234 protein-coding genes and 3 riboswitches (2 of these 237 only partly in view) are annotated in these 230,686 nt (G+C 41.4%); of the genes, 152 read left to right on the forward strand and 82 right to left on the reverse strand.

Annotated features, from left to right (window positions below; translation table 11 throughout):
- The 4 genes from V1500_RS04735 to V1500_RS04750 form a co-directional block, all read left to right on the forward strand.
- Positions 1-34, forward strand: the end of a protein-coding gene (locus V1500_RS04735; RefSeq protein ID WP_409304438.1) for a sulfonate ABC transporter substrate-binding protein. The gene continues 965 nt to the left of window position 1, outside the view; 34 of the gene's 999 nt are visible here — the last part of the coding sequence; its start codon lies beyond the left edge, outside the window; the stop codon is at positions 32-34.
- Between the two features lie 40 nt (positions 35-74).
- Complete coding sequence (locus V1500_RS04740) at positions 75-815, forward strand: ABC transporter permease subunit (protein ID WP_409305913.1); 741 nt, start codon at positions 75-77, stop codon at positions 813-815.
- Positions 816-836: 21 nt separating this feature from the next.
- On the forward strand, positions 837-1,598 hold the full coding sequence (locus V1500_RS04745; protein WP_409304439.1) for an ATP-binding cassette domain-containing protein: 762 nt from the start codon (positions 837-839) through the stop codon (positions 1,596-1,598).
- 205 nt (positions 1,599-1,803) lie between these two features.
- Positions 1,804-2,469 (forward strand): SOS response-associated peptidase, encoded by a 666-nt coding sequence (locus tag V1500_RS04750; protein WP_409304440.1) that lies wholly within the window; start codon positions 1,804-1,806, stop codon positions 2,467-2,469.
- 7 nt (positions 2,470-2,476) lie between these two features.
- Here the strand turns inward: V1500_RS04750 and V1500_RS04755 are convergent, their stop codons facing one another.
- A complete protein-coding gene (locus V1500_RS04755) occupies positions 2,477-3,112 on the reverse strand; it encodes a DNA-3-methyladenine glycosylase (RefSeq protein ID WP_409304441.1) in 636 nt (211 codons plus the stop codon).
- 135 nt (positions 3,113-3,247) lie between these two features.
- On the opposite strand from V1500_RS04755, the gene proC reads away from it, so the two are divergent.
- A complete protein-coding gene (proC, locus tag V1500_RS04760) occupies positions 3,248-4,054 on the forward strand; it encodes a pyrroline-5-carboxylate reductase (RefSeq protein WP_409304442.1) in 807 nt (268 codons plus the stop codon).
- Positions 4,055-4,229: 175 nt separating this feature from the next.
- On the opposite strand, the gene V1500_RS04765 is transcribed toward proC, so the two are convergent.
- On the reverse strand, positions 4,230-4,358 hold the full coding sequence (locus V1500_RS04765; protein ID WP_409304443.1) for a hypothetical protein: 129 nt from the start codon (positions 4,356-4,358) through the stop codon (positions 4,230-4,232).
- A gap of 313 nt (positions 4,359-4,671) precedes the next feature.
- On the opposite strand from V1500_RS04765, the gene V1500_RS04770 reads away from it, so the two are divergent.
- Positions 4,672-5,196 (forward strand): DUF2179 domain-containing protein, encoded by a 525-nt coding sequence (locus V1500_RS04770; RefSeq protein WP_409304444.1) that lies wholly within the window; start codon positions 4,672-4,674, stop codon positions 5,194-5,196.
- A gap of 50 nt (positions 5,197-5,246) precedes the next feature.
- On the opposite strand, the gene V1500_RS04775 is transcribed toward V1500_RS04770, so the two are convergent.
- Both V1500_RS04775 and V1500_RS04780 read right to left on the reverse strand, forming a co-directional pair.
- On the reverse strand, positions 5,247-6,803 hold the full coding sequence (locus V1500_RS04775) for a glycine betaine ABC transporter substrate-binding protein (protein ID WP_409304445.1): 1,557 nt from the start codon (positions 6,801-6,803) through the stop codon (positions 5,247-5,249).
- Positions 6,796-7,941, reverse strand: coding sequence for an ABC transporter ATP-binding protein (locus V1500_RS04780; RefSeq protein ID WP_409304446.1), 1,146 nt, complete (start codon positions 7,939-7,941; stop codon positions 6,796-6,798). The genes V1500_RS04775 and V1500_RS04780 overlap by 8 nt, the downstream gene beginning before the upstream one ends.
- A gap of 646 nt (positions 7,942-8,587) precedes the next feature.
- Here V1500_RS04780 and V1500_RS04785 point away from each other — a divergent pair.
- Positions 8,588-9,085, forward strand: a complete 498-nt coding sequence (locus V1500_RS04785) for a GNAT family N-acetyltransferase (RefSeq protein WP_409304447.1) — start codon at positions 8,588-8,590, stop codon at positions 9,083-9,085.
- Positions 9,086-9,194: 109 nt separating this feature from the next.
- On the opposite strand, the gene ald is transcribed toward V1500_RS04785, so the two are convergent.
- The 5 genes from ald to V1500_RS04810 all read right to left on the reverse strand — a co-directional run bounded on the left by ald (position 9,195) and on the right by V1500_RS04810 (position 14,350).
- The gene (gene ald / locus V1500_RS04790) at positions 9,195-10,328 is read right to left on the reverse strand and encodes an alanine dehydrogenase (RefSeq protein WP_409304448.1); all 1,134 of its coding nucleotides are present in this window, start codon (positions 10,326-10,328) and stop codon (positions 9,195-9,197) included.
- A 141-nt stretch (positions 10,329-10,469) separates the two neighbouring features.
- A complete protein-coding gene (locus tag V1500_RS04795; RefSeq protein WP_409304449.1) occupies positions 10,470-11,309 on the reverse strand; it encodes an EcsC family protein in 840 nt (279 codons plus the stop codon).
- Positions 11,310-11,326: 17 nt separating this feature from the next.
- Entirely contained in the window at positions 11,327-12,583 is a 1,257-nt protein-coding gene (locus tag V1500_RS04800) for a PucR family transcriptional regulator (protein ID WP_409304450.1), read from the reverse strand.
- Between the two features lie 120 nt (positions 12,584-12,703).
- The gene (locus V1500_RS04805; RefSeq protein WP_409304451.1) at positions 12,704-13,714 is read right to left on the reverse strand and encodes an anion permease; all 1,011 of its coding nucleotides are present in this window, start codon (positions 13,712-13,714) and stop codon (positions 12,704-12,706) included.
- 15 nt (positions 13,715-13,729) lie between these two features.
- Positions 13,730-14,350, reverse strand: a complete 621-nt coding sequence (locus tag V1500_RS04810) for a DUF47 domain-containing protein (RefSeq protein WP_409304452.1) — start codon at positions 14,348-14,350, stop codon at positions 13,730-13,732.
- A gap of 350 nt (positions 14,351-14,700) precedes the next feature.
- Between V1500_RS04810 and V1500_RS04815 the strand changes: the two genes are divergently transcribed.
- The 4 genes from V1500_RS04815 (at position 14,701) to V1500_RS04830 (ending at position 17,893) form a co-directional block, all read left to right on the forward strand.
- Entirely contained in the window at positions 14,701-15,267 is a 567-nt protein-coding gene (locus V1500_RS04815; protein ID WP_409304453.1) for a LemA family protein, read from the forward strand.
- Positions 15,267-15,989 (forward strand): TPM domain-containing protein, encoded by a 723-nt coding sequence (locus V1500_RS04820; protein WP_409304454.1) that lies wholly within the window; start codon positions 15,267-15,269, stop codon positions 15,987-15,989. Before V1500_RS04815 ends, V1500_RS04820 begins: the two co-directional genes overlap by 1 nt.
- Before the next feature lie 281 nt (positions 15,990-16,270).
- The gene (locus V1500_RS04825; protein ID WP_409304455.1) at positions 16,271-17,101 is read left to right on the forward strand and encodes an aldo/keto reductase; all 831 of its coding nucleotides are present in this window, start codon (positions 16,271-16,273) and stop codon (positions 17,099-17,101) included.
- A 537-nt stretch (positions 17,102-17,638) separates the two neighbouring features.
- A complete protein-coding gene (locus V1500_RS04830; RefSeq protein ID WP_409304456.1) occupies positions 17,639-17,893 on the forward strand; it encodes a GlsB/YeaQ/YmgE family stress response membrane protein in 255 nt (84 codons plus the stop codon).
- A 64-nt stretch (positions 17,894-17,957) separates the two neighbouring features.
- Here V1500_RS04830 and V1500_RS04835 read toward each other — a convergent pair whose 3' ends face one another.
- The gene (locus tag V1500_RS04835) at positions 17,958-18,875 is read right to left on the reverse strand and encodes an RluA family pseudouridine synthase (protein ID WP_409305914.1); all 918 of its coding nucleotides are present in this window, start codon (positions 18,873-18,875) and stop codon (positions 17,958-17,960) included.
- Positions 18,876-19,094: 219 nt separating this feature from the next.
- On the opposite strand from V1500_RS04835, the gene V1500_RS04840 reads away from it, so the two are divergent.
- Positions 19,095-19,511 (forward strand): DUF5365 family protein, encoded by a 417-nt coding sequence (locus V1500_RS04840; protein WP_409304457.1) that lies wholly within the window; start codon positions 19,095-19,097, stop codon positions 19,509-19,511.
- 89 nt (positions 19,512-19,600) lie between these two features.
- Here the strand turns inward: V1500_RS04840 and V1500_RS04845 are convergent, their stop codons facing one another.
- Together V1500_RS04845 and V1500_RS04850 are read right to left on the reverse strand one after the other, a co-directional pair.
- Positions 19,601-20,071: a thioredoxin family protein gene (locus V1500_RS04845; RefSeq protein WP_409304458.1), complete on the reverse strand. Its 471-nt coding sequence runs from the start codon at positions 20,069-20,071 to the stop codon at positions 19,601-19,603.
- Positions 20,068-20,505 carry a disulfide oxidoreductase gene (locus tag V1500_RS04850; RefSeq protein ID WP_409304459.1) on the reverse strand — a complete coding sequence of 146 codons (438 nt, stop codon included), beginning with the start codon at positions 20,503-20,505 and terminating at the stop codon, positions 20,068-20,070. The genes V1500_RS04845 and V1500_RS04850 overlap by 4 nt, the downstream gene beginning before the upstream one ends.
- 458 nt (positions 20,506-20,963) lie before the next feature.
- On the opposite strand from V1500_RS04850, the gene V1500_RS04855 reads away from it, so the two are divergent.
- A complete protein-coding gene (locus V1500_RS04855) occupies positions 20,964-22,508 on the forward strand; it encodes a GNAT family N-acetyltransferase (RefSeq protein WP_409304460.1) in 1,545 nt (514 codons plus the stop codon).
- 145 nt (positions 22,509-22,653) lie between these two features.
- Here the strand turns inward: V1500_RS04855 and V1500_RS04860 are convergent, their stop codons facing one another.
- Positions 22,654-22,893 carry a YhdB family protein gene (locus V1500_RS04860; RefSeq protein ID WP_409304461.1) on the reverse strand — a complete coding sequence of 80 codons (240 nt, stop codon included), beginning with the start codon at positions 22,891-22,893 and terminating at the stop codon, positions 22,654-22,656.
- 126 nt (positions 22,894-23,019) lie between these two features.
- Here V1500_RS04860 and V1500_RS04865 point away from each other — a divergent pair, with 126 nt between their 5' ends.
- The 11 genes from V1500_RS04865 to V1500_RS04915 all read left to right on the forward strand — a co-directional run bounded on the left by V1500_RS04865 (position 23,020) and on the right by V1500_RS04915 (position 34,630).
- Entirely contained in the window at positions 23,020-23,199 is a 180-nt protein-coding gene (locus V1500_RS04865; protein WP_409304462.1) for a hypothetical protein, read from the forward strand.
- A gap of 65 nt (positions 23,200-23,264) precedes the next feature.
- On the forward strand, positions 23,265-23,588 hold the full coding sequence (locus V1500_RS04870; RefSeq protein WP_409304463.1) for a DUF3889 domain-containing protein: 324 nt from the start codon (positions 23,265-23,267) through the stop codon (positions 23,586-23,588).
- 114 nt (positions 23,589-23,702) lie between these two features.
- A complete protein-coding gene (locus V1500_RS04875) occupies positions 23,703-25,118 on the forward strand; it encodes a SpoVR family protein (RefSeq protein ID WP_409304464.1) in 1,416 nt (471 codons plus the stop codon).
- A 684-nt stretch (positions 25,119-25,802) separates the two neighbouring features.
- Positions 25,803-26,693: a cation diffusion facilitator family transporter gene (locus V1500_RS04880; protein ID WP_409304465.1), complete on the forward strand. Its 891-nt coding sequence runs from the start codon at positions 25,803-25,805 to the stop codon at positions 26,691-26,693.
- Between the two features lie 190 nt (positions 26,694-26,883).
- Positions 26,884-27,120, forward strand: a complete 237-nt coding sequence (locus V1500_RS04885) for a ferrous iron transport protein A (protein WP_409305915.1) — start codon at positions 26,884-26,886, stop codon at positions 27,118-27,120.
- Positions 27,113-27,802, forward strand: coding sequence for a FeoB small GTPase domain-containing protein (locus tag V1500_RS04890; protein WP_409304466.1), 690 nt, complete (start codon positions 27,113-27,115; stop codon positions 27,800-27,802). Before V1500_RS04885 ends, V1500_RS04890 begins: the two co-directional genes overlap by 8 nt.
- Before the next feature lie 2 nt (positions 27,803-27,804).
- Complete coding sequence (locus tag V1500_RS04895) at positions 27,805-29,178, forward strand: nucleoside recognition domain-containing protein (RefSeq protein WP_409304467.1); 1,374 nt, start codon at positions 27,805-27,807, stop codon at positions 29,176-29,178.
- Positions 29,179-29,315: 137 nt separating this feature from the next.
- Positions 29,316-29,585 (forward strand): 2TM domain-containing protein, encoded by a 270-nt coding sequence (locus V1500_RS04900; protein ID WP_409304468.1) that lies wholly within the window; start codon positions 29,316-29,318, stop codon positions 29,583-29,585.
- Positions 29,586-29,933: 348 nt separating this feature from the next.
- On the forward strand, positions 29,934-30,908 hold the full coding sequence (locus V1500_RS04905) for a sporulation protein (protein WP_409304469.1): 975 nt from the start codon (positions 29,934-29,936) through the stop codon (positions 30,906-30,908).
- A gap of 431 nt (positions 30,909-31,339) precedes the next feature.
- A complete protein-coding gene (locus V1500_RS04910; RefSeq protein ID WP_409304470.1) occupies positions 31,340-32,029 on the forward strand; it encodes a zinc metallopeptidase in 690 nt (229 codons plus the stop codon).
- 462 nt (positions 32,030-32,491) lie between these two features.
- Positions 32,492-34,630, forward strand: coding sequence for a transglycosylase domain-containing protein (locus V1500_RS04915; protein ID WP_409304471.1), 2,139 nt, complete (start codon positions 32,492-32,494; stop codon positions 34,628-34,630).
- Positions 34,631-34,702: 72 nt separating this feature from the next.
- Here V1500_RS04915 and V1500_RS04920 read toward each other — a convergent pair whose 3' ends face one another.
- Positions 34,703-35,041 (reverse strand): YmaF family protein, encoded by a 339-nt coding sequence (locus V1500_RS04920; protein ID WP_409304472.1) that lies wholly within the window; start codon positions 35,039-35,041, stop codon positions 34,703-34,705.
- A 369-nt stretch (positions 35,042-35,410) separates the two neighbouring features.
- Here V1500_RS04920 and V1500_RS04925 point away from each other — a divergent pair, with 369 nt between their 5' ends.
- From V1500_RS04925 to V1500_RS04950, 6 genes are all read left to right on the forward strand, one after another.
- Positions 35,411-35,596 (forward strand): hypothetical protein, encoded by a 186-nt coding sequence (locus V1500_RS04925; RefSeq protein ID WP_409304473.1) that lies wholly within the window; start codon positions 35,411-35,413, stop codon positions 35,594-35,596.
- Between the two features lie 127 nt (positions 35,597-35,723).
- Positions 35,724-36,041: an ArsR/SmtB family transcription factor gene (locus tag V1500_RS04930; RefSeq protein ID WP_409304474.1), complete on the forward strand. Its 318-nt coding sequence runs from the start codon at positions 35,724-35,726 to the stop codon at positions 36,039-36,041.
- A 272-nt stretch (positions 36,042-36,313) separates the two neighbouring features.
- The gene (locus tag V1500_RS04935; RefSeq protein ID WP_409304475.1) at positions 36,314-36,538 is read left to right on the forward strand and encodes a hypothetical protein; all 225 of its coding nucleotides are present in this window, start codon (positions 36,314-36,316) and stop codon (positions 36,536-36,538) included.
- 252 nt (positions 36,539-36,790) lie between these two features.
- On the forward strand, positions 36,791-37,720 hold the full coding sequence (locus V1500_RS04940; RefSeq protein WP_409304476.1) for a cation diffusion facilitator family transporter: 930 nt from the start codon (positions 36,791-36,793) through the stop codon (positions 37,718-37,720).
- Between the two features lie 409 nt (positions 37,721-38,129).
- Positions 38,130-38,816 carry a response regulator transcription factor gene (locus tag V1500_RS04945; RefSeq protein ID WP_409304477.1) on the forward strand — a complete coding sequence of 229 codons (687 nt, stop codon included), beginning with the start codon at positions 38,130-38,132 and terminating at the stop codon, positions 38,814-38,816.
- Positions 38,806-40,221, forward strand: a complete 1,416-nt coding sequence (locus tag V1500_RS04950; RefSeq protein ID WP_409305916.1) for an ATP-binding protein — start codon at positions 38,806-38,808, stop codon at positions 40,219-40,221. Before V1500_RS04945 ends, V1500_RS04950 begins: the two co-directional genes overlap by 11 nt.
- A 77-nt stretch (positions 40,222-40,298) precedes the next feature.
- Here V1500_RS04950 and spx read toward each other — a convergent pair whose 3' ends face one another.
- Positions 40,299-40,694, reverse strand: a complete 396-nt coding sequence (spx, locus tag V1500_RS04955; protein WP_409304478.1) for a transcriptional regulator Spx — start codon at positions 40,692-40,694, stop codon at positions 40,299-40,301.
- Between the two features lie 766 nt (positions 40,695-41,460).
- Here spx and modB point away from each other — a divergent pair.
- Entirely contained in the window at positions 41,461-42,117 is a 657-nt protein-coding gene (gene modB, locus V1500_RS04960; protein ID WP_409304479.1) for a molybdate ABC transporter permease subunit, read from the forward strand.
- A 31-nt stretch (positions 42,118-42,148) separates the two neighbouring features.
- On the opposite strand, the gene V1500_RS04965 is transcribed toward modB, so the two are convergent.
- A complete protein-coding gene (locus tag V1500_RS04965; protein ID WP_409304480.1) occupies positions 42,149-42,628 on the reverse strand; it encodes a GNAT family N-acetyltransferase in 480 nt (159 codons plus the stop codon).
- 506 nt (positions 42,629-43,134) lie between these two features.
- Between V1500_RS04965 and V1500_RS04970 the strand changes: the two genes are divergently transcribed.
- From V1500_RS04970 to crcB (V1500_RS04980), 3 genes are all read left to right on the forward strand, one after another.
- Positions 43,135-43,332, forward strand: a complete 198-nt coding sequence (locus V1500_RS04970; RefSeq protein WP_101633732.1) for a cold-shock protein — start codon at positions 43,135-43,137, stop codon at positions 43,330-43,332.
- Positions 43,333-43,677: 345 nt separating this feature from the next.
- Positions 43,678-44,070, forward strand: a complete 393-nt coding sequence (crcB, locus tag V1500_RS04975; RefSeq protein WP_409304481.1) for a fluoride efflux transporter CrcB — start codon at positions 43,678-43,680, stop codon at positions 44,068-44,070.
- Positions 44,067-44,477: a fluoride efflux transporter CrcB gene (gene crcB / locus V1500_RS04980; protein WP_409304482.1), complete on the forward strand. Its 411-nt coding sequence runs from the start codon at positions 44,067-44,069 to the stop codon at positions 44,475-44,477. Before crcB (V1500_RS04975) ends, crcB (V1500_RS04980) begins: the two co-directional genes overlap by 4 nt.
- Before the next feature lie 278 nt (positions 44,478-44,755).
- Here the strand turns inward: crcB (V1500_RS04980) and V1500_RS04985 are convergent, their stop codons facing one another.
- From V1500_RS04985 to V1500_RS04995, 3 genes are all read right to left on the reverse strand, one after another.
- Entirely contained in the window at positions 44,756-44,905 is a 150-nt protein-coding gene (locus V1500_RS04985; RefSeq protein ID WP_409304483.1) for a hypothetical protein, read from the reverse strand.
- A 64-nt stretch (positions 44,906-44,969) separates the two neighbouring features.
- Positions 44,970-46,433, reverse strand: a complete 1,464-nt coding sequence (locus tag V1500_RS04990) for a SulP family inorganic anion transporter (protein WP_409304484.1) — start codon at positions 46,431-46,433, stop codon at positions 44,970-44,972.
- A gap of 516 nt (positions 46,434-46,949) precedes the next feature.
- Positions 46,950-47,153, reverse strand: a complete 204-nt coding sequence (locus tag V1500_RS04995) for a hypothetical protein (protein ID WP_409304485.1) — start codon at positions 47,151-47,153, stop codon at positions 46,950-46,952.
- 165 nt (positions 47,154-47,318) lie between these two features.
- On the opposite strand from V1500_RS04995, the gene V1500_RS05000 reads away from it, so the two are divergent.
- Positions 47,319-48,020 carry a TrkA C-terminal domain-containing protein gene (locus V1500_RS05000; RefSeq protein WP_409304486.1) on the forward strand — a complete coding sequence of 234 codons (702 nt, stop codon included), beginning with the start codon at positions 47,319-47,321 and terminating at the stop codon, positions 48,018-48,020.
- Positions 48,021-48,285: 265 nt separating this feature from the next.
- Complete coding sequence (ytvI, locus tag V1500_RS05005) at positions 48,286-49,317, forward strand: sporulation integral membrane protein YtvI (RefSeq protein ID WP_409304487.1); 1,032 nt, start codon at positions 48,286-48,288, stop codon at positions 49,315-49,317.
- Between the two features lie 453 nt (positions 49,318-49,770).
- Here ytvI and V1500_RS05010 read toward each other — a convergent pair whose 3' ends face one another.
- Positions 49,771-51,126: a hemolysin family protein gene (locus V1500_RS05010; protein WP_409304488.1), complete on the reverse strand. Its 1,356-nt coding sequence runs from the start codon at positions 51,124-51,126 to the stop codon at positions 49,771-49,773.
- Positions 51,127-51,596: 470 nt separating this feature from the next.
- Here V1500_RS05010 and V1500_RS05015 point away from each other — a divergent pair, with 470 nt between their 5' ends.
- From V1500_RS05015 to V1500_RS05025, 3 genes are all read left to right on the forward strand, one after another.
- Positions 51,597-52,214 carry a YitT family protein gene (locus V1500_RS05015; RefSeq protein WP_409304489.1) on the forward strand — a complete coding sequence of 206 codons (618 nt, stop codon included), beginning with the start codon at positions 51,597-51,599 and terminating at the stop codon, positions 52,212-52,214.
- A gap of 138 nt (positions 52,215-52,352) precedes the next feature.
- The gene (locus tag V1500_RS05020; RefSeq protein ID WP_409304490.1) at positions 52,353-52,526 is read left to right on the forward strand and encodes a hypothetical protein; all 174 of its coding nucleotides are present in this window, start codon (positions 52,353-52,355) and stop codon (positions 52,524-52,526) included.
- Positions 52,527-52,686: 160 nt separating this feature from the next.
- Complete coding sequence (locus tag V1500_RS05025; RefSeq protein WP_409304491.1) at positions 52,687-53,307, forward strand: DedA family protein; 621 nt, start codon at positions 52,687-52,689, stop codon at positions 53,305-53,307.
- A gap of 219 nt (positions 53,308-53,526) precedes the next feature.
- Here V1500_RS05025 and V1500_RS05030 read toward each other — a convergent pair whose 3' ends face one another.
- Together V1500_RS05030 and V1500_RS05035 are read right to left on the reverse strand one after the other, a co-directional pair.
- Positions 53,527-54,648, reverse strand: a complete 1,122-nt coding sequence (locus tag V1500_RS05030) for a histidine kinase N-terminal domain-containing protein (protein WP_409304492.1) — start codon at positions 54,646-54,648, stop codon at positions 53,527-53,529.
- Positions 54,649-55,051: 403 nt separating this feature from the next.
- A complete protein-coding gene (locus V1500_RS05035) occupies positions 55,052-55,930 on the reverse strand; it encodes a cation diffusion facilitator family transporter (RefSeq protein ID WP_409304493.1) in 879 nt (292 codons plus the stop codon).
- 142 nt (positions 55,931-56,072) lie between these two features.
- A riboswitch (TPP riboswitch) is annotated at positions 56,073-56,176 on the forward strand.
- Between the two features lie 106 nt (positions 56,177-56,282).
- Between V1500_RS05035 and thiT the strand changes: the two genes are divergently transcribed.
- The 3 genes from thiT (at position 56,283) to V1500_RS05050 (ending at position 57,960) form a co-directional block, all read left to right on the forward strand.
- Complete coding sequence (gene thiT, locus V1500_RS05040; RefSeq protein ID WP_409304494.1) at positions 56,283-56,867, forward strand: energy-coupled thiamine transporter ThiT; 585 nt, start codon at positions 56,283-56,285, stop codon at positions 56,865-56,867.
- A 114-nt stretch (positions 56,868-56,981) separates the two neighbouring features.
- Complete coding sequence (locus V1500_RS05045) at positions 56,982-57,443, forward strand: helix-turn-helix transcriptional regulator (protein ID WP_409304495.1); 462 nt, start codon at positions 56,982-56,984, stop codon at positions 57,441-57,443.
- A 172-nt stretch (positions 57,444-57,615) separates the two neighbouring features.
- Entirely contained in the window at positions 57,616-57,960 is a 345-nt protein-coding gene (locus tag V1500_RS05050; protein ID WP_409304496.1) for a DUF3243 domain-containing protein, read from the forward strand.
- Positions 57,961-58,009: 49 nt separating this feature from the next.
- On the opposite strand, the gene V1500_RS05055 is transcribed toward V1500_RS05050, so the two are convergent.
- Positions 58,010-58,534, reverse strand: a complete 525-nt coding sequence (locus V1500_RS05055; protein WP_409304497.1) for a universal stress protein — start codon at positions 58,532-58,534, stop codon at positions 58,010-58,012.
- 351 nt (positions 58,535-58,885) lie between these two features.
- Between V1500_RS05055 and V1500_RS05060 the strand changes: the two genes are divergently transcribed.
- Positions 58,886-59,056, forward strand: a complete 171-nt coding sequence (locus tag V1500_RS05060) for a hypothetical protein (RefSeq protein ID WP_409304498.1) — start codon at positions 58,886-58,888, stop codon at positions 59,054-59,056.
- Positions 59,057-59,312: 256 nt separating this feature from the next.
- Entirely contained in the window at positions 59,313-61,760 is a 2,448-nt protein-coding gene (locus V1500_RS05065; protein WP_409304499.1) for a PBP1A family penicillin-binding protein, read from the forward strand.
- A 128-nt stretch (positions 61,761-61,888) separates the two neighbouring features.
- Here the strand turns inward: V1500_RS05065 and V1500_RS05070 are convergent, their stop codons facing one another.
- On the reverse strand, positions 61,889-62,212 hold the full coding sequence (locus V1500_RS05070; protein ID WP_409304500.1) for a hypothetical protein: 324 nt from the start codon (positions 62,210-62,212) through the stop codon (positions 61,889-61,891).
- Between the two features lie 173 nt (positions 62,213-62,385).
- Between V1500_RS05070 and iadA the strand changes: the two genes are divergently transcribed.
- Both iadA and V1500_RS05080 read left to right on the forward strand, forming a co-directional pair.
- Positions 62,386-63,561 (forward strand): beta-aspartyl-peptidase, encoded by a 1,176-nt coding sequence (gene iadA, locus V1500_RS05075; protein ID WP_409305917.1) that lies wholly within the window; start codon positions 62,386-62,388, stop codon positions 63,559-63,561.
- A gap of 457 nt (positions 63,562-64,018) precedes the next feature.
- A complete protein-coding gene (locus tag V1500_RS05080; RefSeq protein WP_409304501.1) occupies positions 64,019-65,299 on the forward strand; it encodes an MFS transporter in 1,281 nt (426 codons plus the stop codon).
- 35 nt (positions 65,300-65,334) lie between these two features.
- Here the strand turns inward: V1500_RS05080 and V1500_RS05085 are convergent, their stop codons facing one another.
- Both V1500_RS05085 and V1500_RS05090 read right to left on the reverse strand, forming a co-directional pair.
- Entirely contained in the window at positions 65,335-65,586 is a 252-nt protein-coding gene (locus tag V1500_RS05085) for a hypothetical protein (protein WP_409304502.1), read from the reverse strand.
- Positions 65,587-65,717: 131 nt separating this feature from the next.
- On the reverse strand, positions 65,718-66,503 hold the full coding sequence (locus V1500_RS05090; RefSeq protein WP_409304503.1) for a TIGR00266 family protein: 786 nt from the start codon (positions 66,501-66,503) through the stop codon (positions 65,718-65,720).
- Positions 66,504-66,671: 168 nt separating this feature from the next.
- On the opposite strand from V1500_RS05090, the gene V1500_RS05095 reads away from it, so the two are divergent.
- From V1500_RS05095 to V1500_RS05110, 4 genes are all read left to right on the forward strand, one after another.
- The gene (locus V1500_RS05095) at positions 66,672-66,965 is read left to right on the forward strand and encodes a Dabb family protein (RefSeq protein WP_409304504.1); all 294 of its coding nucleotides are present in this window, start codon (positions 66,672-66,674) and stop codon (positions 66,963-66,965) included.
- Positions 66,966-67,356: 391 nt separating this feature from the next.
- Positions 67,357-68,445, forward strand: a complete 1,089-nt coding sequence (locus V1500_RS05100; protein ID WP_409305918.1) for a type III polyketide synthase — start codon at positions 67,357-67,359, stop codon at positions 68,443-68,445.
- Entirely contained in the window at positions 68,445-68,993 is a 549-nt protein-coding gene (locus V1500_RS05105) for an isoprenylcysteine carboxyl methyltransferase family protein (protein ID WP_409304505.1), read from the forward strand. The genes V1500_RS05100 and V1500_RS05105 overlap by 1 nt, the downstream gene beginning before the upstream one ends.
- Before the next feature lie 146 nt (positions 68,994-69,139).
- A complete protein-coding gene (locus tag V1500_RS05110) occupies positions 69,140-69,916 on the forward strand; it encodes a MerR family transcriptional regulator (protein WP_409304506.1) in 777 nt (258 codons plus the stop codon).
- Between the two features lie 281 nt (positions 69,917-70,197).
- Here the strand turns inward: V1500_RS05110 and V1500_RS05115 are convergent, their stop codons facing one another.
- Complete coding sequence (locus V1500_RS05115) at positions 70,198-70,551, reverse strand: hypothetical protein (protein ID WP_409304507.1); 354 nt, start codon at positions 70,549-70,551, stop codon at positions 70,198-70,200.
- Between the two features lie 586 nt (positions 70,552-71,137).
- Here V1500_RS05115 and V1500_RS05120 point away from each other — a divergent pair.
- From V1500_RS05120 to V1500_RS05135, 4 genes are all read left to right on the forward strand, one after another.
- Positions 71,138-72,889, forward strand: a complete 1,752-nt coding sequence (locus V1500_RS05120) for an ABC transporter ATP-binding protein (protein WP_409304508.1) — start codon at positions 71,138-71,140, stop codon at positions 72,887-72,889.
- On the forward strand, positions 72,886-74,904 hold the full coding sequence (locus V1500_RS05125) for an ABC transporter ATP-binding protein (RefSeq protein ID WP_409304509.1): 2,019 nt from the start codon (positions 72,886-72,888) through the stop codon (positions 74,902-74,904). The genes V1500_RS05120 and V1500_RS05125 overlap by 4 nt, the downstream gene beginning before the upstream one ends.
- Before the next feature lie 116 nt (positions 74,905-75,020).
- A riboswitch (SAM riboswitch) is annotated at positions 75,021-75,131 on the forward strand.
- 119 nt (positions 75,132-75,250) lie between these two features.
- Positions 75,251-76,486: a homoserine dehydrogenase gene (locus V1500_RS05130; protein WP_409304510.1), complete on the forward strand. Its 1,236-nt coding sequence runs from the start codon at positions 75,251-75,253 to the stop codon at positions 76,484-76,486.
- 133 nt (positions 76,487-76,619) lie between these two features.
- The gene (locus V1500_RS05135) at positions 76,620-77,246 is read left to right on the forward strand and encodes a rhomboid family intramembrane serine protease (RefSeq protein ID WP_409304511.1); all 627 of its coding nucleotides are present in this window, start codon (positions 76,620-76,622) and stop codon (positions 77,244-77,246) included.
- A 235-nt stretch (positions 77,247-77,481) separates the two neighbouring features.
- On the opposite strand, the gene metC is transcribed toward V1500_RS05135, so the two are convergent.
- Together metC and V1500_RS05145 are read right to left on the reverse strand one after the other, a co-directional pair.
- The gene (gene metC / locus V1500_RS05140; protein WP_409304512.1) at positions 77,482-78,657 is read right to left on the reverse strand and encodes a cystathionine beta-lyase; all 1,176 of its coding nucleotides are present in this window, start codon (positions 78,655-78,657) and stop codon (positions 77,482-77,484) included.
- The gene (locus tag V1500_RS05145; RefSeq protein ID WP_409304513.1) at positions 78,654-79,766 is read right to left on the reverse strand and encodes a methionine biosynthesis PLP-dependent protein; all 1,113 of its coding nucleotides are present in this window, start codon (positions 79,764-79,766) and stop codon (positions 78,654-78,656) included. The genes metC and V1500_RS05145 overlap by 4 nt, the downstream gene beginning before the upstream one ends.
- A gap of 145 nt (positions 79,767-79,911) precedes the next feature.
- A riboswitch (SAM riboswitch) is annotated at positions 79,912-80,021 on the reverse strand.
- A 337-nt stretch (positions 80,022-80,358) separates the two neighbouring features.
- Here V1500_RS05145 and V1500_RS05150 point away from each other — a divergent pair.
- From V1500_RS05150 to fumC, 3 genes are all read left to right on the forward strand, one after another.
- Positions 80,359-81,219 (forward strand): VOC family protein, encoded by an 861-nt coding sequence (locus tag V1500_RS05150; RefSeq protein ID WP_409304514.1) that lies wholly within the window; start codon positions 80,359-80,361, stop codon positions 81,217-81,219.
- Between the two features lie 112 nt (positions 81,220-81,331).
- Positions 81,332-81,493 (forward strand): hypothetical protein, encoded by a 162-nt coding sequence (locus V1500_RS05155; protein WP_409304515.1) that lies wholly within the window; start codon positions 81,332-81,334, stop codon positions 81,491-81,493.
- A gap of 635 nt (positions 81,494-82,128) precedes the next feature.
- Positions 82,129-83,511 (forward strand): class II fumarate hydratase, encoded by a 1,383-nt coding sequence (gene fumC, locus V1500_RS05160; RefSeq protein ID WP_409305919.1) that lies wholly within the window; start codon positions 82,129-82,131, stop codon positions 83,509-83,511.
- Between the two features lie 379 nt (positions 83,512-83,890).
- Here fumC and V1500_RS05165 read toward each other — a convergent pair whose 3' ends face one another.
- The 7 genes from V1500_RS05165 to V1500_RS05195 form a co-directional block, all read right to left on the reverse strand.
- A complete protein-coding gene (locus V1500_RS05165; protein ID WP_409304516.1) occupies positions 83,891-85,000 on the reverse strand; it encodes an ABC transporter ATP-binding protein in 1,110 nt (369 codons plus the stop codon).
- Positions 85,001-85,139: 139 nt separating this feature from the next.
- On the reverse strand, positions 85,140-86,027 hold the full coding sequence (locus tag V1500_RS05170; protein ID WP_409304517.1) for a PucR family transcriptional regulator: 888 nt from the start codon (positions 86,025-86,027) through the stop codon (positions 85,140-85,142).
- 227 nt (positions 86,028-86,254) lie between these two features.
- On the reverse strand, positions 86,255-86,464 hold the full coding sequence (locus tag V1500_RS05175; RefSeq protein WP_409304518.1) for a YheE family protein: 210 nt from the start codon (positions 86,462-86,464) through the stop codon (positions 86,255-86,257).
- Positions 86,465-86,526: 62 nt separating this feature from the next.
- Positions 86,527-87,723: a YheC/YheD family protein gene (locus V1500_RS05180; RefSeq protein WP_409304519.1), complete on the reverse strand. Its 1,197-nt coding sequence runs from the start codon at positions 87,721-87,723 to the stop codon at positions 86,527-86,529.
- Positions 87,720-89,084 (reverse strand): YheC/YheD family protein, encoded by a 1,365-nt coding sequence (locus V1500_RS05185; protein WP_409304520.1) that lies wholly within the window; start codon positions 89,082-89,084, stop codon positions 87,720-87,722. Before V1500_RS05185 ends, V1500_RS05180 begins: the two co-directional genes overlap by 4 nt.
- Positions 89,085-90,158 carry a YheC/YheD family protein gene (locus tag V1500_RS05190; protein ID WP_409304521.1) on the reverse strand — a complete coding sequence of 358 codons (1,074 nt, stop codon included), beginning with the start codon at positions 90,156-90,158 and terminating at the stop codon, positions 89,085-89,087.
- 81 nt (positions 90,159-90,239) lie between these two features.
- Positions 90,240-91,631, reverse strand: coding sequence for a YheC/YheD family protein (locus V1500_RS05195; protein WP_409304522.1), 1,392 nt, complete (start codon positions 91,629-91,631; stop codon positions 90,240-90,242).
- Positions 91,632-91,865: 234 nt separating this feature from the next.
- Here V1500_RS05195 and V1500_RS05200 point away from each other — a divergent pair, with 234 nt between their 5' ends.
- The 4 genes from V1500_RS05200 (at position 91,866) to V1500_RS05215 (ending at position 94,199) form a co-directional block, all read left to right on the forward strand.
- Positions 91,866-92,015, forward strand: a complete 150-nt coding sequence (locus V1500_RS05200) for a hypothetical protein (protein WP_409304523.1) — start codon at positions 91,866-91,868, stop codon at positions 92,013-92,015.
- Between the two features lie 121 nt (positions 92,016-92,136).
- On the forward strand, positions 92,137-92,490 hold the full coding sequence (locus V1500_RS05205) for a YlbF family regulator (protein WP_409304524.1): 354 nt from the start codon (positions 92,137-92,139) through the stop codon (positions 92,488-92,490).
- A 452-nt stretch (positions 92,491-92,942) separates the two neighbouring features.
- Entirely contained in the window at positions 92,943-93,812 is an 870-nt protein-coding gene (locus V1500_RS05210) for a Cof-type HAD-IIB family hydrolase (protein ID WP_409304525.1), read from the forward strand.
- Positions 93,813-93,941: 129 nt separating this feature from the next.
- Positions 93,942-94,199: a transcriptional regulator SplA domain-containing protein gene (locus tag V1500_RS05215; RefSeq protein WP_409304526.1), complete on the forward strand. Its 258-nt coding sequence runs from the start codon at positions 93,942-93,944 to the stop codon at positions 94,197-94,199.
- A gap of 64 nt (positions 94,200-94,263) precedes the next feature.
- On the opposite strand, the gene V1500_RS05220 is transcribed toward V1500_RS05215, so the two are convergent.
- Positions 94,264-94,740, reverse strand: a complete 477-nt coding sequence (locus V1500_RS05220) for a DinB family protein (protein WP_409304527.1) — start codon at positions 94,738-94,740, stop codon at positions 94,264-94,266.
- A 348-nt stretch (positions 94,741-95,088) separates the two neighbouring features.
- Here V1500_RS05220 and V1500_RS05225 point away from each other — a divergent pair, with 348 nt between their 5' ends.
- A complete protein-coding gene (locus tag V1500_RS05225) occupies positions 95,089-96,603 on the forward strand; it encodes a coproporphyrinogen III oxidase (RefSeq protein WP_409304528.1) in 1,515 nt (504 codons plus the stop codon).
- 203 nt (positions 96,604-96,806) lie between these two features.
- Here the strand turns inward: V1500_RS05225 and V1500_RS05230 are convergent, their stop codons facing one another.
- Positions 96,807-97,676, reverse strand: a complete 870-nt coding sequence (locus tag V1500_RS05230; RefSeq protein WP_409304529.1) for a dimethylarginine dimethylaminohydrolase family protein — start codon at positions 97,674-97,676, stop codon at positions 96,807-96,809.
- Positions 97,677-97,890: 214 nt separating this feature from the next.
- Here V1500_RS05230 and V1500_RS05235 point away from each other — a divergent pair, with 214 nt between their 5' ends.
- The 7 genes from V1500_RS05235 to V1500_RS05265 all read left to right on the forward strand — a co-directional run bounded on the left by V1500_RS05235 (position 97,891) and on the right by V1500_RS05265 (position 104,207).
- Complete coding sequence (locus V1500_RS05235; protein WP_409304530.1) at positions 97,891-98,790, forward strand: D-alanyl-D-alanine carboxypeptidase family protein; 900 nt, start codon at positions 97,891-97,893, stop codon at positions 98,788-98,790.
- Positions 98,791-98,884: 94 nt separating this feature from the next.
- Positions 98,885-99,718 carry a GNAT family N-acetyltransferase gene (locus tag V1500_RS05240; RefSeq protein ID WP_409304531.1) on the forward strand — a complete coding sequence of 278 codons (834 nt, stop codon included), beginning with the start codon at positions 98,885-98,887 and terminating at the stop codon, positions 99,716-99,718.
- Between the two features lie 346 nt (positions 99,719-100,064).
- Positions 100,065-100,598 carry an NfeD family protein gene (locus V1500_RS05245; protein ID WP_409304532.1) on the forward strand — a complete coding sequence of 178 codons (534 nt, stop codon included), beginning with the start codon at positions 100,065-100,067 and terminating at the stop codon, positions 100,596-100,598.
- 11 nt (positions 100,599-100,609) lie between these two features.
- Complete coding sequence (locus tag V1500_RS05250; RefSeq protein ID WP_409304533.1) at positions 100,610-102,145, forward strand: SPFH domain-containing protein; 1,536 nt, start codon at positions 100,610-100,612, stop codon at positions 102,143-102,145.
- Positions 102,146-102,282: 137 nt separating this feature from the next.
- Positions 102,283-102,432, forward strand: a complete 150-nt coding sequence (locus V1500_RS05255) for a hypothetical protein (RefSeq protein WP_409304534.1) — start codon at positions 102,283-102,285, stop codon at positions 102,430-102,432.
- Positions 102,433-102,681: 249 nt separating this feature from the next.
- Positions 102,682-103,209, forward strand: coding sequence for a signal peptidase I (lepB, locus tag V1500_RS05260; protein ID WP_409305920.1), 528 nt, complete (start codon positions 102,682-102,684; stop codon positions 103,207-103,209).
- Between the two features lie 89 nt (positions 103,210-103,298).
- Positions 103,299-104,207: an oxidoreductase gene (locus V1500_RS05265; protein WP_409304535.1), complete on the forward strand. Its 909-nt coding sequence runs from the start codon at positions 103,299-103,301 to the stop codon at positions 104,205-104,207.
- Positions 104,208-104,233: 26 nt separating this feature from the next.
- Here the strand turns inward: V1500_RS05265 and V1500_RS05270 are convergent, their stop codons facing one another.
- The gene (locus tag V1500_RS05270; protein WP_409304536.1) at positions 104,234-104,452 is read right to left on the reverse strand and encodes a hypothetical protein; all 219 of its coding nucleotides are present in this window, start codon (positions 104,450-104,452) and stop codon (positions 104,234-104,236) included.
- Positions 104,453-104,603: 151 nt separating this feature from the next.
- On the opposite strand from V1500_RS05270, the gene V1500_RS05275 reads away from it, so the two are divergent.
- From V1500_RS05275 to V1500_RS05295, 5 genes are all read left to right on the forward strand, one after another.
- Positions 104,604-104,879, forward strand: coding sequence for an HNH endonuclease (locus tag V1500_RS05275; RefSeq protein ID WP_409304537.1), 276 nt, complete (start codon positions 104,604-104,606; stop codon positions 104,877-104,879).
- A 150-nt stretch (positions 104,880-105,029) separates the two neighbouring features.
- Complete coding sequence (locus V1500_RS05280) at positions 105,030-105,755, forward strand: sigma factor-like helix-turn-helix DNA-binding protein (RefSeq protein ID WP_409304538.1); 726 nt, start codon at positions 105,030-105,032, stop codon at positions 105,753-105,755.
- 29 nt (positions 105,756-105,784) lie between these two features.
- On the forward strand, positions 105,785-106,366 hold the full coding sequence (gene clpP, locus V1500_RS05285; RefSeq protein ID WP_409304539.1) for an ATP-dependent Clp endopeptidase proteolytic subunit ClpP: 582 nt from the start codon (positions 105,785-105,787) through the stop codon (positions 106,364-106,366).
- A gap of 271 nt (positions 106,367-106,637) precedes the next feature.
- Positions 106,638-108,251, forward strand: a complete 1,614-nt coding sequence (locus V1500_RS05290) for a long-chain fatty acid--CoA ligase (RefSeq protein WP_409304540.1) — start codon at positions 106,638-106,640, stop codon at positions 108,249-108,251.
- Between the two features lie 200 nt (positions 108,252-108,451).
- Positions 108,452-109,243 (forward strand): enoyl-CoA hydratase, encoded by a 792-nt coding sequence (locus V1500_RS05295; protein WP_409305921.1) that lies wholly within the window; start codon positions 108,452-108,454, stop codon positions 109,241-109,243.
- 137 nt (positions 109,244-109,380) lie between these two features.
- On the opposite strand, the gene V1500_RS05300 is transcribed toward V1500_RS05295, so the two are convergent.
- A complete protein-coding gene (locus tag V1500_RS05300; RefSeq protein WP_409304541.1) occupies positions 109,381-109,569 on the reverse strand; it encodes a YhzD family protein in 189 nt (62 codons plus the stop codon).
- A gap of 254 nt (positions 109,570-109,823) precedes the next feature.
- On the opposite strand from V1500_RS05300, the gene V1500_RS05305 reads away from it, so the two are divergent.
- The 3 genes from V1500_RS05305 to V1500_RS05315 all read left to right on the forward strand — a co-directional run bounded on the left by V1500_RS05305 (position 109,824) and on the right by V1500_RS05315 (position 114,614).
- On the forward strand, positions 109,824-111,026 hold the full coding sequence (locus tag V1500_RS05305; RefSeq protein ID WP_409304542.1) for an exonuclease SbcCD subunit D: 1,203 nt from the start codon (positions 109,824-109,826) through the stop codon (positions 111,024-111,026).
- A gap of 14 nt (positions 111,027-111,040) precedes the next feature.
- Positions 111,041-114,061: an AAA family ATPase gene (locus V1500_RS05310; protein WP_409304543.1), complete on the forward strand. Its 3,021-nt coding sequence runs from the start codon at positions 111,041-111,043 to the stop codon at positions 114,059-114,061.
- 142 nt (positions 114,062-114,203) lie between these two features.
- Positions 114,204-114,614, forward strand: a complete 411-nt coding sequence (locus V1500_RS05315) for a hypothetical protein (RefSeq protein WP_409304544.1) — start codon at positions 114,204-114,206, stop codon at positions 114,612-114,614.
- A 253-nt stretch (positions 114,615-114,867) separates the two neighbouring features.
- Here V1500_RS05315 and V1500_RS05320 read toward each other — a convergent pair whose 3' ends face one another.
- On the reverse strand, positions 114,868-115,509 hold the full coding sequence (locus tag V1500_RS05320) for a phosphatase PAP2 family protein (RefSeq protein ID WP_409304545.1): 642 nt from the start codon (positions 115,507-115,509) through the stop codon (positions 114,868-114,870).
- A gap of 546 nt (positions 115,510-116,055) precedes the next feature.
- Here V1500_RS05320 and yhaM point away from each other — a divergent pair.
- Positions 116,056-116,994, forward strand: coding sequence for a 3'-5' exoribonuclease YhaM (gene yhaM, locus V1500_RS05325; RefSeq protein ID WP_409304546.1), 939 nt, complete (start codon positions 116,056-116,058; stop codon positions 116,992-116,994).
- A 110-nt stretch (positions 116,995-117,104) separates the two neighbouring features.
- Positions 117,105-117,287: a sporulation YhaL family protein gene (locus V1500_RS05330; protein ID WP_409304547.1), complete on the forward strand. Its 183-nt coding sequence runs from the start codon at positions 117,105-117,107 to the stop codon at positions 117,285-117,287.
- Positions 117,288-117,353: 66 nt separating this feature from the next.
- On the opposite strand, the gene V1500_RS05335 is transcribed toward V1500_RS05330, so the two are convergent.
- The gene (locus V1500_RS05335; RefSeq protein ID WP_409304548.1) at positions 117,354-118,220 is read right to left on the reverse strand and encodes a peptidylprolyl isomerase; all 867 of its coding nucleotides are present in this window, start codon (positions 118,218-118,220) and stop codon (positions 117,354-117,356) included.
- A gap of 226 nt (positions 118,221-118,446) precedes the next feature.
- Between V1500_RS05335 and V1500_RS05340 the strand changes: the two genes are divergently transcribed.
- Entirely contained in the window at positions 118,447-118,533 is an 87-nt protein-coding gene (locus V1500_RS05340; protein WP_409305922.1) for a YjcZ family sporulation protein, read from the forward strand.
- Between the two features lie 133 nt (positions 118,534-118,666).
- Positions 118,667-118,759, forward strand: a complete 93-nt coding sequence (locus V1500_RS05345) for a YjcZ family sporulation protein (protein WP_409304549.1) — start codon at positions 118,667-118,669, stop codon at positions 118,757-118,759.
- Between the two features lie 93 nt (positions 118,760-118,852).
- On the opposite strand, the gene V1500_RS05350 is transcribed toward V1500_RS05345, so the two are convergent.
- From V1500_RS05350 to V1500_RS05360, 3 genes are all read right to left on the reverse strand, one after another.
- Entirely contained in the window at positions 118,853-119,032 is a 180-nt protein-coding gene (locus V1500_RS05350; RefSeq protein ID WP_409305923.1) for a hypothetical protein, read from the reverse strand.
- A 406-nt stretch (positions 119,033-119,438) separates the two neighbouring features.
- Positions 119,439-120,017: an HTH-type transcriptional regulator Hpr gene (locus V1500_RS05355; protein ID WP_409304550.1), complete on the reverse strand. Its 579-nt coding sequence runs from the start codon at positions 120,015-120,017 to the stop codon at positions 119,439-119,441.
- 460 nt (positions 120,018-120,477) lie between these two features.
- Complete coding sequence (locus V1500_RS05360) at positions 120,478-120,870, reverse strand: YtxH domain-containing protein (RefSeq protein ID WP_409304551.1); 393 nt, start codon at positions 120,868-120,870, stop codon at positions 120,478-120,480.
- Between the two features lie 260 nt (positions 120,871-121,130).
- On the opposite strand from V1500_RS05360, the gene V1500_RS05365 reads away from it, so the two are divergent.
- Entirely contained in the window at positions 121,131-121,322 is a 192-nt protein-coding gene (locus V1500_RS05365; protein WP_409304552.1) for a hypothetical protein, read from the forward strand.
- Between the two features lie 45 nt (positions 121,323-121,367).
- Here the strand turns inward: V1500_RS05365 and V1500_RS05370 are convergent, their stop codons facing one another.
- From V1500_RS05370 to V1500_RS05380, 3 genes are all read right to left on the reverse strand, one after another.
- Positions 121,368-121,892, reverse strand: a complete 525-nt coding sequence (locus V1500_RS05370) for a tryptophan transporter (RefSeq protein WP_409304553.1) — start codon at positions 121,890-121,892, stop codon at positions 121,368-121,370.
- Between the two features lie 164 nt (positions 121,893-122,056).
- Positions 122,057-123,136: a 3-phosphoserine/phosphohydroxythreonine transaminase gene (gene serC, locus V1500_RS05375; protein WP_409304554.1), complete on the reverse strand. Its 1,080-nt coding sequence runs from the start codon at positions 123,134-123,136 to the stop codon at positions 122,057-122,059.
- Positions 123,137-123,341: 205 nt separating this feature from the next.
- Positions 123,342-123,767: an HIT family protein gene (locus V1500_RS05380; RefSeq protein ID WP_409304555.1), complete on the reverse strand. Its 426-nt coding sequence runs from the start codon at positions 123,765-123,767 to the stop codon at positions 123,342-123,344.
- Positions 123,768-124,367: 600 nt separating this feature from the next.
- Between V1500_RS05380 and V1500_RS05385 the strand changes: the two genes are divergently transcribed.
- From V1500_RS05385 to V1500_RS05395, 3 genes are all read left to right on the forward strand, one after another.
- Entirely contained in the window at positions 124,368-125,111 is a 744-nt protein-coding gene (locus V1500_RS05385; RefSeq protein ID WP_409304556.1) for an ABC transporter ATP-binding protein, read from the forward strand.
- Positions 125,104-126,312 (forward strand): ABC transporter permease, encoded by a 1,209-nt coding sequence (locus tag V1500_RS05390; RefSeq protein ID WP_409304557.1) that lies wholly within the window; start codon positions 125,104-125,106, stop codon positions 126,310-126,312. The genes V1500_RS05385 and V1500_RS05390 overlap by 8 nt, the downstream gene beginning before the upstream one ends.
- Positions 126,313-126,693: 381 nt before the next feature.
- Complete coding sequence (locus V1500_RS05395; RefSeq protein ID WP_409304558.1) at positions 126,694-127,413, forward strand: EcsC family protein; 720 nt, start codon at positions 126,694-126,696, stop codon at positions 127,411-127,413.
- A 165-nt stretch (positions 127,414-127,578) separates the two neighbouring features.
- Here the strand turns inward: V1500_RS05395 and V1500_RS05400 are convergent, their stop codons facing one another.
- The gene (locus V1500_RS05400; RefSeq protein WP_409304559.1) at positions 127,579-128,787 is read right to left on the reverse strand and encodes an amidohydrolase; all 1,209 of its coding nucleotides are present in this window, start codon (positions 128,785-128,787) and stop codon (positions 127,579-127,581) included.
- Between the two features lie 133 nt (positions 128,788-128,920).
- Here V1500_RS05400 and V1500_RS05405 point away from each other — a divergent pair, with 133 nt between their 5' ends.
- Complete coding sequence (locus V1500_RS05405) at positions 128,921-129,589, forward strand: phosphatase PAP2 family protein (RefSeq protein WP_409304560.1); 669 nt, start codon at positions 128,921-128,923, stop codon at positions 129,587-129,589.
- Between the two features lie 54 nt (positions 129,590-129,643).
- On the opposite strand, the gene V1500_RS05410 is transcribed toward V1500_RS05405, so the two are convergent.
- Positions 129,644-131,038, reverse strand: coding sequence for a hypothetical protein (locus V1500_RS05410; protein WP_409304561.1), 1,395 nt, complete (start codon positions 131,036-131,038; stop codon positions 129,644-129,646).
- Positions 131,039-131,348: 310 nt separating this feature from the next.
- Between V1500_RS05410 and liaF the strand changes: the two genes are divergently transcribed.
- The 3 genes from liaF (at position 131,349) to V1500_RS05425 (ending at position 133,834) form a co-directional block, all read left to right on the forward strand.
- Positions 131,349-132,140: a cell wall-active antibiotics response protein LiaF gene (gene liaF, locus V1500_RS05415; RefSeq protein ID WP_409304562.1), complete on the forward strand. Its 792-nt coding sequence runs from the start codon at positions 131,349-131,351 to the stop codon at positions 132,138-132,140.
- 109 nt (positions 132,141-132,249) lie between these two features.
- On the forward strand, positions 132,250-133,188 hold the full coding sequence (locus V1500_RS05420; protein ID WP_409304563.1) for a sensor histidine kinase: 939 nt from the start codon (positions 132,250-132,252) through the stop codon (positions 133,186-133,188).
- 1 nt (position 133,189) lies between these two features.
- Positions 133,190-133,834, forward strand: coding sequence for a response regulator (locus V1500_RS05425; RefSeq protein ID WP_409304564.1), 645 nt, complete (start codon positions 133,190-133,192; stop codon positions 133,832-133,834).
- 34 nt (positions 133,835-133,868) lie between these two features.
- Here V1500_RS05425 and V1500_RS05430 read toward each other — a convergent pair whose 3' ends face one another.
- On the reverse strand, positions 133,869-134,378 hold the full coding sequence (locus V1500_RS05430; protein WP_409304565.1) for an antibiotic biosynthesis monooxygenase family protein: 510 nt from the start codon (positions 134,376-134,378) through the stop codon (positions 133,869-133,871).
- Between the two features lie 278 nt (positions 134,379-134,656).
- Here V1500_RS05430 and hemE point away from each other — a divergent pair, with 278 nt between their 5' ends.
- The 7 genes from hemE (at position 134,657) to V1500_RS05465 (ending at position 141,741) form a co-directional block, all read left to right on the forward strand.
- Positions 134,657-135,703: a uroporphyrinogen decarboxylase gene (gene hemE / locus V1500_RS05435; RefSeq protein ID WP_409304566.1), complete on the forward strand. Its 1,047-nt coding sequence runs from the start codon at positions 134,657-134,659 to the stop codon at positions 135,701-135,703.
- A gap of 51 nt (positions 135,704-135,754) precedes the next feature.
- Positions 135,755-136,693, forward strand: coding sequence for a ferrochelatase (gene hemH / locus V1500_RS05440; protein ID WP_409304567.1), 939 nt, complete (start codon positions 135,755-135,757; stop codon positions 136,691-136,693).
- A gap of 222 nt (positions 136,694-136,915) precedes the next feature.
- Positions 136,916-137,311 (forward strand): acyl-CoA thioesterase, encoded by a 396-nt coding sequence (locus tag V1500_RS05445; protein ID WP_409304568.1) that lies wholly within the window; start codon positions 136,916-136,918, stop codon positions 137,309-137,311.
- Positions 137,312-137,521: 210 nt separating this feature from the next.
- Positions 137,522-137,656 (forward strand): hypothetical protein, encoded by a 135-nt coding sequence (locus tag V1500_RS05450; RefSeq protein ID WP_409304569.1) that lies wholly within the window; start codon positions 137,522-137,524, stop codon positions 137,654-137,656.
- 184 nt (positions 137,657-137,840) lie between these two features.
- Positions 137,841-138,419 (forward strand): TetR/AcrR family transcriptional regulator, encoded by a 579-nt coding sequence (locus tag V1500_RS05455; protein WP_409304570.1) that lies wholly within the window; start codon positions 137,841-137,843, stop codon positions 138,417-138,419.
- A gap of 68 nt (positions 138,420-138,487) precedes the next feature.
- A complete protein-coding gene (locus tag V1500_RS05460) occupies positions 138,488-140,701 on the forward strand; it encodes a YhgE/Pip family protein (RefSeq protein ID WP_409304571.1) in 2,214 nt (737 codons plus the stop codon).
- A 434-nt stretch (positions 140,702-141,135) separates the two neighbouring features.
- Positions 141,136-141,741, forward strand: a complete 606-nt coding sequence (locus V1500_RS05465; RefSeq protein ID WP_409305924.1) for a DsbA family oxidoreductase — start codon at positions 141,136-141,138, stop codon at positions 141,739-141,741.
- Positions 141,742-142,124: 383 nt separating this feature from the next.
- Here the strand turns inward: V1500_RS05465 and ndk are convergent, their stop codons facing one another.
- Positions 142,125-142,586: a nucleoside-diphosphate kinase gene (gene ndk, locus V1500_RS05470; RefSeq protein ID WP_409304572.1), complete on the reverse strand. Its 462-nt coding sequence runs from the start codon at positions 142,584-142,586 to the stop codon at positions 142,125-142,127.
- 778 nt (positions 142,587-143,364) lie between these two features.
- Between ndk and V1500_RS05475 the strand changes: the two genes are divergently transcribed.
- On the forward strand, positions 143,365-143,763 hold the full coding sequence (locus tag V1500_RS05475) for a VOC family protein (protein ID WP_409304573.1): 399 nt from the start codon (positions 143,365-143,367) through the stop codon (positions 143,761-143,763).
- 201 nt (positions 143,764-143,964) lie between these two features.
- On the opposite strand, the gene V1500_RS05480 is transcribed toward V1500_RS05475, so the two are convergent.
- The gene (locus V1500_RS05480; RefSeq protein WP_409304574.1) at positions 143,965-144,441 is read right to left on the reverse strand and encodes a KGG domain-containing protein; all 477 of its coding nucleotides are present in this window, start codon (positions 144,439-144,441) and stop codon (positions 143,965-143,967) included.
- A gap of 180 nt (positions 144,442-144,621) precedes the next feature.
- On the opposite strand from V1500_RS05480, the gene V1500_RS05485 reads away from it, so the two are divergent.
- Positions 144,622-145,353 carry a polysaccharide deacetylase family protein gene (locus tag V1500_RS05485; protein ID WP_409304575.1) on the forward strand — a complete coding sequence of 244 codons (732 nt, stop codon included), beginning with the start codon at positions 144,622-144,624 and terminating at the stop codon, positions 145,351-145,353.
- A gap of 43 nt (positions 145,354-145,396) precedes the next feature.
- Positions 145,397-145,489 carry a YjcZ family sporulation protein gene (locus V1500_RS05490; RefSeq protein WP_409305925.1) on the forward strand — a complete coding sequence of 31 codons (93 nt, stop codon included), beginning with the start codon at positions 145,397-145,399 and terminating at the stop codon, positions 145,487-145,489.
- 447 nt (positions 145,490-145,936) lie between these two features.
- Here the strand turns inward: V1500_RS05490 and V1500_RS05495 are convergent, their stop codons facing one another.
- Together V1500_RS05495 and V1500_RS05500 are read right to left on the reverse strand one after the other, a co-directional pair.
- Positions 145,937-146,995: an ATP-binding protein gene (locus V1500_RS05495; RefSeq protein WP_409304576.1), complete on the reverse strand. Its 1,059-nt coding sequence runs from the start codon at positions 146,993-146,995 to the stop codon at positions 145,937-145,939.
- Positions 146,996-147,500: 505 nt separating this feature from the next.
- Positions 147,501-147,812, reverse strand: coding sequence for an ABC transporter permease (locus V1500_RS05500; protein WP_409304577.1), 312 nt, complete (start codon positions 147,810-147,812; stop codon positions 147,501-147,503).
- 404 nt (positions 147,813-148,216) lie between these two features.
- On the opposite strand from V1500_RS05500, the gene V1500_RS05505 reads away from it, so the two are divergent.
- Positions 148,217-148,492 (forward strand): hypothetical protein, encoded by a 276-nt coding sequence (locus V1500_RS05505; protein WP_409304578.1) that lies wholly within the window; start codon positions 148,217-148,219, stop codon positions 148,490-148,492.
- Positions 148,493-148,826: 334 nt separating this feature from the next.
- Here the strand turns inward: V1500_RS05505 and V1500_RS05510 are convergent, their stop codons facing one another.
- A complete protein-coding gene (locus V1500_RS05510) occupies positions 148,827-149,156 on the reverse strand; it encodes a hypothetical protein (RefSeq protein ID WP_409304579.1) in 330 nt (109 codons plus the stop codon).
- Between the two features lie 268 nt (positions 149,157-149,424).
- On the opposite strand from V1500_RS05510, the gene V1500_RS05515 reads away from it, so the two are divergent.
- The gene (locus tag V1500_RS05515; protein ID WP_409304580.1) at positions 149,425-149,934 is read left to right on the forward strand and encodes a GNAT family N-acetyltransferase; all 510 of its coding nucleotides are present in this window, start codon (positions 149,425-149,427) and stop codon (positions 149,932-149,934) included.
- Positions 149,935-150,548: 614 nt separating this feature from the next.
- Here V1500_RS05515 and yhfH read toward each other — a convergent pair.
- Positions 150,549-150,683: a protein YhfH gene (yhfH, locus tag V1500_RS05520; RefSeq protein WP_409304581.1), complete on the reverse strand. Its 135-nt coding sequence runs from the start codon at positions 150,681-150,683 to the stop codon at positions 150,549-150,551.
- A 175-nt stretch (positions 150,684-150,858) separates the two neighbouring features.
- Between yhfH and V1500_RS05525 the strand changes: the two genes are divergently transcribed.
- The 3 genes from V1500_RS05525 to V1500_RS05535 all read left to right on the forward strand — a co-directional run bounded on the left by V1500_RS05525 (position 150,859) and on the right by V1500_RS05535 (position 154,363).
- A complete protein-coding gene (locus V1500_RS05525; RefSeq protein ID WP_409304582.1) occupies positions 150,859-151,593 on the forward strand; it encodes an MBL fold metallo-hydrolase in 735 nt (244 codons plus the stop codon).
- Between the two features lie 43 nt (positions 151,594-151,636).
- Entirely contained in the window at positions 151,637-152,626 is a 990-nt protein-coding gene (locus V1500_RS05530; RefSeq protein ID WP_409304583.1) for a lipoate--protein ligase, read from the forward strand.
- 186 nt (positions 152,627-152,812) lie between these two features.
- Complete coding sequence (locus tag V1500_RS05535; RefSeq protein WP_409304584.1) at positions 152,813-154,363, forward strand: fatty acid--CoA ligase family protein; 1,551 nt, start codon at positions 152,813-152,815, stop codon at positions 154,361-154,363.
- 42 nt (positions 154,364-154,405) lie between these two features.
- Here V1500_RS05535 and V1500_RS05540 read toward each other — a convergent pair whose 3' ends face one another.
- Positions 154,406-155,404, reverse strand: a complete 999-nt coding sequence (locus tag V1500_RS05540) for a cation diffusion facilitator family transporter (RefSeq protein WP_409304585.1) — start codon at positions 155,402-155,404, stop codon at positions 154,406-154,408.
- 314 nt (positions 155,405-155,718) lie between these two features.
- Here V1500_RS05540 and V1500_RS05545 point away from each other — a divergent pair, with 314 nt between their 5' ends.
- The 6 genes from V1500_RS05545 (at position 155,719) to V1500_RS05570 (ending at position 160,543) form a co-directional block, all read left to right on the forward strand.
- Positions 155,719-156,519: an enoyl-CoA hydratase-related protein gene (locus V1500_RS05545; protein WP_409304586.1), complete on the forward strand. Its 801-nt coding sequence runs from the start codon at positions 155,719-155,721 to the stop codon at positions 156,517-156,519.
- A gap of 224 nt (positions 156,520-156,743) precedes the next feature.
- Positions 156,744-157,268, forward strand: a complete 525-nt coding sequence (locus tag V1500_RS05550) for an HD domain-containing protein (protein WP_409304587.1) — start codon at positions 156,744-156,746, stop codon at positions 157,266-157,268.
- Between the two features lie 187 nt (positions 157,269-157,455).
- The gene (locus V1500_RS05555; RefSeq protein ID WP_409304588.1) at positions 157,456-158,304 is read left to right on the forward strand and encodes a GRP family sugar transporter; all 849 of its coding nucleotides are present in this window, start codon (positions 157,456-157,458) and stop codon (positions 158,302-158,304) included.
- Positions 158,305-158,349: 45 nt separating this feature from the next.
- The gene (locus V1500_RS05560) at positions 158,350-159,135 is read left to right on the forward strand and encodes an SDR family oxidoreductase (RefSeq protein ID WP_409304589.1); all 786 of its coding nucleotides are present in this window, start codon (positions 158,350-158,352) and stop codon (positions 159,133-159,135) included.
- A gap of 378 nt (positions 159,136-159,513) precedes the next feature.
- The gene (locus V1500_RS05565; protein ID WP_409304590.1) at positions 159,514-160,245 is read left to right on the forward strand and encodes an AzlC family ABC transporter permease; all 732 of its coding nucleotides are present in this window, start codon (positions 159,514-159,516) and stop codon (positions 160,243-160,245) included.
- Positions 160,238-160,543, forward strand: coding sequence for an AzlD domain-containing protein (locus V1500_RS05570; RefSeq protein ID WP_409304591.1), 306 nt, complete (start codon positions 160,238-160,240; stop codon positions 160,541-160,543). The genes V1500_RS05565 and V1500_RS05570 overlap by 8 nt, the downstream gene beginning before the upstream one ends.
- A gap of 77 nt (positions 160,544-160,620) precedes the next feature.
- On the opposite strand, the gene V1500_RS05575 is transcribed toward V1500_RS05570, so the two are convergent.
- Positions 160,621-161,208 (reverse strand): SCO family protein, encoded by a 588-nt coding sequence (locus tag V1500_RS05575; RefSeq protein WP_409304592.1) that lies wholly within the window; start codon positions 161,206-161,208, stop codon positions 160,621-160,623.
- A 265-nt stretch (positions 161,209-161,473) separates the two neighbouring features.
- On the opposite strand from V1500_RS05575, the gene V1500_RS05580 reads away from it, so the two are divergent.
- Together V1500_RS05580 and V1500_RS05585 are read left to right on the forward strand one after the other, a co-directional pair.
- Complete coding sequence (locus V1500_RS05580; protein WP_409304593.1) at positions 161,474-162,730, forward strand: M48 family metallopeptidase; 1,257 nt, start codon at positions 161,474-161,476, stop codon at positions 162,728-162,730.
- Positions 162,731-162,886: 156 nt separating this feature from the next.
- Positions 162,887-163,696 (forward strand): YitT family protein, encoded by an 810-nt coding sequence (locus V1500_RS05585; protein WP_409304594.1) that lies wholly within the window; start codon positions 162,887-162,889, stop codon positions 163,694-163,696.
- Positions 163,697-163,795: 99 nt separating this feature from the next.
- Here V1500_RS05585 and V1500_RS05590 read toward each other — a convergent pair whose 3' ends face one another.
- Complete coding sequence (locus V1500_RS05590; protein WP_409304595.1) at positions 163,796-164,032, reverse strand: IDEAL domain-containing protein; 237 nt, start codon at positions 164,030-164,032, stop codon at positions 163,796-163,798.
- Between the two features lie 204 nt (positions 164,033-164,236).
- On the opposite strand from V1500_RS05590, the gene V1500_RS05595 reads away from it, so the two are divergent.
- Positions 164,237-164,812, forward strand: coding sequence for a competence protein ComK (locus V1500_RS05595; protein ID WP_409304596.1), 576 nt, complete (start codon positions 164,237-164,239; stop codon positions 164,810-164,812).
- Between the two features lie 417 nt (positions 164,813-165,229).
- Here the strand turns inward: V1500_RS05595 and V1500_RS05600 are convergent, their stop codons facing one another.
- Positions 165,230-165,427 carry a YwbE family protein gene (locus V1500_RS05600; RefSeq protein ID WP_409304597.1) on the reverse strand — a complete coding sequence of 66 codons (198 nt, stop codon included), beginning with the start codon at positions 165,425-165,427 and terminating at the stop codon, positions 165,230-165,232.
- Positions 165,428-165,751: 324 nt separating this feature from the next.
- Here V1500_RS05600 and V1500_RS05605 point away from each other — a divergent pair, with 324 nt between their 5' ends.
- Entirely contained in the window at positions 165,752-166,939 is a 1,188-nt protein-coding gene (locus tag V1500_RS05605; RefSeq protein WP_409304598.1) for a CapA family protein, read from the forward strand.
- Between the two features lie 520 nt (positions 166,940-167,459).
- Here the strand turns inward: V1500_RS05605 and V1500_RS05610 are convergent.
- A complete protein-coding gene (locus V1500_RS05610; protein WP_409304599.1) occupies positions 167,460-167,834 on the reverse strand; it encodes a hypothetical protein in 375 nt (124 codons plus the stop codon).
- Between the two features lie 317 nt (positions 167,835-168,151).
- On the opposite strand from V1500_RS05610, the gene V1500_RS05615 reads away from it, so the two are divergent.
- The 4 genes from V1500_RS05615 to addA all read left to right on the forward strand — a co-directional run bounded on the left by V1500_RS05615 (position 168,152) and on the right by addA (position 177,028).
- The gene (locus V1500_RS05615) at positions 168,152-168,763 is read left to right on the forward strand and encodes a TVP38/TMEM64 family protein (protein ID WP_409304600.1); all 612 of its coding nucleotides are present in this window, start codon (positions 168,152-168,154) and stop codon (positions 168,761-168,763) included.
- A gap of 24 nt (positions 168,764-168,787) precedes the next feature.
- Positions 168,788-169,354, forward strand: coding sequence for a signal peptidase I (gene lepB, locus V1500_RS05620; protein ID WP_409304601.1), 567 nt, complete (start codon positions 168,788-168,790; stop codon positions 169,352-169,354).
- 406 nt (positions 169,355-169,760) lie between these two features.
- Complete coding sequence (addB, locus tag V1500_RS05625; RefSeq protein ID WP_409304602.1) at positions 169,761-173,258, forward strand: helicase-exonuclease AddAB subunit AddB; 3,498 nt, start codon at positions 169,761-169,763, stop codon at positions 173,256-173,258.
- Positions 173,255-177,028: a helicase-exonuclease AddAB subunit AddA gene (gene addA, locus V1500_RS05630; RefSeq protein WP_409304603.1), complete on the forward strand. Its 3,774-nt coding sequence runs from the start codon at positions 173,255-173,257 to the stop codon at positions 177,026-177,028. Before addB ends, addA begins: the two co-directional genes overlap by 4 nt.
- A gap of 834 nt (positions 177,029-177,862) precedes the next feature.
- Here addA and V1500_RS05635 read toward each other — a convergent pair.
- From V1500_RS05635 to V1500_RS05660, 6 genes are all read right to left on the reverse strand, one after another.
- Complete coding sequence (locus tag V1500_RS05635) at positions 177,863-178,081, reverse strand: spore germination protein (protein ID WP_409304604.1); 219 nt, start codon at positions 178,079-178,081, stop codon at positions 177,863-177,865.
- An 84-nt stretch (positions 178,082-178,165) separates the two neighbouring features.
- Entirely contained in the window at positions 178,166-178,555 is a 390-nt protein-coding gene (locus tag V1500_RS05640) for a spore germination protein GerPE (RefSeq protein WP_409304605.1), read from the reverse strand.
- A 1-nt stretch (position 178,556) separates the two neighbouring features.
- Entirely contained in the window at positions 178,557-178,736 is a 180-nt protein-coding gene (locus V1500_RS05645; protein ID WP_409304606.1) for a spore gernimation protein GerPD, read from the reverse strand.
- Positions 178,726-179,334 carry a spore germination protein GerPC gene (gerPC, locus tag V1500_RS05650; RefSeq protein WP_409304607.1) on the reverse strand — a complete coding sequence of 203 codons (609 nt, stop codon included), beginning with the start codon at positions 179,332-179,334 and terminating at the stop codon, positions 178,726-178,728. The genes V1500_RS05645 and gerPC overlap by 11 nt, the downstream gene beginning before the upstream one ends.
- A 113-nt stretch (positions 179,335-179,447) precedes the next feature.
- Complete coding sequence (locus V1500_RS05655) at positions 179,448-179,633, reverse strand: spore germination protein GerPB (protein WP_409304608.1); 186 nt, start codon at positions 179,631-179,633, stop codon at positions 179,448-179,450.
- A 31-nt stretch (positions 179,634-179,664) separates the two neighbouring features.
- Positions 179,665-179,886 (reverse strand): spore germination protein, encoded by a 222-nt coding sequence (locus V1500_RS05660; RefSeq protein WP_409304609.1) that lies wholly within the window; start codon positions 179,884-179,886, stop codon positions 179,665-179,667.
- A 193-nt stretch (positions 179,887-180,079) separates the two neighbouring features.
- Between V1500_RS05660 and V1500_RS05665 the strand changes: the two genes are divergently transcribed.
- The 5 genes from V1500_RS05665 to V1500_RS05685 all read left to right on the forward strand — a co-directional run bounded on the left by V1500_RS05665 (position 180,080) and on the right by V1500_RS05685 (position 185,080).
- Positions 180,080-181,672: a long-chain-fatty-acid--CoA ligase gene (locus tag V1500_RS05665; protein ID WP_409304610.1), complete on the forward strand. Its 1,593-nt coding sequence runs from the start codon at positions 180,080-180,082 to the stop codon at positions 181,670-181,672.
- A 215-nt stretch (positions 181,673-181,887) separates the two neighbouring features.
- The gene (locus V1500_RS05670; protein WP_409304611.1) at positions 181,888-183,069 is read left to right on the forward strand and encodes a DUF418 domain-containing protein; all 1,182 of its coding nucleotides are present in this window, start codon (positions 181,888-181,890) and stop codon (positions 183,067-183,069) included.
- 25 nt (positions 183,070-183,094) lie between these two features.
- The gene (locus V1500_RS05675) at positions 183,095-183,619 is read left to right on the forward strand and encodes a DNA topology modulation protein (RefSeq protein WP_409304612.1); all 525 of its coding nucleotides are present in this window, start codon (positions 183,095-183,097) and stop codon (positions 183,617-183,619) included.
- Between the two features lie 19 nt (positions 183,620-183,638).
- Entirely contained in the window at positions 183,639-184,544 is a 906-nt protein-coding gene (locus V1500_RS05680; protein WP_409304613.1) for a fumarylacetoacetate hydrolase family protein, read from the forward strand.
- 179 nt (positions 184,545-184,723) lie between these two features.
- On the forward strand, positions 184,724-185,080 hold the full coding sequence (locus tag V1500_RS05685) for a YisL family protein (RefSeq protein WP_409304614.1): 357 nt from the start codon (positions 184,724-184,726) through the stop codon (positions 185,078-185,080).
- 146 nt (positions 185,081-185,226) lie between these two features.
- Here V1500_RS05685 and V1500_RS05690 read toward each other — a convergent pair whose 3' ends face one another.
- Entirely contained in the window at positions 185,227-185,799 is a 573-nt protein-coding gene (locus tag V1500_RS05690) for a DUF2777 domain-containing protein (RefSeq protein WP_409305926.1), read from the reverse strand.
- A 245-nt stretch (positions 185,800-186,044) separates the two neighbouring features.
- Between V1500_RS05690 and asnB the strand changes: the two genes are divergently transcribed.
- The gene (gene asnB, locus V1500_RS05695; protein WP_409304615.1) at positions 186,045-187,895 is read left to right on the forward strand and encodes an asparagine synthase (glutamine-hydrolyzing); all 1,851 of its coding nucleotides are present in this window, start codon (positions 186,045-186,047) and stop codon (positions 187,893-187,895) included.
- 214 nt (positions 187,896-188,109) lie between these two features.
- Here the strand turns inward: asnB and V1500_RS05700 are convergent, their stop codons facing one another.
- Positions 188,110-189,873 (reverse strand): glycoside hydrolase family 13 protein, encoded by a 1,764-nt coding sequence (locus tag V1500_RS05700; protein WP_409304616.1) that lies wholly within the window; start codon positions 189,871-189,873, stop codon positions 188,110-188,112.
- A 319-nt stretch (positions 189,874-190,192) separates the two neighbouring features.
- On the opposite strand from V1500_RS05700, the gene V1500_RS05705 reads away from it, so the two are divergent.
- The 6 genes from V1500_RS05705 (at position 190,193) to V1500_RS05730 (ending at position 198,363) form a co-directional block, all read left to right on the forward strand.
- The gene (locus V1500_RS05705; protein WP_409304617.1) at positions 190,193-191,479 is read left to right on the forward strand and encodes an extracellular solute-binding protein; all 1,287 of its coding nucleotides are present in this window, start codon (positions 190,193-190,195) and stop codon (positions 191,477-191,479) included.
- Positions 191,480-191,554: 75 nt separating this feature from the next.
- Positions 191,555-192,862: an ABC transporter permease subunit gene (locus V1500_RS05710; RefSeq protein ID WP_409304618.1), complete on the forward strand. Its 1,308-nt coding sequence runs from the start codon at positions 191,555-191,557 to the stop codon at positions 192,860-192,862.
- Positions 192,859-193,701 carry a sugar ABC transporter permease gene (locus V1500_RS05715; protein ID WP_409304619.1) on the forward strand — a complete coding sequence of 281 codons (843 nt, stop codon included), beginning with the start codon at positions 192,859-192,861 and terminating at the stop codon, positions 193,699-193,701. Before V1500_RS05710 ends, V1500_RS05715 begins: the two co-directional genes overlap by 4 nt.
- A 128-nt stretch (positions 193,702-193,829) precedes the next feature.
- On the forward strand, positions 193,830-195,365 hold the full coding sequence (locus V1500_RS05720; RefSeq protein ID WP_409304620.1) for an alpha-amylase family glycosyl hydrolase: 1,536 nt from the start codon (positions 193,830-193,832) through the stop codon (positions 195,363-195,365).
- Positions 195,366-195,472: 107 nt separating this feature from the next.
- A complete protein-coding gene (locus V1500_RS05725; protein WP_409304621.1) occupies positions 195,473-197,128 on the forward strand; it encodes a glycoside hydrolase family 13 protein in 1,656 nt (551 codons plus the stop codon).
- Between the two features lie 200 nt (positions 197,129-197,328).
- A complete protein-coding gene (locus tag V1500_RS05730) occupies positions 197,329-198,363 on the forward strand; it encodes a LacI family DNA-binding transcriptional regulator (RefSeq protein WP_409304622.1) in 1,035 nt (344 codons plus the stop codon).
- A 44-nt stretch (positions 198,364-198,407) separates the two neighbouring features.
- Here the strand turns inward: V1500_RS05730 and V1500_RS05735 are convergent, their stop codons facing one another.
- The 4 genes from V1500_RS05735 to V1500_RS05750 form a co-directional block, all read right to left on the reverse strand.
- Positions 198,408-199,277 (reverse strand): SDR family oxidoreductase, encoded by an 870-nt coding sequence (locus tag V1500_RS05735; RefSeq protein WP_409304623.1) that lies wholly within the window; start codon positions 199,275-199,277, stop codon positions 198,408-198,410.
- 574 nt (positions 199,278-199,851) lie between these two features.
- Positions 199,852-200,343: a YajQ family cyclic di-GMP-binding protein gene (locus tag V1500_RS05740; RefSeq protein WP_409304624.1), complete on the reverse strand. Its 492-nt coding sequence runs from the start codon at positions 200,341-200,343 to the stop codon at positions 199,852-199,854.
- Between the two features lie 124 nt (positions 200,344-200,467).
- Positions 200,468-200,599 (reverse strand): DUF3941 domain-containing protein, encoded by a 132-nt coding sequence (locus V1500_RS05745; protein ID WP_409304625.1) that lies wholly within the window; start codon positions 200,597-200,599, stop codon positions 200,468-200,470.
- Positions 200,600-200,655: 56 nt separating this feature from the next.
- Positions 200,656-201,522: a DegV family protein gene (locus V1500_RS05750; protein ID WP_409304626.1), complete on the reverse strand. Its 867-nt coding sequence runs from the start codon at positions 201,520-201,522 to the stop codon at positions 200,656-200,658.
- A gap of 162 nt (positions 201,523-201,684) precedes the next feature.
- On the opposite strand from V1500_RS05750, the gene V1500_RS05755 reads away from it, so the two are divergent.
- Both V1500_RS05755 and gsiB read left to right on the forward strand, forming a co-directional pair.
- Entirely contained in the window at positions 201,685-202,527 is an 843-nt protein-coding gene (locus V1500_RS05755) for a YitT family protein (RefSeq protein ID WP_409304627.1), read from the forward strand.
- 313 nt (positions 202,528-202,840) lie between these two features.
- Complete coding sequence (gene gsiB / locus V1500_RS05760; RefSeq protein WP_409304628.1) at positions 202,841-203,296, forward strand: glucose starvation-inducible protein GsiB; 456 nt, start codon at positions 202,841-202,843, stop codon at positions 203,294-203,296.
- 208 nt (positions 203,297-203,504) lie between these two features.
- Here gsiB and V1500_RS05765 read toward each other — a convergent pair whose 3' ends face one another.
- Complete coding sequence (locus V1500_RS05765; RefSeq protein ID WP_409304629.1) at positions 203,505-203,657, reverse strand: hypothetical protein; 153 nt, start codon at positions 203,655-203,657, stop codon at positions 203,505-203,507.
- Positions 203,658-203,775: 118 nt separating this feature from the next.
- Positions 203,776-204,594 carry a Cof-type HAD-IIB family hydrolase gene (locus V1500_RS05770; RefSeq protein ID WP_409304630.1) on the reverse strand — a complete coding sequence of 273 codons (819 nt, stop codon included), beginning with the start codon at positions 204,592-204,594 and terminating at the stop codon, positions 203,776-203,778.
- Between the two features lie 231 nt (positions 204,595-204,825).
- Here V1500_RS05770 and V1500_RS05775 point away from each other — a divergent pair, with 231 nt between their 5' ends.
- The 3 genes from V1500_RS05775 to moaA all read left to right on the forward strand — a co-directional run bounded on the left by V1500_RS05775 (position 204,826) and on the right by moaA (position 207,502).
- Entirely contained in the window at positions 204,826-205,611 is a 786-nt protein-coding gene (locus V1500_RS05775) for a prolyl oligopeptidase family serine peptidase (RefSeq protein WP_409304631.1), read from the forward strand.
- Between the two features lie 63 nt (positions 205,612-205,674).
- Positions 205,675-205,983, forward strand: a complete 309-nt coding sequence (locus tag V1500_RS05780; protein ID WP_409304632.1) for a metal-sulfur cluster assembly factor — start codon at positions 205,675-205,677, stop codon at positions 205,981-205,983.
- A 502-nt stretch (positions 205,984-206,485) separates the two neighbouring features.
- On the forward strand, positions 206,486-207,502 hold the full coding sequence (moaA, locus tag V1500_RS05785) for a GTP 3',8-cyclase MoaA (protein ID WP_409304633.1): 1,017 nt from the start codon (positions 206,486-206,488) through the stop codon (positions 207,500-207,502).
- A gap of 119 nt (positions 207,503-207,621) precedes the next feature.
- Here moaA and V1500_RS05790 read toward each other — a convergent pair whose 3' ends face one another.
- Positions 207,622-208,311: a Crp/Fnr family transcriptional regulator gene (locus V1500_RS05790; RefSeq protein WP_409304634.1), complete on the reverse strand. Its 690-nt coding sequence runs from the start codon at positions 208,309-208,311 to the stop codon at positions 207,622-207,624.
- A 480-nt stretch (positions 208,312-208,791) separates the two neighbouring features.
- Between V1500_RS05790 and argC the strand changes: the two genes are divergently transcribed.
- The 8 genes from argC to V1500_RS05830 all read left to right on the forward strand — a co-directional run bounded on the left by argC (position 208,792) and on the right by V1500_RS05830 (position 218,524).
- A complete protein-coding gene (gene argC, locus V1500_RS05795) occupies positions 208,792-209,826 on the forward strand; it encodes an N-acetyl-gamma-glutamyl-phosphate reductase (RefSeq protein ID WP_409304635.1) in 1,035 nt (344 codons plus the stop codon).
- Between the two features lie 17 nt (positions 209,827-209,843).
- A complete protein-coding gene (gene argJ / locus V1500_RS05800) occupies positions 209,844-211,076 on the forward strand; it encodes a bifunctional ornithine acetyltransferase/N-acetylglutamate synthase (RefSeq protein WP_409304636.1) in 1,233 nt (410 codons plus the stop codon).
- A gap of 11 nt (positions 211,077-211,087) precedes the next feature.
- Complete coding sequence (gene argB, locus V1500_RS05805; protein WP_409304637.1) at positions 211,088-211,858, forward strand: acetylglutamate kinase; 771 nt, start codon at positions 211,088-211,090, stop codon at positions 211,856-211,858.
- Positions 211,855-213,009: an acetylornithine transaminase gene (locus V1500_RS05810; protein WP_409304638.1), complete on the forward strand. Its 1,155-nt coding sequence runs from the start codon at positions 211,855-211,857 to the stop codon at positions 213,007-213,009. Before argB ends, V1500_RS05810 begins: the two co-directional genes overlap by 4 nt.
- Before the next feature lie 77 nt (positions 213,010-213,086).
- Entirely contained in the window at positions 213,087-214,169 is a 1,083-nt protein-coding gene (locus tag V1500_RS05815) for a carbamoyl phosphate synthase small subunit (protein ID WP_409304639.1), read from the forward strand.
- Positions 214,162-217,281 carry a carbamoyl phosphate synthase large subunit gene (locus tag V1500_RS05820; protein ID WP_409304640.1) on the forward strand — a complete coding sequence of 1,040 codons (3,120 nt, stop codon included), beginning with the start codon at positions 214,162-214,164 and terminating at the stop codon, positions 217,279-217,281. The genes V1500_RS05815 and V1500_RS05820 overlap by 8 nt, the downstream gene beginning before the upstream one ends.
- A complete protein-coding gene (gene argF, locus V1500_RS05825; RefSeq protein ID WP_409304641.1) occupies positions 217,278-218,234 on the forward strand; it encodes an ornithine carbamoyltransferase in 957 nt (318 codons plus the stop codon). Before V1500_RS05820 ends, argF begins: the two co-directional genes overlap by 4 nt.
- Before the next feature lie 110 nt (positions 218,235-218,344).
- Complete coding sequence (locus V1500_RS05830) at positions 218,345-218,524, forward strand: YjzC family protein (protein WP_409304642.1); 180 nt, start codon at positions 218,345-218,347, stop codon at positions 218,522-218,524.
- Between the two features lie 268 nt (positions 218,525-218,792).
- Here V1500_RS05830 and V1500_RS05835 read toward each other — a convergent pair whose 3' ends face one another.
- The gene (locus tag V1500_RS05835; protein ID WP_409304643.1) at positions 218,793-218,981 is read right to left on the reverse strand and encodes a YjzD family protein; all 189 of its coding nucleotides are present in this window, start codon (positions 218,979-218,981) and stop codon (positions 218,793-218,795) included.
- Positions 218,982-219,204: 223 nt separating this feature from the next.
- Between V1500_RS05835 and V1500_RS05840 the strand changes: the two genes are divergently transcribed.
- The 3 genes from V1500_RS05840 to V1500_RS05850 all read left to right on the forward strand — a co-directional run bounded on the left by V1500_RS05840 (position 219,205) and on the right by V1500_RS05850 (position 221,513).
- Complete coding sequence (locus V1500_RS05840; protein WP_409304644.1) at positions 219,205-219,930, forward strand: hydrolase; 726 nt, start codon at positions 219,205-219,207, stop codon at positions 219,928-219,930.
- Between the two features lie 78 nt (positions 219,931-220,008).
- Positions 220,009-220,785 (forward strand): hypothetical protein, encoded by a 777-nt coding sequence (locus V1500_RS05845; RefSeq protein WP_409304645.1) that lies wholly within the window; start codon positions 220,009-220,011, stop codon positions 220,783-220,785.
- 260 nt (positions 220,786-221,045) lie between these two features.
- Positions 221,046-221,513 (forward strand): BMP family ABC transporter substrate-binding protein, encoded by a 468-nt coding sequence (locus tag V1500_RS05850; RefSeq protein WP_409304646.1) that lies wholly within the window; start codon positions 221,046-221,048, stop codon positions 221,511-221,513.
- A gap of 534 nt (positions 221,514-222,047) precedes the next feature.
- Here the strand turns inward: V1500_RS05850 and V1500_RS05855 are convergent.
- Positions 222,048-222,296, reverse strand: coding sequence for a hypothetical protein (locus V1500_RS05855; RefSeq protein ID WP_409304647.1), 249 nt, complete (start codon positions 222,294-222,296; stop codon positions 222,048-222,050).
- A 211-nt stretch (positions 222,297-222,507) separates the two neighbouring features.
- Between V1500_RS05855 and V1500_RS05860 the strand changes: the two genes are divergently transcribed.
- Together V1500_RS05860 and fabF are read left to right on the forward strand one after the other, a co-directional pair.
- Positions 222,508-223,440, forward strand: coding sequence for a beta-ketoacyl-ACP synthase III (locus tag V1500_RS05860; protein WP_409304648.1), 933 nt, complete (start codon positions 222,508-222,510; stop codon positions 223,438-223,440).
- Between the two features lie 58 nt (positions 223,441-223,498).
- Positions 223,499-224,740 (forward strand): beta-ketoacyl-ACP synthase II, encoded by a 1,242-nt coding sequence (fabF, locus tag V1500_RS05865; protein ID WP_409304649.1) that lies wholly within the window; start codon positions 223,499-223,501, stop codon positions 224,738-224,740.
- Positions 224,741-224,843: 103 nt separating this feature from the next.
- Here the strand turns inward: fabF and V1500_RS05870 are convergent, their stop codons facing one another.
- A complete protein-coding gene (locus V1500_RS05870; protein WP_409304650.1) occupies positions 224,844-224,969 on the reverse strand; it encodes a hypothetical protein in 126 nt (41 codons plus the stop codon).
- A 322-nt stretch (positions 224,970-225,291) separates the two neighbouring features.
- Between V1500_RS05870 and V1500_RS05875 the strand changes: the two genes are divergently transcribed.
- From V1500_RS05875 to V1500_RS05885, 3 genes are all read left to right on the forward strand, one after another.
- Positions 225,292-226,053, forward strand: coding sequence for a DUF2268 domain-containing protein (locus tag V1500_RS05875; protein ID WP_409304651.1), 762 nt, complete (start codon positions 225,292-225,294; stop codon positions 226,051-226,053).
- Positions 226,054-226,415: 362 nt separating this feature from the next.
- Positions 226,416-226,655, forward strand: coding sequence for a hypothetical protein (locus V1500_RS05880; RefSeq protein WP_409304652.1), 240 nt, complete (start codon positions 226,416-226,418; stop codon positions 226,653-226,655).
- Between the two features lie 127 nt (positions 226,656-226,782).
- The gene (locus V1500_RS05885; protein WP_409305927.1) at positions 226,783-227,538 is read left to right on the forward strand and encodes a YjbA family protein; all 756 of its coding nucleotides are present in this window, start codon (positions 226,783-226,785) and stop codon (positions 227,536-227,538) included.
- 495 nt (positions 227,539-228,033) lie between these two features.
- Here the strand turns inward: V1500_RS05885 and trpS are convergent, their stop codons facing one another.
- Together trpS and V1500_RS05895 are read right to left on the reverse strand one after the other, a co-directional pair.
- Positions 228,034-229,020: a tryptophan--tRNA ligase gene (gene trpS, locus V1500_RS05890; protein ID WP_409304653.1), complete on the reverse strand. Its 987-nt coding sequence runs from the start codon at positions 229,018-229,020 to the stop codon at positions 228,034-228,036.
- 113 nt (positions 229,021-229,133) lie between these two features.
- Positions 229,134-229,481: a DUF3899 domain-containing protein gene (locus V1500_RS05895; protein WP_409304654.1), complete on the reverse strand. Its 348-nt coding sequence runs from the start codon at positions 229,479-229,481 to the stop codon at positions 229,134-229,136.
- Positions 229,482-229,841: 360 nt separating this feature from the next.
- Between V1500_RS05895 and V1500_RS05900 the strand changes: the two genes are divergently transcribed.
- A protein-coding gene (locus V1500_RS05900) for a peptide ABC transporter substrate-binding protein (protein ID WP_409304655.1) crosses the window boundary here: on the forward strand, positions 229,842-230,686 show its beginning. It continues 847 nt past the right edge of the window; 845 of the gene's 1,692 nt are visible here — the first part of the coding sequence; the start codon lies at positions 229,842-229,844; its stop codon lies beyond the right edge, outside the window.

The following is a 230,686-nucleotide window of genomic DNA, read 5'->3' on the forward strand; positions in this document are numbered from 1 at the left end:
TGCTGTGGATTCTAAGCGAATGGAAAAGAACTAAAGAGGAGAGGTTGATATTGAAGCAAACTTTCCATGGTGTAATGAACCTATTCATTCCCTGGACGGTTCCGCTGATTTTGCTGGTCACCTGGCAAGTACTTTCTACTGCCGGTATTCTGTCACAGCGAATTCTCCCTGCACCCTCTGAGGTTATAAGTGCTGCAGCGGAACTTGCCAGCACAGGAGAATTGGCGGAGCATTTGAAAGTCAGCTTGGTCAGAGCGATAACCGGTTTCGTAATTGGTGGCTCCATCGGGTTTCTGTTAGGTCTTGTAAACGGGATCTCCAAATATTGTGAACTGTTCTTCGATACTTCAGTACAAATGTTAAGGAATATTCCGCATCTAGCCCTGATTCCCCTAGTCATATTATGGTTTGGAATCGATGAGATGTCCAAAATTTCTTTAGTGGCTCTGGGAGTACTGTTCCCAGTTTACATTAATACTTACCATGGAATTAAGTCTGTGGATAAGGGGTTAATCGAGGTAGGCAAAGCTTACGGATTAAATAAATCGGCCTTGTTTTGGACTATTATTTTTCCAGGGGCATTATCCTCCATCCTTGTGGGAGTGCGTTTTTCCCTAGGTGTTATGTGGATGACACTGATTGTTGCAGAAACAATATCGGCACATTCTGGAATAGGGTATATGGCTATGACTGCCCGCGAATTTTTGCAGATGGATGTAATCGTGCTTAGTATTTTAATATATGCCTTTTTCGGAAAACTTTCCGACATCATTGCTAAACTGTTGGAAAGAAAGTGGCTTCAGTGGAATGCATAAACAAATGGAGGAAGGACATAAATGAAAGAGCCAGTAGTCTGTTTGGAAGACGTGCATAAATCCTTTGGAAATCGCTTAGTTCTAAAAGGCATTGACCTAAACATCAGAAAAGGCGAATTTGTGGCGGTAGTTGGGAAAAGCGGCTGTGGAAAAAGCACCTTGCTGAGGCTAGTGGCAGGACTGGATCCTTGTAATGATGGAAAACTTTTGATCAATGGCAGGGCGTTGGATGGATTAAATAGGCAGGCACGAATTATGTTTCAGGATGGCAGACTCCTGCCATGGAAAAAAGTTATTAAAAATGTGGGAATAGGTCTTACAGGTGAATGGAGGCAAGATGCATTAAGAGCGTTGTATAATGTTGGTCTGCAGGATCGAGCAGAAGAATGGCCAGGCAAGCTGTCTGGGGGACAAAAACAGAGGGTGGCACTGGCGCGAGCTCTTGTACACAAACCACAGATTCTTCTTCTCGACGAACCGCTCGGGGCACTTGATGCCCTTACTCGTCTGGAGATGCAAGAATTGATAGAATCAATTTGGCATGAAAAGCAATTTACGGCTATTTTGGTTACCCATGATGTTGAGGAGGCCGTGGCTATTGCAGACAGAGTGATCCTGATTGAAGATGGGATCATTGTTCTAAACAAACCCATCCAGCTCCCAAGACCTAGACAGCGTACTCATCCGGCGTTTTCCAAATATGTTGACGATATTTTAAGACGCATTATATACAGGAACCAAGCAATGGTTGAATCGGAGGAATTAACGGGAGCACTGCAATAGCAAGGGAACCAGCAGGTGACTTCTGCTGGTTTTGCTTATTTGGATAGGACCCTTTTCTTCCTGAATAGGAACCGGTGCATCTTGTACATATAATAAAATAAGGCTTGGACCACTGGAATCCAAATTTGCGTATGAAATGTTAAAATGGGGTATGTCTTTAAAAAGAATTCATTTAGACATAAAACATACTGGAGGAGAAGAATACATGTGCGGAAGGTATAATCTGTTTTCGGAACTGCAGACCATTGCTGAACGGTTCGATTGTATTAACAGGGAGCAGCTGGAACTTATCCCCCGTTATAATATTGCTCCCGGACAGGATATATTGGCAATCAAATCTGAAGGTGGCAGCAAGGAAGCTGCATTGATGCGCTGGGGTTTGATACCAGGCTGGGCAAATGACCCTAAGATAGGATACAAAATGATAAATGCCAGAGCGGAGTCTGTAGATGAGAAACCAACCTTTAAGGGGCTGATTAAAAGTAATAGGTGCATTATCATTGCTGATGGTTTTTATGAGTGGAAGAGGGATGGGGAAAGGAAGCAGCCATACCATATTCAGTTAAAGGATAAGGAGCCTTTTGCTTTCGCCGGACTGTATAGTAAATGGAACAGCGGAGGGAAAGCCATTTATACTTGTACCATTATCACTACTGAAGCGAATGAGCTGATGGAAGGAATCCACCACAGGATGCCAGTAATTTTGAACCGTGAAGATGAAGAGACGTGGCTTGACAATCATGAGTTGGACCATAATCAACTGCAGAAGCTGCTGGTGCCTTTTGAATCTTCAGAAATGATGTCTTATCCAATATCGACGATAGTTAATAATGCGCGAAATGAAGGCAAGGAAATTATTAATTCTCTATAACGACCCATCATTTTGAAATAAAGGGACTAGTTGAGATCCAAAAGCGCCAAGGGTAGTCTTTTGCTTCTCCAGAATTACCGATTCCAATCCGCGGGCCTGATGATATTTGTGCTGGACTGATTCCTTTCGAAATATATAGTGGCGGCTGTGTGAAGGAATTCCCATAATCGTTCATTGTAATCCCCATTGCCTTTGTAAGCTTTCCAGGTCCGCTGGCCAATTTTTTCAGATCATCAAGTCCCCTGCGTTTTTTCATTAATTCAATACCACTGTAAGGTTCAATGGCTCTGATCAAGATTGCTTCAGGTTTTTCCCTGGGGGCACTTACGACATTTACGAGAGTGTGGGTATGCATCAAATAGGTATAAACGGTTCCAGGGTGTGCAAACATCGCTTCAGTCCTTTTGGTCCGGCGATTTCCGAAACTGTGAGCCGCTCGATCATCAGGTCCAATGTAAGCCTCCGTTTCCACTATAAAGCCTGAAGCCCTTCCCTCAGCTGTTTCTTTTACCAGCAAGCAGCCCAGCAAGTCTTGTGCAAGCACCAGGGTGGACTTATTGTAGAACCCTTCTGGAAGCGGATTAAAATCAGGATGGGATTCCAAGGATTCACTAATGTGGAATAAGGGCTTTGCTTGCTTCATATATAAACACACCTCCTCATATGTTATCTTTTCATAATTTCCCCATTCAACCTGAAGAAAAACAGGAATTGTTATTATTCTTTTTTTGCTTAGTTGGCTATAATATTGATTGACTACGATCAGGATGTGAACAGAATGGCAAATAAGAAAATTGGATTTATTGGTTGTGGAAAGATGGGCCAGGCTATGATTGCCGGAATGCTTAACTCACAAAATTTCACAACCGGGCAAATTATGGTCAGTACTTCGTCAATGGCAACCCTGCAAGAGATACAGAAGAAATTTGGAGTCATCGGGACAGTGGATAATCGGGAAGTTGCCCAATATGCAGACTACATTATACTCGCGGTAAAGCCTGCGGTATATCCGAAGGTAATATCGGAAATCAAGGACGACGTAAAGGAAGATGTTGTCATCATCACCATTGCGGCTGGCGTTTCTACTCACGATGTGGAAAATGCATTCGGAAAGAACATGAAGGTCATTCGTACAATGCCAAACACCCCCTCTCTTGTAAGAGAAGGGATGACTGCGATATCAGGCAGTCATTCGGTATCTGAGGAGGACTTAAAAGAAGGAGTACAGCTTTTCGACAGCTTTGGGAAAACTGAAATTATTCAGGAAGAGCTTATGGACGCAGTACCTGCGGTAAGTGGATCGTCCCCGGCATATGCTTATATGTTCATTGAAGCGTTGGCAGATGGAGCAGTCAGGGATGGGATTTCGAGACAGCAGGCATATAGGATGGCAGCACAGGCTGTACTGGGGGCTGCAAAAATGGTTCTTGAAACAAATGATCATCCTGGTGCCCTTAAGGATGCTGTCTGTACCCCTGAGGGCGCTACAATTGAGGCGGTGGCCTCGCTTGAGAAAAATAATTTCAGGGGAACGATTCTTGAAGCGATGAAGGAATGTACAAAAAAAAGCAAATCGCTTTCGTAAATGAAAAATTTATTCGGCAAGATTAGGTATAGAGATAGCTCAGATTGACGAGAAAGGGGTTCGGAATGGAAATATTCCGAACCCTTTTGTCATTTCCCTTTGTATTTTTGTCAAAAAGATCCCCGATTTAGGGCTTTGTATCTTTATGGGGTTCATTACCGATATCTTCCACGATTCATAGATACACAGATGCTAGGGCTGCTTCCATCTTACGGACCAAATGATTCTGTCCGACCTCCTGTTCAGCCACCAATTCTGATTGATCCTGATGGATACTATTGTTTTCCCAGTCATCGATCGCCATCTCAATCTTTTATGTGTCCCAATTTACGAGAGACTTTTGCAGGCGCAAACACTCCTGCGGGAGCAGCGGTTCAGGCGGCCCCCCTCAGTGGAAAGCGAAGTGTCTGCAACAAGTATCCAAGACTCAGTTAACAGGCCAAATAAAAGGACAGTAGACAAGCTCGATTTTTACTGCGACTGGCTGTAATCTGAGGAATAGAGATGTTCTATTTCTTAGGCTTTTTTATAGTAATTGATGGAATTCGATTGAATGTAATTCCATTTTGGCTTATAGTTATGAAAGTATTCTAATAAACTGAAAGAGGGGTGTCATAGTGAAAGAAATCCTACTCATTTTATTACTACAGCTTATGTATGTTCCCCTATTAACACTTCGAACAATTTTTCTAGTAAAGAATATTACCCTTCTTGCATCCATTCTTGGGATATTTGAGATGTTAATCTATGTTTTCGGATTATCACTCGTATTCAGTGGGGACCAAAGCTTACTGGCAATGATTGTTTACGCAGTCGGTTTTGGTTTGGGAATTATTCTTGGAACCAAAATCGAACAAAAGCTGGCTATCGGGTATATTAATGTTACTGTTAATACGCAGGAAAAAAACAAGGCTTTGCTGGACACTTTAAGGAATGATGGATTTGGAGTGACCCTGTACATAGGAGAAGGCAGGGACAGCAATCGTTATCGAATGGAGATATTGACGAAAAGAAATCGTGAGGACGAATTAATTGCAACAGTGGAGAAATTCGAGCCTAAGGCATTTATTATGTCATATGAACCGAGAAGATTTAAGGGCGGCTTCCTGTTAGATCGTATGAAAAAAAGAGAACATAAATAATAAAAACAGACTTTGGAATTCAAAGTCTGTTTTTTTGATAGGTCTTGTTTTTACTTGATTAGTCCTTTGCTCTGTAAAAATTCTCTTGCAACATCCCTTGGATTTTGCTTATCAATGTCTACTTTTGCATTCATTTCAGCCATATCCTTTTCAGAGATTTTGCCGGAAAGTTCATTTACAACATTTTTCAGCTTTGGGAACTTATCCAGTGTTTCCTGACGGATGACTGGCACTGCATAATATGGCGGGAAGAATTTTTTATCATCCTTTAATACTTTCAGATTAAATCGAACGATCCTTCCATCCGTAGTAAATGCCGGTATTGCATCCACTTCACCTTCTTTGACTGCTGAATACATCAGGTTGGGATCGAGGCTGCGGCTGTCTTTAAAATGCAGGTTGTACTTTTTAATGAAGCCTGGGTATCCGTCTTCCCGTTCATAAAAGTCTGCTGGGCCGCCGAAATTGATCTGAGAAGCATGAGGTGCAAAATCTGAGATTGTATTCGTACCTAATTTCTTGTACATCTGTTGATTCAAAGCGAAGCCATACGTATTTTCAAAGCCAAGCGGCTTCATCCATTGCAGTTGATATTTGTCGCTATAGCCCTTTTTAACCTTGTTATAAATTTCATCAGGAGTTTCCTCTGGATTGTATTCTTCTTTTAATATTGTCATTAATCCAGTCCCGGTATATTCGACATACATATCGACATCACCATTCCTGGCAGCCTGGGTCATCATAGGAGTCTCCCCAAGCCCTTCCTGAACCGTCACATTATAATCTGTCATTTCCTTCACATACTCAGATAGGACATATGGCAAAATGTATTGCTCAGTAAACTTTTTACCAGCCACAACAATAGTATCTTCTGAATTCTGTCCCTTTAAGCCAAAGAATAATACAAGGGCGGCTGCAGGAACAAGAATAAAGGAAGCTTTTTTCCAGGAAAATTTCTTCCTGGATTTCGGATCAGTCGCAATCTCTATCCGTTTCAATAACCAATCGATGAGGATTGCTAAAATGGCAGCAGGTATCGCTCCTGCCAAAACTATCTCATTCCGGGCAGTTGATAACCCGCGATAAATCAAATCACCTAAACCACCTGCACCAATGAAGGCTGCGAGTGTAGCTACTCCAATTGTCAGCACGGTCGCAGTCCTCAAGCCTGCCATGATGATGGGCAATGCGAGGGGAAGTTCAATCATGCGCAGAATTTGGTTTTTCGTCATCCCCATACCGCGGCCAGCTTCTACCGCGGATTGATCGACGCCTGTAATCCCTGTGAATGTATTCCTAAGGATTGGCAACAGTGCGTAGATGATAAGGGCAAGGATGGCTGTTATGTTCCCGATACCGAAAATCGGAAGCAGGAAACCAAAGAGAGCAAGGCTCGGAATTGTTTGAAATACTGAAGTAATGCCGATAACTGGTTCGGCCAGCCTTCTCCGGCGGGCAATGAAAATCCCGAGCGGAACGGCAATCAATGTTGCAATTAATATGGATACAATGGATAGGAATAAATGCTGCTGTAAAGCTTCCAGAATCTCGGTCCATCGAGTCCGGAAGGTGTCTATTAATAATTCGAAAAAGTTATCATTATTCATTTTTGATGTCTCCTTCTGTAGCTGGCGCTATCTTCATTCCTGCCAGTCCTCTCATCATGGTAGAGCGTGTGATCAAACCGACTAGCTTTTCGTTTTCAAGGACGGGAATTAAAACGGCCCCGCGTGCAAATACCTCCGCAACATCAGTGTATGGGGTATCGGTTTGGACTGTTGAAACGTCTGTATCCATGATATCCTGGAGGGTTTTATCTTCGTCGGCATAATATTTTTCTACATTGTCGATCGTAGCAACGCCAAGCAGTTCATTCTTGGAATTGGTGACAAGAAGGGTATCTACCTTGTATGTTCTCATTGTCTTCAAGGACTGGGCAAGCCCTCTTGCAGGTCTTGCAGTAATTACTTTCTTGAGCATAAGGTCTGCTGCGGTAGGGTCTGTATTTTCCAAAGCCTGCAGCCTTTCTTCACCAATGAATCCTCGTACAAATTCATTCTTAGGATGACGAAGAATTCTTTCAGGTGTATCAAACTGGATGATTTCACCATCCTTCAAGATAGCAATTCTATCAGCTATTTTGATGGCCTCGTCCATATCATGCGTTACAAACACGATTGTCTTTTTAATATCCTCCTGAAGGTTGACAAGTTCATCCTGAAGCTGCTCCCTGCTTATAGGGTCCAATGCACTGAAGGGTTCATCCATTAGTATTACTGGTGGCTCCGCAGCCAGTGCGCGAATCACTCCGACACGCTGCTGCTGGCCGCCGCTGAGCTCCGCAGGGAATCGGGATTTATACTCTTCCGGATTTAAGCCCACCAAGTTCAGGAGTTCGTCCACCTTGCTTTCATAACGTTGTGGATCCCAACCTTTTAATTTCGGAACGAGGGTGATATTTTCTTCAATTGTGAGGTGTGGAAGCAGCCCGATTTGCTGGATCACATATCCAATATCCCGTCTAAGGAGAACAGGATCTTTTTTAGAAATATCCTCTCCATTTATTAAAATTCTGCCGCTGGTTGGTTCGATCAACCTGTTGATCATTCTCATTGTTGTAGTTTTTCCGGAGCCACTTGGGCCGATTAAAGCAACCAATTCTCCTTCGTTTATATGGAAATGAATATCCTTCAAGGCTACGAAACCATCAGGATATTTTTTTTCTACATGCTCGAATGTAATCAATACAATTCGCCTACTTTCTGAATCATAAATTTATATAGTTGACTGTTTCTTTTTTAGTAATCCCTGTTTCATGGTTGTTTATAATGCTATCCTGCCAACTTTAAAGGCTAACGAATTATCTTCAACCCAGTTATTCCAGTACGGCCCATTACCGGGGGCATATTCGAAAGGATAAACTATTCAGTGCTGAAGGGAGATGTCTGCGGGAACATCGCTAGGAGATGTGTTTTGTAAACTTAAAGAAGGAGGCCGTCCGGGATGTGATTGAAGGTATTTAATTACACCGATAAGACAATTCGTAGTTTTTATTTGGTTTGATAATATCAACTAAAACAATATTAGGATCGATTGGTTGTTCTGGTTTATGGAAACGGCCCCGCATTATAGATTTAGCCACCTATTCATGCGGCAGTTCTATAAACGTCAGAAACAGACCTTTATTTAAGGGATCACTATACCGATATAAAACAAGCAAGTTAGTTAGCTTGTTATGTCTTTGTTACCCTTCAGGAGTTGCAGGTAAACATTATTACAGAGATGTTTTTTTGGAAAAATAATCTGGTCAGTGATAAAACTGGCAATTTGACAGCAGGCAAGGGAAAAAAGAGAATGAATGTATGAGCATCGAAAAAGAGGAGGATTCGTTTTGTTAGAGACAGAAAGACTTTTATTTATTCCTTTTACACTGCAGTACGCAACAGCGGCTGCCCAGGGCAGGGAAGTGCTCCAACGGGTTTTCCCTTATGCTGTATCTGAGCAATGGCCAAATGAGGATTACGCGCAAATAATTCCACAAATCGTACAGCTGCTCAAAATGGATCCAACAAGGGAAAAATGGGGGTGGCTGCTCGTCGATAAACAGGATAAAACTCTAATGGGAGAGATTGGCTGTAAGGGTGGGCCCAATGAACGGGGGATTGTGGAAATAGGCTACGGCATTGTACCGGCTTATCAAAGTAAAGGGTATGCTGCTGAAGCTGCTTCAGGGCTGGTAGAGTGGCTGAAAACACTGCCCCAGGTGAAGAAAATCATTGCTGATTGCCTAATTGAAAATCTTGCTTCTGCCAGAGTTCTGCAGAAAGCAGGCTTTACTAAAATAAAGGAAAAAGACGGCTTTTTTCTCTGGGAAATTAAAGAATGGTAAAACAAATAAACGTGGCTGCCCCGGTTTCAGAAGATAAATCAGTTACCGCGGCAGCCACGTTTATTTGTTGTGCAGGCGCTCTTTGCAAAAGGGAATGTACATTACCGCCTTATGCACTAATGTTTTGTTTGTTAAGTACTTCTTCTGCCGTTACATATTGATAACCCAGGTCCCGTGCCACAGCTTCAAATGTAATGTCACCAAATGCCACATTTAAGCCTTTTGCGAGTGCTGCACTCTCGCGTAATGCAGTGTGCAGGCCTTTATTAGCTATCTGCAATGCGTATGGTACTGTCACATTTGTCAAGGCAATCGTGGATGTTTGCGGCACTGCACCCGGCATGTTGGCAACCGCATAATGGACTACTCCATGTTTTACGTAAGTTGGATTATCGTGGGTTGTAATCTTATCCACCGTTTCGAAAATACCACCCTGATCAATGGCTACATCGACGATCACGGAACCTGCTGACATGGATTTAACCATTTCTGCCGTTATGAGTTTAGGAGCTTTTGCCCCAGGGATCAATACAGCCCCGATCACAAGGTCAGACTCGGCAACAGCTTGTGCGATATTATAAGGATTGGAGATGAGAGTAGTAATTCCATTTCCGAATATATCATCCAGCTGGCGCAGACGATCCGGGCTTAAATCAATGATTGTAACATCGGCTCCTAGCCCAATAGCTACCTTTGCTGCATTGGTTCCGACAACACCGCCTCCGATGATTGTAACTTTTCCGCGTTTTACACCGGGAACGCCGCTTAACAGGATACCTTTGCCGCCTTTTGGCTTCTCCAGGAACTGAGCGCCGATCTGTGCAGCCATCCGGCCTGCAACCTCACTCATAGGAGTCAATAGTGGAAGAGTATGATTGACTGACACAGTTTCATACGCTATTGCGATAACCTCACTGTCCTTAAGAGCTTTAGTAAGTTCGGGGTCCGCAGCAAGATGTAAATACGTGAACAGGATAAGGCCTTTGCGGAAGTATTTGTACTCACTTTGGATTGGTTCCTTTACTTTAAGAATCATATCTGCTTCCTGCCAGACATCTGATGCAGTTTCTACAATGACAGCTCCGGCTTCCATATAGGAATCATTAGTGAAGCCACTTCCTGCTCCTGCTTCCTTTTCTACAAGCACTTCATGACCAGCCTTGACGAATGCTGTCACACCAGCCGGAGTGATCGCCACACGATTTTCATTGTTCTTTATTTCCTTTGGTACACCGATCCGCATAAATATATACCCCCAATAAAAAGTTGACCATGTCTATATCCAAAGTATAAGTCTTTTAATATCCAAAATATTTGTGCAAAAAGCTAAAGAAAAAAAGGAGCATTTGTGATTTTTCACAAATACCCCGAATCCATGTACAGCTTAATTGTATTCGTTTTCTTGATGTTGAGCTTGTTCACCAAGCTTTTCCAGGATTCTGCGCTTCTTATAGAGCATATGCCCAGTCTCAGCGATATCCTGAATCATCGATCTGTTAGTAAATGCACCAAAGACCATCCCTGCAATCGGGACCATCTGCAGCAGCTTTTTCCAGCCAAACTGATCCCGGTAGGTAGCAACCACTTCACGCCAGCCTTGAAGCTGAGAAATGACTTCATCCTTCCTATTGCTGCTATTATTAAAAAATAACGCAAGTTCATTTAGGATGGCCTCTTTTCCAACAATATCTGAAGTAGCGAATTGAAGGCTTTTAATTATAAATATTCGTTCTTCCCGGTTATTGGGATCATAACCATAGCACACTGCTATATCCTGCAGGGTTTTTAACGAAAGGCCCAATAGCACTGGAATGTCTGCGGCAAGAGTAAATAATCCTCCGATTCCAGTTGTGGCTCCTTGAAAAGCAGCCAGTTTGCTGTTGGTCTTTTGTATATCTTCACAAACAGTATCCATACAGGCGATTGGGACCTTTCCGGCGCTATCTACTGTCGTAACCATGATATCAGGGCATTGTATTTGAAGCTTATTTAAAATCGTCTTATCGTTGGAGAGATACTTGCCTCCTGATTGTATAAAGCTTCCCACTTCGTCAAGAAGGTGGCTTATTTTTTTCTGAATAAAGGATGGAGTTACTTTATCCAGCATCTTAAATGGAAGCCTGCCAATTTTATCCCAAAACCACAGGCCCTTTTGATCCTTTTCCCAGTTGTCTATTACTGATAATTCGTTAAGAAGATATTCTCTTGTTTCAGGAATCACCATTTTATCACCCTTATTCGTCACGGATTCAATTTTTGCAGAGCTTCATACTGTTGAAGCTTAATTTCCAGGAGCAGGGACATTTTCTGCAGAGGATCTTTTAGATTAATGGTCCCGATTTCTGCGATCCTTTTAAGCCGGTATGTAAGGGTATTTACATGAATATGAAGCTGTTTTGCCGCAATATTTGGATTGCAATCTTGTAAAAGGTATATTTCCAGGGTTTGCATAAGGTTCGTTTGGTTTTTATCATCATAGTTTTGCAGAGCTTGCAGGGCAGGGTTTTTTTTATTGCAAAAACCAATGCTAATTAAATTATCAAAATATTTATATATACCGAGATCACTATAGTTTGTGATTTGTGATGTTTCATCCGAAAAGGCATGTTTGATTTTAAGTGTATATAATGCTTCTTCGTAGCTGTTGATGCCATTGGTAAGGTCGTGGTATATGTCTCCGGATATTCCGAGAATGTCTTGCACAGAAAATCTGGTCTTCATTTCCATGATGAAATATCGAATGAAGTCTTTTAACAAGAGCGGAAAGTCAGAACGCAGGTCCGAGCCCGCCAGTAATATTAGTTTTTTTTGGTCAATGGTATAAAAGTATATTTTTACTTTTTGAGTAGTTGTAAGCATGTAAGATATATGCCGCTCTACTTCACGATCGATATCTTCCGGAAATTCGAAAACAGCCACGGAAAAAAAAGACGGAACCTGGAGGGAAAAATGGGTGAATTTTCTCCTGATATCAGAAGCGCTGCCAAAGTGGCCGGTAAGAAGCTGCCAAAAAAATTCCTGGTAGCTTTCTTCCTTTCTTTTCTTACGATTTTGCAGCTGCAGTAGCTGGTTTTTTCCTTCCTTCGCCGCAAACTGCAAAAAATCAAGATCAAAAGGAGTGAAAGGTTTGTTGGCTTCCAGCACCCAGATAAACCCCAGTATTTCATTATTTTTACGAATGGATACCGCGGCTCTTTTTCCCAAACCGACATCTTTTATGGATTCTACTATAATAGGATCATTGCTGGTCAACAGAGCTGGAATAATGCCTTCCTTCCAAAGGCTATTAATTACTTTCTCCGGCACGCGGCGTCCAATAATGGTGGAAATCCTGGCCTGGTCAGTGGTTTCCTGATGCATACTGTAGGCAAGCAGGCCATGGCTGCCATCTTCTATTGTTACCGGACAGCCAAGCACAGAGCTGATACGGTCCGCAAATTCCATTAAATCCCCGTTTATGCCTTTAAAAATGTCTCTGTTTATTTTATCTCCAAGCATATCCTGATCCCCTTAACAATTACTTACTTAAATTTTATTATAATTTAACGTAAATAGCTTGAAAAAAGAGCAGGTCCCAAAAAAGAATCCTTCCCTGCTTAGGGGAAGGATCCTTGGCTATTATACAGCGTTTCCGAATATCAGATTAAGGATGAAATAAGACAGGGCTGCTAACGTTCCAGCGATTGGCAATGTTATAAACCATGTAATAATCATTCGCTGGGCTGTACCCCATTTTACGCCTTTAACCCGGTGTGCAGAACCAACCCCCAGGATAGAGGAGGAGATTACGTGCGTTGTACTTACCGGCAAATGGATGAAAGTAGCTCCAAAGATGATGGCTGCTCCTGTCAAATCGGCTGCAACTCCGTTAACAGGCCTGATTTTCATAATTCCGCCGCCGACAGTTTTAATGATTTTCCAGCCGCCAACTGATGTTCCAAGACCCATAGCCAAGGCACAGGACAACTGTACCCAAAACGGAATGTCGGTAGTGGTTACCATATTGTTGGCAATAAGCGCCATCGTTATGATACCCATTGCTTTTTGAGCGTCATTCGTACCATGTGACCAAGCCTGCAGGGCTGCAGTAGCGATTTGGATGTATCTGAAATTTCTATTTGTTTTAGAAAGATTATTATTCTTAAAGATCACTTTAAATATACTATAGACAATGAATCCGACCGCAAAAGCCAAGATTGGAGAAATGATCAGTGCCTGTAGAATTTTTAGGAATCCTTTCCATTCTAACGCGCCAAAGCCTGCTGCGGCAATTGCGGCCCCAGCAATGGATCCAATAAGAGCATGTGACGAACTGCTTGGGATTCCGTAATACCAGGTGATCAGGTTCCAGGCAATCGCAGCGATCAATGCTGCAAGTATAACAATTGTGCCGTTTTCCAAACTAAATGGGTCAACGATGTCTTTTGTAATTGTCTTTGCCACTCCAGTAAATGTGATGGCACCTATGAAGTTCATCACTGCTGCCAGGATAATGGCCTGTCTTGGTTTTAATGCTTTTGTAGATACTGATGTAGCAATGGAGTTTGCTGTATCATGGAACCCGTTAATGAAGTCAAAAGCTAGGGCACCTATGACCACAAGTACGGTTAAAACGAATAAAATATCCATATATCATAGGGCTCCTTACGCATTTTTCATGACGATAGTTTCAAGTGTATTTGCAACAGCCTGGCAATAATCTGCGATTTCTTCCAGATTTTCGTATATCTCTTTGTATTGAATGATGCGGATAGGATCCTTTTCAACAGTAAAGAGGTTTTTAATGGATTGGCGCTGAATTCCGTCGCACACGGATTCAAGGTCTTTAATCTTGATTGCATGTTCACGGATGTCTTTTAACTTCTTAGATGAAAGATCATCAACTGCCCTCTCAATTTCAAAAGCACATTCCTTAATTGCATCTACGAACTTTAACATATATTCATCTGCATTGATGATGGAATACATTTCGAATAGGGCGGCAGTATGCTCAAGCCCATCCAGTACGTCGTCCATACTCATCGCAAGGGCAAGAATATCTTCGCGTTCAATAGGAGTAATGAAGGCGTTATTCAATTCCTTGATTACCTCGTGAACGAAAGAGTCGCCTTTATGCTCGAATTCCTTCATTTTATCAGAAAATACTTTAAGGTCACTGACGTTTTTTAATTTATAGTCAGCAAAATGGTCAGCGCCTTCTTTTAAGTTCTGTGAAATGTTAATAAGAAGGTTGGCAAACTTGTCCTTTTTTGATTTAAAAGCCATTAATAAAAACCCCCATCTGAATAAGCGATATTGTTTAGAATTATGCAACTTCATCCAAGAAATATATGCATAGTTTAAGCTAAATCATTGTATCGAATTCTTGCTGTTAATGTGAAGCTTTTTCGACGAAAATTTACAAATTCTTAACATTACATTAAACAAAAATTTAGACAATTCCCTAACTGTGTTTACAAACTTGTTTACCCATTATTACTTCTTGTAGACACTATCATACATAAAATTCGGATAAAAAATCCATGAAAATGGAACGGGCTCCCTGTTTAGAATGTTCATCTGGACGGGAACAAAGAAGAGCAAACCAAAATATTTGACTGGAAAGGAGCCAAAAGATGAAAAAGGGATTATTAATCGCCATTGCGATTATTGCGGCACTGCTTCTGTTTTTAGTGCCAAGCTATAATGGTTTTGTAAATGAAGAGGAAAATGTAGATCAGGCTTATGCACAAATTGAAAATCAACTGCAGCGAAGACTTGACCTTATTCCTAATTTAGTGAATACGGTAAAGGGATATGCTGCACATGAAAAAGAAGTGATTCAATCTATCTCTGATGCGCGTGCCCGGCTGGCAGGAGCAAGGACACCTGAAGAAGAGGCCACTGCGAATGCGGAATTATCAAGTGCATTGAGCCGGCTGCTTGTAATTACTGAAAATTATCCCAATCTTAAGGCAGACAAGCAATTTACCCAGCTGATGGACGAGCTTTCAGGGACCGAAAACAGGCTGGCTGTTGCGCGAAAAGATTATAACGATCGGGTAGCGTCTTATAATAGAAAAGTGAAACGTTTCCCTGGTGCGATGGTTGCCGCTATTACCGGTTTTGATGAAAAGGAATATTTCAAGGCTGACCCAAGGGCGGTAGAGGCTCCTAACGTAGACTTCGGGGGAGAAGGATAATGAAAAATAAAAAGGTCATAAGCCTTTTTGTTTTTCTTTATTTGATATCATTCTATACAACAGCATGTGCAGCCGATGGGGAAATTCCGGAAGCTCAAGGGGATATCTACGTCCAGGACTTTGCCGATGTATTATCGCCTCAACAAGAGGATGAACTAAGAAGACTTGGCAGGTCAGTGGAAGACAGGAGAACCGATCAAATTGTTGTATTGACGGTTGACACAATTGGTGACAGTACTATAGAGGAATACGCTAATCAAGCATATAGACAATATGGCTTGGGCACTAAAGAAAATAATAATGGAGCATTGCTCGTGGTAGCGATGGACGACAGGAAAATCAGAATAGAAGTAGGATATGGCCTCGAGAGCGTGCTTCCTGATGGAAAAGTCGGAAGGATATTGGATGAGAACGCGATACCTTACCTTCAATCCGGACAGCCTGATTCTGCGATAACCAGTACCTACAAGCGGCTTGCCAATGAGGTAAGCGGGCAAAACCACGAAGAGGGAAAAAAGCCAGCTGCTGCCGAGGAAAAAAACATGCCATCCTGGCTCGTGATTGTAATAATAGCCGGCGTGCTAGTTCTTGATTTTACATTTTTTGGCGGAACGATCACCTATTTCATTCTCTCTATCATGTCAAGACGTGGTGGAGGGGGAGGCTTTCGAGGAGGGGGAGGCGGTTCCTCAGGAGGCGGAGGTGCAGGCCGAGGCTGGTAGGAATTCCACAATGTATATAAGCATTCTTGACCAGATGAAATATTCTGGTCCTTTTTTGTTATATAGAATGCAATCTCAATTAGAATTGATATTCAGTAAGCCCTAAGTGTACCAATGGGATGTAGACTGCGCGTGCTGCTCGATTTTTTTCTATAAGAAGATACAATGACATTACATTAGGTATCTTGGTGATCTTAAATGGTGCAAGAAGAAGCAAAAAAGTAGAAGCTCTACAACGCGGAATGGTACAATCTGGTTGAAAGGACAAAGGAGGCTGTAAAATGGTTAAAGATATTAATACTACAGTTACACTACATAATGGGGTAGAAATGCCTCAGCTGGGATTTGGTGTTTTCAAAGTCCAAAATGGAAATGAAACAGTCGAATCTGTAAAAAAAGCTTTGGAAGCTGGCTATCGTTCAATCGACACTGCAGCCATCTATAAGAATGAAGAGGGAGTCGGCCAAGCAATTCGAGAAAGCGGAATCCCGCGAGAAGAGCTTTTCATTACTTCTAAGGTTTGGAACAGCGACCAGGGATATGAATCAACACTCCAAGCATATGAAGATAGCTTAAAACGGCTTGGGCTGGAGTATCTTGACCTTTACCTGATCCATTGGCCGGTAAAAGGGAAATATATCGATACGTGGAGAGCTTTGGAGAAATTATATAAGGATGGACGAGTACGCTCTATAGGTGTAAGCAATTTCCATGTTCACCATTTAGAGGACCTATTTGAAAACAGTGAAATCAAACCTGTCATAGATCAGGTGGAACTGCATCCGCGCCTCGCCCAGCTTGAACTTAGGGAGTTCTGTAACAACCATGGCATTAAAGTGGAGGCTTGGGGACCGCTTGGACAGGGTCACTTAATAGATGAACCGACACTAAAGCATATTGCTTCCAAACATGGAAAAACAACAGCTCAAGTACTAATAAGATGGCATTTGCAGCATGAGATCGTTGTTATTCCAAAATCTGTGACTCCTTCGCGAATCGAACAAAATGCCGAGGTTTTTGATTTTGAATTAAGTAAGGACGAAATGAACCAAATTGATTCCCTTAATCTAAATGAGAGATATGGGGCAGACCCTGATAACTTTAATTTTTAGAAAGTCTAATAAAGAAACGAGGGAACCCCCTTGTTTCTTTATTTGTATAATATTGTATAAAAATACAATCTTGTAGTATAAATTTAATATAATACCCTTTTATCCATGAATTATTCCATTTGAAGTATACGATTTTTTATTCGTTTTTTTAGGTTTCGATTTGTGAGGAAGGGGAAAGTAATTAGTACAACGGCAAAGGCAGCGACTAAGAACGATTCACCTTCACAAAGAGGTAGAGTACTCGGTTAGCTTACATTTCTTTGCTGCAAAAGAGGTATACCAAAGAGTACTCCAAAATCATTGCCCGGGCAGCCAGTGTATCAGTAAATCCTTTAGGAATTATATGTATAAGAAACAGCGATAATTGGGTCGTATGAATTTTGATTGCAAGACTGATAATATAACTGGAAGCTGTCTAATGAAAATCTCTCTTTGCAACCAGGTGTTAATTGGAACTTAGAAGCGATTTGCCGTAAGGAAGAAGGTAGGACATGCCACCTTTTTCATCTCAAAAATTAATTAAGGAGGAGTTTACTAATGGAATTTTTATGGTCACTGATTGTTGGAGGTATTATAGGATGGTTAGCTGGAATGATAGTTGGGCGTGACGTTCCATTTGGCATTATCGGTAACATTATAGCAGGCTTTATCGGAGCATGGTTGGGCTCACTAATTTTAGGAGACTGGGGTCCGGTAGTAGGTAACTTTGCAATTATTCCAGCTCTAATCGGTGCAATCGTTCTAGTGTTTGTTCTAAGCCTTATCTTTAAAAGCATGCGAAAAGCATCCTAATGGATGTTCAAAATATAACCTTCCCAATATGGGAAGGTTTTTTCATGTCTGCAAACTATAACACTTAGCCCTCCAATATCTGTGAAGGAAAAATGGACGGGTTATCCAAGAATGGAGCTGCTACTTCAATGGGTTCTTCTGTAATCGGGTGTATAAATTCTATTTTAAGCGCATGCAAAGCTTGTCTTTTAAATTTCGAAGGGCCCCCATATAGTATATCCCCCATCAGCGGATGACCGATATGACTAAGGTGCACCCTTATTTGATGTGTCCTTCCGCTTTCCAATTGGCAGGTGATCAGAGTCATATTTTCCTTTGGAAAAGTGTGGACCGCCTTGTAGTGAGTAATTGCTGATTGGCCCCCGGGAGATACTCTTCTTCTTGTGGCGTGGTGGCGGTCGCGTCCTATTTTTTCATTAATTGTTCCCTGTGGCTGGGCGATAATTCCCTCGACTAAAGCGGCGTAGGTCCGTTTTATTTCCCTTTCTTCCAGCATTTTGTCAAGCATAGAACCAACCAATTTAGCTTTTGCAAATAACACAGCTCCGGTCGTATCTTTATCCAGGCGGTGGATATGCTTGATATAGCCCTGTTGTCCCGATTGAGTGAGGTAATAGGCTACAGCGTTTAAAAGGGTGTTTGTGTGACCAGCGGTAGAAGGGTGAGTTTCCAGTCCGGATGGTTTATTGGCTATTAATAGGAAATCATCTTCATAAATGATATCTATCTCTAAATCAGCAGGGATAATGGAAGCAGGCAGTTTGCTTTCAAAAGCCGGAAAACTAAGAGACTGGCCGGTTAATAGCGGCAGGTTCCACGGAATTTCTTGTCCATCCACCTTCACGTTTTTGCTCATCCTCAGTTCATGAAGCATTTTTTTAGGTGTTTTCCATTTTTCCTTGAATATGTCATCCACAGTACATTTATCCCATTTTTGCGGAATGGTGATGGCTAGTTCGTTCCCTTTTCTGACAGAATCAATCAAATAAATCCCTACTTTCGGTTAATTAACAAGAAATTCGATAAAAAGTCACGGATTGTCTTACATCATTAGGAAGATTACAACAACCATTTTCCTATGAAATTTTCCCGGTGGGTATAATTACCACCCTTTTTTTATAGGTCTTATGGTATTCTAAAAAAAGGTCAAGAAATAAAAATATACAGTCAGGTATAAAAGTCTTAAAAGGGTGGGTTATACGTGAAGATTGTCTTTTCTTCAACATGTGAGCAGGAGCAGGAAATCAGTAGCCTCGTCTCTTCATTTTATCTTTCGATCTTCCCGAAATATTTTACGGAAGAAGAAATTACACAGTTTGAACAACTCGGGGTTTTACAGATTCCAGCTAATAGTCTAACTTATTTTGGCACTTTGAGAGATGCATTTCAAGTGATGACATGCTTACAGATAATCAGGTCCATTCTGGAAAAAAGAGAAACCAACCGGAATCGCTTAGAAAAGAAGCTGGAAATTCTATTTAAAAATAATGTGCGCATTCTTAATGATTATGGAGTATTTTTTCCGTTGAATTTGGAAAACTTCATATTATTAAAAGACCAAAAAACTGAAAATTCATTTTTAATGTATATGGAACCGGCTAATCAGTATCTTGTGTAGTGACCGGCGTTCACATGCCCAACATACATAGACTGAGTGAATGGAAAGAAAAGAGGCTGCCCGCTAGGGTTCAGCCTCTTTTTGTTTACTTAATTTATTCCATTCTTTTCAAACCACTCTTTATATTCTTTTTCTTCCATCTGACCGACCAATCGATCCACTTCTTTCCCATTCTTATAAAAAACAATGGTAGGAGTGGATTCGATTTTGTAGTCATCCCATCCCTGTTCGAACTCGAGCAGATTATATTGCTCCAGGTCGATTCCCATTTTCTCTGCAAGAGGTGCCACAATTGGTGTTGCTTTTTGGCAATGCGGACATGTCGGGCTATAAAAGTATACGGTGGCATCTTTTTTATCGCGTAATTTATTAGCAAGCTCGGCTGGAAGAATCAGATTCTGGTAATTGGGATCATCCAGTTGGTCTATGGTCGATTGATCAAGATTCTTCTTGCCGTAAGGATTGCCTTGGACTTTTTCTTCTTGTTGGTAACTAGTGATTAAAGCAATCGCTATGAATAATACTGCGATAACACACAGAAATATTATCATTTTCTTCATGATGCGGCCTCCCGGTCTTTTTTCCAAATGATATAACTGCATACAAAAATGATGATGAAGGCAGTGAACGCAAGAAAAGGGATGGTAATAAATCCTAACCAGTTAATATATTGACCTGTACAAGGTACTCTGCCACACGATGGGGCATTCTCGGTAAAGAAAGGAATCTTTTGAAGCATATAATGATACAGAGATATAAGTGCGCCAATACTGGATAATACCATAGAGTACAAGCTGATCCAGTAATGCTTTTTAATCAGTGCAATTCCTAGCACTATAGTCAAGGGATACATTAATATCCTTTGATACCAGCAAAGTCCGCATGGTTCATATTGTCTGACTTCCGAAAAGTATAAGCTCCCAAACATAGCCACAATCGCCGCTGCCCAAGCAATAAACAAGGGATTTTCACGGTAGTCCTTAGGTTTGTCCATATGCACTCCACCCGATCATCAATTCAAAACCCTATCTCATAAAAAGTGAATGAATTCAACTTAATGAAAATTATATTATGGATAACCGGGCGCTGTAAAATATATGTGATTATAGTCTATAGTTCGACAATGCCGATGCATGGCAGCTAGGTATTTTGCTTCAATCATTCACAGCGATTCGGGTGGCAGTTTCTCCAATCAAGTTTACTGAATGCAGTGAACCGCTAAAACATACATATAATGCATATAGCAGCGCTGCTGCGGTTGCATTAAGCTCTTCCAGCGCGGGGGTGTGATCTTATGGCTGCCTAACTAGAAGCACTGCAAAGAGCCTTACTTTGAATGGGTGGGCAATTATATTCAGATCCCGCCAATTCGTTTCAGATTTTTTCATAACGGGTAAAACTAAAGGATATAGTACCCCGATTTTGAAAGGTAGCATAAAGGAGAGCAATGTAATGACAAAGCTTGATTTACACAAATTCGAGAAAAAAATGGAAATAAGGAATATGAGAAAGAGTGATATAGACGAAATAATTACCATGCAGGCGTTTTGCTTCCCAGGCATGATACCGTGGACGAGAGAGCAGCTGGAAAGTCACCTTGACATCTTTCCTGAGGGCCAGTTTGTAGCAGAATATGATGGAAAAGTAATCGGCTCATGCTCCAGTTTGATTATAAATTTCGATGAGTATGACGATCGCCACAGCTGGGATGACGTAACCGATAATGGTTATATTACGAACCATGATCCAAATGGCTATAACTTATATGGGATCGAGATCATGGTCCACCCGGATTTCCGTAGAATGAAGATTGGCCAGCGGCTGTATGAAGCCAGGAAAGAACTTGCTGCACAGCTGAATTTAAAAAGTATTATTATTGGAGGGCGTATACCTAATTATCACAAATATGCCGACCAATTATCGCCGAGAGAATATGTGAAAGAAGTTCAACTTCATAAAATTTATGACCCAGTTCTTTCCTTTCAATTGTTAAATGGGTTTACTTTAATGAGAATAAATCCAAATTATCTTCCCGATGACAAGGCCTCCAATAAATATGCGACCTTGATGGAATGGAATAATGTGGATTATCACCCGAAAACGAAAAGATTTTTCAAAACATCCGAGCCAGTCAGGATCTGCGTTGTACAATATATGATGCGGCAAATCTCATCATTTGAGGATTTTGCAAGCCAGGTTGAGTATTTCACTGATGTTGCTTCGGACGCAAATGCTGATTTTGCGGTTTTTCCTGAATTGTTCACTACCCAGCTGATGTCATTTCTAAATGAACGAACTCCGAGCCTGGCTGTAAGAAGGCTGACGGAATTTACGGAGCAATACATTGAACTGTTTACAACATTGGCAGTCCGATACAATGTCAACATCATCGGAGGCTCCCATTTTGTAAAAGAAGATGATGAAAATATATATAATATTGCATATTTGTTTAGAAGAGACGGAACAATTGAAAAACAATACAAAATCCACATAACTCCTAATGAACGGAAGTGGTGGGGAATTAACGCCGGGGACAGGGTAAGGGTATTTGATACGGATTGCGGCAGAATAGCCATTCAAATCTGTTATGATATTGAATTCCCAGAAATGGCGAGGATTGCGACAGAAATGGGTGCGAAAATCATATTTACACCTTTCTGTACGGAGGATAGGCAGGGCTACCTTCGAGTCCGTTATTGCGCGCAGGCCCGTGCGATTGAAAACCAGATATATACGGTCATTTCCGGGACTGTTGGAAACTTGCCGCAAACAGAAAATATGGATATTCAATACGCGCAATCCGGGATTTTCGCTCCTTCGGATTTCGAATTTGCCCGCGATGGCATTGTTGGAGAAACGAATCCCAATATCGAAATGGTACTCATTGGTGATGTAGACCTGGAGATTTTGAGGCGGCAGCGGCAATCAGGGACCGTACGGCAGCTTAAGGATCGCCGGCACGATATTTACCAAATTAATTACGATGTAAAAGACTAAATTATAGAGGCTGACGGTGAAGTCAGCCTCTTTTTGTTTCGCTATTCGGGAGTACCAGCCATAGTATCCTCAAATGCCTAAAGTATTCGTATATTTTCCTTTATGCCTGTAAACAATAGCTATATCGTTTCTGAACGTATATAAGTTACCCGTACAGATATATATCGTTTGATGTCATTTCCGCTGCATGGTCCAAATATCGCAGCAGAGCATATAAATGGCGCTCCAAAACTGTGTTGTCTTTTTCGAAATGGTATGCGTGCAGAAAATACTCTATCTTTTTCGATAAGAAATTATCCTTCGTCCTAACCATCAAAATCAGTAAATTATCCCACTCGGATCGATGAGTATAAAACAGCGCCCGGTCATAATCAACTTTGTTCATTTTCTCTCCTCCTTAAAGGAGTGTAGTAGTAGTTTGGTCGAAAAACAGCCCCGGCTTTCTATACAAAATGTGGGGATGGGGATAAATCGTGAATGTTTCTATTTACCTGTATAAAGGACGGCATGCATGAACCAGTTTCCTCATCAAATGACCGGGTCAGTTGATTTTCTGTTTAACGAGCCAATGATTATTCCTTCCTTTCTTTATACATATGACAACATGGAATATGGTTTGAGGGCTCCTGAAAAATATTATTATGGATGGACTGGCCGCATTGCACGCGATGGCCGTATTTTGCCGAGCTAAGGGAGACGGCGAATAATTTCGTGGCCTTTGTTGCAAAATAATCAAAACCAAACAGGAGGTCAGGTATGAAAAGAATTTTTGCATTCGTTTTTATCATTTGTATGCTGCTGCAGGGACATATGGCAGAAGCGCAAACCGCCCAATATGAAAAGTATGGAAGGACCGCATTGGGGATCGTACAGTCCGACTACCCTGGAGAACCTGTAACCGACTATCAATATCAAGGCCGAAGGGATTTGGGAAATGGGCAGGTTGAGGACTCATTTCGATTTACTGTCAGAGAACGGGGACAAGTTAAAACGGTCGATGTCATCGTCAGGCATCGAGTAAGGGATGATAAAGTTACCCAGGTGACAATAGCAGAAAGAACACCGGCACCTCGGCCATAACGGGGAAATGTCAAGGATTAGCGTACAGCTATTCCTTTTTTCTTTGAAAGATATTCTTTATTGCGTCATTTTCCATTTCTTCAAACATACATTGTTTAAAAAGGGGAGAAGCGGATGAATCATGCAGAACAAAAAGCACTTGAATATGCTATAAGTGAAATAACAGAAATTGCTAAAGGGTTTGGCTTGGACTTTTACCCTATGCGCTACGAAATATGTCCATCGGAAATCATTTATACTTTTGGTGCCTACGGAATGCCTACTCGATTTTCTCATTGGAGTTTCGGAAAACAATTCCACAAGATGAAACTCCACTACGATCTCGGCCTTAGCAAAATATATGAATTGGTTATCAACTCTAATCCCTGTTATGCTTTTCTATTGGATTCCAATTCTTTGATCCAGAACAAATTGATAGTCGCGCATGTTCTTGCCCACTGTGACTTCTTTAAAAACAATATTAGGTTCCAAAATACCAAACGTGATATGGTCGAGAGTATGGCAGCAACGGCAGACCGAATTCGCCAATACGAAATATTGCATGGCAAGCAAGAGGTGGAAAAATTTCTGGATGCTGTACTTGCGATCGAGGAGCATATCGATCCTTCACTTATCAGACCTAAGCTGGCCTGGAGTATGGAAGACCAGGAAGAAGAGGGAGATCAAAAGCAAGTCATTTCACCATATGATGACCTTTGGGACCTGGATGGAAAAACAGTTCAGCCAAAACAAAAGTCCCGTTTGCCAAAGCAATTTCCGCCGCGCCCAGAAAAAGATATATTGCTTTTTATCGAACAATACAGCCGGGAGCTTGAGGACTGGCAGCGCGATATCATGACCATGATGCGGGAGGAAATGCTATATTTTTGGCCGCAGCTTGAAACAAAAATCATGAATGAAGGGTGGGCCTCCTACTGGCATCAGCGTATTTTGCGAGAGCTGGATCTAACTTCGGATGAATCAATTGAATTTGCCAAACTGAATGCGGGAGTCGTCCAGCCATCGAGAACCAGCATCAATCCATATTACCTGGGGTTAAAGATTTTGGAATATATTGAAGAGAGATATGATAATCCTACAGAAGAGATGAAGAAGAGGGGAGTAGAGCCTGGATCAGGACGTGAGAAGATTTTTGAAGTGCGGGAAATCGAATCCGATATTTCGTTTTTACGCAACTATTTAACAAAAGAACTTGTTCATCGTGAAGATATGTATTTGTTTCAAAAGCAAGGAAAAGATTATAAAATAGTCGATAAGGCCTGGGAGCACGTTCGCGACCAGCTTGTTAGCATGCGTGTCAATGGTGGGTTTCCGTATTTAACAGTAACTGACGGGGACTATTTACGTAACGGAGAGCTGTACATCAAGCATTCCTACGAGGGAATTGAACTGGATGTGAAATATCTGGAAAAAGTATTGCCCTATATTCGTCAGCTTTGGGGACGTCCGGTGCATCTGGAAACTACAATGGAAAGCAAAGAAATCGTATTTAGTTTTGATGGAAAAGGTATTCATAAGAAGTATATTTAAACAAAAAATTATTGACCCGGTTACCTTATAAAAAGGTAACTTTTTTTATGTCCATAGAAAGACGCAGGCAGCGCTTGGAAAACAATATCCGATAAAAGAGACCTGCTAATATAAATCTCTGCAAAAAGGGAAACTAAACATGTCATCAGGGAAGTCGGCATGCATGGATTGAAGTTGCTGGAGCTGGAATGGAAGTGATTCATACTGGAATTGGGTAACGGGATGATGACTGATGAAGAATAGGGAAGGAGAGTTGTTTCACAAGAAAACTGAACGGTCTGGCTGGATTAGGTCCAAACAGTGCTTGTAATACCGTACCAAGGAAATTTGTTGATTTCAGCCATTATAAAAAGTCCAGGTATCATTGCCCGAGAATGTTGGACGGCTTGATTATTAGTGTCCGACATTTATGAGGCTGACGCAGGGTGGTAATAAAATCGCCTTTTGTCAGCCTTTAATATTGCCTTTAAAGGCAGCGAATAACATATTCCTGCTTCTTTGTATACAATCAATATTCAATGTTTTATTTACTTCAATAAAACTTTCGTATACGCAACTTTTTTTAGAGAAGTTTAAAGAGTTTCCTCCTGTTTAAAATAATAAAAAAACGCAATTATGTTTCTCTAGACCCACCAATCTTTATTTTGATAAGATACGTAGGTTGATTGTTAGGGGGATGCTGAAATGGGAACAAGAGAGTCTTTGGCCAAGAAGGTTGCCTGGATTAGTGTTATTTGTAATATCCTATTGACCATTGGAAAAGTGGTAATAGGTTTATATGGGAACAGTGATGCGGTATTTGCAGATGGAATCCATTCAGCCGCAGACGTATTTGCATCCATTATAGTGCTACTGGTTATAAAAATTTCAAATAAGCCGGCAGATGAAGAGCATCCATATGGACATGGAAAAGCAGAGGTCATTGTTTCTGGAATGGTCGGTATCATTTTGTTTTTGGTGTCTGTTTATGTTATTTACGAAGCAATACAAGGATTCTTTCACCCGATTACAACACCGAGCATGCTGGCGATGTGGGTAGCAATCATCTCCTATGCAGCCAAAGAATATTTATATCGGTATTCCTTAAGAAAAGCAAGGGAACAAAATAGTAAAGCAATTGAAGCCATTGCATACGACCATAAAGCAGATATCGTTGCCTCAATTGCGGCCGCGGCTGGAGTGCTGCTCTCGATTATTGGAGACAAGCTTAATATCCATATTTTGCTGTATGGTGATAAAGTAGCCAGTATCATTGTTGCTTATTTAATTTTCAACATAGCCAGAAAAATGCTCAAAGAAGCCTTTGATATTTTATTGGAGCGTAATATTGAACTGGAACTTCTGGAAGAATATAAACAAGTTGTCATGGCGTTTCCCAGCGTAAAACGGATTGACAGAATCAGGGCGAGGGAGCATGGACATTATGTATTGGTCGATTTAAGAATTTCCATTGACCATAGCAAAACGATCAAGGAAGGGCATGATTTGTCCAGGGAAATTAAAAAGAGACTGATGGAAAAATACCAGAACATAGAAGAGGTGTTGATTCACCTAAACCCGTATTACCCAGAGTGACACTTGATAGCACAAAGCAATATAAATTTTATAAGAGAGCACTTCAGCCCTTCGAATGAAGGGTTTTTTTTTGCCCGAGCCTGCAATTACAAAAAAGTGGCAAATTTTAAGAACTGTACATATAATTAAATCAAAAGTTGCGTAAGGGAAACAAAATAAAAAGGAGGAAACAATGATGAGTGAATGTAACATGATTAGCCTGAACCAAGGGGAAATGGGAAATGTAATTAGAATTACTGCAATTCATCTTGGAGGAGTAATGAGAAGAAGGTTATTGGATTTAGGTTTTGTTCCGGGTGCCGAAGTGGAAGTCATCCGCAGAAGCCCTCTAGGAGATCCGATTGCATTCCGTGTCAGCCAGACCACGATTGCTCTAAGGAGAGAAGAGAGCAGTAATATTGAAGGGGAACTGATCCATCATGGATAAAATCTACACAATTGCGCTGGCGGGTAACCCGAATACAGGGAAAACTACCTTATTTAATGCTCTTACAGGTCTTAGGCAGCACACGGGAAATTGGGCTGGAAAGACTGTGTCTCTTGCACAGGGGGCAATCGAATATAACGGAAATAAATACAATATAATAGATCTTCCAGGAACCTACTCCCTGTTTTCAAATTCAAAGGATGAAGAAGTGGCCCGGAATTATATCGTATTTGAAAAACCGGATGTGACAGTAGTTGTGGTTGATGCCATGGCGTTAGAGCGGAATTTGAATCTGGCACTGCAGGTGGTTGAAATGACTGAATCAGTAATCCTGTGCATCAATCTTATAGATGAAGCAGAAAAACTTGGAATTAAGATAAATGAACGATTGTTAATGAAGCGGTTAGGCGTCCCAGTCGTTAAAATATCGGCGCGGGATAAAAAAGGATTCTCTATGTTATTAGATACAATAGAACGCGTGGCAAGCGGGATCATTGCATGCAGACCTGTACAAACCAAGTATAACCAGGAAATCGAAGAAAGCATCAGAAGGCTTGAGCCAGAGGTAAGCAGGATAATAGGAAGTCAGCTTTCCTCCCGATGGGTTTGCTTAAGATTGCTGGATGGAGATGAAGCATTGCTGGGTGAAATCAATAAGCGCTTAACAGCCAAGGAGGAATAAACATGGGACTTGAACATCTTTTTGCCGAGGCACAACAGCTGTCTACCCCAAAATTAAGAGACGATATTGTTCACAGCCTCTATGATAGAAGCCGGCAGCTTTGTGCAGAAGGAGTGATCTATCCCCAATCTCAAAGGGATACAAGGACAGAACGGCTGGATGCCATCCTAACCTCGCCTGTATGGGGATTTCCAGTCATGATTCTTATGCTGGGTGCAGTATTTTATATAACCATTGCAGGAGCAAATATACCTTCTTCCATGCTGGCTGAATTTTTCGGTTCATTGGAAGGGCACTTAAAATCAGTCTTCGATATGTTTCAAGCACCTGATTGGTTATACGGCTTGCTCGTGCCAGGTTTATATAGGGGCACCACATGGGTTGTCAGTGTTATGCTCCCGCCTATGGCCATATTCTTTCCAACATTTGCGTTGCTGGAGAACTATGGATATCTGCCGAGAGTTGCCTTCAATTTGGATCGGATCTTTAAAACAGCAGGTGCCCATGGAAAGCAATCATTAACAATGGCTATGGGCTTTGGCTGTAATGCCGCTGCTGTAATTTCGACACGTATCATTGAATCTCCCCGAGAGCGAATGCTTGCCATATTGACGAATAATTTTGTCCCATGCAATGGCCGATGGGGAACATTGATTGTATTGGCTTCTCTTTTCATGGCAGCCAACTTTTCCGGCGGTATGAAATCCCTGGTCACAACCGGGGTTATCGTTGCCCTTGTCATCTTCGGGATTATCGTAACATTCTTTGTCTCCTGGGCATTATCAAAAACAGTTTTGAGAGGCATGCCCACACATTATACTTTGGAACTGCCTCCATACCGGCGCCCTAAGATTTTTGACACGGTGATTCGGTCATCCCTGACTAAGTCCTGGTCAGTGTTAGTGCGTGCGGTGAAAGTCGCGGCACCTGCAGCCATTCTCACGTGGGTCGTTGCAAATATATACATCGGTGATACCAGCATTTTAATGTACCTGGTACATTTTCTCGACCCATTTGCTCAACTGCTCGGATTAGACGGCTATATATTGCTGGCTTTCATATTAGGATTACCGGCAAACGAAATTGTTCTTCCGATTCTCTTAATGGGATACCTTTCCACAGGCTCGCTTACCGAAGTTGATAGTCTCGTAGATTTAAAGCAAATATTTCTGGATCATGGCTGGACGTGGATAACGGCATTAAATATGATGCTGTTTTCTATCCTCCACTATCCGTGCGGAACAACATTGATCAATATATATAAAGAGACAAAAAGTAAGAAGTGGACCTTTTTGGCCTTCCTTATTCCAACTGCTATTGCCATTATCATACCCTTTACCATCACCCAGACAGCAAGGCTGTTCGGATGGAACTAGGTGGATGATATATAAACCACGAAAGGATAAAATTGCATCCTCTGTTTAAGTATCCAGGGGAAGCAGAGAGTTGGATGGGAAATATACAAAATTCTGGAATTTGGGTTATGATAGAAGAAAAAGATAGGAGGACTTATATGGAGCAGGATGAAAAATACATTAGAGCGAAAAAGAAAGTACAAAATTTAAAGGCCTTCTATATTCATTTGACAGTGTATGTTTTAGTGAATATCATGCTTTTTGCCATCAATCTTAGTTCGGATGCCGGGAATTGGTGGTTTCTGTATCCACTTGGAGGCTGGGGAATCGGTCTGGCGGTACACGGTGTTTCTCTGTTGTTCTACGGAAGTTTAGGCGCAGATTGGGAAGAACGTAAAATCAAGGAATATATGGAGAAGGATAGATAAAAATATGCAGCCAAAGCACTGGGTTACATCTGACGCACACAGTTATGCTAATTAATTCTATACGCAAGACAACCTGAGTTAAAATATCTGCTTAAATTAAATAAATCTCCGCATAGCCTCCTTCATTTTTTGCTATAAAGGAGGCTTTTTATTCCTCCGGTTTAAATTCCCTTTTTAATCTAAAGCATGTGCAATGTACATCTGCTGAGCATGGGGTATAATTTCATTTACAGATAGCAATCTTTAGAAACAACTGCCCATGGAACATTACATAAAGTGGTTTACATAATTGCCAAAGCATTATCATGTGTAACAAAATTAATAAAAAAGACAGGAGCTGATACAGGAATGTTCAAAAAAATAATGGCCAAACTTGGTAAAGGGGCTGCAATTGTTGATCTGCGTTACGAAAACAAGCCGTATTTTACAGGTGAAACCTTACATGGTGAAGTAATTCTTCATGGGGGAGAGGTAGAACAGCTTATCAATGAATTATCTGTACGCCTGATGATTAGAGTGCGCACAAAAAATGGTCAAAATGTGACAAAACAGGTATCTGCAGTGCCATTGAGCGGACCGTTCAAGATAAAAGCGAAGGAAGAAAAGACTTTTAACTTTAGCTATGCTATACCGCATGATCTTCCTTTAACAAGAGGACCGATCTCTTATTACTTTGATACCCATCTGGATATCCAGGGAGGATTGGATCATATCGAAGTAGATCCGCTGGTATTGGAGGCTCCAAAAGAACTGGCAGCTATTTTCAATGCACTTGGTTCGCTGGGCTTTCGGGAAAAACCTACATCTGGCAAGGTCGATACGTACGGGCAGGAATTTTCGTTTTTTCCTACACTACAGTTTACGGGCCAGCTGAATGAGTTAGAGATAAGGGTTTCCTCAGGAAATGGCAGAGAGCATGTGTTTATGGAAGTAGATATTCGACATGGCTATCGTGAACTGGAAGCCAGGAAAGAGTTTGATATTGACCACAGCCTAATAGAGGAACCGGAAAATTTATCAAATTATTTACTTGATCAAATTACAGAACTCCTTGACCAGCCTCAATTGTTCACAGGCGATTTTTCCTTCCGAAACCAATATTCTCAATCAGGCCATAAGCTCGGTGGAGGCGTAGGCGGAATGATTGGAGGAATGGGGGCTGGATTATTGGGCGGTATACTTCTAAGTGAACTGCTTGACGACCTTAATGTCGGTGAAATGTTCGAGGGAGCTGCAGACGAATTGGGCATGGATGAAGATTCATTTGATGCAGATGATTCATATGGCGATGACTTTGGCGGCTTTGATGATGGAGATGTATGACTCAAGTCAGCACCGTTGACAAACTTTATGGAATTGCATAAAATAATATTAAATCAATCGCATACTATCTCCTAAAGGGGAGTAGCTTTAACAGTATAGTCGTCATTTCAGAGTGTAAACTCTCGGCTTTACTGGCAACTTTAGTTGTTAGCAAGACCTTTATCAATCTCTTTGGTAAAGGTCTTTATTTATGGCTTTTACCGGAGACGGTGAGAGCCATTTTTTAATTCGACGGAACAGATTTCCTTATTGGATATACGGCTGCAGAAAGACGATTGTGCCCGTCAAAAGGAGTAGTAGGCAAAACTTGATGTCATGCCTGAAAAGGAGTCCGGGAGACGTGATGGATCAATAGCGAGGATTTGAAATTATATCAACTATGATAAAAAAAGCAATAACTAGTTTAGATGATTTTGAAAGGAGAATGTTCAATGTTTTTTCATCCTATGGATTTTTTGATCCTGATTGCGTTTGGAGTATCGATATGGGCCCAGTTCAGAGTAAAGGGCAATTTTAATAAGTGGGCTGACGTTCCTACAAGAACCGGATTAACTGGTGCGGATGTTGCCAGAAGAATCCTTGATGGTAATGGATTAAGTCACATTCCGATTGAAGTGGTACCAGGTGCTTTGTCCGACCATTATGATCCGGTTAGCCGTGTCGTACGTTTATCTGAGAGAGTATATTATGGAGCTTCAATTGCATCTGTATCTGTAGCCGCCCATGAAGTTGGCCATGCAATCCAGCATAAACAATCATACGGTGCACTTGTAATGCGTCATCGCATGTTCCCGGTTGTAAATCTGACATCAGGAGTGGCTCCGTTCCTATTGCTGGGAGGATTCTTCTTCCAGAACTTTTCTTTAATAGGATTAGGAATCATTTTCTTCTCGGCAGCTGTTGCTTTCCAATTAATTACCTTGCCAGTGGAATTCAATGCAAGTTCAAGAGCGAGAAAACTGATGCTGGCAGAAGGATTAATTTACAATGATGAAGAAAAAGGCGTAAACAAAGTGCTGAATGCTGCGGCGCTTACTTATGTAGCTGCGGCACTGATCTCACTTTTGGAGCTGCTAAAATATGTAATGATATTCTTCCAGGGAAATCAGGACGAAGAATAGTAGATATAAGAGTCTACGGTAAATGCTAGGAATGAAAGCAAAATGTCTTTTGTCAATGCCAGAGAGAATGGGTTCCATTCTCTCTGGTTATTTTTTTTCGTCAGCATCAGGATTTTTTTTAGCAATTTATTAAATAGGAAGATAATTTAAACTTCTTCTAAGACCCCCATATCGGATGCAAATGTTTCCGAATCATCATATAGTGGTATTTTAATTGCTAAGTTAGTAAAGATGCGTTTTCATATCATAATTAAACAAACATATTTTGAAAAGCTGCATAGCCTCAGGTGTAAAGTGCAGTTAATACTTGTGAATGTCATTCATGGCGGAAGCGTAGATTGGATATAAACAAATTTACAGATAGATAGATTTTAAGAAGTCTATATGGATCTTAAAAATCGGAAAGTGACAACAGTATGTTTATATCAAATGACTAAAAAATAAGGTAATGGTGAATCATTAATGGCGGAGTACCGTACAAGGCAAGATAGAAAAAGAAAACACCAAGAACGGAAGACAAGGAAAAAGATGGGGGTAGCGGCAAAGGTCATACTTAGCCTGTTCTTAGCGGCTATTTTTGTCATGGCTGCTGGTGCAGGTTTTGTTAATTCCATTGTACAAAAAGTTCCTGAAATGGACACATCCAGGCTGGCAGATCCACTATCAACAAAATTTTATGATCGTAATGGCGAGTTCATCCACGAATATGGAATGGAAAAACGCACAAAGGTAGCATATGAGCAAATTCCCAAAGTGTTGGAAGAAGCGGTAATTGCAACAGAGGATAGCCGTTTTTACCAGCATTCAGGAATCGATATTAAAAGAACGGCAAAAGCAATCTATGAAAACTTCACAGGCGGGTTCGGTTCCCAGGGTGGAAGCACCATTACCCAGCAGGTGGTGAAAAATTCCTTCCTTACCCGGGATAAAACGATAGAACGAAAGGTGAAGGAATGGTATATGGCCCTTAAGCTGGAGCAGCAATATACAAAGCAAGAGATACTTACCATGTATTTGAATAAGATAAATTTCGGAAATCGTTCGTACGGCTTTGCAGCTGCGGCTAATAATTACTATGGCTTGGAAGTGGACAAACTTAAGGACATGACTCTTCCGCAGGCTGCTATGCTGGCCGGGCTGCCGCAAAGTCCAAATAACTATGACCCCAGCAACCCGAAAAACATGGAAGCTGCCACTAAACGCCGCGACATTGTTTTAGCATCTATGCATCGGCAGGGATATATTACGAGAAAGGAAATGGAGGATGCCAGGAAGGTTCCGGTAGCGGAAGGCATAGTGAAAGAGAAGAAGGATGGAGGAATGCCTTATCAAGCCTTTTTGGACGCAGCGGTAAAAGAAGTGGAGTCCAAAATCAAGGGTGTTGATATAAACACAGATGGTTTAAAGATTTACTTGACTCTAGACCAGACGATGCAGGCATATGCTGATTCCATCATGGACTCAGGGAAAATTGTCCGTTATCCTAATGACCGTTTACAGGCTGCTTTTACATTCATGGATTCAAAAAACGGTGCAATCAGGGCTATAGGGAGCGGCAGGAAAGAATACAGGGCAACCTTTCGCGGAAGCAATCTGGCTATAGATTCTAAACGTCAGCCGGGTTCAACCTTTAAACCTATATTTGATTATGGACCTGCAATCGAATATTTAAAATGGTCAACCTATCACCAAATAAAGGATGAACCTTATAAGTATTCAAATGGCGATCCAATCCGAAATGTATATAAGAATTATAAAGGCTCCATGTCGATAAGGAATGCACTAGTAGAGTCCCGGAACATCCCTGCACTGAAAACCTTGCAGGAGGTTGGATTGGACCAGGCAAAAACATTCTCAAAAGCTCTGGGAATAACCTATCCGGATGACACTGTCTATGAATCTTTCTCAATCGGGAGCAATCCTGTATCGACTGTTCAATTAGCAGGGGGCTATGGTGCCTTTGCGAACAATGGAGATTATACTAAGCCGCATTTTGTATCAAATGTTGTGCTTTCGAACGGAAAAACCATCGACTTTACTCCGGAGAAAAAGCGTGTCATGAAGGATTTCACGGCTTATATGATTACGGATATCTTGCGCGGAGTAATCAATTCACCAAATGGTACCGGCCAAAGGGCAAAGATTGCTGGACTGGATCTTGCGGGAAAGACAGGGACGACCAACTTTGACAGCCAGACAATCCGTCGATTTGGTTATCCGAAAAATGCTACCAATGACAGCTGGTTTGCCGGATATACACCACAGTATACGATGGCAGTATGGACTGGATATGTCCGGAACGGAAAAGGGAACTATATGGTTGGGGATGATACGAAGGTCTCCCATTATATTTTTAAGGCGATGCTGCAAAAATTCGCCACGGATAGGAAGCCTTTCGTCCAGCCGGCATCAGTCGAAAAAATACGGAATGAGCTATATATCAAAGGCGTTAAACCGGATGTCCTGCCTCCGGCGCCCAAGTCTGCAGCCAGCTTGAAGCAACAAGCCGAGAAGAAAAAAATAAGTAAGAAGCTTAAGGGAAAAGAAGCCAAGTCTAAAAAAACTAAAGGAAAAAAAGGCAAGGAGAAAAAAGGCCATTAACCTCTTACGAACCAAAAGAGCAGCTATCCAGCTAAGGAAAGTTGCTCTTTTCAGGTACTTTGAAATTTTCATCTACTTGTTTCCTGGGGCAGGCTGGTCAACGCCCCGTACCCGGTGGCGATGGCCTGCGTCCTCACTGGTATAAAAATCGTAATAATGTACATGCATCCCATTTCCAACAGGAATGGCTGGGCCTGAATATGCCTTGTAATGGTGAGTGTGGCCATCCTCGAATACCACATACCCTTCTGTGTAATGTATATGGTTATCATCCTGAGTCTTTATTGGCGGGGAAGTAACGTCCAGACATTGGTGTACATGGCCTGCATCGACTGATGTATAATCAACAGATCCGTGAGTGTGGTTCGGTACAAAACCCGGGACAAATTCATCCTTTCCGGCTCTATTCATTCGCGGACTCTCCCTTCTCAGCAGTTTGTAAGCTTTACTATCAGCTTATTAAACTGAGGGATTATCTATTCCTTTTGATTCAATGAGAAAAGAAAGACATTTATTTTGCTGCGGAAGGGCAAGATAAAAATTGAGGTCTCATTCATTAAGAAAGTTTTTGGGGAATAATCAAATTTTTTTGATGAATATATTGCCATTTTTTTCTTTTTGGAATATACTTACATTACATCAAAAAAATTTGATTAAAAAACAACGAATTTCTAATCGATGGATGTGTGTGTTCTTCCATCTATTTAGCTGTAATCCCTCAAGATAATCAATTTTTTTTGATAAATAAATCAAAAATATTTGATTAAGGGAGATGGTCGTATGTTTAATATGTATGAATTTGAAGTGCATGTTCATTACAAAAAAATGCAGCATGAGAAGGCGGTCAAAGAAGCTGATTTATTTCGCCAACTGAAGAAAACTCCTCCTGAACGCATCCCGATGAAAAATGTTTTAGAGCCTTTTGTAGAAAATTGCCGCCAGCCGGAATGTGGCAGTGCATACTAATCCATATGAAAAAACAGGTACTCGGTGCCTGTTTTTTCATTTTCCATCACAATTATAGTTGCTATGTTATGGATGAATATATACGATAAATATACATCAAGTTATTTTGATTTTAGGGGTGGGGACCGTGGAGAAAGATGCAGTTGTATTCAATGAAGGCCTGGATCAGATTTTCTCAACGTATGAATTGAAATTTAAGGCTTTGGGAGATAGGAAGCGGCTCCAAATCCTGAAAATCCTGACGCAGAGAGGAAGTATGTGCGTCTGTGATTTAGCACCTATTGTAGACATGCCGCAATCGAAACTTTCTTATCATCTAAAAATATTATTGGATGCTGAGCTAGTCACTAAAGAATGTAAGGGGACATGGAGTTATTATACCATCTGCCAGCAGGAACTGGAAAACCTGATATCTAAAGAAGCATACACTATCTTCAAGAAATAAAGCCTTTGCAGGTTATCCCATCTCCTGCGGAGGCTTTATTTGAAAAGGGCTTCGCAGCGCTGACTAATCCCACCTCGTGTGGGACTTGGTGACGCTGACATCCCCCGCGTCCTGCGGGGCTTGAACAACGCTGATGTTAGCACATCCATGTGCGTCAATTACAAAATGTACCTGAGCCTTGTTGCAGATTTGCAGTTCTATAGGGTCCTCGTACAAGATTATTCCTTCTTTAGAAAGGGAAAGATAAAAATAAAGAAGGAGGGAATTACACCATGAATGAAAAGGAACGAAAAGACCTGGATCAAAAGGACGCTGAGGGCTTAATGCATATTTTTGAAGCCATAAATAACGACGGGGATGAAGGGGAGCTCCAGCAAATCGCTGACCGTTACGCTCGTTCACAGATTGATGACCAGCACAGTTTAGTCTGCAACAATGAACTATTCAATAAAGAGCTTTGGGCCATTGTAGACGATACATCTCGTGAAAATGACTAATCCGTTAAAATCCCCCTTAATAATCGGAAAGGGGGATTTTTTTAGATTGGTGACATAATTCCTTTCGGACAGGGTGTTTATAGTGATTTAAACGTCAGGTCCCGGGAAAACGAACCAATCTATGAATGACATCCTACTATCCTCCCCATGTACGATACGAATCAAGGCATCAATACAGTTATTAATTGAAACATTCCTGTATTTATTTCATACTATATATAAACAATTCTTCATGGTAGGGGAGGTTTTTGAATGGGGCACCATCACGGCCATTCTCATGAACATGGCCATGGACATCATCACCATCATTCTTCTAATAAAAAAGCATTATTGGCGTCATTCATCTTAATAGCCTCTTTTATGGTCATAGAAGTGATTGGAGGACTATATACCAATAGTTTGGCATTATTATCAGATGCAGGACATATGCTTAGTGACGCTGCAGCGCTTGGCTTAAGCTATGTAGCAATTCTCCTGGGAGAACGCAAGGCTACGAAATCCAAGAGCTATGGATATAGGCGTTTTGAAATTATTGCAGCTTCCATAAATGGGTTAACTCTGATTGCTATTTCTATCTACATTTTTTATGAGGCATTCCATAGAATGATCCAACCGCCTGAGGTACAAAGCTTAGGTATGCTTTCCATTTCAATATTGGGCCTCGTGGTCAACATCATTGCTGCATGGATATTGATGAAAGGCGATAAGGATGAGAATCTCAATGTCCGAAGTGCATTCTTGCACGTAATGGGTGATATGCTGGGATCAATTGGTGCAATTGGTGCATCGTTATTAATCTATTTCTTTAATTGGGGGATAGCCGATCCAATAGCTTCAATTATCGTTGCAGTGCTGATTGTAATCAGCGGCTGGAGAGTAACACGGGAATCGTTCCATATCCTTATGGAAGGGACACCATCACAAATTGATATGAAAGAGGTCAAGTCTGCGCTATTGGAAATCCCAAGGGTGTGCGGGGTGCATGATTTGCATATTTGGACAATTACTTCCGGGTTTCCTACATTAAGCTGTCATGTAGTAATAGGGAACGGAGCAGCACACGATGATATTTTGCGTAAGGCGCAGTCCTTGTTACATGACCAATATGGAATAGAGCACAGCACGATCCAGGTTGAACAGGAAGAGAACGGCTGTCCAAATCCCCATGATTCGTGCAATTAATCCGAACCATGTAAAAAAAATTAGAATGCTTGGAGACGTAACTGGTCCCAGGCTTTTTTTATTCGATAAGAAAGTATAACTTTAACCGCTTAGACTATGTCCAGCTTCGACGTACACGAGCTATAAGGGCAGAGTCCCCAGGGCCCCGCACGATGTGGGTTCAGTCAGCATTGCCACACGACGTGGCGTACTTAACTGACTTGCCACTTGTGGCCTCTTAGCAGCCGTTTCACATGTAGCAGTGAATAGCCGGGGCTCAATGTTTTATAAGGGCGCTTCCGGTTTTCTAATTATGTTTAACATATTCCTGACATAATGGAGTGGTAATTTAGACTATGGCTGCTAATTCACCATCTGGTCGTTGAAACAGCATTCATCTATAATCTAATAATGAAGGAGGGATCCTCATTTGAAAAAAATTCTTATCGTTGAAGACGAAGCTGCCATTTCTATGGTGTTAAAAGCCTATCTGCAAAGAGAGGGCTTTGAAACCATTCAAGTTTTTGATGGAGCAGAAGCATTGAGTATATTTGGTGCTTCCCGTCCTGATTTGGTCCTTCTGGATGTGATGCTGCCGGGAAAGGACGGCTGGGAAATATTAAAAGAAATTCGAGAGACGGATTCCTGTCCGGTCATTATGCTTACCGCATTGGGGGATGTTGATCATAAATTGGAAGGTTTTAAGGGTGGTGCGGACGATTATATAGCCAAGCCATTTATTGCTGAAGAAGTAGTAGCAAGGGTTCATGCGGTTTTGCGGAGAGCACCTGTTATGTTGGCTGAAGAAAATGTCCGTCAGTATGGTGGACTTAGAATTGATTTTGATTCCTATTCGGTTCAGGTATATGGAAAGGAAATTACTCTGACACCGAGGGACCTTTCACTGTTAATGTTTTTTGCAAAGAATCCAAATCATATATTTACAAGAGATCAGCTGATTGATCAGGTTTGGGGTATGGATTATGAAGGAAGCGATCGTGCCGTAGATCTTGCGATTAAAAGGATACGAAAGTCCCTGAAGCAATGGCCTGCTTCGGATGGCGAGATAAAAACTTTAAGAGGATTGGGGTATCAGTTGTGTGTCTATGAGAAATAACAAGCGGACTACTTTGTTAAGATATTGGACAACTCGTTATGTCCTGACCTTGTTCATCGGCCTTGCGTTTCTTGGTGTTATATCCATGTGGTGGATGCAGCAGACTGCGCTGGAGTACAGGCTGAATCTGTTGAAATACTTAGCGGATGAAACGTCTGACCGCGCAATCAAGGATAATGGAAGAGTGGTAATTGGTCCGACATTATCAGAAATCATAAATGAACGTGAAAGTATTCTGCACTTAAACAAGGAGCCAATCATTTATATTACAGAACCAAACGGGCACATTATTTTTACAATGCCCCAAATATATATCAAACCTGGTGATGATTATGTCCAGAAAACCATTCTTACAAATAAGGATTCCATTAAAAAACTAAAGCTGGACAATGGTGAAAAGGTGTTTGTCGTTAAGTCGCCAATCGATTATGCAGGCAAAACCATTGGCTGGGTTTTTATTGTTCAGGAGGAGGACTCCTTAAAAGAAATTAATCAGGACCATGGGCTGCTTGCGATTATGTTGGTCGGTCTCGGAGTTTTAGGATGGGCTGTCATATACGTACTTTCCAGAAAAATTTCAAGGCCGATTCAAAATGTGGCAAACGCTGCGGTACAGATTCGCAAGGGCAATTATGATATTAATCTGAATGAAGAGGCGCGAGAAGAAGAAATATATGAGCTTGTGGAATCATTTAAAGCCATGACCAATCGGCTTACGCAGCTTGAAAAGCTTCGTGCACAGCTTTTTGCCGGAGTTACTCACGATTTAAAAACGCCTGTTACTGCTATTAGCGGTTTGGTACAAGCTGTAAAAGACGACGTTGTCACCGGGCCAGAAAGCAAGGAATTCCTGGCAATTTCGCTGAAGGAAATGAAAAGGCTTCAAAGGATGATAGAAGAACTTCTTGACTTCAATGCCATTTCTGCCGGTGCCTTTAATATTAAGACTGAAAAGCATAATATGAATAAGCTTATCCAGGAGGTTGCTTATCAATGGAAAGCGACCCAGGATGAGCAGGATTTTGAATTAAATGTTATCGTACCGGAAAATACCGTGTTTGCACTGGTTGATCCATTAAGGATCCACGAGATAATGGTAAACTTGCTGAATAACGCCAGGCAGGCTTTAGGACAGGACGGACATATTGCCGTTATCCTCTATTCAGAACCAGGGCATGCATATATTGATATTAAAGATAATGGGAAAGGGATTCCTGCGGCAGAACAGGACTTTGTATTCGAGCCGTTTTATCGGGGAGAAAAGAAAAAGTTGAAGGTACGGGGTCTTGGATTGGGACTTCCTTTCAGCAAATTGCTGGCAAAGGCCCAGAATGGAGATATTAGCCTTACAGACACAAGCGATACCGGGACAACATTTACGGTTTCTCTGCAATCACTGGCTTAATATACGCTTATTATTATCCCAATCAAATCAAAAATGCTTGGATATCAGTTATCCAAGCATTTTTGATGGCTAAACAATTAATTTATGAGGCTGATTGCACGCCATAACTGGAATTGTCTCGTCTTTCTCGGAAGAAATCGTCCCATTTCCTCTTCGTTGTATCCGGCATGCATGTTTTTCTCATCGAATATAATCGGGCGGCGCAGCAGTTCAGGGTTTTCCTGAATAATTTCGCAAAGATCATTTAACGGGATGTTATTTAGATCGATATTCAGGCTCTTGAATTTTTTAGAGCGTGTTGAGATTATTTCATCTGTTCCCCCTTCTGTTTTTCGCAGTATAGCTTTTATCTCTTCAACTGACAAAGGCTGTGAGTAAATATTTCTTTCTTTATATGAAATATCATTTCGTGAAAGCCATGCTTTTGCTTTTCTGCATGCAAGGCTGCTTGGTACGGTATAAATAGTGACCATTGTTCATCTGCTCCTTCAAATAAAGATTTTATTTTTAGAAATATATTTTTAGTTAGTTATTTATTTGATTTGTGATACTCTTACTTTATCGTTGTAATGTGTCAACTAAATGTCAGGAACGTATTTTTTTTGGAACAAATGAAATTAAGTGAAATTTTTCACGTTTTAAATTATATTTTTTATGTTCTGCAGAGCTGGTGCCGGTCTTTAGGGTGAGAGCCATGTGAGACAGGTTGATTTTTTGTCAAATATATCAGTTTTGCTGTGTTATTTTATTAGCCGGGTACAGCAATGGGATGCACAGGACAGCCATGGGGAAAGGGCTGAGCCGACAGTTCCCGGCGGCCAATGGCGGGCTAGAGGTAATAAGAGCAGCTTTTCAATGACTTGGGAAAAGCATCGAGAATCGCTGCAGGTACTCCGGCAACAATAGCGGCAGAAGAGGCAGCACAAGCTTGAAGGGCTTAAATAAATGGACCGGTATTCAAGATGAGCAGATTTTTGCCAAGCTTGTTAGACAAGTGCAGATATATGTGGAAACCGGTAATGCGGTGCAGGCGTAGTGTATCTTTCGGATACAAAACAATCCGATAAGGTAAAAACCGCAGAAACTGTATCTGATTTGCAGTAAATACCTATTATCTATCCTTCAGCAATCATTAAAAATACCAAGCATAAAGCGGACCCGAGGGATTCTTTCAATTCTTGCATGGAAAGAAGGCTAAGGCAATCTTCAAAAATTATGTTTTTAAGGAACTGAATTGACATGACAGCAGAATTTTGGCAGCCTGTTTTTTTATCACTTCAGGTTGCGGTGATTTCAAGTGTAATTGTATTTGCGGCAGGGCTGCTTCTTGCCAGAAGAAGGGCTCGGGAGCATGGGAAAGCAAGTGTCCTATTGGAAACATTCTACTTGCTTCCACTCGTTCTCCCACCGTCGGTGACCGGGTTTTTATTAATCGTGATTTTTGGTCGAAACAGCCCGGTCGGACAAGGTATAGAATGGATTTTCAACCAGCCAGTCATGTTTACCTGGTGGGCTGCGGTAATTGCCTCAGCGGTAGTTGCATTTCCGTTAATGTATCAGTCTGCAAAAACGGGATTCGAAGCAATTGATAAGGACATTGAGGATGCGGCTCGAGTGGATGGAGCTGATGAAAAAACGGTTTTTAGAAAGATTTCGCTGCCGCTTGCCGGCAAAGCAATTATGGCAGGAGGTATATTAAGCTTTGCAAGGGCATTGGGAGAGTTCGGAGCTACACTAATGTTTGCGGGGAATATTCCCGGAAAAACGCAGACCATACCAACTGCCGTTTACGTTGCCATTGATTCAGGAGAGATGGCGATGGCTTGGATGTGGGTAGGCACAATGGTTGCGATCTCATTCATTATGCTGCTGCTGGTGCATTTTATTAGGAAATAAAAGAGATGTGATCGGTATAATCACATCTCTTTTATACGGTTTTATAGGTGTTTTTAGTCATTAATTCCTTTTCAAATACACTGATGAAGAATCCTGGCATTACTTCTCGATCGCTCATCCATCTGAACCCCTGGTTTGTATATAATTCGACTCCAGGCCCATTTTGCTTTCCAGTGGATACCCTAAGAATATGAATTCCAGTTAGACGCGAATATAAATGCTGCAGGAGTCTACGGGCAATTCCTTTGCGGAAATGCTTTGGATGCACAACCATCCTGCAAATGACAGCGATGTCCGAATCAACTGTATAGGAGACTGCCCCGGCCATTTCTTTTTCAATATAACATCCCAAAAAAGATTCTCCGCACTGCGCTAAGTCTTTTGGGGTTTCCTTTAAAGGAGGGATATCTGAAAATCCGATGAGATCGGCCTCCACACGATAAGCTTCCCTCTGGAGCGTAAACAGTTCCTCGAGTGCATCTGGGTCGCTCAAATTAATTTGCTTGATCATTTATTCTTCACCTCGGATTATATTGTATTGCAACTTGCTTATTTCGAATAGACAGAATGTTAGTTGAGTCTAAATGTTGTTCAGAATGAGGATATACAATTAAGTTCATATTGGAGAATAAGATAAAAAATAAAGCTTCATGATTGAAAATGTAAGCTCCCTCCCGGGGGAGGGACCAGGCATAAAGAAAACGGAGGGAGCCCGGAAGTGCAGGGGCATAAGACAGACGCAGTAGAATTATTTCCAATTAAATTTTCCACGTTAATCAACGATCAATCTGCCATTGGGAACATAATAGGGAAGAATATTGTTGAGTCGTGGAAAAATTTGTCGGTAAATAGTTCTGCTGGAACCTTGTTTTTTTTATAATTTCCATGTTATACTATAAACAATTATTTTTGTTCGGAATAAGATAGATAGATGGATTCACCGAAAGGTTCCTCTTCAGTCATTATCCTAGATCAAGAATAGTAATATTAAGGATGTTTTCCAAGGAGGAAATATACATGGTACAAGGTAAAGTAAAATGGTTTAACGCAGAAAAAGGTTTCGGTTTCATCGAAGTAGAAGGTCAAGACGACGTATTCGTACACTTCTCTGCTATCCAAGGTGATGGCTTCAAAACTCTTGAAGAAGGTCAAGAAGTTACATTTGAAATCGAGCAAGGCGCTCGTGGACCACAAGCTGCTAACGTTCAAAAGTAATTTTTGAATATGAAAAGAGACTCCCTTTGGGGGTCTTTTTTGCGTTTGCCCGGTTAATTAAGCCTGCATCCATTTGCAGGGCATAGGGGCTTTTTACAGGAGCAAGTACATGTGTAAAAGCTTAGTCGGCCGTTCCAGCTGTCAATGGTCACAAATTGACGGGGAGAGTAGCCTTATTCATATTCTTGAGTAAAGAATACATATATCCTGACATAGTTCATTGTCTGGGTGACCTGTAAATCTTTTTGATATAACCCAATTCAGCTTAATATACAGGGAAAGCCTGTGACCTGTTGCACTTTGTTTCTTGGACATGTAGAGTTGCAGGTAGGAGGGATTGGCAAAGTGAATCTGATTTTGGTGATGGCTGGCGGGTTTCTAGGTGCCATTTGCCGGTTTGGCATTAGTTATATTTACGAAACAAAAGCAGGGGAATTTCCAATTGGTACTTTATCCATAAATATAATCGGTTGTTTTTTACTCGGCTGGCTGTACTCTTTTGCTAGAGAGAGGAGTAAGATCAGCAGTAAATTGATCCTGTTTATTGGTACGGGCTTTACAGGCTCATTTACTACATTTTCTACATTCTCAGTGGAGACATACAATCTGTTCAGTGCAGAGAACTATTTCACTGCTGTTTTGTATATAATGCTCAGTATAGGACTGGGTCTGCTGTTTGTTTATATTGGAAACGGAATTGTTAAATGGGCTCCTTACAGAAAAGGAGGGCTAAGATGATCCTTTTAGTAGGTGCCGGTGGCGCACTTGGTGCAGCTGTGAGATTCCTTCTGGGTGCAGCTATTAAGAAAATAGGCCGGCTTGATTTTCCTGCAGGGACCTGGATTATTAATCTGACAGGTTCAGCGTTTTTGGGGTTCTTATCAGGACTTTACCTTACCGGTTCTATTACCCAAGGTATGTGGCTTTTCGCAGGGGTGGGCTTTTGTGGAGCCTATACTACGTTTTCGACGTTTGGAACGGAAACAGTAACTTTAATTGAACAGAAAAAATATATGCCTGCCATGCTTTATATTGCAGGATCAGTCATATTTGGAATCTTGTTTGCGGCTGCCGGTTACGTGGCAGCACTAAAAAGTTTCCCCGGTATCAGCGTGATTTTCAATAGTTGTTCAGTGATATACTAACAAGATTTTTTGAAGATAGAGAGCCGAGAAACATCTCATTCAAGAAAATGCTAGGTGCATTTTTTTTTGGCTGTACGAACGATAAGGGTTTCAATATTGACATTCTTAACATTCTGTTCTCAGAATTTTCATCAAGAAACCCACCCGGAAATCTGGCAGATTAATCGATAGATTAAAGAAAAAATGTACGCGCACGCGATTTTATACTACGTCTCATCTTCAAAATGCCTGATGAACAAGTAAGTCTTAATTAACCATACGAAAAAGGATGCCCATAATTAATGATTCGGGGCATCCTTTTCTTTTTCATATGCAATGACGACTACGTCTTTGTCCGCCTGAGACTTAAGCTTTGCTTCAAACAATTTTATTTCAGTGACTAAATCTTCTGGCAAATCAGCTGCGGTGTAGTGGTTTTCCTCATTCATGGGAACAACTCCTTTGTAACAGGATATCCACTCCAGAGATATATCATCCGCATATGCCCCATATTTATACTTTTGCGTGGCCATGGTCGTGAACTGAGAGCTTGTCTATTAGCGAAGAGCTATCTTTGTTTAAACCAACAACTTGAACTGTCTTTCCATGTTCTTTATATTTTGTAACCACTTTATCAATCGCAGCTACAGCCGAATCGTCCCATACATGAGAATGTGACAAGTTTAATATTATAGATTCAGGTGCTTCCCTAAAGTCGAACTTGGATACAAAACTGTCAACTGAAGCAAAGAATAATGGTCCATTGACGTGATAGTAAGCAGTCTTAGATGATTCGTCCACCTTTTTCTGGATGCTTACCTTTGATAGCTTGACCGCAAAGAAGACCATGCTCAGCAGTACACCTGCTATGACACCCTTCGACAAGTCATGTGTGTTTATTACGATAATTACAGTAACAATCATAACGATAGAATCAGATTTTGGTGCAAGATGTATCTTTGTCAGGGACGACCAATCGAATGTGCCGATCGACACCATGATCATCACGCCGACCAGTGCTGCCATTGGAATCTTTACAAGTACTCCATTGAGGGCAACGATTAATATCATGAGGAACATTCCGGCCACAAAGGTGGATAATCTCCCGCGTCCTCCAGATTTAATGTTGATGCCTGACTGGCCAATCATAGCACAGCCAGCCATTCCACCGAAGAAACCAGCGACAATATTTGCAATTCCTTGTCCACGGGCTTCCTTGTTTTTATTGCTTTCTGTGTCCGTCAAATCATCCACAATCTGGGCAGTTAACAGGGACTCTAGCAAGCCGACCATTGCCAGGGCAAGAGCATAAGGAAAGATGTTTGATAATGTTTCAAAATTTAATGGAATGTCAGGTAGCAGAAAAACGGGAAGTGACTGAGTCAATTCTCCCATATCACCTACTGTGCGCACGTTGATATCTGCAGCGATGGCAATAATTGTAATAATAATGATTGCGGCTAATGCTGATGGGACAGCTTTTGTAAATCGAGGGAGAGTATAGATGATAGCCAATGAACCGGCTACCATAACGTACATGGCCCAAGATTCCCCGATGAAGTGTGGTAGCTGCGCTGTGAAAATCAGGATAGCGAGAGAATTAACAAAACCTATCATGACTGAACGAGGTATGAATTTCATCAAGCTTCCAACCTTCAAAAGTCCGAAAAGTATTTGAATAATACCGGTAAGAATGGTTGCTGCGAGCATATACTGCACACCGTGGTCCTTAACCAGGCTGGCCATCACCAAGGCCATCGCACCGGTTGCGGCCGATATCATTCCAGGCCGGCCTCCCAAAAAGGATATTACTACTGCTATGCAAAATGATGCGTATAGACCGACCATTGGATCAACCCCCGCAATGATCGAGAACGCTATGGCTTCCGGGATCAAAGCGAGTGCAACTACTATTCCAGATAAGATATCGCCCTTTACATTCCCAAACCACTCTTGTTTTATAGCTTGTAGATTCAAAAAATCACCTCTTTTATCTAGTTTTCTATTGACTTTATGGGGCGTGAGATAGTTTTTATATCAACAATTGCAGCCTATCTATGCAAAAAGGCTTAACGTTGAAAGGCAGGGACCGAGAACAACCTTTCTATTTTAGCATAGTGCTTATAAAAATTACATATTTGGTGTATTTCTGCAGCTTTAAGCTAAAAGATATATGGTTAATTATTGTACTATTTTAGGCTGAGAAATGTCGTATGGATGTTTTATAAAACCAGTCTCATGCGAAATGCCGATTTGTGCTTTGTATAAGGACAAAAAAATAAATAAGACCTGCAGGAACTTTTATGGTGAAATTGAAAAGAAAGGAAGAAGAATGGAGGTTTGAGAAGGGGATAGGTAAATAATCATGACAGTCGGATTTATGAATGCTGGGGTAAGCCAATAAGGAATTTGGTGTGCTCCTAGGCTTATCAGCATCAAAAAAGGGAGATACTGCAGCAGTATCCCCCATAAATTAATAAAGTACCGTTAATATTAGTCCCTTTCACTTGAAGACTGATCCTTGGTATCCTCTTTATCACGCTCTTCCTTGTATTCCATGCTGATATCTTCAAGTGGAAGGTCATCGATAGGCATGACCACCTGGTCCCTTTCTTTTTGTTCTTGCCAATTTTCCCTGAATGCCTTGTCCTTTTGGTTTCTCTCCTGGAGAATTTTATCCTTATCTAAATTGGTCACATTTTTCGCCTCCCTTTCTTTTATATTCCATTCCCTGTATAGGGCAGGCAAAAACTATTTGATAATAGAAAACCATTTTGACAGGAAAGATAAGGAGTGTATTTCTGATTCGAATCCTTTACCAAAGGGTAAAAGATAGGCAATAAAAAAGGGAAGTGGATTATTGTGGGTTTTATATTTATTCTTTTATATTTTTTAATCATCGCTTTGGTTATCGAAGTATCTGTGGTTTTATTTAATACTACCGGAATGAAAACACGGGTTTCACGCTTCCAGGTCATCTCCATGCTTACTGGCACAGGTTTCACTACTGATGAGTCCAAGGTAATACTGGACCATCCAGTCCGTAGAAAGATTGCCGCCTTTCTGATTTTGTTCGGAGCTTTTTCCCTGGCAGTCATCATTTCTTCTATAAGCAATATTCTGGCGGACGATTTACGAATTACAGAATTAATAATTATTGTTGGATTATTATCGGTTATTTTTATAATATTGAAGACTCCAATTGTCAAAAAGAAATTTTCAAAGCAAATCGACGATGAAATGGAACACCATTATCAGATGTATGAACGGCCGATAAAGGACGTTTTGTTTCTAAACGATGAAGACTTAGTCACACAAGTTACCATAGATGAGGAATCCCAGTGTATCAGCAAGAAAATAGATGATTTTATTGATCGCGAAGATGATATAAGTGTTTTGTTTATCAATAGGGGAGAAATCCAGATTAGAAAAGAACTGTATACCACCACAATTAATGCAGGCGACCAAATCTATCTCTATGGAAATAAGAATGATATAGAAAGGAGGTTCTCAAAGGAAATAAGACGGTATGAGAAAAGGGAGGAAGAAAAGCTAAATAATTAAACTCACTGTTACTAAATATGGGAAGTATTTTTTAAACTCACCGGATGACTATTAGTAACTGTGATTAAACATGAAAAAAAGAAGTGATTCTGTTATAAAAACGGAGATTGGTTTATATTTAATATAAGAGATATAAAAAGGTTCATGACAGGCCGGGTTTATCTAAGGGATGGATGGGGTGTCCTGCAGGGTGCTGTTGCGTACAATGAAGCAAGAATCTGGCCAGGCCTTTTTAAATAGTTGACGATGGGAATGAACAGGCATTATGTTTTTACGGTGGTTTTGGAGGATTGTACTTTTACTGATCATTATTTTTCTGATCCCTTATTCATGGACCTTGATTTTTGCCTTTGTAACGGCAATGCTTTTGGATGGGGCTATTACATCAATTGGCCGGACTTTTAAATTAAAAAGAATATGGTCGGTGCTGATCACCTTTGTTTTATATGTCGGCGGTTTGCTTGGCTTGGCATTCATTGTAATTTCGGTGCTAACTAAGCAAATTATTAATCTGTCTGAAAAATTCCCGGGGTTGGTCAGGAATCTGTATCATACTGCAGTGCTGCCTTTCCATAGGCAATGGGAAAGGTATTCAAGGAATTTGCCGGAGGATGCGATTAACTCCATAACGGACGCCATTGAAAGAGGGATATCCTCTTTGGAGTTATTTTTTCAGAACCTTGTAAGAGGTACGGTTCAGCTTGCTACTTTGGTACCTGGTTTTTTAATCGATTTCCTGATTTACTTGATCGCCCTGTTTTTGATCAGCCTGGAGTATCCAAATATCAAAAGCAAGGTCCGCCACTTCTTGAGTGAATCAACTTACCAGAAGATATCCCTTGTCTTGGGGGATTTGAATAAGGCGGGAGTAGGATTTATAAAAGCTCAGCTGTTTTTGAGCATTATTACGTTTTCCATGGCATATACAGGGCTGTGGCTGCTTAAAGTTCCCTATACATTGCTACTGTCGCTGTTAATTGTCTTGGTTGACATTCTCCCTATTCTAGGTACAGGTTCGGTCCTGGTTCCATGGGCAATCGTGGCAATATTCCAGGGGGACCAGCAGCTGGGAATCGGTCTACTGGTTATGTTTATTGTCATTACAGTAGTCAGAAGAATTATAGAACCAAAGGTCTTTTCAGCCAATATGGGGCTTTCTCCACTTGCTGCTTTGATCAGCCTGTATTTGGGCTTTAAAATCCTTGGATTCATCGGGTTATTCTTAGGTCCTGCCCTGGTAATTGTATACGATACATTGAAAAGGGCGGGAGTCATAAAGCCTAGCATCAAAATCTGATCGTATCAACTGATGTAAAAGAGAATTGAAAAAAAGAAAGGGCGTAAAATACATTTTTCTTTAAAATGTATTTACGCCTTTTTTTATTTCTGAAATTGTTTTACTTGTTCGTCCCTGGCCATGGCAATGGGAGCAGGACCGGGAGAAAAATTGTAAAAATGGAATCTTCCCTTTTCCGCCACAAGCTCGGCAAATCTCTATTACCTTCATTCGTGCAGCCTCCTTTGTAAAAGTATTTTCTCAAAACATCGTTTTTATTCATGCAGCCAGAATATGTATGAATGACAGGCAACAGCAGGGAGGTGAATGGATTTTTCAAGCATGTTCGTTCGAAGGGAAGTTCGACGCCAAAGAAGGTATTTGGTATATCGTATGCGCCGAATAGTTTGAGGAGTTATGCATTTTCTTGTAGTTTGACGAAAAATCCCTGCCTTATGGCAGGGATCCTGTAGTTTATGAAACAATTTCAGTTTGTGTCAGCGGCATTTCTTTTATTTCGGCAAGTTCGAGTTGCTGTGGCTTTTTAAATATTTCAATATATCGTATATGGTGCTCTTCCATTTCTTTGATCTTGAAACAGTAGGAGCCCTGGAAAAGTTCATCACCCTGTTTTGCTTCATAGTTCTCTGATAGAACCCATCCTCCGATTGTATCAATGTCTTCGTCGGATATTTCAAGGCCCAGCAAATCGTTTACTTCACTGATTAGAACCTTCGCATCCAGAATATAGTGGTCAGTTTTAACCTTGCGCACCATAGGGATTTCATCCAGGTCAAACTCATCACGGATATCGCCGACGATTTCTTCTAATATATCTTCAACGGTAACCAGTCCGGAAGTTCCGCCATATTCGTCCATGAGTATAGCCATATGGATGCGCTCTTTCTGCATTTTAAGCAACAGCTCCTGAATGGGAATACTGTCGATCACCCTGATGATAGGACGGATATACCGCTCAATGGTCTGGTTCGACTTGTTATGTTTGGAGATCATCTCGGTAAATAATTCTTTAACATTGACCATTCCTATAACATGGTCTTTATCCCCATCAATCACGGGGTATCTTGTGAACTTTTCCTCGGTAACCAATGAGAATAGATCCTCTATTTTATCCTCGATGGATAAAGATACGATTTCCGTACGAGGGACCATTATTTCTTTCGCAATTCGATCATCGAACTCGAAAATTTTATTCACATATTTAAACTCAGATTGGTTAATTTCGCCACTTTTGTAGCTCTCAGATAAGATAATGCGAAGTTCTTCTTCGGTATGGGCAAGTTCGTGCTCTGAAACGGGCTTTAGCCCAAACATTCTTGTCACCAGCCTCGCTGACCCATTAAGGAGCCAAATCGCGGGATACATGATTTTATAAAACATGATCAAAGGCCGTGAAGCTAAAAGCGTGACCGTTTCCGCCTTTTGAATCGCAAGTGTTTTCGGCGCCAATTCACCTATCACTACATGAATGAAAGTGATGAGCGCAAAAGCCAACCCAAAAGACAGTATGCTTGTTGCGGCATCAGGTATATTTAGCTGGACCAGGACTGGGTGTATGATGCTATCGAGTGTCTCTTCACCAATCCAACCAAGACCCAATGCGGTTATTGTTATGCCAAGCTGACAGGCGGATAGATACTCGTCAAGGCTTGAAATAACCCTTTTTGCCGACAGCGCACCCTGATTGCCCTCCTCGATCAGCTGATCGATTCTAGAACTCCTTACCTTAACAATCGCAAACTCTGAGGCTACAAAAAATGCAGTCAAAGCAATTAAAATGGCTATTAAAACCAAGTTTGATATGTCCAAATAGTCTCCCTTACATCGCCCGATCGGCGAATAAGGAGTCCACCTCCCATGGTAATAAAATCTATTAAGTTGTTTTTTTGTACTGCCTATTATAATTGTTTATTAGTTTCTGCAATTATTAAATGAAATGGCAAATGAGCAGTCACTAAAGGAGCAGAATGCAGCAGGCAGAATGAATGCAAATGAGCAGCATCCGCTCTAGATAGTCTGGATATGCCTCTGTCTGTACAGACATCCTTTAATACCCCATCCTCTCACCCCTTTAATAATCCGTAAATAAGTTAATTATAGAAAAAGATATTCTTACAGTCAAACCATGGAAAAAGGAGTATAGTCGAGATTAATTCATATATATGATGTTTATTACCTTATATTAGCTTTTTTTAAACTGGATCGGGTATTAATTGTCTGAAAATTTAGAACTTGGAGCTGCCAGCAATTTAGAGCAAGCAGGAATACTATAACCACATATGGCCATACCCTATAAATACAGGGAGAGGACAAGGGGTGAATACCTTCTGGAGAAAATTGCGGCAATATTGGTCGGCAGCCTGCTCTTGGGAATTGGGGTTAATTTTTTTCTTGCTCCATACCGGTTAATGGATGGAGGTTTGGTTGGTCTGGGGCTGCTCATACATTATCACTTTGGTTTCCCGGTAGGGCTTAGCATGATTTGTATTAGCATTCCACTATATATTTATGCGTGGAATTATGGGAAGAGCTTATTTTTTCACAGCCTCCATGGATTGTTAATATCTTCTTTTTGTATTGATTTATTTTCTGAATTTAAGGTTTATTGGGAGCTTCCTATCTACATAAGTGCAATAATCGGTGGAATATTAATAGGATTAGGCGTAGGATTGATGCTTCGGTATGAGACCAGTACAGGCGGAACGGATATGCTTGCACAAATTCTCGCTGAAAGAACAGCGATCAATGTAGGTGTCCTCATATTCATCATTGATGGCTGTATAATCATATCGGGATTGAAAATTGTAGGGCTAAATATATTTCTTTACTCCTGCCTTACCATTCTTACTGTAGGGATTTTCACTTCTATTACAGTTATGAAAAACGGTAATGTTTAATACATTTCTACTCTATTATCAATAGTTTGAAATTGGTTTTGCCCTGCTGCACTACAAAAAAAATTTAAGAAAATGGTTTTAATTAGATAAAAAGAGGGAAATTATCAGGTAACACATACGATTACAGGGGTGAGCTAATTGAGAAATGAGCTTATTGCAAAGTTTAGAGACAAAGGCATCATAATTGAAAAAACAAAGTCAAGGCATGAAGTGTTTTCCAGTGTCTATGAAACGGACCCGTCTTTACTCGCCTTTGAAGCCCCGGCATTTACTGAACATTTTTCGAAATTTAATAGCGACAATCAAAAGTGATTGATAATCCAATATACATAAGCATGCTGGCACCCAGCATGTTTTTTATTTTTTGTCCAGGGGGACAATCCTCGCATAATAAGATGGAGCTCTCAATAAGATAGAGGTGTATTGAACCTTTATTTGGAAGGACATTTTAAATGTAGATAGGAGTTGTCCCATGTCTGAATTTTTTGTGATGGTTTTGGAGTCCCTTGCGGAAATGGGGTATTTAGGAATCGCTCTTGGTTTAATGATTGAAATCATTCCGAGTGAGCTGGTGCTGGGTTATGGAGGATATCTTGTGAGTATCGGCAAAATCCAATTTGCCGGAGCACTTGCAGCGGGCGTTGCCGGGGGAACGATGGCCCAGCTTTTCCTATACTGGGCTGGATACTTCGGCGGACGGCCTTTTCTGTTGAAATATGGGAAATACATTTTGATAAAAGAGAAGCATCTGGATATCGCCAGTCAGTGGTTTGAGGAATATGGGGCAGGGGTAATCTTTTCAGCACGGTTTGTACCGGTTGTGAGGCATGCTATTTCGATACCCGCAGGCATGGCGAAGATGCCTGTCCTAAAATTTACATCTTATACAATAGCAGCCATCATTCCATGGACTATTTTCTTTTTAATGTTAGGAAAGGTTCTTGGAGAGGGGTGGATGGATATAAAGCAGCGTATGTCTCCGTATATCCCTCACTTTGTTATTGCTGCCGGATTTGTTCTTATTATGTATTTTGTTTGGAAAATAAAGAAGGCCCCTCCAATTGTAACAGTAAAAAAGTGGTCAGGAAAATGATGGAACAAAATAGGATCAATGAAGATATATTGGTCCATTGTTCCAGGAAAAGACAGCATACTCCAGGGCGGTCAATGATATGTGCAGCAATCAGCATATCCCAGCATGAATCCGGGATTTGATAGATCGCATTATTGACAAAGGCCTAATGCAAATAAGTGCAGAAGGGGTTAAAAAATGCATAAGAAAGCGTTTTCAATATTTTTTTTCTGAAAATATTTAATCCCCTTCACAGCAAGGCATGAATATGGAAAATGTCGTTATGTCATCCGTTGATTTACAGCTCAAGGTGCCTCCGTGTTTTTCGATAATTTCCTTACATACGAATAGACCAAGTCCAGTCCCGCGTTTCTTGGTGGTAATAAAAGGCTCGAAAATCGTCGGTATTATATCATTGGGTATCTTCGGACCATTGTTGGCTAAGCTTAAGGTCATATATCCTGAAGGCTTTTCGGCGGCGTTGATGTATATCGCCGGTGCAGGGACACTGGAAATTACATCTGTCGCATTAAGCACTATGTTAAGCAAAACCTGGCGAAATTCCTCCTTTGAGCCTTTTATATATATATCTTCCGGTATATTGCAAGTTATAGCGGCATTCACTTCGAGAATAGTAGGATATAAAAAATCAATTACTTCATTAACCAGCTCTCGAATAGAAAAAGTTTTTCGTTCATTTTCGCTGTTTTCTTTTTTTGATAGGCTTAGAAACTGTGTCACCCTGTAATTTAATTGCTCCAATTCCTTTGAAATTATATCCAAATATTTAATCTCTTTATTTTCTGATTGCAAAAGCTGGATAAAACCCATTATGGAAGTCAGTGGATTCCTGAACTCATGAACAAAGCTTGATGTCATTTGGCCAAGCAGAGTTAATCGATCTTTATGTGTTTGATTTAATAGATAATATTTTTTCTGCAGCGTTTCTGTGTTCATCGTTGAAAAATGAGATACTGCATGGAGAATATAACTGTCAAAGCATTCATTAAGGATTTTAAGTATACCTTCTTGCTGGAAAAAATTTATTTCAGCAGAAATAAGACGGGATAATATGATCGTTCTCCCAGCACTGATATCATAAATAAAATTATTAAAATCCGAACCAGCCTTATAGCTGCTTTCTGCTGCACTGCGGGCCAGAGCTTTGATTGAATCTATGTTTGAACGGCCCGAATGATATAAGGAGTTAATGATGATTTCGTAAAGAGCTTCACTATTTTGCCGGAAATTTATGTCCTGCCCTTCCTTTTCAAAAATTGAATGTTTAGAGTACCATTCAGTTAATATATGATCCTTTTCCTCCTGCAGGTATTGAACAATTTCTTCTATTGTGTATTCCATATAATCCTCCATAGACAGAAAATAGTCAAAACTATAATGAAAATATGTAGATTATTTAGAAGTCAGCCGATAAATACAGTTCAAAACGTTTGTAAACAATATAGTATTTTTTGAGATAGAAATTCGCGATGTTTTTTACTGCAATCCCTATATGTTTTTGGAAGAATGGTATGGTATTTTCTATTGGAAAACGGGATATCCGTTCATTGAACTACATTGATATGGTAATAAATAACATCATTCTGTAATTCTTTCGATGCATTGTAGTTAAAATCCTCCATTAAAATCAGAAAAAGTGTAAAAAAGACCGGGAAAAAAGTGGGAAAAAGGAAAAGCGGCTGTCCATGAACAGCCGCCGTCCTGAAATCTCGTGCTAATTTCCTATCAGGATATAGGATACAAGTTAGATCTTTGTATCAGCAAAAGGTTCGATATGAATGATTGCATAGGTGACTCTGTGAATCCTTCGCAGTTTATCCTCAACTTCCTCAGTAATCCTATGGCTTTCCACCACATTTAAAAGAGGTTCTACAAATATCGTTGCTTCAAGAAGAATTTCATTGCCATGCATTCTGCCTCTTACATTCGAGGTTTCTTTTACTCCTGGAACTGAATCTATTGTTTGATGTATATCCCTTAGTGTCGGCTCATCGAACCCATCTATCAGTGTATGTGAGGCTTCACGGAAAATTTCCCAGGCTGTTTTGCAGATAATGACACCGACAATGACAGCTGCTGCAGAATCAAGCCATCCTACGCCAAATCTACTGCCAACGATCCCTATAAACGCCCCTGCACTTACAAGGGCATCTGCCTTATTATCCTGTGCCACTGCATTGATTGATGCGCTGTTCGTTTTTTTACTCAAATTTACATTATAGCGGTATATGGCATACATGAAAATGGCAGAGAATAAAGCGGTATATGCAGCAGCCATGTCCGGTTTTCCCTGTGAATGGTTAAAGATGGCCTGGAATCCATTATATATTACCTGGATTCCTACAGTTATCATGATAAGCGCCGCCACAAGGGATGCGATCGTTTCAGCCCTTTGATGACCATAAGCATGATTTTCATCGGGAGGACGCCTGGATATTCTTAATCCTATTAGTACTGCCAGGGAAGCGATAATATCAGTAGTATTATTTAATCCGTCAGCCCATAACGCTCTGGAATCGCCAATATGTCCGACTGTTAATTTTAGGGCTGAGAGAAAAATATATGCAGCAATGCTTATATAGGCTCCTTTTTCAGCAGACGCCTGTTTGGTATCATGATTCATTCCGTTACCTCCATGCTGTATTTGAATAAAAGCGGGAACAGGGGACACTTTTGCTTTGCTTTTCATCTGGATCAAAAGCCGGAAATAAGTCTTGAACTTATAACAAACTAGTAGTATATTTTTACCGAGGATAAAAAAATAATACGTCCACAAGGGGAGCCAAAAAAGGCTGAGAGTGAGCGAGTGAGTTCTGACCCTAAGAACCTGTTAGTTAATGCTAGCGTAGGGATGTGGTTTTGGATCAAGCAATACTGGGACTGTCCATTACCGCCCTGGTATTGCTTTTTTTGTTGATAAAAGCTATGCCGGGAGTGCTCCAGAATGCTTCTCTTGAATGGAGAAGGAGGAAATCATGAAAAATAAAACTTTATTTATGGTAGAAGTTGCGGTTTTTGCAGCGCTGGCGTTGCTGCTCGATTGGGTATCAGGAGTCGTTTTTTCAAGGATTTGGCCGCAAGGGGGGTCCGTTTCCATTGCAATGGTTCCCGTATTCCTGATGGCTTATCGCTGGGGTTTGAAAGGGGGCCTGTTGACGGGATTTCTTTTGGGAATGCTCCAAATGGTCCTTACTTACGCTCAGGTTGTCCATCCAGCCCAGGGTTTTCTTGAATACTTCCTTGCATTTACACTCGTAGGAGCGGCAGGCTTGTTTACGAACTCTGTGAATGGCAACCTTGAAGTTGGAAAAAGAACAAAAGCGTACACCTATGCTGTTCTTGGCATTTTCATCGGAAGTTTTCTGCGTTTCTTATGCCATTTTGCCGCGGGAATAATCTTCTGGGGTTCTTATGCTCCAGAGGGACAGCCTGTAGCACTCTATTCGTTAATCTACAACGGCACTTATATGCTTGCGAGCTTCATACTTTCGGCAATAGTAGTCGTTATGTTATATTCTGCTGCAGCAAAAGTTCTACTAAGAAAATCATATCAGTCATAAGCATTATAACCGGTTCCTTGTGGGCCGGTTTTTTGATTTGTATCCAAAATCCGCCGCCTTGAATCCCTGGTCATTTTCAGTGTAAAATTACACTAAAAATGACAGAGGCGGAACATGGATAAACAGACTGTTATAAGCATTATCACGGATAAAATAAAATTGGTAAGAGTAGAAATGGACTATACCCAAGACAAAATGGCGGAAGTTCTCGGGGTTTCTAAGAAAACACTGGTACAAATTGAAAAGGGCCGGTCAACTGCCGGATGGACGGTGATAGTAGCTGTATGTGCCCTTTTTCGGGAGAGTGAGGTCCTGCAGTCGGCATTGGGAGGAGACCCGCTTGAAGTAGCCGAGACGATTGCAAGAGACGGGCTAAACTACCGGAAGGAGAAAACCCTTGGCGGAAAGGTCTGGTGGAAAGTGATTGCGCGGGATCAGAGCTATATCCTGCAGCAAAATATGATTAGCCATCATTTTCGGATACTTGATGAGGACAACTACCGTATATACAGTACCTTCGAAGAAAATGAGGCTAAAGCCAGATTTGAGGAATTGATTGAGGACGAAAAACGATAAGGGTCGTTGAAGCCTTTGGCGATTGGAATAATTTACAATCCCAGAATTGAAAAAATCCGTTTTATTTCATACATATTGTGGAAGGATTGTAAGAGGAACATATTGCACCTGCTTGTTTTTCATAAATTATTCGTCTCATCAAAGGTCAGAGAAAAAAGGAGAGAAGAGTGTTATGGCTGAAAAGGAACATGTAGTCCAAAAGGATGGACACATAAATACTGATAATGTAGACAAGGCATTAGATAAGATTCCTTCACAAGAGATGGATGATATTTTAAGAAGCTTTGAAGAATTTAGGACTTATCTTGAAAAAAGACTGGATTTGGCCAAAAATATTGGATTAAACAATGAACAGCTCGCAAAGATTGGGGAAAAGGTAGCGGACTATTTAGCCGAAAAAGTGGAGCCGAGGAATCGCGAAGAAAAGCTTCTCCAGGAGTTATGGATATCAGGAAATGAAGGCGAAAGGCATATGCTTGCCCACTTGCTGGTCAAACTGGTAGATAAATCACAGTAAAAATGGCTGCAGACTCTTCTGCAGCCGCTTTTATGAGGTTTATTCGTCATTACTTTGCGATCAGTACAGGGCAATGTGCTTCTTTGGCAACCGTACTGCTTGTACTTCCGAGAAACAACTTCTTCAAGCCGCTTTTTCCGCTGTTGCCGATAATGATTAAATCGGCTCCTTCATGTGCCGCATATTCCGGAATGCATGTGGCTGGATTTCCCTCAAGTATTATAAATCTGCCCTCTACCTGATTGTCACGCAAAATGGCAAGTGCCGTTCTTTCTGCCAGGCTGCTGCTGTTTTTGACAACCGTATGCGTTTCTTGGTTTAGAACAGCATTTGATTGTTCGGAAGCCAATAGGGAGGGAATCTGGGTTGGATCGAGTAACATTGCGTCATTTGTAATTCCAAAACCACTGGCATTCCCGACCGTTTTCTGTTCTACTTTCTCGTTGGAGACATGGACGATTGTCAAGGATGCATCTGGCACTGTTTTTTTTACCTTTACCCCCCATTCAATCGCCTTTTTTCCACCCTCACTTCCATCAAAAGCAACCAAAATATACTTAAAATGAGCTAACATGTATAGCGCTCCCCTCCTGAAAATGAAAAAATTCTCCACTGTTTACAGTTTGCTGCTGTCTATCAAATTCTTATGCTTCATAATTTTTTACCCGTTGGCGCCTAGTCCTAGTCATGCAGAAAGAGAATTTCCATACAAGTGAAGTACATTTCTACGCACCATGTGCCATATCAGTTAGACTGCAGCTGATTTGCGGCAAAAACACAGCTATAATATATAGTCTCGCGATAGAATTAGGAATTTTGACTTATTTTTACGACAGAATTTTACAAATGAGTCCATAGTCTACTGTGCTTAAAGGCAAATTCCGCTATTCTATTAATAAGTGAATGGAAAAATGAGGTGATAGACATGCATCAAAACGACGCAAAGATACACCCTACCATCAAACGATGTCTAAAGCATTTAAATATTTTGGGTGCTGATGACAAGACGAAGCAAATCGTTTATATGTATATGGAAACACTGGCAAAAGAAATTACAGATGATGACAATGGCAAAGAAGGTATTCCCGAAAGCTGACTCTGTTTAGTTGAAATATTTGTTAAAGAACAACCTATCAGGTTGTTTTTTATTTTTCTTCAATGCAATTCTTCCACGTTCTACAAAATACTCTTTTATTCTCTTAATCCAAGCGATTTTTACTTTGTCGTATAAAGCCAATCAGGTGTGAAAAATGCGTAATTGGGTATATATAGGTAAAAATCCGGCCACATCATGCACTTTTTTTGTTTTTAACAGATATAAAAGGGTTTAGATATGAGAATAGGGGGTTCATATGAAAGGGGTTAACAGATTCTTTCTTAAAGGTGTAAGCCGTTTGAAGCCTGCTTGGATCATTCAAACAGGTGTAATTCTCTTTTCAATGGTTTCCTTGATTGCTGTTGGTTTTTTGTATTTCTTTAAGCCGGATACCAATATAAGCAATCTGGATGACCAGCTTAAAAAGTCCACCGAGATTTATGACATGGATGGCAAGCTTGCCAGTAAGATTACCGCAAATAAAATGGAGGGGATACCTATCGAGGAGGTACCCGACTATGTAAAAGAGGCTGCGGTAGCCGTTGAAGACCAAAGATTCTATAAACATAACGGTGTGGATTATAAATCGATCATGCGTGCCTTTTATCAAAATGTCAAGGCTGGCGGCATCGAAGAAGGCGGCAGCACCATTACGCAGCAGCTAATAAAGATTTCGCTTCTCGAGCCGGACAGGACGTACAAACGAAAATTGGAAGAATTTTTTCTTGCAAGGGAGATAGAGAAAAAATATTCCAAAGATGAAATCTTGGAAATGTATCTTAACAAGATTTACTTTGGCCATGGGGCTTGGGGAATTAAAAATGCAGCAAGAATCTATTTCGATAAAGAAGTAAAGGAGCTTACAATCGCAGAGTCAGCGATGCTGGCTGGCATAATTAACGTACCAACTGCCCTGGATCCATACAATAACCCGGAAGATTCACTTAAGAGAAGAAATCTAGTACTGAAGAGGATGAAGGATCAAAAATTAATCACCGAAAATCAATATACTGAGGCAGTTGAAGAAAGGGTTACGTTAAACAAGGGGAAAAATAAAGGAGACCCATTAAAAGGAAAGTATCCATACTATGTGGACCATGTCCTGACAGAAGCTTCTAAGGTCTATAACCTCGACCTTGATGAGCTATTGACTGGCGGTTACAAAATTTATACCAGCCTGGATCGGGATATGCAGAAGGCAATGGAGGATGTATATAAGGATGATTCCAACTTTCCAAAAGGAACGAGTGACAAAATGGTTCAAAGCGGGGCAGTTCTGGTTGACCCTAAGACCGGCGGAATAAGGGCCTTGGTTGGAGGCAGAGGGGAACATCAGTTTATGGCTTATAATCGTGCCACCCAATTAAAAAGAAGTCCTGGTTCTACGATGAAGCCTTTGGCCGTTTACACACCGGCTCTGGAAGAAGGCTACAAGATTACAGACGAGCTGAAGGATGAAAAAATGGCCTTTGGGGGTTATGAGCCATCTAATATAAATGATGAATATCAGGGAGAAGTACCCATGTATGAAGCCGCTATTAAATCGCTGAATGTTCCCACAGTATGGCTTCTTAATGAGGTTGGGCTTTCTAAGAGTCTTGATACTTTAGAAAAATTCGGAATACCGACTGTAAAAGAGGACAGGAATTTATCCATTGCTCTTGGCGGCATGCAGGAGGGAGTCTCTCCTTTACAGATGGCGGGTGCATATTCAGCCTTTGCCAATAAAGGGAGACGGATGGAATCTCATGCCATTACCAAAATAGTCGATGCTAATGGCAAAGAAGTATCTGAATGGAAAGAAAAAGAGACTAAAGTCATATCAAATAAAATAACAGAACAAATGAATTCCATGCTTCTGGGTGTTGTAAAATATGGTACAGGAAAGAACGCAGCTGTCGAGGGTTGGGAAGTTGCTGGAAAGACAGGCTCCACCCAGCTGCCTATCGAGGGAATGGAAAGCGGCGTTAAGGACCAATGGTTTGTCGGGTACACACCCACACTGGTCGGGGCCGTTTGGGCAGGCTATGACAACACCGACAAAAAGAATTACTTGACAACACACAGCAGTGAGGGCGCAGCCTTAATCTTTAAGGCCATTATGGAAAAGGCGTTAAAAGACCAGAATCCAGAATCCTTTGCTGTGGAAGATATCGGCCCATTAATTGAACAGCACAAACGGACAGAAAAATGGGAACAAAGAATCGAATATTGGAAAGGCCAGCAAGAAAAGCTTAAGAAGAACATTGATAAATGGAGCAATGGGATATTGGAAGGAAATACAAATCAAAAGGAAAGTGATGATAACCAGCCTGCTGCAGAGGAGAATCAGCCGGCCGTAAATAGTCCTTCTGCAGGCAGCCAGGAGGAAAATGAGGGCTCCGTAGATACTGGGCAGGAAGCGGATGGCAAGCAGGATCAGCCGGAAGATACAAAAGAGCAGGCCAAACCTAAGCCAGAAACAGATCCAAAACCCGAACCTGAGGAAAAACCAACGGATGATAATGCGGAGGAAAACCCGAAAGACGAACAAAATGATGGTACAAAAGACCAGCCGCAGGACGATCCAAATGATGAACAAAACGAGCCGGATGAGCCCAGCCAGCCAAACAACCCACAGACTGGGGATGATGGCGAAGGAGACGGGGAGAGCGGCTCCGGTACCGATAATCCTGATCAACCAGATGACGGAGATGAAGGATGATTCAAACTAAAAGGAACGGTTTTCCGTTCCTTTTTTAAATGGAATAAATGATCGCTTTTAGCGCAAATTATCATCTGCACAGCATAAAAAAGCTGATTCTCCGAGAACCAGCTTCTTTCATACATACATTATATCTCTACTGTGTCAGACGGGTTTGCATACAGTTTATACCCTGTTATCTGACGCCTTTCTTTTTCCTTGCAGCATTCCTTCACCTTTTCTAACAAGGATTGTACGTTTGTTCCTTTAATGACAACTTTTAACTCTGTGTTTTCATCAACTGTAAGCATGAAGGATACTAATTTTGATAATTTTGTACCATCGACAACCTTATATTTATTTAGGAAAAAGATGTTTCCATCATACTTTTTAGTTTCCTGATATAAGGACATGATTTGTCTTATAGGTAATTTTTTCTTTATTGTGATATCTGATGAAGTTATCTCATACATCGTTTTTGTTCCCCTTTATATTAAGTGAAATATTTATAAAATCACGATTTTACTGTGTTGGTTATGTGTTTTATTTACCCTGGAATAGCGGAATCAAACCCGTCTTAAACAGTTGGAAATATTATTCATGAATAATAAGTTGGTACCAAGTCCAGATAAAAGGAGAAAACATGATGATAAAGATCATAATGAATGGAGAGGTCTACGCTCCGGAACCGCTTGGAAAAAAAGACATAGTAATAACTGGAACCTCAATCGGCTATATGGATGACAAAATCTCTCTTCCTGCCTCATTTGTTCCTATCGAAGTCATTGATGCTGAGGGCATGATTGTGGTACCCGGATTCATTGATTCACATGTGCATATAATTGGCGGAGGCGGAGAAGGGGGCTATAAAACAAGGACTCCAGAGATTCAGCTTACAGATGCAACTCTCGCCGGAATAACAACACTGGTTGGCGTAATCGGTACAGATGGCACGACAAGGACCATGCCCAGCCTGATTGCCAAGGCAAGAGCTTTGGAGGAAGAGGGGATAACCTGTTATGCCCATACAGGATCCTACCAGGTACCAGTCAAAACACTGACAGGAAAGATTGAAGATGACTTGATACTTGTGGACAGGATTTTAGGAGCAGGGGAAATTGCTATAGCAGATCACCGTTCTTCACAGCCGACTGTACGGGAGATTGCAAAAATTGCATCTGCAGCGCGAATTGGCGGCTTGTTATCGGGCAAGGCCGGTATTGTAAATATTCATGTTGGTGACAGCCTAGATCACCTTCAGGTCATTGAGGATGTTATTGGCACCACTGAAATTCCCATAAGCCAATTTTATCCTACACATATAAACCGGAATCACCACCTTTTTGAAGCAGGAATCAATTATGCGAAGAGGGGTGGTTATATCGACTTCACAACAAGCACCATCCAGAAATTTTTGGATGATGGAGAGGTTAAATCAGCCCAAGCCCTAAAGAAAGCTCTGGAAGCCGGGGCGGATATAAATAGAATTACCTTTACATCAGATGGGCAGGCAAGTCTTCCGGACTTTGATGAAAGCGGACATTTACGGGGGCTAAAGATAGGCAAATGCAGTTCTCTCTTTGAAGCATTCTGCGAAGCAATACTAATAGAAAACGTACCGATTCAAACTGCTTTGAAGGTGATTACTGAAAATCCAGCCAAAATTTTAAAGCTATCACAGAAAGGAGTATTAAAACAAGGGGCAGATGCAGACATTGTAATGTTACATAAAGATACATTGGCCTTGAATACGGTAATAGCGAAAGGGCAGACCATGGTACAGAATGGGAAAGCAGTCGTAAAGGGAACATTTGAACAATAGGCTGTATTGTGATGTACCGTTCTAAATTTAATCTGCAAACGAGGCAGAAGGTTCCGTTTATGTGATATAGGCAGGAACCTCACTAAAAGAGGTGGCGAACAATCCTGCATCAGGGCGATGAAGGACGCCATTAAGAAGCTGGGGTGGCCAACATCCATCTTCAGGGTGGTGATGGACGCAATTCATAAGATAAGGCGGAAAACAGTCCTTCACCAGAAGATTAAGGACAATATTCAGAAAATGGAGGGGACATAGTCCTTCATAAGTTCCAGAAATAAAGGATGCAAAATATCATATCTCGGAAGTAAGGAGATAGCAGCCTGAGGCTCGGCTGCGTCTTGAAAAGGTATCCCGCCTCCGTCTTGAGATGTAGAGAAAAACCGGCAAGAGAAGCTTACTGAGCCTCATTCCTCTAAAGTAAAATTAATTAAAACAAGGGGAATTGAGGAAGCAAAAAATGAAAAAAATATTTTCGGTATTCAACAACTCCAATTATACTAAGCTTTTTTATGCCAACTTTACATCACAGATGGGCAGCACGATTGGTTTGACAGCCTTCATGTTTTATCTGCTCGACAGATTTTCCACGGAACCCTATTATGCAACAATCACAGAGCTGATGTTTTCCCTGCCCACTCTGGCGGTATTCTTTCTTGTCGGTGTTTTTGCAGACCGGTTTGACAGGCAGCAAATTGCCCAAAGCTGTGACTGGATGTGTACCGTCCTATCATTAGCATTCCTGGGAGCTTTATATATCGACTGGTTGCCGTTGATATTTGTATTGCTATTTTTAAGAAGCGCCATCAAAAATTTCTTTGGTCCTGCAGAGTCTGCTTTAGTGCAGGGGATTCTTGCGAATGATGACTACACAGCTGCAGCTGGATTGAATCAGATGGTAGGAAGTCTCTTCATGCTTTTTGGAAACGGATTGGGAGTTTTCTGCTACTGGACGATTGGCATTGAGGGTGCTATTGCCATTGACGCTGCAAGCTTTCTCATTAGTGGACTGCTCATACGTTCATGCAAGATTTCAGAGGCGGTCAGAATGCCAAATGGGCGACATTCCATCAGGGGATTGAATCTTAGCAATGTCTGGTCTGATTTTATGATAGGGATGAAATATATCCTCAAGCATAGGCTGCTGTTATCATTAATAGCCGGATTTATACTGTTTGGCATTGTGAATGGCGGTTTTTCTGTCATGCAAGTATTTATTCTGAAATATAAATTGGCACCGAAGAATTATGAAGAATACTCGGTGGTGATTGGTGTTGTATTCGGTCTGGGTGTATTGGCAGGAAGCCTGGCAGCATCGATATTGGCTAAGTCTATGAAACTATATCAGATGCTAATATTAGGGCTTCTGCTTGCCGGGACTGCGACAGCAGCGAGTGCCATTGTCGACTCCTTCTCTCTATATCTTGCAGTTTCATGTGTTGTTTCTCTTTCCTTACCTATGATCAATATTGCAATAGGAGGATGGCTTCCCCATATCGTTGACCCAGGGATGATGGGGAGGGTGCAGGGATGGATCAGTCCGCTGATGATGCTGGCCCAATCCATAACTCTACTTTTAATAGCAGTCCTGTATCCTGTATACATAAAGGTAGAGGTTCTATATTATCTAGTAGGAGGCTGTCTCGTGCTTGTTGGGGTGTATTATTTGTATATCCTGCCTCGATTGGACGAATCTGAGGAAAGAACGCGGTCTTCTTTAAGAGGAGAGGCAATGTTATAAAAGACATGTAAAGCTTCTACCATTCCTTATGGGCCCTAGTGTGGGCCTTCTTTTTTGTTTGCCTTTCTCCGCACATACTCTTGTTCCAAGCCTAAATCCCTGTTTAAAAGGAGTTCCATCTTCTCGAAATAATTGCTTGGTACAGGCAAATCGTCTTTCGACCACTGGGCAGAATAAATAAAATAATAGTTGCGTACGCGACGAAATATGACCGGTGAATTTGGCCATAGGTCAAACCAGGCTCTAATATGATTGCGTCTCCAATACGACCATTTTAACAGCTTCATTTGGATACCCCCGTTCAGGTATCCTTTTTTTACCCTTGAAAATATAAGCTAATCCATCCTTGTCAGCATATGTAACAATCAAAAAAGCTCGGCATGTGTTCATGCAGAGCTTTAATGTTAACTCGTTTTTTTCAGTCACCGTCAAATAGATTGAAAATTCCCCGCAGGGCGCTGCCTTCATCCTTGGCACCGCCGGCAGCAGGCATAGCTGCAAATACTCTGCTGGCTAGACGGCTGAAAGGAAGAGATTGTACCCAGACAGTTCCTGGCCCGCGTAGTGTGGCGAAAAATAAACCTTCACCGCCGAATAAAGCTGTTTTTACACCCTTCACCATTTCTATGTTATAGTCTATACCGCTTGTCATTGCAACAAGGCAGCCTGTGTCAACACGCAGTATTTCACCAGGGGCAAGCTCTTTCTTATGAATGGTACCTCCTGCATGCACAAATGCCATTCCGTCGCCTTCCAGCTTCTGCATGATAAATCCTTCACCGCCAAAGAACCCGGCACCGATCTTGCGCTGGAATTCGATTCCTACTGTTACGCCCTTTGCCGCAGCCAGAAAGGCATCCTTTTGGCAGATGATCCTGCCTCCCAGCTCGCTTAAATCCATCGGAACGATTTTGCCCGGGTATGGAGAAGCGAATGAAACGTGCTTTTTTCCCTGACCCTGGTTAGTGAATGTTGTCATGAATAAGCTTTCACCTGTAAGCATGCGTTTGCCTGCACTGAAAAGCTTGCCCATTAGCCCATTACTTTGTGAACCATCGCCAAAAATAGTTTCCATATGTATGCTATCTTCCATCATCATGAGACTGCCAGCCTCGGCTACTACTGTTTCATTTGGGTCGAGCTCAACTTCGACAAACTGCATATCATCGCCGTAAATTTTGTAATCAATTTCATGATTGTTCATCTTTGCACCTCCATTTTTTTGTCTACCGATTCAATTGTAAAAGATTGCATGTTTTTCTGCTATTATTTTCTGCATTGAGGGTTGCTATACTCACACTTGAATTTGCAACTTTGATGTGAGTCGGATAAAATTATTGAAGGAAAAATACAAACAAAAGGGGCTTTTCATATGATTCATCGTACAGTACTCGTTAAATTTGCGGAAACTACAACGACAGAACAGCTAGAGGAAGTCGTTTCCCGATTTAAAGCATTAAAAAATCACCTGACAGGGATTGTCGATTTGCAGGCAGGGTTAAATTTTGCAGAGAGAAGCAAGGAATACCAGGTAGTTTTAATGGTAAGATTTGAAGACAAAGCAGCCCTGGATGCATATGTTTCAAATGAGGAACACCAAGCTGTGGCAGCATTCATTAAAGAGGTCGGCAGAGTGGATAGCATCGGAGTAGATATTGAGATTTAATCATTCAAGAGATTCAAACCCTGATTAGAGGTGTTTGCCTAAATGGATGGACTCTTGATAATCGCTCCTAAATATGTGAGCTTTTATCGTCATGAGTTTTACTTGTCTTGGAGAAGCCTTCCGTGTTTTTGGGAATGCTTCTTTTTTATTTATGAAAATTGTCAATCTGTTTAGTTAGTCAGGCCATAGTGTGTAACATAACATCTGAATTGTTCTTAATTGAAAATGGAGTCTGGTTCAGATAACTCGCTATACATTGAAAAAAGTCGCTAACCATCTAAAGTTCAGTTTAATAAAGTTTTATATATTAAAAAATAGGGAAACCTCCATGGTAATAAGAAAAATTAATGCGCATACAAAAAAGAAGAAAAATCATAAGGGTGTGAAGTCGTTGCCTTATATTCTTTCAGCATCCCACATTAAGCTTCCCCACCAAATTCCTCAAGAAGAAGCCGTGGATTTTGCAAGAGAAATGTTCGGATCTTCCTTTAAGAATATCGAAAGGCTTTTGCGTGCCTTCAAAAACGGCCAGGTAAAAACACGCTATTTCTCAAAGGATATTGAATGGTTTAAGACGGAACACAGCTTTGCTGAAAAAAATGACACTTATATTGAACAGGCTGTACATTACGGCTGCCAGGCGGTTATTGATTGTTTAAACAATCGCGATTTTTTAAAGCGGAAGATGGATCCTGAGGAGATTGATGCATTTATATTCATTTCAAGCACAGGTTTGGCTACGCCTACGATTGACGCAAGAATAATGAACCTGCTGCCTTTTCGTGAAAACACGAAGAGAATACCCATCTGGGGGCTTGGCTGTGCTGGCGGAGCTGCCGGAATATCAAGGGCATATGAATATTGCAAAGCGTTTCCCAATGCAAGGGTTCTTGTACTATGTGTCGAGCTTTGCAGTTTGACATTCCAGAAGGGTGATGTGTCAAAAAGCAATTTAATAGGAACCTCCCTGTTTTCAGACGGAATCGGCTGTGCGCTGGTATGCGGAGATGAAGTTCAAAGACAGCTGCTGTCTAATCGGGATTCTGTGCCAAATGTGACGTCTACCAGATCAACTCTAATGCGCGATTCTTTGGACGTAATGGGCTGGGATATTAAGGATGAAGGTCTGCACGTAGTGTTTTCAAAAGATATACCTCTCATCATACAGCAGTGGCTAAAACCGAATGTGGAGGCATTCTTAATGGAAAATGGCCTAACATTAACAGATGTAGAACACTTTATCGCACACCCGGGAGGAAAGAAAGTCATTCAGGCATATGAAGAGGCACTCGGGTTTGACGAGCACAAGACAGAAATTTCTATGCAAGTGCTTCAGGAATATGGAAATATGTCATCAGCTACCATTTTATATGTTCTCGAGCAGTTTATGCTGAACCGGGCGCACCAGGGTGATGTTGGACTGGCAGCCGCACTGGGTCCGGGATTTTCATCGGAACTGGTTTTAATGAGGTGGGAATAGTGTTCTTTTGGATATTTATTTCGGTTATTGCCATACAGCGCCTTATTGAATTAAAGATAGCCAAGAAAAACGAAAACTGGATGAAGGCACAGGGAGCTGTGGAATTTGGTCAATCTCATTATCCTTGGATGGTTTTAATGCATATCGGCTTCTTCGGTATATTAATCTTGGAAACAGTGTTGAAAGGCTTTGCGGCTGCTTCTTTTTGGCCAGTTTGGATGGCTGTTTTTATCCTTGCCCAGACAGTCAGGATATGGGTGATTATGTCTCTCGGAAAGTATTGGAATACAAAAATCATTGTCCTGCCAGAGTCAGAAATAACTGTAAAAGGGCCATATAAATTCTTGAAACATCCGAATTATCTTGTGGTTGCCGTGGAAATTATCGTAATTTCTCTGATATTTAACGCATATTTTACCGGTGTTCTGTTTACTTTATTAAACCTTTGGATGATGGCTGTCCGTATTCCTGAGGAAGAAAATGCACTGGGGAGCCTTACCAGCTATGACTCAATATTTGCCCGGAAACACATAAAAAGCGAAAAATGATATGAAACAGGATTATTCAGCAGTTTTCTGTGTACACAGAAAACTGTTTTTTTCATTTCTTTATATTTTGGATTATATTTCTTTTTTTCTATTGACTCTCACGTTGCGTGATACTTTAAAGTAAATGTTGAAGGGAGGAAAGTCCGATGAAAGTAAAGGAAGTAGCGGATTTAGTCGGCATCAGTGTACGCACGCTGCATCATTATGATGAAATTGGATTATTAGTTCCCGATGAAGTAACTGAGTCAGGATATCGGATATACTCTGACAAAAACCTGGAGATTCTGCAGCAAATTTTGTTTTTTAAAGAGCTTGGCTTCCCATTAAAGAATATCAAAGAAATCATCAGCAGTCCTTCCTTTGACAGGCGAGAAGCATTGGAGCTGCATCGAAAAATGCTGCTAGAAAGGCGAAAACGCTTGGACCAAATCATTGCCACGGTCGAGAAGACAATATTGTATGTGAAAGGAGAAATTGAAATGTCCAATAATGAAAAATTTATAGGGTTTGATTTTACCCATAATCCATATGAGCAGGAAGCACGTGAACGCTGGGGAGACAAAGCAGTCGATGAAGCAAATGCCAAAGTTGGAAAGATGTCAGGGACGGAGCAAGAAACGATGAAAAATGAAATGGATGCAATTTATACGAAGCTTGCAGCGCTTAGGTTCGGCTCCCCTTCATCTACGGACGCACAGGCAGCCATCCAGGAATGGTATAATCTGTTGAATAATATCGGCAGCTATTCTTTTGACGCATTTAAAGGGTTAGGCCAATTGTATGTTGACGATAAACGTTTTACTAAGAATATAAACAAATACGGTGACGGACTTGCGGAGTTTATGCGTGATGCAATGGCGGTTTACGCAGATAGAACAAACGGTGATGATATTGTCGTGAAGGCAGAATCCACAGAACACTAGTCTGAAAAACGGTCAGCTTTTCGAGTAATGATTAATATTTAGGAAACAGGAGTTTGAATAATAAATACAGACTTACCAAAATATCGAAAAAATCTTCAGCAGGATAGGCAGCCAGAAAAATATATGGGAAACGGATAGAAGAATGAATTAACTGCCAGGTGAATATGGTATAGAATCAGCCTGCAGGGATATTTTAAACTAACTGCCCCACTTAAAAATTTCCGAGTTCACTTAAACATTTGTTCCACACCGATCCCCTGGCTTTCTTCCGTGAAAGTAAGTCACCCGACCTCCGGGAATACGCAGATTCGTGAGTCAAGACAGGTCACTTGATGAAAGCTGCAAATTAGCTGAGTCCACTTTTCGGGATATATATACTGGAACCTCTCCACTGTTCTTAAAGAATATAAAATAAGATAATCGACCTTCGATACATGATACTTTTTCAGATCAAATAATAGAGCGTGGGGAATAGTGTAATAGTTGTTCAACTGGTGGGGATTCAGGACGAGAGGTATAATACCAAATTCCCTGATGAATCGGTCTGCTGCTACTTTCTGTACGGTTAAACTTTCATCCGGACTTAAGGCAGCCATCTTTAATTCAGGATTTAGCAAAGCGATTCCAGTAGCCATAATTGTTCTCCCTACATGTTTTAGAACCAGTATGTCCTGATGCTCAGCCAAGTATTCAAGGTATGATCCAGACATCGGAGAAGGGGAACGAGTCATTGACAAAAAATTTCAAACATAGTAATCTTACAAAGACAGTAAATTAACAAAAATTGCTAAAGGAGGGTGGGCGTTATGATTTTAATTGATTGCAAGCAGCAACTACATGAAATGCTCCATAATGCAGCCTACCCATTCAACTTTGATCGGTAATACTAGAAGGGACAGCTATTATTAGCGCTGGCTGCAAATTGACCGCAGCATGCGCTTTTTATATGTATGCGTTTTTTGAAGACGCTCATTTTAAAGCTTTCGCATGATATGCGGGGGCTTTTTCTGTTTTTAGCTGATAAACACGGGTACAAGGAGGGCTGCTGGATTGCCGGCAGAGGTTTTTCAGCTTCCATCTTGACTATATTTTTCTAACAAACGGAGGAGAACGCTATGTTTATATTTTTTGAATTTACCTCATTCCATGCAATGGATTTCGACAGTGGATAGTATAGAAAAGCCGGTCTGTCTGGCAAATAATTAAAAGGAGGAGCACAGCATGTTTTCGATTTTCAGGAAGCTTTCCTGGTTTTTTAAAGAACAATGGAAGCGATACACTCTGGCAATTTTATTTTTATGTCTTGTCAATATAATGGAGGTTATGCCGCCTAAGCTGGTTGGTCTGGCCATTGATGATATCAACACAGGGGCCTTGACTGCCGACGGCATAGTGAAATATATAATTCTCCTGCTAGTTGTTGGAGCCGCCACATATTTATTTGGGTATCTATGGAGCTATCAATTGTTTGGAGGAGCGTTTGTGCTGGAAAGAAAGATGAGATCCAGTTTTATGGGCCATCTTTTAAAGATGACCCCAACCTTTTTTGAAAGAAATAGGACGGGGGATTTGATGGCCAGGGCTACAAATGATTTGAAAGCCATAGCAAATACAGCGGGATTTGGGATTCTTACTCTGGCTGATTCAATTCTTTTTACAGTTGCAATTCTTTGTGTAATGGGATTTACAATCAGCTGGCAGCTGACTATAGCCGCGATTTTGCCCTTGCCTATCATGGCAGTGATGATTCAAATCCTGGGCAAAAAGATTCATAAACGATTTACGGAGGCACAGGATGCATTTGGAGAGCTGAATGACAAGGTTCTGGAATCTGTCGCGGGTGTTAGGGTCATTAGGGCATATGTACAGGAGCGTGAGGATCAGAAGCGTTTCCAGGATATGACCGAGGATGTATATCGAAAGAATCTTGAAGTAGCAAAAATCGATTCAATGTTCGATCCGGTGATAACCGTGGTTGTAGGGATGAGTTACATTATTGGCCTTGGATACGGGGCATACATGGTATTTCACCAGATGATCTCACTTGGCGAATTGGTTTCTTTCAATGTTTATCTGGGTATGCTGATCTGGCCAATGATAGCGGTAGGGGAACTGATCAATGTTCTGCAAAGAGGAAATGCTTCGCTGGACCGTGTTCAGGACACTCTTGCCTATAAAGCCGATGTGACGAATAAAGGGAAACTTGAGCATATAGACAGCCCGGAAGATGTGAGTTTTGAAGATGTGTCTTTTACTTATCCTTCATCCTCTACCCTAAACATGGATAAAGTAACGGTTAGTATCAACCGTGGGGAAACACTCGGTATTGTTGGGAAAACAGGAAGCGGAAAAACAACCTTTGTAAAACAGCTGTTAAGAGAGTATCCGCTTGGGACAGGTAAAATAGCGATTGCGGGAATCCCTTTGGGGCAGCTTTCGATCGAAGAGGTGCGCGATTGGATCGGTTATGTTCCCCAGGACCATTTCTTATTTTCACGATCGGTCAGGGAAAATATTCTGTTCGGTAAAAAGGATGCGAGTGAACAAGAGCTGTCAGAAGCCATCAGGCTGGCGGATTTTGAAAAGGACTTAGAGATGCTGCCTGAAAAGTTGGAAACGCTCGTTGGTGAAAAGGGAGTTGCCCTGTCAGGCGGCCAAAAACAAAGGATTTCCATTGCAAGAGCTTTAATAAAAGACCCGGAAATTCTAATCCTTGATGATTCGTTATCAGCCGTTGATGCGAAGACGGAGACTACTATCATTGAGAACATCCAAAAGGAACGTAATAGCAAGACAACCATCATAACAACACACCGGCTTTCAGCAGTAGAGCATGCCGATTGGATCATTGTGCTCGATAATGGCAGAATCATCGAGCAAGGAAAGCATCATCAGCTGTTAGAACAGGGTGGATGGTACAAGGAGCAATTCGAAAGACAGCAGGTGGAAGAAGGAACGGAGGTAGGAGCATGAACGTTGTAAAACGGCTCTACCAATACGCAGCGTTATATAAAAAAATCATCATAGCGGCATTAGTGATGTTATCCATTTCTGTAGCAGCAGATCTGACCGGACCATTTGTAGCTAAACGCATAATCGACTCTCATATTTTAGGGATCGAATCGCAATGGTATCAGACTGTAAAAGGAGAAGATGCCGTCAGCTATCAAGGCAATTATTATAAAAGAAAGGACTATTTTGAAGTAGGGGCAGAAAAGGGAAAAGAGGTACGGATCCTCCAGGTAGGCAGAAATTTCGTATTTACGGAGAATAAGGCTCCATTTGAAGGAAACAGGGAAATGGAGAACGGAAAGCTCGTAATAACCCGGGGAGGAGAAATAATGAAATACGAGGCAGCTGTACTCGAAAAACAGGAGCTGCTGCGTTTTTATAATCCTGAAATTTCCCGAATCCTGAAACTCGTATCGTTTTATTTTGGATTAGTCGTCCTATCTTCCATTTTCCAATACGGACAGCGCTACTATTTGCAGAAGTCGGCCAACCGTATCATTCAGAAGATGAGGACGGATATTTTCGAGCATATTTCTGAGCTTTCGATCCGGTATTTTGATAATCTGCCGGCCGGAAAGGTTGTATCGAGAATCACAAATGATACCGAAGCAATCCGAGAATTATATGTTACGGTACTCGCTAACTTCTTCTCGAGCTCCATCAATATCATCGGAATCGTGATTGCTCTATTTATATTGGATGTTAAGCTTGCGTTGGCATCACTTGTGTTCATCCCGATTCTGATTGTATGGACGATTGTTTATCGGAAATTTGCCTCTAAATATAACCATGTAATTCGGGCACGTGTAAGTGATATTAATGGAATGATTAATGAATCGATCCAGGGTATGACGGTAATCCAGGCTTTTAGAAGGGAAAAAGAAACACAGGAATCCTTTGAGAAACTGAATAAGGAACACTTCACCTATCAAAATAAGATGCTGAACCTAAACTCCCTTACCGGGCACAATATGATGAATGTGCTTAAAAATCTCTGTTTTATAGCCTTTGTCTGGTATTTCGGAGGCCAGTCGCTGACAGCATCCAGTGCGATTTCCCTCGGGATGCTATATGCGGTTGTCGATTTTATTGGACGGCTTTTATGGCCCATTCAGGGAATTGTCAACCAGTTCGCAAATCTGGAACAGGCTCTGGTGGCTGGAGAAAGAGTTTTTAATCTGCTTGATGAGCCGGGAATTAGTGTCAGTGATCAATCCATACCTAGATATAAAGGGAATGTCGAATTTGACAAAGTATGGTTTGGCTATAAAGAAAATGAGTACGTATTAAACGATTTATCATTTTCGGCCAAGCAGGGAGAGACGGTTGCCCTGGTCGGACATACAGGCTCAGGCAAAAGTTCGATTATGAACCTGCTATTCCGTTTTTATGACAGTAATAAAGGAAGTATAAAGGTCGATGGTGTGGATATTAAGGAAATTCCTCATCAGACATTAAGGGAGCATATGGGAATTGTGCTGCAGGATCCATACTTATTCACTGGCACAATTGCATCAAATGTCAGCCTGGGGCATCCAAAAATAACTCGGGAAACGATCGAGAAGGCATTGCGGGATGTCGGGGCGGATAAAGTATTAAGCCATTTGGAGGGAGGACTGGATGCGCCGGTTATTGAAAAGGGAAGTACACTCTCTTCAGGACAGCGCCAATTGATTTCCTTTGCACGGGCATTGGCTTTTAATCCTGCGATTTTGATTCTCGATGAAGCAACATCAAGTATTGATACAGAAACAGAAGCCATCATCCAAGAGGCGATGGATGTACTTAAGAAAGGAAGGACTACATTTATCATCGCTCATCGGCTTTCCACCATTAAAAATGCCGATCAAATTCTAGTGCTCGACAGGGGCAAGATTGTAGAAAGAGGATCCCATGAAGAGTTGATGTCTAATAGAGGAAAATACTATCAAATGTATCAGCTTCAGCAAGGACAGCAAAAAGGAATGGCAGGTTAACCTGTCATTCCGGAAATAGAAGGAATGTATGAAACAATTCTGAATTTTCGTTTGTTATATTTGATTCAGTTTGTTATAATATAATGTATTATTTGACTATCAGGATAATTGAATAGTTCTTATCAAGAGCGGTGGAGGGAATGGCCCTGTGAAGCCCGGCAACCTTCGAGCAGTTTATGCTTGAAAAGGTGCTAAGTCCTGCAGAGGAAGACTTTGCAAGATAAGAGACGGAAATGAACTAAAAGCCGCTCTATCTGCATGATAGAGCGGCTTTTAGTTTGCCGAATGGCTGGATTCTCTTTTCTTTGCAAAAAAAATTTTGCACATTGCGAAAGGGGAAGGACAATTGACTCCGTTGAAGGTAGCATTGCTAGGTTTAGGAACGGTTGGATTTGGAACATTTGAAGCATTAAAAGAGCGAAAGGATGATTTGGAACAGATATTAGGACGAAAGATTGAAATATCAGGCATTCTCATCAAAGATAAAAGCAAGGACAGGGGCCTGGATCAGAATATATTTGTCTCCAAGGATTTTAAGGAACTTTTGTCATTGAAAAAACCCGATGTCATTATAGAAGCCATCGGAGGCATTGAACCTGCACTGCAATATATCGAATACGCGCTGAGACAAGGCTGCCATGTGATATCAGCAAACAAAGACTGTATTGCTAAGCATGGCACAAGACTTAAAGCCATTGCGGAAGACAATGCAGTCCGATTCGTCTATGAAGCGAGTGTCGGAGGAGGAATTCCTATTTTACGGACGCTCCGTGAGTTGCTGGTTGTAAATAAAGTAGAGCGGATTGAAGCGATACTGAATGGAACATCCAACTTCATTTTAACTTCAATGAGAGTTGACGGACATACTTTCGAAGAGGCATTATCCATTGCCCGGGAGAAAGGGTTTGCTGAACAGGATCCAGCAAATGATATTGAAGGACGCGATGCCTTTTATAAGGCGATGATAATATGTGAAGAGCTTTACGGACAACAGCCCGATTGGGACCATGTCAATGTTCAGGGAATAAAGAATATTAAAAAGGAAGAGATAAGGGCTGCCGAACAACTTGGCCTGCGTGTGAAGCATCTGGTTACCATACGCGATACACTGAAGGTAACTATATCTCCGGTCTTTATCGACTCCAGTCACCCACTTTACAATGTGGAACAGGTAAACAATGGAGTCGTCATCAAGAATGATTTATTAGGATACCTGACGCTTATCGGTGCGGGTGCTGGCGCTAAGCCGACAGCAAGTGCCATCGTTGAAGATTTTATGTCCTTGTTTCTGACAAAACATTTTAAAAGACTCAAAACATACCCAGAAAAGTTTGCTGATATACATAAGGAGCAGGACGAAACTAATGTGTTTTTCTTCAGGAACGTGGCCGACTCCGAAAAAAACAGGATTGTGAATGACCTGGAGGAAGCAGGAACCGTGCATTCATCAACAGGCGGAAGTGGGTCGTTCGCAGTTTTATATTCAGGAAAGAGGAGTGATTTTCAACACGAAAAACTTGTCAGCAAATATCCCGCAAAAATATCATTATCCGCAACACAGAAGACAGCTGCCTTAGTTTAACAATTTGGCTTTATGTCCGGGTAAAATCAAAAGACCTTGCTGAAGATTGGCCGTCAGCAGGGTTTTTGTGTTTAAATGGTAAATAGAGGAAACATATTTTGACAAGTATCAATAAATCATGCGGAGGGGAAAAATGCTATTTATTCGCAGAGAGACATTCCGGGAATACTTGCGTGTGTATCCAGTCACTAGTCTGATTGTTGCACTGTGTACGGCTGTAATGTTAATAGACTATATATTCAGCCTCTTTTATAATCAAAATCTATTATTTCGTTTTGGCTTGAACAGGGGGTTTGTTTTTGGGGGAGAATATTTTCGGATGGTAACGTATGCCTTCTTTCATGCTGGCGCTGGCCATTTACTTTCAAATATGTTTTTTACGATTGTTTTTGCACCTGCAATCGAAAGATTAATTGGCCGAATCAAGTTTGTCTTCTTGTTTTTCTGGTCCATTTTGGCTGCTGCGCTATTGAACTTGCTTTTAGATTCGCATACCCTGGTGGTGGGGGAGTCCGGGTTTGGATTTAGTCTATTCGGATTCTACTTATATATCATATTATATAAAAAACATATGATAGATCCTGCTTCTAAATCAACCATATTAATGTTCATGGCACTAGGCTGGTTTTCTACCTTTATATTCCCTGAAGTAAGCATGGTAAGCCACATTGGCGGGTTTGCTGCAGGCTGGTTATTTGCGTTCATACTTGGACAAAACAGAAATGGTTTTCAAATGATGCAAAGATCGAACCGTATGTGATAGCCGCAGTTGATAATATTTAAGTGATATGGGTAACCGTTGCTCTGCAATAAATTATGAATCTGGGAGTTTTAAGGAATTCGCCAAGGAACCATCTGTGCTCGAGGCAATTATATTCGTTAAAAGAAAGGAAGGCAGTCCGCTATCGCTGCTGCCTTCAGTCTGTCGATCAGAAAGAATGCATCAGGGTTTTGAGAAATCCTGCATTCTAGAATGTTAACAGCAAAAAGGGTTATTAATATGCGCTCGCCGCTGCCTGCTTTGCAAGTGCAGCTTCAAAATCCCGTATAAGGTCTGCTGAATTTTCGAGGCCGGCTGAAAGCCGCAGCAGACTATTGGTAATGCCGCGTTTCAATCGTTCTGGTTCCGGCATAGCTGCATGTGACATCTGTGCAGGATAGGAAAGGATCGTTTCCACTGCTCCCAGACTGACAGCGAACACTGGCAGTTTTACATTAGTAACAAAGGATTTGACTGCTTCTTCGCTCTCGAGTTCAAAAGATAGCACTGCGCCTGGACCCGCCGTCTGCTCATTATGCAGAGAATATCCAGGATGCTCGCTTAAGCCGGGATAATATACAGATTTTACAAGTGGGTGGCTGGACAGGAATTCAGCCACTTTACCGGCAGTTTCCTGGGAGTGCTGCATTCTGACATGCAGGGTTTTTAATCCTCTCATGACGAGCCAGGCATCCTGAACACCCAGAACTGCCCCAAATGAATTTTGCAGGAAGTATAGCTGATCAGCTAACTCCGGATCCTTTACAACCGCCAGTCCTGCCACGACATCACTATGGCCTGATAAAAACTTGGTAGCACTGTGCAGCACAATATCCGCGCCCAGGGTTAACGGTTTTTGTAGGGCAGGAGTGAGAAATGTGTTATCGACATAGGTGAGTGCCCCAATTTCTTTTGCTAGAGAGCTCACAGCTCTAATGTCTGTTACCTTAAGCAAAGGGTTCGATGGAGTCTCGATATAAAATGCTTTCGTATTTGACTGGATGGCGGCTTGTATGGCATCCAGGTCGGTCATATCCACGAAAGTATGGGTTATTCCAAACCTTGTCAGTACCTGAGAGACCATTCTGTATGTACCGCCATACACATCTTCAGAGATGATTACATGGTCACCTGAAGATAAGAGCAGAAATGCTGTTGAAATGGCAGCCATTCCTGAAGAAAAGGCAAAGCCCCTGGTGCCATCCTCCAATTCCGCGATAATCTCCTCGAGCGCTTCCCTTGTTGGATTGCCGCTGCGGCTGTAATCATATTTGCCGAATTTTTCAGGATCAGCCTGGTGAAAGGTAGAAGCATGATGAATAGGGAGGCTCACAGCCCCTGTTTCTTTATCATATTTAAATTTATTGTGCAATAGACGCGTCTCAAATGTACAGTCTGTATATTCGCTCATACTAGTGCCTCCTTTTTCGCGTTGATAAAAGCTTGCTCCAGATCATTGATTAAATCTTCGCTATTTTCAATGCCGACAGAAAAACGGAGCAGCCTGTTACAGACGCCGTTAGCCTCGCGGATATCTTGTGGTATGTCGGCGTGGGTTTGTGTAGCGGGATAGGTGATAAAACTTTCCACTCCGCCCAAGCTCTCTGCAAATGTTATGAGCGACAGCCCCTGAAGGAATGGGTTAACCCATTTTTCATCTGCAATCCGGAAGGAAAGCATGCCGCCGTTGCCCGGATAGAGCACATCAGTTACACTTTCGTGCTGACTTAAATATTCAAACAGTTTTTTTGCATTTCGTTCGTGCTGCTCCATTCGGAGGGACAGTGTTTTCATGCCGCGAATTAACAGCCAGGAGTCCATTGGACTAAGAACGGCACCGATGCCGTTGTGAAAATGAGCCAGTGCACTGCATAGTTCTTCTCCCTTTGCAACAATCAACCCTGCAAGAACATCATTATGGCCGCCAAGATATTTGGTGGCACTATGTATTACAATATCTGCACCACTCTGAATCGGCTGCTGCAGGAGAGGAGTGTAAAACGTATTATCGACGATGACAATCAAGCCATGCTGCTTGGCAAGATCTGCGACGGCTTTAATATCTGTTGTTTCCATAAGCGGATTAGTTGGGCTTTCGATAAATACAGCCTTCGTTTTAGAAGAAATGTTTGCCTCAATTTCTTCTAAATTAGATGTATCTACATATTTGCAGGTTAGGCCCCACTTTTTGAATCCCTGCTCCAGAAGTCGATAAGTGCCGCCATATAAGTCCTTAGAAAGTATCCATTCATCTCCTGACTGAAATAGGGCAATGACAGTCATTATGGCCGCCATGCCCGAACTACATGCAAACCCTTGATCACCACACTCCAGGTCTGCAATCGCTTTTTCCAGGATGTGACGAGTGGGATTTCCTGTCCTAGTGTAATCATAGCCGGTTGATTGTCCAATACCTTCGTGCCTATATGCTGTCGAAAAATAAACAGGGGGATTTACTGTCCCTGTTGTGGATTCACTTCGATTTCCGATCTGAGCTAAATACGTTTCGATTTTATGCATAATTTTTTCTGCTCCTTTAATAGTAATTACAGGCCTTGAGATAAAAGTTGTGAAGCGGTCCATGAGTTTTGGGGAATGGAATAAATAAAATTAAAAAAGGCCTTCTTAAGAAGAAGGCCTTTGATGTTGGATATCAGAGTCATTCTTCTTATCTGCCAAGTTACGAATAACTTGATGGAATTAGCACCTTTTCAGCAAAGCTGATGGTTGCCGAGGTTTCATCGGGCCAGTTCCCTCTACCTCTCTAGATAAGAATTTATAAATTAGATTTCATTTGAATTTACTACACATGTTTCAGAATGTCAATGAAAATTTTAAAAATTGAGATAAATAAAAATGCTTTAAAGAGGAGCCGAATTGTTAAATAAGAAATATCGAGAATAAGGGTTTTAATATTTATAGTTTCGCCTATTATTTTTAATAAGGTTGTCTTGCTTGTCACAGGCTAAGGAAGTTGATAAAAGCTCGGTAAGGCAATAATTTGAACATAAGCTGCAGGAATATATATTGAAAAATATTAGTTCTTTATGTATACTTACTTACATAAAGTAAGTAGTCGCTTAATTTTAAATAATCAAGGGAGGTAGTCAAGATGAATTTCCATCGCTACCCAAATACGTATATTGGAGAACTTAATCTCCTGGTCAAGGATTTGCATAGTTCAACTAAATTTTATACAGAAATCATCGGATTTCAGTTATTGCATAAAACAGATGCTACGGCTGTTTTCTCAGCGGATGGCGCTACTCCTCTTCTGACTCTGGAACAGAATAATGCTGCAAAACAAAGAGATGTCCGTTCTCCTGGATTGTACCATTTCGCACTGCTGCTTCCTGAAAGGACAGACTTGGCAAAAGCCCTGCTTCATCTTCTGCAGTCGGGTTATCCTTTACAGGGTGCTTCAGATCATTGGGTCAGTGAGGCATTATATTTAGCAGACCCAGACGGCAACGGCATAGAAATCTACGCAGACCGGCCTGCTGACAATTGGGAGTGGGAAAATGGACTGGTAAAAATGACAACACAAAGACTTGACGCGGAGAATCTATTGGCTGAGATTAACGGTGGAACATGGAATGGCCTGCCCAGCGATACCGTAATCGGCCATATTCATCTTCAAGTGGCTAATTTGCATGATGCGGAGAGCTTCTATTGCAATGGGTTGGGATTTGAAGTTGTTACAAGATATGGAGCCCGGGCGTTATTCGTTGCTACGGGAGGCTATCATCACCATATTGGATTAAACACCTGGAATAGTGCTGGCTCACCGCCGGCAGTTAAAGACAGTTTAGGTTTAAAGCATTATACGCTCCTATTCCCGAGCAGAGACGCAATAAAAGATGCGGCAGTCAGGCTGAAGCAATTAAACGCTCAGGTCCAGGTTGAAAGGGACGGGTCAGCAGCAGCGATAGATCCCTTCGGAATAAAGATTATCATGAAAGTCCAAGAATAAATTTTGAAAGAATGTACGGTTTGCTCGGGTTTGTGATGGAAAACTCCTGGAAGGCTCAAGTGGAAATAATAGGGGGCTTTTATGGGAAGCCTTTCAAGAGGAGGTGCTGTGTATGTCCAAACACGAAAGACCGGTCAGCTATCAACAGACATTGGGAACAAAGACAGAAAGGGCCAGGCAAATTCCTAAGGACTATGACGTTTCTGCATTTTATGACAGTGGGGTTACAGCTGAAAACCCTACTGACAGAACGAAACAGAATAAAAGTAAATAAAGAGAAGGAAAGGCATCCATTTAAGCGGGATGCCTTTCCTTTTACTTTATGATCCTTCACCCATTGCTTCTGCAAACAGTTGTTCATTTTATTTTCACCAGTTTGTCATGAGAACGTTTAAATTGATTTACTTATTAGTATTTTTATTATGATATTTTGGTTATAGCGATTGTTATAGGAATCTGGGAGGCTGAAATTATGGAAGAATTAAATATCACATTGGCTATCGCAAGCATTATGACACTGGGGTTTTATTTAGGATATACGGTCCTTCATTTCGAAAAATAAACGAGTATTTATGAGCGGTTGAATGAGACTGCTCTTTTTTGTGATTGTAAAAAAGGGTACGTGACTCTCTTAAACACTTTTTTAAAAATTCAAAGGATGCAAAAGATGCAAAAGCCGATTATCCAGTACAGAGATGCTTTTCAGTCGGGATTAGTATCAGGAAGCTGCCGCTGCGTTATCATGACATCCTGGTATTTTTGTGGAGTTTTAGTGAATTTATTTCATTTGCAAGTGAAATCGAAAATGTCTCGGGCCAGTTCCAAAATTTTAATAGGATGGGAGAATAATGTTAAAATCGTAACCGAAAGGGAAAAGAAAATAGGGACGAAATGAGGGAGGGAATAATGATGGATTTTAGAGTCGAGCGGGATACTATGGGAGAAATAAAGGTACCAGCCGATAAATTTTGGGGTGCCCAGACAGAAAGAAGCCGCAATAATTTTAAAATTGGAAACGAAAAAATGCCTTTGGAATTAATAAGGGCCTTTGCCCAATTAAAGCGTGCAGCTGCCCGTGCCAACCATGACCTGAGGCTCCTGCCTGAGGTGAAACTGAAGGCAATAGAAACGGTTTGTGGCGAAATAATCCAAGGAAATCTCGACGAGCATTTTCCTCTTGTTGTTTGGCAGACCGGGAGCGGTACTCAGAGCAACATGAATGTTAACGAGGTAGTTGCCCATAAAGGGAATATCTGGCTGAAAGAGCAGGGGAGCGACGAAAAACTTCATCCGAATGATGATGTGAACAAGGCACAAAGCTCCAATGACACATTTCCGACAGCGATGCATATTGCTGCTTATACGGCTGTAGTCGAACAGCTGTTACCTGCAGTTGAGGAGCTTAGGAATACATTGTTGGAAAAGGAGCAGCAATTTGCTGACCTGGTGAAGATTGGCCGTACTCATCTCCAGGATGCTACTCCTCTTACGCTTGGCCAGGAGATTAGCGGCTGGAGGGCTATGCTGGATAAGGATATAAAAATGATTGAACAAAGCAGTCAGCATCTGCTGAACCTTGCTATTGGCGGAACAGCGGTCGGAACTGGCATAAACGCACATGCGGAATTCGGTGCAAGGGCGGCAGAATATATTACCCAAGCCACCGGTTATCATTTTAAAGCATCCGACAATGGGTTTCATGCATTGACAAGCCATGACGAAATCGTATTTGTGCATGGCGGCATAAAAGCACTTGCTGCCGATTTAATGAAGATCGCCAACGATGTCAGATGGCTGGCCAGCGGTCCACGAAGCGGCATTGGCGAAATTTCCATCCCGGAAAATGAACCTGGAAGCTCCATCATGCCTGGAAAGGTTAACCCTACTCAAAGCGAGGCATTGACGATGATTGCAGCACAGGTATTTGGGAATGATACAACGATAGGCTTTGCCGCAAGCCAGGGCAATTTTGAATTGAATGTATTTAAACCCGTGATCATATACAATTTCCTTCAGTCTGTGAAACTGCTTTCCGATGGCATTCGCTCCTTTAACTCTAATTGTGCAGTGGGGATAGAAGCAAATGAAAGCAAAATCACGGAAAATGTACAGAGATCCTTGATGCTTGTTACCGCCTTAAACCCGCATATCGGCTATGAGAAAGCAGCTGAAATCGCAAAATTGGCGTTCAAGAATAACTCGACACTTAAAGAGGCTGCCGTACAGCTCGGGTATATGACAGAAGAAGAATTCGATAGTTGGGTGATCCCAGAGAAAATGGTCAATAAATAAAATTAAATGAATGGTGACAATGATGGCATTCCTGAATTTTCCGCGATAAAGTAATGAGAGGATGAATGATATGGACGATTGTCCGCTTTGTAATGGATTGGGGGTCGTACATATCTCTTGTCCCCGATGCAACACGGATATGGAGGATGCTGGCAGGGTAATTGACTATTATGAAGATTACTCACAGTTGCCATCAGGATTATTGCAGGAGTATCAAGAGTCCGCAATTGGTGAATGCCTCATATGATGTGCTGCCCAAACTGTGGAAAAGATGATGTGTTATGGATTCAGGAATAGTGCCTCGCTTTCTAAAAAACTAGATAATACAAAACAAGAGAACAGTGCGTGGACTGTTCTCTTGTTCATTGCAATTTTTTGTTTACGCTCCCGCAGGGCGGATTCTAACTTCTGTTTCTTTGTCAAAGAAGTGGGCTTTGCTCATATCAAGAGCAAGCTGCAGGGTGTCTCCTGCTTGTACGATTGTTCTTGCATCCACCCGGGATACAAAATCCTGGCCGCCTAGAGATGAGTAGAGCATGAATTCAGCACCCATTAGCTCGGCTACCTCAATATTAGCGGAAATGACAGAATCAGAGTAAGTATCGATGAATACTTGTTCATCATGGAAATCTTCAGGACGAATCCCCAGAACCACTTCTTTGCCGACATAACCCTGTTCACGGAGTGTCTTCATTTTGCCCTCTGGAACTCCAAGCCTCTGGTCCCCGATGGTGATGGTTCCATCTTGAAGGGTGCCAGTCAGGAAGTTCATTGCTGGTGACCCGATAAAGCCGCCAACGAACATATTTTCAGGTTTTTCATATACTTCTTTAGGAGCTCCGACCTGCTGAACGATTCCATCTTTCATAACAACTAGGCGTGTAGCCATTGTCATGGCCTCTGTCTGATCATGTGTTACATAAATGGTGGTAGTGTTTAAACGTTTGTGAAGTTTAGCGATTTCAGCACGCATTTGTACACGCAATTTCGCATCAAGATTGGATAAAGGCTCGTCCATCAAGAATACTTTAGCGTCACGTACGATAGCGCGGCCAAGTGCTACACGCTGGCGCTGACCGCCGGAAAGGGCCTTAGGTTTACGGTCAAGGTATGCTTCAAGGCCAAGGATTTTCGCAGCGTCCTGGACGCGACGGTTAATTTCATCTTTGGGCATTTTACGAAGCTTTAAACCAAATGCCATGTTATCGAATACAGTCATGTGCGGATATAAAGCGTAGTTTTGGAAAACCATCGCAATGTCACGGTCTTTAGGAGCAACATCGTTTACCCGTTTGCCATCAATGTAAAAATCTCCATCGGAAATTTCCTCTAAACCAGCAATCATACGAAGAGTAGTAGATTTACCGCAGCCGGAGGGACCGACGAATACGATAAACTCTTTATCTTCAATCTTAAGGTTAAAATCTTCTACTGCTGTTACTTTATTATCATAAACTTTATAAATATGGTCTAGTACTAACTCTGCCATTGCTTATAACCTCCATGGGATATAATTATTTCAACTGTTTATTATGTATACAGTTTAATAGATAATATCCCGTGTGGGTATGTACACACTGCACAAAAATGAAAGCGTTTGTATGTGCAGCCTGCTCGCCAACATCCTGTTATTTGGTGCTCAGCATGATTGCAAGGTAGGCAGTAAGCGCATGCCGAAATGTCCTGATATCCAGATTCGTTTTTTCGATAAATTTATCAATTCGATATTGCAGGCTATTCCGATGAATATACAGTTTCTTTGCGGCCATGCTGGCATTGGAATTGCATTCAATATACATCTTGACGGTGCCCACAAGCTCGGAATCTTCGTTAATGTCACCAAGTAATTTACGCAAATACCAGTGTTTATCCTTTTCAGAGAGATTTTGGAGGGCTATGTAGGGAAATACTTCGGGAATGGAGGAAATTCTAAAATCGGGTAGAAGGCCGGCAGCACTCCCGAATGATTCTTGCTCCATTTCAAAGTCCCATGGGAGCTCTTCAGTAATTGAATGAACCTGGCCGATAAATAATTTGATTTTCAGGAAAAAATCACTTTCAAGAGTATCCATCACCGGTGAGATTTCGGCTTGGCCGAGTATGTCCTCGGAATATCCTTCTATCAGAGTGCCATTGCGTTCATCCTGCCAGAGGATAATGGCAGCGGGAGTGACAAACGCAAGAATGGCTTCCTCGAAATCTGTATAGGAAAAATCACTGTTCGATAGACTAAAGTGAGTCATCCTGATACGATCCCAGTTAGTTAAAGGAATAATATCGCTATGCCGGTACAGAAAGTCGAACCATTGTTTTTTTGAGTCTGAAAGATTGCGGCCCGTAATATTGATATCCTGATCGAATAATAGCTGCAGCAGCTTTATTTCCTCTGCTGAAATATCCTCAATCGGGATGCCTAGTTCACTGTCTGAGTCAGAAAACCATATGTATCTGTCCACATCCGCATCCTGTTTGGAACTAACCGCTCCAGGATATTTTATCTTTAATTTTTGCAGCATAATACAACCTCTTTAGTTTTATATTTGTTTCATTATACCCAAAAAAGAAGCAAAAAGTAATGAATGCATAGGTAGCTGTATAATTATGTACGCATTCTGGTTCCGCTCGACATTGTGGGAACCAGAAAGTAAGATGTGGGGAAGTTTTAAATATGCGAATCACGAAAAATCCTCTTTTTCAACATCCATAAAGACATTAGACTCAAAGAGGATTTTTGTATTGCTGCTTATTCGTATACGTGGTAGAGCATGAGTTCATGAATCATGCTGTTAAGCTCTGATTCATCCTCTTTTGGAGGATGGAAATCGATCCATTCTATATTGCCATTTTTGTGATAGATTGCCTGGAATAGCTTCTTTTTATAGTAAAAAGAGATGCGCCATCCCGGCAAATTTTTGTCGGCGTATAACGGCTGCCATTGAAAGTGTGTGATCAAACCAAAAACCTCCCATCTATATAACCAGTATATAAGATAGAAAGTATTTCTTGAATCATAACTTAAGTCTTACCCATTCCTGGATATTTAAGCTGTATAAAAATGTTTGCTAGTTTTTGCAGTCTGTTAGTTTCGATATTTGCTTCATCGAATTTCATTGGCTTTGAGTTCACTTCATACAGGAAAAGCCTCCCTGTTTCGTCTTCGCCTAAATCCATTGAAAACTCTCCAAAAAATCCGAGCCTTTCACTTAATATCGATCCGCAACATTGAGCGGTTTTTTCCAGTAATTCATCCATTTGTTCCGTTTGGACCTGTTCGTATGGAAACAGTCTGCCGCCTCGGGGGACATGTGTCGTAACCTCCTGTGACTGGGACATCCTTACTGCCTTTCCTGTGATTGTATATTCGTTGTTTTCAAAATGCACAAGTATCCGATAATCAAAGCGGTGGCCGTCGACTTTTTTTGGTACTATGGCTTGCTGGGCAATATATTTGTTTCGCAGGAATTTACCGGATTCCATAAACCAGAATTCATTAAATCCGGAGTAATAGTTCATTCGTTTAGTCGTTGCGGCTGTGACTTTGTTATCTTTTTCTAAGGTAAGGACTTCAATGCCGCTTCCTTTATTGCCCATAACTGGCTTTAAATAAACCGAGCCTTGTTTTTTTAGAAAGGTATATAACTGTATGCTTGATTCCAACAGTATTGTTTCAGGAAGAAGGGATGCCAGGAAATCATTTTCTTTAAAGATTTGGTATAATTCGTACTTGTGTATGAACCGCGGATTAAAAATGGGTATGGAATGCTTCTTCAATATTCTTTTGAAACTATAAAAGTCGGTGCTGGATTCGATGGTTCGTGATGGGATCCGGTTGTAGACCACATCCGGCATAGGAACCTTCACTTTTTCCCAGCCTTCTTTTTGCGGTGAATAAACAAAGCCGAAGAACCCTCCTTCAGAAAAGTCATCCAAAGAGAACACAAAAGGGAAAAAACCTTGTTGTGTGAGCTTGCTGCTTAGTTCACGAAATAGCTCAAGGTTTCCGGAGGGATGGTTCGTTTCCTTTGAATGTTTACCTGTCACGATTCCGACTGTAAGGATATGTGCCTGGATGGGTGAAACATGGACTGTCAGATGGCTTCCAGTATGTGGTTTAAATGGGAGTGACAGCCCTGATCCTCCCAGGAAAAAACCATGTTTTCTTTTATGTCTGTGATACCAAGAATCAGAGCTGTAATCATAATAAATTCTCATTCATAGTTCCCGCTTGAGCCGATAATGGACTGTTCGGCCACGAACACAGCATAATCCAGGCAAAGTTTTCGAGTCAGGATTTCAAACTCCTTAAGTTTTGGGTGAGAGAATATGGACCTTCCGGGTTTTGAGTTTGCCTCGAACATCCAAACCTGCCCGTCTTTATCAATACCAAGGTCAAATCCAATCTCTGCAATAATCCCTTCTACATTCTGTTCTATACTTTCACTGAGGCGGAGTGCAGCATAAGAAAGGCTATACTGGATTTCAGCCAGTTTTTCTTCATCAAATAATTCATCAAGTGTCTTTATAATGCCTCCGTTTTTGACATGTGTCGTTACACTTCCTTCCCCTGCTACCTTGGCAGCTATGGCGGTGACCTGCCAATCTCCATTAATATCCTTATTTGTGTGCACGCGGAAATCAATTGGCCTGTTCTCATGGCGAAGCAGAGATATTCCTTGCTGAACAATCAGATTCCTCAATTTTTTTGCCCTGAAAACATGGCTGAACATAGATTCCAAGGATCGAAATTTCTGCAGTTTGTTTTCCTTTAATTCATCCCTGAAACGAATGTAATACATGTCTTCATTTCTATTATAGATAATTTGGTGGATACCGAGGCCAAGACTTCCATGCACCGGCTTAATGTATACCTGACGATACTTTGCCAGCATTTTCTCAATGGTTGAAAATGACTGGAAGGGATAGCTTTCCGGGAGATAAGGCAATGCAGATTCATCGTCCTGGAGACGTTCGTAAATATCCCACTTATTGAAGAAGCCGGGATTATACCATGGGATAGTGAATTCCTCCTGAAACCTTCGTTTCACTTCTTTTAAAACAGTACGGTTTTCTGTCTTTCTGTTTGGGAGACGGTCATAAATTACATCCGGAAAAGGAAATTCTCTGACTTCCCATTGATTATCCCTTACAATATAACCCCGGATCACTTCCTCATCCCAATTGATCTGATGCTCACTGAAAAGGAAAGGGATGCAGCCAGTTTTTTTATTCATGGATAAAATTTTTGAAAAGAAAAACGACCGTTCACCTACCGGCTTATGCATAAAAGGGGTAATCCCTGATGTGAAAATACCAACAAGAGGCCCCACATGAATATTTCCTTTATATATAAACAGGTGTACCCTATGATTTGTTTCCTTGAAATGCAAGGCATCCGCGAGGCTGGCTGATATAATAACCGATTGCCTGACTGAGGGGTTCGGTTTGATATCGGCTTCACAGGAATAGTGCCCATAGAAAATGCGCTGTAAGCCACCAAGGTTGCCAAGCTCGGATGGATAAAGAAATTCTATGCCTCTTCCTTCTGCAATTTCAATTGGATATGCTTTTTTCATTTAATCACCTGCTTTTACGAGTTCAGAGTCAAGATATTTACAATATAAAAGAGGGGCACTATAAAGGAGGTGTGTTTTATCCTGTAGAAGTTGTTCTATCAGTTTTCTGCCTGGTTTGGAATTGATATCGAGTATCCATACTTTTCCGGATCGGTCGATGCCAATGTCTATTCCCAATTCAAACAGCCTTCTGAATCTCTTTTCAAGTTCTTGCGGCAGAGTCCGCTTAATGACAGAGATAGAATTTTCTATTCGTTTTTGTATGTCAGCCGGATAGGATCTTAACAAGCTCTGGAAAGGAATTGCTTTTGCTCCGGCGGCAAGATTGGCAGTAACGGCATGTTTGCTTCCAACGCGGACTCCCCTGCCTCTTTCGGTCCAGATATTTCTTTCGTCCTTTTGTAAAAAGAGCCGGACATCGTATGGACGATTTTCCCTGTTAGATAACTCCAGATATTGTTGGCATATATAGGGAGATTCGGATAAAAGAACACTGAACCATCTTTCGATCTGATCAACATTCGAAAGCGTGCGTTCATATCCGCCATCCTTTTTGGTCATTCTTATACGGACTGAGTTTTTGTCTTTGCTTAGCAGATAAATACCCATTCCACCAGATCCGAACTCGGGTTTAAGCATGATACGGCCGTGTTTATGCAATTCCGCCCAAATATCCCTGCTTTCATAAATCTTGCTCGTTTCTGGAAAAAAAACCTTCAGTCCGGAAAGCCGTGCGACGGACTGGAATACCTCCCATTTTCCAGGAAGACCGTACCCGAGGAAGGTGGAATGATCCTTTAACCATTTGATTTTTTCCCGAGTCCGTTCAGAGGAGTTCATCATGCCCTGGAAAAGCCGGTCATATATAAAAGGGGGCACTGGAAAAGATGCGGGCAGCCATATCCCCGAATGTATATCAAACCATTCACCCTTGATCAGGTCGTTTTGTGTATCGATATTTTCGGGAGAAAAGCGATAAACGGTTATATCATGCTGGGCAGATGCTTTGGCTATTTCAGTGAAATACCCAAGCTCACTCATAAAATTAAAGGACATTAGCCCTAAAGCAAGCACGGTACCTTCTCTCCTTTCTTACGTTTTTCTGGATCATTCCGGCTCCCAATGCTTTCGTGTGAAATCGAGGAATTTTTCCTGTTAATCACGTTTATTGCCGGAATGCATGATAGTCTCCTTATCTCTATACAGAGCATGCATATAATCAATTATGGACTTCACGGAAGGGCGGAATTTGTCGTAGTTTCCTAGAAAGGCTTTCGATGGCTTTGAATTAATCTCAATCAACCATGGTGTTTTATCGGTATCGAGGGCGATATCTACTCCAAGCTCTCCAAACAGTCCCTCCTTGTTCTGTGTCAGGCTTTCCGCAGAGGCTAAAGCGAGGCGGCCAATGCTTTTATATAATCTCTTGCCTTCTTCCGGCTGTACAATGGAGTAAAGAAATTCTTTGCCGTTTCTCATCTCTGCTCCCTGGGCCAGGTTGGAAACGATGTGTCCTGCGTTCCCTATTCTTGCAACCACGGAAATAATCCTCCATTGATGATTTTTATTTTTGATCAGCAATACACGAAAATCTATCTTTTTATGGTCAAATTCCAGAAGCGGAATTCCTTTTTGCACTATAAAGGAGCGTTTCTTAATATTTCTATCAAGAGTATAGAAAAGTTCCTCTTCGGTTTCGAAGATGCGGGAATCGAGCATATTCCCTGAATGTTCCAAGATCCACCCTTCAGCAGTCCTTGTCATTTTGCAAATATTTTTTCCCTGGCTGCCATATGATGGCTTTACATAGACGACGGGGAAATTTCGCAAGAAGGCCGTAAAACTTTCCTCATCTGCAAACGGAATGGTCTCAGGCAGATAAGGAAGGAGCTTATCATTTTTTACAAGGGAGGTATGAACATCTAGCTTAGATAAAAAGCTTCCATTGAAAAAAAGTACAGAGAGTTTCTTCAATTCTTCAATATATTCCTGAAATGTTGTTGAATTCTCTTTTTTCCTGGAATGAAGCCGGTTATATATAACCTCCGGGATGGGAGAGTCAATTAATATCCAATCATTTCCAAACAGCCAATACCCCTTTAATGATTTTCCTTCATTAATCCTTCCTAACCGGTGTACAAAAAAGGGGAGACCTTTATCCCTGGACAAACTGCTCATTTCCTGAAAAAAAATATCCATAGAACCAAATCCGGCAGCAGCATCAAATGGATGATCGGTAAGTGCAGATAAAAATGGCCCGATGAAAATTTCTCTTTTTGAATGGTTATACCTTACCTGGATATGATAGTCCAAACATGGTAAAAACAATCTGGCAGCTGTATTAGGTGTTATTTTACATAATGGCCTATCAGATACTACCGACCGGACCAGTAAGAAGACGGTTACTGTTCCAATGCTTAGGCTTACCCTGTCGCGTTCCTTCAGGTTCCATTTATCCAGAAGGGATGTTTCGATAATAATGGCGGGAGTGGTCTCCTCCAGATTTTCTTCCTGAATAATTAGTATTCTGTCGTAATCGTTCCTCATGGTCTCTCCCCGTTTGGCTTAGTCTGTCAGGTTTTTATCAGTTTGATGGGGCAATAGCGGATAGTGTATAGTATGTGCTTTAGGTGATAATGTGCCACTCTGCTTGAGTGAATGGCAAAATAGAAAGAGTCACAATATTTTAAAATTCCGTGTGGGTTGTGATGAACATAGATTATTGAAATAGGATGTTCATAAAATACTGAACATTTTTCACCATGGGAGCATAAACAATGAATGAACAAAAGAGTGAGGGCTGTGGGAGATTTAGCACCGAATTGGCTGCTGAAAAAAGCAGTTGCTGTCAGTTTCATGATGGAATTTTTGTTTTCAACTAAAACCAGCAGGCTGCATCTCATTTTCCATGGACTAGAAGAACGGAAATGACGGCATGTTAAGGATCATCATTAACGAATGTGGTATTGGCAGGCTGGTTCAGTGTATACTGATGGCATTGCGCTAACAAGATCATTCCAGTGAATTTGCTGGTAAATTAGGAGGCTAAACAATGAGTGCAAATCTTTTTGATATGGCGTATGAGATGGAAAGAGGGCTAAGGCAAAGCAAGGAATACACAGAACTGAGAAAGCTATATGATCAGGTGAACGCCGATCCATCCGCCAGGGCCATGTTTGAGAATTTTCGGCAAATCCAAATGAATCTGCAGCAAAAGCAAATGATGGGCCAGGATATAAAACCCGATGAAGTGCAGCAGGCTCAAAAAGCAGTCGCGCTTGTTCAACAGCATCCGCTGATTTCTAGGCTTATGGAAGCAGAGCAGCGAATGAGTATGGTGATTGCAGAGCTGAATAAAATAATCATGAAGCCTCTTGAAGAGTTATATGGAGCACCCGGTCAATAAACGGGTAATGAAAGCCTAGCCGCCTATGTGCTAGGTTTTTTCATTAGTTAATTGAGTATAACTTTTTCATTGAGAATGATATCTAGCCTCGATATACACGATGTACAAGTGACGACGTCTCCAGGCCCCATATGATGTGGGGAAAGTCAGCGTTGCCAGGCCCACAGGATGTGGGTCGTCAGCGTTGCCACACGACGTGGCGTCCTTAGCTGACCATCAAAAAGCGGCGTGCTAGGCAGACCATCAACACCTGGTGAATTCAGCTGACCCTCAACAGGCGGCAGTATTTAGCCGTGGACATTCAATCAGGGCACTTCCGCTTTTCGGATGAGATAGATTTTCTCAACAGGTTGCTGCCCCGCTTAGGTGATGATGTGCGATACCTTGATAGTTCTACCTTGCCTGAATTAGTCATAAATTGTTATAAGGACATTTCAAAAGGAGAGATCATCATGGTGTATCGTTTACTGGCGGTCAATATTGACGGCACGCTGCTTCAATCGAATGGCCGCATAAATAAATTAACAAAGGAATCACTTGAATATGTCTATCAAAAAGGAGTCCGTATCGCACTAGTAACCTCCCGCCATTACCATTCAGCCAGAAAAATAGCAAAAGCCATAAAAGCGGATACGATGCTGGTTGCCAATCAGGGAGCATTTATAGGTTCAACGCATAAGAATCCTATTTATATAAAACGGATTTCCGAGGATTTAACATTGGAAATTGCACAGCTGCTCGAGAAAACACACTGTCAAATTCAATTATTTCATGAGAAATTTATGCTCGGCAACAGGGTCAACCTTCCAGATAACCTCCTTGGCAGGGCGGTTATGTATATGAGTGAACAAAGTATATACTCCCAGCAATATGTCGACGTGTTGAGCGATGAATTGGCCGCTCAGCCGGTATCACCGCAAAAGATCGATGTTTTGTTTGATAACAGGGAAGAGAAAGAAGAAATAGTTCACCTTGTCCAGAGCATCTATCCTGAAGTTAATGTATGGGACTTATCTGGAAGTAAGCTTTCCATTGTTGCCAAAGGGGTATCAAAGTGGAACGGACTTTTGCGTCTGGCTGAATATTTGGACATTACAAGGAATGAGATTGTAGCTATTGGTGATGGAATAGACGATTTGGAAATGGTGCAGGAGGCCGGTTTAGGTGTGGCAATGGGGAATGCTCCCGACTCAGTCAAGAAGGCTGCAAAATGGGTAACAAGAACCAACGATGATCAGGGTGTACCCTATATGCTAAAGGAATTTTTCAGGAAGCAGCATCAAATTGGATTTCTGGAGAAAATGAATATCCTCAAACAGTAATAGGTTACGCGAATATATGCCAAATTTGCTCTTTCGCATACGCGAAAGGGTTTTTTACTCTGCAAAGTTTTATATTATTTTTGGTTTCGTCATAAACTATGCCTAAAGATATAGAAGGGATATGATGTCATGGATACGATTGACCCAAAGGAGCTTAAGGCCGGTGACGAGGTTTTTGTCATTTATAATAACCCGCATACTCCTACGGTTTCTAATGTGAGGGCAGCGGAGATCGTCCAGCATCCAAAGAATCCGGATGCAGTGGCGCTGTTTTTGAATGAAACGTTTCATGTAATAGAAGATGATGATGCTTTGTTTAGGTCTGAGGCAGCTGCAGAGAGGGCTATGGACGATTTATATGGTAATTTCGAGGATGGCTTGAGATAGAGAGCCAATATGCTTAGATGAACCAAAGGGGGGGCGATGCAGCTCCTCCTTTGATTTTGTTTCGTTAGATTGCGGAGTGGGCTTTAGTATGAAGGATCATCCGTTCCAATGAATGGATCTGCCCTAAGTGGTATGCTTCATGAAACATTGCCATATTAGCCAGTTCACCGTAAGTTTTAAGGTCATTAAATGGCCGTTTCAGTTTATCGGTAAGCATACCTGCAGGAATCGCCTGCAAGCGGTCCGCCTGTTCTTTTAAGCAGCCGGTTAATTCCGCAAGTGAAGGAACATCCTGGCTCCATTCTTTAGGACTTGTATCCTTGGCAAACAGGGAGAGATAACGCTCCGGGATATTGGTGCTCTTTTTCGGAAAACCAAACATAAATTGTTCGGTTACAGTCAATACATGGCCTATATGCCAGCGAATATTGTTGTTAAAACCATGGGGCTGCACATCTAAGATTGTTTCATCCAGCCCTTCCAGCTTCTTTAAAAAGCGTTCCTTCGTCAATGTAAATTGTTTAAACAAAAGATCACTCATGTCCACAGCTCCTTATCCTGGAAATAATACATACCTAATAAATATATTTCTTTATATCTGAGTTAATCCCTTCTTCATTTTCTAAAGAATTATCGTCGATCGGGCAGTATCCAGTTCATTCAGGTATGTCCCAATATTCTTACTGTATCTATATAAATTGCAGTGTGCATGAAAATGGGAATTAGAAATAAATCCTAGATGAGTTGACCGGCTTCTTTCATTTATAATAAACTAAACATGCCATTTGGGGGCGACCCCTCTTTAATGTAATTTTCAACTAGGAGAAACCCTTTGTTTGTATCAGCATAAAGGGAGGCAATCTCCAATAAAAATAGATGGGTGATTACTTTGAAATTAGCGATATTAGGGCTGGATGACGAGCGGTTTCATCGCCCTTTGCAGAATATAGCAAATTTGTTTTTCGAGGATTCCGATTTGGTCATGGCACAAGACGCCAGTGCAGAGTTGACTGCAGAAATTAGCTACAGCACATCGGAGAATAGCGTGACTGCTTTTGTGCGTATGGTTGAACATACAACCGGTGCCCAGTTTCATTCTGAACATACAAGAGCGTTCTCTCAGGGTAACGCAGAAAAGGAAACATTTAAAGAGATAAAGCGGGCTATTTCTTATGTATTGGTTAATGTTTTGGAAGAGCTGACTGGAATAAAACAAAAATGGGGAATTTTGACCGGTGTCAGGCCAACGAAGCTGATGCACCAAAAGGTCCAGGCGGGTATTGGCAGGACAGAGGCACTGGAACAGCTGCAAAAGGATTATATGATTTCAAAAGAGAAAGTAGAGCTTATGCAGAAAATTGTCGACCGCCAGCTTGCGGTCGTGCCCGATTTATATAATTTGAAAAATGAAGTGAGTATTTATATAGGGATTCCATTTTGCCCAACGAAATGTGCCTATTGCACGTTTCCGGCATATGCAATCAATGGCAGACAGGGTTCGGTGGACTCTTTTTTGGGCGGCCTGCATTATGAAATAAGGGAAATGGGCCGTTTCCTGAAGGAACGAAATATCCGCATCACCACGATTTACTATGGCGGTGGAACGCCGACCAGTATTACAGCGGAAGAAATGGATATGCTTTATGAAGAGATGTACGCTGCTTTTCCTGATGTAGAAAAGGTAAGAGAAATAACGGTGGAAGCAGGAAGGCCAGATACCATTACTCCTGAGAAGCTTGAAATTCTGAAGAAATGGAATATCGATAGAATCAGCGTCAATCCCCAGTCTTACACACAGGAAACATTAAAAGCGATCGGCCGCCATCATACGGTGGAGGAAACAATTGAAAAGTTTCATCTATCAAGAAAAATGGGCATGAACAATATAAATATGGATTTGATTATTGGTTTGCCTGGTGAAGAACTGCCAGAGTTCACGCACACCCTCAACGAAACGGAAAAGCTGATGCCTGAATCGCTCACTGTCCACACTTTATCGTTCAAAAGAGCATCAGAAATGACCAGGAACAAACAAAAGTATAAGGTTGCGGCTCGCGATGAAGCAGAGCGAATGATGAATGCTGCAGAAAAGTGGACTGCAGGCCATGGCTATAACCCCTATTATTTATACCGCATGAAAAATATTCTCGGAAATTTGGAAAACGTAGGATATTCCATCCCTGGCCAGGAGAGCATTTACAACATTATGATTATGGAAGAACTGCAATCCATCATCGGGCTAGGATGCGGGGCATCCAGCAAATTCATAGACCCGCACACAGGGAAAATCACGCACTTTGCGAACCCTAAGGATCCAAAATCCTATAACGATAATTTCGAGCATTACACACATAAAAAGATCGAAATCCTGAAGGAATTATTCTCAGTTCCTGCCGCAAAATAATAAACAATAGTGGATGAAGGGCTGCCGTTTTAATATCGGCAGCCCTTTATATACCGCATAAATACAATGGGGAGTGCAAGAGAAAAACATGCAGAGGCTGATGAAACTGGTCAGTAAGCGTGTGAGCGTTCGACACAATGGAATCTGAAGACGGATTGAATGCTGAAAACAGCGGTTCTATCAGAACTTTGTGTTTATTAAAGTCAAATTTCTTCGTTGCGTTCTCGAAGCAACGGCATGGTACAGCAACGGAAAGAGCCTCCAGATTTAATGATTTCTGTTATATCCACTTCAATGACTTCATAGTCCCTGGCTCTGAGCTGTTTATTTACATTTTCATTTACAGGGAGACTAAGCACTTTTTTATTGCCGATAGAGAGTACATTCGTGCCAAGTGTAAACTGCTCTTCTTCTGTGATTTTAATCAGGTGGTAGCGAGAAGAAAGGAAATCGCGTTCCTTTTTGCTTATGACTTCTGGAAAAATGATGGCTTCTGTTGGTGAAATTACATTGAAAACACAATCTAGATGGAGATATTTCGCTTCAAAGGGCACCGGGATTACTTTAAAGCCTGGTAGAAGTGTTTGTAGGTGTTCAATGGAGTTGATATGGGTCCGGTTGGAAATGCCTGCGTATATGGTGTCCCGGTCAATGATCACATCTCCGCCCTCAATACGGTCTTTAATCAGATTGTGGTAGTTCAACTGATTTTCATCCAGCCAATTCTTTAACACCTCTTCTTCCCCTTGGCGAATGGCGCTGGCCATTTCTGCCACAAATACCGTTTCCCCCAAAGTAAATCCAATGTCCCGAGTAAACACCTGTTCTGGATAACGGCTTAATGATGGTAGCAGTATGACGTCGATACCATGCTGCTTTAGCACATTGACAAAATTGCGATGCTGTTCCATTGCAATTTCAATATGAATATTTTCATTTTTAAAGTGCTTTTGGGTTTCATTTATAACTTCTCGGATGGTCATGTATTGCGGTTCACATAAAACAACCTTTTTCAAAGTGTCATATTCACTGTAGCATTGGGGCATTAAATTTCTTTCCTGAATAATAGACATCCTTTTCCTCCTGGCCAGCGATTTTAATAATAATAATATTTCCTTGTTTATCAAAAGGAAAACTAAGAGATGTTGATAAAATTGCTAGAAATTTGTCCCTTTTTGCAATTCATTACTAAGATATAAAAAAGAATATTGTAAAAGTTCTTCAAAAAGATGAATAGAGGATGGTAAAATTGTCCATGTGCGAATAGTTGGAACAGGAGAGGTTACATTGAGTAAAGGAAAAATAGTCATTATTGCGGCAGCACTTTTCGTATTATTCGGTTTCAAATCCGATGTAGAAAAGGTAATACATATAATTGAAGCAATTGGGCGGGAATGGAAGGAAAACAATATTCATTTGTCAGGCAGGGCTGCGGTTCTAATGGATCGGGACACCGGTGACTTAATTTTTTCCAAAAATCCTTATGAAAAATTATTCCCTGCAAGCACTACGAAAATATTAACGGCACTGGTCGTCATTGAGTATGGAAACCTTGATGATAAGATAAAAGTCGGAAAAGAAGTAAACATGCGGAAATCGGATGAGAGTGCTGCCGGGATTTATGAGGGTCAGGTACTTAGTGTGCGACAGCTTCTATCAGGTCTTATGCTGGCTTCCGGAAATGATGCGGCAAGAACCCTTGCCATCTATACCGCCAAAAGAATAAACAATGATAAAGCGCTTAGCAATCAGGAGGCTTTAATATATTTTGCAGATGAAATGAACAAAAAAGCTCATCAGCTTGGTACCAAAAACTCCCACTTTGTAAATCCTCATGGCTTGCATGATCCAAAGCATTACACCACAGCCTACGACATGGCAATCATCGCCCGGGCTGCCATGAAAAACCCATACTTCAGTGAGATTGTCAGCAAAAACATTTATTCAGACAAAACCCTGACTTTCCAAAATCGCAATAAATTAATCGATGAGGAAAGTGACTATTTCTATAAAGGGGCCAATGGCATTAAAACGGGGCATACAAGCGCAGCAGGCTATTGTCTTGTATCCTCTGCCGCAAAAAATGAAAGAAACCTCATCGCAGTGGTCTTGAATTCGTCAGAACAGGAGATTTGGAACGATTCCATCTCGTTATTGGACCAGGGTTTTTCACTTGCAAAGAAGTAACTTCATGATTTACGGCTGCCACCACTCACGGTTCTTTCCAAACCGCGTAAAGGTCTTGGAGAATTGTACATTCAGAATGTTATGGGGGATTTTCATGCTAACGCAGACACAATTAGATGATATAAAACAGCTTCAGCATGTTTGTGAACATGTGGAGGATATCCATTTAAAGTTAAATTGGGATATGTTAACTGAGAGGAAGCCGGGAGAGAAAAACGACTTTTTTCGATATGCTGGAGATACATTAATTGCATATATTGGACTATATGAATTCGGCGATGTGGTGGAACTTTGCGGAATGGTGCACCCCGCTTATCGCAGAAAGGGTATATTTACAGAATTATTTTATGAAGCTGTGAAAGATCTAAATAGAAATGGTAATAAACAGGTCCTACTCAATGCGCCGTCTGAATCGGAAACAGCCAAAGCGTTTCTTCGCAGTATTCCATGCCAATTTAAAATCACTGAGTATCAAATGAAATGGAAAGGAGGCAGCCATGAAGCTTTTGAAGATATTGAGTTGAGAACCGCCACGCCGGATGATATAGAATTTGAAATATCTCTGGATGTTCAATGTTTTCATTTCGATGAGAAGGGGGCGAGAGACTTTAACGAAAGAGTAAAGCAGCAGCCGCATCAGCAATCCTATATCATAGAATGGAACGAATACAGCGTGGGAAAGCTCAGGGTTGATCACACTACAGGAGATGCCTGGATCTATAGTTTTGCCGTGCTGCCTGAATTTCAGGGACAAGGAATCGGCAGGAAGACTTTGAAAAGGATATTGGAAGCAGAAAGCAAAAAGGGAATGGGAGTGTACCTTGATGTGGAAGCGGAGAATTCGCATGCCCTCAGGCTTTATGAATCCTGTGGGTTCAAAGCATTTGCTGCGCAGGACTACTATACTTATATATATGAGAAATCATAAATGATTACAAAAAAGCTGGTCAATCCGAGGCAAGGCCTTACGGATTGGCCATTATTTATATTTAATTATTTCCCGGGTTTGTCCGGTAGTGTCGCGGAAGAATTAGCTGTTCCTTTCATTTATCTTTCCCATTTGAAAGTACCTATACTTTATCAGCGAATGAACACCGCTAAAAAATGCAACACGTTGATTTGCAGCGTATTGCAAAGAAAAACGGATTTGACTTATATTTTTATAAAAAGTGACAGAATTTTGAAACTATCCACCAGGACAAACGTATAAAATGGTAATATAAGTAAAAGGAGGAATAAGTGGAAAACCAATAACTGAAAAAGGATGAAATAGAATGGAAATATTCGGGGCTCCTTTAGAGCAGGTATATCTGTATGGTCTGGTTATTTCTGGTATTTTAACCCTTCTGTTTATTTTATTTAATGATGCTTTTGCGGGTTTAGAAGCCCCTGACTTCTTAAATCCCACCTTAATCGTATCTTTCCTGACTATTTTAAGTGCTTCGGGTTATTTGTTCGAACGATTGACGGGCATTCATAGCGGACTTATCTCGGCTGCGTCTGCAGCCATAGCATTACTGGTCGTAAGCATGCTGAATATCTTTGTGCTTATACCTTTATCTTCAGCTGAGGAATCCCTCGTGATTACGGAATATGACTTAAAAGGGCGCACAGGTGTGGTTATAACATCTGTGCCGATAGATGGATTTGGTGAGGTCCTGATTGAGAGCAACAGCGGTTCAATCGCCAAGCCGGCTGTCAGTTTTAATAAAGAAGCGATTCCTTCCCAATCGAAAGTGTTGATAATTGATGTGGAAAATGGAGTATTACATGTATCGCCATATAAACCAATATTAGAAATCAGTTAGGAGCGTGCCTTATGTTCAGTGTAATTTGGGTCGTTGTCGGAATAGCCGTATTATTGCTGCTTGCCCTGTTAGGAGTCTTTGTTACGAAATACCGTACTGCAGGGCCGGATGAAGCTCTTATCGTCACAGGCAGTTACCTGGGAAACAAAAATGTCCATACCGATGAGTCCGGAAATAAAATAAAAATAGTTCGAGGCGGTGGTACTTTTGTGCTGCCGGTATTCCAGCAGGCAGAACCATTAAGCCTGCTATCTAGCAAACTCGAGGTATCAACCCCTGAGGTATACACAGAACAAGGGGTGCCCGTGATGGCTGATGGAGTCGCTATCATAAAAGTCGGCAATACCATAACAGAAATCGCAACAGCAGCTGAGCAATTCCTTGGGAAGGCAAAGGATGATCGTGAACAGGAAGCCAGGGAGGTTCTGGAAGGTCATCTTCGTTCGATTCTCGGATCGATGACAGTCGAAGAGATTTATAAAAATCGTGAAAAGTTTTCTCAAGAGGTTCAGCGTGTAGCTTCGCAGGACCTGGCTAAAATGGGTCTTGTCATCGTTTCCTTTACTATTAAAGATGTGAGGGACAAAAATGGTTATCTGGAATCGCTCGGTAAACCAAGGATTGCCCAGGTAAAGCGCGATGCCGATATTGCGACAGCAGAAGCGGAAAAAGAAACTAGGATCAAGCGCGCAGAGGCCGCTAAGGATGCGCAAAGGGCGGAATTGGAAAGGGCTACGGAAATTGCCGAAGCAGAAAAGACTAATAAACTGAAAATAGCTGAGTACCGGCGGGAACAAGATATAGCAAAGGCTAGAGCAGACCAGGCTTATGACCTGGAAACAGCCAGATCTAAGCAAGAGGTTACCGAACAGGAAATGCAGATAAAAATCGTAGAGCGCCAAAAGCTTATTGAACTGGAAGAAAAAGAGATTTTGCGCAGGGAAAGGCAATATGACTCTGAAGTGAAGAAGAAGGCAGACGCAGACCGTTATGCGGTAGAACAGGCGGCGGTTGCTGATAAAATGAAGCAATTCGCCGAAGCCGATGCAAATAAATATCGTGTGGAAGCTATGGCGAAAGCTGAAGCAGAGCGTGTTCGGATCGATGGACTTGCAAAGGCTGATGCTCAGCGGGCACAGGGTACAGCCGAAGCCGAAATCATCCGCCTTAAGGGTATGGCAGAAGCAGAAGCGAAGGAAAAGATTGCCGAAGCGTTTGAACAATTTGGCCAGGCAGCGGTGATGGATATGATCCTGAAAATGCTTCCAGAATACGCAAGGGAAGTCGCCAAGCCGCTCGGCAATATCGATAAGATCACAGTGGTGGATACAGGAGGAAGCGGGATGAACAGCGGAGCTAATAAGGTTTCAGGCTATGCTACCAATCTGATGGCTACCCTTCAGGAATCCTTAAAAGCATCTTCCGGAATCGATGTTAGGGAATTGATTGAAAATTTCGCTGGAAAGCACTCGGGTTATCCAGAGAGGAAAGACCTTGAAAGAGAGCTGGTGGAAACCGGATTAACCACAGCAGCAGCCAAGGAATAAAAAAATACGGCAAAATACAGACCCTTTAATTGTACAGGGTCTGTATTTTGCCATTTATTTTGCGATTCCAGCCGGCAATGAACAAAAAGCCCACTTAAGGCATATTATCTCTTTGAAAGGATAAAGGAGTGGATAAATTGGACCTTGAAAAAATCAATATAGCTTCCATAAATTTAGTTGGACGGATTTTAACGATTGTTGGTGCAGCATTGTCATTGGTTGGCTTGATCATTCTTGGATTCATAGCATACGAAGAATATGTGAATTCTTTCTTGGGACGCACCTGATAAAAGAATGAAAATGCATCAAGCTGCTTTGTGCAGCTTTCTTTTTATTTACATAAAAAATGAATTGCGTAGTTATTATAATTTCCATATTTCACGATTCATATTATAAAATTAAGGAAAACATGAGTCTTGTTACATATGCAGGCTGTCAGTCCTGCTGCAGCTGCTTTTAATAGATGCAGGATTATGGACGGATTCCATGAAGATTTACAAAAACTTACAAATAATTCGAGGAGGAATGGAATTCAGATGAATGAAAACGCTAAAAGGGAAGCCTGGTCTTGGATAAAGTCACTATTGATAGCATTGGTAATCGTCTTTATTTGCAGGGAATTTATATTTACTCCGGTTAAGGTTGAAGGCAAATCCATGATGCCCACCTTTGAAGATAATAACAGAATTATAGTATCCAAGATTAGCAAGCTTGAACACCTTGATATGATCGTGTTCCATTCGCCGGTTTCAAGTGAGAATTATATCAAAAGACTGATCGGCATGCCGGGTGATGTGGTGGAGGTTAAGGATGATACCTTATTCATCAATGGCAAAAAGTATGAGGAACCCTATTTAAAGGCTAATAAACAAATGATCCCTTTCAAACAGCATTTAACTGAGGATTTTAAAGTAACTGTACCTAACGGCTCTTTATTTGTAATGGGTGATAATCGCCGTAATAGCAGTGACAGCCGAGAATTTGGATTCATTGCGAAAAAAGCAGTGATAGGAGAAGTCAAATTTCGATTCTATCCATTAAGAGAGGTAGGCATGCCGCACTAATCAACCTGCAAAAAGCGGCCTGCCTGCTTTTTTAATTAAGTGAAATACTTTTTTTGAAAAAAGTGTATAAGCTACGGGAGGGTAATGTTATGAGTTTTATGGACCGGGATTTAACAGGCGAAATAATCATTGTTACCGGGGCAAATAGCGGTATTGGTTTTCAAGCAGCCAGGGCATTCAGTAAGAATGGTGCACATGTAATTATGGCAGTGAGAAATATGGATAAAGGTTTGCTTGCCGCGGAAACAATCCGAAAAGACATAAAAAGAGCTTCACTGGAAGTATGTCATCTAGATTTGGCGGATTTAGGAAATGTTAGGGGCTTTGCACGAGACTTTTTAGCTAAATATGATTTTTTGAACATTCTAGTCAATAATGCGGGAGTAATGACACCGCCATATCAAAAAACAAAGGATGGTTTTGAGCTGCAATTTGGGAGCAATCATTTAGGACATTTTGCATTAACTGGACAGTTATTGCCGCTATTGAAGAAAACCCCAAACTCGCGTGTAGTGACATTGAGCAGCCTTGCACACAGGGGAGCCTCCATTTACTTCGATAATCTTGACGGTACAAAAGGATATAAAGCCATGAAATTCTATGGACAAAGTAAACTGGCAAATCTGCTTTTTGCCAAAGAGCTAGATAATAAGCTAAAACAAAATGGCATTCCAGTCAAAAGCGTTGCCTGCCATCCGGGCATCTCTTCCACCAATCTATTTAAAATTGGAAACCGGGATGCTCCAGCCTATCTGAAAAGGTTAATGAACCGGTTGTTTCAGCCGGCGGAGATGGGGGTGCTTCCAACCTTGTATGCAGCAATGGAAACTGGTTTAAATGGAGGAGAATACATTGGCCCAGATGGAAGGGGGAACCGGAAAGGCAATCCTGCCATAGAAATCCCTGCTGCTGGTGTATATGATGAAGGAACTATGAAAAGGCTCTGGGAAGTTTCTGAGGCTTTAACAGGGGAAACCTATGATTTTAATAAAGCATAACGCTGCCTATTCCAATCCGGTCTTTATTATATAATCCCTTTCTTTTCCTCCAAAGGAATAAGAGACCCTTTTTTTATCCAGTATTGAAAGCTTGATACCGGAAACACTCCTCTGCAATTGGAATCATGCATCTGAATGATCACGCTTTCCTTCGTTTGCTCTATTATTTTTAATTTTTCCGATTTGCTGAGATTTGGTATGAAGCTGCTGGTCATCTCAAATTCCATATCATTATGTAATTCCAACTTAAGACAACTCCTTTTTTATAGATATAAACTAGTCTGTCCAGAAATTATGGAAATTAACCAAAATATGGGGTCCATCCTCCTTTTTGCTAATTTAGTTTGTTTGTTATGGTAAATATATACCTTATTAAGAAAAAGAGCGGGGGATGTAATGAAAGGTGTATGTGAGTTATGTGAAAGAGAGAACATCGAATTGACAGTCCATCATCTGACTCCGAGAGAGGAAGGAGGCAGCCATTTGCCCACTGCCATGCTCTGCAAGGCTTGTCATAAACAGATCCATGCCATGTATTCGAACCGCGAACTTGCAATCAGGCTACATACTATAACGCTGTTAAAAGATGATGAAGAATTAAAGAAATATCTTAATTGGATAAGGAAGCAGCCTAACACAAAAGCTGTGAAAACAAGAAAGTCCAGGAAATGATCCATAAAAAAATTCAATGCATAACATATAAGGATTTCTATAGACGGCGAACCACTTATCCAATTTTGAATTAAAAATTTTTTGGCCCCGTATCTTTTTGAACCACCATAACGTTTAGAAAATAGAGAGGCGTGAAGGAGTGGAACCATAATGAAGAATCTTGAGGCAGTTGATAAAAACATCAAGCTGGATGGATCATGCGATAAACAGATATGGAAAGAATTATACCCCGGTCTTAAGAGGTATTGCCGTTTTTTATCACAAAACAAATGGGATGGGGATGAAATTGCGCAGGAGGCCGTGCTAAAGGCATTGCTAAGTTACAGCCACTTACCGGAAATCAATTCGGCTTTATTGCACAAAATTGCATACAATCACTGGATAGATACCGTTCGAAAGCGAAAGCATGAATCTGTCATGGAAGATATTGAACAATATAAGTCCTGTCCGCGTGTTGTGCCAGACATCCATGAAATCGCAGATTATCTATTGACACAGCTAACGCCAAAGCAAGCGGTCATACTGGCCCTGAAAGAAGGGTTTCAATACCGGAATAAAGAAATAGCCGATTATCTGAAAACGACTGAAATGGCTGTAAAATCCGCACTTCATCGGGCAAAACAACGTTTGTCCGATGATAATCGAAAAACAGCAAGTCCTATACTTCAGAGAAATTTGGAGGAAGCAGAAACCAAAGCAATTGCCTATTTACTGCATCAATCCCTCCGGCTGCAGGACCCTTCGGTGTTAATTAAGGCGATTCCAACACTTCCAACATTAAAGGGCAATATTAAAGAAACATCTGCCATCGCAAAGAAATCAGTTGTTTTTATTCCGAAAGCCTCCGCTTCTGGCCCTCTCTGTATGGCGGCATAGCCGTCTAAAAAGGAGCAAGGAGGAATAAGATGAGTACGATACCTTATGTAATAGAGCAAACCAGCCGCGGTGAACGCTCCTACGATATCTATTCACGATTATTAAAAGATAGAATTATCATGATTGGAGACGAGATCAATGACCATATCGCCAACAGCGTAGTGGCTCAATTGCTTTTCCTTGAAGCAGATAACCCTGAAAAGGATATCTCCGTTTATATAAACAGTCCGGGAGGTTCAACGACAGCAGGGTTTTCGATCTTTGATACCATGCAATATATTAAACCGGACATACGCACAATTTGCACTGGTATGGCTGCTTCCTTTGGTGCCATGCTGTTGCTGGCAGGAACAAAGGGAAAACGGTGCGCTCTTCCAAACAGTGAGATCATGATCCATCAGCCGTTGGGAGGGGCGAGAGGCCAGGCAACAGAAATAGAAATTTCTGCGAGACGAATACTGAAGCTTAGAGAGCATATTAATGGAATAATTGCAGAGCGTACGGGCCAGCCAGTGGATAAAGTTGCACGTGATACGGACAGGGATTATTTCATGAGCGCTGAAGAGGCCAAGAAATATGGAATCATTGATGAAATTATTTATCCCAAATAACCGCAAATTCGAAGAAAAAGATCCTGCTGCCGTATTAACCCTTCAAATGATCACATTCCGTATATCTATTTTCTACTGACCAACCAAGTGTTAGATGATAAATAACAGGCTGATTCAGCCTGTTTTTTGTTGGATGGGGATACCTACAATCATTTTTAAGAAATTCGCTCTTTTATGGAAGGTTTTTTCCATAAAGAAATCGAAATGCTTATTGAATGATTGTTTTTGCCATTCATTTTATATCCAGTGCCATTGAAGGAGGAATAAGAATATGATGAACACTCCATTGCTGATGACACAAATGATTGAACGGGCGGAGAAATATTTTTCAAGAAAACAGGTTGTTTCAAGAACCGAGTCTGGTATCCATCGTCTCACATACGCCCAAATAGCTGAACGTACCAGGAGACTAGCCAGCAGCCTGGAAAAACTGGGTGTTGAAAAAGGTGACCGGGTTGGCACTCTTGCATGGAACCATCACAGACATCTAGAGGCTTATTTTGCCATTCCTTGTTCAGGTGCTGTTCTTCATACAATTAACTTTCGCTTATCTCCCCAGCATATATCCTACATAATTAATCACGCAGAGGACAAGCTGCTGCTGATCGATGCTGATATCATTCCTCTGATTGAGAGCGTGCAGGAAGAACTTCAGCATGTCCAGGGCTTTATTATCATGACGGACAAAGATGAACTTCCTGAAACAACATTAAATCCCGTTTATCATTACGAAAAACTAATCGGGACAGGAAATCCGGAGCACCCGTTTATCACGGACATGGACGAAAATTCTCCGGCCGGAATGTGTTATACATCCGCGACTACAGGAAATCCAAAAGGGGTAGTGTATTCCCATCGTGGTATAGTCCTGCACAGCATGGCTATGGGATTGGCAGACAGCTCAGCGATCAGCGAGAGAGATGTTGCGATGCCAGTGGTACCAATGTTCCATGCCAATGCCTGGGGAATGCCATTTGCAGCAGTGTGGTTTGGTACAAGCCTGGTTCTGCCTGGACCGCTTTTTACGCCTAAACTGCTCGCTGAACTGATAGAAAATGAAAAAGTTACTATAACTGCTGGTGTGCCGACGATTTGGCTTGGTTTACAGAAGGAGATTGAACAACAAAGTTACGATTTAAGCAGCTTAAGGGCAGTACTGTGCGGAGGAGCTGCTGCTCCAAAAGGGCTTATACGTGCATATCAAAAAAGAGGGCTTCATTTCATACATGCATATGGAATGACAGAGACCACGCCTCTGGTCATTATCTCAAAATTAAAAAGCTATCAGGAAGGGCTTACTGAAGAGGAACAATATGTGTTTCGTGCAAAACAGGGGACGGTTGTTCCCGGAATTGAAATCAAGGTTGTCGGCAAGGACGGGGAGGTGGAGCCGAATGGAACAGAAATGGGCGAGCTGCTTATCAGGGGCCCCTGGATTGCAGATGAGTATTATCGTGATGAAAGGACAAATGAAGCATTTATTGACGGTTGGCTGTACACAGGAGATGTTGTTACGATAGATGAAGAGGGGTTTATAAAGGTTGTCGATCGGACGAAAGACTTGATAAAAAGCGGAGGAGAGTGGATTTCCTCTGTTGATCTTGAAAATGCATTGATGTCTCATGACGCAGTATTTGAGGCTGCAGTAATAGCTGTTCCACATGAAAAGTGGCAGGAACGCCCAGTCGCATGTGTGGTTTTAAAGGATCAGTTTAAGGACCGTGTCACCAAAGAAGAATTGATAGAATTCCTCGCGCCTCAATTCGCAAAATGGTGGCTGCCGGATGATATTATCTTCATTGATGAAGTTCCAAAGACATCCGTAGGCAAATTCCTGAAGATGGCGCTTCGCGAGCAAGTGCAGGAAAGATATGCTAAGCAGTAGAATGAAGGGAAGGAGATAGAGGACATCTATCTTCCTTTTTATTTACGAATGTCGCTGTGTTGGCACTAGGTTTCAATGCAAAAGATGAGAGATGGGAAAAGTTCTAATATATTAAAATATTCCTTTTTTTCTTTCTACTTTAATTCACAAACATGTATAATGGTTTTTAGAGTACATATAAGGAGGCGCAAATTGTGGGAATTGAATCCTCGACTGCTAATAAAACCGTTCTGGTCAGCTATAATGGCAGGACAGCCACATTGGAATTTAACAGGCCAGAGGCGCTGAATGCAATGAATGAAACGATGCTTCAGGAAATAGTAAGCGCTTTAAAGGAGATTACCGTCAATGATGATATTGATGTGGTTATTTTAAAGGGAAATGGTAAAGCGTTTTCTTCCGGCGGAGATATTAAAACAATGCTTGCTCCCAATGTGGAATCAGACTTTTTTTCCATTATGGATACAATTAGCGAATTGGTTACCACGCTTTACTTTATGCCTAAGCTTACTATTTCCGGCATTCATGGAGCAGCTGCCGGGCTTGGCCTTAGTATAGCGCTTGCAACAGACTATATCATTGCGGAGCCAGAGAGTAAAATTGCGATGAATTTTATAGGCATTGGATTAATCCCCGATGGAGGAGGCCATTTCTTTCTTGAAAGAAGGCTAGGAGAGGTCCGCGCAAAAGAACTGATTTGGGAAGGTAAAATAATGGGGGCTCGGGAAGCGTTTGAGAAGGGCTTAATTCATGAAATCGCTTCAGAAACGATTGATTATGCAATTGAGACAAAATTAGCAAGCTGGCTAAGCAGCCCGATCCAGGCCATGATTAAAACCAAGAAGATCCTTGGAGAGAAAAACAGGCCCTTATTGCTCAAAATGCTGGAGCTTGAAAAAAACGCGCAGATGAAAATGCGCCAGACCAAGGACCATAAAGAGGGAATCAAAGCGTTTCTCGAAAAAAGGAAACCCAATTTTACCGGTAAATAAAATAGAAAGAGGCAGGGGGGATTTTCAAGTGAACCCTGCCTCTTTTTAGTACTCTGTTAGTGGTACGCTGCATCGGCCGGATGTGTACTGAAGTGTAAGGGTTTCCGGCAAGATCGGTTGCAGAATGGTGCTGCTTTTTATCGGTGGAACAAAATTAGTTTGCCTGCAGGCGAAGTGCAGCGATGAGTGTGCTCTTCAAAGTTTTTTTCCTGTAATAGGAGGGACCCCTGTTCTTTTGCTTGTTCGTCATTATCAGCCTCGAAGGACTCATCAAGCAATTTTTCTCCTGAGGGTTCAAATACAGTTAATTTATATACTCTGCTCATATTTCGGTTACCCCTTTATACTTTGATATCATAGTATTATTTTTGCATAATATTTATTATTTTGTAAAGATTTAAACTACATATCATGCAGATTTACCAGCTAATAAGCTGCGTGGGGAAGGGAAGAGAAAGACTATAGCAAACGGCCAGTGATTTTGACTTTTTTTCGGCTTTATGGGAAAGTATGTTCTGTTGTGATACAATTAGTAAAATCAAGGGCTTAAAATAGCTTCAATTAAATAGAGGTGTAGAAATTGGGAAAGCTGGTTTTTTTACATGCTGCAGACATCCATTTAGACAGTCCCTTTTCGGGCTTGAAAAAGATGCCTGCCTATATGGCAGAGACAGTCAGGGAAAGCGCCTATAAGGCATTTACAAGCTTGATTGATACTGCGATTTCAACTAAGGTGGATTTTTTGTTGATAGCTGGAGATTTGTTTGATGGAGAAAATAGAAGCCTCCGGACACAGGTACGAATTAGAAAGGAAATGGAACGGTTAAACGAAGTTCAAATCCCCGTTTATCTGATCCATGGCAATCACGACCATTTGGGCGGTTCGTGGATAAACATCCAGATGCCGGAAAATGTACATATTTTTGATTCAAGGCCAGAGGTCAAACAATTTTTGAAAGCTGATGGAACCACTGTAAACATATACGGCTACAGCTACCCAAAAAGACATGTTACAGAAAGGATTATCAGTCTGTATAAGAAGAGTGAAGGGGCGGACTATCATATAGGCATGCTGCACGGCAATCTGGAAGGTTTTACAGAGCATAGCCCGTACGCTCCATTTGCCTTGAAAGAGCTGTTGGAAAAGGATTTTGATTATTGGGCATTGGGGCATATACATAAACGGAATGTGATTTCGCAGGATCCTCCTGTCATCTACCCCGGGAATACACAAGGAAGGAATAAGAAGGAGACAGGAGAGAAAGGCTGTTATTTGGTTACGCTTGACGGCAGTACGGCAGAGTATGTTTTTAAACGAACAGGGCATGTCATTTGGGAAGAAGCAGTAATAAAGGTTCAGGACGCCGGGCAGTTCGATGACGTGTTAAGGCATTGCAGAAAAGAAATCGAAGATAGGATGACAGCAGGTAAAGGATTTCTTTGCAGCATCCGCCTGGATATTTCAGACCATTCGAATGTTCAGGCTTTTAACGATGAATTCACACAGGGACTTTTAGAGATTCTTCAGGAAGAAGCTATGGATGGAGAGAGTATCGTTTGGCCATACAGCATATCTGTTGACGCCAGATACCTTCCCTATGATCCCGACAGTCCGTTTGTTGAAGAGCTTCTCGAACTGGCGGAAGGCTTCAGTGATTTTGATCCGGCATTAGAAGGATTGTATAAGCATGCTGGAGCAAGAAAATATCTTGATGCTCTAGATGATACTGATAAACAAGAATTGCTCAGGGACTCAAAGCGTCTTTTGAGGCAATTGTTATAAAAGGAGGGGTGTCCATGAAATTAATGGAACTCCATATATATGGATACGGGAAGCTTGAGAACCTGTCCATTACAGATATGGATAAGCTTCAGGTTTTCTTCGGAGAAAATGAAACTGGTAAAACGACCATCATGTCATTCATTCACAGTATTCTATTTGGCTTTCCGACAAAGGTACAAAATGAGCGGCGTTTCGAGCCGAAAATGAATTCCAAATATGGAGGCAGGATTATCCTTCAGTCGGAAACTCATGGAACAGTGTCAATCGAGCGTGTAAAGGGCAAGGCTGCAGGTGATGTTACGGTTTCTTATGATAATGGCAGGATAGCGGACGAAAGCGAATTGCGGAAGATATTGCGAGGGATGGATAAAAACTATTACCAGTCTGTCTTTTCATTTGACTTAGACGGCCTCCAGAATCTTCATACCTTAAATGAGGATTCTATCGGCAGGTTTCTTCTTTCAACGGGATTAATGGGAAGCGATGGTCTATTGGCAGCCGAAGCAAAGCTGCAAAAGGAAATGGAAGCCAGATTTAAGCCATCCGGCCAAAAGCCGCAAATAAACGTCATGCTAAAGGAGATAAAGGAGATACAGGCAAAACTGAAAAAGGCGGACGATCTTCAGGGTTCCTACAATACCATGATCAAGCAAAGGCAAGAAAATGAACGAGAACTAAATGTAATTAGAATGTCCATCGAGAAAAATTCCGAAGAATTGATCAAGATGGAACAGCTAATCCGCTTAAAGCCTCTTCTGGAAGAAAAGAATCTCCTGCAAAGAAAGCTGGAGAGCCTGGGAGATTTTTCTTTTCCGCAGGACGGCCTGCAGAGACTGGAGCAATTCCTGCAATTAAAGATTCCAATCGAGGCAAGAATAACCTCTTTGCAGACAAAAATTGCTGAAAATGAAGAGAAGCTCCAACGCCTTTCATATAGCAAATACCTTGTGGAAAACCGGGAGAAAATCGAGGCGATTGCGGATGAAGGCTCTGTTTTAGGGAAACTGGATAAAGATTGGATGAAGGTAACGCATCAACTCCAAATAACGGAGCGCGAAATAGGACAATACATGCAGGAGCTGTCGACTTCGAAGACGCGTGAGGAAATTATTCAGCTAGATACAAGCGCTTTTACTAAAGAGACAGTAAAAGAACTGGAGCGGGAAAAACATAGGCTTAAAAATGACCGGATACAGCTTGATGCTAAATATAAGCGCGTTAAGAGTAATCTGGAATTAGCTGAAGCGCGAATGGCAGAAATAGAGGCGAGGCTTTTGCCGCCAGTGAAACGCAGCCAGCTGGAGCAAATGTCACGTATACATGAATCTGAAACGGAAAATGCAGTTCGCTCTGCCATGCTCGAGGACCAAATACAGGGTTTGAGGAAGAAACTGAAATCGACAGCCTCCAAGGAGAAAGCAAGAAATAACAGGGTTCTGGTTTTTTCAATTTGTGGAGCCGTACTATTTGGATTGCTGGCGATGTATTCCTGGTTTCAGGGAGATAAGCTTCTGGCGTTGTCCGGGTTTGTTATGGCGTGTATCACAGGAATTATGCCGTCGTTTTTCAAGAGGGAAAGTTTAGAGGAAGACATTAGAAGAGAGCTGGCGGCAGCGGAAGCAGAAAAAGCGAGGATTGCCCAAAATCTCAAACAAACTATTGGAAGAACAGAAACAGAATCCAGCCTGCAGCTGCTCGCTGCGGACGACGAAAATCAAAGGCTGATCTTGGCGGAAAGGTATAAGAAAGAGGAGCGCCAAACTGCTTTTGAAACAGTAATACAGGAATTTGAGAACTGGGAAAAGGAATGGAAAACGGTAACTCAGCAGCTGGCCAGTTTCCTGAAAAGCTGGGGGCTGAATTCAGACGCGGTCAAAATACCTGCCGAAACAGCATTTGAATTGCTGGAGAAATTAAAAACCACCATCAGGGAAGCAGAAGAGTTAAAATATGAAGCTTCCCGCATTGAAAATGAAATGGAAGAGCAAACCGCCCGGATTTTTGAAGTAGCCGAGAAGTTGGATGCGTATGTGAAAAACTGGCAGGAAGGCGTCCATTTAATAAAAAAATCACTTCAGGAAAATGAACGGCAGCTTACCAAGCAAAGACAATTTAGTCAGGAAAGGTCTGCGCTTAAGGAAGAGCTTACCGATAAAGAAAGGGAACTCAAGCACATCGAAGCTGAAATATCCGGGTTGTTCGACCTGGCTTCTGTATCAGACCTGGCTTCTGTATCAATGGAAGAGGAATTTCGGAATCTTGCCGCACTGGCTGACGAAAGGGAGCAGGCCGAAAAACGGCAAGAGTTGATCATGCTTCAGCTTAAAGACCAAGAAGACTGGGCGGCAGCCGATACAAAGCTTCTTCAAAAAGCAAACAGCTTTACCCTGGAAGAATTACAAAAAGAAAGAAAGCGGCTTTTTGCATCACATGATTCAAACCTTGAAGCACTGTCCGCCGTTAAGCATGAACTTGAGCAGCTGGAACAGGGTGGGACGTACGACCTGCTGTTGCATCTATATCATGAAAAGAAGGCTGAAATAAACGAGGAGGCCAAGTCATGGGCTAAATATTCTATCGCCAAAAGGCTTTTAGAAAAAACGGTAGATAAATATAAGCATGAGAGGCTTCCGCTTATCATGATGCATGCTGAACGATATTTAGAGTTTCTCACAGACGGAGAATACAAGAAAATATTGATGGAGTCCGAAGGTGACGGAGTATATATCCAAAGAAAAGACGGGTTTACTTTCGAAGCTTCTGAAGTCAGCAGGGGAACAGCCGAACAGGTATATGTATCGTTAAGATTCGCACTGGCGGTGCATACATATGAGGATGATCCGTTTCCGATTATCATTGATGACAGCTTCGTTAACTTTGACAGCAGGCGTACTGCTAATATGATTTCCCTGTTAAAGCAGATTTCCGAAACAAGGCAGGTTATATTCTTCACTTGCCATGCCCATCTGCTTCCTCATTTAAATCAATCTGGCGTTTTTGTATTATCTAAAACCACAAACAGCATTCAAGGGTGACTTGAATGCTGTTTTTTCATTATTTATATTCCATGGAATATTTTCCCTATATACAAAACTGTATGGATTGCATATTATTAGGTAATATTTTTAAAAAAATAATCGTAGTATAATTATAAACTTTAAAAAAGAGAGTGTTTGCATGGATTTATATTCTTTCATTACCCATCATGATCCGACTTTAAACCTTCATATTGAAAAAGAATTTCCTGGAAACCGTTGTGTGGGCGGCAAATATTCTCCATCCTCACATTCCATTACACTTTATCAAAGAGATATTGAAATCCAATGCGACAGAATGTTCCATTCCCTTGAACATCTGGAGGAATACACATGGATCGTCTTCGCTCACGAATTGGGCCATGCGATGGACAGTGAATTGGAGCTGTTAAGCGATGTTTATGATTCTACCTTGAATACAGAAATTTTGTACAGGATAGAAGAGAATGCCTGGGATATCGCAGAACAATTAATTCCTTTTATTGATAAAAAAATATTTGATAAGGTAAGGCGGGCTTCCCTTGAACCTTACAGACCGATACTGGTCGTCTGATCAAGGGAATATTTATTTGGCCTGACCGGAGTCTGCGTTCTTTCTCATATTAAGGCTGCTATGATATGAAAAAGTCGGTTTTAAGGAATTGCTTATAAATAAGGAATTACGACTGGGAAACTGTTCCGGTCTTTTTCTGTTTACAGAAACAGTTAAGCCTAATCCAGTGTGCCACATTCATCTTCATTAATGTAAAAGGATCATAAGATATCTGGAAGAAATATACTATTACTGTATAGAACGGCCCGAGGATTCATTTGTTTTTCCTCTCTTGATAACGTTGAAAAATCCATATCGACAAGGTCAGCCAAAAGCAGCTGATAAAATAACCAGCAATTATATCACTTGGATAATGTACGCCCAGGTAAATCCTGCTGATTCCGATGGCCAGAATCATAAAAGCAGCAAAAATGATTAACATAACGCGGCCGGTCCTTTTGGCAATATGCCGCCAAAATAAAAAGGTCAAAGAGCTATACAATGCAAAAGCCATGGTAGCATGCCCGCTTGGAAAACTATAATTGGTTGCTTCGGCTAATCGGTGCAAATCCGGGCGTGCCCTATGAAAAAGTAATTTTAATGAAACGAACAGCAGGTTTGAACCAATGATCACAGCAATAAATAAAATAAGCTCTGAACGATGTTTTAAAACAGTGTAAAGGAAAATTATCGTCAGAAGGGACAGAACGATTACTGGAATGGTTCCTCCAATATATGACAAGGATTTCATAATCGTTGTCAGAAATGGTTCTTCAAAACCTTGTATATAAGATATGATCCTGCTGTCAAAGTGAATAATTTGATTTCTTTCGACTAATAGAGCCATTACACCAAAACCAAGAAGGGAAAGCCATGACAAAACAAAAGCTTTGGTTAACTGCTTTTTTAAATTCATCCTGAAATAAACACCTCGAATCCAAAATACTTACTCCATATTTGCGGAGCACATCAGTGCTCACTCTTTCCTGTATATTTTGAAGTATTATAAAGAATATTGTATACCACCTGCTCCATCAAATTAAAAGAAAAGGTACCTCCTGTGAGGCATGTATAAAAAAGGGATCGATGACACAGCTGTCAGGAACTATACAAACGGCGAAGCCGGGACGCTAGATGCATTGTACCGGGCTTGCTTGAAATAGCAAATGTCAAATCAACCTTAAATCGGTTGAGGTTTTCGTCAGTTTGCCCTTCCTGGATAACTGCCGTATAATACAGCATCGTATATATACCCTCTTTACGATTTCTTTCAACCATTTCAATTTATGCATGTAACCAGCGTTCCGAATGTTAATTAAGTGTTTAGTGAAGTTTTATATGTTATTGTGCAGGAAACTATTTTCCTAAAATAGAAGAATTATGTTTTGAGATTTTTAAAAAGCGGGCTTTGATGAGTTATGATATAATTGTTTTTATTTAAGCGTAAATGGAGGTAGCCTTTATGCAAACTGGGATTATTCACTATGGAATTGGTGATTCAATAGATACATATATGTATATTAAGAGTAGTACAAAAGCGGTTGCCAGCAATGGCAAGCCGTTTTTAACCTTAATTCTCTCAGACAAAACAGGGGAAATAGAGGCTAAGCTTTGGGATGTATCAGAGGATGATGAGCGAAGCTACGTCGGAGAGAGAGCAGTTAAAATTCAGGGTGAAATTCAAAACTATCGAGGCAGAAGCCAATTAAAGATCCGCAATATTCGCCTTACGACTGAAATGGATTCCATCAGTATTTCAGATTTGATACAAACAGCTCCTTTAAGCCAGGATGTCATGCTGGATACAATCACACAATATATCTTTGAAATGAGGAATCCAAATATCCAGCGTATCACACGCCACTTGATGAAGAAATATCAGGAGGAGTTTCTTACGTTTCCTGCTGCGACGAAAAATCATCATGAATTTATGTCAGGCCTGGCGTACCACGTGGTTTCCATGCTTGACCTTGCCAAATCCATTTCGGGCCTTTATCCGAAACTAAATAAGGACCTGTTATATGCCGGTGTTATTCTTCATGATCTGGGAAAGGTAATGGAATTGTCTGGCCCAGTCTCTACAGTATACACGGTAGAAGGCAATCTGCTCGGGCATATTACAATCATGGTCAATGAAATCGGAAAAGCTGCTGATGAACTTGGCATTGAAGGAGAAGAAATTATGGTTCTGCAGCATCTTGTCCTGTCACACCATGGCAAGGCAGAATGGGGCAGCCCTAAAGCACCAATGGTAAGAGAAGCGGAAGTTCTTCATTATATTGATAATATTGATGCCAAAATTAATATGATGGACCGTGCCCTTGAAAAGGTAAAGCCGGGTGAATTTACGGAACGGGTATTTGCCCTGGACAATCGTTCATTCTATAAGCCAAAATTTTAATTATAAGGATATGCTTCTTCTCTGTATGGAGGGGAAGCATATTTTATTTATGGCAGGCATATATTCTAGTAAGTAAATGGGAATCCAATCCCGCTGGAGGGAGAGATAAAATGCCGCTATGGATATGGTTTGTTATTGCAGGGATAATAGTCAGCGCAATAATGACTGTAAGGACAGCGAAAATGGAAAGAAGGCAGGAAGATGAGTATTTAGAACAGGAAGGTCAGAAGTATCTGGATAGGATGAGGGAGGAGCAGGAAAAGAGGAAGTCAGAAATACATCATAGTGCTTGAGCACCGATTGCAGTAAAAAAAATCCTGGCCGAAAGCCAGGATTTTTACATGATCTTAAGGTTACCTTTATTGCTGTGCAGCAGCAGCCGGCTTTAAAGCATCTTTAAGATCTTTGTCTTTTATATCTACATCTGCATCTTTAATTTCCTTGTCCATTGCTTTTTGAACAGTAGCCTCATCAAGCTTTGCTACTTTTAAGTCATGCTCGATATCTTTTTTCATATCCTTCAGTGGCTTTAGTTCCTTCTTATCAAGAAGCTGAATGATATGCCAGCCATGTTCGGATTGCACTGGGGCACTGATTTCATTTTTCTTTAATTTATATGTTGCTTCCTCGAAAGGCTGAACCATTGTTCCAGCGCCAAACCAGCCTAAATCCCCACCCTTATCCTTTGAACCAGGGTCAGTTGAATATTTTTTGGCAAGGTCCTCAAATTTTTCTCCTTTATCCAGCTGGGCCTTTACTTCTTTTGCAGTCTTTTCATCTTTGACAAGAATGTGCCTTGCATGGACCTCAGGTTTCAGGGTTTTATAGTGATCCTCAATTTCTTTATCAGTTACTTTAATATCTTTAATGGCTGCCTTTTCTTGAAGCATGCCGACCTTCATTGAGCGCTTTAAGTCTGCTTCGCTCTTGTAGCCTGCAGACGCAAGTGCTGATTCGAAGTTTTCCCCCATTTGTGCTTTAAGCTCGTCCAGCTTTTTATTAACCTCTTTATCAGATACTTTATATTTATCAGAGAGTACTTTTTCGTACACAAGCTCCTGAAGCACCTGATTGCCATATCTGTCCTTTAAAGCGTTATACAATTGTTCCTGAGTGATATCCCCAGCTTTAGTATCGGCGACTTTTTCAGAACCGTCACCATTATTACATGCAGTAAGGCCGAGCAGGCTGGCTGTTACTGCTAAGGATAATGCCAATTTCTTCATTCTAACAACTCCTGTTATTATTTTCGCTATCCTAATCGAAGAGCAGGAAAGGAAAGCTATTCATACATTACTAAATCCACAAATCTTACTATAACATAAAATGGGTATTTTACAAAAATTAATTCTTTAAACGTCCAAACAGTTTTTTTAGAAAAATAGGAAAATGGCCTACCCAAAATCAGGGCGCATACATATGATGTATCGAGATAACAAAGGAGGTATTAAAATGGGTGTCGGGTACAATACCGGTTTTGCTCTGCTGGTAGTGCTGTTCATCTTACTGATTATCGTGGGGGCAGCATATTGCTGGTAAATAAAAGTATGGATGACATGAGGGGAAACCTGCTCACGTCCATGTTAACGAGAATATGATAATTAAAGCAGTACGGCAATGCCAAAAAAATACTCACTTAATAACATGATAAAACTGGGAAGGAGGAAAAAACATGTCTGATGGATACGGATACGGCGGAGGGTTTGCTCTTGTGGTAGTGCTTTTTATTCTTTTAATTATTATCGGCGCATCTTGGGTTTATTAAGACTGGCCGAGCTGAATAGTAAAAAAGAAAGTGAAGTGCCATCGGCGCTTCACTTTTGTGCTTTGCATATGCAAGCCTCATACCATTCCAATCTTATGTAAAGGATACCTCGATATATGAAGATAACAACAGAATGGTGATCAATATGTTTATGGTGCGAAATATTTTTGGCTGACGGTCTTCAGGAATCTCTTTTTGAAGACATAAAGAGTTTGTCAGATTATTAATGTTGTATAAAATAATGACCGCGAAGATGATAAACCACAAAGACAACAAGCCTGAATCCCTCCTTACGACAACTATCAATATTCTTAACGATATCAAATTCCACCCAAAAAAGATAGCCTCAAACACCAGAGATTCAGAGTTCCCTAAGTGCAGGCTGTGCATGATCATTTATGCCAGAACGACTGTGAAAAAAATTTTGCTTTCAGATGAAATGCCTGCGAAGAGGGTGGTCCGTAATCAAAGATCGACTCGCGGTGCAGACTTACCGCCAAATAGAATAGAGGAATCAAGGACAAAGTTGGCAAAGGACGCTGATTTGTGAGGAATTACACAAATGGATAAAATAGAAAAGCGGAAGGGTTTAATTATCGTCCGCTTTATTGATAGGTTGCTATTTTTATAATATGACTTCTTATAAAAATGTCCACTAACCACTTAAAAATCAAATCTCTTAAACGGTTTCAACTTGTTTCTCTATCTTTTTTTTTGTTATTTTTCCTTCTTCCACAACAAATTGACTATCAATATTTGAGAAGGAACGTTCAAAAATTTCCATAAAATCTTCACCGTAAATATTCCTGATTACGGCCATCATTTCTATCATTTCAGGAAATTTTCCATAGAGTTGGCGGATAGGGATAGCGCCTGAGAACACAGAAAATTTATCAGGTTCGTAGGTTTCCATTAAATTGAGAAGGATTTCTTCTCCCTGTGGGGTGATCTGGATGTACGTGTTTCTTTTATCATTTTCCTTTTTGGAAAACTTTAAAAGATTCCTTTCCTCGAGCTTTTTGGAAAAATTAAACGCAGTAGATACATGCATGACTCCAAACTTGGCTACGTCAGAAATGGAGGCTCCGTTTAAATGGTATGCAATCCATAGAATATGATGTTCATTGATGTTGAGGTCATACGGTTTTATCCATTGCTGCCAATCTTTCTCCACTGATTTCCATAGGGCTTTACTTAATTGAGCAACTCTCTGGCTGAAAAGCATCGCTTCTTTCATAGAATAATTTTTTTCCTGCATGAAACCGCTCACCTACTTTTAAGATTTCTCTCTTTTTATTATGACAATAAAATAAAAATTAATAAAGAAAAAATTTGCGAAATTTTTAGAAACTTTTCGCATTACTACCGAAATTTCGATAAAATTAGTGATTAACCCCTTATGTTAAGCAGATTTAAAAATTGTCCCAATAGGTAATTTATATAATGGCAGGAATCGTGAACTGGAATTTATTGAAATTGATTATTTGCTAAGAATAATTCTTTTAATATAAAAAAAATTAATGTTGATATTGCGCCGCAAAAGTGAAATCAATCAATGTTTGGCTAATATTAAAAAAGTATCCGCTTACAGTTTACTTAAAAAGAGCTCCGCACGATTGAGAAATTATGCGGATGTGCTATTTTGAAAGACAGAGCAGATACTTTAGAAAGCTGATTTCATATGAAACCAGCTTTTTTCCTAGAGAATTACTAGCCAGTTACTCCTGTTTTTCCTCCGTTTTCTTATTTAAGAGGGGGGAGCTGGCTGCGACCGCTTCAAGTTCACTGACACTCGATTCAATTTCCTGAATTCTATTTGTCAATTGTGTTATATTCGGCTGGGTTTCCTGTTTCCAATTCTCAATCATTACTTTTACGTCGGAGATAAAAGCCTGAATAGCTTCCTTTCCAATCTTGGAGGCGTAAACCGATTCTGTTTTGATAGCCATGATCTGTTCCTTTAATTCTTTGGCCAGCTCGGTTATTTCATCTTTATTCTCTCTCAATCTGTATCTTGTTTCCTTTCCGGCAGCGGGTGCGCTCAGAAGCGCTGCTGCTCCAGCAATGACGGAACCTGCCAAAAATCCAAAGAACAATGATTTTGCTTTCATTTGCTATCACCTCATGTTTCTTATTTATTATTATTATAGTTCCCTTTATTAAACTTAGGGAAACTGCCGGCGCTATTTTACCGAACACAAGGAGTATTTTTACTAAAATACCATATTTTTCTTGAATATGGAAGTATGTATTTATATATCAATATACCACAAAAGTTTTTCTGTATTCAATGAGGATAGAGACAGTCATACGGAATGACAAGGAGCATATACATCATATTATATACCTATTCCTGCTGGGAGGGAGCACTGTGGTAACCGTAATGTATGCCTTTTTTATACTAAGCTGCATCTGCATCGCAGGAATGTTTTATTTTATCAGCAAGCTTAACAGTCCGGGAATCTACCCGCCTAAAATCATTATAAAGAAAAATGCCAGAATGCTGGGTGCAGCAGCTGTGTTCCTATTTTTTCTCGGCTTCATTTTGAGGATATTTACGTAGAAAGAAAAAAACACCGGATGATGAAAATCCGGTGTCCTTGTGCGATCAAGCATTTGCTGTAATATTTGTTCTTCGGGCTATATTCTTTACGATTGGATAGATAATGATCATTGCAACTGTGTTTAACAAGACTGCCGGCAGAACAGCTGCAGTAAACAGAACCATGAATGGTGCTGGCAATGTGGCAATATATAGGGCAGCGGTCAAGAAAATTGTTCCAGAAACAATTGTTCCCGCAGCTGTAAGGATCCCTACAGCGACAATGGAATCTGCATATTTCTTTAACAACATAACCAACAGGTAGAATAAAAACGCTGTAATGAACTTATCAATTATGTTTGGAACCAGGCCTCCAGGAAAAGTGGAAGTAAGACCTGAAAGAATGCCAGTTGCAAGCCCGAGCAATAAAACATTCTTCTTTTGAGGGAACAGTAAAATTCCCAGGAACATCATAGTCAGCATCATATCAGGCTTCATGCCGGAAGCAAAAAATCCTGGCATGATCAGATGCAATGCAGCTCCTATTCCCACTAAAAGCGAAAGTGACACAAGAGTCTTTGTGTTATTCATATCTAATCTCTCCTATTCTCTTCTCTACTAGTCTGCTCCTCCAGCAATGCACTCATTGCTTACTGCGAAGAGTTTCAATCATTATACCATGCTATAAGGATATTTTGAAGGCATTTGTTTATATATTCTACCACTATTTTTCCATTATTCTGGCAATATAACAATTAATAAGAAGCCAGGAAGTCTTTCATAAAGCTGGCCAACTGTTCACAATGAGAAAGAGGCACAGCGTTGTAAATGGATGCCCTGCAACCTCCAACTGAACGATGTCCAGCCAGGCCTACAAATCCTTCTTCCTTCGCCCGTTTGAGAAATGCTTGTGTGGCTTGTTCATCAGGTAGTGTAAAGGTAACATTCATTTTGGACCGGCTTTCTTTCAAAGCGTGTCCTTTGTAAAATCCGTTGCTCATGTCAATGGCGTCATAAATGAGTTTTGCTTTATTGAAATTGGTCTCTTCTATGCTTTTGATCCCGCCCTGGTCTTTCGCCCATTCCAGAACAAGGGAAAGCAAATAAATCGCCAGGGTAGGTGGAGTGTTATATAAAGAGTTATTTTTTGCATGTGTGTAATAGGAAAGCATGGTTGGGAGCTGTTTGTTTTCTTGTATAAGATCCTTCCGGATAATGACGACTGTAACCCCAGAAGGCCCCAAGTTTTTTTGTGCACCCGCATAAATTAGTCCAAAATCGTTTACATTGATTTCCTTGCTTAGTATATCACTCGACATATCGGCGATTACCGGTACATCCTTGAGCTTGGGGAAATCGCTCCACTGAGTGCCGTATATGGTATTGTTGCTCGTAAGGTGGACATAAGCGGCATCATTCTCGTAGGTGATATCTTCGACAGAGGGGATAAAAGAATAATTAGATTCCCTGGATGAGGCAGCAATTCCGGAATCTCCGATTTTTTCTGCTTCCTTTAATGCCTTTTCTGACCATGTACCTGTCAGGGCATAATAACCACGTTTGCCTGTTGTTAGCAAGTTCATCGGAACCATTGAGAATTGAAGGCTGGCTCCGCCTTGTAAAAATAATACTTCATAATCATCAGAAACATTCAAAAGCTGTTTGAGCAAGGAAATCGCCCCATTATGAATTTCCTCATAAGGCTTGCTCCGGTGGCTTAATTCCATAACCGACATCCCAGTGTTGCTTATATTCAGCCAGTCCTCCTGTGCCTTCCGCAAAACAGGCTCTGGCAGGGCAGCTGGCCCGGCATTAAAATTTAATGCTCGTTTCATAATATGTTCCTCCTGTACATTAAAGTATTAAAGGCTCTTTTGATATAATTATAGTATCAAAGAAATCAAGAAAAGAGTCAAAGTTTTGTATATTTTGCAAAAAAATTTCTTGCAATAATTTCTCTATGGTTTACAAACAACTGACCGCTGGAGCCGCACTATATGAAACACAAAAACCGGAACTATCTCAGTTCCGGCTCAATAATCATTGGTTAATATGCTTGGAAATGGATGATGCTATTTGCTGCAGATCATCCGGTGTATATTCGCTTGTATGAGTTTTCCATACAGCCCCGAATCCATCTCCCTCGCCGTGGCGCGGAATCAGATGCATATGGTAATGGAACACAGATTGTCCAGCTGCTTCACCATTATTGTTCAGTATGTTTAGGCCGACCGGTTTGAATTCCTGCTTAATGGCTCGGGATATTTCTGGAACAGCTTCAAACAAATTTTTGGCGATTTCCGGGGTGAGCTCATAAATGTTTTCTTTATGTATTTTAGGAATTACCAATGTATGTCCTTTAGTCACCTGGCTTATATCGAGGAAAGCCAGTACATGGTCATTTTCAAAAACCTTGGAAGCTGGTATGCTGCCTTCTACAATTTTACAAAATATACAATCGCTCATTGGTCAACCTCCCTAATAAAGAATAATTTGGTTATTCTTTATCGTATCATACGAATGATAAAAGGGGAAACATGGAAACAAAACGGGATGTGGACCAATGGTCACATCCCGCTGGAAGAAGGAGGCCGGCTTCTTTTCATTTCCTGTTATCCAAGAAATGCGTTTTTGCATGAAATAGTCTCTTTGATCAACACCTCATTTGCTATGCAAAGTCTGGTTATTGTTCTACCCGAGAGCTAACATTCAAAGCAACCATCTCCTATATCTTTAAAGTTTCATCAACTTTTCAAGCATATCGACAGAGTTTGAATGCGGTTTTCAGCAGGTCGTGCAAGACGATCATCCCCTTGCTCGAAAACGTGTAAGGAAGCTTATTTGGCCATTCAGTTAATTATCTTTAACTGACACCCCATTTTACAATTTGATTTTTGTTAATCAAGCTGTATTGAAGAACTCCTTCTTCACTATTTAAGATGCACGGGGAAGGAAGTAATTATGATGGTTATTGTTGGCAGTTAACAACAGCGTTCACTATGTGTCGTTTCGATTTTTTGTTAAAATAAAAAGAGGAATCAATCAGATATAGAAAGGATTGTTAACATGTCCTTGTTGGAAGTAAAAGACCTTGTAGGAGGATATACTAAAACTCCGGTCTTAAAAGGCATCAGTTTTGAAATAAAGCCCAAAGAATTGGTAGGGCTGATTGGCTTGAATGGTGCAGGGAAAAGCACAACAATCAAGCACATCATTGGTTTGATGGAACCAAAAAGCGGAGGAACATACATCAACGGCAAGCTTTTTTCAGAATCTCCCGAGCAATATCGGAAACAGTTCACATACGTTCCTGAAACGCCTATTTTATATGACGAGTTAACATTGGAAGAGCATTTAAAGCTGACTGCTATGGCATATGGGCTGGATGAAAAGACATTGCAGGAAAGAATGGGAAAGCTGCTTAAAGAGTTTCGGATGGAAAAGCGGCTATCCTGGTTTCCGGCCCACTTTTCTAAAGGAATGAAGCAGAAAGTCATGATTATGTGTGCGTTTTTAGTTCAGCCGTCCCTGTACATTGTGGATGAACCATTCGTAGGTTTGGATCCGCTTGGAATTCAATCGCTTCTGGACCTTATGAAGAAAATGAAGGAAGACGGCGCGGGCATATTGATGTCAACCCACATCCTTGCAACCGCAGAACGTTATTGCGATTCATTCGTAATTTTACATAATGGTGAAATCCGGGCAAAAGGGAATCTGGAGCAGCTTCAGAACCAATTTTCAATGCCCGGCGCAACATTGGATGATTTGTATATCCAGCTTACAAAGGAAGAAGTTTCTCATGAGTAGCCATGAATTGTGGGTTAGCCGATTTCGGATTTTTAGCAAGGAAATCCAAAAGTACCTGAAATATATCTTTAATGGCCATTTCTTGTTTGTCATGATTTTTGCCCTTGGAGCGATGGCATATTACTATAGTGAATGGGTAAAAACGTTGGATAGCAGCTTTCCAGCAGAGATTATCTTGGCAGCCGTCTTGGGGCTGCTGATCACGAGCAGCCCAATTTATACATTTTTAAAAGATGCCGATATGGTGTTTCTGCTTCCGCTGGAGACAAAGCTGGGGAATTATTTCTCCAAGTCAATCGCGGTCAGCCTGGTCATTCAGGGCTATTTAATCTTAATGGTGTTTGCAGCCTTCATGCCAATGTATGCCCGGGTATCTGGAGCCAATTTTGTTAATTTCATTTTAATATTAATCGTGATGTTAGGAATGAAATACGTAAACCTTCATATCCATTGGAATGTTTTACGATACCAGGAAATATCATCCGTCAGGATAGACAGTTTTATCAGGTTCCTTATCAATGCCTTGGGACTTTACTTTTTGCTGTTAAGAACAATATGGGTCTTTCCTGTTTTAATATTATTGCTTTTGTTTGTCCTGCTGTTTTTTTATAAGCGTACGGTTGCAAGGAGAGGACTTAAATGGGAGCGTCTTATTGACTTGGAAGGCAAGCGTTTAATGGCCTTTTACCGCATTGCAAATCTGTTTACGGATGTACCGAAATTGAAGGATAAGGTAGCCAGGAGGAAGTGGCTGGATCCTTTATTGCTGTTCATTCCGTATTCTCAAAAATCATCCTATCAATTCCTATACGCAAGGACACTTCTGCGCGCAAATGATTTTGTCGGATTACTAATAAGGCTTACGATTATTGGTTCCTTCGCATTGGCGGCTTTTGATAATATCTGGGCAAAGATCATCATTACACTGTTATTTTTATATATGACAGGGCTTCAGCTTATCCCGGTTTGGAAAACGCATGAGATGAAAATCTGGGTTTCACTCTATCCCTTGTCGGCTGAGCTCAGAAAAAAGGCGGTCATCCAGCTTATTTGTCTGTTCCTGCTGGCAGAGATTGCAGTATTTTTCATTGTAGCGGTTCTAGCGGGAGGAGTAATTCAGGGAGCTGCTTCCGTGGCCGCCGGCATCATATTTATCTATCTATTCCAGACATACGCAAAGAACAAAATAGAAAAATTTTAGTAGAGAGGGCTGGCGAAGAACGGCCCTCAGACTGTAGACAAACGTGATGGAAATTTGGTGATTGCCTGCAGTCTTTTTTTATTTTGCTGTTAACCGGGGTCTGTTTATTTGCCCTTACAGGCTCTTCACTTTCCGATGAGCCACCTGTCCTGCTGCTTTTCGCCGGAGTTTTTGCGCTTTTTACTGCAATCAACAGCTTTCCTATGTTATGAGGCAGCGTTTCCATAGATAAAATGATCGTAGTGACGGAGAGGCTTTCGAGGGGCATAGCCATTCCGCTTTTGGAGCCTTCTGACTGAATTTGAAGTGAAAGCCAAGTTTATTAAACTCAACGATTCTGTTATCCGTAAATGATTTCTCAGAAATTAAGGGGGCTGCTGTATGAATTCTTATGAGCAATTTGCCCGCAATGAGCTGGATACCTGGAAAATGAAAATGACGAAGCGTTCTGGTGTTTTTAGCAGGACGTCAAAAAAAATTCAGGGCAAGGTAAATGGATATATTCCCGGAAAAATCCATGCAGTGATTACGGACAGCATGAGAAATTTGGTAAAAGCTGTTCTGGCTGGCTCTGAATTTACGACAAAAGAAAAGGATGTTTCCATGCTGTCGCTGGAGGAGAAGGAGAAGCTGGTAAGGGAAAAAATAGCTTCGTACAGAAAAACGGCTGCAATCGAGGGTGCCGGCACGGGAGCGGGAGGGGTCTTTCTTGGTCTTGCTGACTTTCCACTTTTGTTATCGATAAAGATGAAGTTTTTGTTTGAAGCCGTAAGTCTTTACGGCTTTGATGTCAAAAGTTACGATGAACGATTGTTTATCCTCCATATTTTTCAGTTGGCTTTTTCCAGCGATGAAAAGCGAGAGGACACGCTAATGATTCTGGAGAATTGGGAGGAGTATAAGGGAAAATTGGCCGATATGGACTGGCGGGTATTCCAACAAGTATATCGCGATTATATCGATCTTGTTAAAATGCTGCAGCTAGTACCAGGCATCGGGGCGGTTGTGGGGGCGTATGCAAACTATAATCTGGTTCAGCAGCTGGGGGAAACGGCAATTAACTGCTGCCGCATGAGATTATTAACGGAAGATCAATACTAGCTGGCTTCCGAATATTCCTTCGTGCACTGTCTATGTGAGGGTCATAAGCCGAAAAAGGAAATATGTGTAAAATAATTTATCAAACAATGCACCCCAATGGTTAGATGTTGTCTAACCATTGGGGTGCATTTCACAAAGGATTTTTTATTGTTTTTCGCAGCAAAGTTACTTCACTGATGTTGCTGCTTCTGGTTCAGCTGCGGTTGATTGATAGCCGATAGCGGCAGCTCCAAGTGTTTTCGCTGCAATCAGCATGGCTTTTTCATCGAAATCAAATTTTGGATGATGATGCGGATAAACAACTTCTACTCCATCTGCCAATGCTCCCGTGAAAAAGAAGGTTCCTTTTACCTTTTGCAAGTAATATGCGAAATCTTCTCCTCCCATTTCCGGGGCGATTTCTTCGATTCTATTCACCTCATCGACTGTTTGTGCCATTTGGATGACATGCCTGGTCTCTGCTTCATGTGTCACGACTGCCGGATATCCACGGTGATATACATATTCATACGTACAATCGGAAGCTTGTGTTATGCCGCCGGCAACTCTCTCTATTTCTTTTTCAATCAAGTCGCGGACATCTTCATTGAATGTCCGGACAGTACCAATAATTTTTGCTTTGTCTGCAATAACATTGAATGCATTGTCTGCAACAAAGGACCCTACTGTAACAACGGCCGATTCAATGGGGTCAACTCTTCTTGCTACAATTTGCTGAAGGGCGATGACGAGCTGAGCTGCAGCGACGATTGCATCCCTTGTCTTATGAGGCTGTGCTCCATGGCCGCCCTTCCCCTGAATCACAATTTCAAATCGGTCTGCTGCAGCCATGATCGGACCCACGCGATATTGGATTGTACCTGTAGGGGCTGTAGCCCATAAATGGGTTCCGAAAATGGCGTCTACTCCATCCAGGCAGCCATCCTCTATCATCGGCTTAGCTCCACCAGGTGCATACTCCTCTGCATGTTGATGTATAAAGACATATTCACCTTCAAGTTCATCCTTAAGAGTGTTAAGGGCCTTTGCTAAAAGAAGCAGGGTGGCTGTGTGTCCGTCATGGCCACAGGCGTGCATTACACCGTCCATTTTGGATTTATAGGGGACGTCCTTTTCGTCCTGTATTGGCAGCGCATCGAAATCAGCCCTGAGAGCTACGGTCTTGCCTGGCTTCTTTCCTGCAACTCTGGCAACAACGCCATTTCCTCCCACGCTGCTGCGAAATTCTATGCCAAGCTTCTGATAAAAATCTGCAATAAAGGCGGCTGTCTTCGTCTCCTGAAATGAAAGCTCTGGATATTGGTGCAGGTACCTTCTTATCGAAATCATTTCTTCATACGATTCTTCGAGCAGACCATGTAATTTTTTTAACAAGGATAGAGCCCCTTTCGATTAATTGAAAGAATTTTTTTACTATTATAACATAACCTGGTTACTAGAAAAATAGATTGATTGGGCAGTGATTGTTCTGGTACATTTGATTTGATCATGAATATGGAGGAAACAAATGGAAAAGAAGAAAATACTAATTAAATCTGGAAGTGCTCTCATACTGATCTCCGGAGTTACAGTATTCATGATGCTGCTAAATGGAGTGCAGACAGAAGAAGCAATGTGGCTTGACACAACTTTGCAACGCTTCTTTTACAAGGCTCACGGCACTTTTTTCGAAGAATTTTTTGCCATAATAACTGAATTGGGCTCAGCAAAGGTTATTGGAATAGGCAGCCTTTTATTGCTGCTATGGATATGGATTCGTCGGAAAGATTACGCAGGCATAGCTATCATCGTTCTTGGAATAGCTGGGGGAGACCAGCTTAACAATCTTCTCAAGGAATTTGTAGCCAGAGAGCGTCCAAATATTAATCCGGCCGTTGATGCAGAGGGATTCAGCTTTCCAAGCGGCCACGCCATGGTAGGCATTATTTTTTATGTACTGCTTGCGTTCTTTATTTCTAAATATGTAAAATCCATCACTGTAAAACGAAGTATATGGAGTCTGGCAATCTTTTTAGTGTTGCTGATTGGGATCAGCAGAATAGTGGTTCAGGCACATTACCCGTCCGATGTGGTCGGAGGATATGCAATCGGTTCTGTATGTATTATTATTTGCTTGTATATTTACTGGATGACACAACATCCGCTTTTAAAAGTGAATCGAAGAAATTCAAAATAAGCCGCCATCCATATGTGCGGCTTATCTATTTGGATGGAGCAAATAAAGGAGGAATTATATCAGGAACATGGCGACTATGGTTGTAACCGTAAGGCCAATTGCAACGGGAAGGAGATTTCTGCGTGCGAGTTCAAACGGATCTACATTGCAAATGGCCGCTGCAGGAATCAAGGCCCATGGAACCAGTGTGCCTCCTCCTACCCAGATGGCTGAGATTTGCCCTAGAGCAGTTAATGTAGCAGTACCGCTGCCGATTGATCCCGAAAATAAATGAGCGACGGAACCAGCCAATGAAATTCCGGAAAAACCAGACCCGTCAAGGCCGGTTATTGCCCCAATCGAAGTAAGTGTAACGGCTGCGACTTCTTTTGTAAGTGGAACAGTATGCGCCAGGGCGACACCGAGGTCGTTTACGATTCCCTGGGAGTCCTTTGGAAGGTACTCGCCAATTATTTTTATAAATGCTGCATCGCCTAAATAGAAGAAGGCTGCAATAGGTATTACCGGGCCAAACACCTTAAATCCGAACTGGAAACCTTCAATGAAGTAACCGGTGACCTTCTCCAATCCAGTATTTCCATGGGCAGCAAGACAAAGAATCAGCAGAATGAATACCGAAGTACCCCCAATCAATGCTGTCGCATCACCGCCTTGCAGCTTGAGAAAGTACATGGATGCAACAACCAATGCAAATGCAGCCGGAATTAATAAAGCAAAAATCTTTCTTTGGCCCTTCGTCAGTAAATCTGGTTCCTCCTTCAGATCCTCGGATCCTGGTTCTGCCACATGCGAACTTTGAAGGCGCCCCAGCCTTATATCCCTCCTAAGAAATAGAAAAGCTGCAACAGTGGTTACAATTCCCATTGTGATGACGAGAGGGATGCTGGCTACGATGACCTCATTAACGGGAAGTGCCGCAGCGTCGGCTGTTAACTTTGGAGCCGCCTGAATAACAAAGTCCCCGGAAAGAGCGATCCCGTGCCCAAAAAGATTCATCGCCATCGCTACTCCCAGCGACGGTAAACCAACCCTCACTGCTACCGGCAGCAACACAGCTCCCAATAAAGCGACCGCAGGCGATGGCCAGAAAAACCAGGATATAGCCATCATTAATATCCCAATGATCCAGTAAGCAAGAGCGGGTGTGCGGATCAATTTGGCAAACGGAGAAATCATTGCATCATTTATTCCCGTTTTCGTCAGCAGCCTGCTAAGGGCCACTATAATGGAAATGACCAAAATAGTCGGAAGCAGCTCCGTAATTGCATAAATAAAGCTATTGAATATGCCGCTGATCGATCCTGATAAACTGCCTGTTGCCGTAATAACTATCGTGAAAATCCCCGCAATACACACCAGGGACGTGTCTCGCCGCATAACCATAAATCCAATAATAAAAAGGATAAATACAATGTATATCCAATGCAGCGCGGTCAATTCAACTCCCATAAACCGGCCCCCCTCAAGTTCTGTTTAGGCAGATGCCTAACTACTACATGGTATGGGGAAGCAGGAATTTGGTGCGCGCACTAATGAAATATCATCATTCCCTGAAAGGAAAACTGCAGATCAGTCAGCATTCTATCACAATATGATAAAAGGTGTGATTTTTTAAAATTCAACCTCTGGACTGAGGCAGAACCCTCATGCACCAAGTATAAAGAGAATAGGACCTATTTTGATGATCGTGGTTTTTAAAAATAAAGGGATTATCGAAATGTCAGAGAATAAAAGATTATAAAAGGAATGGGGGACGCCCTTGAAAAAGCAATCTTTTGGCCAAGTAGCTGCAGCCTTAGTGCTTCTCACAGCGGGAGTGCTCCTGCTCCTTATGAATATAGGTATCATTTCTTGGGAAATAAAAGAGATTTTTGTCGCATTTTATCCGGCGGTCATTTTGCTGGTCGGGGTTTGGCTTCTTTACTCGGGGCTGCAGAATCCCTTTGGTATCAGGATGTTTGCTGGATTTTTACTTTTGATATACTCTGGTCTGCTGTATGGAGATCATTTTGGGTTTTTGACTTTTACAGCAAGCATGATATGGGGATTATGGCCGGTGTTTCTAATATTTATAGGCCTTCGGCTTCTTTTTAAAAGAAAAGGAATTAGGGTTATGATTAGGAAGGACATAGATCCACCCCGTGAAATCAAAGACCAATTTAAAAAAAATATGAAAAAAGAAATGGTAAAAGGGATCAGCATTGGTTCGATTGAATTTAAAAAAACCAACTGGGCGCTTGAACCGATGAGGATGTATAAGGCAATTGGTGACTATTACATTGATTTAAGCAAGGCATACATTCCAGAAGGGGAGACCCCTATAGCCATTAGCGGATGGATTGGCGATATAGCAATCATTGTTCCGGATGATCTGGCGATAAAGGTAGATGCCAGGGTAAACATTGGGGATATAAAGATGTTTTCACTTTCCTCATCACAAATCAATGGAAATAACATATTCTATGAGTCTCCGGAATATGATTCTGCCATTAAAAAGGTGAAAATAAACATATCATTAACCATAGGTGATATAAGGATAGATAAAGTGTAAGGACTGGGTGGAGAACATGAAGGGGATTAGGTCTTTTTTTCTACAAAGCTATTTAATTTTTGCCTCGCTGTGTTCATTGACTTTTTTCGTAATTTTGCAGTGTTATCTTTTGTTTTCTGAGAACCCGGCTTTCTCGATAAATACTGCGCTTTGGCTGTCCGGCTTTGTGTTTATCATGCTTACCGTTTCGGCAGCTTACTTTGCCATAAGAAATGCATATGTGCTAAAGGGCAGGCTTAATAATATAAGCACCTTTATTGGGACATTGAGAAACGGGAGATACGCCGGTAAATTATCATATGACAAGGATGATGAGATCAGCCGAATCATGTACGAAATCAATCTTCTTGCCGATCATATACAAAAGCAGGTCCACTCCATGCAGCGGCTTGCTGAAGAAAAAGCAAACCTCTCTCAGCAAGCACAGGCTGCGGCAGTCATGGAGGAGAGGCAGCGGATAGCACGGGATCTCCATGATGCAGTAAGCCAGCAATTATTCGCTTTAAACATGATGGCTGCAGGAGCTGTAAAGATGTTCGATTTGTCACCTGAAAAAGCCCGGCAGCAATTAACCGAAATAGCAGATATATCTGTCAGGGCCCAGGGAGAGATGAGAGCGCTGCTATTGCATCTTCGCCCTGTCCAGCTGCAGGAAGACTCATTATGCGATGGATTGATCAAGCTGTTGAAAGAACTGAAACAGAAAACAAGTCTGCAATTTGTGGCAAGTATCGATGAAGTGACAGGACTTCCTAAATCTGCCGAGGAGCATTTATTCCGCATTGTACAGGAGGCGATCTCCAACATCATACGCCATGCGGATGCACAGAGGGTAAAGGTCGAACTTACAGGAGAAAACGAATATATCCGGCTGTATATCAGCGATGATGGTAAAGGATTCGATCCGCTGAACGACAAGATGGTTTCTTATGGAATAAAAATGATGAAGGAACGCTGTGAAGAAATAGGCGGTATCTTTCAGTTAAGATCAAAGTTAAAAGAAGGTACGTACATAGATATTAAGGTACCGCTAAAAGGGGTGGGCTAATATGGCGATAAGACTGGCTGTTGTGGATGACCATGAACTGGTCAGGAAAGGAATCATATCATATTTGTCAACGGAGCCCGATATTGAGATTGTGGGTGAAGGATCATGCGGGAAAGATGCCGTGCGGATCGCTGCAAGCAAGAAACCGGATGTCATTTTAATGGATCTCTTAATGGAGAATGGGACTGGAATCGACGCAACAAAAGAGATTATGGCGGCAGGCCATAAAACCCGCATCATCATCCTTACAAGCTATTATGATGAAAAAGAGGTTTTTCCGGCTATTGAAGCAGGGGCATTCAGCTATATGCTAAAGACCTCGTCAGCAGCTGAAGTAGCTGCGGCGATACGCAAGGCTGCCGCTGGAGAGTCTGTTATTGAACCCAAGGTTACTGATGTTATGGTCAAGAGGCTTAGAAGCAAAGAAAAGAAGCCCCATGATACACTAACCGAGAGGGAAATGGACGTACTGTGCTGTATTGGTGAAGGTATGACAAATCTGGAAATATCGGAAGAACTGTTTATCGGTATAAAGACGGTAAAAACCCATGTCAGCAATATTTTAGGGAAGTTGGAAGTGGCAGATCGAACACAGGCAGCTGTGTATGCAAACCGGAATGGATTAGTGAAAAGTAATAGGAAATAAATCCAGCCCTCCCTGCAGCACAGGGGGGCTGGATTTATTCTTTTTCAGTAGTTAGATAGTAATGAGAAGTATATGAATCTCCGGAGAAGATCTTCTTTGTCATGTCGACTTTAGGCTCTGGCCCTTTTTGATGGGCCTGCTGAAAGGATTGGGAGGATTGCCAATTGGAAAAGGATGATTGTTTGTCCCATTGTGTAAAGACTACATACGTGTCAGAATTCAATGGCCGAAGCAAGCGAAAGGCAAGGAATCCAGGTTCTTTGTCAATGAGGCCGGCCCGATTCTTAAAACGATGCTCGAAGATTGGACGTCCTTCCTCGGTGACCGGGATGTTATTCATAACCACATATCCCTCCTCATTAATGTTTCCGGACGATTGAATGACCTCAAACTTTCGGGGGCTGCTGAAAACAGTCTTACGCTCTGTCTCATGCAGAAGCAATGCTTTTTCAGAGCTTTGCATCAAAAACATTTTTTCGCTCCCGTGTTTTTGTTTAATGATTTTTAAGAAATCATAGGTTCCGGTAGTCATATAAATGTTCATCCATACACCACTCCAGACAGGGAATTATTTTTTGGGAAGCTTACTTGATATAATAAGTATGCAGCTTTATTTAACGTGAATGCTTGTGTATTTTATTTTACCTTAAAGTTGAAGTTAAAACCAAAATCGGCGATTTTTTGACAATTGAGAGGGTTATCTATACATCTATAGTAGAAAAGGCTATAGTGATAAAAGATTACATACGTAAATTGGGTGTATTATGCTATTCTATGTAAAGAAATATATTGGTCATACAGGTTTTTGAAAGGTGGATATGAATGACAAGAGAATTTAATGATACATTCCTGAAAGCGGCGAGAGGTGAAAAAACAACCCATGTTCCAGTTTGGTATATGCGGCAGGCTGGCCGTTCGCAGCCGGAGTATAGGGCTATCAAAGAGAAATATTCACTGTTTGAAATTACTCATCAGCCTGAACTCTGTGCTTATGTAACAAGACTGCCGGTCGAACAGTATGGTGTGGATGCTGCAATCCTGTATAAGGACATTATGACACCGCTTCCGGCAATTGGAGTGGATGTGGAAATAAAGTCGGGGATCGGCCCTGTTATTTCCAACCCAATCCGGTCAATTGCTGACGTTGAAAGACTGGGTGAGATTTCTCCAGAGGATGATGTTCCCTATGTCCTGGATACAATCAAGCTATTGACGGCGGAACAGCTTAGTGTACCATTAATCGGTTTCTCGGGTGCTCCTTTTACAATCGCTTCCTATATGATAGAAGGCGGACCTTCAAGGAATTATAACAAAACAAAGGCTTTCATGTATTCCGAACCAGAGGCATGGTTTGCGCTAATGGACAAACTTGGTGATACAATCATTACATATGTAAAAGCTCAAATAAAAGCAGGGGCAAAAGCCATCCAGATTTTTGATTCCTGGGTAGGTGCCCTGAATGTAGCGGATTACCGGACATTTATCAAACCGGTTATGCACCGTATCTTTACTTCTTTAAAAGAGGAAAATGTTCCATTAATCATGTTCGGAGTTGGAGCAAGCCACCTGGCACTGGAGTGGAATGATCTGCCGCTTGATGTAGTAGGTCTCGATTGGAGATTGCCAATTTCTGAAGCAAGACGGATTGGTATCCAAAAGACAGTTCAAGGCAATCTCGACCCAGCAATCCTTTTATCATCATGGGAAGTAATAGAAGAAAGAACGAAAGCTATTTTAGATCAGGGTATGGCACAGCCTGGCTACATATTTAACCTTGGCCACGGGGTTTTCCCGGAGGTAAACCCTGAAACATTGAAGAAGCTGACAGCCTTCATCCACGAATATTCTGCTGCCAACAGCAATGGATGAAACAAAGTCCATAATCAACATAAAGACGGAATTGCAAAAGGAGTGTAAGTAATGGTCAGAAAGAAGATGGGCCTGCTTGTAATGGCCTATGGAACTCCATATAAGGAAGAAGATATCGAAAGATACTATACTCATATACGCCACGGCCGACGGCCCTCAGACGAATTGCTGGACGATTTAACGAACCGCTACAAAGCCATTGGCGGACTTTCCCCGTTGGCAAAAATTACAGAGGCACAAGCAAAAGGCCTGGAACAAAAATTAAACTCTGTCCAGGAAGAAATCGAGTTTAAAGCGTATCTTGGGCTTAAGCACATTGAGCCGTTCATAGAGGATGCGGTGAAACAAATGCATGAGGATGGCATCACAGAGGCCGTAAGCATCGTGCTTGCTCCGCATTTCTCCACATTCAGTGTTAAATCATACAATAACCGTGCTAAGGAAGAAGCTGAAAAGGTTGGCGGCACCCTCTCCATCACATCTGTTGAGAGCTGGTATGATGAACCGAAGTTCATCAAATACTGGGCAGATCAGTTAAATGAAACATATAGCAATATGCCTGAAGAAGAACGCGAAAATTCTATTCTGATCGTATCGGCACACAGCCTTCCGGAGAAAATCCTTCAGCTTGGGGATCCATATCCAGAGCAATTAAAGGAAACGGCTGATCTAATTGCAGAAGCTGCTGGAGTCAAAAATTATGCGATTGGCTGGCAAAGTGCGGGCCAGACGCCTGAACCTTGGCTTGGACCGGATGTCCAGGATTTAACAAGGGACTTATTTAACGAGAAGGGCTATAAAGCTTTCATCTATATCCCGGCAGGCTTCGTTGCCGAGCATTTAGAAGTGCTTTATGACAATGATTATGAATGTAAAGTGGTTACTGAGGAAATAGGGGCAGCGTATTACAGACCTGATATGCCAAACACCCACCCTGACTTTATTGATGCCTTGGCCACTATTGTATTAAAAAAGCTTCAGAAACAATAAATTTGTTAAAAACACTGTTCATTTTTTGGACAGTGTTTTTTTATTGAAAGGCTTTTTATTGTCTAGAAATCAAAATATTGCATCTATTACTAAAGGAGAGCCTTGTAAACAAAGGTCCGCAGTTTTTCTTTTTTAGGAACAAGAAGGATTTTTCAAGAAGATAACGAAATGTTCTTTGAAGTGGAGGTCATTGGTCGATCATGACATAAAGGAGCTGCTTGAATGTATGTAACTAAGATTGAGCCGCGTGTCTCGGAGACAGATGGAGCTGGCCATATAAATAACACGACGATTCCTATCTGGTTTGAAGCCGGCAGGAATGAAATTTTCAGGTTATTCACACCGGATCTCAGCTTCAAGAACTGGAAGCTTGTATTGGCAAACATGAATGTGGATTTCGTTCGCGAGCTGTATTATGGAAAGGAAGTTAAGATCCATACGTGGATTGGACGTATTGGGAACAGCAGTTTTGTGGTGAAAGAAGAAATCTATCAAGAAGATATGCTGTGTGCAAGGGGCACTGCAACTTATGTGAATTACGATTTGAAAAGGAAACAATCCCAGCCGATTCCCGATGAAATACGGGATATATTACAAACTCATATGATGGAAAACTGACATATTAAGCAAAATACTTTCTATACATAATAACCTGTATGATACGGGTCGGATGGCGGTTCAGGTTACCATTTATAAGGCAGAGGATTTTAAATATAGCTTATTCCCAGAGTAATACTGCGGCTCTCCGAAAGAAAATTAATGATTGTCCTAGCCGGGATTATATTATGCATTTATAGAAATGATAAAAATAGAAAAGGTGGTAAATAAATGGGGAGAAAAAGTAAGTTGGCGGCACTAAAGGGGCAGGAAGAAAGCCGTGTTAAGGAATTTATGTTTACTTTCATCCTGAATATTTGTTTTTTTTCTTTCGTGGCTGCATTGATATTAATTTTTATTACATAGATTTACATACTTAGAAAAACAGTAATCATTTAGAGAGAAGCAGCCTTTTATCAGGGGAGTCGCAGTGCTTTATTTGCTTTGGTGGTTAGGGAAAGTCCCCAATTGCATTCTTCCCTTCTATTTGATATGATATTTTCGTACTTATTGACTAATTCATTCAAATAGTCATTAATGAGGTGATGTGTTGTCGGTCGATCGAAAGAAATTAATAGTGGAGGCAGCTACAAAGTCATTTTCGCAATTTGGATACAAGGCTACTACTATGGACCAAGTGGCTAAAATAGCTAATGTCGGAAAAGGTACCATATACACTTTTTTTACAAATAAAGAAGAACTATTCAAGGAGATCGTAGAGGGACTCATTGAGGAGATGAAAAAGAAAGCAGAGGAGGCCTTTAAATCCGAGCATTCTTTTGTGGAAAATGTTCATAATGCCATTTATAGCATTCTTGAATACCGCCTGGAGCATCAATTCACGATAAAGATGATGCAGGAGGAAAAGGAAATAGGAACACCAGCCGTTTTGCAAATGGTAAGGGAAATGGAAGCCGCCATCGTTTCCTATATTAAAGGCAAGGTTGCTTTGGGAGTCGAGAAAGGAGATATCCTTCCCTGTGACCCGGAACTTACTGCCTTTCTGATATTGAAAATATACATTGCACTCATATTGGACTGGGAGAAAGAACATAAGCCATTGTCAAAAGAAGAGATTGCTGACATATTTGAGCGGTATTTATTTAAAGGATTATCCAAGGAACATTGAGGTTCCTTATTTTTTGCAACAAATGACTAAATGAACAAAATGGTCATTTGTTTTAGAGGAGGATCATAATGGGTACTAATACATTTATAAGGGAAATAAAGGCAATCTTCACAAATCGAAGGCTTTTAATCCCCATTATTGCCATTTTATTTATTCCAGTGATGTACAGCGGTATGTTTCTTTGGGCGTTCTGGGATCCATATAAACATTTAGAGAAGCTGCCCGTTGCTGTAGTCAATGCTGATACAGGGGCAGAAATGAACGGCAGGAAGCTGCAAATTGGCAAGGACTTCATTGATAATTTAAAAGAGAGTAAGCAATTTAATTTTAAGTTCCTTAATAAGGGTCAAGCGTATAAGGAGCTTAAAAATCAAAAGTATTATTTGGTTGTTGAAATCCCGGATGACTTTTCCAAGAATGCGACTACATTAATGGACGAGCATCCTCGCAAATTAGAGCTGAAATATGTACCAAATGAAAGCTACAATTTCCTGTCTGCCCAGATTGGCGATAACGCCATGCAAAAGATTAAAGCGGCATTGTCCGAAAAGGTTACAGAGACATATGCGCAATCTATATTCGAAAATATGTCCAAAATGGCGGATGGGTATCAGACAGCCGACCAGGGGGCCGGAAAATTAACATCAGGCATTAATGAAGTAAACAAAGGTGCCGAATCCTTACAGGAAAACTTGCAGTTGCTTGCTAAGAAACAAATTGAATTTAGCGAAGGAACAAATAAGGTGTATAATGGCTCGGCACAATTGGAAAGGGGAGCTGCACAGCTGGCTGCAGGCATGGGCAAACTCACCGATGGCCAAAAGCAAATTTTGGCTGGTGCCCAAAAAACCGAGGGTGGAGCCGAATCGCTTAATGGTGGCATAACGGAGCTTCAGCGTGGGTTGAATGAGGCTGCTGATAAAACGGGAACCATTGCTGACGGCACTTCAAAATTATATGCAGGGGCTAAAGACCTTACTGGTTATTTGAATGAGCTTCACTCAGGCACACAACAGCTTGCAAAAAGTACAGCCGATGGTGCAGAGCAGGCAAAGGCAAACATGGACGAATTGAAGAAAAAGCTGGAGCCTGTATTAAGCTCGATGTCTGGAGCCCAAAAAAACGAACTTTTGGCGCAGTTGAATCAATTTGTGGCTCAATCGGAAGCACTGAAGAATCAAACAGCAATGCTAAATAGTAAGACAGGGGAAATTGCCGCGGGTTCAGCCGAGCTGCAAAAGAATATTTCTCAGCTTGCTGATGGCCAAAAGGCCCTTAATAATGGCGTACACGAGCTGGAGCAGGGCGCAGGCAATTTAGAGGCCGGATCAAATGAACTGGTGTCAGGTCAAAAAGAACTCTCCGCAGGTATAAAAACCTTTGGAGAGAAACTAAAAAAGGCAAGTGACGGAGCAAATGCCGTTGCAGAAGGTGCAGCCAATCTTACTGACGGAGCGAAACAGCTAGAGGGCGGTTCAAAAGCACTTGCAGATGGTTCAGATAAGCTATCTAAGGGTTCCGAAAAAATCTCCGCAGGAACAAGTGAATTGGCAAAGGGTTCTACGGAATTCAAGGATAAAATTGCCGTTGCGGCAAAGGAAACGGAAGATGTAAAAGCTGGTGATGAAACGTACGATATGATGTCTCAGCCGGTCAAAGTGGACAAGGAGAGTATAAATAAAGTTCCAAACTATGGGACAGGCTTTGCTCCATATTTTATCTCTCTTGGTTTGTTCGTAGGTGCATTAATGGTTTCAATCGTATTCCCGCTTCGAGAACCTGCTGGAGAGCCAAAAAGCGGATTTAGCTGGTTCATAAGCAAGTTTGGAGTTATTGCCGGCATAGGAATGATTCAAGCTCTTGTGGCATGTGCCGTCCTGATTCTTGGACTGGGAATCGAGGTACAGAATGTTCCATTGTTCATTGTTTTTTCTGTAGTCACAAGCCTGGTATTTCTTGCCCTGGTACAATTGCTTGTAACAGCCTTAGGTGATCCTGGAAGGTTTATTGCCATTATCGTGTTGATCTTGCAATTGACTACAAGTGCAGGGACATTTCCAATCGAGCTAATCCCGGAAAAACTTCAGTTCTTTCATAAGCTTCTGCCGATGACTTATTCTGTCAAAGGATATAAAGAGGTTATCTCCAGCGGAAATATTGGAGCGATGTGGGAAAATGGCTACATCTTACTAGGGTTCATGGCGGCATTTTTGGCTCTTACTCTATCCTTCTTTACCATTCTGCACAAAAAACGCTATTTGCGGAACAACGAAAATGATTAAGTCTGCTAGGAAGGTATATTTCCAGAGATAATAGAAAATAGACAATGACGGTGTGCCTAGACGCACGCCATTGTCTATTTTATGAGAATAATTAATCAAAACATTTTGGACTAAACAGAGGAGATTAAAAAGTTGTGTGAACAGTTAATAAAGAATAATAGACAATAGATTTTTTTGCTGTATCGCAACATATAAGTGAAGTGGAAATGGAGGGGAAAGTGTCAGGCTTTAAATTGCAGATGCATCCCTGCAGAAGAAAAGACAACACAGAATCAAATCGCGTGTAAAATAAACACCCAACCCCTATACTATAGGAGAATAACCTATTGGAGGGATAAACTATGCATATCGAAATGTGGACTGATTTTGCTTGACCATTCTGCTATATTGGCAAAAGGCGTCTGGATGACGCTATAAAGCAGATTGACCATCCAATTGAAGTAACTTATAGATGCTTCGAATTGGATCCGACGATGGAGCGGGACATAAAAGAGAATATGTACGAATTGTTAGCTAAAAAATATGGGATGAGTATTGCCCAGGCGAAAGCAAATACGGCAAACATGGTGAAAATGGCGGAAGAAGTGGGCCTCGAATATCAATTGGATACCCTGATTCTGACGAATACCTTCGACGCTCATCGTTTGACCATGTACGCTAAGCAACACGATTTATCGAAAGAAATGACCGAACGGATTTTACGTGCCTATTTTACTGAATCCAAGCATATTGGAGACCATGAAACATTGACGGAGCTGGCTGTTGAAGTCGGTTTGAATCGGGAAGCTGTTAAAGAGATGCTTGCGAGCGACGGTTTGTCCGAGGCGGTGCGCGCTGATGAACAAGCAGCGAGACAGTATGGCATTACAGGTGTCCCGTTCTTCCTGATTAATAAAAAATATGCCCTTAGCGGTGCCCAGCCGACTGAGGTATTCGTTCAGGCATTGAAAAAGATCATTGCAGAGGATGAAATAACCGTTCTAAATGGCCAGGACGGAGCAATCTGTGATGACGAAGGATGCGAAATTCCTAAAAAGTAGCAAAAGCTTACTCAATACTCATTAACCTATTAAAATAAGAACTAGTATCCTTTCTGCATATGGGATCCTAGTTCTTTTTATATCAAGGTAATTTTAAGAAATTCTATTGTACTTTCCTAATGTGACTGCAAACAATACGGCCCAATTCAAGTTTGAATCCAGTCCTTGGACAAGGCCGTAAGTTACCAAGGTATTCGTTTCACACAAAAAACAGTTTCAATAACCAGTTACGAAAATGATGGGGGTTACTTAAGAAAGAGGAATAATCTTGGATCCGTATGTATTTCCTATTTTTTGGTGTTATTAAGTCAAAAGAGGAATACTATGCCGGAAAAAGTAAATCCCCTTAACATTAGTTGTAAGGGGATGTGCAAATAGAGTTTTTAAACAGACTGGCGATCTTCAAAGGGAAACTCATCGTCCAGGCTGCGCTTTTGCAATAAACCAAAGAAATTTTCAATTTCCCGTTCGGCACTTAATAGAGAATCGGATCCATGGATTACATTCTCTTCTTTTCTAGAAGCGAAATCGCCGCGAATGGTTCCTGGCATTGCTTCAGATGGACTTGTTTTTCCAATCATAAGTCGAGAAACCTCAATTATATTTTCCCCTTCCCAGACCATGGCAAATACAGGGCCGGAAGTAATAAAGTCGACCAGTTCACCGAAAAATGGTTTCTCCCTATGTTCCATATAGTGATATACTGCTTTATCGCGGCCCACTGTCATAAGCTCTGCATGTAACAAGCTAAATCCTTTTTGCTCGAAGCGTTTGATTATATCTCCAATTAATCCTCGTTTCACTCCATCAGGCTTAACCATGATAAAAGTGCGTTGTAAACTCATACGATTCACCTCTTCGTAATATAGATATGTACTCAGAACATCAGTAATAAAAGCTGGTTCTAGTTACTATCCATTATGGGAAGATATTATAGATTTCAAACCATTCATCAATGACAGAAGATAAAAAACAGCAATAATCTCAAGGATATCTTTAATGAATAGAGGCGTGTATTTGTATTAATTGTGTGTAAAGCAGGATTTCAATGGTGATTGCCGTAATTTTTAAATGGAGGTTATTCGATTGATACGGCTGCATATAAGTGTTTATTTCAATCTAACTGAAGCAAAGGGGAGGGACAGGTTTTATTAACGAAAAATCAAGATGACGAGGGCTATTATTATCCTTTCCCGGGGGCGGGCAGGAACATGGAGAAACAATTCTTAAAGCATTGATTGATAAGAGAGTGTGTCGAAGAAATTGGCTGTGAGGTGAAAATCGGAGAATTGCTCCCTATACGGGAATACATAGGAAAAAAATCACGAACATTCTTCATCCGATTTTCATGTTCACGAGGTTGAGTATTATTTTGTCTGTAGTTTGGAAAGTGAAAAGGCCAGGGAAGCTACTAATCCTGACAGCGAACAAGTGGGAGTAGAATGGATATATATTAGAGATTTGCAGCAAAGGATATATCCCAAAAAACTAAGATGATGCATAATTAACTATTTTGATAATGTAAGGTCTCCAATATATTTAGGGGATATTCAATTCTTTTGAGGTGTTTCAGTGTGAAAAATAAAAACAAATAATACAGCATATTTTAAGGAGTGGTTTTTTATGGTTTTCGAACTGACTTACCAAATCCGCGTTACTGATATAATGGAAGGCCAGAAGTGGTATGAAATATTTTTAAATAAGGCACCTGATTTTATACCCCATGAAGGGTTTGCAGAATGGGAGCTTATACCTGGTTTTTGGCTGCAAGTTGCTGAAGGGACAGCTTCTCAAGGAAGTGGGCCGCTCCGGTTAGGAGTTAAGGATTTAAAAGCCGAGCAGGAAAGATTATTTAGTGAGTTACACATTGAAGATTTTGAAGTGTTTTCGCGAGAAGAAGTTCCCGTAAAGTGGGGAACGTTTACTGATCCCTGGGGAAATTGCATTGGCCTGTTTGAATACATAGACAAAGAAGAAGAAAAACGAAGGATCCAAACAATTCTGGGGAGAGTGGATGTGTAGTTATCATCTTAACAAGCGAGCTTTTACGCAAAAGGATAATGCGAGACACATGACCGGCATAGCTGCTGGGCAATTAATCTCAGCTTGTTCAGACTGAAGAAGAAACTATCTGGTGGGTCCTCGAAATAATTTATAGCAGTATTTTACCGCAAATAGAAAAGAGAGAAGATATTCTTCTCTCTGGCATTTCCTTCATATTAATTAGTCATCCTCACGCCGCTGTCTGGCCCGTGCTTCTCCGCCTTTGCGGCCAGCTTCTTCCCTGCTCATTTTTCCGTCGCTGTCATCGTCCCGCTGCTCAGCCCGGGCGTTTCCACCCTTTTCACCTATTTCCTGATAGAATTCTTTATCATGATTTTCAGAGGTGGCTTCCCCGCCTTTTCGTCCAATCTCTTGATAAAATTCCTTATCATGATTTTCAGAGGTAGCTTCTCCGCCTTTTCTTCCTATCTCTTGATAAAATTCCTTATCGTGAGTTTCGGCAGTGGCTTCTCCGCCCTTGCGGCCAATTTCCTGATAAAATTCTTTACCGTGTTTTTCAGCAGTAGCTTCTCCGCCCTTACGGCCAATTTCCTGGTAGAATTCCTTGCCATGAGTTTCGGCAGTAGCTTCCCCGCCTTTACGACCTGCTTCTTCCACTGTCATTTTTCCGTTTTTTTCCTTATCATTTCTAGCCATTAGCGATTCCTCCTTTTGTTTTTTAAAAATCTGTTTGGTACTTTATTCCCGGTTTGGTAACATTCAAACCTGTCTTACTTGATTGGTGTGGGTAGAATGAAATAGATTTAAGATAATAAATTGCCTATTGTGGAACAATATATTGGGAAAACATAAAGTGGATGTAAAGTGAGGAGTTTGATGAAAAACGCTGTATGTGTAATTTGTTTGATAAGCTTAATTTTTCCTTCACATGTATTTGCTGAACAAAAAATTCCTATTTTAGTGTATCATTCGATCGACGAGTTTAAAGGGCAAGGCTCAAAGGAATTATTTGTAACTCAGGAAAATTTCGAAAAGCAAATGAAATATTTACGAGACCATGGATTTACCTTATTGACGTTTGAGCAGTGGCGAGACACTTATAAAGTAAATAAACCCATATTCATTACCTTTGATGATGGTTACAAAAACAATCTGAATGCGTATGCAATCTTTCAAAAATTAAAAAACAACCGTTTCCAACCAACTGGTACTATTTTTGTTATTTCTGACTTTATTGGCCGTACCAGCCGATTGTCGGCAACGGATTTAAAAATGATGGCTGATTCAGGTATCATGTCCATCCAGTCTCATACAGCGACGCATCCTGACCTGACGAAAATAAACAATTACAAATATGAGTTGAAACAGTCGAAAGATAAAATTCAAAAGACTACAGGCAAGCCAGTCATTGCTCTATCCTATCCATACGGAAATACTAATGACAAGGTCATAAAAGAGACAAAGAAATACTATTCATTCGCTGTTACAACAACTCCAGAATTATTTTCCGAAAAGGGCATCAAGAATGAATTTTATTTGCTGCCACGGATCTATGTGAAATATTCGACTACTCTTGAACAGTTTGCAAAGATAGCTGCTGGACAATAAAGCCGCTTATTATTAGTGATGGTATAACAGTATAAGCAAATGGATATGGGGCGGATTCGCTTTAATCGTAGTACTATTCATTTTACTAATCATTGTAGGTGGGGCTTGCATCATGGGCGGATACAGCGGATACTGATCAACATATAACAAGACCAGCCTTTCAATTGGTCCATCGCCTTTTAAGGGGCTTTTAATTTGCGCACGAAAAAAAGCCATCCTGGAGGGATAGCTCTTTCCGCAGGGTATTTGATTCAGAGGCTTCACAACGTCTATATAATTATACATTGTGTTACATTATGATGACCCCAGACATTATTGTTTTAATGTGACCAATTTGGACAAACAATCTTGCAACGGCTGCACTCCGAAGCTTATAGCTTTCAATATTAAGGGTACGCTAGCCCTTATAATTTCATGTTGCCCCTAGTGTTGGTTATTTATTTTTTGGAGGACTTACCAAAAATACTGGCTGAAAGCCAAGATTCCACGGATTCTTTAGTATTGCTCTAGACAGGCTTCCATTCAGGAAGGACACAGGATAGATAAATGCCGTATTCAATTCATTGTAAAATTAGACTATGTTTTAATGAAGTGTTTTAGGTAAAATGATTTTTGCTACAGTTCCAGCACCTAAATCACTATTAATTTCAATCGTACCTTTGTGCAAATCAATAATGCGTCTGCAGATCATTAATCCTAAACCAGTTCCTTTCTCTTTGGTTGTATAAAATGGTTCAAATAACCTTTTTATTCTTTCGTTTGAAATTCCGGAACCTCTATCTATGATTTCTATCAAATACTTTTCTTCAGGTATATTATTTAGTGATATTTTTATGAATTCACTAGTATCAGAGGATGCTTCAATAGCGTTTTGTATAAGATTAATTAGTACTTGTTTTATATGATTAGGATCACATTCGGCTGTGATAGGAGATTGAGAATCGAAGTCTATCCTAATGCCTTTTAAATTAGACTGAGGTTCCATAAATTTAATAACATGTGAAATCAATGAGTGGATATGGGTGCTTCTGACTTCCATATTTTCCTTCGGTTTTGCAATAAACATAAATTCATTGACGATGTTATTAATTCTATCTAATTCTCCCAGCATTATGGAAAGATATTCTTGTAAATCCTCATCTTCTACACGTTCCATGATGATTTGCGTAAAACCTGTCAGGGAAGTTAAGGGGTTACGAATTTCATGAGCAATTCCAGCAGCCAATTCCCCTACTATTGATAATTTTTCCATCTCACGAATTTTGGTTTCATTTCTTTTTTCATTTGTAATATCGATTGCAGTTCCATTCACCCGAACAACTTCCCCATTAATGATCAAAGGGTTGAGCGATGCAACATAATGGAAGCCGTTTAATTCACCATCATAATTGACTGTTTCACCATTCCATGCCCTTTCATAATAGCTATTTTTCTGTGTTGCAACTTTTTTTGATAAAAAGTCAAATAATGTTTTACCGACGACCATAGAAGGTGACAGATTTAATTTTTTAATAAAATCACCTTCAATAAATGTGTGAATATAGTGATTTTCCTTTTTTATGAATTTAAAAACAAAACCGTTCCTTGGTATATGATTACGGTAATCAATGTTGTTCCAGCCATTATTATGAGTATTTTGCATCTGTAGTCACCCTTAGAAACATTTTATTAGTAAATTCTACATATTTTGTCAAATTCCTTTTAATGGCTTGAATCTTGTTTCTTATGAAAAAAACAAAAGTTTTAGTATTCAAAGATACAAATGCCCGTTGTTATATTTAATAATTTATAAGTCGTTATATACTTAAACTGTTACATTATTAGAAATTGATTAAAGGAGTCCCTTTCATGTATCACATTTTATGGTGATGAGAATATTCTTTTTATAAAGCGGCACTTTAGAGCGACTAGATAGCCTAAAGAGAACAAATGAAATATGTCAGAATAATATGGATAATGTATCCCTTAATTTTCTATAAGATACAAAAACATTGTCCCCTCAACCTAAAACGGAGCGTAATTGAAAAAGCGGATGAGCCAAATGGGCGCGCCCGCTTTTTTACTGTCTTTTTTTCTTTGTAATGGCAGTGGCTGAAATTAAAATTCACCCGTGGTTTTCTTTACAATATAAGGGAGATGGCGCTTAGCTATGACTTTTTTCTAAAAAGTTCAGCTATTAGGGAACCAAGACCTATTAGAACATAGATAATTCCATTGCCTGCAATTATTAATCCGATAAATGCAGCCCCGAAACCTGCTCCTTCACCGCCCTCGGAACTTTTATCAATTTGCAGAAAAATTGCACCCGCTGTAAAAGCGATGAGCGGAGCAACAACGATGATAATTATGCCTGACCAAATAAAGTTCAGTTTATTGGATTCTTTGAAATGTATAGCCATTGTATTTAAGAGCAAGAGCGATACTAAGATGACTAACCATATAAGACCATCACCAGACATATAATCCCCCTATAATTAGTATTCTTTAGTTGATTTTACCGTAAATTTACAATTAGGGGCTTCTGTTTAATGAAATAACATGAGTTTCTGCAATCAATATATTCAATAACGAAGATCAGTTAATTAAGGTAACAAAAGTGGCAGACGGTACGATGGCAGCAAGGTACCCTTATGATTATCGCTGGCTGCGCATAAGCAAGACTATCGGTACAAAGACTAAATATTATGTTCATTTACTGTTTCATTTAGTATATCTGCCGGATAATACATGGTATTAAGACAATAATAAGATGGATTATCGGCAGTAGAAAGCGACAAACACTTGTAAAGATCCTTTATATGTTGTTTTTGAAATATTATGGATCAATCTGATAAGAATGCAATCATATGAGAGGTGAATACAGATGGAGCGTATTCGTTCAGGCGAATCAAAGAAAAATAAGGAATCTTCAAAAACTCAATCAAATGAAATTTCGTTAGCAAACAATGAGCTGCAAAGCAAATTTTATGGAAAAGCAAGGGTCGAACCAACCAATATCGATACGGATACCGATTATGCAAATCATGAACTGCAAAAAGCTTTTTATGAAAATGATGAGCAAAGCGACTTTCCTGATACATATCCATTTAATAATATCCCTTTCCTTGAAGTGGGAGAAAATGATGATATCGGCCGATAGCATTGTTAAGACGCTGAGTAAAATAGAGGCAGCTTTAGCAGCAGGTATAGGACAGACTAAGAGATGGGTAACAGAGGGAGAATTTTAGACCACAAAGCTCTGACAGCTATATTTACAAAATAAAAGACAGCCCGTTATTTATTTTCGGGGATGTCTTTTATTTATAGCCGCTATATAAATGTTATTCCTAAAGCCTGGAGCAGCTGTGGAAGTGAAGAAGATACATGCCACATATTACAATTTAGAAGCCAGGCACGGAAATCTGCATTCTATCTATTACTTTCCAATTGTGCAGAAACAACCTGAAGCATCTTCAGGGTGTAAACATGTTGGCTCATGTATAACGGTTAAGTGTACCAGGATTATTATCATTGTAGGCTTGCTGCGGATTGGATGGGTATTGAATCACATACGGAAACAAATTAGAAGAAGGTGGTACATTTTTCTGTACGACAGGACCAAATACGCGTTGCTCATATCTTCGGTTTGCTTCATAGAATTGGTCTTCCAAAAAGCCCGCCTGTTCATGTGTAAGTTCCAAAACGAGATCATTATTACTGTCATCATAAGCTCTTAGTAAAACATAACTCTCATCATTTCTAGTTACATTGCTAACCTTCAGGTATAAGTTCTGGAGCTCAAAGCGAACTTTCATACCATCCATATCAGACACCTCCCGATTATATACATGTACTGTCTGCCTGATTTCTATAAACTATGCATTGATTTGAGATTTCAAAGGCTATTCCTCTTAATGCCTAGAATCTCTGATGCAAATCAAGTACAGATATAAGGTAACGCATTGGATAAGGCTCCTGGTTTTTGGTGCCTCTTGTTAGCCATGACGGCTCATGAAGGGAAGAAGAATTATACTGATTTCATGATATGATGTAAGACAAAGCATTACTGAGATAAAGAGGGGATGAGCTGTTTTGAAGATTAGAGAAGCTGTTTTAACCGATGCCAAAGCAATAGCAAAAGTACATGTTGATAGTTGGAAGACTACATACGCCAATATTGTACCGAGCGATTATTTACATAATTTAACATACGAAAATAGGGAACAGTTATGGATCAATAGTATTCCCAATGGAGGAGTATATGTCGCAGAAAACGAGAAAGGACAGATCATCGGCTTTTCGTCCGGCGGAAAAGAAAGAAGCGGAATCTATAATCAACTCGATGGAGAATTGTACGCCATATATATTTTAAAACAGTATCAAGGCAAAGGTTTGGGCCGAATGCTTGTTAAACCAGTTGTTGATGCACTTATAAAGAAAGGCTTTAATTCCATGCTTGTAATGGTGTTAAAAGATAATAGTTCCCGGTTATTCTATGAAGCACTTGGAGGAAAAAAAGTAGATTCTGTTGAGATTGAGATAGGAGGAAAGAAGCTATCTGAACTGGTCTATGGGTGGGAAGATATCCGTAAGATCATGTAGTATTCTTTATATCACTTCGTTAAAACCTAATACGATATCCATGTGCAAGTAAATTGGTCAATCTAACTGATGAGCGGAGTAGATTGGTGAATTAACAGGCGATGCTGCTAATTCAGAAGTTTTTGGATACGGCGTTTGCTGGCAGTTTTCCAACAAAGGTCTTCCAGGAAAATTCTAATTAGGGGCCAGAAATTTATGTGTAGCGACAGTAACATTTATCACATGAATTTACGTTTACTCCGTTATTTTCGAATTTTTTAATATGTGATACGGAAGAAGAAATCGACAGACTTTTGAATCCTTGATCAGGGGGGGGACAACCATTAATGTCGCTTGGCCATTACGGTTTTAGTGAGAAATTCGGCTGGATAGTTGATAATGTTGGAGTTTCATGGCAATTTAATCTGCCAGCCTAAATACTCTGTGTCATAAGCATTCTTAGGTTGGGTTGTAAAGCAAAAACTCGCCGCAAGTATGGCGAGTTTTCATTTTAGCCGTAATTTTTATATCATCAGGTGCTTTTTTCATTTTTTAAGGATTTTTTTCGAAACACACCAGTTTACGCGCGTAATCCATCTATAAGCATATAAAAAAGTAAAGAGTGGAAACGTGCATTAGTTTGCTGAGAGACCGAGACAGTGGTCGCATTGATTTCCATAGCATTCATGCTGTTCTTCAATTTTCCCCCCACAGTGTGAACATTGCTTCGCCGGTAAATTCTTAAAGAATTCAACGCTGCTTTGAATCATGATTATCAACCTCCCTATTGCAGTTTAAATTTACTGAATATTTAATTTAATTACATTGTATTATAACACATCTGTTTTGTCAACTAATGTTTTATAACAAAATGTTAAAAGGTGAAAAATGGGGGATAATGATTTATATTGAAGTTAGAAAGGGAAGACGAAGGGAGTGTTGAAATTGAAAATTACGGTTATAGGATGCTGGGGAGGCTACCCTGCCAAGAACGAAGCCAGCTCAGGTTATTTATTGGAGTATGATGACTACCGCGTGCTGCTTGACTGTGGAAGCGGTGTTCTGTCACAGCTCCAGAATCATATGAAACCGGATGACCTGGACGCTGTTGTTCTAACGCATTATCATGCAGATCATATTGCAGATATAGGTGTTCTTCAGCATGCTGTACTAATACAGAGATACCTTAACGGTAACCAAAAAACGATACCCATATATGCCCATGCTTTGGATGAAGCTGAATTTGATAAACTTACATATAAAGATATAACGAAGGGAATCGCATATTCTGACAGTCAACCATTGCAAATCGGACCGCTTACTTTTACCTTCATGAAGACGAAACATCCGGTACCATGCTTTGCGATGAGGATCGAAGCTGAGGGTCAAGCCATTGTCTACACTGGCGATAGCGCATATATGGAGGAAATGTCTGAGTTTGCGAAGGATGCTAACGTTTTATTATGCGAGAGCAACTTTTATGGAGATATGGACGGTTCAGGAGCCGGTCATATGACAGCAAGAGAAGCAGGGCGCGTTGCAGAAAAAGCCAATGTCCAGCTTCTGCTCTTAACGCATCTTCCTCATTACGGCGATCTGAGTCAGCTAAAACAGGAGGCTGGCGAAGTGTACAAACGTGAGATTGCGATTGCGCGCAAGGATATGGAATTTCAATTATAACGCTATACATTGTTTTACTATGGCTTTTTTAGGGGGAGTTAGAATGCTTTTCATTGATAATAAAGGAATAACTGATCCGCGGATCAATTTGGCAATAGAGGAGTATGCTTTAAAAAATCTAGATATAAACGAGACTTACCTTTTGTTTTATATAAATGAACCATCCATCATTATCGGAAAGAACCAAAATACAATTGAAGAAATCAATACTGACTACGTTGAAAAGAATGGGATAAAGGTTGTCCGGCGGCTCTCAGGCGGGGGAGCTGTGTATCATGACCTTGGAAATCTGAATTTTAGTTTTATCACAAAGGATGATGGGGACAGCTTTCACAATTTCCAGAAGTTCACTGAACCTGTTATAAAGGCTCTTCATAAACTCGGGGTTAATGCGGAATTAAGCGGCAGAAATGATATTCTGGCGGAAGGGAAGAAGATTTCAGGAAATGCCCAATTCTCCACACGGGGCAGGATGTTTAGCCACGGGACCCTTCTATTCAGTTCCGAAATGGAACATGTGGTATCTGCCCTTAAGGTGAAAAAGGACAAAATCGAATCGAAAGGAATCAAGTCAATAAGAAGCCGTGTAGCCAATATTTCCGAATTCTTGAAAGAGCCGATTACTATTGAACAGTTTCGCTCCTTGTTATTGAAATATATCTTTGAAGGAAGCGAAGAGATTCCTGAATATGTTCTGTCCGAAGAAGATTGGTCCAATATTCACAAATTGTCGGAGGAAAGATATCAGAATTGGGATTGGAACTTTGGCAGATCACCGAAATTTAATCTCCAGCACTCCCACCGTTTTCCCGTCGGTTCAATCGATATCAGGCTGGAGGTAAATAAAGGGGTCATTGAGAATTGCAAAATATACGGTGACTTCTTTGGCGTTGGAGATGTCAATGTGATAGAAGGAAGATTGAAAGACATTCGTTATGAACGGGAAGATATTGAGCATGCATTAGAAGATATTAATGTTTCCTACTATTTTGGCAATGTAACAAAAGAAGAAGTCATTCAATTAATTTACTGATGATTTCAACGGGGGCTGCATCCTGCAGGGACACAAGGAATGCCGCCTTTTCTTTTTTTTCGGAAAACGGATGTGAATTTTATTTTAACCATTGCCACATATATTTTCTTTTAATATAATTATTTTGAATATTTCTAATTCTAAAAATGAATGGCTATTCATTCATTTTGTAAAGGGGTGGGCATTTTGAATATAACTGCACAGTTACATGAAACAGCATTAAAGATGGCGGACAAGCCAGCTTATTATTTTATGGATCAAGCGACTAGTTACGGCCAGCTCGATGCAACCGTTACGAAATTTGCAGATGGTCTAAATAAGCTTGGCGTAACAAAAGGAGATCACGTAGCATTGCTTTTAGGTAATTCCCCGCATTTTATTATTGCTCTGTATGGTGCATTGCGGGCTGGAGCAACGGTCATTCCGATTAACCCGATCTATACTCCAGATGAAATCGGGTATATTTTGAACAACGGGGATGTTAAGACAGTAGTTGCCTTAGACCTTCTGGTACCGTTATTGGAAAAGATGAATGCAAATCTCCCGGTCGTGGAGCATATAGTAGTTTGTGAGACTCAGCCAGATAATGGCGAAGTGGATATCAGCCAGCTTTCTATTTACCCAAAAATGAAATCGTTTACAAGTGTCGTCGCCGGGGGTGATATTTCGTTTAAGGGACCATCCACAGAAGAAGATGATACTGCGGTGATTCTTTATACTTCAGGCACGACAGGTAAGCCTAAAGGTGCCATGCTTACGCATAAAAATCTGTTCTCCAATGCTAAAGATGTCGGTGAGTATCTAAAAATGAGCGGAGACGACCGGGTCGTTACAGCTCTTCCTATGTTCCATGTATTCTGTTTAACTGTTGTGCTTAATGCCCCGCTTATTTGCGGCGCTACATTATTGATTGTGCCAAAATTCAGCCCTAAAGAAGTATTCCGCTTGATAGGCAAATACGAGGCGACCGTTTTTGCAGGCGTTCCTACTATGTATAACTTCTTATACCAGTATCCTGAAGGGAATCCTGAAGACCTTAAATCTCTGAGACTTTGTATCTCTGGCGGAGCATCCATGCCTGTAGCACTGCTAAAGAGCTTTGAGAAGAAATTTAATGTGTTTATTTCTGAGGGGTATGGCCTTTCTGAGGCTTCACCAGTTACTTGCTTTAATCCGCTTGACCGTCCAAGGAAGCCGGGATCAATCGGAATGGATATTTTGAATGTCACAAACAAGATTGTCAGTGAGCTGGGGGAAGAGGTACCTGTAGGGGAAGTTGGAGAATTGATTGTTCAGGGACCAAATGTTATGAAGGGGTATTATAAGCTCCCAGAAGAAACCGCTGCGACTTTGAAAGATGGATGGTTGTATACAGGCGACCTTGCAAAGAAGGATGAAGATGGCTATTTCTTTATTGTCGATCGAAAGAAAGAAATGATTATTGTCGGCGGATATAATGTATATCCTCGGGAAGTGGAAGAAGTATTATATGCCCATCCTGGCATAGTGGAGGCAGCTGTCATCGGAGTACCGGATCCAAATCAGGGAGAATCCGTTCTCGCCTTTGTGGTAAAATCTGACGAAAAATTGACTGACCTCGAGCTTATTGCATACTGTAAAGAACATCTGGCAAAGTATAAGGTTCCGAATCAGATAGAATTCCTTGAGGAGCTCCCTAAAAATACGACCGGAAAGATTTTAAGGCGTTCGCTTAAGGATCAGGTATTGCAAGGATAGTAAAAAAACGGTGAAAATCTCAGGATTTTCACCGTTTTTATTTTAATGCTCTCTTACTCTCTTCTCTTCGAGAATATCTTTGCTCATGTCTGAACTCCACGTTGTTCGCCCGTCGTCCTCATCAAATTCTATGGTTACCTCTGCTACCCCTTTTTGGGACATGATTTTCTGTTCAAGCCTGTCTTTAATATCGTCTGCTTCAGCGATTGTCATCTTCGGATCTATTTCAATTTCCAGTTCTACATGTAGATCCTCGCCTTCTTTGATTACCGTAATTTCTTGTACGTCCTTGACACCTGGATCGGCCATGGCCATATTGCCAATTTTCTGCTCCATGAACTCATCTGATTCTCCCAAAACGCCAGCGGCATTATCAAGAAATACACGGCCTACTACAAAGAACATCATTAATCCGATGATTATGGACGCGATTCCTTCGGCTTGATGGAAGGACGTGAATTTTGCAATCACAATAGAGATCAGGGCAAGCAATCCTCCAAGTGTGGCAACCATGTCTTCCATGAATACTAGCTTTGTTGCTGGCTTTCCTTTTCGGAGATTTTTAAAGCTTACAGGAATAATAGCTAGTCCTTTAGCGGATGAACCCGTTTCATGGATGATTTCTTTCATAGCTTTGAAAAGAACATAACTCTCAAGTACCACGGCAGCAGAGAGAACGGCAATACTGATCAAGAAGCCCCCGGATTCAGTCGGATGCAGGATATGGTGATATCCTTCCACAATTGTTTCATAAGACATAATTCCAACTATTAAAACGGCACCTAACAAAACCAGGTGTACCAGCCGGCCAAAGCCTGCTGGAAATCTGTCGGTAGGAGCTTTTTTGCTTAAGGCTGAGCCAATGAAAACAAATAGCTGATTCGCTGCATCACCAATGCTGTGCATCGTTTCTGCAAACATGGCAACGTTTCCTGTTAAAAGATATGCTGCCCCTTTTATAATCGCAATAATTGTATTTATTATGGCGGCTAGCAATGCAGAACGATTACCTTTTTTCAATAAGACGAAAATTTCATTCAAGTTAGAATCCCTCGCTTATTTTGACTAGATTTTTATTACTATTCCCTTGTTGGTAGAGTGAAAACCACTAATGTATGATGAAATCGGCCTAACTGATTTACGATTGTAGTATTTGTTATGACAGGATGGGCAGCGTACGTATTTATAGTTACGGCAATTTTACAGTAATTTAATGAGACGACTTTGGAATTAAATCACATTTAGCACCTTGCACAGTTCAATAGGTCTATACATTATGGAAATTCCTTACATGTGAATTCCGCCGATTTTATGCTTACACCAGATTCCAAGCGGGAATAGGATAATAAAACAGCATGAAACGGAAGGAAGTGTTGCGGATGCCCTCTATTTTATATGAGGTTCGATCAGGAGTGGCCCATGTCACGCTGAATCGTGAGGAGGCGCTTCATTCCTTGAATACGTTAATGATCCAAAGGCTGTCAGATGTGATACAAGATATATCCTCTAATATACAGGTTCATGTGGTTATTATATCTGGTTTAGGAAAGCGCTCCTTTTGTGTCGGAGCAGACATGAACGATCCTACATTTCAATCTGCAGCGGATTTAATTGATGCCTCCTCCCAATTCAGTGAAATGCTTATATCTCTCGAAGAGCTGGAGAAACCGACAATCGCAGCAATTAATGGATATGCTTTTGGCGCCGGGTTGGAACTGGCCCTTGCATGCGATTTTAGGATTGCGGTTGACCAAACTTTGCTTGGTTTGCCTGAAACAAAACTTGGCATTATTCCTGGAGGCGGCGGCACGCAGAGGCTGCCCCGATTAATTGGTGAACCACGTGCAATGGAATTAATTCTTACAGGCAAGAGAATAACATCAATGGAAGCCTATCAGTATGGACTGCTTTCAAAGGTAGTACCCCCGGAAAAACTGGAAGTTGAAGCTTTAAATCTTGCAGAAGCGCTTTTATCAAATGGACCTGTTGCTGTAAGGAAGGCGAAACATGCGATTAAAAAAGGCATGAAAACTGATTTCCGTACGGGTCTGGAGCTTGAAAAGTCCTGTTTTCAGGCCGTCGCCCACTCAGAAGACCGACTCGAGGGCCTGGGATCGTTCTTAGAGAAAAAACCTCCCAATTTTAAGGGAAAATAAGTCTTTTGTCTAAACCTAAACAAGGAAAATGTAGTAAAATAGTGTAAATAAGCCGGACGGAGGGATCCGTTCGGTTTTTATGTAAGTTTTTGGGCAAGGTTTTTATGTGCATATTGGAACTTCTATGCCATGCTTGTCTTTAGGAATGACCTGCACATCTGAAAACGAAGCTGAGGAAAGTGACTTGTAAGCCACCGAATATTTTATGAGGGAGGAGAGCAACGATGAGAGACGTTACTCTATTACAGATTTTTGAACATCATATTACGCAGAAATATCTTAACCGCTCCGGGATGGCTCATGCGATTGCGGTCTCTTATCATGCCTTTCAACTCGCCAAGGATAGAGGGGAAGATGTCGATATTGCAGCAAAGGCTGGATTACTTCATGACATGGGGCATTTTACCTGGTATAAAAATGGAAAATGGGATTATCAGCTTTACAAACAAAATGATATACATGCCATTAAAGGGGCTGAACGTGCCCATAAGTTATTGATTCGGCTGGGTGAGAACCCTGTTCTTGCTAAGACTGTTTCGCTTGCCATTTTGTTTCACACCGACTCTTTTCTGCCAAGCAATGATATTGTCCGTACTCCTTTACAGAAAATTGTGAAGCTTGCCGATGAAAAAGATGAAGAGGAAGGCGGCTTGCATCATTATAGAACAATTTCATATGACAGGGCACGGAAAAGCATCATTCGGTTGGACGAAATGATAGATGAAATCCTTTATCAAAAGCTCGGATGAATGGATATAAAAAGGGCGGCTTCCCCGGAATCGGGAGGCCGTCCTTATTTATATCCAATGAATTGGCATGTAAGCGCTGTTCCTGCATTTGGGGGATAAAGTTAACGGTTTACCAAGCTTACGTATAGGGAAACTAATTTTATACAGTCAGACAAAGGGGCAAATGGAGGAAGAGGGTTTATGCATCATGGATATCTTAGTGGCTTTGCTTCCTGCTATTTGCTGGGGGAGTATGGTTTTATTAAATGTAAAAATAGGAGGAGGTCCTTACAGCCAAACTCTTGGGATGACGATTGGCGCTTTTATCTTCTCCACCGCAGTATTTTTTGTCGTAAAGCCTGAAGTAACACCGCTGATTTTTCTCATCGGAGTCGTTTCAGGGCTGGGCTGGTCACTTGGACAGAGTAATCAGCTTAAAAGTATCGACTATATAGGTGTTTCGAAAACTATGCCGATTTCTACCGGAATGCAGTTAGTAGCTACCGCATTGTTTGGGGTCATCATTTTTAAAGAGTGGTCGAAAACGGCTTCCATTCTATTAGGAACCTTGGCCCTTATTTTCATAGTTTCAGGGGTGTTATTAAACTCATTGGCTTCAGGAAAGGAAGAGCAGGCCGGCCAATTTAAACATGGCGTGCTCACTTTAATTGTATCTACTTTGGGATTTCTGACGTATGCAGTCATTGTCAGGCTGTTTCATGTAGACAGCTGGTCGGCCATTTTCCCTCAAGCAATTGGAGTTCTTGCCGGAGGCATTCTATTAACATTGAAGCACAGGCCTTTTAATAAATATGCCTTCAAAAATATCATATCTGGTTTTCTGTGGGCAGCGGGCAATCTGTTCTTATTTATTTCGCAGCCCAAAGTGGGTGTAGCCACAAGTTTTTCTTTATCACAAATGGGTATCGTGATTTCGACATTCGGGGGGATTTTCCTTTTAGGGGAAAGGAAAACGAGACGGCAGCTGTTCTATATTGTGATAGGCAGTTTCTTAATCATTATAGGGGCAGTTTTTCTTGGCATTGCCAAGGAATAAAAGCAGAGTTTCTTAATTTGGGATAATACTGAGGAGGAACATATTATGTATTCAGACTTAAAAGATAAAGTGGTCATAGTAACAGGGGGATCTTCTGGTCTTGGAAAGGCGATGGCAATCCGATTCGGTAAAGAACAGGCTAATGTTGTAGTGAATTATCATTCCAATCAAGAAGAGGCTATGGCTGTTCAGGAGGAAATCGAAAAGGCCGGGGGAAAGGCTATCATTATTAAGGGAGATGTTACGAGGGAAGAAGATGTAATCTCACTGATTCAAACGGCTGTCGAGAAATTTGGCCGGGTGGAAGTCATGATCAATAATGCTGGTATCGAAAATCCTGTACCTTCGCACGAATTATCACTCGACAACTGGAACAAAGTATTGGATACCAACCTTACAGGTGCGTTCTTAGGAAGCAGAGAGGCGTTAAAGTACTTTGTGGAAAATAATATCAAGGGAAATATAATTAATATGTCCAGTGTCCACGAAGTCATTCCTTGGCCGTTATTTGTTCATTATGCAGCTAGTAAGGGCGGCATTAAATCAATGACAGAAACACTCGCTCTTGAATACGCGCCTCGTGGAATAAGAGTAAATAATGTCGCACCCGGAGCAATTGATACTCCAATTAATGCAGAAAAATTTGAAGATCCGGAGCAAAAGGAGGACGTAGAAAGCTTAATACCGATGGGGTATATAGGACATCCTGAACAAGTAGCGGCTGCAGCAGTCTGGCTGGCTTCATCCGAATCCAGTTATGTCACCGGAACCACTTTGTTCGTTGACGGAGGCATGACGAAATATCCTTCCTTTCAGGCAGGACGAGGGTGAAAGACAAATGCAGCCTGAACAGACTAGATGCCAAGGATTAAGTCCAGATCGTTAAGAAACTTGGTTGTTCATGAATTCGGTGCATCACATTTCACTGTGGTGCGCTTTTTTTTACGCAAAAGGATATGTAAGGCGTTGCCAGGTCCCGCAGGAAGTGGTCAGTCAGCTTTGCCGCACGAAAGGCGTACTTAGGCTACTATACTCTTGGAAGTTATCACATATTACATAGAGGGGTTAATACGGATCATCGGCTAATTTCGCCATGTTCCTGTGGCGGCGCCGATGTTAGCACACCCGTGTGCGCCAAACAAAAATACCTTGAAAAATAGGCTGTATTTTAAGAAAATAGAATAATAACCTTACATAAGGGGGAGAAAGATGGCAGTGTCAGCAATTGGGGAAAGTTCCCCCCATTTCCGCCAGGGGCTTCAGGCTGGAGTAAGCATAGCTATAGGATATGCACCTATCGCACTGACTTACGGGCTGCTTGCCAAAACAACTGGACTCAGTATGGCGGAAACCATTTTGATGAGCCTGGCGGTTTTTGCCGGCGCATCCCAATACATAGCTTTAAACTTGATCGCATTAGGTACGGGAGCTGTAGAAATAGTCCTCACTACTTTAATTGTGAATATTCGCCACTTCCTGATGTCCACCTCACTAAATGAAAAGAGTAACCAGGGTGACAGTTTGATTAAAAAGGCAGTTTATGCGTTTGGACTTACTGATGAAACATTTTCTGTTGCTGCTACAAAACCAGGCACTATAACTTCCGGCTATATGTTCGGGTTAAACTTGATGGCCTACGCCAGCTGGGTCATTTTCTCTGGCATTGGCCATGTATTTGGTTCAGCACTGCCTCAGACACTTCAGGAAAGTATGTCAGTTGCATTATATGCCATGTTTATCGGTCTGCTTGTTCCGTCTTTAAAGGGTGCCAGGAAAGTGGTGTACCTTGCTGTTGTAGCAGCATGTTTTAACAGTATCTTCACACTTACCCATGTGCTCAGCAACGGTTGGTCGATCGTGCTTTCCACCCTTCTTTCCTCCGTTTTGATAGAACTTGTGGAAAACGTAAAGCAGCTGAAAGGACGGAGCACCGATGAATGAATCGATCGTTTGGATGATTATAGGCATGGGAGTGGTGACCTATATCCCGCGGCTTCTACCATTTATATTATTTCAGGGGAAGGAGATGCCTTCTTTTCTTCAGGGAGTATTGAGGAATATTCCCTACGCCACTCTTGGGGCACTCATTTTTCCAGGAATACTGTTAATACAGGATGATATAACATTTGGCATTTTGGGAGCGGCGGCGGCCTTTCTCATTGCTTATATGGGAGCCAATGTCATAGTGGTTGTCCTCGGTGCTATAGCAGTTTTAAGCATTTATTCCATTTTTATATAAACAGTAATAGGCAAAAAACACGATTCGCCCTGAGCGGTCGTGTTTTTTCAATTTAATTGCTGTATTCGTCCGCCCAATCAATAGAGCTCGTTCATAATCTTTTTGTATACTTTATCTTCATCAAACTTTCCTTTGCCCATTCCAAATACCTTAATAACCGCATTTTGTTGATTTAACAAATAGGTAGCGCTGGTATGTACAAACTGCCCTGTTCCATTATCTCGGTATTGGAAATTGAATTGGTTTGCCAATTTCTGCGTATCGGCAGAGCTGCCCCTGAGTACATCCCAACCCTCTGTTTTATTAATCTTAAATGTTTTAATATATTCGTCTAAAACTTTTTCCGTATCTTTTTCGGGATTAATGGTGACCGTTATAAATTCTATTTTGTCACCGAAAACATTCTTGGCGGCAAGCCTGTCGCGCAGTTTTTGCATCTCGAAGGTTGTAGTGGGGCAAATATCCGGACATTGAGTATACATAAATTCGAGCAATCTTACTTTTGGCTTCATTTCTCTGAAATTATAAGTATTACCTTCCTGATTCTGCATGCTTATGTCGGCAGGAAACTCCATTTTGGATTGTCTATAATCGGTGAAATAGTAAATTCCTGCACTTATCCCCAGGATTAGCAGAACTGCAAAATAGATGTATATTTTTTTCATCTCGATCACCTCAAAAATTTTAAAATTCTGTAAATGAGTAAACAGGAGGATCAGTGTATATTGATCACTTTTTAAAAGTGCAAGCTAACTAAACTATACATCAGGCAATACATGAATGAGCCGCAGAATAAGGAACAAAAGGTGAATATTATTTGAACATTTTTCTACAGTTTAGCTGGCAGTAGATTATTTTTATAATGAGGTTCTAACCTGTCCAGGTTTTAACTAAAATATGGAGAAGATTATGAAGGAAGGGAGTTGGGATATGGTTAAAAAATGGGCTATTGCAGCCATTGTCATATATCTGTCAGCTGCTGCGCTTGTGTACTGGTATATTTTCTGGAGTGCAAATACCGGCATTCCCCAGAATTTTAGGGGGACGGCAGCGGATCCGGCTACTTTCCTGAACGCCAGGGAACTGGTGTTGTCAGAGGAATATTCAAAAATACGGAACTTTCTATTCTTTATCTCGTCTCCATTTGAATGGGTGTTTTATTTCCTTATATTACTATTCGGCATTTCGCGTATTTTTAAAAATTGGGCTGAAGCAACCTCAAAGATACAAGTAGTACGCACGGCCACTTATTTCTTCTGGCTCTCAATCCTGTCATATGCGGTATTATTTCCGTTGAACTACTTTAGCTACAGGCTTTCCAGGTCCTATAAAATCAGTACTCAATCTTTCTCCTCATGGATGAAGGATGAACTGATAGATTTTTGGGTGAATTTTGGAATGACGATGGTGGTTGTGTTCATTCTCTATTGGCTAATGAAAAAGAGCGTAAAGAAATGGTGGCTTTATGCCTGGCTTTTGTCTGTCCCGTTTACTTTGTTTATGATGTTTGTCCAGCCAGTTGTAATCGACCCGTTATATAATGATTTTTATCCGTTAAAGGACAAGGCGCTAGAGACAAAAATATTAAAGCTTGCGGCAAGAGCTGACATACCCGCTGACCATGTATATGAAGTAAATATGGCAGAGAAAACAAATGCACTAAATGCCTATGTCACAGGGATTGGTACGAATTCACGGATTGTGCTTTGGGATACTACCTTGAATCAATTGGAAGATGACGAAATCCTTTTTATTATGGCACATGAGATGGCCCACTACGTCGAGAAGCATATCTATTTTGGGATTGGCTCTTATTTGCTGCTAACACTGTTCGGCCTGTGGGTAACGGCCAAGCTGATGGACTATATAGTTCGCAGATGGGGGGGAGTACTGCACATTCCTTCTGTAGCCAGCATAAGTTCTCTTCCATTGTTTTTGCTGATTACAGCCATTCTGCTGTTTGCATCCAGTCCTCTCTCAAATTCTATTTCACGTTATCAGGAAACTCGGGCAGACCGTTACGCTGTTGAAATGACAAAAAATAACAAAGCGGCTGTCAGTACGTTCCAGGAGCTGACAAGAGCCGGCTTAAGCGAGGTGAACCCTCCGCTGCTGGTGAAGTGGTTTAGGTATTCCCATCCAACCATGCTTGAACGAATATCCTCTGTTGATAAGCTGAAGCATTAAACAAAAAAACAATTCCGACAGGAATTGTTTTTTTCTGGCCTCTTTATGCTTTTTTATTCGCATTAGACCGCCATAGTCAGAATATACTTTTAAATTTTCTAATGCCCGATTGTTTACTATAATAATTAAAAATCACGGTATTCGAGGAGACAAGCTATGTACAGATTACTTACAGTCATAATGGGCTCCCTTATTGTCGGCGTGGCTTATAATTTATTTTTGATTCCCCATCAAATACTGAGCAGCGGTCTTAGCGGTATAGCGATCATGTTAGGGATTATTACGCCGATAAATACTGGTCTGTTGAACTTTTTGCTTAATTTGCCATTGCTGGTTATCGGTGTGTTCAAACTGGGAAAGCGATTCATTGGTTTAACGATCCTTTCAGTGGTGACGTTGTCGATTAGCCTATATTTGGTTCCTGTACATGCCATTTCTTCTGAACCTATACTCTCCTCTTTATTCGGCGGCGTCATAACAGGAATTGGGATTGGGCTAATTTTCAGGGCTTCAGGATCTTCGGGAGGTTTTGATATTATTGCAATGCTTTTGACAAAGCAAAAGGATTTCCCGCTCGGTGCTCTCTTATCGGCAATGAATGCAGTAGTTGTGACCCTTTCAGGTTTTATCTTTAATTGGGACGCAGCACTTAATACACTTGTAGCTATTTATGCCACTGGTAAAGTAATTGACACGATCCACACAAATCACATAAAACTTACGGTAATGATTGTGACCCAAAAGGGTGACGAAATGAAGACTAAGCTTTTGGCAAATCTTTATCGCGGCATAACTTTAATGGATGGACAGGGAGGCTACTCCGGGGAGGGCCGTAAAATCTTAATGACTGTAATTACACGCTATCAGCTCCATGATGTGAAAGCACTCATTAATGAAGTTGACCCGCAGGCCTTTGTCAACATAACCGAGACAACGGAAGTAATGGGTTCTTTTCATAGGGCTTAACAAAAAAGGATCCTTCTCGTGGAGTAAGGATCCTTTTTTATTTTGAGTATGTGACAAAACAGCAGGCAGCAAGCAGGTTTTGCTTTTATTTAGACCAGATCAGCTTCCAAGCATTCTTTCAACGATTAAGAATTCTTCGCTCAATTGAAAAAAACGATCTTTATCACGCCGGTCCAATGCATCATTTATTTCTTGTTTAATGATGGATTTACGATAGCTTAAAATGGACTCGTGAATAATCATATCAATGAGCAATTCCTTCAGGCAGGCTTCTTTCTTATTTTTATCCGTCGCATAAGACTTCACGAGTTCTGATTGGGACTTGTCATTTTTCATCAAGAACCACCCCTGACCTTTTTTTTATTATATGGAAAGGTTGCGTACATATTCAACAGAAAATTTTTAATATTTAAAAAAATTTTCTGTTTCGATAGATATGGAGGGTTATTTTTCAAATTTTTTGTGAATTTTATTTTTGAATTTACATTTTTGTATCATTATATGGGACAATCGGATTATAACAAGAAAGGGGGAACATGCATGGAAGGAGTCAAACAGGCGATTATCGAAGAATACGAAATAACACCCTATACTCTTTTAGTTATGCCAACTGCATACGGCAGCCGAATTTACTCCCGTATCATTGAATTGGAGGGAGAATACATATCTCCTTTTAAACCAATTGAAATTATAAAAAGGAGCTGTGAATACTTCGGCAGCAGCTATGATGGCAGGAAGGATGGAACAAAGAAACTGATTGGCATTACACACAAGGCACCGATTGCGATTGACCCAACCAGCTCCATTTTTTTCTTTCCTACAACCTCTCCATTGCGCCCACAATGCATTTGGATAGCTTATGAACATATTGAACACCACCAGAGAATTGATCTTTCCAATACTACAATCACATTCAGAAACAAACAAAGTATAGATGTACCTATTTCCGACAGCTCTTTTGAGAATCAGCTAATGAGGACATCGCTGTTAAAAAACAGACTTCGTCAAAGGATAGAGGAGACTGAGAGGAAATCCTTTTACATGTTTTCTCCCCGGACCCTGGAAGCATCTGAAACTAACGGCAAATATTCTTCGGGAATCCATAAGAAGAACTGATGTTGAAAGCGTTTTATAGGAGCGTTGGCTAAAGGCGTCACAAGTGGAAGGTCCACGTCGAGAGGCAACGCGGACGACCCGCGCCCAGTGTTCCTGTCAACGCTGACTGACCCGATGTTATGCGGGGCCGGCATGGGACAGAAATAGCCGGCTTGGGATGACATCCCTCCGGCTGTGTTATTCCTCTGCTCCGTTGCTAGTAGTCTGAGACTGCTGAGGGTGTACTGCCTTGTTCTGACATATCAACAGAAACATAGATGATTTAAACAAAAATTGTCTTGTAAAGCCATGACGAAAAGACACCAGGGCAGGCAATTCTGATGAGTTGCTAAGGTAGTTTAATAAGGATTGTGGCTGGCTGTTTTTACGAGCAAGCATAGCCATAGTAGATGGCTAAAGTCTGCTTTTTTCTTCTCTTCAGGCTTTGATTATTTCTTTGACTCTTCCTACCTGCCCATCTGTCAATCTTACTTTTATTCCGTGTGGATGGAAGGATGAATTGGTCAAGATATCCTTTACAATCCCATTTGTGAGCTTCCCTGTTTTCTGATCTGCCTTTAATACAATATTTACTTCGCTTCCTGGTACAATGTCGTTTCGATTTTGTCCATTCATTTGCAGCCCCCCTATCGGTTCTTCTTACTCTTCCACGTTGCTTTCGGGATTATGATCTGTGCTTTTTAGTGTTCATGCCCTATATGTATTATACCCAAAGAATTCCTGGTCACAACCCGCATCCCGCAGTACTTGGGAACTTCTGCTTATATATCTCATATGAGAAAATAATACCCTTCTATGTAAATTTTTTCTGTAAACTATATCAAACTATCTATATAATGAAATACATGAAACAAAAAACAGATACCTATCGTCCTATTATTAAAGATATTTTTGTGATTTTTAAACTAAATTACATAAACATGCCAAAAAGGGGCTTCAATGAATATGAGCGGAGCGGGGAATAGACAAAGTCAAAGCGCTAAAAGGCGCAGGAGATTGAGAAGACCGATTAGGAGATTCCTGTTACTGGCTATAGTAATCCTGACAGGAATATTTGCTTATAAATTTGTGACAAATCGGGATCAGCAGGTAACGCAGACTGTGATCGTGAAGGAATCATCTAAATCTGATACTGAGTCGCAAAAGCCTGAGGCAAAAAAAGAAAAACAACAGGAACCTGAACAACAGGAGGAACAGCCGTCACCACCTGAGCCAGTGACAGAAACAATTAAAATCAGTGCAGCAGGTGATTTTACGCTTGGTACGGATGAGAGCTTTGCCTACACCGGTTCATTCCCGGATGAGGCAGATAACCAGGGCCTTTCTTACTTTGCTGAAAAATTGGATAATATATTTAAAAAAGATGATTTCTCTTCAGTAAATCTGGAAACCACGCTGACGAATGCTACCCAAAAGGCGGAAAAAACCTTTCGTTTCAAAGGAGACCCCTCCTATGTGAAAATTCTTCAGCTGGCAGGAATCGAATCAGTGAACCTGGCGAATAACCACATCAAGGATTATCTTGAAAAAGGCTATGAGGATACAAAGGCGGTCCTGAAAAACAACAACGTTGGATACTTTGGCTATGAGAATGAATATGTTACGACAGTAAAAGGAGTAAAAATAGGTGCTCTTGGTTACGAAGGCTGGCAGGATACACCGGAACTCCGAAACAAGGTAAGCACTGCAATCACAAATTTAAGAAACCAGGGGGTTCAGATCGTACTCGTGCATTTTCACTGGGGCATAGAAAGCAACTATGTGCCAAATGAATCACAAAAAACTTTGGCACGATTTACTATAGACAGCGGGGCGGATCTGATATTGGGCCATCATCCGCATGTCGTTCAGGGAATAGAAGAATATAAGGGGAGATATATTGTCTATAGTTTGGGCAATTTTATGTTTGGAGGAAACAGAAATCCGCGTGATAAGGATACTTTTGTATTTCAGCAGACATTCTACATTGAAAATGGAAAGTTGTCCGATAAGAAAGATATGAAAATCATTCCATTTTCGATTTCTTCCGTCTCGTCAAGGAACAATTATCAGCCCACATTGTTGAAAGGTGCAGAAGCTGATAGGGTTTTGAAGAAAGTGAATGACCTTTCAGAGCAAATCAACTAACATCAACATAAAAAGAGCTGGTACGGTAAAAAATCCGTCCCAGCTTTTTTTGTTATATAAGAAAGTATATTTTAAATAAGATAATGAAAATGAATAAGTTTCCCTTGATATCCCAGTGTTAAAGCGTATATTTCGAGAGTAAATACGAGACAACATAAACTAGAATCCACAATGATATGGTATAGACGTTGCGAGAAATTAACTTCTTAATATGTGCCATAAATATATCATCCTCTCTTTTGATTCTAAATAATTGGACAGGGACCAAGGCGGGTGATTGCAATTTTGTCTTTTTTTTATCCTTCTTCTCATAAATTCAAGAATGTTGCTGCTGCTAAGCGGCGTTTATATAATGCTAGTCTATGAAGGACACGTTTATTTAGAACTTTTTCTATTGCTAGATCGAGTAGAATTATCAGGACAACAAGCCAAAGCTCAGCAGCAATAAAAGGAGTGAGCCGGGTAATCATGTCTCCCTGTGCCAACTACCCCTTACAGTTTATTTATGATTTTAGTATTTTTATGTCGGTGTTTCCTGCAGAAGTCGTTTATAAAGGTAAAAGGCCAAAAGCTCTTCAACTCGGTTCCGAAGCCTTGGATTGAAATAATTGTGGTGTTCTTCATAGCCATGATAGAGAAAACTGTACATTGTAAAAGCATCATCACGCTTAAGTTCGCTGACCTTTATATTTTCTTTTCTGAGATATTGCCTTACTTCCGCCAGCTCCCTTTGTACAATTTTTAATGCTTCCTCCACCAAATCGATATAAGGCTGGGGAAGCTTGAATGGACTTTGTTTGATGACTGTGAGATCCCTATTTAAGATTGTGGCTACCATCGGAAGATAGATGGCCTGCTCTATGATATTTCTGTCATGCTCCGGAATTCGGGTCATGGGTCTAGCTCCTTTCTGGCCTAAGCGAACATAAAACACTCTATATGTATGTATATGAAACTGTGTACGAAAAGAACACTTGTTCGCATTTATCGTAATAAATAAATTCGAAGGAATCAAGCGGATTTATGAAATTGCAAAAATAAGTGTAAAAAAGACTCCAATAGGGAACGGTTTAGAGTATATTTTATGTAAATACTCGTATAATACTTGCAATTTCGAGGGAACATGATATATCTAAGTTAGAAGTTACCCATCATATCATTCCACCGGTGATAGATCATTGTCTGCTGCGGTGTATGGCTAAGGAGAAAAAAATGGATTTTGATACAATTCGCGAGTGGCTTACTCTGGAAAATATATTAGATTTAATAAAAGAATACCGTTCGTTAGGCCTGCTTCCTGGGTTATTGCTGCCTATGCTGGAGGCCTTTTTGCCGTTTCTGCCGCTGGTCGTATTTGTACTGGCAAATGCCAGTGCTTTCGGGCTCTGGCTTGGTTTTTTAATATCGTGGGCCGGGGCAGTTACTGGATCTATGCTCGTATTTTTTATCTTCCGTAGATATGGCCAGCGTCGAATGCTAAGATTCCTGCATAAGCACAAGCAGGTTCAAAAACTAATGGATTGGGTGGACAGGCATGGTTTTGGACCATTATTCCTGCTCCTCTGTTTTCCATTTACTCCATCTGCAATCGTAAATGTTGTTGCCGGCCTTTCAAAAATCAGCCCGCTTCAATATGGCCTCGCAACAGGAGCGGGAAAAATGGTGATGATCTTCATTATCAGTTTTATAGGATATGACATTGTCTCGTTAGTAAGACAGCCAATAAGAACAGTTATTGTCATTGTTATTATTTTTATTCTTTGGTATGCAGGAAAAAGAATAGAAGTAAGATTAAATAGAGCGGTAAAGAGAGAAAATGGTTAGTAAAGCTTTGATGGGGGATGAAGAATGGCAGCTGATCATAAAAACTCTTTTAAGGATTGGTTGAAGGCTGGCATCACGGTATTAGTTTTGTTCTTCCTGATTCGGACCTTTTTCTTTTCCAGCTATGAAGTGGAAGGCCAATCTATGCAGCCTACCCTTCAGGATGGCAACAGGCTGGTAGTAAATAAGATTGGTTATCAGATAGCCGATATCCATCGTTTTGATATCATTGTTTTTCATGCGACAGATCAAGAGGATTATGTAAAGCGGGTGATCGGCCTTCCGGGAGACGACATCGTTTATAAAGACGATAACTTGTATATAAATGGCCGTAAATATCAGGAGCCATATTTAACGGGATATAAACAACCTTTCCCAGGGCAGCGTCTTACAGGAGATTTTACATTAGGGGAATTGACGGACTCCAAAACCGTTCCAAATGGGAAACTGTTCGTACTGGGAGATAATCGTTTGGGAAGCATGGATAGCCGACATTTTGGATTTATTCCAATAAGCAAGGTAGTAGGAAAGGTCGATGTCAGATACTGGCCCATCGAAGACTTCAATGTTGATTTTGTCAAGGAAAAATAATAAATTGACAGGGGATAAGCCGGCTGTATGCTGTATCGGCGTGAGGTGTTTCCCTAAATGTGAGGTCTTTTTTAGTTTGAATGTCAACGAGCAATCGTGTTTTTATACGAACATACGATTGTACTTTTTTGCAAAATTAAGGTAAAATTAAGTTATTATTACAATCTTTGAAGGCATTGGTGAACCAATGTCTTTTTCCTTTGGCAACATTGGAATATGGAAGGGAGGATTCCATTAATTAACGGCTGCCCTTTTAAAAAAACGTTCAGGTTTCTGGTATGATAGAAATTAGTCAAAAACCACTGGAAAAGTAACAACTGTAACAGTTGTAAAATGAAATTACAGGCAGTACAGTACTTGATTAACCTTAATTGGCCTGTGCCTGTTTTACAAGAGGAGGAGTTTTATGTCGCTGCGTTTTTTACTGGGCAGGTCAGGAACAGGAAAAACGTCCACTATATTGGATGAGATCCGTACAAGGCTTGATGAAAATCCTGATGGAAATCCAATCATTTATCTAGTTCCCGAGCAGATGACATTTTTATCTGAATATAAATTAATAACTAGCCCCGGTCTTGCGGGAATGATCCGTACACAGGTGTACAGCTTCACACGGCTTGCCTGGCGCGTGCTGCAGGAAACAGGCGGTATGAGCCGAATGCATCTGGACAGTGTCGGCGTTAATATGCTTATCCGGAAAATCATGGAAGAAAAGAAGGGTGACCTGAAGATGTTCAGGCGTTCCGCTGAAAAACAGGGCTTCATTGCCCAGCTGGAGGAAATGCTCACCGAATTTAAAAGGTATTGCATAACCCCCGAGCAGCTTAGGGAACAGAACAAAGATAATCCTGGTGAATCGGACGAAGGGCTCCAGGATAAATTGAATGACCTGGAAGTCATTTATCAAGCATTTGAAGATGAGCTTATCGGCAAGTACCTTGATTCGGAAGATTATTTCAGGCTTCTTGTGGAAAAGATGGCTGACTCCCCGTATATTGCTTCGGCCGATATTTATATAGACGGATTCTACAGCATTACTCCTCAGGAGCTGATGATCGTTGAAGAATTAATGAAACGTGCCAAGAATGTGACAATATCCTTGACGCTGGACCAGCCCTACAAAACCCACCCTCCGGACCCTTTAAACTTATTCCGCCAGACCGGAACCATGTATCACAGCGTTTATACAGCGGCGGAAAGGCTGGTAATTAGTCGGGACGAGGATATCATCCTGCAGGAAAAACCCCGGTTTGAACAAAGCAAAAGCCTGGACCATCTGGAAACTAATTTCAACATAAGGCCCGCCAGGAAATTTGATGGAGCAACTGATGTGACGATTTCTCCTGCGGTCAATAGAAGGGCTGAGATAGAAGGGATAGCACGCCATATTCTGCAGCTTGTCAGGGATGAAGGCTACCGCTGGCGCGACATTGCCATCCTGCTGCGAAACGGCGAGGCTTATCATGATAATATCCGTACAATATTCAAAGATTATCAGATTCCTATATTCATTGATGCGAAACGCTCTATGCTGAATCATCCGCTGATAGAGTTGATTAGATCAACCCTTGAGATTCTTCTGACCAATTGGCGGTATGAGCCTGTTTTTCGTGCGATTAAAACGGAGCTGCTTTATCCAATCAATCGGAATGCAAGTAAAGTGAGACAGCAGGTAGACCGCTTTGAAAACTATGTTCTTTCAAGGGGGATATCAGGGAATAAGTGGTCTTCCAAAGAGCGATGGGGATACAGGCGCATCAGGGGGCTTGAGCTTGTGGAACGGGCCCAGACAGAGCAGGAGAGGCGCATGGAGGATGAAGTTAACGACCTTAAACAGATGTTCAGTGAACCCATTATGCGTCTATCCCGCAGATTAAAGCGTGCGGTGAGTGGACGGGAGTTTTGTGAAGCGCTATACCTGTACCTTGAAGAGCTGCATGTACCGGAAAAATTGGACAAGCTGAAGCTCCAGGCTGAAGACGAAGGAGATTTGGTTTTAGCCAGGGAGCATGAGCAGTCATGGGATGCGGTAATTGGCCTTCTGGATCAGTTTGTAGAAATGCTCAGCGGAGAAAAGATAACGCTAAGGACCTTTCAAACCATCATAGAGACCGGATTGGAGTCATTGACATTTTCGCTGGTTCCTCCTGCGATAGACCAGGTACTCATTGCCAATTTGGACTTGTCTCGCCTGGATGATGTCAAGGCGGCATTTGTGATTGGCCTGAATGAGGGGGTCTTGCCCGGAAGAGCTGCCTCGGACGGGATATTATCCGATAACGACAGGAATAGTCTCTTAAAAGAAGGGTTTGAGGTGGCACCTGATTCCCGTACAAGGCTGCTTGACGAAGAGTTTACTGCCTATAAGGCGTTTACTACTCCTTCTACAAAATTGTATCTTTCGTATCCTCTTGCTGACGAAGAAGGAAAGACTCTGATTCCGTCAACGTATATCAAGCGTGTTTGTGAGGTACTGCCAAACGCCGCGGAATTCGTGTATATGGGCGATCCATCAGACTTGCCGGCAGAACAGCAGGTTCATTTTGCTGCCAATTATGATGTGGCACTATCCTATTTAGCTGCACAGCTGCAGCTGAAGAAACGAAATTATCCAATTCACCCTCTATGGTGGGATGTGTATAACGCATATATGGATGATGACCGGTACAAAGCTACAGCGGCCCGTGTATTGTCCAGCCTCTTTTACCAGAATCAGACGAAGCAGCTATCACAGGATACAAGCAAGAAATTATATGGAGACCATATACTGGCGAGTGTATCCAGGATGGAAATGTTCAATAGTTGTCCATTTTCTCATTTTGTAGCCCATGGCTTAAAGCTGCAGGATCGTAAAATATTCCGGCTGGATGCACCGGATATAGGTGAAATGTTCCACGGCGCATTAAAGCTTATTTCGGACTATTTACATCAAAATAAGATAGCCTGGTCCTCGTTGACAAAAGACCAATGTATGGTGCTTGCAAAGGAAGCAGTCGAACAGCTTGCGCCGAAGTTGCAGAACCAGATTCTCTTAAGCACGAACCGCCACCATTACCTAAAAAGAAAATTGGAGAATGTCATTGCAAGGGCATCCATGGTGCTGAGCGAACATGCTAAGGCAAGCGGATTTTCTCCAATTGGATTGGAATTGGGCTTCGGGAAAGACGGCCAGCTCCCTCCGCTCACCTTTACATTGAAAAACGGGACAAAAATGGAGCTTATCGGACGCATTGACCGTGTTGATCAAGCCGAGCAAGATGGCGGAGTATATCTTAGAGTATTGGATTACAAGTCGAGTGAAAAGGATTTGAATGTCAGTGAAGTATACTATGGTTTGGCACTTCAGATGCTCACCTATCTGGACATTGTCATCACTCATTCACAATCCCTTGTCGGCAAGGAAGCATTGCCGGCTGGTGTGCTATACTTCCATGTCCATAATCCTATTGTGAACTCTAATGGCTTAATTGGCATGGATGAAATCGAGAAGGCCATTTATAAAAGCTTTAAAATGAAAGGCCTCATTCTTGGCGAACCGGATGTTATCGGGTTAATGGACAATGGGTTGGAACGTGACAAGAATAATTCTTCGGATATCATTCCAGCCGGCTTTAAAAAGGATGGCAGCCTTCAGGCTAGCTCCCAGATTGCCAGCAAGGACGAGTTCGCACTGCTGAAAAATCATGTGAGAGATGCCTATCAAAGAGCAGGGGACGCCATTGTAGATGGCAATGTGGACATCACGCCATTTAAGCTGAAGGAAAAGACACCGTGCACCTTTTGTTCTTATAAATCAGTCTGCCAGTTCGATCAATCGCTGGAAGAAAATCAATTTAAAAACCTGTCACCTAAAAAACAGAATGATATTTTGGAAATTTTGAGAGCGGAGGCAGTCAAGTCATGAGTAAAACCATTATTCCGGCTAAACCAACGGATGCTACCTGGACGGATGACCAATGGAAGGCCATCTGGGCCAAGGACCAGGACATCCTTGTGGCAGCGGCGGCCGGTTCGGGTAAGACAGCCGTACTGGTAACGCGCATTATCCAAAAAATCCTGTCCGAAGAGGATCCAATAGATGTGGATGAACTGTTGGTCGTAACGTTCACAAATGCGTCTGCAGCAGAGATGAAGCATAGAATCGGCCAGGCTTTGGAAGAGGCGATCAATGCCGATCCGGGCTCACAGCATTTGCGGAAGCAGCTTGGCTTAATAAATCGTGCTTCAATCTCAACCCTGCATTCTTTTTGCCTGGAGGTAATCCGCAAATATTATTACCTTACCGACATTGACCCCGGCTTCAGGATTGCTGATTCTACAGAGGGAGAATTACTTAGAGATGAAGTAATGGATGACCTGTTTGAAGAGCATTACGGTAAAAGTGATAATGAAGATTTCTTCAGGCTTGTAGATGCGTATACGGCTGATCGAAATGACGCTGCCCTGCAGGAAATGATAAGAGCGCTCCATGAGTTTTCCCGTGCCTACCCCGACCCAGCTGAATGGCTGGATAGAGTGGTTCAGATGTATGACCTGTCGGAGGACACAATGATTGAAGATCTCCCATTCTATCCTGCACTGGCGTTTGATATAAATCTTCAGCTTCAGGCTGCGAAGGATTTATTTACTCAGGCGCTGGAACTGGCAAAGCAGCCAGGGGGACCGGCACCGCGTGCAGAAAATTATCTCGATGACCTGGCAATAACTGATCGCTTCATTTCTGCGTTTGAGGAGTCCTGGCAGCGATTATATGAAGAAATGCAAGGCTGGGCTAAATTATCGACAGCGAAACGCTGCAGCGGAGATGACTTTGATCCCGATTTATTGGAAGCGGCAGGCGAATACCGGAAAAAAGCAAAAAAAATACTGGATGGAATGAAAAATGAATTGTTCTCAAGGATGCCTGAAAGTTTCCTGAGAGACATGAGGGAATTAAAAGGCTATGCTGCGACACTTGTTGAGCTTGTAAAGGAATTTGACCGGAGATTCACTACTGCCAAACAGGAGAAAAATCTGGTGGATTTTTCCGACCTTGAGCATTATTGCCTGGAAATTCTTACAGGTGGGCGAAACGGTTTAGACAGTCTGCCATCAAGGGCGGCCCTGGATTATCGGCAGCAATTCAAAGAGGTTCTTGTAGATGAGTATCAAGATACCAACCTTGTACAAGAATCGATTTTGCGCCTTGTTACAGCCGACGGTGAATACAGTGGAAATCTTTTTATGGTAGGAGACGTGAAGCAGTCGATATACAGGTTTAGGCTGGCAGAACCTAATCTGTTTCTTGGCAAATACAACCGTTTTAATCACCAAGGAGATGGAACCGGACTTAAAATTGACCTTAATAGGAACTTCCGCAGCAGAAGAGAGGTCCTGGATGGAACCAACTATCTGTTCAAACAGCTGATGGGAGTCACGGTGGGGGAGATTGACTACGACAGTGACGCAGAACTCAAGAAGGGAGCTGCTTATCCGGAGGATAAACATTACCCAATTGAGCTCTATCTTATTAACAATAAAGATGGACAAACAGCAAACAGGGGAGAGTCCGATGCTGATGAAGCCTCCGAAGGATCAGCCGGCACATTTGACTCAGAGGAATTAGAAACCGCCCAATTAGAGGCTAGACAGATGGCCAACATCATTAAGGAAGCTATCTCAGAAAAGCATCAAATATATGACGCAAAGACAGGGAGCTATCGTTCAATTACCTATCGCGATATTGTGATCCTGCTGCGTTCTATGCCATGGGCACCGCAAATCATGGAGGAATTAAAGAAACAGGGCATTCCTGTATATGCCAACCTATCGACAGGCTACTTTGAGGCCACTGAAGTTTCCATCATGCTTTCTTTACTGAAGGTAATTGATAATCCTCAGCAGGATATCCCTCTCGTTTCTGTACTTCGCTCGCCAATTGTCGGGGTTGATGAGGAACAGCTGGCGCAAATCCGCCTGTTCAGTCCAAATACATTTGATGAAGCGGTAGCTGAGTTCTGCCGAAAGGCGAACCCGGCGGAATATCCAGAGCTTTATCACAGGATATCGGCATTTAACAAACAGTTGTCAAAATGGCGGCATTTGGCCACGATGGAGGCTCTCTCAGATTTAATCTGGATATTATATCGTGAGACAGGATTTTATGATTTTGCAGGCGGGATGCCAGGGGGCAAACAGCGCCAGGCCAATTTGAGGGCGCTCTATGACCGGGCCCGCCAATATGAGAACAGCTCTTTTCGTGGGTTATTCCGATTCTTGAGATTCATAGAAAGAATGCAGGAGCGGGGAGACGATCTTGGTGCTGCAAGAGCTCTGGGAGAACAGGAGGATGTCGTACGCTTGATGACAATCCATTCTTCAAAAGGTCTGGAGTTTCCGGTTGTCCTGATTGCAGGACTTTCAAAACAGTTCAATATGATGGATATCAGAAAATCCTATTTGCTGGATAAGGAATTTGGATTTGCATCCAAATATGTCAATCCTGAATTGAGACTTACCTACCCGTCACTTCCGCAGATTGCATTCAAGAAGAAGAAGCGGCTGGAAATGGTTGCGGAAGAAATGCGGGTACTGTATGTGGCATTAACCCGGGCGAAGGAAAAGCTGTATTTAATAGGGACGCTGAAGGATGCGGAGAAAAGTCTGCAGAGCTGGAGAGCCGGGGCAGCCAATGATGCCTGGCTGCTGAAGGATAATGTCCGGGCCAGCGCCAAAAGCTTTATGGACTGGATTGGCCCTTCTATTATAAGGCATAGGTCTGTAAGCTCCATCCCGATTCAATTATCGACTCCGGCACATCCCGAGATTGTCGAACATCCTTCCCAATGGCAGATTCAAATAGTTCCGAACGAGGAACTAAGAACGGATATTGAGGAAGAAAAAGCCGAATACGACCAATGGCTGGATTCTGTGAAAAACTTAGAGCCGGTGGCACTGGAATCGGAATTCAAGGGGAAAGTTTTGGGACAGCTGCAGTGGGCATATGCCCATCAGCAAGCTGCAGTGCATAGATCTAAACAGTCTGTTTCCGAATTAAAGAGGCAGTATGATTTGAAGGATGAGCAGAGCTCGACTGACCTGCTGCGCAGATTCAAACGGCCTATACAGACACGGCCGGCATTCATGCAGGAAAAATCATTGACTCCGGCTGAGCGGGGAACGATTACCCACCTTGTCATGCAGCATATAAATGTAAACGAGATAATCTCTGCCGAAAAGGTACAACAGTTAGTTGAGAGGATGATAACAAGGGAACTGCTGACAGAGGAGCAAAGTGATGCTGTCGATATCGAAGCAGTCGTTGCTTTCTTTAACAGCTCCATAGGTCAGCGCCTGAAGAAAGCAAAAAAATTAAAAAGGGAAGTCCCTTTTACAATGTCGATTCCCGCCAGCCAGGTTTATACCGATTGGTCTGGCGATGACGAGCAAATATTAGTACAGGGGATCATTGATTGTGTTTTCGAAGATGAAAGGGGAGTCGTGCTCCTGGATTATAAAACAGATGCAATCACCAATCGCTTTGCAAATGGTTTTGCAGGAGCAAAAGAAATTCTTTCAGACCGTTATCGTATTCAGCTTGATTTGTATACAAGGGCCGTAGAAGATATTCTAAAAATAAAAGTAAGCGAGCGTTATCTATTTTTCCTTGACGGCGCCCATTTGCTGGAGGTTTGATGTAACCCCTGTTGCACAAACGTTAAAGGAGTATAAAATTTTCAGATTTCATACTCCTTTTTTATATACATTGAACTAAAGTTTTCCTCCATGATATGGCTGTTGAATTTTGTGAAGCGCTCGCTTTCCGTTGGGCAGCATGATTTAGCGCCTGTGGGGTCTCCCTGTGCCTGCTTGTTGAGCTGGACTTTGAAAGGGCTTCCTCGAATATGGCTAGGCACGGAAAAAATACCATGGCATTTTCGACGAGTCACGCACCTTTCACTCCAATTAACAGGTTGCTTATATAGATGGTACCAAATGAAAGACCAAAATCTTTAGTCCAACTTATTATAGATAAGGAAGTATGACTTTTTTTAGACTGATACAGCTTCGACGTCAACGATGTACTGGTGCCTGTCGTCGCAGTACGTGGTAATCTTAGTCTGCCCTAAGGTCATAAGCCACCCTTTTCGGGAAGACAGGCCTTCCTGCAAGCTGCTTCTTATGCTTGGCGGAGTTGCACAGGAAGTGCTGAAATTGGCGTTTGTTATAGGAAGGAGCAGTAATTAGGAGAGGGCATGTGATCAGGGTGCTTGCGCTTTTTTTTTCAATGCAGCACTGAGAGGGAAGCGGCACAGGACACTATGTATTACTATTCTTAGAATGGAATGGGCCTTTATATCAATTCCAATGATTGGGTAATAAAAGGTGATCAGAGGTATCCGCTATTTTGAAAACAATTACACTTTTGTACTGCTATACTTGCCTCGTAGATTATTAACATTTCCATAAAAAGAGAACAGCATAAGGCTGATAACCCTAGGCTGCCCACAATAATACTGGTTAGCTTTTTTAATTATTTCCTGCTATAGGCTGATCGATGCCTTGCAAATCCACAATATTATTTAAATTTAGCCCGCTTGCGGGGAACAGCGCAAATCCAGTATTGAACGAGCCGGAGCCATTAAAGGTTTTTGATGCGCTTTTAGGGGATGTTACCAGTGTGTCACCGAATTGAAGTACACCGCCGGTGACATTTATTACTTGAATTGGTCCAACAACTGCTGGCATATCAAAACATCCTTTTCTTTAGACTTTGCACTTGATTAAGCTATTTTTGGAGACTCCCGAAAATTTGTTGTGCAGCATGATTCATCACTCCTCATCTAAAGAGCCGGTTACCCCTGTATGCTGTCTTATATGTTTTATGGCAGAGCGCATTCTTACATTCCTTACGTTTCCGATTCCAATTACGGATGAAGCTGAGGCCCCTATGATATTGAGACTCTCAACACTTATAAAAGGGTGGGGATTATTTACAGTCATCCATAATGGTTCATAAATCAACAGCTGGGGTGGAGTAAATGTGAAAATTGGATCTGTAAGGTTTTTTCCTTCCTGTCCGGAATAGTCGGCTTCTTCGCGCTGGAGTGCAAAGTTATTGGAATTTCCATCAATCATATTGACATCGCCAATCTGAAAGACAGAACTGAAAACCAAGGTTTTCAGCGAAATTCTGTTCACTCTAGAGATTCTTGAAAACATACTAACCTACTGGATTGAACGGCACAGTAGGCCCGATGATTAAGGACTCTGGCGGCGTATCAAAAGCGGATGCAAGCTGAATTGTTTGTGTATCGCCGATAAGGACGAGTGACGATGCCGAAACTGCAAGTATATCGATGCTTCCGACTGTAAGCCTGCAGTTAGTGATGTTAAGTTCCATTTGGGTTGGCACCCCCTGTCTGCGTATTGGTTATAAATTGCCTTATGGCATGGTAAATATCGTTTTTTAATTGACTGGTTATTTTTTCTTTTATGCTGCTGATTTGTTCCGAAGAGTGTTCTGTATTCGGTATTTTGTTCATGTACATTTCTATGCGCCCCTCCAGCTGTCTCGCAAGGTCATATTTAATGAACTCCTGATAAGAGGGATCGAGAGGTTGCCCGCTTTCTTGTTCTGCTGCTTGTATCATTTTATCAGTATCATTCACAATATCGGCCTGAATATCCTGAATTAGGTCTTTTCTTCCGGGAAATGGGGCAGTATTCATACCCGGTACCATTCCATTGACGGACAATTCATCCATCTGGTTTAAGTCTTGCGGATTGAGGCCGATGTGTAAGGTGCCCTCCAGTGTTTCGACTTTCAGCTGGTCAAATTTATATTCCAATCTCTCAATATTTACATGAGGTCTTTCTGTTAAATCGGCAACCTGTTTTTTTAATGCTTGAAGTTCAGTTTCTAAATGAGCGATTCGCTGGTTCTGGGATTCAAGGTATTTCTGCATCTGATAGGTATAGTTATAAAATTCATTGTTCAAACAGGAGTTCACCTCCTCTCGGGCTAAACGGAGTTGTGGCATCAACATTATCCAACTTATGCGTTGTATTGCATAGAGGTGAGGTCCCGGCTCATTGTTTCAGTGAACGGACTTTAGGTGGTGGCAACAGTTGTCTCACCGCTTAACTGTGGAGCAGGAGCTGTAAAGCCTCCAGTATTAGCGAGTGTGGATAATGGCTTAATGATTCCTGCACTTCCGATTTGGAACACTGAGGAATTTCCTATATTATTTATTTTTATCATGTTAATCTGTATAGTCTGATAGATATTCAAAATCATCAGAACAACCTCCCAAGACGCATCACATATTTTATAATGTCAGTGTAATAGGCTGATCGGCAGCGTCGGTATCTAACGTATTCGTTGAGTTTTGTGCGTTATATACTGAAACTTGCTCACCTGTATTAAATGAACCGGCACCTGCAAATGTCTTGGTGACAGAATTTGGACCGATATGAAAAACGTCCCCTATATGAAATACGCCGCTGGAACCGATATTGATAATCTGGATTGCACCGACAATCGCCGGCATAGGAATCACCCTTTTTATCGAAATCCTATATTATTGTATGTGCATTATACCTAAATGTGCGTCCGGAAGCCTGTGGAAGTATAGTTCTACAAAAAATTACTGCTGAATGCCTGTATGCTCTATGTTTTAAAGCTAATCTTCGATATGTTAGAATAAAATTAGTTAGAATATTAAAATAATTAGGGGTGGCAATATGGATGTTCCTTTGGTGTTAACGCATTTTTTGGATAGGGCTGTAACGTTGTATGGGGAAAAGCGTGCTGTGATTACGGAAGACCGTGAATTTACATATCGGGAGCTAAATAGCCGAGTTAACCAATTATCATATGGACTGAGGAATCTGGGTGTGGAAAAGGGAGACCGGGTTGCATTTCTTGCCCCTAACACGGTTGAAATGCTGGAGGGATTTTACGCTGTCTTTCAGCTCGGAGCAATTATGGTTCCGTTAAATATCCGGTTGACTCCGGATGATTATGTTTTTATTTTGAATCATAGCGAGTCCAAAATTCTGTTTGTAGATCAGGATTTATATCATCTGATAAAACCCGTTAAGCAGAAATTAGAAAGTGTAGAGCATATCATCGTCCATTATAAGAATGAGGAAACTAATGAAACCGATTACAATGTGTGGCTGGCGAACCAGGAAGGCAGCGCATTCAAAAGGGCTGAAATTCATGAAAATGATGTATGCAGCCTGCTGTATACAAGTGGAACGACAGGCAAGCCCAAAGGAGTGATGCTTACCCACCGAAATAACTATCTTCACGCACTCAGCTCCATGCATCATTTAAGGGTCACAGATCAAGATATTTACCTTCATGTGCTTCCAATGTTCCATGTCAACGGCTGGGGTGCGCCATTTTATTACACCGCTAACGGGGCCACACACATTTGCCTAAAAAAAGCCACACCGGAAAATATATGTAACGCTGTGAAGAACCACAATGTAACGGTTATGCATATGGCTCCGACCGTTTTAAATTCCCTGCTGCAGTATTTCGCTGTCCACACCCCATCCATTGAACAATCTGTTAGGGTGGTTATTGCGGGCTCAGCGCCTCCTCCAGCTTTTGTAAAGCGCGTGGAACAAGAATTGAAATGGGAATTTATCCAGGTATATGGAATGACAGAAAGTACGCCCTTAAGCCTGATTTCCACCATTCGTTCGCAGCTTAGCGACCTCCCGATGGAGGAGCAGTTCAGTATAAAAGCAAAAGCCGGTTATCCGATGATAGGCTGCGATGTGAAGGTTGTAAAAGATGACGGAACAGAAGTGGAGCATAATGGAAAAGAGATTGGGGAGGTCATTACCAGAAGCCACGGTGTAATGAAGGGTTATTGGAAAAATGAAGAAGCTACCATGGAAACAATAAGGAATGGATGGCTCCACACTGGTGATATGGGGACGGTGGATGAATATGGGCACATCGACATTGTCGACAGAAAAAAGGATATCATTATCAGCGGAGGAGAGAATATCTCTTCGATTGAGGTGGAAGGAGTGCTTTATGAACATCCGGCTATCCTGGAAGCCGCTGTCATTGCTATTCCCCATGAAAAATGGGGCGAAACTCCGCATGCATTTGTAGTTGAAAAGAATAAAGGAATGGTTACTGAAGAAGAAATTATTGCATTTTCCAGGGAGAGATTGGCTCATTTCAAAGCGGTCACCGGGGTGACTTTTATAGGTGAGCTGCCGAAAACCGCTTCTGGCAAGATTCAGAAGATGCGGCTGCGTGAGGAATATTGGAATACTGAAACAACATCTGGCAGGTTTGTGAATTAAGATATCATACAGTACCGCTGTATTAAAACAAAACACTTAATGCACATCTTTCACTATTTCTGCGAAGCCAGCGTCCGGATTTATAAAATATCCTTTCCAACGAATTTACAGACTGATAGGATATTATATGAGTGTAATTTTTCGGTGTCTGGCTTTCGTCTACAAGCCCGATCATTTCGGGAAGCTACACATTCTTTAATGAATGGAGCAGAAGCATGAGTGAAAAGATGAACCCGATTCTGGACAGGGATAGGATTATCTCAATTGATATTTTAAGAGGGATAGCGATTCTGGGAATATTCCTTGTGAACATGCCGGACTTCCATTCCCCCTTCCTGTATATTAATCCTTTGGATTGGTGGGACAAAAACCCGGACAGGACTCTCTACATAATCAATGACATTTTTGCACAGGCAAGCTTTTATCCTCTTTTTGCTTTTTTGTTTGGTTTTGGTGCTATCATCCTATCGGAAAGGGTGCAGAAAAGGGGACAGTCATTTCCATTGATCTTTTCTAGAAGGCTTTTTGCACTTCTGTTGTTCGGGTGTATACATGCTTTTTTAATCTGGCACGGAGATATTTTAATAAGTTATGCTTTGTGCGGGTTTGCATTTTTGCTGGTTTATAAGATGAGTGGCAGGTCTTTATTACTGCTTGGCGGGCTTCTATATTTCATTCCATTTTTCCTGCTGGGCTTGCTCACGCTACTTGCCATGTTTCTCGGAGAAGATATACCGATGCCGACTGAAATTGACAAGGCCAATCAAGCATTGGAAATTTATAAGAGTGGCAGTTTTGCAGAAATTACCGGACAGCGTGCTGAGGACTGGTATTCAGTGAACGGCCCAGTAGGATTTATCTTTATTTTTTTATCGATATTTCCGTTATTTATGGTAGGAGCGGCATTTGCCAAGTTAAATTGGCTCCATAATCCGAAACAGCATAAAAAAATTCTGGCTGCGATTATGCTGCTGACGGGCGTGCCGGGAATATTGATTAAATGCGTTCCATATTGGAATTCTTATTCGTATAGCTGGGTATATTGGCAGGATCAATTTGGCGGCCCTTTGCTATCCATATTTTACATAACCTTCGTGGTCCTTATTCTGCAGAATGGGAAGATATACAAACTGCTGGCTCCTTTTTCGTATCCCGGCAGGCTGTCCATGAGTAATTATCTTCTTCAATCCATTATCTCCACATTGCTTTTTTATTCTTATGGTCTTGGATTGTACGGGGAAGTGAGTTTCACGTGGGGAACTATATTAGTATTTATCATCTTTGGGATACAGATTTTAGCGAGCATATGGTGGCTCAGGAAATTTCGTCTTGGGCCTGTAGAATATGTGTGGCGCACCTTGACATATGGAAAGGTCCCGGCCATGAGGAGAACCTAACCTGCACCATACAGACAGGCGGTATTTGACACGAGCGGAGGTGGCGCCGATTCGAAAAATATTGATTATGGGGTGCAGTGGTTCAGGCAAATCGACACTCGCGAAAAGGCTTGCAGACAGACTGCATATAAAGGCTATCCATTTGGATTCACACTATTGGAAACCGGGCTGGGTGGAAACGCCCAGGGATGAATGGATTGGTATGCAATTGGAGTTTCTTCGCGAAGATGCCTGGATTATTGACGGCAATTATACTGCTACAATTGAAAAAAGGCTTCAGGAAGCAGATACAGTTATATATTTAGATTTTCCCACATTGAGGTGCCTATATGGGATTGTGAAACGGCGCATTCAATACATAGGAAGGACAAGGCCTGATATGGCAGAAGGCTGTCCCGAAAAAATAGATTGGGAGTTTTTCCAGTATGTAAGGACCTTTAACAGGAGGAAGGCTCCGGCATTGAAGGAACGCCTGCTGAATGCAAAAGGAAAAAATATATTCATATTCAAAACCAGGAAACAGGTAGAAGAGTTTCTTGGTACTCTATAACTCTTTGGAGGAGGCGCATATGAAATTTGCAACCGTAGTATATGACAATCAAAGCCATGTAGTCTATGTCGATGACAAAAATGGCCGGGTGCTTCTGCTTGCAGAAGCTGCACGTAAAATAGAGGATGTGGAGCTTGGGCTCCCCAATAATCTCGCAGACTGCATTAAGCTGGGCGAAACATTCATTGAAGCCGTACAAAAAATTGTAGATTGGAGCGAAACGAATACCGAGGGATTATATGCAGACATGCATGAAGTCATTTTCCAGGCGCCTATCCCCAGACCGGCAAAAAATATTTTTTGTGTAGGGAAAAACTATGCCGAGCATGCATTGGAATTGGGAAGTGCTGATGATATTCCTGAGCATGTGATGCTTTTTTCAAAAACTCCGACCACCGTCATCGGCGATGGGGCAGAAATCCCAAGCCACGCTGACTTAACCAAAGAGCTGGACTATGAAGGAGAGCTTGCCGTCATAATTGGGAAGCAGGGTAAGGGCATAAATCGTGAAGAGGCTCTTGATTATGTTTTTGGATATACAGTGCTTAATGACATAACGGCCAGGGATATACAGGCAAAACATAAGCAGTTCCTGCTTGGGAAAAGTCTGGATGGTTCATGCCCGATGGGACCTTACATTGTCCATAAATCATTAGTCGAAAACCCAGGCCATCTGGATATTGTTACCAAGGTAAACGGGGAAGTAAGGCAGCAATCGAACACCCAGCATTTTATCTTTCCGGTAGAAGAAGTAATCGAGGTCATCTCCAAAGGAATGACGCTGGAACCGGGGGATATTATTGCAACGGGTACACCTGCTGGAGTCGGGAAGGGTTTCAAGCCGCCTAAATATTTAAAGCAAGGGGATACGGTAGAGATTACCGTTCAGGGAGTCGGGACGCTAAAGAATACTGTCGGAGAATAAATCCGGATAAGAATGCACCACAGCCGATCCTAGCATTTAGATCCCGGCAGCAAAAGGCTGGTTTTATGCCTGGAACCTGCCGGGGTATAGATAACTCTACGCCGGAAGTATATTACTTTGTTTTTCCATAATTCGCTATGATATGATAGAGTGGAATATTTTACAGGAGGATTTATTACATGACACATATGCATATTACTGCCTGGCTGGTGGCGGCCATTTTATTTTTTGTAGGCGCCTCTATGTATAAAGGTAATAATGCCAAGGGTTCAAAAATTGTACATATGATTGTACGGCTATTTTATATTTTGATAATTATTTCAGGCATTCTTCTATTTACTGCGGCGGAAAATATTCCAGCTGCATACAATGTGAAGGCTCTTGTAGGTATAATTGTAATCGTACTTATGGAGATGATCCTGGTCAGGTCGAAAAAAAGAAAAAGCACAGGAGCGTTATGGGCAGTCTTTGCGCTTGCCTTTGTCGTTGTCCTTTATTTAGGATTTTCCCTTCCTCAGGGATTTGATTGGTTTTGATTTTGAGTCCTAAACAAAATATTGTACTGAATGAAAAATCTGCCGTCCTCCATTGACGGCAGATTTTTTTTATGCTTATCAACTTTTCTAATGCCGGAGCCTCCGCCGGAAGTATCGTATGTTTATTTCCGAGTGGCAGTCTGTTGTTATAAATGCTGGGAATTAAGTTTTTCGATGACTATGCGCTTTCCAGTATTTAGTGTGAATTCAAACCGGTCATGTTCATTTTCTGAGTAGCAAAAATGGTGCTGTACCGAGCATAATATGGTCCCATTATCAAAAGTAAAGAAATTGACGCCTGATTGTGCGCTGGATTCTCTTAGGAATGTAAGCTGATTATAGCTATAGATACAATCATATATAGAAAAATCAAGGGAATTTAAGGTAGTGACAAATTGAAAAAACGAATCATCGTTCAATTCGTCAAGCAGCCTCTCAAAAGAATAAATCAGCTGTTTTCTTATCCGGATATGTTCACCATCCTGAAGCGGATATTTTTCGTTTTTATATCTTACGAGGTTGTTTTCCTCAAGGTTTCCTTTCCTCCAGCGTTTTCCCCGGTAGATTTCAATTTCATGATGTAAATACTCTTCAAGAGAAGAGGCCTCATCTGTTTCATCATCAAAAAATATCCATTGATGATTAATATATTCCACTGTTCCTTCTGCATATGCCCTGGTTTGGCGCTTGAATAGTTTAGCACGCTGCTGTTTCATAATTTAATACCCTCCAAAAGTGGAATGCCTCACCTACTTTTTTGACAAATTCCAAGGAAAATATAACATTCAGATAATATCACTGGACAAATAACCATATGTCGGCAGGTGCATAGGTTATTCTATCCCCCCTTGTTGAAAGGAGCTTAAAACCCATTTAGAGATAAATTGCACGCCCATTGGCACATAAGACAACGAATTAGATAATATCCATAGGTATAACAACTTGTATGGAAAGGATGAAATCAATGTGCGGAATTACAGGATGGGTCCACTTTCAAAAAAATATAAGCAATGAACTGCAAGTAGGTAAAAAAATGGCGGAAACATTGGCAAAAAGAGGCCCGGATGAAAATAATACTTGGTCCTGCGACCATGCAGTTTTTGGCCATAAACGATTGATCGTCGTGGACCCCCAGAGCGGCAAACAGCCCATGACGAAGGAACACCGGAATAATAGGTATACATTATGCTACAATGGGGAGCTGTACAATACAGAAGACATTAGGAAGGAATTGTTATTAAAAGGATATTCTTTTAAGGGTCATAGTGATACAGAAGTTTTGCTTACTTCCTACATTGAATGGAAAGAAAAGTGCGTGGAATTTTTTAATGGAATCTTTGCGTTTGCAATTTGGGATGACAATGAACAGAAAGTGTTCTTTGCAAGAGATAGGCTGGGTGTCAAACCATTATTTTATGCTGAAAAAAAGGGCGGCCTAGTCTTTGGCTCGGAGCTGAAGGCGATTCTTGCCCATCCTGACATGAAGGCAGAATTAAATCGGGAGGGGCTTGCTGAGTTGTTTGGGCTGGGTCCATCAAGGACACCAGGAAACGGGGTCTTTCGTGGAGTTGATGAACTGCGGCCGGCACATGCAATGACGGTTTCTCCCCTTGGAAAAAGAGTATGGCGCTATTGGAACGTGCAAAGTAATGTTCACACGGATTCGGCCGAAGAGACAGCAGAGAAAGTACGCCACCTTGTTGTGGATTCTGTTACCAGACAGCTCGTTTCTGATGTCCCGCTGTGTACATTTCTATCGGGAGGAATTGATTCCAGTGCAATTACTGCAATAGCAGCAAAGGTATATGCCAGTGAGGGAAAAGGCCCTCTGCACACCTACTCGATCGACTATGAAGACAATCATTTATTTTTCGAAACAAATGACTTCCAGCCTGCTGCCGATGAGTACTGGATTAAACTGATGACGGATCATTGCGGTACGGTCCATCGTAATTCTGTGATCTCCCAGCAGCAGCTTGCAGATTACCTGATTGAGTCACTCTATGTACGCGATCTGCCTGGGATGGCTGATGTAGACTCATCCCTGCTTTGGTTCTGCAGGGAAATAAAGCAGAATTTTACCGTTGGTCTTTCGGGTGAGTGTGCAGATGAGATATTTGGAGGCTACCCTTGGTTTTATCGAGAAGATGACATGAATAGAGCAGGATTTCCATGGATGCGCTCCACAGAACTAAGGGAAGGTTTACTTAGGGACAAATGGCAGCGGGATTTAAAACTGAGGGATTATGTCCAGGAAAAATATCTCCAGACAGTCGCTGAGACACCTAGGCTTGCGGGGGAGTCAGGTGACGCAGCACGCAGAAGGGAATTATTTTATTTAAATATGCTATGGTTTATGGCTACGCTCCTGGACAGGAAGGATAGAATGAGCATGGGGGCAAGCCTGGAGGTACGGGTGCCGTTTGCCGATCATCGGCTTGTAGAATATGTTTGGAATATACCTTGGGAAATGAAGATAACCGGGAATCGGGAAAAGGGAATATTAAGGAAGGCTCTGGAGGGACTGGTGCCAAACGAGGTCTTGTACCGAAAGAAGAGCCCGTATCCCAAGACACATAATCCGGCCTATACAGAAAGAGTCCAGTCTTGGGTCAAAGAAATGCTTGCGGACCGAAATTCCGTATTGCACGAGTTTTTTGAATATGACAAATTAACATCCCTGGTTGATTCAGGAGGAGAGGCCTTCAAACTCCCATGGTTTGGTCAGTTGATGACCGGTCCTCAATTATTGGCACACTTGGGCCAAATACATGTCTGGTTCAAAGATTATAATATTCAGATAGTGGAAGGGTAATAGAATGGGACCGTGCTGCTAGCGCACGGTCCCTTTTTCCAGTGATGTATGAAGGCCTAGTATCTAAAGGATGGTTAGCTATTTATTCAGGAAAAATGCTATTTGATATGAGACCGTAAAAAATTTTTTTCCTTAAATCAAGATATACCTGGAATGAAATACAGAAAAGTGCTGGAAACCGATATCGACAAGCAAGGTTTGTATAGCGGGACATTTATTTGTCCAAAGAAACTATAATGTGGCCGAATCGCTCTATATCAAATGTATCGGTCTCAGATGAAATCTTTTGTTCAGATGAACTGGATAGAACAGTCGCTGTCATGCCCAGCAAGCTGGGTGGCAGGGTAAATTGCTGGCGTTCTTCAGTTGGATTGGCTAAAACAATCACTGACCGGTCCTGGCTGTATTTGCGATAGCCTAAGATTTGTTCGTTTGATGAGGTGTCAATGAATTCAAATTCTCCTTCGTTTGCAAGAAGCTTTTCTGTATGCCTCAAATGAATTAATGATTGGATATGCTGAAAGAGATTGAGATTTTGTTTATCTGCATCCCATTCCATGCACTTTCGGCAGCCAGGATCCATTTCTCCTGTCAGACCAACTTCATCGCCATAATAAATACATGGTGACCCCATGAAGGTCAGCAGGATTGTAAAAATCAGTTTGGTTCGCTGTTCGTCTTCCCCACACTCCGTTAAAATTCGAGGTGTATCATGGCTTCCAACAAGATTAAAGGTCACATCAAATACATTTTTAGGGTAGCTGTGATAAACTGCAGACATTTTATCTGCAAACATACGAGCAGTAATCGTTTGATGCGCCAGGAGATCGAGAATATTGCTTGTAAATGGGTAATTCATGACTGCATCAAATTGGTCTCCCCTTAGCCATGGCATGGCGTCATGCCAAACTTCACCCAAAATATATAAGTCGGGTTTTATTTTTTTTACTGTCTGCCTGAATTCCCTCCAGAATTGGTGATCCACCTCGTTCGCTACATCCAGCCGCCATCCGTCAATATCAAATTCCTCAATCCAATATGCAGCGACCTTTAGGAGGTACTCCTTCACTTCAGGGTTGTACGTATTTAATTTAGGCATTTGATCAAAAAATCCAAAAGTTTCATAGTTGGGCCGGTCTCCGCCTTCTAATGGAAAACTGTGCGGATGGAACCAGTCTTTGTATTTTGACTGTTCTCCCTTATGCAGCACATCCTGGAATGGAGGAAAATAAAATCCGCTATGGTTAAAGACAGCATCAAGCATCACTCTTATGCCTCGCAAATGGGCTTCCGACACAAGCTTCTTTAGTGTTTCCTTGCTGCCGAATTGCGGGTCGATCTCAAGATAATCTATAGTTTCATATTTATGGTTGGAGGGGGCTTTGAACACCGGTGTAAAATATATACCCGTTATCCCAAGGTCCTTCAGATAGTCCAAACGCTCGATTACCCCTTCAAAGTCTCCGCCAAAAAAGTTATCCAAAGCGGGTTCTTCACTTGCCCACTCTTTCACTCCCTCAGGATTTATTTCAGAACTTCCATTAGCAAAGCGTTCAGGGAAAATTTGATACCATACGGTTTCTTTTACCCAAGCAGGGGGTGTAAAGACTTCTGTTCGATGCAAATAGGGAAAGTGGTAATAACATCCGGGATTTAAAGGGGGCTCAGGATAAAATCCTTTTTCAGTTAACGTTATTTCTTCTTGGGCCGTTTTTATCCTGAATCCATAGCGAGACCGTCTTGATTCGGGTTTTATATATATATGCCAATAGTCATAAACACCATCGCTTCCAGACAAAAACATAGCGGATTCGTGAACAACCCAATTCCCATCTTTCCATTCATACTGATCCCCATGGAAGAGTAACACAGATGTTATTTCACCCATTTTTGTCTGAAGCCGAATATGTAAAGTCTCTGAATCCATCGCATATACATAATTGTCATTAGGCCGGTGAAAGATAGCAGCAAGTTCCATAAGAAACCTCCTCTTTTTTGCAATCGATTGCACTAAAAAATCTTTTGCACTTATATGTAATTTAGCACTTTTGAATAAGAATTTTCAAGTGAAAGTGTGTATTCCAGTATTTTTCTTTGTCGATTTTTGCGAAAATAACAGAAAAAATTGTTGTCAAATTAAAAACTCACTGTATAATGATAACAAGGATGTGCAATCGTTTTCACAAACCGTTTCACTATCTATCAATCTAGGAAAACAAAAGGGTATTATTTTTTGTTCAGAAAAGTAACCGGTTACAAAAATGCTCATCTTTTAAAAAATACGAGGGGGAACTGATATGAAATTGAAGAAAATTTTTGCCATAGCTTCCACTGCGGTCATTTCTGCGGCACTGTTTACAGGATGTTCACCTAAGGAAGAAGCGGCAACAAAAGAAAACTCTAAAGCAAAACAGACAGCTGAACTCAAGCCTGAAGAAGGCGCGACGCTCAAAATCTGGGATAACGGCGGAGCTGAAGGTAAATGGGCGAAGCTAGTAGCTTCTGAGTTTACTAAAAAATATGACATTCCAGTTAAAGTAGAAGAGTCCAAACATGACAAAGCTCAAGAATTGGTAGAGGCTGCTGGTCCCACAGGCAAAGGACCGGATGTTTTCCTGGCTCCGCATGACCACGTAGGCAATATGGAGAATTCAGGCACAATCTTCCCAAATAATTTAGGGAAAGAATATACAGACCGATTTGTGGATGCAGCGGTGCAGGGTACAACTGGAAAAGAAGCACAGTATGGGTTTCCGCTGGCAATTGAAACATATGCATTGTTCTATAATAAAGATTTAGTGCAAAAACCTGCTGAAACAATGGAGGAATTATTCCAACAATCGAAAGAGTTCCAGCAGACCACAGGAAAAGATAAAAAATTTGGTGTAATGCTTGAACCAGGCAACTTCTACATTACATATGCTTTTGTTGGCGGATATGGTGGTTATGTGTTTGGTGATAATGGCCAAAATACCGCGGATTTAGGTATTAATTCTGAAGGTGCTGTAAAGGCAGGAGAGTTCATGAACAAGGTTCATGACGAACTGCTTCCTCTTAAGAACGAAGATATTAAAGGTGACTTAATTGGTTCAATGTTCAATACTAAAAAGCTGATATACCGTATTTCTGGCCCATGGGATATTAAGAACCACCAGGATGCAAAAGTTAATTTCGGTGTAACAACTCTTCCAAAATTGGACAATGGTCAAGTTCCAACGAGCTTCTCTGGAATTAAAGCATATTATGTAAGTGCGCATACAAAATTCCCTAAAGCCGCAACACTTTATGCACAATTTGCTTCAAGTGATGAAATGCTTATGAAACGATATGAAACGACAGGCCAGCTGCCTCCTTCCAAGGTGGTATTAGAAGATGAGAAAATTAAAAATAACGAAATTCTGGCGGGTTTCAGCGAGCAGCTGAAATATGCTGTCCCTATGCCAAATATCGCAGAAATGCAGCAAGTATGGGGACCTGCAGGAAATGCATTTACTGCTATCTGGAACGGAGTCGCTACTCCTCAAAAGGCATTGGATAATGCCCAAAAACAAATTGAAGATTCTATTAAAAACCAACAAAAATAAATTGTCTAAGAGTCTTTCCTGAGCCAATACCTTAATGGATTGGCTCAATTTTTACTCTATGAAAGGATGGCTTCTATGAATTCCTATTCAAAAAAGGCAGCCCTACTCTCTGCATTATTCATGGGCCTGGGTCAAATCTATAATCGTCAATTTGTAAAAGGAATTGTCTTGATGGCAGTCGGCATTTTTTTAGTAGTGGGTTATGCGGCGGATTTACAATTTGCCATGCAGGGATTGGTTACACTGGGAAGTGAAGTAGATCGAATAGAGGGATTCGAGATTGTAAAAGGTGATAACTCCATACATTTGTTAATAAATGGATTGATCTTCTTGATAGCTTTGTTATTGATACTGATATCCCATATTATGAACGCGGTGGACGCATACACCGTGGGTAAGCGACGGGAGATTGGCATCAAGCCAAATAATATTAAAGAAACGTTCAAATCGATTTATGAAAATGGTTTTCCGTTTCTGCTGTTGCTGCCATCCATTTTTGCTACGGCTTTCTTAATTATACTCCCTAATTTATTCGGGATATTGCTGGCGTTTACCAACTATTCTTCTCCTAATCATCTTCCGTCTAAAAATTTGGTAGATTGGGTCGGTTTCGATACTTTTATCAAATTGTTCCAGATGGAAGGATGGAGCAATACGTTTTATGGAGTGTTCGGTTGGACGATTGTATGGGCCGTCCTATCAACGTTTACCTGCTTCTTTGGAGGATTGTTTGTCGCAATTATTGTTAATCAAAAAGGAATCAAATTTAAGCGCTTTTGGCGGTCCATCTTCATTTTACCTTGGGCTATCCCGCAATTCGTTTCTATATTGATTATGCAGAATATCTTCAACGGCGAGTTTGGACCTGTCAACCGATTTTTGTTGGACGCAGGGATCATTGACAATCCTATTTACTGGTTAAGTGATCCATTGCTCGCGAAAATTACAATCGTTCTCGTCAATATATGGTTTGGTTTCCCTTATTGGATGGTACTAATGAGCGGCGTGATGACTTCAATAGACAAAGAATTATATGAAGCTGCTGAAGTAGATGGAGCAAACGGGAAGCAAATGTTTAGAAAAATTACTCTGCCGATTGTACTGTTCTCTACTGCACCCTTATTGATTATGAGCTTTGCGGGCAATTTCAATAACTTCAACATGATTTATCTTATGACCCAGGGAGGCCCTGTAAATCCGGAATACCAGTATGCAGGCTCAACCGACATTCTTATTTCATGGATTTATAAAATGACTCTGGAACAGCGTCAATACAATATGGCAGCGGTCGTCTCGATTTTGATCTTTATTATTATCGCAGCTATCTCCGTTTGGAACTTTAGGCGTACCAAGGCATTTAAAGAGGAGGATATGATGTCATGATTAAAAATAAAAAAACACAAGACAATATTTTGCTTACAGCAAGCTATTTATTTTTAATCATCTTGGTTTTTATAGTCTTCTATCCAATCATATGGGTTGTCGCAGGAAGCCTGAATCCCGGAGATTCTTTATCGAAAACACAACTATTTTCAAGTGATTGGACTTTTGAGCATTACAGATATTTATTTTCCGAAACGAACTATTTGAATTGGTATTGGAATACATTTAAGATCGCTTTCGGCAATATGGTATTATCCACTTTGTTTGTCGTAACAGCAGGATATGTCTTCTCTAGATACCGATTTAAGGGAAGAAAGTACAGTTTGATGACGATGCTGGTGCTGCAGATGTTTCCTTCCTTCATGGGAATGATTGCTATATTCCTTTTATTGGACCGCACTGGACTCCTGGATACACATATCGGTTTAATTCTTGTCTATGCGGGTGGAGCTATTCCCTTTGGTGCATGGTTGGTTAAAGGCTATTTTGACGGGATTCCAAAAAGTTTGGAAGAAGCTGCGAGAATTGATGGAGCAGGGCATTTTACTGTGTTTTATCGGGTAATGATGCCGTTGTCCAAACCTATACTGGTGTTTGTTGCTGTGAACAATTTCATAGCACCATGGATGGACTTTATTTTTGCCAGGCTGGTGCTTACTTCAACGGAAAAAAAGACACTGGCTATTGGATTATTTGACATGATTACCGGAAAAAGCAGTACGCAGTTTACGAATTTTGCTGCTGGAGCGGTGCTGGTAGCTATTCCTATTACAATACTGTTTATGATTTTCCAAAAACATATTGTAGAAGGATTAAAAGCAGGTGCAAACAAAGGTTGACGCAGTGAAATTGCCGAATATTGTGCAAACGATTGTTCCCTAAGCAGGCAGAAACTCGCCATAGGATTGACGTGCATGTGGACTAACGATAATCTTAAAAGCGTAGAACAAAACTAGGGGGAGCGGAAATGGGGAAAAGAGTTGTTTCACTTATTTTGATTCCGTTTCTTCTTTTTTACGCCGTGCCTGCAAGTGCTGTTGAAAAAGAAGAACGTAATTGGCAAGATGAAATTATTTACTTTATGATGATAGACCGTTTTAATGATGGCGATACAAAAAATGATAAGAACGTGAATGTAAATGAACCGGGCAGCTATAATGGCGGGGATTTTAAAGGAATCATCGACAAGCTGGATTATATAAAGGATATGGGGTTCACCGCCATTTGGCTGACACCTGTATTTGATAATATGGATAAAGGTTATCATGGGTACTGGGTTAAAGACTTTTACAAAACGGATGAGCACTTTGGAACGCTGACAGAATTTAAACAGCTGGTGAAAGAAGCCCATAAACGGAATCTGAAAGTAATTTCAGACTTTGTCGTCAATCATGTAGGATATAATCACCCCTGGCTGAATGATCCTGAGAAAAAGGATTGGTTCCATGAAAAACAGCCAATCGAAAATTGGGATGATCAGACAGAGGTAGAAAATGGCTGGCTCTATGATTTACCTGATTTAAACCAGGATAACCCTGAAACAAGAAAATATCTTCTCGATGCTGCCAAGTGGTGGATTGATGAAACAGATATCGATGGCTACAGGCTTGATGCAGTCAAGCATGTACCAAAGGATTTTTGGGCAGATTTTGCTAAGACGGTAAAGGCAGAGAAGCAGAATTTTTATCTTCTCGGTGAAGTATGGGATAACGATTCCAAATCTATATCGGATTATGAGAAGACCGGAATCGATGGTTTTCTTGATTTCCCGAAAAATGAACAGCTTAGACAAGCATTCATGGCTCCCGATGGAAGTCTTGAGGGATTGTTTACAGTAGGTGCACAAAATAAGGAGCTTTATAAAAACGCCGGGCTGCTAGGTACTTTTATCGATAACCATGACATGACAAGGTTCACCTATGAAGCAGTGAATAACAGGCAGAATCCCGGTACACGCTGGAAAATGGCTCTATCCTACATGTACACAACAACTGGAATTCCTATCATTTATTATGGTTCCGAGATTGCTTTAAATGGAGGAGAAGAACCGGATAATCGCAAATTAATGGCTTTCAAGGCGGAAAAAGACCTAATTGATTACATAACTAGGCTTGCAGAATTGAGAAAGAAGCATCCGGCACTTGTGCGGGGAGAGACTGAACTGCTGTACGACAAAGATGGAATGGCCGTATTCAAGCGGGAATATGAAGGTGAGACCCTTTTTGTGGCTGTAAATAATTCATCCAAATCACAGACGGTAACGATTGATGATGAAGATTTAGCGAAGGACAAAGAATTGAGAGGATTGCTTGAAGGCGACCTTGTCCGCGGCAAGGACGGTAAATATTCTATTATATTGGACCGTGAACAAACAGAGGTATATAAACTTGCTGATGAATCAGGGATTAATATTGCCTATATGGCAACATTGGCGGGAGTTTATGCGGCATTTGCAGCCTTCATTATCCTGGTTTTGAAAAGGTCCAGGCATAAACAATCTTAACGGGTATTACAATTAGTCGACGGGTACTCTTAGTTGGAAAAGTTTTTTTCATAGATAAATAGAAGTCTGTTGTGATGACGGACAATGAGGATTCGGGAGGCGATGGCATGAAAAAGAAATGGTGGAAAGAAGCAGTAAGCTATCAAATATATCCACGGAGTTTTATGGATAGCAATGGGGATGGCATCGGCGATTTAAAAGGAATCATTTCAAAGCTGGACTATTTGCAGGATCTTGGAGTAGATGTTCTCTGGATTTGTCCATTTTACAAGTCTCCAAACGCGGATAATGGATATGACATCAGTGATTATCAAGAAATAATGGAAGAATTCGGGACCATGGAAGATTTCGATTTATTATTGAAGGAAATCCATGCGCGCGGCATGAAAGTCATACTGGATCTGGTAATCAATCATACCAGCGATGAGCACCCATGGTTCATAGAATCCCGTTCATCACGCGATAATCCTAAGCGGGACTGGTATATTTGGAAGGATGGAAATCATGGAAAAGAGCCAAATAATTGGGAAAGTATCTTTTCTGGAAGTTCATGGGAATATGATGGTGATACGGACCAATATTATCTGCACATTTTTGCGACAAAGCAGCCCGATTTAAACTGGGAGAACAAAGAAGTGCGACAAGCGCTCTATGAAATGGTAAACTGGTGGCTGGATAAGGGAATTGATGGTTTTCGCGTAGATGCCATAAGCCATATCAAGAAGCGTGACGGTTTCCCGGATATGCCAAATCCTAACGGACTGGAATATGTTCCTTCTTTCGAGATGCATACAAATCAGGAAGGCATCCAGGAATATTTAACCGAGTTAAGGCAGGAAACTTTTCAGAAATATGACATCATGACAGTCGGTGAGGCGAATGGCGTCAAGATAGAGCAGGCAGAAGATTGGGTTGGTGACACTAGTGGAAAATTCAATATGATTTTCCAATTTGAGCATCTGGGACTCTGGGATAAAGGATCAGAAAAGAGTGTCGATGTCATTGGTTTGAAAAAGACCTTGACCAAGTGGCAAGTCGGTCTTCAGGGAAAAGGCTGGAACGCATTGTTTCTCGAAAATCATGACCAGCCAAGGAGCGTCTCCACCTGGGGTAATGACCGGCAATATTGGAAAGAAAGTGCGAAAATGTTGGGAGCCTGTTACTTCCTGATGCAGGGAACACCTTTTATTTATCAAGGGCAGGAAATTGGAATGACTAACGTTCAATTTGAGTCCATCAATGATTATGACGATGTAGGAATGAAAAATTATTACCGTATTGAAACGGCGAAGGGACGTTCCCACGAAGAAATCATGCATATCATTTGGCGCAGCGGACGTGATAATTCCCGGACCCCCATGCAATGGAGCGATAGTCTTAATGCTGGATTTTCCATAGCCACACCATGGATGAAAGTGAATCCAAACTTTGTTGACATCAATGCTGAAAAACAGATGGCAGAAGACGACTCCATATACAGCTTTTATAAAAAGATGATTGAACTCCGGAAAAACAATGAAATTCTTGTGTATGGCGATTATCAGCTTCTGCTCCCTGACCATCCTCAAGTGTTTGCGTACACCCGCAATTGGGAAGGCAAGACAGCTGCTATCATCTGCAATTTCAGCAATCAAGAGCTTATAGTGAATCTGGAGGGAATCCCTATCTCTGGCTTAAAGCTGGCACTTGGCAATTATGAAGCAATACATACGGATTTTCAAAACCTGATGCTTCGTCCGTATGAAACGAAAGTATACCTGTGACTGAGAGTATATTTGGTTACACTTTGCTGCTGGCCGGGTGTAACCAGTTTTTTTGATATATCGCAAATGGAAATTGTGCAAAATATAATGAGCATAGGAGTATTTCACTCCAGCGTATGGCGGTTATAAAACAAGCATTTTAAAATAAATCTTTATGAACAGCGGTTCTGTATGTGCTCGGTGAAAGGAGTCGATGACAGTTGGCCATTACTATAAAGGATGTAGCAAAATTGGCAAACGTTGCTCCTTCCACAGTTTCTCGAGTGATTGCGAATAATCCTCGAATCAGTGAAAAAACAAAACTACGAGTCAGGAAAGCAATGGACCAATTAGGGTACCACCCAAATTTTATCGCAAGGAGCCTGGCAAACCAGTCAACAAGAGTAATTGGCCTTGTACTGCCGTCTACAGATGTATTTTTCCAGAATCCATTCTTTCCAGCTGTTCTGCGTGGATTAAGCGAAGGGGCACAGGAGAAGCAATATGCCCTGCAGATGAGCACTGGAAAGACTGAAGCCGAAATATTTGATGGAGTTGTCCAAATGGTACAGGGGGGAAGGGTCGACGGCATTATAGTGCTCTATTCACGTATAGATGACACTATTTTGACTTATTTAAGAGAGCGGAGATTTCCTTTTGTGGTGATTGGCAAGCCATTTAAACATGTAGAGGAAATTACACATGTAGATAATGACAATGTGAGAGCGGGCAGGGAAGCTACGGAATATATTCTTGGTTTAGGGCATGAGATGGTCGGTTTCATTGGAGGCAAAGAAGACCTTGTGGTAACAAGGGAGAGGCAGCTAGGCTATGAAAGCGCCTTGAGGGCAGCAGGAATCATGCCGATATCTGAATACATAATCCATGAAGAGTTTTTGCGAGAAGGGGGCCAGGAGGCAGTGAAAGAGCTGCTGGGATTGGAGTGTCCTCCAACAGCCCTGGTTGTAGCGGATGATTTAATGGCCCTGGGAGTAGTGAATACACTGGATGAAATGGGTATTTCAGTACCTGACAATATTTCTATCATCAGCTTTAACAATGTATTATTCTCTGAATTATCCAAACCGCCTCTAACGTCTGTCGATATAAATATAGTTGAGCTTGGGTATCAGGCAGCAAGGAGCCTGATCCAAATGGTTGAAGAGCCCAGGGAGCCGGTAAAGAGGATTATTGTTCCGCATCAATTGGTAGAACGCTGTTCATGCATCCATATTTCCAATACGGATTCGCATTAATGAAGGAAGCCTTCCAATTAGGAAAGCTTCCTTTTTTACATTCATTACCCGTTGACAACCTTGCCGCCGTTAATATGGATAACCTGTCCACTGATGTACGAAGAATCTTCACTTGCCAGAAATACGTAAGCTGGTGCGAGTTCTTCAGGTTGTCCTGCCCGGCCCATTGGTGTATTGGTCCCGAATTTTTCTACCTGTTCAGCTGTAAATGTCGATGGAATGAGCGGTGTCCATATCGGTCCGGGAGCGACTCCATTTACGCGGATTCCTTCCTTGGAAATGGAATTGGACAGGGCGCGGGTGAACGAAACAATGGCTCCTTTTGTGGAGGAGTAATCAATTAATTGCGGATTCCCTTCATAAGCAGTAACCGACGCTGTATTTATAATTGCGCTTCCCTTTTTAAAATGCGGCAGTACAGCCTTCGTCAGATAGAACATGGAGAAAATATTCGTCCTAAAGGTTTTCTCCAGCTGTTCAGAAGTAATGTCGAGAATGCTTTCCTGAGGATGCTGCTCGGCAGCATTGTTAACCAATATGTCTATTGATCCAAATTCTCCAACTGTTTTCTCAACAACGTCCTTACAGAATGCTTCATCCCCAAGGTCCCCGGCAAGCAGAAGGCAGCGCTGGCCCTCCTGTTCAACTAGCTGCTTGGTCTCCTCCGCATCCGTATGTTCGTTTAAGTATACAATGGCAACATTGGCTCCTTCCTTAGCGTAGTAGATGGCCACTGATTTACCAATTCCGCTGTCACCGCCTGTTATAATGGCTGTTTTCCCTTTTAACTTGCCGCTGCCTTTATAATTCGATTTCACCGATTCCGGATTCGGGTGCATCTCCTGTTCTGTTCCCGGCTGATGGTCCTGATGCTGTGGCGGAAAGCCTTGCTTGTTATTTTGTTCAGTACTCATATAGATCCCTCCATTCATGATTCTTCTATACTTATTCCATTTATGCATAGAGCAAAAACATGGAAAAAAATAGAAAGCGGATATAAAGGAGGGAGGATTCCGGGATTAAAGGTGCACTAAGTAATTAATACTCAGAAAGTAAACAAAACTTCTCCCAGAATATAGACAAACGCAATCTAGTAATTTGCCTGTTAACGGCGTATATTGATTGCAGTAAAATGTACTTCGCTTTCCGCTGGGCGGACAGCGTTCTTGGTCCAGTGAAAAATCTGGCAGGAGTATGTGGAAGAAGCTGACCTATCTCGGTCATTAAGAGGATGTCAAACCGTTTTATGCGAAACGTAAGGAAACGATTGAGCTTGTATTCAAATATGCAAAAGAAAGCATGGCATGCTTTGGGCATCAAAGGGAACTTTGCAGATGCAGGAAATGGCCAATTGGGCCAGGAGGGAGCAATAGTTTGACATTAGGGAGGCCAAGGCTTGAATTGGTGTCTTTGTACTAAGAAAAGGGATTCGGAATACTTCCATCCCGCCCCCCTTTGTGTAGACAACCCCAAAATGCAGCTGCCTGCTTATCTGTAATTAATAAATTGTACCTCGATGGACAAATCGGCATCGCGGATGGCGGAAATGATCTTTTGCAGATCATCTCTGCTTTTTCCGGTTACACGGATTTGATCCTCCTGTATTTGGCTTTTCACCTTGAGGCCGGAATTTTTAATGATTGTGTTTATTTTTTTTGCCTGCTCTTTATCTATCCCCTGTATAAGCTTGGCACGCTGCCGAACAGTGCCGCCGGAAGCACCTTCGATTTTTCCGTAATCAAGGTTCTTGATTGGGACTCCGCGCTTTACCAGCTTGCTGAGCAATACATCCTTGAGCTGGTCAAGCTTGTATTCGTCATCAGATAATAATACCAGCTCTTCCTTTTCCAGCGTGATATTGCTTTTGCTACCTTTAAAATCATACCGGGTTTGTACTTCTTTCATGGCCATTGTAACGGCATTTGACACTTCTGAAAAATCTACTTTCGAAACGATATCGAATGAACTCTCTTTTGACATAATTAACCTCCAGATACTCAGGTTTAGGTTCTTTAATTATAGAGTAATCCTCTATTCAATGACAACTAATGCCGTCTGTACAAAATGAAAAGGCAGGGGTTGTCGCCCTGCCATTCAAAAGATTTTATTTGTGATCCGTCTTTTTTGAATAGGAATGCTTGCCAGCCTGCTTGTTCCTTTGGTATAAAATATTCTTTTGCTCATTGCGTGCCTGATTGTCTTCAGGCCTTTTATCATCGTCTTTTGTGTGAGACATAAATTCATGGCTCCCTTCGTCAATATGGTTATATTGTTCGATTGGAGCCGTAATTATTATTCCTGCGGCGGCAGCTCATTTAAGAAAAACAGCGCCATGGTTCCAGGTCCAACGTGCGCTCCAATTGCGGCACCAATTGAATTGATAACAAAATCAGTGGCGCCGAATTCTTCCTGAATCGCCTGCTTCCATTCCAGGGCTGTCTCTTCATCGTCCCCATGGCTGATGGCCAGGGTTTGATTTTTAATATCGATACCACGTTCATGCATCAATTCAATCACGCGCTTCAACAATTTCTTTTTCCCGCGGATCTTCTCCAGGGGAATCAGCTTTCCATCTTCCACATGAAGAAGAGGTTTGATATTCAAAAGGCCGCCCACAAAAGCTGACGCTTTCGAAATACGGCCGCCTCTTGCAAGGTACTCCAAATTATCGACTGTAAAGAGATGCTCCATATGCTTTGCATGAAATTCAACAGCATCAAGGATTGTCTCCTTCGAAGCATTATCGTTTGCAAGCTGGGAAGCATGCTGCACTACAAGGCCATATCCAAGTGAAGCGCATTTTGAATCCACTATCTCAATATCACAGTCAGGATACTCTTCCTTTACTTGGTTTCTTACCATTACAGCAGTTTGAAAAGTTCCGGATAATTCGGAAGAAAAAGCAATATAGACGGCTTGTTTATTTTGCTTTGCTATGTCTGTAAATACCTTGAGGAAATATTCAGGCGAAACCTGTGAAGTTTTTGGAGCTTTTCCTTCACGCAAAGCATCATATACTTGCTTGGGTGATATTGTTTGTAAGTCCTGATAGGTTTCTCCGTCTAATAAAACCTGCAATGGTACAAACTGTACATTATGTTCTTTGTAAAATTGCATTGGCAAATCACTTGCACTATCCGCGATAATTTGAACGGACATCTTTACACCAGCCTTTATTTATTTAGTAACAATTGTATGTAAGAGTATTTGCGACTATTTTCAGTTTAGCAAACATATGCAAAAAAAACACTCTATTCATTGTATAGAATAGCATGCTTTGGGTATTACGATACTATGTTATACGAATCAGGAGGGACAGCCATGTATGTAGCAGAAATAAAAAAAATCCTGGTGGTGGTGATCGGAGCTTTTTTGAATGGGATTGCGATGAATTTCTTTCTGATCCCTGCTAAAGTGTATGCAAGCGGGTTTACAGGGGCCGCACAGCTCCTATCCAGCATCCTCGGTACATTTTCCCCGGTACATATTTCTACGGGGATATTACTTTTCCTGCTAAATGTGCCGGTTACGATCATAGCGTGGAAAAAAATAGGCAGATCATTTACGTTATATAGCTTTTTTAGTGTCATACTAATGTCATTTTTTCTTGAGGTAATACCCGTTCATCGTGTATCCCATGATATTCTGCTTAATGCAGTTTTTGGTGCCGTCATTGCAGCTATCGGCGTAGGAATCACATTAAAATATGGCGCATCAACCGGGGGAATGGATATCATTGCGATGCTTCTGTCCCGTTTAAAGGACAAGCCAGTAGGCACTTATTTCTTTATTTTAAACGCCGTGATCATTATAACTGCAGGAAGCCTTTATGGATGGGAAAACGCCTTATATACGCTTGTTGCTTTGTATGCATCGACCAGAGTGATAGATGCCATCCATACAAGACATGAAAAGCTGACGGCCATGATCATCACTAAAAAAAGCGGAGAGCTGAAAGAAGCCATTCATTCAAAATTGGTTCGAGGAATAACAATCATCCCTGCAAAAGGTGCATTTACAAATGAAAACAAGGAAATGATCATGATTGTGATTACAAGATATGAACTTTATGACCTTGAGAATATTATTCACAAAGTTGACCCATCCGCATTTACAAATATTATAGAAACGTCAGGGATACTGGGAGCATTCAGGAAGGACTGAAGTATATTTGCGTATAGTGTCGAATTGTGCCCTTCTATTTAGAGCAGCTTTGCTTGATACAATTTCGTTGACCGGATTTATCAGCCTTGTAATTCTCAAGCTCTTTCTGCCAACTGATGGTACCAATTTGCTAAAACTATATAATTAACAGCCACTTGTAAGAAAAAGCATTATTACAGCATTGTTGTAATGATATTACGATATCATTGCAGTTATGAAAAAAGTACCTGTTTTTTGTTTAAGGGCGTCGTATTCTGGCTAATTGATAAGTGTACCAACTATCGTACAAAAATCTTTATTAGGAGTGATTTATATGGCTAGGAATGACGACGGCAAGATGAGCAGAGAAGAAGCAGGCAAAAAAGGCGGAGAAGCTACATCTAGAAATCACGACAAAGATTTTTATCAGGAGATAGGCCGTAAGGGCGGGGAAGCCACTGCCGAAAATCATGACAAGGAATTCTATCAGGAAATAGGCCGAAAAGGCGGAGAAGCCACTGCCGAAAGCCATGACAAGGAATTTTACCAGGAAATAGGTCGAAAAGGCGGGGAAGCCACTGCCGAAAGCCATGATAAGGAATTTTATCAGGAGATAGGCCGTAAGGGCGGGGAAGCTACTGCAGAAAATCATGATAAGGAATTCTATCAGGAAATAGGCCGAAAAGGCGGGGAAGCCACTTCCGAAAACCATGACAGGGAGTTCTATGAAGAAATTGGCGAAAAGGGTGGAAACAGCCGTAACAATAACAGGAACAAAGATAATGAGTAAATAGAGTTGAAAGAAGGCCTCCATCTGAAAAGATGGAGGCCTTTGTGTTAAGTAATATACTTGTTGAGGAAAGAAACGCCTTCTGCTGAAATCGGAGGAGGAATCGCATTGTTCCTGTAATCTTCATAACTCCGTCCTGCTTCCCTGCTCGTTATAGAGAAATCCTTTATCAATCCTTCAGCTGACGTTTGTTTGAAGAAATGGCCCATTAAAATCCACCGTAGCTTTGTTCAGACATGGTTTGAAGTTTGCTGGCTTCCGCTTCCGCGTATGTCGTATGATAAGGAATCCTGTTCGCATGCCTTGTAACTGAATGTGTACCTTGCTGTACAAAACGTTTAGACTTGTTGCTTTTTCCCATCTTATCGCCTCCACGGTGAGCTTTAGACACAGGTACTTGCTACTGTGTCACCGTTAGTTTTTTCCTTACAGGGGACAATTAATCAGGATAAAAAAATGGGAATGACATAAAACAAGTATTAAGCGGTAGCAATATTAAATTTGTCTTCGAGGAATACCGCGATTCCGTCTTCCTCATTAGTGAGAGTCGTGACATTAGCAATATTTTTCAATTCCTGGATCGCATTTCCCATGGCCACCCCGGTGCCTGCATAATCAAGCATTTCCAAATCATTATCCTCATCACCAAAAGCGATGATCCGTTCCCTGGGAATGCCGAGGCTCTTAGCAACTTTATGTATACCGACTGCCTTGCTTAAGCCGGCTTTAACAATTTCGATTACATGGAAGGGATCAGCCCATCTCCTGTGGTCGATGACCTCGGCATGCACCTCTGAAAGATGGGTTCGTATATCAGAAACATGCTGGCCATCCGTATGTATCAGCATGGAAGTAGGAGAGTCTGAGAGAAAATTTCGCAAATCCCCAGTTGTGACCTTCGGGCTGCCCATTTGAAAAATATCGATAAGCTTTTCATCGTGATAATGAAAATATACGTCATCCCTTACCTCGGCAATAATATTATGAAAATGAAACTCCTGGCATGCTTCCACAATTTCCTTTGCTACGGATATATCAAGCGGTGTATGAAAGGTTCCCCATTGGTTATGCAGAGGATGATGTATAAAGGCACCGTTAAAATTGACAATGGGTGTGTCTAAGGAAAGTTCCCGATAATAAATTTCGCTTGAGCGAAAAGGACGGCCTGTAGCAATCATAATGTTGTGGCCATCGTTTTTTAATTTGTGCAATGCTTTTTTTGTTCGTGGAGAAATAGTTTTCTTGTCGGTTAGCAGCGTACCGTCAAGATCAAGGCAGATTAAATGTTTTTCTTTCATAGTACACCTTCAGTCTTTTTTGTTTTTAGAATGGAACACATCGGTTACAAACGCCGAATTTGTATTCCGGATCGCAGGGTTTCATTCAGGCACTTTTTGGGGCCTCTGTCTTTATTATATATTATTATTTTTAACTGAAAGTAAATCTTTTTCATTCATCAGCTTTTAGTTGTATAGTACAAGTAGTATGGAAATTTACTCCTAAGAGTAAATGGCACAGGAGGGTTCCAATTGATTATTATAGAAAAAGAGCTTGTCAATGATATTCCGATTTTGCATGTGGCACAGCAGGAACAATCAAATGAAACGCTTCCGCTCATTATATTTCATCATGGCTTTACGAGTGCAAAGGAGCATAATCTGCATTATGCTTATTTAATGGCGGAAAAAGGTTTCCGGGTCGTTTTGCCTGATGCTTTATTGCACGGTGAAAGGGAGAAGGATTTTTCTGAATCGCGCTTAATGATGCATTTTTGGGAAATTGTCATACGAAGCATCAACGATTTGGAAGTTATTAAAGAAGAATTTTTATCCAGGAAGCTGGCCGATTCATCGAAAATAGGCGTGGCTGGTACTTCCATGGGCGGTATTATAACCCTGGGTGCATTAGCAACGCATGATTGGATTGCAGCTGCTGTAAGCCTGATGGGGAACCCGGCCTATGTTGCCTACGCCAGGCAGCAAATTGAGGCTCTTAAAAAGTTCAATGTAAACGTGAGCCTCACAGAAAAGGAAATCGAACGGCAGCTCGATTATATATCTGAGTACGACTTAAGCATGCAGAGGGAAAAACTCGCTGGAAGGCCCTTGCTTTTCTGGCACGGGGCAAAAGATCCGATCGTGCCTTCAACCGGGGCACAGGATTTTTACGAATTAATTAAGCCGGATTATGAACAATATAAGGATAAATTATCATTTATATTGGATCAGGGGGCTGGGCATAAAGTGAGCAGGGAAGGTGTACTGCAGACAGCAGAATGGTTTGACAGGCATTTAAAGCAAATGCAAAACGCTTAAACGAATCCATCCGTTTTGGTATGATGGATTAAAGTATCATACATGTGTAAAGGAGTGTTTAATATGGATCAGGACCTAAAGGATAATATTTATGGAGCGCTTGAGCAGGTAATTGACCCTGAACTTGGCATAGATATAGTGAATCTGGGCCTTGTATATGATGTCGATTTAGATGACGAGGGGATTTTGACAGTAACAATGACCCTAACCGCAATGGGCTGTCCGTTGGCTGGTACAATTGTCGACCAGGTGAAAATTGCTGTTGAGGATATACCCGAGGTAAAGGATACAGAAGTCAACATCGTATGGAACCCGCCGTGGTCAAAGGACCGGATGTCACGCTATGCCAAAATAGCACTGGGTATAAGATAATAGCGATATTCCGGTACAGAAAGACAAGACAAGGATGAATTAAAAGTAAAGGTCAGCTGCCCAAAAGCGAGCTGGCTTTTTCTTATTTTGGCACTGTAAAAATGTAGACGCCCGGTTCCATATGTCATCCGGCTGTGTTGCTTTCGGATTGCTTCCTAGCAGGTTGGCCGTCTGCATTGCTCGACCAACATGTTGGTGGTGCTTTTCGTGAAGAGCGGGTTATTTTTGAAATATATTTTATCAGAAAAAAACTTTTATAATTGCGCTGCTTTTACAAAATGTAATCTTTTCTTTAAGAATGTCAATGGGTAATGTAAGAAATTATATCCGCATATGGACTTACAACCAATTCCAAGTGGGTATAACATTACTAAGCAACATCATTTGCATATTAGTGTAATTTGTAACGTAAACATGATAAAATCAAATATTATTATACAATTGAAGAATCATACACAGAAAATGGTTTGATGATTATACCGTTTCCTGAGGGAGTGAAGGAATGAACAACATCAAAGTAAAAGACACTCTGGACAGACCTTTAAGAGATTTACGGATTTCCGTAATAGATCGCTGTAACTTTAGATGTCAATATTGTATGCCGGCAGAAATTTTTAATGAAAGTTTTAAGTTCCTTCCCCGCGAAGAACTTTTATCATATGAAGAAATTGAGCGTGTATCACGGATTTTTGCGAGACTGGGTGTGGAAAAGCTGCGGATCACAGGCGGGGAACCATTGCTGCGTAAGAATTTGCCAGCCTTAATTAAAAATCTAACAGCAATTGAAGGAATTAACGATATTGGTTTGACGACCAACGGCGTCTTGCTCAACCGATATGCAAAAGAACTGAAAGAGGCCGGGCTGCACAGAGTTAATGTCAGCCTCGATAGTATGGAAGATGAATTGTTTAAAGAAATCAACGGCCGGAATGTCGGAACGGGGCCAGTTATTGAAGGCATGTTTGCGGCAAGAGACGCAGGTTTGGGCGTCAAGGTCAATATGGTTGTTAAAAAAGGATTGAATGAATCGCAAATCCTGCCGATGGCTCGTTTCTGTAAAAATGAAGGCTTTCAGCTCCGTTATATTGAATTCATGGATGTTGGCAACACAAATGGCTGGCAAATGGATAACGTGGTGACCAAGAAAGAAATAATCAATCTTCTTGAAACAGAATTTGAGCTGGAACCGACAGATCCTGATTATTTTGGTGAAGTAGCAAAGCGCTACCGGTATAAAGGTACTGACACTCAGGTTGGATTCATTACATCGGTTACTGAATCCTTCTGCGGCAGCTGTACCCGGGCCAGAATTTCAGCGAATGGGAGTATATACACATGCTTATTTAATGGGAATGGGCATGATATCAAAGCATTGCTGCGTTCGGATATGACTGACGAGGAGCTGACCAGCCAAATCGCGTCCATCTGGAATCATCGAAAAGACCGCTATTCCGATGAAAGAGCGGAAGGCAAAAATAATAATCAGGAAAAGATAGAAATGTCATATATAGGCGGATAACCTCAGCATTTGCTGGGGTTTTTTTGCCGCAAGGCCCGCGGTCAGCCATGTTCTTTTTTATGCTTATGCAAAAAATCCATCGTATTCCGTCCTGTACTGGGGAGATTTTTGTGCCGGTCCTATTCTATATTGCATACTTCTATAGGACAATCTTCACAGTGGATTTCCCGCTTTAAATGTTCCAAATCATGGATCGTAATAATCCCCTTTTCACTGGAGATGATTCTATAATTTCTCAGTTCGCTGAGCATTCGGTTGATTCCCTCCCTGGATGTACCACAGAAATTTGCCAGATCCTGATTTGTTAAAGGAAGGCTGATCGTGATTCCGGCTTCATGTTTGACTCCATAACTATTTGTGAGACGAATGAGGGTGGAATATAAAGCCCCTTTTTTTCCATGAAGGATTAAGTCCCGGAATTTAGTCTGGGTAATTCTATACTGGTCAGCCAGCCACTTCATGACTCCGATAGCAAGCTCTCCATTCAAGGTAATTTTCTCCTCCAGGTCCACCTTTGGAATAACTGCAACCTTTCCAGCTTCTATCATCTTCGCGTTCATCATATATTTCGGTGATGAAGAGAAAAGAACCATTTCTCCTACTATCTCGTTTCGGGAACATACCCGCAATGCGAGTTCTCTGCCGTCCGGAATAATTTTAGAGAGCTGAACTTTTCCCTCCAGAATGAAAAATAGCTCTTTTGCAGGGGTGCTCTCCTGAAAAACATAACAGCCTTTCATTATTTTCCGGACTGGATAATGATCGTATATCATCTCCTGAAGCTGAAGAGGTATAGCATATTGATGCATGAGTTTCCCTCCGATACGAAATCGCTTCTTGCTTGATATTGATTTAATAGGAAAAAACACCCTTAGTCAACCTGTTTTGGCTTAATTACTATGCAGATAGTGGAAATGTCATAAACTTGCCAAATTCTTAAAATAAAATTTACAGAATAGTCATTGATTTATAAACATGCAAGTTGAAGGGGTAATAAGTTCTCTATCTTTAAGCGGATTAATCGCAAAAAAAAGTTGAATAGACAGGTTTGAACTAGAATTCCGTGGGTATAAGGGTCTTTGTACATAATTATTTGATAAAAAATATTAGGGATGTTCCTGTTGGAGCAGATGCATGGCCTATCCGAAAAATGATTGGTTATTTAGTTGGAATTTATAATAATACATTTGATTTTATTTTTATTCAGTCATATAATGGTGGAAAACATATTAAAAAATTTAAAATATTTCTTTATTGTACTGGTAACTCTTTGAAACGGAGATGGTTTTTTGAAGGCGTCGATTGTAGGAGCCACTGGATACGGAGGTTTGGAATTAATAAGAATCATCAAGAATCACCCGTCCTTGGAGATTGCATCCTTGCATACATCCTCTCAGGTTGGAAGTGTTTTGGGAGAAGAGAATCATCATTTACTTCATCTGCATGAAAAGCTGGAGCAAATAGATCCCGAACTGATTGCAAAAAAGGCAGATATCGTTTTTCTTGCCACTCCTAGCGGCGTGTCCAATAAACTGGTACCCGCATTGGTGGAACTTGGTATAAAGGTAATCGACCTATCCGGGGACTTAAGATTGAAAGATCCGCAGCTGTATGAAAAATGGTATCACCATCAACCAGCAGAAGCGCGGATATTGGATAAGTCTGTTTATGGTCTATCTGAATGGAATAGGGAACAGATTGCAAAGGCCAGCCTGATTGCAAATCCGGGGTGCTATCCAACAGCCACTTTGCTTGGGCTTGCTCCGCTTTTCACAGAAGGATGGGGATTAGGGCAGGACGTAATCGTAGATGCTAAATCGGGCATATCAGGGGCAGGGAAAACACCGTCACAAGCCACACATTTTAGCGAAATCAATGAAAACTTCAAAATATATAAAGTGCATAAGCACCAGCATATACCCGAAATTGAACAACAGCTCGGAATATGGTCACAAGACCTGGGACCAGTATCCTTCACAACTCATTTAGTACCAATGACAAGAGGCATCATGGCTACCATGTATGTCAAGCTAAAGAAGGAGACTAGTACCGAGAGCTTGCTAGAATTATATAAATCCATCTATGAAAACCACTATTTTGTGAGAATACAGCCATTGGATACCTTTCCAAGCACAAAACAGGTCTTTGGCTCTAACTTCTGCGATATAGGAATTGCTTATGATGAACGGACCAATAAAGTTACCATTGCATCAGTCATAGATAATTTGATGAAAGGAGCAGCCGGCCAGGCTGTCCAAAATGCAAATATAATGATGGGTATCGAAGAAACGGCAGGATTAGTGAATATTCCGTTATACCCTTAACTTTTTAGGAGGCTGACATGAAAACTTTACAAAAGGTTGAAAGAATTCAACAAATCAAGCTCGGGAATATCCTGTCGCCATCCGGCTTTAAAGCAGCAGGAGTTCACGCTGGATTACGATATTCCAAGAAGGATATCGGTGTGATCCTGTCAGAAACACCTGCAGCCTGTGCGGCAGTTTATACACAAAGCGCCATACAGGCTGCCCCGCTTGATGTCACCCGGGACAGCATTACAATAGAGAACAAGCTTCAGGGAGTAATCGTCAATAGTGCCTGCGCCAACGCATGTACAGGAAAGAAGGGCATGATGGATGCGTATGAAATGAGGAAGCACGCTGCATCGCAATTCGGGCTTCCTGATCATTATATGGCAGTTGCATCCACGGGGGTCATTGGAGAATTCTTGCCAATGGATAAAATCAAAGCAGGCATAGAGATGTTATGTCCAAGTGAATCAATTGAAAGCGCCGAGGATTTTGAAACGGCTATACTTACAACCGATACAATTACAAAAAACTGCGGATACCAGGCTATCATTGATGGCAAGGTGGTCAAGATGGGCGGTGCCGCAAAGGGGTCGGGCATGATCCACCCAAATATGGCTACAATGCTTGGTTTCATTACAACTGATGCTGCAATTGAAAGCCAGGACCTTCAGGCAGCATTGTCTCAGGTAACAGATGTGACCTTTAATCAAATCACAGTGGATGGCGATACATCTACAAATGATATGGTGATTGTATTAGCGAATGGCGAGGCAGGAAACAATCCTTTAACTCCTGAGCATCCGGAATGGGATACTTTTGTAGACCTGCTCCGTGAAACCTCAGAGAATCTGGCTAAACAGATTGCAAAGGACGGAGAGGGGGCCACAAAGCTGATTGAAGTAAATGTATCAGGCATGAAAACACAGCCTGATGCCATGAAAATGGCAAAAACGATTATAGGATCAAATCTTGTAAAAACAGCCGTCTATGGCTCGGATGCAAATTGGGGAAGAGTGATTGCTGCAATGGGAAGGAGCGATGTTCCTTTCACTCCGGAAAAGGTAAATATTTCCTTCGGTGAGATACAAGTATTTAAAGACGGAGAACCTGCCTCCTTCTCAGAGGAAGAAGCAAAGCTGTATCTTGAAAACGAAACCGTGGTGGTAAATGTTGAGCTGCAGGAAGGCGACAAATCCGGTACCGCCTGGGGCTGTGACCTGACATACGATTATGTGAAAATTAATGCAAGCTATCGTTCCTAAGGAGGCCCCTGATGAAAATCCTTGTTATTAAATGCGGGGGGAGCATCATGGAAAATCTGTCCCCTTCCTTTTTTAAAAGTATTAAAGAGCTGCAGGCTAAAGAATATCGCTTAGTATTTGTGCATGGCGGGGGTTCTGATATAAATAATATGCTTTCACAATATGGGATCGAGCCAGTATTTGTGGATGGACTTAGAAAAACCACAGCAGAAGTGTTGGCGGTGGTTGAATTGATGCTTGCAGGGAAGTCCAATCGGAGCCTTGTCCATAAGCTGGAGATGAACGGGGTTCGGGCCATTGGTTTGAATGGTTCAGATGGAATCCTCCAGGGGAATTTCATTGATGAAACTAAATTAGGTGCTGTCGGTGAGGTTTCGAATGTTAATACCAATTTACTGAAGCTAGTCTTAGATCAGGGGATCAGCCCTGTCCTGACTCCCATAGCTATTACGGATACAGGGAATAAGCTGAATGTAAATGCCGACATGGCGGCTGGAGCCGTAGCAAAGGCTCTTGGCGCTGAAATGTGTTTATTTGTAACTGACGTAAAAGGGGTTTTAAAGGAGAAGAAAATTCTCGAGCAGCTTACCGCCAGGGAGACCAGTGAAATGATTGAATCGGGTGATATTTACGGAGGGATGATTCCAAAGGTAGAAACGGCGCTTTCGGTACTCCAGAAAGGCACGAAAGAGGTTATGATTGTAAGCGGCAAAGACACCTTTTATGAAAATGAGCGATTTCTAGGGACAAGGTTTGTCCGTGAGGAGGCTATATATCAATGAACTCTTTATTTCCTACCTATCTTAGATGGAATATAGAACCTGAACATGCAAAGGGTTCATGGCTGACAAGTACGGAAGGCAAGGAGTACCTTGACTTCACATCCGGGATAGGGGTAACCAATTTGGGCCACTGCAATGACCAGGTAACCGAAGCTATACAGACTCAGCTAGGTAAATTCTGGCATACATCTAATATGTTCCTAATTGGAGTCCAGCAAAAAGCGGCCGATCTTCTGGCTGAGGCGGCAGGACTGGACTGTGTATTCTTCAGTAACAGCGGAGCCGAGGCTAATGAAGCTGCCATAAAGCTTGCCAGGAAAGCAACCACGCGCAACAAAATTGTAACCTTCCACAATTCCTTTCATGGAAGGACCTTTGCCACTATGGCTGCAACGGGACAGGATAAAATAAAAACAGGGTATGGGCCAATGCTTCCCACCTTTGAATATGTCAGTTTCAATGATTCTGCTGAACTATTAAAAGCTGTGGATGAAGATACTGCCGCTGTAATGCTCGAAATTGTTCAGGGAGAAGGCGGAATTCATGTGGCACAGCAGGAGTTCTTGAATACTATAACAGAGGCTTGCAGGGCCAAAGGAGCCTTGATCATTGTGGATGAGGTTCAAACGGGCATCGGCCGGACGGGCAAACCATTTGCCTATCAGCATTTCGACTTTAAACCCGATATTATTACTTCCGCAAAAGGGCTTGGCAATGGCCTGCCGATAGGCGCCATGATTGGCAAGAAGGAACTGGCAGAATATTTTGGTCCCGGAAGCCATGGTTCTACTTTTGGAGGAAATCCTTTATGTGCGTCGGCTGCCGTAGCTGTGCTGCAAACCATCATGCAGCCTGGATTTATGGAGGAAGCGGCAAAAAAAGGAGAGTATCTCCAAAACGCGCTTAAGAAAGTAATGGAGGATACAAAGATGGTCAAAGACCTGCGTACTTTTGGATTAATGGCAGGAATTGAGCTGAATGTAGAGGCTCAGCAGGCATTGCTGGATCTCCAGGAACAAGGGCTTCTTGTTCTAACGGCAGGTCCAAATGTGTTAAGGCTTCTTCCTCCTTTAACAGTAGAATACGCTGAAATAGATACGGCGGTTGAAAAAATTTCAAAAATCCTTTCTGAGTCACTAACAGTCTCTTAAGACTGTTTTTTTCAGAAAAACATTGTATAAAAATACTTGTTCATATATAAATATGCAAAAAAAATGAGGTGTTTTTTATGAAAGCTTATCTGCATTTAGCTAATGGGGCTTCCTTTGAAGGTATTAACATGACGAACGCCCTTCAGAAAGAAATCACAGGGGAAGTTGTCTTTTTTACAGGAATGACAGGATATCAAGAGGTTGTGACTGATCCATCTTACAAGGACCAAATTATCGTATTTACTTATCCGTTAATCGGAAATTACGGAATAAATGAGCATGATTTTGAAAGCCGGAAGCCTCATGTTGCCGGAGTCATTGTGTATGAGGGCAATATGAGCCATTCCCATTTCCAGGCGAAGTATTCATTGAAAGATTACCTGGAAAAATGGAATATTCCCCTGATAAGCAGGGTGGACACAAGAGAGCTCGTTAAAAAGATCAGAAAAGAAGGTTCCATGGAAGCCGTCATTACAACAAATGAAAAATTCAATGCTCTAACATTGACAAATGAACCCAATAATGTGGTGCATGAGGTTTCCTCACCAGATTTACAGGTATTTGGGAATGGAGAGAAGCATGTTGTACTAATGGATTTTGGTTATAAGAAATCGATTCTGGAGTCCCTTCTTTTATTGGATAACAAGGTTACGGTCGTCCCTTATGATGCTGACTATGAAACGATCAGGGGGTTAAATCCGGATGGCGTCCTGCTCTCGAACGGTCCTGGAGATCCCAAACAGCTTAAACACTTGCTTGGCAACATAAAAAAAGTTATCTCATCCTACCCGACAATGGCTATTTGTCTGGGCCATCAGCTCACGGCCCTGGCTTTCGGGGGAAATACGAAGAAGATGCGTTTCGGACATAGGGGAGCGAATCAGCCAGTGATTGACCTGCAGACAGAACGAGTATATATGAGCTCCCAGAACCACAGCTATGAAGTAGAGGAACAAAGCCTTAAGAATACTGCTTTGTCGGTACGTTTCCGTAATGTAAATGATGGCACTGTCGAAGGTTTGGTTCATAATCACCTGCCTATCATTACGACACAATACCATCCGGAGGCAAACCCTGGACCAGCAGAAAGTATGCAGCTATTCCAGGAATTTATGAAAATGATTAATGACTTCAGCGGGAGAGAAAAAGCATATGCCTAAGAACACATCTATACATTCCATCTTGGTGATTGGGTCAGGACCGATTGTAATCGGCCAGGCTGCAGAATTTGATTACGCGGGAACGCAGGCTTGCCTTGCCCTTAAGGAAGAGGGCTATAAGGTCATCCTTGTTAATAATAACCCCGCTACAATCATGACGGACAGCATGCATGCGGATGCGGTTTATTTAGAACCGCTGTCGTGCGAGGTGCTGACAAAAATAATTGAAAAAGAACGGCCGGACGGACTGCTCGCATCTTTGGGAGGACAGACCGGCCTTAACCTGGCTTATCAGCTCTATGAGGCGGGAGTGCTAGACAAGTATAATGTTCAGCTCCTGGGAACCCCCATCGATTCCATAAAGAAGGGAGAAGACAGAGAGCTATTCAGGGAGCTTATGTTTGAGCTCAATGAGCCTGTTCCAGAAAGCAAAATTGTCCATACCCTTAAGGAGGCAGAGGATTTTGCCGAAGAAATCGGCTTTCCCATTATCGTTCGGCCGGCATACACGCTTGGAGGGACTGGTGGAGGGATAGCCGAAGACCAGGAAAGGCTCAGGGAGCTCGTAAGGGGAGGGCTGCAGGAAAGTCCGATTACCCAGTGTCTTATTGAAAGAAGTATCGCGGGATTCAAGGAAATTGAATACGAAGTAATGCGCGACGCCAATAACACCTGTATCACAGTCTGTAACATGGAGAATGTTGATCCGGTGGGTATCCATACAGGGGACTCTGTGGTCGTTGCCCCATCCCAAACTTTAACGGACGAAGAATTTCAGATGCTGCGCTCAGCTTCTATAAAAATTATTTCTGCATTGGGCATTATTGGAGGGTGCAATATTCAATTTGCACTTGACCCTAAAAGGAAAAACTATTATTTGATAGAAGTTAATCCGCGAGTCAGCCGTTCATCTGCATTAGCGTCGAAAGCGACAGGCTATCCGATAGCCCGGATTGCTGCAAAGCTTGCGGCAGGATATTTACTGTCAGAACTCATCAATCCTGTCACCCAAAGCACCTATGCAAGCTTTGAGCCGGCCCTTGATTATGTGGCAGTTAAAATCCCGAGATGGCCATTTGACAAGTTTACAAATGCCAACCGAAAACTCGGAACACAGATGAAGGCAACGGGGGAAGTAATGGGCTTGCACCGGAATTTTGAAGCAGCCCTCCAAAAGGCGGTCGATTCACTGGAACTGAAGACTGTGGGCCTTCAGCTACTTGCTTTGGATGATAAACCTGCAGCAGAACTATGGAAGTACCTTGAAGAATGTTCAGATGAAAGGATATTTACAGTTTTTGAACTTATCCGCAAAGGGGAGGCCCTGGAGGATATTCATGCTGCAACGAATATCGATTATTTCTTTTTGCATTCATTTGCTTCCCTGATTGATATGGAAAAAAAACTTGCGAACAAGACTCCACAAACCATTTCAAGGGAAGATATTCAACTCGCCAAGGAAAAGGGATTTTCCGACCGGCATCTTGCACTACTATGGAAGGTCAAGGAACAGGAAGTGCGGAAGCTGCGGTTGGATCATGGCGTTGCTGCTTCTTATAAAACGGTAGATACCTGTGCGGCTGAATTTGAATCTCATACCAATTATTACTATTCCACATACTTTGGCAATAATGAACAGATGAAGACAAACAAGAAAAAAGTGCTTATCATAGGCAGCGGACCAATCAGGATTGGGCAGGGGATTGAATTCGATTACTGTTCCGTGCATGGCGTCTATGCACTTCAAAAAGAAGGCATCGAAACAATCATGATCAATAATAATCCAGAAACCGTAAGCACGGATTTTGCGACTGCGGACAGACTTTACTTTGAGCCCTTGTCTCTGGAATATGTTTTAAATGTAATAGAAGCAGAGGAAATTAAGGATGTGATTGTTCAATTTGGCGGTCAAACAGCCATTAATCTGGCGAAAGGGCTTGAAGAATACGGAGTGAATCTTCTGGGCACTTCCTTTGATACCTTGGACCAGCTCGAGGATAGAGACCGTTTTTATAAGCTATTAAGGAAACTGGACATTCCGCATGTACCAGGTACGATAGCAGAAAATGTAACAGAGCTGACGAGGCATGCCGAGGAGATAGGTTATCCTGTCCTTATAAGGCCTTCCTATGTAATAGGCGGCCAGGGAATGGAAATTTTTCAGGAGCGGCAGCAGCTCATCAATCGCCTGGAAGAAGGGCCTGAACTTTTATATCCTGTTTTAATAGATTCCTATCTACCTGGCATGGAAGCAGAAATCGATCTGGTTGCTGATGGAGACGATATTTATATTCCTGTGATTGCCGAGCATGTAGAAAAGGCTGGAGTCCATTCAGGAGACAGCATTGCAAAGCTTCCAGCAGAGAAGATTTCTGAGCATGAAAAACATCTTATGGCGGACTATGCAAAAAAAATTGTCAATGAGCTTGGGTATTTAGGGCTGATGAACATTCAATTTGTTCTAAATCAAGGCAATATCTATGTTTTAGAGGTAAACCCCCGCGCAAGCCGAACCATCCCGATCATCAGCAAAATATCTGGTGTATCCATGGTTCAGGCCGCTACAAAGATATTGCTTGGGAAATATAAGCTGTCGGATATTTTCGAAACAACGGGATTAGTGGAGGAAACCCCATACAAAGTCGTGAAGTACCCAGTATTCTCCACCTTTGCATTAAGCGGGCTAGATTCCAAAATCGGTCCTGAGATGAAGTCTACAGGAGAGGGCATTGCAATAGCAGAAACGTTTTCGGAAGCAATGGCAAAAGTTTTCCATCTGCAGGCGAATAACACTTCACGGAGGGTTTTTGTTTCTCCAACATCTGGCCTCAACATGCAGCTATATAAGGAACTGAATATACAAGGATTTACGTTAACCAATGATGATTTTGACAACTGGCTAAAATCAGGAAGCGGCGGAATTGTGCTAGCCTACGGAAATAGTGACGCTGATAAATATTTGAGGTTAATGTCTGCAAAGTATAGGCTTCTAGCGTTTTCGGAAGAAGAAACCTTTATCGCTTACTTGCAGTCTCAAGAAAACACTGACATAGGAGTTACTTCACTAAACCGGTGGTTATCCAGACAGGATGAAGGAGTGAAACAAATATGAAGGCAGTTTCATTGCCGAGGAAAAACATTTTAGGACAAAAGGATTTCCTGGCGATTGCAGATCTATCAGGCGAGGATATACTTGAGCTTTTGGACCTGGCAAAGCAGATTAAAACGAAGCACGGAATGGGAGAGGAATATCACCCATTAAAAGGAAAGACGCTCGGCATGATTTTTGAGAAGTCTTCAACAAGGACGCGTGTCTCATTTGAGGTAGGTATGTTTCAATTGGGCGGCCATGCTTTATTCTTAAGCGGAAGTGAATTGCAGATTGGAAGGGGAGAAACGATTTCTGACACAGCCAAAGTTCTGTCTCAGTATGTAGATGGAATCATGATTCGTACCTTCGAGCATTCCAAGGTAGAAGAACTGGCAAAATCGGCCACCGTTCCTGTGATCAATGGACTAACTGACCTTGCACATCCATGCCAGGCGCTGGCAGACCTGCTGACCATCCAGGAAAAGAAGGGAAAATTAAAGGGGCTGAAACTGGCATACATTGGAGATGGGAACAATATGGCCCACTCTCTGATGATGGCTTGTGCTAAGGCAGGTATGCATTTTGCCATTGGGTGTCCTGATGGATACAGGCCGGAAGCACAAATCTCTGAGAATGCCAAGAAAGAAGCTGAAAAGAATAATGGGAAGGTTACCATTCATACAAGTCCTGAAGAAGCAATAAAGGATGCTGATATCGTATACTCCGATGTCTGGACTTCAATGGGCCAGGAAAAGGAGAATGCCATTCGGCTAGATGCGTTTAAAGATTATCAGATTAACAGCAGCCTTGTTGCACATGCAAAAAAAGATTTTTATTTTATGCATTGCTTACCCGCCCACCGCGGTGAGGAAGTGACTGAGGATGTAATTGACGGGTCGCGTTCCATTGTCTTCCATCAGGCAGCAAACCGGCTGCATGCACAAAAGGCAATCCTGGTAGACCTCATGGCATAATAAAGGTTATTGACCCTCTGGCATGTAAGTGCCAGAGGGTTTCATATTTCCTCGTTTTTAAGCACGCAAAAAAGGAAAGAATAAGCTGGCAGCCAAAAAGGAGAGATTGCATGGCACAGAATAATCGATTCAAACCAGGTCAAAAAGCTCCTAATAACGGTATTTATGTTGAAATTGGTGAAACAGGAAGCATGGTAGTGGAACCAAGAATGGCCAAGCTTAGAGCAGGGCAGCGTTTTCCAGAAACAGCGAATGATGACCGAGTATGGAGACGAGTAAAGACACCGTAAATATTCTAGGCTGCAGCCGTTCCCCTGCATCGGGAACGGCTTTAAGTATGGGATAAAAAATGTATACAAAAAAGGACTTCATGCGCATGAAGTCCTTTTCTTATTAGAGAAATAAGTATAACTTTTTCGTTTAGACTGATGTCTAGCTTCAGCGCCCAGCCACTCGAGGTCATAAGTCCACGCCCTACCTGAAGGCAGGCCTCCCTGCGAGTGACGTCTTATGCTGGCCGGGGCTGCTTAGGGCGCTTCCGCATTTCTTATCCAATGCTTAATGATGTGTTTTTTCAACCGGATCATTAGGGATTATTGATGGCACGATCATAATTAAAATAGCAGTTATTATTGCTAGTGTTGTTGCTGTCCCAAAGTCATAGTGAGTTCCAATCATAGAGGAAACCACATATGTAACCATGTGAATTAATAAGAATGTCCAGAAAAGTGTCCAAAAATATTTCACTGAATTCACCTCGTTCCAATTCAATCACTATTATTTTAACATATTACGAAAAGTATATAAAAGCATTTTTCTGTTTTTTATAAAGGATAACGCTCTCCTCTTTAGCGAATAGAACAATATCACATTATCTTGATTTAGGCGGGGGGAATGGGCGGATTCACTTTCCGTTTAATGTGGCAAGCATACATTAAAAGGGGAATTATCCAAAAGAGGAGCATGAAAGATGGAGCAGCGGACATTTCAAATTGACAGCGAGTGGTGCATCGTTTACTATCCTTGGCGTCCCAGCGGCTTTGCAGTGCTGGTAATTGGAGACAGGAATCAATTCGTTGATCAAGAAGGCAGCTATTGGCTGCAGCATCCGGGCAGGCTGCAAATCTTGGACTACCTGAAATCGGCTGGGTATATGATGTTCTCCTCCAATTTTTATGGGAGCAGCTGGGGCTGCCCTAAATCAGTCGAACTGGCCAGAGAGCTATATTTATTTGTTATGAAAAATGAAATCTTAAACTCACGGATCCATATTCTTGCAGAGGGTTCAGGAGCCCTGACCGCGATGAAGCTAATGCATGAGATGAAGGATGCCATCCGTTCTGCAGTGTTCATCAATCCTGTTTTATCATTAAAAAAGAACATGGCGAAGGAAAAGGAAAGCAAGTTTTTCTATAAAAAGTGGATTAAAGAAGTAGCACAAGCATATGAGATGGAAACAAAAGAATGTGAAAAACAGATAGAGAGCCTTGCCGAATACGGACCGCCTATAGACATTCCGCTTAAGATCATCCATGTTATTGGAACCAACGACAAAGAACAATATGAATATTATAGGTTACTGGAAGAAAATCCCGGCAGAGAAACGATGGAAATCCAATACCTATTGCCAGAGAAACGTTACAAGATCCCTCATCAGATAGAGCACTTTTGTAAGAAGTATGAAGAAATCTTATAGAAAAAATTAGATATATTCCCGGTTGGCGATGCATACGATACAGAAGCTAGAAAAAGGTGTGCGGGGGAGGCCTGGCTCATGCAATATATAATTTTAGGTGCCTTACAGTTTGTTGGTTTTCATTTAAGCAGTCACCTTTTAGAGCAAGGATATGAAGTACTTGGGTTCGACTGGGAAAAAGATACACAACTACTAGAAGAAAAACGGCTTGAGATTGGCAGGAATGCCAATTTCACTTTTAGTCATGTTCATGAAATAACAAAATATGCTGCTCACTCCAAAACGAATATCATTGTCTGTTGGTATGATATTGATAAATCCCCTTCATCAGATATTTCGAGCATTGCAAAGGAGATCAACAGCTGGTTATTTTCTTTGAACAGTATGCCCGACCAGGAAAGTCCACGGGTATTTTTTGTTGGCAGCCTGGGAACCGAAAAAAAATTATCTGACTATGAACCATATATGCAAGTGCTGCTCCCGACCATTTATGGGCCATGGCAACATAAAAGCATGGTCTTTCAGTCAGGCCTCCAGCAAAAAGAAAGCGGGGACATAAGGGATAAGGTAGCTCGGGAATATAAGGAAGATGCATTATATATCCGTGACTTCATAGAGCATTTTGAAAGAATTTCCATGCTGCAGCAGAAGAATGTAATTGTACAAAATGCACGGAGGGGCCAATGGATTGAATGCTTCAAAGAGGTGTTCCATAAAGCCCCTCCTCCCTTTCAAAATACTCCGGAACCAATGATAGAAGGATTCCTGTATGAAATAGAAAACAGCATAACACCGAATACAGGGATTGCCCTGCAAAGAGCTCATGCAAAAAAAATCGGATTGATCAATGAGTGACAGGGATAAATAAAATGCCTTCCAAGTATTATTTCAAAAAGGTACATTGTAATTGGTGATTTGATTTGTAAATAGACCTATTCTGTGTAAAAAAGGCTTTTCAATAATAACCGATACCTATTTTTCTTACAGATTTTTCGGGTTTTTGAAGGGATTCATTTCATGATAAGGAAAATAACATTCAGCCTTTCTATCTTATCATTTCTTTTGGCAGCTGTGACCGGCCTTTAGCTTCGGAAAAGCTAAAAAAGGTGGGGCTATTGGTTTCGGAAACCATTAATGATCAGGTTTGGGGAACGATGGGCTATAAAGGGCTGCTAAATGTACAATCCCGATTTGATGTAAATGTCTATTATAAAGAAGGCATGAATTTCGATCTCGTAACAGGGCAGGCAGTAAAGGACTTTCATGAAAAAAGGGTCAATCTAATCGTTGGGCATGGAAGTGATTTTGCGGCCATCTTTAATAAGCTTGCAAAGTACTACAGGGATATACGTTTTTCGTCAGTTTTAACGGAGATGCAACTGAACCTAAATTTTAAGGCGGAAGCAATGGTTTTTTTGGAGGAATGGTCGCTGCCGATATGTCAAAAACAAAAGGCAGGAGTTGGGGCGGCCTTTGACTGGCAGCCGGAGGTACAAGGTTCTGAACAAGGAGCAAATTATCAGAACAAAGATGTCACAGTAGACATACATTCACTATACAGGAAATTGGGATGGTCTCGATAAAGCGTCTACACTGCAGACTGAAATGGAGATTAAGGGAACAGGTGTCGTTTATCCCGCAGGAGATGGCTGCAATGTACCGTTATAGAAAGACTGAAGGAAAAGGGCCTTTACGCTATTGGCTATGTGTCAGACCAGACTGATTTAGAATTGGTGGTGCTGACGAGTACAATCCAGCATGTCGACATGTTTACATGTACTCGCTGCAGAAAGATTTAATAACAAAAAACTATAAGCAGCAGACCTTTATTTCGATTTCAAAGAGGATGTGATTTCCATGTGTAAATTTAGCACGCTGGTGGGCCAAGCATTCCAGGATGATGTAAAAAAAGAAATCGACAAATACATGGAAACCGGAAAACTGCCCGGCAACTAGTATCGTAGTTGTTAAGTTATATCGCGCAGTTTTATCACAATGGAAGCTGTCATTCTGGCAATGTTGCCTGGATTGACAGCTTTTTTATGCCTGCTCTAAACGCGTTTCTCCAAGCAGAGTTCGGAGTATCAATCGCATGTTCCGAGTGCTGCCTGCCACGGTTATTGCTTATTCTTATTGATAAACTGGGTGATGAGCGGGCTTATTTTTGATATTGCCGGCTTAAGTTCATGGTACGCTTCCATTAATGTCTGCATACTCTCCATGAGCTGGGCATAGTCAATATTGCCGGCGTATTTTTCTATTATGTTTTCAGGTTCACTTTTTGGCGGCTCTCTTCTTTTCCCATACATTAATTGTGACAGCCGGTCGTTGCGGGGTACAGGTTTTTTGCTGTCGAAATTATCCATAAGAACCGACACTTCCTTTACGTTAATCTCTTATTACAAAGTATGTATGTACAGCTGGCTATGATTAGGCTCTTGTCCAATAGATTATCAACTAAAGAAAAACCGGGGTCGTAACTATTGCATGAAGGTAGGAATTTATATAAAATTAGTACCAGGTAATAATAATTGATTATATAAATTGGCGAGAAAATTACTATAAGGGGTTGTCATTATGAATGCAGGCATTCTAGGAATGGGCCGCTATTTACCCGACAAAGTTGTTACAAATGCAGATCTTGAAAAGATTATGGATACTAGTGATGAGTGGATTCGCACCAGAACTGGAATAGAGGAAAGAAGAATCGCAGATGATCATGTTGACACCTCAGACATGGCATATGAGGCAGCGAGCCAGGCGATAAAAGAAGCAGGCATTAGCGGGGAAGATATTGATTTGATCTTGGTCGCAACCGTTACGCCTGACCAGCCCTTTCCTTCAGTCGCGTGCATGATCCAGGAAAAGCTCGGCGCAATGAGAGCTGCAGCGATGGATATTAGTGCTGCATGTGCAGGCTTTATGTATGCCATGGTTACCGCCCAGCAGTTCATTAACAATGGAGTTTATAAGCACGTTTTGATTGTAGGGGTCGAGAAGCTTTCTAAAATCACAGACTGGGAAGACCGCAATACAGCTGTCCTGTTTGGGGACGGAGCTGGTGCTGCCGTAATGGGTCCGGTATCCGACGGAAGGGGAATCCTTTCATTTGATTTGGGTGCTGATGGTACGGGAGGAAAGCATTTGTACCAAAAGGAAAAAATCGTAATGAATGGCCGTGAAGTATTTAAATTTGCGGTCCGCCAAATGGGAGAGTCCTGTATTAATGTCCTGAATAAGGCAGGATTAAAAAAGGAAGATGTGGATTTCCTTATTCCTCACCAGGCCAACATCCGAATTATGGAATCCGCGAGGGAAAGGCTTGAGCTGCCTGTTGAAAAAATGTCTAAAACGGTTCATAAATACGGCAATAACTCTGCTGCATCCATTCCCATTGCCATGATTGAAGAGAAGGAAGCCGGTAGGATCAAAGATGACGACCTGCTTGTCATGGTAGGCTTTGGAGGCGGACTTACATGGGGCGCCATAGCTCTAAGATGGGGAAGATAATCAGCAATTAAAATCATTTACAATAGGATGAGGTATATTTGAAAGGAGAAAATTGCAAATGAGTAAACGCAGGGTAGTAGTTACTGGCATAGGTTCGGTAACACCTTTAGGGAATGACGCGGAATCAACCTGGAAAAACATTCTTGCTGGTCAATCTGGTGTTGGCCCGCTTACAAGATTGAATGCGGATGAATATCCAGCCAAGGTTGCCGCAGAAGTAAAGGACTTTGACATAGAACAGTATATCGAGCGGAAAGATGCCAGAAAGATGGACCGTTTCACACATTATGCCATAGCTGCTTCAACGATGGCGGTTAAGGATGCCGGACTGGAAATAACCGAGGAAAATGCACCGAGGGTCGGAGTATGGATTGGTTCAGGCATTGGCGGCATGGAGACATTTGAAAATCAATATGAAATTTTTCAAAACAGGGGATACAAGCGGGTTAGCCCATTTTTCGTGCCAATGATTATCCCTGATATGGCAGCTGGCCAGGTTTCCATCATGCTTGGAGCAAAAGGGGTCAACTCCTGTACTGTAACTGCATGTGCTACCGGTACAAACTCTATCGGGGATGCATTCAAGGTCATTCAGCGCGGAGACGCAGATGCTATGGTAACTGGAGGAGCAGAAGCACCGATTACAAAAATGTCCGTAGCAGGATTTTGTGCGAACACTGCCCTGTCCACGAATCCAGATCCAAAGACGGCAAGCCGACCATTTGACCAAAATCGTGATGGTTTTGTTATTGGAGAAGGGTCAGGAATTGTTGTCCTCGAAGAAATGGAGCATGCCTTGGCAAGAGGTGCGAAAATATATGCGGAAATCGTGGGTTATGGTGCTACAGGCGATGCTTACCATATTACCGCTCCGTCTCCGGGGGGAGAAGGCGGTGCACGTGCTATGCGAATGGCTATTGAAGACGCAGGTTTAACTCCTGAGGATATAGAATATATAAACGCACATGGAACAAGTACTCCTTATAATGACAAATATGAAACCATGGCTGTCAAAGATGTATTTGGAGACCATGCATACAAGCTTTTAATGAGCTCCACCAAATCCATGACCGGACATTTATTGGGTGCAGCTGGGGGAGTGGAAGCGATTTTTACGATCCAGGCAATCAGGGACAGCATCGTTCCTCCGACGATCAACCTGGAAACTCCAGATCCGGAGTGCGACCTTGATTATGTCGCCAACGAAGCGAGAAGACAAGATGTTTCTATCGGCATGAGCAATTCCCTGGGCTTTGGCGGCCACAATGCTACCATTGTTTTTAAGAAGTTTGAAAAGTGATAATTGAAACAAATACAAAAAGCACACCAATCCGTGTGCTTTTTTGTATGCAAAAAATACTGTTTTTATCGTCACCTGTTTATTTTGGAATAAACGGCTGCCATTAAGCTTTATGTTTTCCAGATTTTCCAGACACTCGATTCATTAGTTTCTGACGGGAACCTTTGTCTTTTAATAGATACGCTGCTCCTAAGGCTAATCCACTCATAAGCAATTTTTTTCTATCCATTCTCCTCAGCCTCCTTACTAAAAGATGATTTATGCACCACAGTAAGAAATTTCCCTATCCGTCTTCATATAAACCTAGAATCATCAGGGATTGTTTTCCATTATATAAGAGGAAAATCGGTTCCTCCACTTAAAACCGCGCATAAATATATAAAAAGCAGCAACCCGGTCCCTTATTAAAACTACCCTGAAGGGGCCCTGTTTAAGAGTGCGAAGTTCTAAGGATTGGTCCGTTTTAGGAGTTAAAGTGATAAGGAAATTCTGTTTATTAGGCATAAGGGATGAAATTTGCCTATTATTCTATCTCAATTTGAGGTGTGCGCATGGCTGTTATACAAACGAAAGAGTGGCTGAATGACAATTTTTCCAATCCAGTTAAGATTTGTGGCTCAATCATGGATACATTTTCTGAAGATAGGCCTGATAGAGTATATGAATATCTGCAGCAGCATGGGATGTATAAGCCAGATGCATGGGCCAAAAAATCCTTTGAATTTCTCGTGAAAAATGATGCATGGAGTAAGGCTGAACAACTATTTGAAAAATATAAGAAGCTATGGGGGGGTCCCGATATTCCGGTTTATTTATTTCCAATGAAGGCCGTGAATGGATTTTTAAGGAGAAGGGAGAATAAAGCAGGGCTTGCTTTCAGAGATAAACTTTTTCTGTTTTTGCATCAAGGTTACGATGACAAGGAGATGGAGGCAGTAATGGTCCATGAATACCACCATGTTTGCCGCCTTCAGAAGAAGGAGGCAAAAGAAGAAACTGCCGGATTGCTTGATTCAATGATTATGGAGGGGCTGGCAGAGCACGCAGTTGAAAAGCATGTAGGGAAGGAGTATCTGGCTAATTGGACAAAACTCTACAGTGACAAGGAGATGGAGCAATATTGGAAAAAGTATTTAAAGGGGGCAGCCGAAATTCCGCGCCAGCACCCGCTTCATGATAAACTACTGTTCGGCAAGCGGCCATATCCAAGTATGATGGGTTACAGCACGGGATTTTACCTTGTAAAGAAGAAAGGCTTCATTCCTATATCAAAGACCTTTACTATCGAGTCAACCGAATTTTTACCTGAATAAATACAAATGATGTATAAATCATGCTTAAAGGTAAGCTGGAGTTTTATATTTCAGGTTATCTTATCAAGTACATGCATATATTAAATTTGTTCTGAAAGTTGAGGCAATGCTTATATGTATATTACATTCGCCGATTTTCGGGATCTTAGGGCAATAGTTGAAATCCCTGGCAGGCATGCATAGGAATAAAAAGACCTTTCTAAGAACTTATGAATTTATATTTAGAAACTGCCGCTTGGGCAATGATGGTATTAGGCAGTATAAAAAATAGAAACTAAATTATGCAGCCGATTCATAACACCTCCACATATTTGAAACACCCCCTCCATATATTGTACAAAACGGAATTAGGGGACTGAAATATGTATTCTAATCAGAAGAGGCCATTATCGGCAAGGATAGCAGATGTATTGTTCCGATTCCTGGTTTTAGCTGTCGGGTTATCACTCGCGGTTTCGGGTTGCCTGACAGCTGTCGCCTACCTCAATTTACTTGCAGCAGGACATAATGTGTTTGAGTACATCTTTTTCTTATTAACCAGCATTGAATTTTACCTTCTGCCAATCGGGCTTGTTATGATATGGGGAAGTCTGTATATATAGACATGAACTATTATATGAAAGCTGTTTTGACTATTTTATGGTATGCATGCTCAACATAGGAATATTTTATTAATACAATGCCTATACTGAGGGACAAATAGATTCTTTGTAAGCGAGGGGTTAGATGATGTTATATCTTCATGATGTATGGGTGAATTGGTTTGAAGGTGAAGAAAATGGCTATAATATCTGCCACTTTCATGAATGGAGAAAAGATGACGGTATCGAATTGCTTGATCAGGTACCATTACTGAAAATTTCAGCTCCTTTGTTTAACTACATAGAAAATGACCTTTCGGAATTACCTGAGGCCCTTCTCAATGACGTCTACCAAAAAGCGTTTGCAAGAAAAAATCATGAGCGAATTCAAATGGACTATTGTTTTGTTGTTACGGATGGTCAAGGCATACTTGCTGTTGATACCATTGGATATCATATACCAATAAGAAAAAGCAGGCTTATCCCGCGCCAGGAACAAATTGTTTATGATATGGTGGAAGATCACGATGCGATGGATTACACATTTTCTGAGAAAAAGAATGCCAAGAAAGAGCACCATATTCTATCACTTAGTCCAGATTATATGAAGGGGCTTACCCGTAAGGAACGGCAGCTTAAGCAATTGCTTTTCATGGCCTTGGATCAGTTGTTCACGGCGAAGAATACACCGGAAATCCGCTACTGGTATACAGAATGGGCACCGGAAAAATACGGGTATATTATGGAGCTTGAATTCGAGAATGCCTGGCAGGAGCTGTACCAGGAGCTGCTGGAAGGATGGTCGGATAAGCATCTGCTGCTGTGCGAGCACCTTGTTAAGGGACAGCCTTTCTTTGAAAAACTGTGGGAAATGGAAGTGGGAGATAGCCCATCCATGCTGTAAGCACTATAGGCAGGCTGTAGGCAAACTCGATGTAAATCGCTCTTACCTACAGTTTCTTTATTAGCTTGCTGCATCAAGTCTGTTATTTACGTTACAGACGCTTCGCTTTCCGTGGGGCGGGCTGTAAGCCTTCTCATGCTGCCGTACATCAAGGAGTCTCACCTGTCCAGCTGATCTGCAGGAGTCTTTCACTGTAATTAACAGATTCTCTAATTTGGACCGGCTTCGAATCTTTTATTAATGCAAAAATATTTTTCGGTAATTATTTAATTCAAAAAGCTGCAGCCGCCAAACATGGCGGCTGCAGCTTTGCTGTTTTATGACAACGGAATTAAACTTTGACTTAAACCGGTGGCCAGCTCCAGCGCCCAGCCCCTACGCACAGGATGTGGCAGTAAAGACGTTGCCATCCTGTGCTGATTTCGGCATTTGCCATAGGAGGTGGCAGCAATTAGCCGAGGATCATTCAATCAGGGCGCTTCCGATAATAAATTATTATCTTTTTCTCCCCAAGCCCATGCCAGTATACATTTTACGGAGCATTTTGTTTGCTTCCGCATTTGCTTTTTCAGCACCTCTGTCCAAAATTTCATCTAGCTCTTTGGATTCCAGCAGCTCATAATATCGTTCCTGGATTGGGGTAATTTCCTTCAGCAATACTTCGGCAAGGCCTGCTTTAAAATCTCCATATCCCTTGCCTTCATATTCCTTCTCAATCTCTGAAACACTTTGTTTACTGAAAATGGAGTAAATTGAAAGCAGGTTGGATACTCCAGGCTTGTTATCTTTATCATATTTAACGATTCCTTCAGAATCGGTCACAGAACTCTTGATCTTCTTCTCAATTTGCTTTGGGTCATCAAGAAGGGTTATCGTCGCTTTTTTATTTGGGTCCGATTTGCTCATTTTTTTTGATGGCTCCTGGAGCGACATGATTCTGGCGCCAACCTTTGGAAGGCTGATCTCAGGTATCGTAAAGATATCATTGTATTTTTTGTTAAACCGCTCAGCCAGATCCCTTGTAAGCTCGATATGCTGTTTTTGGTCTTCACCGACAGGCACTAAATCAGTATTGTATAACAGAATGTCAGCTGCCATGAGTGGAGGGTAAGTAAGCAATCCGGAAGAAACGCCTTCCTTTCCCGCCGATTTATCCTTGAACTGAGTCATTCTCTCTAATTCGCCTATGTAGGAAATACATTGCAATAACCAACCAGCCTGAGCATGTGCGGGAACCTCGGATTGTATGAATATCGTATTCTTTTCCGGGTCCAGCCCTATAGCCACATACAAGGCTGCCAGGCTCCTGATGTTCTTCCTAAGCTCAAGACGGTCCTGGGGAACGGTGATCGCATGCTGGTCCACTATACAAAAGAAGCAGTCATATTCATGCTGCAGTTCAACAAACTGCTTCATTGCCCCAATATAGTTGCCCAACGTTACTGAACCGGTGGGCTGTATTCCTGAAAAAATTCTTTTCACTGACAAAGTCACTCCTCTATTAGCATCTCTATCTTATTTTAAGGATAAATCCCTGGGAATTCCACAGCTTTTAAAATAGAAGCTTGCTTCAGCCTGTCCATAAATTCAAAAAATTATAAGTAGTATCCGATCAGGGCAATCAGCATGAGGAACAGCATGATCAATCCAGTGCCCAGCATGGTGGAGTATTTAAAGCTTATCAATTCCGAAAGGGGCGTGATTTCTTCATTACCTTCTGAATTGTCACGTAGCTGGGTCAAAGACCTAAACCCGTAAAATATTCCATCGAAAAATCCTTTCTGGATCACTAGGGTTAAAAAAGAAATAATCAATAAAGCACCAGATACATAAAAGGACGAATTAATAAAAGTAAACAGGTTAATCCTTCTGTAAGCAAAAAAAGACAGTAGAATTACCGCAAAAAGGGACAGCCCTGTCCACAGCAGCATTTTTTTTATCATAAAGTACCTCACAGGCTTGATTAATGTAGTGAACAAGTTCTCAAATCACGTGGTATTTTTAAGAACAGAAAATTATTTAAATATAAAGAATAATCATAATATTGTATCGTAGAAAACTTATTAATATATATGATGCCAAAAAAACTGTTCACGATTTATCAAGTAAATTATATAATTTACCCACTTTTAACGCTAGTTAAACATATAGGATCTGTATTTTTTTACCCGGGTAAATGCCTGCCAAAATTTTTCTGGGTGATAGGTTTAATTTTTTCGCAAAAATGAATGGACATTTTTCGATATAATTTTTATAATAGTCGATGTAGTAAATTTTCAGAAAATATATTTGGGAGGTCAACAATGAAAAATTCTAAATTTTCATTGCTTTTAGTCCTAACGATTGTTTTCAGCTTAATCCTATCCGCATGTAGCGGCGGCGGGGACAATGCTGGATCAAAGGATAAAGATAGCAATAAATCTGTTAAGCAAGAAATCACTGTGTTGGAAACAGCAGAGATTCCGACAATGGACAGCGTTCTTGCAGAAGGAACTACAAGCTTCACAGCGCTTAACAATACCAATGAAGGTCTGTATCGCCTGAACCAGGACCAGCAGACTGAACTTGCAATTGCTGCTGAAGATCCGAAAGTAAATGCAGACAAAACTGTATACACATTTACGTTAAAAGATACTAAATGGTCAAATGGTGAGCCTGTAACGGCAAATGACTTCGTATTTGCCTGGAAGCGTGCAATCGATCCGAAGACTGCTTCCTCCTATGGCCCGTACATGATGGCTGGCAAAATCAAAAACGCTTCTAAAATTACGGATGCTGCTACAGCAAAGAAGCCATATAATCTTGATGAATTAGGTGTTAAAGCACTTGATGACAAGACTCTTGAAATTACGTTTGAAAATCCATTAACAGAAGAATTTGTAAAGTCATACCTAGCTTTCCCTACTTTCTATCCTCAAAATGAGAAGTTTGTAACGGAAAAAGGCAAGGATTACGCAAAGAATGCAGAAAACCTTTTATACAATGGTCCGTTTAAGTTGACTCAGTGGAAGGGTGCTACTGCTTCTGAATGGGTATACGAAAAGAACGAAAACTACTGGGATGCTAAAACGGTTAAACTGGAAAAGATCAGTTTTAACGTTGTAAAAGACCCTAACTCAATGGTAAACGCATTTGAGGCTGGAGATGC

Source organism: Peribacillus sedimenti (assembly GCF_046237635.1).
Classification (GTDB): domain Bacteria; phylum Bacillota; class Bacilli; order Bacillales; family DSM-1321; genus Peribacillus; species Peribacillus sedimenti.

Excerpts from the sequence above, each read along its gene's own strand:
- V1500_RS05330 (WP_409304547.1), top strand. The coding sequence starts at position 117,105 with ATGCCGCTATGGATATGGTTTGTTATTGCAGGGATAATAGTCAGCGCA.
- V1500_RS05355 (WP_409304550.1), bottom strand. The coding sequence starts at position 120,017 with ATGCAGGAAAAAAATTATTCTATGAAAGAAGCGATGCTTTTCAGCCAG.
- V1500_RS04935 (WP_409304475.1), top strand. The coding sequence starts at position 36,314 with ATGAATGAAAAGGAACGAAAAGACCTGGATCAAAAGGACGCTGAGGGC.
- V1500_RS05725 (WP_409304621.1), top strand. The coding sequence starts at position 195,473 with ATGAAAAAGAAATGGTGGAAAGAAGCAGTAAGCTATCAAATATATCCA.
- V1500_RS04925 (WP_409304473.1), top strand. The coding sequence starts at position 35,411 with ATGTTTAATATGTATGAATTTGAAGTGCATGTTCATTACAAAAAAATG.
- V1500_RS05870 (WP_409304650.1), bottom strand. The coding sequence starts at position 224,969 with ATGGATAGAAAAAAATTGCTTATGAGTGGATTAGCCTTAGGAGCAGCG.
- V1500_RS04750 (WP_409304440.1), top strand. The coding sequence starts at position 1,804 with ATGTGCGGAAGGTATAATCTGTTTTCGGAACTGCAGACCATTGCTGAA.
- V1500_RS05050 (WP_409304496.1), top strand. The coding sequence starts at position 57,616 with ATGGCTGAAAAGGAACATGTAGTCCAAAAGGATGGACACATAAATACT.
- V1500_RS05230 (WP_409304529.1), bottom strand. The coding sequence starts at position 97,676 with ATGTCTATTATTCAGGAAAGAAATTTAATGCCCCAATGCTACAGTGAA.
- V1500_RS05560 (WP_409304589.1), top strand. The coding sequence starts at position 158,350 with ATGTATTCAGACTTAAAAGATAAAGTGGTCATAGTAACAGGGGGATCT.
- V1500_RS05145 (WP_409304513.1), bottom strand. The coding sequence starts at position 79,766 with ATGCATAAAATCGAAACGTATTTAGCTCAGATCGGAAATCGAAGTGAA.
- V1500_RS05740 (WP_409304624.1), bottom strand. The coding sequence starts at position 200,343 with ATGTCAAAAGAGAGTTCATTCGATATCGTTTCGAAAGTAGATTTTTCA.
- V1500_RS05245 (WP_409304532.1), top strand. The coding sequence starts at position 100,065 with ATGGAAATATTCGGGGCTCCTTTAGAGCAGGTATATCTGTATGGTCTG.
- V1500_RS05510 (WP_409304579.1), bottom strand. The coding sequence starts at position 149,156 with ATGGATGGTATGAAAGTTCGCTTTGAGCTCCAGAACTTATACCTGAAG.
- fabF (WP_409304649.1), top strand. The coding sequence starts at position 223,499 with ATGAGTAAACGCAGGGTAGTAGTTACTGGCATAGGTTCGGTAACACCT.
- V1500_RS05810 (WP_409304638.1), top strand. The coding sequence starts at position 211,855 with ATGAACTCTTTATTTCCTACCTATCTTAGATGGAATATAGAACCTGAA.
- proC (WP_409304442.1), top strand. The coding sequence starts at position 3,248 with ATGGCAAATAAGAAAATTGGATTTATTGGTTGTGGAAAGATGGGCCAG.
- V1500_RS04950 (WP_409305916.1), top strand. The coding sequence starts at position 38,806 with ATGAGAAATAACAAGCGGACTACTTTGTTAAGATATTGGACAACTCGT.
- fumC (WP_409305919.1), top strand. The coding sequence starts at position 82,129 with ATGGATTTTAGAGTCGAGCGGGATACTATGGGAGAAATAAAGGTACCA.
- V1500_RS04775 (WP_409304445.1), bottom strand. The coding sequence starts at position 6,803 with ATGAATAATGATAACTTTTTCGAATTATTAATAGACACCTTCCGGACT.
- hemH (WP_409304567.1), top strand. The coding sequence starts at position 135,755 with ATGGTCAGAAAGAAGATGGGCCTGCTTGTAATGGCCTATGGAACTCCA.
- V1500_RS05310 (WP_409304543.1), top strand. The coding sequence starts at position 111,041 with ATGAAATTAATGGAACTCCATATATATGGATACGGGAAGCTTGAGAAC.
- V1500_RS05170 (WP_409304517.1), bottom strand. The coding sequence starts at position 86,027 with ATGCTGCAAAAATTAAAGATAAAATATCCTGGAGCGGTTAGTTCCAAA.
- V1500_RS04845 (WP_409304458.1), bottom strand. The coding sequence starts at position 20,071 with ATGAAGAAAATGATAATATTTCTGTGTGTTATCGCAGTATTATTCATA.
- ytvI (WP_409304487.1), top strand. The coding sequence starts at position 48,286 with ATGTTTTTACGGTGGTTTTGGAGGATTGTACTTTTACTGATCATTATT.
- V1500_RS05460 (WP_409304571.1), top strand. The coding sequence starts at position 138,488 with ATGGGTACTAATACATTTATAAGGGAAATAAAGGCAATCTTCACAAAT.
- argJ (WP_409304636.1), top strand. The coding sequence starts at position 209,844 with ATGAAAACTTTACAAAAGGTTGAAAGAATTCAACAAATCAAGCTCGGG.
- V1500_RS05660 (WP_409304609.1), bottom strand. The coding sequence starts at position 179,886 with ATGCCGGCGATTGTCGGTGCAATCCAGATTATCAATATCGGTTCCAGC.
- V1500_RS05200 (WP_409304523.1), top strand. The coding sequence starts at position 91,866 with ATGAACAAAAGAGTGAGGGCTGTGGGAGATTTAGCACCGAATTGGCTG.
- V1500_RS05060 (WP_409304498.1), top strand. The coding sequence starts at position 58,886 with ATGCATCAAAACGACGCAAAGATACACCCTACCATCAAACGATGTCTA.
- V1500_RS05565 (WP_409304590.1), top strand. The coding sequence starts at position 159,514 with ATGGCAGTGTCAGCAATTGGGGAAAGTTCCCCCCATTTCCGCCAGGGG.
- V1500_RS04860 (WP_409304461.1), bottom strand. The coding sequence starts at position 22,893 with ATGAACAAAGTTGATTATGACCGGGCGCTGTTTTATACTCATCGATCC.
- V1500_RS05315 (WP_409304544.1), top strand. The coding sequence starts at position 114,204 with ATGGATTTATATTCTTTCATTACCCATCATGATCCGACTTTAAACCTT.
- V1500_RS04970 (WP_101633732.1), top strand. The coding sequence starts at position 43,135 with ATGGTACAAGGTAAAGTAAAATGGTTTAACGCAGAAAAAGGTTTCGGT.
- V1500_RS04965 (WP_409304480.1), bottom strand. The coding sequence starts at position 42,628 with ATGATCAAGCAAATTAATTTGAGCGACCCAGATGCACTCGAGGAACTG.
- V1500_RS04900 (WP_409304468.1), top strand. The coding sequence starts at position 29,316 with ATGGAGCAGGATGAAAAATACATTAGAGCGAAAAAGAAAGTACAAAAT.
- spx (WP_409304478.1), bottom strand. The coding sequence starts at position 40,694 with ATGGTCACTATTTATACCGTACCAAGCAGCCTTGCATGCAGAAAAGCA.
- V1500_RS04795 (WP_409304449.1), bottom strand. The coding sequence starts at position 11,309 with ATGGTGATTCCTGAAACAAGAGAATATCTTCTTAACGAATTATCAGTA.
- V1500_RS05030 (WP_409304492.1), bottom strand. The coding sequence starts at position 54,648 with ATGGAATACACAATAGAAGAAATTGTTCAATACCTGCAGGAGGAAAAG.
- V1500_RS04825 (WP_409304455.1), top strand. The coding sequence starts at position 16,271 with ATGGTTAAAGATATTAATACTACAGTTACACTACATAATGGGGTAGAA.
- V1500_RS05855 (WP_409304647.1), bottom strand. The coding sequence starts at position 222,296 with ATGGATAATTTCGACAGCAAAAAACCTGTACCCCGCAACGACCGGCTG.
- V1500_RS05250 (WP_409304533.1), top strand. The coding sequence starts at position 100,610 with ATGTTCAGTGTAATTTGGGTCGTTGTCGGAATAGCCGTATTATTGCTG.
- V1500_RS05240 (WP_409304531.1), top strand. The coding sequence starts at position 98,885 with ATGCTAACGCAGACACAATTAGATGATATAAAACAGCTTCAGCATGTT.
- V1500_RS04850 (WP_409304459.1), bottom strand. The coding sequence starts at position 20,505 with ATGGACAAACCTAAGGACTACCGTGAAAATCCCTTGTTTATTGCTTGG.
- V1500_RS05385 (WP_409304556.1), top strand. The coding sequence starts at position 124,368 with ATGTCCTTGTTGGAAGTAAAAGACCTTGTAGGAGGATATACTAAAACT.
- V1500_RS05615 (WP_409304600.1), top strand. The coding sequence starts at position 168,152 with ATGGATTTTGATACAATTCGCGAGTGGCTTACTCTGGAAAATATATTA.
- V1500_RS04805 (WP_409304451.1), bottom strand. The coding sequence starts at position 13,714 with ATGGATATTTTATTCGTTTTAACCGTACTTGTGGTCATAGGTGCCCTA.
- V1500_RS05680 (WP_409304613.1), top strand. The coding sequence starts at position 183,639 with ATGAAATTTGCAACCGTAGTATATGACAATCAAAGCCATGTAGTCTAT.
- V1500_RS04755 (WP_409304441.1), bottom strand. The coding sequence starts at position 3,112 with ATGAAGCAAGCAAAGCCCTTATTCCACATTAGTGAATCCTTGGAATCC.
- V1500_RS05505 (WP_409304578.1), top strand. The coding sequence starts at position 148,217 with ATGGAGCGTATTCGTTCAGGCGAATCAAAGAAAAATAAGGAATCTTCA.
- V1500_RS05840 (WP_409304644.1), top strand. The coding sequence starts at position 219,205 with ATGGAGCAGCGGACATTTCAAATTGACAGCGAGTGGTGCATCGTTTAC.
- V1500_RS05640 (WP_409304605.1), bottom strand. The coding sequence starts at position 178,555 with ATGTTTTCAAGAATCTCTAGAGTGAACAGAATTTCGCTGAAAACCTTG.
- V1500_RS05360 (WP_409304551.1), bottom strand. The coding sequence starts at position 120,870 with ATGAAAGCAAAATCATTGTTCTTTGGATTTTTGGCAGGTTCCGTCATT.
- V1500_RS05585 (WP_409304594.1), top strand. The coding sequence starts at position 162,887 with ATGTACAGATTACTTACAGTCATAATGGGCTCCCTTATTGTCGGCGTG.
- yhfH (WP_409304581.1), bottom strand. The coding sequence starts at position 150,683 with ATGATTCAAAGCAGCGTTGAATTCTTTAAGAATTTACCGGCGAAGCAA.
- V1500_RS05790 (WP_409304634.1), bottom strand. The coding sequence starts at position 208,311 with ATGCATCAATATGCTATACCTCTTCAGCTTCAGGAGATGATATACGAT.
- lepB (WP_409305920.1), top strand. The coding sequence starts at position 102,682 with ATGAATGAAAACGCTAAAAGGGAAGCCTGGTCTTGGATAAAGTCACTA.
- V1500_RS04810 (WP_409304452.1), bottom strand. The coding sequence starts at position 14,350 with ATGGCTTTTAAATCAAAAAAGGACAAGTTTGCCAACCTTCTTATTAAC.
- V1500_RS05335 (WP_409304548.1), bottom strand. The coding sequence starts at position 118,220 with ATGAAGAAATTGGCATTATCCTTAGCAGTAACAGCCAGCCTGCTCGGC.
- V1500_RS05545 (WP_409304586.1), top strand. The coding sequence starts at position 155,719 with ATGAAACGGAAGGAAGTGTTGCGGATGCCCTCTATTTTATATGAGGTT.
- V1500_RS05065 (WP_409304499.1), top strand. The coding sequence starts at position 59,313 with ATGAAAGGGGTTAACAGATTCTTTCTTAAAGGTGTAAGCCGTTTGAAG.
- V1500_RS05180 (WP_409304519.1), bottom strand. The coding sequence starts at position 87,723 with ATGAGAATTTATTATGATTACAGCTCTGATTCTTGGTATCACAGACAT.
- V1500_RS04940 (WP_409304476.1), top strand. The coding sequence starts at position 36,791 with ATGGGGCACCATCACGGCCATTCTCATGAACATGGCCATGGACATCAT.
- V1500_RS05150 (WP_409304514.1), top strand. The coding sequence starts at position 80,359 with ATGAATTTCCATCGCTACCCAAATACGTATATTGGAGAACTTAATCTC.
- V1500_RS05600 (WP_409304597.1), bottom strand. The coding sequence starts at position 165,427 with ATGAATGGACAAAATCGAAACGACATTGTACCAGGAAGCGAAGTAAAT.
- V1500_RS05380 (WP_409304555.1), bottom strand. The coding sequence starts at position 123,767 with ATGAGCGATTGTATATTTTGTAAAATTGTAGAAGGCAGCATACCAGCT.
- V1500_RS05590 (WP_409304595.1), bottom strand. The coding sequence starts at position 164,032 with ATGAAAAATGACAAGTCCCAATCAGAACTCGTGAAGTCTTATGCGACG.
- V1500_RS04895 (WP_409304467.1), top strand. The coding sequence starts at position 27,805 with ATGGGACTTGAACATCTTTTTGCCGAGGCACAACAGCTGTCTACCCCA.
- iadA (WP_409305917.1), top strand. The coding sequence starts at position 62,386 with ATGATAAAGATCATAATGAATGGAGAGGTCTACGCTCCGGAACCGCTT.
- V1500_RS04830 (WP_409304456.1), top strand. The coding sequence starts at position 17,639 with ATGGAATTTTTATGGTCACTGATTGTTGGAGGTATTATAGGATGGTTA.
- V1500_RS04890 (WP_409304466.1), top strand. The coding sequence starts at position 27,113 with ATGGATAAAATCTACACAATTGCGCTGGCGGGTAACCCGAATACAGGG.
- yhaM (WP_409304546.1), top strand. The coding sequence starts at position 116,056 with ATGCAAACTGGGATTATTCACTATGGAATTGGTGATTCAATAGATACA.
- V1500_RS04875 (WP_409304464.1), top strand. The coding sequence starts at position 23,703 with ATGAATCATGCAGAACAAAAAGCACTTGAATATGCTATAAGTGAAATA.
- V1500_RS05265 (WP_409304535.1), top strand. The coding sequence starts at position 103,299 with ATGAGTTTTATGGACCGGGATTTAACAGGCGAAATAATCATTGTTACC.
- V1500_RS05845 (WP_409304645.1), top strand. The coding sequence starts at position 220,009 with ATGCAATATATAATTTTAGGTGCCTTACAGTTTGTTGGTTTTCATTTA.
- V1500_RS05750 (WP_409304626.1), bottom strand. The coding sequence starts at position 201,522 with ATGTCCGTTCAAATTATCGCGGATAGTGCAAGTGATTTGCCAATGCAA.
- V1500_RS04865 (WP_409304462.1), top strand. The coding sequence starts at position 23,020 with ATGAACCAGTTTCCTCATCAAATGACCGGGTCAGTTGATTTTCTGTTT.
- V1500_RS05705 (WP_409304617.1), top strand. The coding sequence starts at position 190,193 with ATGAAATTGAAGAAAATTTTTGCCATAGCTTCCACTGCGGTCATTTCT.
- V1500_RS05815 (WP_409304639.1), top strand. The coding sequence starts at position 213,087 with ATGAAAGCTTATCTGCATTTAGCTAATGGGGCTTCCTTTGAAGGTATT.
- crcB (WP_409304482.1), top strand. The coding sequence starts at position 44,067 with ATGATCCTTTTAGTAGGTGCCGGTGGCGCACTTGGTGCAGCTGTGAGA.
- V1500_RS05205 (WP_409304524.1), top strand. The coding sequence starts at position 92,137 with ATGAGTGCAAATCTTTTTGATATGGCGTATGAGATGGAAAGAGGGCTA.
- V1500_RS05780 (WP_409304632.1), top strand. The coding sequence starts at position 205,675 with ATGGATCAGGACCTAAAGGATAATATTTATGGAGCGCTTGAGCAGGTA.
- V1500_RS05300 (WP_409304541.1), bottom strand. The coding sequence starts at position 109,569 with ATGAGCAGAGTATATAAATTAACTGTATTTGAACCCTCAGGAGAAAAA.
- V1500_RS05070 (WP_409304500.1), bottom strand. The coding sequence starts at position 62,212 with ATGTATGAGATAACTTCATCAGATATCACAATAAAGAAAAAATTACCT.
- V1500_RS05605 (WP_409304598.1), top strand. The coding sequence starts at position 165,752 with ATGAATATGAGCGGAGCGGGGAATAGACAAAGTCAAAGCGCTAAAAGG.
- V1500_RS05320 (WP_409304545.1), bottom strand. The coding sequence starts at position 115,509 with ATGAATTTAAAAAAGCAGTTAACCAAAGCTTTTGTTTTGTCATGGCTT.
- ald (WP_409304448.1), bottom strand. The coding sequence starts at position 10,328 with ATGCGGATCGGTGTACCAAAGGAAATAAAGAACAATGAAAATCGTGTG.
- V1500_RS05215 (WP_409304526.1), top strand. The coding sequence starts at position 93,942 with ATGGATACGATTGACCCAAAGGAGCTTAAGGCCGGTGACGAGGTTTTT.
- V1500_RS05580 (WP_409304593.1), top strand. The coding sequence starts at position 161,474 with ATGGTTAAAAAATGGGCTATTGCAGCCATTGTCATATATCTGTCAGCT.
- V1500_RS05700 (WP_409304616.1), bottom strand. The coding sequence starts at position 189,873 with ATGGAACTTGCTGCTATCTTTCACCGGCCTAATGACAATTATGTATAT.
- V1500_RS05885 (WP_409305927.1), top strand. The coding sequence starts at position 226,783 with ATGTTATATCTTCATGATGTATGGGTGAATTGGTTTGAAGGTGAAGAA.
- V1500_RS05670 (WP_409304611.1), top strand. The coding sequence starts at position 181,888 with ATGAGTGAAAAGATGAACCCGATTCTGGACAGGGATAGGATTATCTCA.
- V1500_RS04815 (WP_409304453.1), top strand. The coding sequence starts at position 14,701 with ATGAAAAAGGGATTATTAATCGCCATTGCGATTATTGCGGCACTGCTT.
- V1500_RS05880 (WP_409304652.1), top strand. The coding sequence starts at position 226,416 with ATGTATTCTAATCAGAAGAGGCCATTATCGGCAAGGATAGCAGATGTA.
- V1500_RS04765 (WP_409304443.1), bottom strand. The coding sequence starts at position 4,358 with ATGGCGATCGATGACTGGGAAAACAATAGTATCCATCAGGATCAATCA.
- V1500_RS05685 (WP_409304614.1), top strand. The coding sequence starts at position 184,724 with ATGACACATATGCATATTACTGCCTGGCTGGTGGCGGCCATTTTATTT.
- V1500_RS05090 (WP_409304503.1), bottom strand. The coding sequence starts at position 66,503 with ATGAACAATCATGAAATTGATTACAAAATTTACGGCGATGATATGCAG.
- V1500_RS05425 (WP_409304564.1), top strand. The coding sequence starts at position 133,190 with ATGGCGATAAGACTGGCTGTTGTGGATGACCATGAACTGGTCAGGAAA.
- V1500_RS05085 (WP_409304502.1), bottom strand. The coding sequence starts at position 65,586 with ATGAAGCTGTTAAAATGGTCGTATTGGAGACGCAATCATATTAGAGCC.
- V1500_RS05125 (WP_409304509.1), top strand. The coding sequence starts at position 72,886 with ATGAACGTTGTAAAACGGCTCTACCAATACGCAGCGTTATATAAAAAA.
- V1500_RS05710 (WP_409304618.1), top strand. The coding sequence starts at position 191,555 with ATGAATTCCTATTCAAAAAAGGCAGCCCTACTCTCTGCATTATTCATG.
- V1500_RS05575 (WP_409304592.1), bottom strand. The coding sequence starts at position 161,208 with ATGAAAAAAATATACATCTATTTTGCAGTTCTGCTAATCCTGGGGATA.
- V1500_RS05495 (WP_409304576.1), bottom strand. The coding sequence starts at position 146,995 with ATGCAAAATACTCATAATAATGGCTGGAACAACATTGATTACCGTAAT.
- V1500_RS05445 (WP_409304568.1), top strand. The coding sequence starts at position 136,916 with ATGTATGTAACTAAGATTGAGCCGCGTGTCTCGGAGACAGATGGAGCT.
- V1500_RS05185 (WP_409304520.1), bottom strand. The coding sequence starts at position 89,084 with ATGAAAAAAGCATATCCAATTGAAATTGCAGAAGGAAGAGGCATAGAA.
- V1500_RS04985 (WP_409304483.1), bottom strand. The coding sequence starts at position 44,905 with ATGAATGAGGAAAACCACTACACCGCAGCTGATTTGCCAGAAGATTTA.
- gsiB (WP_409304628.1), top strand. The coding sequence starts at position 202,841 with ATGGCTAGGAATGACGACGGCAAGATGAGCAGAGAAGAAGCAGGCAAA.
- argB (WP_409304637.1), top strand. The coding sequence starts at position 211,088 with ATGAAAATCCTTGTTATTAAATGCGGGGGGAGCATCATGGAAAATCTG.
- metC (WP_409304512.1), bottom strand. The coding sequence starts at position 78,657 with ATGAGCGAATATACAGACTGTACATTTGAGACGCGTCTATTGCACAAT.
- addA (WP_409304603.1), top strand. The coding sequence starts at position 173,255 with ATGAGTAAAACCATTATTCCGGCTAAACCAACGGATGCTACCTGGACG.
- moaA (WP_409304633.1), top strand. The coding sequence starts at position 206,486 with ATGAACAACATCAAAGTAAAAGACACTCTGGACAGACCTTTAAGAGAT.
- V1500_RS05735 (WP_409304623.1), bottom strand. The coding sequence starts at position 199,277 with ATGAGTACTGAACAAAATAACAAGCAAGGCTTTCCGCCACAGCATCAG.
- V1500_RS05745 (WP_409304625.1), bottom strand. The coding sequence starts at position 200,599 with ATGTCTCACACAAAAGACGATGATAAAAGGCCTGAAGACAATCAGGCA.
- V1500_RS05475 (WP_409304573.1), top strand. The coding sequence starts at position 143,365 with ATGGTTTTCGAACTGACTTACCAAATCCGCGTTACTGATATAATGGAA.
- V1500_RS05430 (WP_409304565.1), bottom strand. The coding sequence starts at position 134,378 with ATGAACATTTATATGACTACCGGAACCTATGATTTCTTAAAAATCATT.
- V1500_RS05110 (WP_409304506.1), top strand. The coding sequence starts at position 69,140 with ATGAAAGTAAAGGAAGTAGCGGATTTAGTCGGCATCAGTGTACGCACG.
- V1500_RS04905 (WP_409304469.1), top strand. The coding sequence starts at position 29,934 with ATGTTCAAAAAAATAATGGCCAAACTTGGTAAAGGGGCTGCAATTGTT.
- V1500_RS05155 (WP_409304515.1), top strand. The coding sequence starts at position 81,332 with ATGTCCAAACACGAAAGACCGGTCAGCTATCAACAGACATTGGGAACA.
- V1500_RS05720 (WP_409304620.1), top strand. The coding sequence starts at position 193,830 with ATGGGGAAAAGAGTTGTTTCACTTATTTTGATTCCGTTTCTTCTTTTT.
- V1500_RS05635 (WP_409304604.1), bottom strand. The coding sequence starts at position 178,081 with ATGCCAGCAGTTGTTGGACCAATTCAAGTAATAAATGTCACCGGCGGT.
- clpP (WP_409304539.1), top strand. The coding sequence starts at position 105,785 with ATGAGTACGATACCTTATGTAATAGAGCAAACCAGCCGCGGTGAACGC.
- thiT (WP_409304494.1), top strand. The coding sequence starts at position 56,283 with ATGAAAAATAAAACTTTATTTATGGTAGAAGTTGCGGTTTTTGCAGCG.
- V1500_RS04745 (WP_409304439.1), top strand. The coding sequence starts at position 837 with ATGAAAGAGCCAGTAGTCTGTTTGGAAGACGTGCATAAATCCTTTGGA.
- V1500_RS05555 (WP_409304588.1), top strand. The coding sequence starts at position 157,456 with ATGGATATCTTAGTGGCTTTGCTTCCTGCTATTTGCTGGGGGAGTATG.
- V1500_RS05055 (WP_409304497.1), bottom strand. The coding sequence starts at position 58,534 with ATGTTAGCTCATTTTAAGTATATTTTGGTTGCTTTTGATGGAAGTGAG.
- V1500_RS05830 (WP_409304642.1), top strand. The coding sequence starts at position 218,345 with ATGGCACAGAATAATCGATTCAAACCAGGTCAAAAAGCTCCTAATAAC.
- V1500_RS04915 (WP_409304471.1), top strand. The coding sequence starts at position 32,492 with ATGGCGGAGTACCGTACAAGGCAAGATAGAAAAAGAAAACACCAAGAA.
- V1500_RS05115 (WP_409304507.1), bottom strand. The coding sequence starts at position 70,551 with ATGGCTACTGGAATCGCTTTGCTAAATCCTGAATTAAAGATGGCTGCC.
- V1500_RS05665 (WP_409304610.1), top strand. The coding sequence starts at position 180,080 with ATGGATGTTCCTTTGGTGTTAACGCATTTTTTGGATAGGGCTGTAACG.
- V1500_RS05860 (WP_409304648.1), top strand. The coding sequence starts at position 222,508 with ATGAATGCAGGCATTCTAGGAATGGGCCGCTATTTACCCGACAAAGTT.
- V1500_RS05210 (WP_409304525.1), top strand. The coding sequence starts at position 92,943 with ATGGTGTATCGTTTACTGGCGGTCAATATTGACGGCACGCTGCTTCAA.
- addB (WP_409304602.1), top strand. The coding sequence starts at position 169,761 with ATGTCGCTGCGTTTTTTACTGGGCAGGTCAGGAACAGGAAAAACGTCC.
- serC (WP_409304554.1), bottom strand. The coding sequence starts at position 123,136 with ATGAAACGAGCATTAAATTTTAATGCCGGGCCAGCTGCCCTGCCAGAG.
- V1500_RS04880 (WP_409304465.1), top strand. The coding sequence starts at position 25,803 with ATGGGAACAAGAGAGTCTTTGGCCAAGAAGGTTGCCTGGATTAGTGTT.
- argF (WP_409304641.1), top strand. The coding sequence starts at position 217,278 with ATGAAGGCAGTTTCATTGCCGAGGAAAAACATTTTAGGACAAAAGGAT.
- V1500_RS05655 (WP_409304608.1), bottom strand. The coding sequence starts at position 179,633 with ATGATTTTGAATATCTATCAGACTATACAGATTAACATGATAAAAATA.
- V1500_RS05025 (WP_409304491.1), top strand. The coding sequence starts at position 52,687 with ATGTCTGAATTTTTTGTGATGGTTTTGGAGTCCCTTGCGGAAATGGGG.
- V1500_RS05220 (WP_409304527.1), bottom strand. The coding sequence starts at position 94,740 with ATGAGTGATCTTTTGTTTAAACAATTTACATTGACGAAGGAACGCTTT.
- V1500_RS05410 (WP_409304561.1), bottom strand. The coding sequence starts at position 131,038 with ATGGGAGTTGAATTGACCGCGCTGCATTGGATATACATTGTATTTATC.
- V1500_RS05570 (WP_409304591.1), top strand. The coding sequence starts at position 160,238 with ATGAATGAATCGATCGTTTGGATGATTATAGGCATGGGAGTGGTGACC.
- V1500_RS05340 (WP_409305922.1), top strand. The coding sequence starts at position 118,447 with ATGGGTGTCGGGTACAATACCGGTTTTGCTCTGCTGGTAGTGCTGTTC.
- V1500_RS05645 (WP_409304606.1), bottom strand. The coding sequence starts at position 178,736 with ATGGAACTTAACATCACTAACTGCAGGCTTACAGTCGGAAGCATCGAT.
- V1500_RS05370 (WP_409304553.1), bottom strand. The coding sequence starts at position 121,892 with ATGAATAACACAAAGACTCTTGTGTCACTTTCGCTTTTAGTGGGAATA.
- V1500_RS05500 (WP_409304577.1), bottom strand. The coding sequence starts at position 147,812 with ATGTCTGGTGATGGTCTTATATGGTTAGTCATCTTAGTATCGCTCTTG.
- V1500_RS05480 (WP_409304574.1), bottom strand. The coding sequence starts at position 144,441 with ATGGCTAGAAATGATAAGGAAAAAAACGGAAAAATGACAGTGGAAGAA.
- V1500_RS05820 (WP_409304640.1), top strand. The coding sequence starts at position 214,162 with ATGCCTAAGAACACATCTATACATTCCATCTTGGTGATTGGGTCAGGA.
- V1500_RS05715 (WP_409304619.1), top strand. The coding sequence starts at position 192,859 with ATGATTAAAAATAAAAAAACACAAGACAATATTTTGCTTACAGCAAGC.
- V1500_RS04800 (WP_409304450.1), bottom strand. The coding sequence starts at position 12,583 with ATGCTTGGAGATAAAATAAACAGAGACATTTTTAAAGGCATAAACGGG.
- modB (WP_409304479.1), top strand. The coding sequence starts at position 41,461 with ATGACAGCAGAATTTTGGCAGCCTGTTTTTTTATCACTTCAGGTTGCG.
- V1500_RS05450 (WP_409304569.1), top strand. The coding sequence starts at position 137,522 with ATGGGGAGAAAAAGTAAGTTGGCGGCACTAAAGGGGCAGGAAGAAAGC.
- V1500_RS05195 (WP_409304522.1), bottom strand. The coding sequence starts at position 91,631 with ATGAGGAACGATTACGACAGAATACTAATTATTCAGGAAGAAAATCTG.
- V1500_RS04870 (WP_409304463.1), top strand. The coding sequence starts at position 23,265 with ATGAAAAGAATTTTTGCATTCGTTTTTATCATTTGTATGCTGCTGCAG.
- V1500_RS05405 (WP_409304560.1), top strand. The coding sequence starts at position 128,921 with ATGGAAAAGAAGAAAATACTAATTAAATCTGGAAGTGCTCTCATACTG.
- asnB (WP_409304615.1), top strand. The coding sequence starts at position 186,045 with ATGTGCGGAATTACAGGATGGGTCCACTTTCAAAAAAATATAAGCAAT.
- V1500_RS05610 (WP_409304599.1), bottom strand. The coding sequence starts at position 167,834 with ATGACCCGAATTCCGGAGCATGACAGAAATATCATAGAGCAGGCCATC.
- V1500_RS04885 (WP_409305915.1), top strand. The coding sequence starts at position 26,884 with ATGATTAGCCTGAACCAAGGGGAAATGGGAAATGTAATTAGAATTACT.
- ndk (WP_409304572.1), bottom strand. The coding sequence starts at position 142,586 with ATGAGTTTACAACGCACTTTTATCATGGTTAAGCCTGATGGAGTGAAA.
- V1500_RS05135 (WP_409304511.1), top strand. The coding sequence starts at position 76,620 with ATGCTATTTATTCGCAGAGAGACATTCCGGGAATACTTGCGTGTGTAT.
- V1500_RS05530 (WP_409304583.1), top strand. The coding sequence starts at position 151,637 with ATGCTTTTCATTGATAATAAAGGAATAACTGATCCGCGGATCAATTTG.
- V1500_RS04920 (WP_409304472.1), bottom strand. The coding sequence starts at position 35,041 with ATGAATAGAGCCGGAAAGGATGAATTTGTCCCGGGTTTTGTACCGAAC.
- V1500_RS05595 (WP_409304596.1), top strand. The coding sequence starts at position 164,237 with ATGGAAGGAGTCAAACAGGCGATTATCGAAGAATACGAAATAACACCC.
- V1500_RS05895 (WP_409304654.1), bottom strand. The coding sequence starts at position 229,481 with ATGATAAAAAAAATGCTGCTGTGGACAGGGCTGTCCCTTTTTGCGGTA.
- V1500_RS05080 (WP_409304501.1), top strand. The coding sequence starts at position 64,019 with ATGAAAAAAATATTTTCGGTATTCAACAACTCCAATTATACTAAGCTT.
- V1500_RS04855 (WP_409304460.1), top strand. The coding sequence starts at position 20,964 with ATGACAAAGCTTGATTTACACAAATTCGAGAAAAAAATGGAAATAAGG.
- V1500_RS04910 (WP_409304470.1), top strand. The coding sequence starts at position 31,340 with ATGTTTTTTCATCCTATGGATTTTTTGATCCTGATTGCGTTTGGAGTA.
- V1500_RS05485 (WP_409304575.1), top strand. The coding sequence starts at position 144,622 with ATGAAAAACGCTGTATGTGTAATTTGTTTGATAAGCTTAATTTTTCCT.
- V1500_RS05875 (WP_409304651.1), top strand. The coding sequence starts at position 225,292 with ATGGCTGTTATACAAACGAAAGAGTGGCTGAATGACAATTTTTCCAAT.
- V1500_RS05280 (WP_409304538.1), top strand. The coding sequence starts at position 105,030 with ATGAAGAATCTTGAGGCAGTTGATAAAAACATCAAGCTGGATGGATCA.
- V1500_RS05755 (WP_409304627.1), top strand. The coding sequence starts at position 201,685 with ATGTATGTAGCAGAAATAAAAAAAATCCTGGTGGTGGTGATCGGAGCT.
- V1500_RS05345 (WP_409304549.1), top strand. The coding sequence starts at position 118,667 with ATGTCTGATGGATACGGATACGGCGGAGGGTTTGCTCTTGTGGTAGTG.
- lepB (WP_409304601.1), top strand. The coding sequence starts at position 168,788 with ATGGCAGCTGATCATAAAAACTCTTTTAAGGATTGGTTGAAGGCTGGC.
- V1500_RS05550 (WP_409304587.1), top strand. The coding sequence starts at position 156,744 with ATGAGAGACGTTACTCTATTACAGATTTTTGAACATCATATTACGCAG.
- V1500_RS05290 (WP_409304540.1), top strand. The coding sequence starts at position 106,638 with ATGATGAACACTCCATTGCTGATGACACAAATGATTGAACGGGCGGAG.
- V1500_RS05045 (WP_409304495.1), top strand. The coding sequence starts at position 56,982 with ATGGATAAACAGACTGTTATAAGCATTATCACGGATAAAATAAAATTG.
- V1500_RS05095 (WP_409304504.1), top strand. The coding sequence starts at position 66,672 with ATGATTCATCGTACAGTACTCGTTAAATTTGCGGAAACTACAACGACA.
- hemE (WP_409304566.1), top strand. The coding sequence starts at position 134,657 with ATGACAAGAGAATTTAATGATACATTCCTGAAAGCGGCGAGAGGTGAA.
- V1500_RS05390 (WP_409304557.1), top strand. The coding sequence starts at position 125,104 with ATGAGTAGCCATGAATTGTGGGTTAGCCGATTTCGGATTTTTAGCAAG.
- V1500_RS04820 (WP_409304454.1), top strand. The coding sequence starts at position 15,267 with ATGAAAAATAAAAAGGTCATAAGCCTTTTTGTTTTTCTTTATTTGATA.
- V1500_RS05165 (WP_409304516.1), bottom strand. The coding sequence starts at position 85,000 with ATGGCAGAGTTAGTACTAGACCATATTTATAAAGTTTATGATAATAAA.
- V1500_RS05770 (WP_409304630.1), bottom strand. The coding sequence starts at position 204,594 with ATGAAAGAAAAACATTTAATCTGCCTTGATCTTGACGGTACGCTGCTA.
- V1500_RS04740 (WP_409305913.1), top strand. The coding sequence starts at position 75 with ATGAACCTATTCATTCCCTGGACGGTTCCGCTGATTTTGCTGGTCACC.
- V1500_RS05765 (WP_409304629.1), bottom strand. The coding sequence starts at position 203,657 with ATGGGAAAAAGCAACAAGTCTAAACGTTTTGTACAGCAAGGTACACAT.
- V1500_RS05395 (WP_409304558.1), top strand. The coding sequence starts at position 126,694 with ATGAATTCTTATGAGCAATTTGCCCGCAATGAGCTGGATACCTGGAAA.
- V1500_RS05015 (WP_409304489.1), top strand. The coding sequence starts at position 51,597 with ATGGCCATACCCTATAAATACAGGGAGAGGACAAGGGGTGAATACCTT.
- V1500_RS05120 (WP_409304508.1), top strand. The coding sequence starts at position 71,138 with ATGTTTTCGATTTTCAGGAAGCTTTCCTGGTTTTTTAAAGAACAATGG.
- V1500_RS05275 (WP_409304537.1), top strand. The coding sequence starts at position 104,604 with ATGAAAGGTGTATGTGAGTTATGTGAAAGAGAGAACATCGAATTGACA.
- V1500_RS05035 (WP_409304493.1), bottom strand. The coding sequence starts at position 55,930 with ATGAATCATGATACCAAACAGGCGTCTGCTGAAAAAGGAGCCTATATA.